Annotated in this window: 186 protein-coding genes, 3 tRNA genes and 1 pseudogene (1 of these 190 cut by a window edge); 91 read left to right on the top strand and 99 right to left on the bottom strand. The window is 51.1% G+C overall.

The features are described 5' to 3' along the window. From BLP55_RS05000 to BLP55_RS04980, 5 genes are all read right to left on the bottom strand, one after another. Positions 1–1260, bottom strand: partial view of a heavy metal translocating P-type ATPase gene (locus tag BLP55_RS05000; protein WP_091141223.1) — the 5' portion only. The gene continues 687 nt to the left of window position 1, outside the view; the window shows 1260 of its 1947 coding nt (coding positions 1–1260); the start codon lies at positions 1258–1260; its stop codon lies beyond the left edge, outside the window. Between the two features lie 10 nt (positions 1261–1270). Then, positions 1271–2689 carry an efflux RND transporter periplasmic adaptor subunit gene (locus BLP55_RS04995; protein WP_244503421.1) on the bottom strand — a complete coding sequence of 473 codons (1419 nt, stop codon included), beginning with the start codon at positions 2687–2689 and terminating at the stop codon, positions 1271–1273. Beyond that, complete coding sequence (locus BLP55_RS04990) at positions 2595–6938, bottom strand: CusA/CzcA family heavy metal efflux RND transporter (protein WP_091141221.1); 4344 nt, start codon at positions 6936–6938, stop codon at positions 2595–2597. Before BLP55_RS04990 ends, BLP55_RS04995 begins: the two co-directional genes overlap by 95 nt. 94 nt (positions 6939–7032) lie before the next feature. Next, positions 7033–7362: a DUF6660 family protein gene (locus BLP55_RS17385; protein ID WP_317040278.1), complete on the bottom strand. Its 330-nt coding sequence runs from the start codon at positions 7360–7362 to the stop codon at positions 7033–7035. Between the two features lie 309 nt (positions 7363–7671). After that, a tRNA-Leu gene (locus BLP55_RS04980) sits at positions 7672–7751 on the bottom strand. Between the two features lie 201 nt (positions 7752–7952). On the opposite strand from BLP55_RS04980, the gene BLP55_RS04975 reads away from it, so the two are divergent. From BLP55_RS04975 to BLP55_RS04960, 4 genes are all read left to right on the top strand, one after another. Then, positions 7953–8894: a ribose-phosphate pyrophosphokinase gene (locus BLP55_RS04975; RefSeq protein WP_091141220.1), complete on the top strand. Its 942-nt coding sequence runs from the start codon at positions 7953–7955 to the stop codon at positions 8892–8894. Between the two features lie 245 nt (positions 8895–9139). Then, positions 9140–9751 (top strand): 50S ribosomal protein L25/general stress protein Ctc, encoded by a 612-nt coding sequence (locus BLP55_RS04970; protein ID WP_091141219.1) that lies wholly within the window; start codon positions 9140–9142, stop codon positions 9749–9751. Positions 9752–10088: 337 nt separating this feature from the next. Then, positions 10089–10757, top strand: coding sequence for an aminoacyl-tRNA hydrolase (pth, locus tag BLP55_RS04965; RefSeq protein ID WP_091141218.1), 669 nt, complete (start codon positions 10089–10091; stop codon positions 10755–10757). A gap of 1 nt (position 10758) precedes the next feature. Further along, positions 10759–11247 (top strand): hypothetical protein, encoded by a 489-nt coding sequence (locus BLP55_RS04960; RefSeq protein WP_139149607.1) that lies wholly within the window; start codon positions 10759–10761, stop codon positions 11245–11247. Positions 11248–11295: 48 nt separating this feature from the next. On the opposite strand, the gene BLP55_RS04955 is transcribed toward BLP55_RS04960, so the two are convergent. Both BLP55_RS04955 and BLP55_RS04950 read right to left on the bottom strand, forming a co-directional pair. Continuing rightward, complete coding sequence (locus tag BLP55_RS04955; RefSeq protein WP_170826791.1) at positions 11296–13959, bottom strand: zinc-dependent metalloprotease; 2664 nt, start codon at positions 13957–13959, stop codon at positions 11296–11298. Between the two features lie 96 nt (positions 13960–14055). Then, entirely contained in the window at positions 14056–16767 is a 2712-nt protein-coding gene (locus BLP55_RS04950) for a zinc-dependent metalloprotease (protein WP_091141215.1), read from the bottom strand. Between the two features lie 180 nt (positions 16768–16947). Between BLP55_RS04950 and BLP55_RS04945 the strand changes: the two genes are divergently transcribed. The 6 genes from BLP55_RS04945 (at position 16948) to BLP55_RS04920 (ending at position 25090) form a co-directional block, all read left to right on the top strand. Further along, positions 16948–17877, top strand: a complete 930-nt coding sequence (locus BLP55_RS04945) for a bifunctional riboflavin kinase/FAD synthetase (RefSeq protein WP_091141345.1) — start codon at positions 16948–16950, stop codon at positions 17875–17877. Beyond that, complete coding sequence (locus tag BLP55_RS04940; RefSeq protein ID WP_091141214.1) at positions 17874–19178, top strand: HTTM domain-containing protein; 1305 nt, start codon at positions 17874–17876, stop codon at positions 19176–19178. Before BLP55_RS04945 ends, BLP55_RS04940 begins: the two co-directional genes overlap by 4 nt. A gap of 123 nt (positions 19179–19301) precedes the next feature. Then, positions 19302–19754 carry a hypothetical protein gene (locus BLP55_RS04935; protein WP_091141213.1) on the top strand — a complete coding sequence of 151 codons (453 nt, stop codon included), beginning with the start codon at positions 19302–19304 and terminating at the stop codon, positions 19752–19754. A 146-nt stretch (positions 19755–19900) separates the two neighbouring features. After that, entirely contained in the window at positions 19901–20989 is a 1089-nt protein-coding gene (gene bioB / locus BLP55_RS04930) for a biotin synthase BioB (protein WP_091141212.1), read from the top strand. A 61-nt stretch (positions 20990–21050) separates the two neighbouring features. Continuing rightward, entirely contained in the window at positions 21051–22694 is a 1644-nt protein-coding gene (locus tag BLP55_RS04925) for a tetratricopeptide repeat protein (RefSeq protein WP_091141211.1), read from the top strand. 101 nt (positions 22695–22795) lie between these two features. After that, positions 22796–25090, top strand: coding sequence for a T9SS type A sorting domain-containing protein (locus BLP55_RS04920; protein ID WP_139149606.1), 2295 nt, complete (start codon positions 22796–22798; stop codon positions 25088–25090). Between the two features lie 55 nt (positions 25091–25145). On the opposite strand, the gene BLP55_RS04915 is transcribed toward BLP55_RS04920, so the two are convergent. From BLP55_RS04915 to BLP55_RS04905, 3 genes are all read right to left on the bottom strand, one after another. Further along, positions 25146–29753, bottom strand: coding sequence for a reprolysin-like metallopeptidase (locus BLP55_RS04915; protein ID WP_091141209.1), 4608 nt, complete (start codon positions 29751–29753; stop codon positions 25146–25148). A 134-nt stretch (positions 29754–29887) separates the two neighbouring features. Beyond that, positions 29888–34093 carry a choice-of-anchor D domain-containing protein gene (locus BLP55_RS04910; protein ID WP_091141208.1) on the bottom strand — a complete coding sequence of 1402 codons (4206 nt, stop codon included), beginning with the start codon at positions 34091–34093 and terminating at the stop codon, positions 29888–29890. 203 nt (positions 34094–34296) lie between these two features. Continuing rightward, the gene (locus tag BLP55_RS04905; protein ID WP_091141207.1) at positions 34297–39141 is read right to left on the bottom strand and encodes a choice-of-anchor D domain-containing protein; all 4845 of its coding nucleotides are present in this window, start codon (positions 39139–39141) and stop codon (positions 34297–34299) included. Between the two features lie 170 nt (positions 39142–39311). Here BLP55_RS04905 and BLP55_RS04900 point away from each other — a divergent pair, with 170 nt between their 5' ends. Both BLP55_RS04900 and BLP55_RS04895 read left to right on the top strand, forming a co-directional pair. Further along, on the top strand, positions 39312–39782 hold the full coding sequence (locus BLP55_RS04900) for a regulatory protein RecX (protein ID WP_091141206.1): 471 nt from the start codon (positions 39312–39314) through the stop codon (positions 39780–39782). 174 nt (positions 39783–39956) lie between these two features. Next, positions 39957–41930 carry a T9SS type A sorting domain-containing protein gene (locus BLP55_RS04895; RefSeq protein WP_139149605.1) on the top strand — a complete coding sequence of 658 codons (1974 nt, stop codon included), beginning with the start codon at positions 39957–39959 and terminating at the stop codon, positions 41928–41930. 434 nt (positions 41931–42364) lie between these two features. Here BLP55_RS04895 and BLP55_RS04890 read toward each other — a convergent pair whose 3' ends face one another. The 7 genes from BLP55_RS04890 to BLP55_RS04860 form a co-directional block, all read right to left on the bottom strand. Further along, a complete protein-coding gene (locus BLP55_RS04890; protein WP_394331906.1) occupies positions 42365–43522 on the bottom strand; it encodes a beta-ketoacyl synthase N-terminal-like domain-containing protein in 1158 nt (385 codons plus the stop codon). A gap of 114 nt (positions 43523–43636) precedes the next feature. Then, positions 43637–44908, bottom strand: coding sequence for an adenosylmethionine--8-amino-7-oxononanoate transaminase (gene bioA / locus BLP55_RS04885; protein ID WP_091141203.1), 1272 nt, complete (start codon positions 44906–44908; stop codon positions 43637–43639). Next, positions 44905–45522 carry a dethiobiotin synthase gene (gene bioD / locus BLP55_RS04880; RefSeq protein WP_091141202.1) on the bottom strand — a complete coding sequence of 206 codons (618 nt, stop codon included), beginning with the start codon at positions 45520–45522 and terminating at the stop codon, positions 44905–44907. The genes bioA and bioD overlap by 4 nt, the downstream gene beginning before the upstream one ends. A 68-nt stretch (positions 45523–45590) precedes the next feature. Then, positions 45591–46211, bottom strand: coding sequence for a hypothetical protein (locus BLP55_RS04875; RefSeq protein WP_091141201.1), 621 nt, complete (start codon positions 46209–46211; stop codon positions 45591–45593). Next, complete coding sequence (locus BLP55_RS04870; RefSeq protein ID WP_091141344.1) at positions 46201–46704, bottom strand: RNA polymerase sigma factor; 504 nt, start codon at positions 46702–46704, stop codon at positions 46201–46203. Before BLP55_RS04870 ends, BLP55_RS04875 begins: the two co-directional genes overlap by 11 nt. A 150-nt stretch (positions 46705–46854) precedes the next feature. Continuing rightward, on the bottom strand, positions 46855–47991 hold the full coding sequence (locus BLP55_RS04865; protein ID WP_091141200.1) for an aminotransferase class I/II-fold pyridoxal phosphate-dependent enzyme: 1137 nt from the start codon (positions 47989–47991) through the stop codon (positions 46855–46857). Further along, the gene (locus BLP55_RS04860; protein WP_091141199.1) at positions 47988–48515 is read right to left on the bottom strand and encodes a hypothetical protein; all 528 of its coding nucleotides are present in this window, start codon (positions 48513–48515) and stop codon (positions 47988–47990) included. The genes BLP55_RS04865 and BLP55_RS04860 overlap by 4 nt, the downstream gene beginning before the upstream one ends. 80 nt (positions 48516–48595) lie before the next feature. On the opposite strand from BLP55_RS04860, the gene BLP55_RS04855 reads away from it, so the two are divergent. After that, positions 48596–49402: a DUF3667 domain-containing protein gene (locus BLP55_RS04855; protein ID WP_170826790.1), complete on the top strand. Its 807-nt coding sequence runs from the start codon at positions 48596–48598 to the stop codon at positions 49400–49402. An 11-nt stretch (positions 49403–49413) separates the two neighbouring features. Next, on the top strand, positions 49414–50196 hold the full coding sequence (locus tag BLP55_RS04850; RefSeq protein WP_139149604.1) for a DUF3667 domain-containing protein: 783 nt from the start codon (positions 49414–49416) through the stop codon (positions 50194–50196). Here BLP55_RS04850 and BLP55_RS04845 read toward each other — a convergent pair. The 10 genes from BLP55_RS04845 to BLP55_RS04800 form a co-directional block, all read right to left on the bottom strand. Further along, positions 50190–52376 carry a PepSY domain-containing protein gene (locus BLP55_RS04845; RefSeq protein WP_091141196.1) on the bottom strand — a complete coding sequence of 729 codons (2187 nt, stop codon included), beginning with the start codon at positions 52374–52376 and terminating at the stop codon, positions 50190–50192. The genes BLP55_RS04850 and BLP55_RS04845 overlap by 7 nt on opposite strands. A 3-nt stretch (positions 52377–52379) precedes the next feature. After that, entirely contained in the window at positions 52380–52856 is a 477-nt protein-coding gene (locus tag BLP55_RS04840; protein WP_170826788.1) for a DUF2271 domain-containing protein, read from the bottom strand. Next, a complete protein-coding gene (locus BLP55_RS04835) occupies positions 52853–54325 on the bottom strand; it encodes an ankyrin repeat domain-containing protein (RefSeq protein ID WP_091141195.1) in 1473 nt (490 codons plus the stop codon). The genes BLP55_RS04840 and BLP55_RS04835 overlap by 4 nt, the downstream gene beginning before the upstream one ends. Before the next feature lie 620 nt (positions 54326–54945). Next, a complete protein-coding gene (locus BLP55_RS04830; RefSeq protein WP_091141194.1) occupies positions 54946–55227 on the bottom strand; it encodes a FoF1 ATP synthase subunit delta/epsilon in 282 nt (93 codons plus the stop codon). Positions 55228–55300: 73 nt separating this feature from the next. After that, positions 55301–56809: a F0F1 ATP synthase subunit beta gene (gene atpD / locus BLP55_RS04825; RefSeq protein WP_091141193.1), complete on the bottom strand. Its 1509-nt coding sequence runs from the start codon at positions 56807–56809 to the stop codon at positions 55301–55303. A 234-nt stretch (positions 56810–57043) separates the two neighbouring features. Further along, a complete protein-coding gene (locus BLP55_RS04820) occupies positions 57044–58516 on the bottom strand; it encodes an SGNH/GDSL hydrolase family protein (protein WP_244503420.1) in 1473 nt (490 codons plus the stop codon). A gap of 10 nt (positions 58517–58526) precedes the next feature. Then, positions 58527–61352, bottom strand: a complete 2826-nt coding sequence (locus BLP55_RS04815; RefSeq protein WP_091141192.1) for a carboxypeptidase-like regulatory domain-containing protein — start codon at positions 61350–61352, stop codon at positions 58527–58529. 291 nt (positions 61353–61643) lie between these two features. Then, positions 61644–63488, bottom strand: a complete 1845-nt coding sequence (gene glmS / locus BLP55_RS04810; RefSeq protein WP_091141191.1) for a glutamine--fructose-6-phosphate transaminase (isomerizing) — start codon at positions 63486–63488, stop codon at positions 61644–61646. Between the two features lie 7 nt (positions 63489–63495). Next, on the bottom strand, positions 63496–65049 hold the full coding sequence (locus tag BLP55_RS04805; RefSeq protein WP_170826787.1) for a BamH family beta-barrel-assembly machinery protein: 1554 nt from the start codon (positions 65047–65049) through the stop codon (positions 63496–63498). Positions 65050–65116: 67 nt separating this feature from the next. Further along, positions 65117–65923: a glycogen/starch synthase gene (locus tag BLP55_RS04800; protein ID WP_091141189.1), complete on the bottom strand. Its 807-nt coding sequence runs from the start codon at positions 65921–65923 to the stop codon at positions 65117–65119. A gap of 108 nt (positions 65924–66031) precedes the next feature. Here BLP55_RS04800 and panC point away from each other — a divergent pair, with 108 nt between their 5' ends. The 8 genes from panC to BLP55_RS04760 all read left to right on the top strand — a co-directional run bounded on the left by panC (position 66032) and on the right by BLP55_RS04760 (position 75878). Beyond that, a complete protein-coding gene (panC, locus tag BLP55_RS04795) occupies positions 66032–66895 on the top strand; it encodes a pantoate--beta-alanine ligase (protein ID WP_091141188.1) in 864 nt (287 codons plus the stop codon). A 14-nt stretch (positions 66896–66909) separates the two neighbouring features. Beyond that, complete coding sequence (gene panD, locus BLP55_RS04790) at positions 66910–67260, top strand: aspartate 1-decarboxylase (protein WP_091141187.1); 351 nt, start codon at positions 66910–66912, stop codon at positions 67258–67260. A 12-nt stretch (positions 67261–67272) separates the two neighbouring features. Beyond that, the gene (locus tag BLP55_RS04785) at positions 67273–68292 is read left to right on the top strand and encodes a lysylphosphatidylglycerol synthase transmembrane domain-containing protein (RefSeq protein WP_244503419.1); all 1020 of its coding nucleotides are present in this window, start codon (positions 67273–67275) and stop codon (positions 68290–68292) included. Between the two features lie 55 nt (positions 68293–68347). Continuing rightward, positions 68348–69490 carry an alpha/beta hydrolase-fold protein gene (locus BLP55_RS04780; protein WP_091141186.1) on the top strand — a complete coding sequence of 381 codons (1143 nt, stop codon included), beginning with the start codon at positions 68348–68350 and terminating at the stop codon, positions 69488–69490. Between the two features lie 6 nt (positions 69491–69496). Beyond that, positions 69497–70861: a DNA repair protein RadA gene (gene radA / locus BLP55_RS04775; RefSeq protein ID WP_091141185.1), complete on the top strand. Its 1365-nt coding sequence runs from the start codon at positions 69497–69499 to the stop codon at positions 70859–70861. Positions 70862–70881: 20 nt separating this feature from the next. Further along, a complete protein-coding gene (locus tag BLP55_RS04770; RefSeq protein WP_091141184.1) occupies positions 70882–72852 on the top strand; it encodes a transglycosylase domain-containing protein in 1971 nt (656 codons plus the stop codon). 87 nt (positions 72853–72939) lie between these two features. Beyond that, positions 72940–74343 carry a PQQ-dependent sugar dehydrogenase gene (locus BLP55_RS04765; RefSeq protein WP_091141183.1) on the top strand — a complete coding sequence of 468 codons (1404 nt, stop codon included), beginning with the start codon at positions 72940–72942 and terminating at the stop codon, positions 74341–74343. A 146-nt stretch (positions 74344–74489) separates the two neighbouring features. After that, a complete protein-coding gene (locus tag BLP55_RS04760) occupies positions 74490–75878 on the top strand; it encodes a PQQ-dependent sugar dehydrogenase (RefSeq protein ID WP_091141182.1) in 1389 nt (462 codons plus the stop codon). Between the two features lies 1 nt (position 75879). Here BLP55_RS04760 and BLP55_RS04755 read toward each other — a convergent pair whose 3' ends face one another. From BLP55_RS04755 to BLP55_RS04740, 4 genes are all read right to left on the bottom strand, one after another. Further along, a complete protein-coding gene (locus tag BLP55_RS04755) occupies positions 75880–76917 on the bottom strand; it encodes an aldo/keto reductase (RefSeq protein ID WP_091141181.1) in 1038 nt (345 codons plus the stop codon). 74 nt (positions 76918–76991) lie between these two features. Continuing rightward, a complete protein-coding gene (locus tag BLP55_RS04750) occupies positions 76992–77687 on the bottom strand; it encodes a class I SAM-dependent methyltransferase (RefSeq protein WP_091141180.1) in 696 nt (231 codons plus the stop codon). Between the two features lie 37 nt (positions 77688–77724). Continuing rightward, on the bottom strand, positions 77725–78684 hold the full coding sequence (locus tag BLP55_RS04745; RefSeq protein WP_091141179.1) for an OmpA/MotB family protein: 960 nt from the start codon (positions 78682–78684) through the stop codon (positions 77725–77727). Positions 78685–78814: 130 nt separating this feature from the next. After that, positions 78815–79576, bottom strand: a complete 762-nt coding sequence (locus BLP55_RS04740) for an exodeoxyribonuclease III (protein WP_091141340.1) — start codon at positions 79574–79576, stop codon at positions 78815–78817. A 117-nt stretch (positions 79577–79693) separates the two neighbouring features. Here BLP55_RS04740 and BLP55_RS04735 point away from each other — a divergent pair, with 117 nt between their 5' ends. After that, positions 79694–81496 (top strand): GNAT family N-acyltransferase, encoded by a 1803-nt coding sequence (locus BLP55_RS04735; RefSeq protein ID WP_091141339.1) that lies wholly within the window; start codon positions 79694–79696, stop codon positions 81494–81496. Between the two features lie 52 nt (positions 81497–81548). Then, complete coding sequence (locus BLP55_RS04730; RefSeq protein ID WP_091141178.1) at positions 81549–82136, top strand: hypothetical protein; 588 nt, start codon at positions 81549–81551, stop codon at positions 82134–82136. Between the two features lie 2 nt (positions 82137–82138). Here BLP55_RS04730 and BLP55_RS04725 read toward each other — a convergent pair whose 3' ends face one another. The 10 genes and pseudogenes from BLP55_RS04725 to serS all read right to left on the bottom strand — a co-directional run bounded on the left by BLP55_RS04725 (position 82139) and on the right by serS (position 91172). Next, positions 82139–82555 carry a DUF2752 domain-containing protein gene (locus BLP55_RS04725; protein ID WP_091141177.1) on the bottom strand — a complete coding sequence of 139 codons (417 nt, stop codon included), beginning with the start codon at positions 82553–82555 and terminating at the stop codon, positions 82139–82141. Next, on the bottom strand, positions 82555–82929 hold the full coding sequence (locus BLP55_RS17425) for a VOC family protein (RefSeq protein ID WP_394331909.1): 375 nt from the start codon (positions 82927–82929) through the stop codon (positions 82555–82557). Before BLP55_RS17425 ends, BLP55_RS04725 begins: the two co-directional genes overlap by 1 nt. Before the next feature lie 36 nt (positions 82930–82965). Next, positions 82966–83910 (bottom strand): annotated as a pseudogene (locus BLP55_RS04720) (2-hydroxyacid dehydrogenase); the annotation flags it as partial. Between the two features lie 558 nt (positions 83911–84468). Then, positions 84469–84618 carry a hypothetical protein gene (locus tag BLP55_RS17145; RefSeq protein WP_211516805.1) on the bottom strand — a complete coding sequence of 50 codons (150 nt, stop codon included), beginning with the start codon at positions 84616–84618 and terminating at the stop codon, positions 84469–84471. 125 nt (positions 84619–84743) lie between these two features. Next, positions 84744–85517, bottom strand: a complete 774-nt coding sequence (proC, locus tag BLP55_RS04705) for a pyrroline-5-carboxylate reductase (protein WP_091141173.1) — start codon at positions 85515–85517, stop codon at positions 84744–84746. 9 nt (positions 85518–85526) lie between these two features. Then, on the bottom strand, positions 85527–86879 hold the full coding sequence (mgtE, locus tag BLP55_RS04700; protein WP_091141172.1) for a magnesium transporter: 1353 nt from the start codon (positions 86877–86879) through the stop codon (positions 85527–85529). Continuing rightward, the gene (rsmA, locus tag BLP55_RS04695) at positions 86869–87648 is read right to left on the bottom strand and encodes a 16S rRNA (adenine(1518)-N(6)/adenine(1519)-N(6))-dimethyltransferase RsmA (protein WP_091141171.1); all 780 of its coding nucleotides are present in this window, start codon (positions 87646–87648) and stop codon (positions 86869–86871) included. The genes mgtE and rsmA overlap by 11 nt, the downstream gene beginning before the upstream one ends. A 10-nt stretch (positions 87649–87658) precedes the next feature. Then, complete coding sequence (locus BLP55_RS04690) at positions 87659–87970, bottom strand: DUF4286 family protein (protein ID WP_091141338.1); 312 nt, start codon at positions 87968–87970, stop codon at positions 87659–87661. An 82-nt stretch (positions 87971–88052) separates the two neighbouring features. Beyond that, positions 88053–89831 (bottom strand): tetratricopeptide repeat protein, encoded by a 1779-nt coding sequence (locus tag BLP55_RS04685; RefSeq protein WP_091141170.1) that lies wholly within the window; start codon positions 89829–89831, stop codon positions 88053–88055. A gap of 69 nt (positions 89832–89900) precedes the next feature. Then, positions 89901–91172, bottom strand: coding sequence for a serine--tRNA ligase (gene serS, locus BLP55_RS04680; protein ID WP_091141169.1), 1272 nt, complete (start codon positions 91170–91172; stop codon positions 89901–89903). Positions 91173–91342: 170 nt separating this feature from the next. Here serS and BLP55_RS04675 point away from each other — a divergent pair, with 170 nt between their 5' ends. Continuing rightward, positions 91343–93328 carry a M1 family metallopeptidase gene (locus BLP55_RS04675; protein WP_091141168.1) on the top strand — a complete coding sequence of 662 codons (1986 nt, stop codon included), beginning with the start codon at positions 91343–91345 and terminating at the stop codon, positions 93326–93328. Positions 93329–93552: 224 nt separating this feature from the next. Here BLP55_RS04675 and BLP55_RS04670 read toward each other — a convergent pair whose 3' ends face one another. From BLP55_RS04670 to BLP55_RS04640, 7 genes are all read right to left on the bottom strand, one after another. Next, entirely contained in the window at positions 93553–94764 is a 1212-nt protein-coding gene (locus tag BLP55_RS04670) for an MFS transporter (RefSeq protein WP_244503418.1), read from the bottom strand. A gap of 51 nt (positions 94765–94815) precedes the next feature. Then, on the bottom strand, positions 94816–95976 hold the full coding sequence (locus BLP55_RS04665; RefSeq protein WP_091141167.1) for an acyltransferase family protein: 1161 nt from the start codon (positions 95974–95976) through the stop codon (positions 94816–94818). Between the two features lie 2 nt (positions 95977–95978). Continuing rightward, a complete protein-coding gene (locus BLP55_RS04660) occupies positions 95979–96368 on the bottom strand; it encodes a VOC family protein (protein ID WP_091141166.1) in 390 nt (129 codons plus the stop codon). 63 nt (positions 96369–96431) lie between these two features. After that, positions 96432–96833: a helix-turn-helix domain-containing protein gene (locus BLP55_RS04655; RefSeq protein ID WP_091141165.1), complete on the bottom strand. Its 402-nt coding sequence runs from the start codon at positions 96831–96833 to the stop codon at positions 96432–96434. Continuing rightward, the gene (locus BLP55_RS04650) at positions 96834–97223 is read right to left on the bottom strand and encodes a DUF6597 domain-containing transcriptional factor (protein ID WP_091141164.1); all 390 of its coding nucleotides are present in this window, start codon (positions 97221–97223) and stop codon (positions 96834–96836) included. A 23-nt stretch (positions 97224–97246) separates the two neighbouring features. Beyond that, complete coding sequence (locus BLP55_RS04645; RefSeq protein WP_091141163.1) at positions 97247–98197, bottom strand: aldo/keto reductase; 951 nt, start codon at positions 98195–98197, stop codon at positions 97247–97249. A gap of 2 nt (positions 98198–98199) precedes the next feature. After that, entirely contained in the window at positions 98200–99240 is a 1041-nt protein-coding gene (locus BLP55_RS04640) for a Gfo/Idh/MocA family oxidoreductase (RefSeq protein WP_091141336.1), read from the bottom strand. A gap of 149 nt (positions 99241–99389) precedes the next feature. On the opposite strand from BLP55_RS04640, the gene rseP reads away from it, so the two are divergent. After that, the gene (gene rseP, locus BLP55_RS04635; protein WP_091141162.1) at positions 99390–100739 is read left to right on the top strand and encodes an RIP metalloprotease RseP; all 1350 of its coding nucleotides are present in this window, start codon (positions 99390–99392) and stop codon (positions 100737–100739) included. Positions 100740–100822: 83 nt separating this feature from the next. Further along, positions 100823–100896: transfer RNA gene (locus tag BLP55_RS04630), tRNA-Asn, on the top strand. Positions 100897–101408: 512 nt separating this feature from the next. Here the strand turns inward: BLP55_RS04630 and BLP55_RS17340 are convergent. After that, the gene (locus BLP55_RS17340; protein ID WP_262494175.1) at positions 101409–101537 is read right to left on the bottom strand and encodes a hypothetical protein; all 129 of its coding nucleotides are present in this window, start codon (positions 101535–101537) and stop codon (positions 101409–101411) included. 512 nt (positions 101538–102049) lie between these two features. Here BLP55_RS17340 and BLP55_RS04625 point away from each other — a divergent pair. The 4 genes from BLP55_RS04625 to BLP55_RS04610 are packed head-to-tail and all read left to right on the top strand — an operon-like array spanning position 102050 to position 104839. Then, on the top strand, positions 102050–102481 hold the full coding sequence (locus tag BLP55_RS04625; protein ID WP_091141161.1) for a thioredoxin family protein: 432 nt from the start codon (positions 102050–102052) through the stop codon (positions 102479–102481). Between the two features lie 11 nt (positions 102482–102492). Beyond that, the gene (locus BLP55_RS04620) at positions 102493–103416 is read left to right on the top strand and encodes an FAD:protein FMN transferase (protein ID WP_091141335.1); all 924 of its coding nucleotides are present in this window, start codon (positions 102493–102495) and stop codon (positions 103414–103416) included. Then, positions 103413–103634 (top strand): DUF4266 domain-containing protein, encoded by a 222-nt coding sequence (locus BLP55_RS04615; RefSeq protein ID WP_091141160.1) that lies wholly within the window; start codon positions 103413–103415, stop codon positions 103632–103634. Before BLP55_RS04620 ends, BLP55_RS04615 begins: the two co-directional genes overlap by 4 nt. Before the next feature lie 23 nt (positions 103635–103657). After that, positions 103658–104839 (top strand): DUF3570 domain-containing protein, encoded by a 1182-nt coding sequence (locus BLP55_RS04610; protein ID WP_091141159.1) that lies wholly within the window; start codon positions 103658–103660, stop codon positions 104837–104839. A gap of 345 nt (positions 104840–105184) precedes the next feature. Here the strand turns inward: BLP55_RS04610 and BLP55_RS04600 are convergent, their stop codons facing one another. The 4 genes from BLP55_RS04600 to BLP55_RS04585 are packed head-to-tail and all read right to left on the bottom strand — an operon-like array spanning position 105185 to position 112002. Then, entirely contained in the window at positions 105185–106348 is a 1164-nt protein-coding gene (locus BLP55_RS04600; RefSeq protein ID WP_091141157.1) for an MFS transporter, read from the bottom strand. A gap of 1 nt (position 106349) precedes the next feature. Further along, on the bottom strand, positions 106350–107420 hold the full coding sequence (locus tag BLP55_RS04595; RefSeq protein WP_091141156.1) for an efflux RND transporter periplasmic adaptor subunit: 1071 nt from the start codon (positions 107418–107420) through the stop codon (positions 106350–106352). Continuing rightward, positions 107410–110613: an efflux RND transporter permease subunit gene (locus BLP55_RS04590; RefSeq protein ID WP_091141155.1), complete on the bottom strand. Its 3204-nt coding sequence runs from the start codon at positions 110611–110613 to the stop codon at positions 107410–107412. Before BLP55_RS04590 ends, BLP55_RS04595 begins: the two co-directional genes overlap by 11 nt. A 3-nt stretch (positions 110614–110616) precedes the next feature. After that, entirely contained in the window at positions 110617–112002 is a 1386-nt protein-coding gene (locus tag BLP55_RS04585) for a TolC family protein (protein ID WP_091141154.1), read from the bottom strand. A gap of 155 nt (positions 112003–112157) precedes the next feature. Between BLP55_RS04585 and BLP55_RS04580 the strand changes: the two genes are divergently transcribed. Next, the gene (locus tag BLP55_RS04580; protein ID WP_091141153.1) at positions 112158–113204 is read left to right on the top strand and encodes a sensor histidine kinase; all 1047 of its coding nucleotides are present in this window, start codon (positions 112158–112160) and stop codon (positions 113202–113204) included. Beyond that, entirely contained in the window at positions 113194–113886 is a 693-nt protein-coding gene (locus tag BLP55_RS04575) for a LytR/AlgR family response regulator transcription factor (protein WP_091141152.1), read from the top strand. The genes BLP55_RS04580 and BLP55_RS04575 overlap by 11 nt, the downstream gene beginning before the upstream one ends. Here BLP55_RS04575 and BLP55_RS04570 read toward each other — a convergent pair whose 3' ends face one another. Next, the gene (locus BLP55_RS04570; protein ID WP_091141151.1) at positions 113887–114888 is read right to left on the bottom strand and encodes a GntR family transcriptional regulator; all 1002 of its coding nucleotides are present in this window, start codon (positions 114886–114888) and stop codon (positions 113887–113889) included. 182 nt (positions 114889–115070) lie between these two features. Between BLP55_RS04570 and BLP55_RS04565 the strand changes: the two genes are divergently transcribed. The 5 genes from BLP55_RS04565 (at position 115071) to BLP55_RS04545 (ending at position 120933) form a co-directional block, all read left to right on the top strand. After that, entirely contained in the window at positions 115071–116075 is a 1005-nt protein-coding gene (locus BLP55_RS04565; RefSeq protein ID WP_091141150.1) for a glycoside hydrolase family 53 protein, read from the top strand. Between the two features lie 3 nt (positions 116076–116078). Continuing rightward, the gene (galK, locus tag BLP55_RS04560) at positions 116079–117263 is read left to right on the top strand and encodes a galactokinase (RefSeq protein ID WP_091141149.1); all 1185 of its coding nucleotides are present in this window, start codon (positions 116079–116081) and stop codon (positions 117261–117263) included. Further along, a complete protein-coding gene (locus BLP55_RS04555) occupies positions 117247–118302 on the top strand; it encodes a UDP-glucose--hexose-1-phosphate uridylyltransferase (protein ID WP_091141148.1) in 1056 nt (351 codons plus the stop codon). Before galK ends, BLP55_RS04555 begins: the two co-directional genes overlap by 17 nt. Before the next feature lie 69 nt (positions 118303–118371). Continuing rightward, a tRNA-Arg gene (locus BLP55_RS04550) sits at positions 118372–118443 on the top strand. Between the two features lie 447 nt (positions 118444–118890). Further along, positions 118891–120933, top strand: coding sequence for a M13 family metallopeptidase (locus BLP55_RS04545; protein WP_091141147.1), 2043 nt, complete (start codon positions 118891–118893; stop codon positions 120931–120933). Between the two features lie 79 nt (positions 120934–121012). Here the strand turns inward: BLP55_RS04545 and BLP55_RS04540 are convergent, their stop codons facing one another. After that, positions 121013–121306, bottom strand: coding sequence for a hypothetical protein (locus BLP55_RS04540; protein ID WP_091141146.1), 294 nt, complete (start codon positions 121304–121306; stop codon positions 121013–121015). A 171-nt stretch (positions 121307–121477) separates the two neighbouring features. Here BLP55_RS04540 and BLP55_RS04535 point away from each other — a divergent pair, with 171 nt between their 5' ends. The 3 genes from BLP55_RS04535 to BLP55_RS04525 all read left to right on the top strand — a co-directional run bounded on the left by BLP55_RS04535 (position 121478) and on the right by BLP55_RS04525 (position 124826). Next, positions 121478–121783 carry a hypothetical protein gene (locus tag BLP55_RS04535; RefSeq protein WP_091141145.1) on the top strand — a complete coding sequence of 102 codons (306 nt, stop codon included), beginning with the start codon at positions 121478–121480 and terminating at the stop codon, positions 121781–121783. Between the two features lie 149 nt (positions 121784–121932). Continuing rightward, the gene (locus BLP55_RS04530) at positions 121933–123594 is read left to right on the top strand and encodes an SBBP repeat-containing protein (protein ID WP_091141144.1); all 1662 of its coding nucleotides are present in this window, start codon (positions 121933–121935) and stop codon (positions 123592–123594) included. Positions 123595–123653: 59 nt separating this feature from the next. Next, entirely contained in the window at positions 123654–124826 is a 1173-nt protein-coding gene (locus BLP55_RS04525) for a helix-turn-helix domain-containing protein (RefSeq protein ID WP_091141143.1), read from the top strand. 260 nt (positions 124827–125086) lie between these two features. Here BLP55_RS04525 and BLP55_RS04515 read toward each other — a convergent pair whose 3' ends face one another. Further along, entirely contained in the window at positions 125087–126106 is a 1020-nt protein-coding gene (locus tag BLP55_RS04515; protein WP_244503417.1) for a tyrosine-type recombinase/integrase, read from the bottom strand. A 106-nt stretch (positions 126107–126212) separates the two neighbouring features. On the opposite strand from BLP55_RS04515, the gene BLP55_RS04510 reads away from it, so the two are divergent. Together BLP55_RS04510 and BLP55_RS04505 are read left to right on the top strand one after the other, a co-directional pair. Beyond that, positions 126213–126761 carry a very short patch repair endonuclease gene (locus BLP55_RS04510; RefSeq protein ID WP_091141141.1) on the top strand — a complete coding sequence of 183 codons (549 nt, stop codon included), beginning with the start codon at positions 126213–126215 and terminating at the stop codon, positions 126759–126761. Positions 126762–126879: 118 nt separating this feature from the next. Next, positions 126880–127185 carry a hypothetical protein gene (locus BLP55_RS04505; protein ID WP_091141140.1) on the top strand — a complete coding sequence of 102 codons (306 nt, stop codon included), beginning with the start codon at positions 126880–126882 and terminating at the stop codon, positions 127183–127185. 8 nt (positions 127186–127193) lie between these two features. Here BLP55_RS04505 and BLP55_RS04500 read toward each other — a convergent pair whose 3' ends face one another. From BLP55_RS04500 to BLP55_RS04490, 3 genes are read right to left on the bottom strand one after another with little or no spacing between them, the layout of a single operon-like run. Next, positions 127194–129683 (bottom strand): TonB-dependent receptor, encoded by a 2490-nt coding sequence (locus BLP55_RS04500; RefSeq protein WP_091141139.1) that lies wholly within the window; start codon positions 129681–129683, stop codon positions 127194–127196. Next, positions 129670–130569: a FecR family protein gene (locus tag BLP55_RS04495; protein ID WP_091141138.1), complete on the bottom strand. Its 900-nt coding sequence runs from the start codon at positions 130567–130569 to the stop codon at positions 129670–129672. Before BLP55_RS04495 ends, BLP55_RS04500 begins: the two co-directional genes overlap by 14 nt. Before the next feature lie 43 nt (positions 130570–130612). Continuing rightward, positions 130613–131128 carry an RNA polymerase sigma factor gene (locus BLP55_RS04490; RefSeq protein ID WP_091141137.1) on the bottom strand — a complete coding sequence of 172 codons (516 nt, stop codon included), beginning with the start codon at positions 131126–131128 and terminating at the stop codon, positions 130613–130615. 94 nt (positions 131129–131222) lie between these two features. Here BLP55_RS04490 and BLP55_RS04485 point away from each other — a divergent pair, with 94 nt between their 5' ends. From BLP55_RS04485 to BLP55_RS04465, 5 genes are all read left to right on the top strand, one after another. Beyond that, positions 131223–132230, top strand: coding sequence for a hypothetical protein (locus BLP55_RS04485; RefSeq protein ID WP_091141136.1), 1008 nt, complete (start codon positions 131223–131225; stop codon positions 132228–132230). A 136-nt stretch (positions 132231–132366) separates the two neighbouring features. After that, positions 132367–132855: an META domain-containing protein gene (locus tag BLP55_RS04480; protein ID WP_244503416.1), complete on the top strand. Its 489-nt coding sequence runs from the start codon at positions 132367–132369 to the stop codon at positions 132853–132855. A gap of 149 nt (positions 132856–133004) precedes the next feature. Continuing rightward, positions 133005–133919: a histone protein gene (locus BLP55_RS16955; RefSeq protein WP_170826786.1), complete on the top strand. Its 915-nt coding sequence runs from the start codon at positions 133005–133007 to the stop codon at positions 133917–133919. Positions 133920–134014: 95 nt separating this feature from the next. Then, complete coding sequence (locus tag BLP55_RS16950) at positions 134015–134164, top strand: hypothetical protein (protein WP_170826785.1); 150 nt, start codon at positions 134015–134017, stop codon at positions 134162–134164. 81 nt (positions 134165–134245) lie between these two features. Then, positions 134246–135301, top strand: coding sequence for a glycosyltransferase family 9 protein (locus BLP55_RS04465; protein ID WP_091141332.1), 1056 nt, complete (start codon positions 134246–134248; stop codon positions 135299–135301). Positions 135302–135357: 56 nt separating this feature from the next. On the opposite strand, the gene BLP55_RS04460 is transcribed toward BLP55_RS04465, so the two are convergent. The 6 genes from BLP55_RS04460 to BLP55_RS04435 all read right to left on the bottom strand — a co-directional run bounded on the left by BLP55_RS04460 (position 135358) and on the right by BLP55_RS04435 (position 144794). After that, the gene (locus BLP55_RS04460; RefSeq protein ID WP_091141134.1) at positions 135358–137340 is read right to left on the bottom strand and encodes a glycoside hydrolase family 97 protein; all 1983 of its coding nucleotides are present in this window, start codon (positions 137338–137340) and stop codon (positions 135358–135360) included. 71 nt (positions 137341–137411) lie between these two features. Then, positions 137412–138653: a glycoside hydrolase family 99 protein gene (locus BLP55_RS04455; protein WP_091141133.1), complete on the bottom strand. Its 1242-nt coding sequence runs from the start codon at positions 138651–138653 to the stop codon at positions 137412–137414. Positions 138654–138711: 58 nt separating this feature from the next. After that, positions 138712–140217, bottom strand: a complete 1506-nt coding sequence (locus BLP55_RS04450; RefSeq protein ID WP_091141331.1) for a RagB/SusD family nutrient uptake outer membrane protein — start codon at positions 140215–140217, stop codon at positions 138712–138714. A gap of 21 nt (positions 140218–140238) precedes the next feature. Next, entirely contained in the window at positions 140239–143181 is a 2943-nt protein-coding gene (locus BLP55_RS04445; RefSeq protein WP_091141132.1) for a SusC/RagA family TonB-linked outer membrane protein, read from the bottom strand. 15 nt (positions 143182–143196) lie between these two features. Continuing rightward, complete coding sequence (locus BLP55_RS04440; protein ID WP_091141131.1) at positions 143197–144273, bottom strand: hypothetical protein; 1077 nt, start codon at positions 144271–144273, stop codon at positions 143197–143199. A gap of 2 nt (positions 144274–144275) precedes the next feature. Next, the gene (locus BLP55_RS04435) at positions 144276–144794 is read right to left on the bottom strand and encodes a DUF5004 domain-containing protein (protein ID WP_091141130.1); all 519 of its coding nucleotides are present in this window, start codon (positions 144792–144794) and stop codon (positions 144276–144278) included. Between the two features lie 374 nt (positions 144795–145168). On the opposite strand from BLP55_RS04435, the gene BLP55_RS04430 reads away from it, so the two are divergent. The 3 genes from BLP55_RS04430 to BLP55_RS04420 all read left to right on the top strand — a co-directional run bounded on the left by BLP55_RS04430 (position 145169) and on the right by BLP55_RS04420 (position 148983). Next, positions 145169–146764, top strand: coding sequence for a DUF6377 domain-containing protein (locus BLP55_RS04430; RefSeq protein WP_091141330.1), 1596 nt, complete (start codon positions 145169–145171; stop codon positions 146762–146764). Positions 146765–147063: 299 nt separating this feature from the next. Continuing rightward, positions 147064–148452, top strand: a complete 1389-nt coding sequence (locus BLP55_RS04425; protein ID WP_091141129.1) for an ammonium transporter — start codon at positions 147064–147066, stop codon at positions 148450–148452. A 36-nt stretch (positions 148453–148488) separates the two neighbouring features. Continuing rightward, positions 148489–148983 (top strand): nuclear transport factor 2 family protein, encoded by a 495-nt coding sequence (locus tag BLP55_RS04420; protein ID WP_091141128.1) that lies wholly within the window; start codon positions 148489–148491, stop codon positions 148981–148983. A 57-nt stretch (positions 148984–149040) separates the two neighbouring features. On the opposite strand, the gene BLP55_RS04415 is transcribed toward BLP55_RS04420, so the two are convergent. Continuing rightward, complete coding sequence (locus tag BLP55_RS04415) at positions 149041–149979, bottom strand: L-threonine 3-dehydrogenase (RefSeq protein WP_091141127.1); 939 nt, start codon at positions 149977–149979, stop codon at positions 149041–149043. Positions 149980–150133: 154 nt separating this feature from the next. On the opposite strand from BLP55_RS04415, the gene BLP55_RS04410 reads away from it, so the two are divergent. Both BLP55_RS04410 and mfd read left to right on the top strand, forming a co-directional pair. Further along, entirely contained in the window at positions 150134–150766 is a 633-nt protein-coding gene (locus BLP55_RS04410) for a hypothetical protein (protein ID WP_091141329.1), read from the top strand. Positions 150767–150807: 41 nt separating this feature from the next. Then, on the top strand, positions 150808–154122 hold the full coding sequence (gene mfd, locus BLP55_RS04405; RefSeq protein ID WP_244503424.1) for a transcription-repair coupling factor: 3315 nt from the start codon (positions 150808–150810) through the stop codon (positions 154120–154122). 288 nt (positions 154123–154410) lie between these two features. Here the strand turns inward: mfd and BLP55_RS04400 are convergent, their stop codons facing one another. From BLP55_RS04400 to BLP55_RS04375, 6 genes are all read right to left on the bottom strand, one after another. Then, on the bottom strand, positions 154411–154857 hold the full coding sequence (locus BLP55_RS04400) for a GNAT family N-acetyltransferase (protein WP_091141125.1): 447 nt from the start codon (positions 154855–154857) through the stop codon (positions 154411–154413). A 15-nt stretch (positions 154858–154872) separates the two neighbouring features. Further along, positions 154873–155367 (bottom strand): hypothetical protein, encoded by a 495-nt coding sequence (locus BLP55_RS04395; protein ID WP_091141124.1) that lies wholly within the window; start codon positions 155365–155367, stop codon positions 154873–154875. 173 nt (positions 155368–155540) lie between these two features. Next, a complete protein-coding gene (locus BLP55_RS04390) occupies positions 155541–155936 on the bottom strand; it encodes a hypothetical protein (RefSeq protein WP_091141123.1) in 396 nt (131 codons plus the stop codon). A gap of 99 nt (positions 155937–156035) precedes the next feature. After that, the gene (locus BLP55_RS04385; protein ID WP_091141122.1) at positions 156036–158225 is read right to left on the bottom strand and encodes a M12 family metallo-peptidase; all 2190 of its coding nucleotides are present in this window, start codon (positions 158223–158225) and stop codon (positions 156036–156038) included. Between the two features lie 76 nt (positions 158226–158301). Next, the gene (locus BLP55_RS04380; protein WP_091141121.1) at positions 158302–158661 is read right to left on the bottom strand and encodes a YraN family protein; all 360 of its coding nucleotides are present in this window, start codon (positions 158659–158661) and stop codon (positions 158302–158304) included. Between the two features lie 29 nt (positions 158662–158690). Next, the gene (locus BLP55_RS04375; RefSeq protein ID WP_244503415.1) at positions 158691–159659 is read right to left on the bottom strand and encodes a S66 peptidase family protein; all 969 of its coding nucleotides are present in this window, start codon (positions 159657–159659) and stop codon (positions 158691–158693) included. A 214-nt stretch (positions 159660–159873) separates the two neighbouring features. Here BLP55_RS04375 and metG point away from each other — a divergent pair, with 214 nt between their 5' ends. Genes metG through BLP55_RS04355 form a run of 4 tightly spaced genes read left to right on the top strand, consistent with a single transcriptional unit; the run spans position 159874 to position 163855 of the window. Then, positions 159874–161949, top strand: coding sequence for a methionine--tRNA ligase (gene metG / locus BLP55_RS04370; RefSeq protein ID WP_091141120.1), 2076 nt, complete (start codon positions 159874–159876; stop codon positions 161947–161949). Between the two features lies 1 nt (position 161950). Then, the gene (locus BLP55_RS04365) at positions 161951–162541 is read left to right on the top strand and encodes a hypothetical protein (protein ID WP_091141119.1); all 591 of its coding nucleotides are present in this window, start codon (positions 161951–161953) and stop codon (positions 162539–162541) included. 1 nt (position 162542) lies between these two features. Continuing rightward, positions 162543–163229: an HAD family hydrolase gene (locus BLP55_RS04360; RefSeq protein WP_091141118.1), complete on the top strand. Its 687-nt coding sequence runs from the start codon at positions 162543–162545 to the stop codon at positions 163227–163229. Beyond that, positions 163226–163855 (top strand): chloramphenicol acetyltransferase, encoded by a 630-nt coding sequence (locus BLP55_RS04355; protein WP_091141117.1) that lies wholly within the window; start codon positions 163226–163228, stop codon positions 163853–163855. The genes BLP55_RS04360 and BLP55_RS04355 overlap by 4 nt, the downstream gene beginning before the upstream one ends. Here BLP55_RS04355 and BLP55_RS04350 read toward each other — a convergent pair. Further along, a complete protein-coding gene (locus BLP55_RS04350) occupies positions 163852–164310 on the bottom strand; it encodes a hypothetical protein (protein WP_139149603.1) in 459 nt (152 codons plus the stop codon). The genes BLP55_RS04355 and BLP55_RS04350 overlap by 4 nt on opposite strands. A 135-nt stretch (positions 164311–164445) precedes the next feature. Beyond that, entirely contained in the window at positions 164446–164778 is a 333-nt protein-coding gene (locus tag BLP55_RS04345; protein ID WP_091141115.1) for a single-stranded DNA-binding protein, read from the bottom strand. 221 nt (positions 164779–164999) lie between these two features. Between BLP55_RS04345 and BLP55_RS04340 the strand changes: the two genes are divergently transcribed. Genes BLP55_RS04340 through BLP55_RS04325 form a run of 4 tightly spaced genes read left to right on the top strand, consistent with a single transcriptional unit; the run spans position 165000 to position 169751 of the window. Further along, positions 165000–167408, top strand: a complete 2409-nt coding sequence (locus BLP55_RS04340; protein ID WP_244503414.1) for a M28 family peptidase — start codon at positions 165000–165002, stop codon at positions 167406–167408. Continuing rightward, positions 167405–168187 carry an NAD(P)H-binding protein gene (locus BLP55_RS04335; protein WP_091141114.1) on the top strand — a complete coding sequence of 261 codons (783 nt, stop codon included), beginning with the start codon at positions 167405–167407 and terminating at the stop codon, positions 168185–168187. Before BLP55_RS04340 ends, BLP55_RS04335 begins: the two co-directional genes overlap by 4 nt. 13 nt (positions 168188–168200) lie before the next feature. Next, positions 168201–169073, top strand: a complete 873-nt coding sequence (locus BLP55_RS04330) for a cation diffusion facilitator family transporter (RefSeq protein ID WP_091141113.1) — start codon at positions 168201–168203, stop codon at positions 169071–169073. Positions 169074–169127: 54 nt separating this feature from the next. Continuing rightward, entirely contained in the window at positions 169128–169751 is a 624-nt protein-coding gene (locus BLP55_RS04325) for an MCP four helix bundle domain-containing protein (RefSeq protein ID WP_091141112.1), read from the top strand. 221 nt (positions 169752–169972) lie between these two features. Here BLP55_RS04325 and BLP55_RS04320 read toward each other — a convergent pair whose 3' ends face one another. Further along, a complete protein-coding gene (locus BLP55_RS04320; RefSeq protein ID WP_091141111.1) occupies positions 169973–172015 on the bottom strand; it encodes a M13 family metallopeptidase in 2043 nt (680 codons plus the stop codon). Positions 172016–172145: 130 nt separating this feature from the next. Here BLP55_RS04320 and BLP55_RS04315 point away from each other — a divergent pair, with 130 nt between their 5' ends. The 4 genes from BLP55_RS04315 (at position 172146) to BLP55_RS04300 (ending at position 175919) form a co-directional block, all read left to right on the top strand. After that, positions 172146–172817 (top strand): SCO family protein, encoded by a 672-nt coding sequence (locus tag BLP55_RS04315; RefSeq protein WP_091141110.1) that lies wholly within the window; start codon positions 172146–172148, stop codon positions 172815–172817. Between the two features lie 650 nt (positions 172818–173467). Continuing rightward, the gene (locus tag BLP55_RS04310; RefSeq protein ID WP_091141109.1) at positions 173468–173704 is read left to right on the top strand and encodes a FeoA family protein; all 237 of its coding nucleotides are present in this window, start codon (positions 173468–173470) and stop codon (positions 173702–173704) included. After that, complete coding sequence (feoB, locus tag BLP55_RS04305; RefSeq protein ID WP_091141108.1) at positions 173701–175800, top strand: ferrous iron transport protein B; 2100 nt, start codon at positions 173701–173703, stop codon at positions 175798–175800. Before BLP55_RS04310 ends, feoB begins: the two co-directional genes overlap by 4 nt. Continuing rightward, on the top strand, positions 175797–175919 hold the full coding sequence (locus tag BLP55_RS04300) for a FeoB-associated Cys-rich membrane protein (protein WP_091141107.1): 123 nt from the start codon (positions 175797–175799) through the stop codon (positions 175917–175919). Before feoB ends, BLP55_RS04300 begins: the two co-directional genes overlap by 4 nt. On the opposite strand, the gene BLP55_RS04295 is transcribed toward BLP55_RS04300, so the two are convergent. Then, complete coding sequence (locus BLP55_RS04295; RefSeq protein WP_091141106.1) at positions 175916–176569, bottom strand: metal-dependent transcriptional regulator; 654 nt, start codon at positions 176567–176569, stop codon at positions 175916–175918. The genes BLP55_RS04300 and BLP55_RS04295 overlap by 4 nt on opposite strands. Positions 176570–176749: 180 nt before the next feature. Continuing rightward, positions 176750–178621 (bottom strand): Nramp family divalent metal transporter, encoded by a 1872-nt coding sequence (locus tag BLP55_RS04290; protein WP_091141105.1) that lies wholly within the window; start codon positions 178619–178621, stop codon positions 176750–176752. Between the two features lie 92 nt (positions 178622–178713). Here BLP55_RS04290 and BLP55_RS04285 point away from each other — a divergent pair, with 92 nt between their 5' ends. Together BLP55_RS04285 and BLP55_RS04280 are read left to right on the top strand one after the other, a co-directional pair. Beyond that, complete coding sequence (locus BLP55_RS04285) at positions 178714–180951, top strand: TonB-dependent receptor (protein WP_091141104.1); 2238 nt, start codon at positions 178714–178716, stop codon at positions 180949–180951. An 83-nt stretch (positions 180952–181034) separates the two neighbouring features. After that, positions 181035–181445 (top strand): BrxA/BrxB family bacilliredoxin, encoded by a 411-nt coding sequence (locus BLP55_RS04280; protein ID WP_091141103.1) that lies wholly within the window; start codon positions 181035–181037, stop codon positions 181443–181445. A 20-nt stretch (positions 181446–181465) separates the two neighbouring features. Here the strand turns inward: BLP55_RS04280 and BLP55_RS04275 are convergent, their stop codons facing one another. Next, positions 181466–183562 (bottom strand): glycosyltransferase family 9 protein, encoded by a 2097-nt coding sequence (locus tag BLP55_RS04275; RefSeq protein ID WP_139149602.1) that lies wholly within the window; start codon positions 183560–183562, stop codon positions 181466–181468. A gap of 11 nt (positions 183563–183573) precedes the next feature. Then, positions 183574–183774, bottom strand: coding sequence for a hypothetical protein (locus BLP55_RS16780; protein WP_139149601.1), 201 nt, complete (start codon positions 183772–183774; stop codon positions 183574–183576). 195 nt (positions 183775–183969) lie between these two features. On the opposite strand from BLP55_RS16780, the gene trhO reads away from it, so the two are divergent. From trhO to BLP55_RS04240, 7 genes are all read left to right on the top strand, one after another. Continuing rightward, positions 183970–185346 (top strand): oxygen-dependent tRNA uridine(34) hydroxylase TrhO, encoded by a 1377-nt coding sequence (gene trhO, locus BLP55_RS04270; RefSeq protein ID WP_091141101.1) that lies wholly within the window; start codon positions 183970–183972, stop codon positions 185344–185346. 159 nt (positions 185347–185505) lie between these two features. Further along, on the top strand, positions 185506–186954 hold the full coding sequence (gene ricT / locus BLP55_RS04265; RefSeq protein ID WP_091141100.1) for a PSP1 domain-containing protein: 1449 nt from the start codon (positions 185506–185508) through the stop codon (positions 186952–186954). Beyond that, positions 186938–187417, top strand: a complete 480-nt coding sequence (locus BLP55_RS04260) for a gliding motility lipoprotein GldH (RefSeq protein WP_091141099.1) — start codon at positions 186938–186940, stop codon at positions 187415–187417. The genes ricT and BLP55_RS04260 overlap by 17 nt, the downstream gene beginning before the upstream one ends. A gap of 1 nt (position 187418) precedes the next feature. Then, positions 187419–189713, top strand: a complete 2295-nt coding sequence (locus tag BLP55_RS04255) for a penicillin-binding protein 1A (protein ID WP_091141098.1) — start codon at positions 187419–187421, stop codon at positions 189711–189713. Between the two features lie 395 nt (positions 189714–190108). Then, on the top strand, positions 190109–190810 hold the full coding sequence (locus BLP55_RS04250) for a CoA transferase subunit A (protein WP_091141097.1): 702 nt from the start codon (positions 190109–190111) through the stop codon (positions 190808–190810). Between the two features lie 42 nt (positions 190811–190852). Further along, entirely contained in the window at positions 190853–191773 is a 921-nt protein-coding gene (locus tag BLP55_RS04245; protein WP_091141096.1) for a hypothetical protein, read from the top strand. 5 nt (positions 191774–191778) lie between these two features. Next, positions 191779–192438 (top strand): 3-oxoacid CoA-transferase subunit B, encoded by a 660-nt coding sequence (locus BLP55_RS04240; RefSeq protein WP_091141095.1) that lies wholly within the window; start codon positions 191779–191781, stop codon positions 192436–192438. A gap of 80 nt (positions 192439–192518) precedes the next feature. On the opposite strand, the gene BLP55_RS04235 is transcribed toward BLP55_RS04240, so the two are convergent. Continuing rightward, a complete protein-coding gene (locus BLP55_RS04235) occupies positions 192519–192971 on the bottom strand; it encodes a DUF1569 domain-containing protein (protein ID WP_091141094.1) in 453 nt (150 codons plus the stop codon). 184 nt (positions 192972–193155) lie between these two features. Here BLP55_RS04235 and BLP55_RS04230 point away from each other — a divergent pair, with 184 nt between their 5' ends. Then, complete coding sequence (locus tag BLP55_RS04230; protein WP_091141093.1) at positions 193156–194055, top strand: T9SS type A sorting domain-containing protein; 900 nt, start codon at positions 193156–193158, stop codon at positions 194053–194055. Here the strand turns inward: BLP55_RS04230 and BLP55_RS04225 are convergent. Next, the gene (locus tag BLP55_RS04225) at positions 194052–195491 is read right to left on the bottom strand and encodes a nucleoside recognition domain-containing protein (RefSeq protein WP_091141092.1); all 1440 of its coding nucleotides are present in this window, start codon (positions 195489–195491) and stop codon (positions 194052–194054) included. The two genes, BLP55_RS04230 and BLP55_RS04225, sit on opposite strands and share 4 nt — an antisense overlap. A gap of 185 nt (positions 195492–195676) precedes the next feature. Between BLP55_RS04225 and BLP55_RS04220 the strand changes: the two genes are divergently transcribed. After that, a complete protein-coding gene (locus tag BLP55_RS04220) occupies positions 195677–198607 on the top strand; it encodes a S8 family serine peptidase (RefSeq protein WP_091141091.1) in 2931 nt (976 codons plus the stop codon). Positions 198608–198732: 125 nt separating this feature from the next. On the opposite strand, the gene BLP55_RS04215 is transcribed toward BLP55_RS04220, so the two are convergent. Both BLP55_RS04215 and BLP55_RS04210 read right to left on the bottom strand, forming a co-directional pair. Next, on the bottom strand, positions 198733–199746 hold the full coding sequence (locus BLP55_RS04215) for a family 43 glycosylhydrolase (RefSeq protein WP_244503413.1): 1014 nt from the start codon (positions 199744–199746) through the stop codon (positions 198733–198735). 63 nt (positions 199747–199809) lie between these two features. Continuing rightward, on the bottom strand, positions 199810–200523 hold the full coding sequence (locus BLP55_RS04210) for a 3'-5' exonuclease (RefSeq protein ID WP_091141090.1): 714 nt from the start codon (positions 200521–200523) through the stop codon (positions 199810–199812). Between the two features lie 103 nt (positions 200524–200626). Between BLP55_RS04210 and BLP55_RS04205 the strand changes: the two genes are divergently transcribed. After that, positions 200627–201058, top strand: a complete 432-nt coding sequence (locus BLP55_RS04205; RefSeq protein ID WP_091141089.1) for a PaaI family thioesterase — start codon at positions 200627–200629, stop codon at positions 201056–201058. 43 nt (positions 201059–201101) lie between these two features. After that, complete coding sequence (locus tag BLP55_RS04200) at positions 201102–201515, top strand: DUF1801 domain-containing protein (protein WP_091141088.1); 414 nt, start codon at positions 201102–201104, stop codon at positions 201513–201515. 68 nt (positions 201516–201583) lie between these two features. Here BLP55_RS04200 and katG read toward each other — a convergent pair whose 3' ends face one another. The 11 genes from katG to hemA all read right to left on the bottom strand — a co-directional run bounded on the left by katG (position 201584) and on the right by hemA (position 213122). Further along, the gene (gene katG / locus BLP55_RS04195; protein WP_091141087.1) at positions 201584–203833 is read right to left on the bottom strand and encodes a catalase/peroxidase HPI; all 2250 of its coding nucleotides are present in this window, start codon (positions 203831–203833) and stop codon (positions 201584–201586) included. Positions 203834–203956: 123 nt separating this feature from the next. Further along, complete coding sequence (locus BLP55_RS04190) at positions 203957–205108, bottom strand: serine hydrolase domain-containing protein (protein ID WP_091141086.1); 1152 nt, start codon at positions 205106–205108, stop codon at positions 203957–203959. A 39-nt stretch (positions 205109–205147) separates the two neighbouring features. Further along, on the bottom strand, positions 205148–205621 hold the full coding sequence (locus BLP55_RS04185; protein WP_091141085.1) for a methylated-DNA--[protein]-cysteine S-methyltransferase: 474 nt from the start codon (positions 205619–205621) through the stop codon (positions 205148–205150). A 28-nt stretch (positions 205622–205649) separates the two neighbouring features. After that, positions 205650–206039, bottom strand: coding sequence for a c-type cytochrome (locus BLP55_RS04180; protein ID WP_091141084.1), 390 nt, complete (start codon positions 206037–206039; stop codon positions 205650–205652). A gap of 115 nt (positions 206040–206154) precedes the next feature. Further along, the gene (gene hemB, locus BLP55_RS04175; protein ID WP_091141083.1) at positions 206155–207147 is read right to left on the bottom strand and encodes a porphobilinogen synthase; all 993 of its coding nucleotides are present in this window, start codon (positions 207145–207147) and stop codon (positions 206155–206157) included. A 26-nt stretch (positions 207148–207173) separates the two neighbouring features. Next, complete coding sequence (locus BLP55_RS04170; RefSeq protein WP_091141082.1) at positions 207174–208115, bottom strand: DUF4421 family protein; 942 nt, start codon at positions 208113–208115, stop codon at positions 207174–207176. Then, complete coding sequence (hemF, locus tag BLP55_RS04165; protein WP_091141081.1) at positions 208106–209008, bottom strand: oxygen-dependent coproporphyrinogen oxidase; 903 nt, start codon at positions 209006–209008, stop codon at positions 208106–208108. The genes BLP55_RS04170 and hemF overlap by 10 nt, the downstream gene beginning before the upstream one ends. A 192-nt stretch (positions 209009–209200) precedes the next feature. Further along, complete coding sequence (hemE, locus tag BLP55_RS04160; RefSeq protein WP_091141080.1) at positions 209201–210223, bottom strand: uroporphyrinogen decarboxylase; 1023 nt, start codon at positions 210221–210223, stop codon at positions 209201–209203. A 78-nt stretch (positions 210224–210301) separates the two neighbouring features. Further along, positions 210302–210961 (bottom strand): uroporphyrinogen-III synthase, encoded by a 660-nt coding sequence (locus tag BLP55_RS04155; protein WP_091141079.1) that lies wholly within the window; start codon positions 210959–210961, stop codon positions 210302–210304. Continuing rightward, positions 210958–211878 carry a hydroxymethylbilane synthase gene (gene hemC, locus BLP55_RS04150; RefSeq protein ID WP_091141325.1) on the bottom strand — a complete coding sequence of 307 codons (921 nt, stop codon included), beginning with the start codon at positions 211876–211878 and terminating at the stop codon, positions 210958–210960. The genes BLP55_RS04155 and hemC overlap by 4 nt, the downstream gene beginning before the upstream one ends. Next, a complete protein-coding gene (gene hemA, locus BLP55_RS04145) occupies positions 211872–213122 on the bottom strand; it encodes a glutamyl-tRNA reductase (RefSeq protein ID WP_091141078.1) in 1251 nt (416 codons plus the stop codon). The genes hemC and hemA overlap by 7 nt, the downstream gene beginning before the upstream one ends. A 224-nt stretch (positions 213123–213346) precedes the next feature. Between hemA and BLP55_RS04140 the strand changes: the two genes are divergently transcribed. The 5 genes from BLP55_RS04140 to BLP55_RS04120 all read left to right on the top strand — a co-directional run bounded on the left by BLP55_RS04140 (position 213347) and on the right by BLP55_RS04120 (position 218206). After that, positions 213347–214219 (top strand): AraC family transcriptional regulator, encoded by an 873-nt coding sequence (locus tag BLP55_RS04140; protein WP_091141077.1) that lies wholly within the window; start codon positions 213347–213349, stop codon positions 214217–214219. 141 nt (positions 214220–214360) lie between these two features. Beyond that, positions 214361–215377 carry a ferrochelatase gene (gene hemH, locus BLP55_RS04135; protein ID WP_091141076.1) on the top strand — a complete coding sequence of 339 codons (1017 nt, stop codon included), beginning with the start codon at positions 214361–214363 and terminating at the stop codon, positions 215375–215377. A 10-nt stretch (positions 215378–215387) separates the two neighbouring features. After that, positions 215388–215942 carry a CopD family protein gene (locus BLP55_RS04130; RefSeq protein WP_091141075.1) on the top strand — a complete coding sequence of 185 codons (555 nt, stop codon included), beginning with the start codon at positions 215388–215390 and terminating at the stop codon, positions 215940–215942. After that, positions 215942–217414, top strand: a complete 1473-nt coding sequence (locus tag BLP55_RS04125) for a sensor histidine kinase (RefSeq protein WP_394331905.1) — start codon at positions 215942–215944, stop codon at positions 217412–217414. The genes BLP55_RS04130 and BLP55_RS04125 overlap by 1 nt, the downstream gene beginning before the upstream one ends. Positions 217415–217423: 9 nt before the next feature. Continuing rightward, complete coding sequence (locus BLP55_RS04120) at positions 217424–218206, top strand: enoyl-CoA hydratase/isomerase family protein (RefSeq protein ID WP_091141074.1); 783 nt, start codon at positions 217424–217426, stop codon at positions 218204–218206. 238 nt (positions 218207–218444) lie between these two features. Here BLP55_RS04120 and BLP55_RS04115 read toward each other — a convergent pair whose 3' ends face one another. The 3 genes from BLP55_RS04115 to BLP55_RS04105 form a co-directional block, all read right to left on the bottom strand. Then, complete coding sequence (locus tag BLP55_RS04115) at positions 218445–219095, bottom strand: HD domain-containing protein (RefSeq protein ID WP_091141073.1); 651 nt, start codon at positions 219093–219095, stop codon at positions 218445–218447. Positions 219096–219265: 170 nt separating this feature from the next. Continuing rightward, complete coding sequence (locus BLP55_RS04110; protein ID WP_091141072.1) at positions 219266–220252, bottom strand: acyl-ACP desaturase; 987 nt, start codon at positions 220250–220252, stop codon at positions 219266–219268. A gap of 56 nt (positions 220253–220308) precedes the next feature. Next, a complete protein-coding gene (locus BLP55_RS04105; protein ID WP_091141323.1) occupies positions 220309–221043 on the bottom strand; it encodes a lysophospholipid acyltransferase family protein in 735 nt (244 codons plus the stop codon). Positions 221044–221490: 447 nt separating this feature from the next. Between BLP55_RS04105 and recA the strand changes: the two genes are divergently transcribed. From recA to BLP55_RS04085, 4 genes are all read left to right on the top strand, one after another. Further along, a complete protein-coding gene (recA, locus tag BLP55_RS04100) occupies positions 221491–222495 on the top strand; it encodes a recombinase RecA (RefSeq protein ID WP_091141071.1) in 1005 nt (334 codons plus the stop codon). A gap of 89 nt (positions 222496–222584) precedes the next feature. Next, positions 222585–223028: a hypothetical protein gene (locus tag BLP55_RS04095; RefSeq protein ID WP_091141070.1), complete on the top strand. Its 444-nt coding sequence runs from the start codon at positions 222585–222587 to the stop codon at positions 223026–223028. 24 nt (positions 223029–223052) lie between these two features. Next, the gene (locus tag BLP55_RS04090) at positions 223053–223595 is read left to right on the top strand and encodes an RNA polymerase sigma factor (RefSeq protein WP_091141069.1); all 543 of its coding nucleotides are present in this window, start codon (positions 223053–223055) and stop codon (positions 223593–223595) included. Next, complete coding sequence (locus tag BLP55_RS04085; protein WP_091141068.1) at positions 223592–225334, top strand: outer membrane beta-barrel protein; 1743 nt, start codon at positions 223592–223594, stop codon at positions 225332–225334. Before BLP55_RS04090 ends, BLP55_RS04085 begins: the two co-directional genes overlap by 4 nt. A 62-nt stretch (positions 225335–225396) precedes the next feature. Here BLP55_RS04085 and BLP55_RS04080 read toward each other — a convergent pair whose 3' ends face one another. Beyond that, complete coding sequence (locus tag BLP55_RS04080) at positions 225397–226155, bottom strand: lysophospholipid acyltransferase family protein (protein WP_091141067.1); 759 nt, start codon at positions 226153–226155, stop codon at positions 225397–225399. Positions 226156–226260: 105 nt separating this feature from the next. Between BLP55_RS04080 and BLP55_RS04075 the strand changes: the two genes are divergently transcribed. Next, complete coding sequence (locus BLP55_RS04075; RefSeq protein WP_091141066.1) at positions 226261–226638, top strand: GxxExxY protein; 378 nt, start codon at positions 226261–226263, stop codon at positions 226636–226638. 54 nt (positions 226639–226692) lie between these two features. Then, positions 226693–227673: a tryptophan--tRNA ligase gene (trpS, locus tag BLP55_RS04070; RefSeq protein WP_091141065.1), complete on the top strand. Its 981-nt coding sequence runs from the start codon at positions 226693–226695 to the stop codon at positions 227671–227673. 1 nt (position 227674) lies between these two features. Here trpS and dprA read toward each other — a convergent pair whose 3' ends face one another. Then, positions 227675–228775, bottom strand: a complete 1101-nt coding sequence (gene dprA / locus BLP55_RS04065) for a DNA-processing protein DprA (RefSeq protein WP_091141064.1) — start codon at positions 228773–228775, stop codon at positions 227675–227677. A 102-nt stretch (positions 228776–228877) separates the two neighbouring features. Here dprA and BLP55_RS04060 point away from each other — a divergent pair, with 102 nt between their 5' ends. Both BLP55_RS04060 and BLP55_RS04055 read left to right on the top strand, forming a co-directional pair. After that, positions 228878–229816, top strand: coding sequence for an HU domain-containing protein (locus BLP55_RS04060; RefSeq protein ID WP_091141063.1), 939 nt, complete (start codon positions 228878–228880; stop codon positions 229814–229816). Between the two features lie 73 nt (positions 229817–229889). Beyond that, complete coding sequence (locus BLP55_RS04055) at positions 229890–230399, top strand: acyl-CoA thioesterase (protein WP_091141062.1); 510 nt, start codon at positions 229890–229892, stop codon at positions 230397–230399. Positions 230400–230686 lie beyond the last annotated feature (287 nt).

Here is a 230686-nt window from a genome sequence, read left to right as displayed (position 1 = left end):
TTTCAATCCGTGTCCGGGAATTTCTTCGACATCATTGATTGATAAGCTTTTGATGGATTCCTTCCCGACGTGTTCGGTCACAGCCAACGCGATTGGATGTGTGGATTTGCTTTCGATGGCTGCGGTCAATTTCAAAAACTCTTGCTCATCCAAACCTTCGGGTTTTACCTCTTGCACTTTAAAAACGCCTTCGGTAAGCGTCCCGGTCTTGTCCATCACGACCGTATCGATTTGGGTCATGACATCGAGGAAGTTCGAGCCTTTGAACAAAATACCGTTCCTTGACGCCAATCCGATACCGCCAAAGTAGCCGAGCGGAATCGACACCACCAATGCACATGGGCAACTGATGACCAAAAACACAAGCGCCCGGTAAAACCAATCGTAGAAGTCGTAATCGCTTACAAAGAAATATGGCACGAAACAAACTGCGACGGCCAATGCAAAAACAATCGGCGTGTACACTTTGGCGAATCGGCTAATGAACAATTGTGTTTGCGATTTACGCGCCGTCGCATCCTGAACCATTTCAAGGATGCGGCTCAGTTTGCTATCGCTGAATTTGGCCGTAACCTTGATTTCTGAAACGGTGTTCAGGTTAATCATTCCGGCGTAAACATTCTCACCTTTCGCTTTGCTGTCAGGCTTGCTTTCTCCGGTAAGTGCTGCCGTATTGAAGGAAGCCTTTTCAGATTCGAGAGTTCCATCGAGCGCGACTTTCTCGCCCGGTTTGGCTTGTATGACTTCGCCTATGGCAACATCTTTTGGGTGAACCGTTTCCGTTGAACCGTTTCTCAAAACCGTCACTTCTTCGGGACGCACATCGAGCAGGGCTTTAATGCTTCGTTTGGCGCGGTTGACCGCCGCATCCTGAAACCATTCGCCAATGGAATAGAAAACCATGACGGCAACGCCTTCGCTGTAAGAACCGATGGCAAAAGCACCGATTGTCGCGACGCTCATCAGAAAAAATTCGTTGAAGAAATCGAAGCGAATCGCCTTTCTCCAAGCCATGTACAAAACGTTGTAACCTGCGAGCAAATAAGCGACGAGGTACACAATCAAATCGACCGGGAATTTGGGAACGAATTTGAACCCATATTCCATCGTAAGCATTACTGCAAGTATTGCCAAGCCGGACAATAACGGAATGTGACTTTTCCAACCGGAATTATCTGTCGCCCCGTGATCGTGGCCATCATTGGCATCATGTTCATCATGCGCCAAATCTTTTTCTTGAATTTTTGAATCTTCTTTCATGGTATTGGGCTTAATGTTCGTGTCCGCCGCCGCCTTCGCTTTTGAGCAAATGGCTTTGGATGTAATACGCTCCTTTGATTACAATTTTGGCATCAGCGGGAAGCTGTTGTACCGGCGTTACTTGAACGAAACCCAACTGCGCGGTGCCCGTCTTTACTTCGATACGTTGGAAATGATAACTCTTGCCCGATTCCTCGTGTTGATGGCCATCGTCGTGGGAATGCCCTTTTTGTTGGTCGTGCGCCTCTTTTTCATCGTGGGAATGCCCGTCGTCATGCGAATGTCCTTTATCGGCGTCATGGCTGTCTTTTTCTTCGTGGACGCCTTCAAGTATGAAAATAAATTCGCGGCCTTCTGCCTTAACAATCGCATCAACCGGTAACGCATTAACCGTATTGGCTCCGACGTCAATCAGTGCGTTGACATACATTCCCGGAATCAATTGCTGTTTCTCGTTCTCGATGTCTGCATGGACGGCAACCGACTTGGTTTCGTTCTCGAATGCCTTGCCCACACTAAAAATCTTGCCTTTAATTTCAGTATTGTCTTGATTGGTCAATACAAATCGAACATTCTGCCCGGTCTTGACCTTTTGCAAGTCTTTTTCATAAACGAGTAAGTCAACGTGGAGTTGTGAATTGTCCACAATATTTACCAAAGCCTGTCCCGGTGATACAGTTGACCCAATTTTAATATTTACTTCGGTAATTGATCCCGAAATAGGCGCTACAACCGGAACAGATGAAATTGCGCCTTTATTTGGATTGATATTCATTGTTTGGAGTTGCTTGCTCAATGAAGCATAACGCGCTTTTTCAACGTCATAGTCGGCCTTTGTTTTTTGAAATACTTTCTTGGCCGATACTTCTTCTTCGCTCAAAACACGTTGGCGTTCATATTCCAAACGCAAAAACTCCAAGTTGCTTTTCGAGGTGAGGTAGTCTTGTTGGATTCGTGTAAACTCAGGGCTTTCAACCGTTGCGATCACTTGGCCTTTACGGACGTTCTGACCTTCAATAACTGAAATCGATTTGACAATTCCCGACACGAAAACCGATACGTCTGCTTGGTTTTGCGGCGGCAATTTGGTGTAACCGTTGGCATTGATGACTTCGCTGAGGTTCTTGGGCGAAAAGCCGCCCAGTCCGATCCCTGCGGATGAATACTGTGCCTCGTTGAGTTCGACTTCTTTTACATTGCCTTCTTCCTTCGCTTCTTCCTTTTGTGGTGCAGCCTCGGTCGCAGGCGCTTCTTCCTTTTTTCCGCAGGCGGTCACCGCAAGAAGCAGCGAGAAAAACAAAAAGGATCTGATTGCTTTATTTTTTACTTTCATCTTATTGATTTGTAAGGTATTGAATATTGATAATGGTTTGATTGTACTGACGTACCGCATCGGCGTAATTGAGCAAGATGTCGTTGGCGGTATCAAGGTTTTGCACATATTCCACATAGGAGATGTCTCCATTTTGATACGCTTTCGTAGCATTTGCGGTAATCTTACGCGCATTGGGTTCGGCGGTATTGCGGTAGAAATCAATCTGCGCCTGATACGTCTGCAATCGCTCGTTTTCTTCTATCAAACGGCTTTTGAGTTGATTTTGCAGATAGTTGGCATTTTGCTGTTCGCGCTCGATGTTGATTTTCGCCGCCTTTGCTCTCGAACTACTGCTTCCAAAGAAAATCGGAACCGAAATTCCAGCGGTAAAACCTTGAAAGCGCAGACTGTTATCATAGTAGCGCGGCGTTCCGTCCAAATCTTGATTTCCAGTAATCGATTGGATGAAGTAACCGGCTGAAATGTCAGGAAACAACGCGGACTGCTCAACCTTTCGATTGGCTTGCGCAATAGCGACTTGCTTTTCGGCCAATTGAAATTCGGGATTCTGTTTGATTGCCGTCGTATCAACCGCCAATGTTATTGGCGTGGGTACAAAAGACGTATCCGATAACATAAAATCGTCTTTGAGGTTGAGGTATAATTTTAGTCGCGATTTCTCGATTTTCATCTGCGCCTCGTTTTGACGGATGCGTTGCTGCAATTCCTGTTGCTTGGCCGTAGCGACATTCTTTTCGAGCGAGTTGGTTTCACCCACGCGGAATTTAACATCAGCAGAGCGAACGAACTTGTCCATGACCGCGCCCTGTTTGGAAAGAATCGCATTGAGTTTGCCGAAATACAACAAATTATTCCACGATTCCCTGACGGAAAACGCAATCTGCTGTTTGGTTGCAGCAGAGCGTAATTGACTTGCGTTGCTGTTCTCTCTAAGCAATCTTCGCGTGGCTCCGATACGAAAAGGATTGATGCTTTGGGAAACCGATAAATTCTTATCCTGAGCCGCCGAGTTGATTTGTCCGAACGTTCCCGAAAGTTCAGTTTTCGGAATGTCCCAAGCCGAACCGATTAATTGGTTTTGCGCCTGAACATCCAAATCGGATGCGCGAAGGCTTTGGTTGTTCTTATAGGCCAATTCCAAAGCTTGATTGCTGTTCAATGTTTGTTGTTGCGCCGAACCGATGGCCGGACACAATAGCGCAAACAAAATCGCAATTGTAGCGGCGGGAACATTTTTCACCTTGATACCGCGCTCTACAAAATAATAGAGAATCGGCAAGACAATAAGTGTGAGTAAAGTCGCCGTAATCAATCCACCGATGACGACAGTCGCCAACGGTTTTTGTACTTCCGCACCGGCGCTCGTGCTGATCGCCATCGGCAAAAAGCCCAGCGATGCAACGGCTGCGGTCATAATCACCGGACGCAAACGGACTTTCGTTCCTTCGCGGATGCGGTCGAGTATATTTTCCATACCTTCTGATTTGAGTTGATTGAAATAGCCGATGAGCACGATGCCATTAAGCACCGCTACACCGAAAAGCGCGATAAAGCCAACACCTGCCGAGATGCTGAACGGCATTCCACGCAACCACAGCGCCAACACACCGCCGATAGCCGACAATGGAATTGCCGTGAAAATCAAAAGCGCCTGTTTGATTGATTTGAACGTGAAGTATAACAATACAAGGATGAGCGCCAAAGCTACCGGCACCGCAATCGACAATCGTTTGTTGGCATCGATGAGGTTTTCAAACTGTCCACCGTAGGTGATGTAATAGCCCGCAGGCAATTTGAACTTGGCGTTGAGTTTTTCCTTGATGTCATCAACAACCGATTCGACATCGCGTCCACGAACGTTGAAACCAACAACGATGCGGCGTTTTCCGTCGTCACGCGAGATTTGCATCGGGCCATCTTCATATTGCACATCTGCAATTTGTTCCAGTGGGATTTGGTTGCCCGACGGCAAGGTGATAAACAACGATTTGATACTTGAAATGTCATCGCGGCTGTTTTCGGCCAAGCGCACAACGAGGTCGAAACGCTTTTCGCCTTCGTAAACAACGCCCGCCGATTCGCCCGCAAAGCCCATCCGCAAGACTTTGTTCAAGTCGCCGATTTTAAGACCGTACAATGCGAGTTTGTCTTTGTTGTAACGGACGGTAATTTGCGGAAGTCCGGCAACACGTTCGGCTTTTGCATCCGAAACACCATCTACCTTTTTGATGATTTGGAGCGCTTCGTCGCCTTTGCTCACGAGCAAATCGATGTCCTCGCCGTAAATCTTTACTGCAACATCGCTGCGAACGCCCGTCATCAATTCGTTGAAACGCATTTGAATCGGTTGCGAAAATTCGGTGCTTGCGCCAGGAATATCGTTGAGCGCTTCTTCCATCTTCTCCATCAATTCTTCTTTGGTTTCTGCCGATGTCCACTCGTCACGGTCTTTGAGCAGAATAATCATATCACCCGCTTCTACCGGCATTGGATCGGTAGGGATTTCGGCTGAACCGATTTTGGTAACGATCATTTTGATTTCGGGGAATTTGGCTTTTAGTATGCGTTCGGCTCGCGAAGTGGCATCGACTTCCTGCGACAGCGAACTGCCGGATGCGATAATGAGGTGTGTCGCTACGTCACCCTCGTCGAGCGTTGGAATAAACTCACCACCGAGCGTATTGAAAATGAACAAAGCTGCAACGAACAGGGTAACCGCAACGCCAATGACCATCTTCTTCATTTTGAACGATCTTTCGAGCAACGGCGCGTACCAACTTTGCAGCTTATCGATAATCCTGTCGCTGATGTTGCGGGTGTGTCCCGTTTTCTTGCTGAGCGCCAACGCCGACATCATCGGGACGTAAGTCAGCGACAAGATAAACGCACCAAGAATCGCAAAGGAAACGGTTTGTGCCATCGGGCCAAACATCTTGCCTTCAATGCCTGTAAGCGCTAAAATTGGCAAGTAAACAATCAGGATGATGATTTCGCCAAACGCCGCGCTACTTCTGATTTTGGATGCAGCGTGATAGACTTCGCCGTCCATTTCGTCTTGGGTTATGCGGCCTTTATTGACAGTGTGCAATCGGTGGATGATGGCTTCGACAATAATTACTGCGCCGTCCACAATCAAACCAAAATCGATGGCTCCGAGGCTCATCAGATTGCCCGATACGCCGAACAGACGCATCATCGAAATGGCAAACAACAACGACAACGGAATGACTGAGGCCACGACTAAACCTGCTCTCCAATTCCCAAGCAACAACACGAGAATAAAGATGACAATTAATGCACCTTCGATGAGGTTGGTTTCTACTGTTTTGATGGCTTTATCGACGAGTTTTGTCCTGTCCATGAATGGTTCGATGGTCACGCCTTCGGGCAACGACTTTTTGATGCGCTCCATTTTTTCCTTGACAAGCTTGACGACCTGACCACTGTTCTCGCCTTTGAGCATCATGACCATACCTGAAACTTCTTCGCCTTTGCCGTCTTTGGTCACGGCTCCGTAGCGAATGGCGCTGCCGATGCGAACGTCTGCAACATCGCGGATTAGAATCGGGATGCCGTTTTGATTTTTGACAACGATTTTTTGAATGTCTGCAATTGATGTAGCCATTCCGACACCACGTATGAAATAGGCATATGGCCTTTTGTCGATGTAAGCGCCGCCGGTGTTTTCATTGTTGGTTTCAAGCGCATCGAATATCTCGGTAATCGTCGTATTCATGCTTTTGAGCTTGTCGGGCTGTACGGCGATTTCGTACTGTTTCAAGTATCCGCCCAACGTATTGACTTCGGCTACGCCCGGCGTTCCGATAAGTTGCGGTTTGATAATCCAGTCTTGGATGGTGCGCAACTGTGTCGCATCGTACTTGTCTTCACTTCCTTTTTTGGGAAAGACAACGTATTGGTATATCTCACCCAATCCGGTGCTGACGGGAGCCAATTCGGGTTCGCCTGCACCTTCGGGAATGATTTCGGAAGCTTCTTTGAGCCGTTCGTTGATTTGGGCACGCGCCCAATAAATATCGGTGCTTTCCTTGAAAACGACGGTAATGACGCTCAATCCGAAGCGGCTTATTGAACGCAATTCAACAACGTCCGGGATGGCTTTGACCGATTGCTCAATCGGGTAAGTGATGAATTGTTCGACTTCTTGCGTGGCAAGCTTCGGCGAACTGGTTATGATTTGTACTTGGTTATTGGTGATGTCCGGCAACGCATCGACCGGTAATGTTGATACCGAATAGATGCCAACGGCAACAAGCACCAATGTGAACAGCCCCACGATGAATTTGTTGTGGATGCTGAAATGAATGATTTTGTCTAACATTTTCTTGCATAATGAATGAAACATGAGGATAAAGTAATCCCTTGATGCGACGCTGATGGCCGCGACATTTCACCCGGAAGTTATCCGGGCATCATTATGAAAGTTGTGGTGGTTGCCAAATGCCCCCGGAGAATTGGGAAGCAAGATTTGAATTGTAGATAATTTGTGGCTTTTCGATGTATTCAGCAGGTACGGAAGCGACCTCGAATACAAGCGTCGGCGTAAAGTTCAAAATCTGTGCGCCGCAACAGTTGCAGATGCAGAACGGCGAACACAAATCGGTGTGTAATTCTTTGGAATGATCGTCCGTGTGTGCGACTACTTTGCCGGTGGCATCAATGATAACATCCTTGTCAGCATCCGCGCATGGAAGGCACGAAAGGACTAAGAGAATGAATGATAAGATGATGCTTGCGCTTTTCATGGGCGTAAAAGTAGCAAAAGTTTTGATTCGTCGCTACGGTTTAAGATGATTATTAACAAGATGACGGAAGGCCATGATGATTCCGGCGAATAATATGGCGGTCGCGATTGCAATTAGAACTTGACGAAAAACCTTTGCTGATTTGGTGGGTTTTGGTTTTCGTTTGGGTTTGACGTAGCGGGGTTTGATGTTTTTATTCATATCTCAATAAAAATATCATTTTTTTGAGTTTGTTGGGCAATAGTTGGGCAAATACAAAATAAAAAACCCGTAACAGTTTAAAAATAAACTAATTACGGATTTTTAAAGTACCCGGAGCCGGAGTCGAACCGGCACGGTTTCCCACAGGTGTTTGAGACCAGCGCGTCTACCAATTCCGCCATCCGGGCTTGACAGACCAAACCAACAACAGTTGGTTTATCGCGTTAAACGCACAACGAAAAACGTTGCTTGTTTTTAAACACGGTGCAAATGTAGAAAATAATCTGTCAATCCAAAAAAAAATCCTAAAAAATATCGGCGCTGCTCAAATTTTATTTCTAAATTTGCACCTCGTTTCAGACGACACACAACCAACTAACTACACAACAATGTCTTATAACGAACCAGAAGCAAAGATTTTTGCGTGTTCGCAAAGCACGTACCTAGCAGAAAAAATCGCCGAACAATACGGGATTCCGCTCGGTAAAGTGACGTTCTCTAAATATAGTGATGGTGAATTCCAACCGTCGTACGAAGAATCGATCAGGGGAATCCGCGTGTTCATCGTGTGTTCGACCTTTCCGAGTTCGGACAATTTGATGGAGCTGTTGCTCATGATCGATGCGGCCAAACGCGCTTCGGCACGGCACATTACGCCCGTGATTCCGTATTTCGGATGGGCGCGCCAGGACCGCAAGGACAAACCGCGCGTACCGATCGGGGCCAAACTCGTAGCCAAATTATTGGAGGCTGCGGGAGCAACGAGGATCATGACGATGGACTTGCACGCCGACCAGATACAAGGGTTTTTCGAAAAACCGGTAGACCACCTGTTTGCATCGACGATTTTCCTGCCGTATGTGAACAGTTTGAAGCTCGACAATTTGACGATCGCTTCGCCGGACATGGGCGGTTCGAAAAGAGCCTATGCATATTCGAAATTCCTCGAAAGTGACGTCGTGATTTGCTACAAGCAAAGAAAGGCCGCCAACGTGATCGAGTCGATGGAACTCATCGGAGAGGTTAAAGGAAGGAATGTGATTTTGGTAGACGACATGATCGACACTGGAGGGACGCTCGCCAAAGCCGCCGATTTGATGATCGAAAGAGGAGCACTCAGTGTTCGTGCGATTTGTACGCACGCGATCCTGTCGGGCGGGGCTTATGAAAAGATTGAAAGCTCGAAATTGGAGGAATTGATCGTAACCGATTCGATTCCGCTCAAGGGTGAGTCAAAGAAAATAAAGGTCGTGAGTTGTGCACCGCTTTTCGCCGATGTGATGAAGATGGTGCAGAACAACAGTTCGATCAGCGGGAAGTTCTTGATGTAAGTCGTAAAGTCTTAAGGTCATAAAGTCTGAAAGGCGTCGATAGGAGAACAAATTTGAAATATGGAACGGGCGCGTTAGGGATTGAAATGAAAATCCTTTTGTGAAGCAAAGCGGAACAAAAGATTGCAATTGTAAAGCCCGACTCGCAGGGGAACGCCAAAATAACCCAAAACGAAAGTCCTTCGACATTTGTCATTCGTCTTTCGTCTAAAAAAAGAATTTTTTATTAACTATAATTTTTTACAATGAAATCGATTACGATTAAAGGATCAGAAAGAGAAAGCGTAGGCAAAAAAGCTACAAAAGCCTTACGTGATGCTGGACAGGTACCTTGCGTGTTATACGGAGGCGACAAACCAGTGCATTTCTCGGCAGAAGAAAAAGCATTCAAGAACTTGGTTTACACCCCGAACGCGCACACTGTTGTGATCGAGGCCGGTAAATCGTCATACAATGCTATTTTGCAGGACATCCAGGTACACCCTGTATCTGACAAAATCTTGCACATCGACTTTTTCCAACTCAACGACAAAAAGGAAATCATGATGGAGGTTCCGGTAAAAGTAACCGGTACTTCGCCAGGTGTCTTGGGTGGTGGCGTGTTGCGTCTCAACCAACGCAAACTCAAAGTGAAAGCTTTGCCAGCCAACTTGCCTGACTTTGTGACGGCCGACATCTCTGAACTCGAGATGGGTAACAAGTTGTATGTCACCAAATTGGCAACCAACAACTTTAAGTTGATGCACCCGGACAATACCGTTGTGGCGCAAGTGAGAATCTCGCGTGCGGCGATGAAAGCGGCCCAGGAAGCAGCGAAAGCGGCCAAAGGAGCTCCGGCAAAAGGAAAGAAAAAGTAATTTATTTCCAAATTATAAAGAAAGCCTCGTTGAAAGACGGGGCTTTTTTGTTTACCGCAAAGTGCGCGGAGTTTTCGCAAAGGCCGCTAAGCTTTGTGTTCTTTGCGTGAACTTTGAATCTTTGCGGTTAAATTTTTGGGCGTTGCCTGCGGCCGGGCTGTACGCTACAATCTTTTTGTTCCGCGTTGCTTCACAAAAAGGATTTCCGCTGCCATCCCTAACGCGCACTTGTAAAAACTTCAAGTCTATCCTAAAATCTCAATTCAGCGGCGTTGGAATTTGGATTTTGGGATTTTGGAATTTGGAATTTGGGATTTGGAATTTCTACATTTGTAGAATGAATTGGTTCACCCAACTGTTTTCCAAACCGGAAAAAGAACACCTCGATCCCATGAAACCGCAGGTTCACGAACACCAAAAAAACAAGATGAAAAGCGTGAGTAATAAATTTTTAATCGTCGGCCTCGGCAACATCGGCGCAGAATACGCCAACACCCGTCACAACATCGGGTTTAAGGTACTCGATTTTTTGGCGCGCAAGGAATCGCTCGACTGGCAAACGGTCAAACTCGGGCAGCTCGCCGAATACAAATTCAAAGGGCGTACATTTTTCCTTTTGAAACCCAACACCTACATGAACCTCTCGGGCAAGGCCGTACATTATTGGATGGACAAAGAGAACATTCCGCTCGAAAACGTGCTGGTGATCACCGACGATTTGAACCTGCCGTTCGGTACGATCCGCATCAAACCCAAAGGATCGGACGGTGGCCACAACGGGCTCAAGAACATCAACGCCGTGTTGAACACGCAAAACTATACGCGCTTCAGGTTTGGCATCAGCGATGCGTTCAAGAAAGGCCAGCAGGTAGACTATGTGCTTGGCCAATGGAGCGACGAAGAAAATGAAAAACTCACCGAACGCCTTGATTTGTCGTGCGACATCATCCGTTCGTTTGGTACGGCGGGGCTCGAACACACCATGAGCGGATTCAACGGAAAATAACATGAAGAAAATAATTGTCCTGTGTTTGCTGATCGCATACGGTTGCGGCGCGAACAAAACCGCAAGCCAAATTGCGCTGGCGGGAAAATGCCCCGGCAAGGGCGAGTGTACAATCGAGCTGTTGCGCGACAAAGCCATGGTGGTTGAACACACCGCGAACGGCATCCGTTATTCGACGGAAACCAAAAAAGGCACGTCGGTCGTCAAATACCAATACAACCGCATTGTCCCCAAAAATGTGCAGGACGGTTCCTACCGCGTAGAAATAGTGTTCGAGTACGACGGCCAAACCAACCAAACCCTTCGCGACGGCCAACTCGAAGCCACCAAAATGCTGTACGGGCGTTTTTGCTATTGCAAGGATGGCGTGGGTTATTTTGCCGTGAACCAAGGCACCCTTTCCATCGATGCGAACGGGCACGGCACGGCCGATATTTCGGTCCCGCAAATTTCACAACTGATCAAGAAAATAGAATTTGATCTTAAATAAGAAAGAGCCCTCGCAGGGCTCTTTTCTATCTTTCGTCTTAATTACTAATTACTCAACCACGATGCGTTTGACGGTCTTTTGATCGCCTTGCTGCACCGATACCAGATAAATGCCTGATTGCGCCCTATTCAAGCGGATGTCTTGCACAAAGACACCGTTGTTCTCGAACGATTGGTCATAAATCACACGGCCGCGCATGTCGTGTACGCCCACCGCAATAGGCTTGTTCGACGACGATGCAAATCGGATCGTAAAATCGCCCGTATTCGGGTTCGGATACAGCGCAAAGTCGGCAAACGCAAACTGTGTGGTTGCCAAGGGAGCAAGCGATTCCGAGCACACTTCGAGCGCAAACGAATTGATCGTCCCCGCATCTCCAGCCACCAAATCCCTAAAACCAAATTGCCAGTTGCCTTGTTGGTTGAAACCGTACATGGCCGCGAGTGAACCGGTTGGTGTAATCATGTTTCCGGCAAGCGGCGAAGCGCAGGCAAACGGTGCACCTTCGGCGTCAAACGTCACATTCATGTTGGCGCTGCCCGGACAACTTTGGTTAAAAATATTGGTCAACGCACCACCCGGACGAATCACCGCAATGTTAAGATTTTGAATGTTCGCATGCGTGGCATTCACGGTAATGTTGACATCGGAAATGGTACCCGCCGCCGGCACCGCAATGGTCTTGACGTTGAAAGCCGTCGACCCGTCGGTTAAGGCAAACGGCGTGTTATTGGTATACGTGTTACAAGTGGTCACTACTTCGTAACCTACCGCAAACGCGCGGCTGTTGACGGCATAGAAAATATTGTCTACCGCTTCGATCATGATGCGGCAATTGGTCGAAATGACATCGGGTGCGGTGATGGCCTCCGATCCGTCGTTGGCGGTGTTCTCGGCCAAAACATACGGCCAGGTTGCGCCACCGTCGGCCGACATCTTGATCGTAACCAAGGCGGTATTAATGCCGTTGGCTGTTGTTCCCGCCACATCCCAGGTAACGGTTTGCGCGCTGTTTTGCGGCCATGCTTCGAGTAGGCTTTGCGAAGTGACCCTAAACGGACCTGCGTTGGCAAAAACCACGTTGGTCGTGGCGCGTTGCGTTTGCCCGCCCAATGGCGACCCGTCGTCGCGAACCACGAGCGAAAACTCCATGTTACGCGCCACGTTCGGGACCACTTCCCAGGTTGGGGTCAGGTTGCCCGCCAATACATCAGAGAATTTAGGGAAATAACGGTCGGGTGAAGCCGAAGGCATCAACGTCCTGAAATTCGGTCCGCCGCCGCTGGTTGCCACGGGTGGCTGGGTAGCGATTTCGTTGTCGTACTGTTCCCAGCAATAGGTCAGCGCATCGCCATCGGCATCGGTCGCAACACCGCGCATCACGAATGCCGTGCCAAAAGGAATCGTATGGTTCGGGCCTGCATCGGCCGTCGGGGCCGTATTGCCGTTGGGTACGACCACGCCGCAGTTCCCGCCGCCGTTGATAAAATTCGAGCCTTGGATCAAGCTGCGCGCATGAAAATAGGGATCCGAAAAGAATTGTACGTTTTGCGAATTGCAAAGCCCCGAATAACCCATGATGGTCGAGCCACTGCCTGGTTCAAACGCCGACGACGCCGTACGGTTGCCGTTGCATCCGCCTTGATCGCCGTTGAACGTGTGCGAGCAACCCCATTGGTGGCCCATTTCGTGCGACACATAATCGACATCGTAAGGATCGCCCACCGGGGCATCAAGCCCTGTAATACCACGTGCCTTGCTGTTCGAGCACGGCGACTGCAGTTGCGCGACGCCGCCGCCGCCGGTACTTACCGTATGACCGATGTCGTAGTTGGCGCTGCCGATGATGTCGTCGATTACTTCCTGGCTTTGGTCGAGCAAGATGTTGTTGGTGTTGAAGTTGTCGAAATTGTCCGACTCGATAAAAATGACATCCTCGTTGTTGGCAACGAGTTCCATCGTGAGTGCAAAATCCCGTTCGTAAATACCGTTCACGCGGGTCATCGTAATGACCATGGCGGCCAGTACCGCGGCTTTCTTTTGTTCGAGGGTACCGCCGCCGAGTCCGGCCTCGTCAACGTGAAAATCGGCGTATTCGATGGTACAGGCCATCGCCAATCGGTAGGTTTTGAACAGGCTGTTGTTGGATTGTATTTGCGGCGCATCGGAAGGATTCGGCACCAAATCTACGGGTTCCACCACGTTACATTCGAAGCTGTTGGTCGTGGTCAGCGATTGGCGCGAATACACGATGCTGTGTTTCCCGTCCTTTGTATAACTGTCGATGTAGTACGCGCCGTGCCCAGAGAACGTCATCGCATGCAACCCAAAAGGGGTCACGCTAAAACGCATGGTCGCCGTTGGATCGTCTATGCCCTTGCCTACATAGGATTGTATTTCGGGATGTTGTGCCGCCAGTTGCGGATGCATCACCGATGCCTCAAAAATGTGGAACTTTTGCAAATCGCCTTGGTCCGTCGGAAACGAAACGATCACATTGGACTCGAGTGTTTGCAAACGCGAAGGCGCCGCGGCCAGCTGGATTTTGAGTGCGTCGAGGTTCAACGCATACAGTAAGTAGGTGGCGGGGTGCGAAACCCGGCTTGATTTTTCCCCCGTGACCAATCGCTCATCGACCGATTGCCACACCGATTGGGCAAACAAACCCAGCGTCGCAAAAATCATCGCAAAAGTAAAAAGTAACTTTTTCATCATATAGTAGTAGTGGTTAATCTCTCAAAGATACGTCATTAAAATAAAAAGGCGTCCCTCATCGAGACGCCTTTTTGACAAAATGGTTGCGGCAGTTTATTCTACCACGATTTTTTTGACGATTTTTTGGTTGCCGTTCGACACAGTTACCATGTAAACGCCTGCTTGGGCATTGGTCAATTGTATTTCTTCGGCAAACAAACCGGTGTTGTTGTATGCTCTTTCAAAGATGGCTCTTCCGCTGATGTCGTGTACCAGGATATCGACCTGATTCCCCGCCGTAGCGTCGAATTGCACCTTGAAGCTTCCGTTGTTCGGGTTCGGGTACAATGCAAAGTTCTCGAACGCGAATTGCTGCGTTCCGAGTGGCTGCAATTGCGCCGTACAAACCTCAAGCGAGAACGAGTTGATGGTTCCCGAATCTGGGCCTGCCACGGTGTCGCGGAAACCAAACTGCCAGTTTCCTGTAGGGTTTTGGTTGATGAACGCGGCACTGCCCAAATCGCCTACCGGTGTTTTGACGCTAGACCCGCTGTTCAGGTTGAAACAGTCGAAAGTAGAACCTTGCGCATCGAACGTAACGTTCATGTTGGCGGTTCCGGTACATTGTTGTTGGAACAACGGATAAAGTGTACCGCCATTCGGACGGATCACCGCGATGGTCAGGTTTTGTAAGTTCGAGTGCGTGGCATTGACGCTGAAGTTTACATCGCTGATCAACCCCGTATTGGTCACGTTGAGTGTCTTGACGGTGTAGGTTGCAGCACCTGTATTCGGCAGTGTAAATGGCGTGTTGAAGTTGTACGTGTTGCAAACGTTTACATACTCGTAACCCACTGCAAACGGTGTACTGTTGACCGCGTAGTAGTTGTTTCCTGTCGGCTCGATCCAAATTCTACATTGTGTAGCAGTGGCCGCAGGAACGGTGATGACTTCGCTTCCGTCGTTTGGCGTATTGCTTGCCAAGGTGATCGGCCATGTTACACCGTTGTCCAAAGACAATTTGATGTTTACGTTCGCCGAACCAGGCAACGAAGTAGTGTTGTTCACCGACCAAGTAATGGTTTGGTTGGTACCCGCCGCGCCCCAAGCCACACCTGTGGTGTTTTGCGAGGTCACCGCGAATGGTCCCGCTCCAGTGGTCCCGTTGTAGGGCGCCATAGAGGTAACGGTAACTTCATCGGTATTGGTTTGCCAGCCATTTCCGGCAGCGTGGTTGTCGCGTACGGTAAGCGTAAATCGCAATTGTCTTGCGATGGTTGAAACCGATTCCCATTGCCAGCTCAACTCCCCGTTCAACACGCGGTTGTATTGTGGCATAAAACGGTTAGGGGTATTTTGCGGCAGGAACGAACGGTAATTAGGACCCGTCGCCTTGGTAGGGTAACATTGGCTGTTTTCTCCTGTTACCGAGTTGCCCGCGCTGTTGTTTTGTTCCCAGCAGTAGTTCAAGGTATCGCCCTCGGCATCTGAAACCACTCCTTTGAGGATGTAAGCTGTTCCCGAAGGGATGCTGAAATCGGCGCCCGCATTCACCGTAGGCGGTGTGTTGGTCACTGCGGTACTGATCGGGCAGGTTTTGCCCGCCAAGTTGTTTTGGATCTGCAGAATGCTTCTGTAGGTAAAATAAGCGTCTGAATGTTCTTGTACATTATAGTCGGTGATTCCGGCATAAGCCATGATTGTAGAACCACTTCCCGGCTCGACATTCACACCCGATCCTTCGGTTGCGTGCGAGAACGTGTGGTTGGCACCCAATTGGTGTCCCATCTCGTGGATTACATAGTCGATGTCGAAGGTATCACCTGACGGAATGCCGTTAGACGGAGAGGTGTAGCCACTTCCTTTGGCCTCATCGTTGGCGCCTGATGGATCTTCACAAACGCAGCCGATACAACCCGCATTACCGCCACCACCGGTCGCACCAAAAAGGTGACCGATGTCGTAGTTCGCGCTACCGATAACGCTCGTCAAGTTGTTCTGCAACTGCAAGTTCCATGCATCCATACCTGAGGCAGGTGAATAAGGGTCGTTGGCTGCATTGGTATAAACGATCAGGTTGTTGTTGGCAATCATGTTCAAGTGAAGCGAAAGATCGATCTCCATCACACCGTTGACACGGGTCATGGTCGCGTTCATCCCAGCAATCGCGTTGGCAACGCTACCAAAGTAGGCGCCGTATTCCCCTGTACACGACAAAGCCAAACGCATGGTCTTGTACGATTGGTTGTTAGAGCGGTTGGTGATGCCCGCTTCGTTTACGAGGTCGTCGGTGAGCTGTGCATCGACGGTAGAACAGTTGAACGGAAGTTTGTTCTTGAGTCGGGTTGCCGAATCGAACAACACATACGTAGCGCGGTCTGCGGTGTAGGCCTCGATGAATTCCGCGGTGCGGTCAGGGCGCAACAACATGGTCTGCAAGCCCAAAGGCGAAACGCTAAAGTGAATCGACGCACCCGTAGTCAAACTGGTTCCTACATAGGCCCTGATGTCTGGATACTGCGCTTGCAAAGCCGGTTCAAAATTCGAATTCTCCCAAACGCGGAATTTTTCGAACCCGCCCTCGATCGTTGGGAACTCAACCACCACACCGGCTTGGCCAGACGTTCTGTTGGTGGTGCCGGCCAGCACTTGTTTGAGGCTGTTGACGTTGATCTCGAGCAATTGTTGTCTTTCAGAATAATTGACCTCGTTGATTTTAGCGGCCTGGGCCACCACCGACGGGTCTACTTTCCTGTAGGCATTTTTTTGTGCCGACAGCTGTCCGATCGAAAGCGCAACCGCGGCAAATAGTAGTAATTTTTTCATTTTTTTATAGTTATATAGCCCGCAAAGCTAACATATTTTTTTAATTTTAAGACACTTATATTGGATTTTTAACACGCAAAACGCGCTTGTATTGCGAATGTGAAAACGAAGGACTAAATCCTGTCGGAAATCGGCAAAATTTCAAAATGTTGGCTAAATTTGCACCATAAGATGTGCGTTTTGAAAATTCACCGTTCGATATACGATTTTAAGCCCGAAAAGAAAACCGTCGTCACGTTGGGCACTTTCGACGGCGTGCACATCGGCCACCGGAAAATCATCGAGAAACTGCTGCAAAGCGCCGCACAAAACCAAGCCGAGAGCGTGATCCTGACGTTCTTCCCGCATCCGCGCATGGTGTTGCAGGACCGGTCTGAAATCCAACTTCTCAATACACTCGACGAAAAAATCGCCCTACTCGAAAACACCGGACTGGACCATTTGATCATCCATCCGTTCGACGAAAATTTCTCGAGACTCACCGCCGACGAATTTGTGTCGAAAATCCTCGTCGGCCAGTTCAACATCGGCAAAATCATCATCGGCCACGACCACCGTTTCGGCCGAAACCGTACCGCCAATATAGACGACCTGATTGTTTTTGGCCAGGAGTACGGCTTTGAGGTCGAGCAGATTTCGGCCCAGGAAATCGATGCCGTCTCGGTGAGTTCGACCAAAATCCGCAATGCGTTGCACCAAGGGAATATTGCTTTGGCCAACGAATACTTAGGTTATCCTTATCCGCTAAACGGAACCGTCGTACAAGGCAAGCAACTTGGGCGTACGATCGGGTTTCCTACGGCCAACCTACACATCGCCGAAGATTACAAGCTGATTCCCAAGATTGGTGTTTACGTCGTACAAAGCCAGCTTGAAGGCCGCACCGTTTTTGGGATGATGAGCATAGGCACCAATCCTACCGTCGCGGGCGAACACCTGACCATCGAAACCTATTTCTTTGATTTCGACGCCGATTTGTACGGTCAAAAAATTACGCTGTCGTTGCTCGAATATTTGCGCGAAGAACAAAAATTCGAATCGATCGACGCGCTCAAGACCGCCATCGCCAACGACCAACAAAAAGCGCTCGGATTCCTATCCAAAAAATGATGCGCAGGCTGTTTGAACCCATCGACAACGCTGGACTGGTTGTGTTCAGAATGCTGTTCGGGTTCCTGCTGTTCGCCGAAACCCTGGGCGCCATCCTGACGGGCTGGGTTTACCGCAACCTGATCGAGCCCGAATACACTTTTCCGCACATTGGGTTCGATTGGCTGCAATTGCCGGGATGGGCGGTTTACGCGCATTTTATCGCCATGAGCGTACTGGGCTTGATGGTGATGGCGGGGTACCGGTACCGACTCGCGCTCGGCAGTTTTACCATACTTTGGACCGCCGCCTATTTGATGCAGAAAGTATCGTACAACAACCATTATTATTTGTTGTTGCTGGTGTGCATCATCATGTGGTGGTTGCCCGCCAACCGGTATGCGTCGTGGGATGCAAAACGAAATCCAACTACCAAATCGACGACCATGCCGCGGTGGTGCGCCGTGGTGATGGTCTTGCAGATTGCGATCGTGTACCTGTTTGCCGTGGTTTCTAAATTGTATCCGGCCTGGCTCGACGGCTCCTACATCGACTTGATGCTCAGCGCGCCGAACCGTACGGTTTTTGTAAAAGGCGTTTTTGACCAACACTGGTTCCACCTGTTTTTGGCGTGGTCGGGGTTGGCGTTCGATTTGCTGATTGTTCCCGCGCTGCTTTGGCGCAGGACGCGCACCATCGCTTTCGTCGCCGCTTTGGTGTTTCACCTGTTCAACGCCATCGTGTTGCAGATTGGCATTTTTCCGTTTTTTGCGCTGGCCTTTGTGTTGTTTTTTTATCCGCCCGAAAACATCCGACGTTGGTTTTTGCGCGAAAAAATACGTCCCGAAACCAACTGCACCTTATCTTCAGACTTAAGCGCAATCTATTTTTTCATTCCTTTTTTTGTACTTCAACTTGCCCTGCCGGTGCGGCATTATTTTATCGAAGGCGATGTGCTCTGGACCGAAGAAGGCCACCGGCTTTCGTGGCGTATGATGCTGCGGCAAAAACAGGCCTATTCGCACTACAAAGTCGTCGACCGAAAAACAGGAGCGATTGTCCCCTATCGTCTCGAAGACCATTTGACGCCCAAGCAAATCGGCTTTGTTTCGTTCAAGCCCGACGGCATCTGGCAAATGGCGCAGTACATCAAAGAACACTTCGCGCGGCAAAACAAAGACGTGGCGGTGTATGTGACGGCTATGGTATCGGTCAATGGCGGGCCTTTTCTTCCTTTTGTAGACAGTTCGGTCGATTTGGCCCACGCCGATTGGAACTACTTTGGCCATTCGTCGTGGCTGCTTCCCGAGGGGCAACGGTAATCTTGTAACAAATTTCGGTTTAAATCATAGCGCGGTTTTTATTAAATCCGTAATTTTAATATTACAACCAAGTGGATTGTTTAACGGTCGGGCGCGCCCGGCATCCATCAAAAACCAGCAATTATGAAATTTACGAGAGAACTGACCAACGGGATCATCATCTTTTTGGGCATTGGGATTTACTTCATCATTTTGGAATTCGCGGGATTGTCAGATCAGGTGTACTTGCGTTTCTTTAACCTTTTGATCGTGGCCTATGGCGTCAACCGCACCATCAAGGCCAACCAAGCCGATGGGATCCGCGGCTACAATACACACTTTCTATCGGCGTTGATCACCTCTATGATCGGGGCGGTTTTGAGCATCGCGGCGCTGTTGGCGTACATCGCTTACAACGGCGGTGAGGCCTATTTGAAAAACCTGTCGGACAACTTCATCTTTGGCGGCGGCGAACTGACTATCAACCACTACTGTATTGGTTTGCTGTTTGAATCGACCGCGGCATCGCTCATCGTATCGTTCTGCTTGATGCAATATTGGAAAGACAAAGTAGAGGTCATCAATAAAGTGGACTAGCAACAGCCACTTCTTGAAAATGAGGCTTGCAGGGATGTGGCCTCATTTTTTTTGATTCTATATAAGGGTGTGTCACCAACTTTTGAGAATCGAAATGTATAACTTCGACTTGAATTCGCTATTTTTGACCGAATAAATCCTGACCAATGAGCATCACGAAACACAATTGGACCAAAGAAGAAATCATCGCCATATACAACAAACCCATGATGGACCTGCTTTTTGAAGCGGCCACCATCCACCGCCAACACCACGACCCGAATGTGGTTCAGGTTTCGACGCTGTTGTCGATCAAAACCGGCGGATGCCCCGAAGATTGCGGGTATTGTCCGCAAGCGGCGCGCTACCACACGCACGTAGAAGGCAACGACCTGATGACCGTGAGCCACGTCAAGGCGCAGGCATTGCGTGCCAAGGCAAGCGGCTCATCGCGCGTTTGTATGGGTGCCGCATGGCGCAACGTCAAGGACGGTCCCGAGTTCGACCAGGTTCTTGAAATGGTGCGTACGATCAACAAACTCGACATGGAAGTTTGCTGTACGCTGGGGATGCTTACCGAAAACCAGGCGCACCGTTTGGCCGAGGCCGGACTGTACGCCTACAACCACAACATCGATACCTCCGAGGAATATTATAAAGAAGTCATTTCGACCCGCGGATTCGAGGACCGTTTGCAAACGATCGAAAACGTACGCAAGACCAACGTCACGGTGTGTAGTGGCGGTATCATCGGCATGGGCGAATCGGTCGAAGACCGTGCGGGCATGTTGGTCGCGCTCGCCACGCTTGATCCGCAACCCGAATCGGTGCCCATCAACGCATTGGTGGCCGTCGAAGGCACGCCGATGGAAGACGAAAAACCCGTCGAAATCTGGGAGATGATCCGCATGGTGGCCACAACAAGGATCGTGATGCCGCACACGCAGGTACGTCTTTCGGCAGGCCGAACCAACATGAGCCGCGAAGGCCAGGCGATGTGTTTCTTTGCAGGCGCCAATTCTATCTTCGCAGGCGACAAACTCCTCACGACACCCAACCCAGATGTCAACGAAGACATGAAAATGTTCGACATGCTCGGACTCATTCCACAAAAACCGTTTGTCAAGCACGCACAACCCGAAACGGTCGAAGCGGCCGACTCGCAATTCGAGTCGCTGGGCGAAAAACCAAGATGGTCGCGTCCCGGACACTCCATCGAGCGAAACCTCGAGGCATCGGGAAAAATCAAAGCGTAACAAACAAAGGCCTTTCTAAAACGAAAGGCTTTTTTGTATTTTTACGTGATAATCCCGACCGATGGCAACCAGGTATCTTTGTTTCCTCTTTTGTTTTGTGTTTTGTTCGACAGCGCTTGCACAGTCGGTCGCGCAGTGCGACACGTTGATCAAACAAGGCGTCGAGGCCATGCAACGCGGCCAGCACGTCAAATCGCTCGAATTGCTGACGCAGGCGCGCTCGATGGCAAAAAAGAACCGCTGGCACAAACAGGAATTTCTGGCCATCAACAACATCGGCGCGAACTACTACCTGATCCTCGAATACGGCGAAGCGCTCAACCTTTATCTCGAGGCGTATACGATTGCACTTAAGGAACTCGACGCAACGCAGGAAGTGGTCGTGCTCAACAACATCGCCATCCTGTATTCTAAGGAAAAGAAGTACGACAAGGCCACCGACTATTTTTTAAAGGCCTACGGCATCGCCAAGGACAACAAAGACGATGTCAAAGTGGGGATGTATGCGATGAATTTGGGAAATGTGGCCAACGAACAAGGCGACACCCAACGCGCACGGGCCTATTTTACAGAAGCGCTGCCGTTGCTCAAAGGGCAACCCCAATTTCAAACACTGGCCAAAATAGGGATTGCCGACGGTGATTTGCAAGAAGGACGTACGCAGTTGGCGCGCCAAACTGCTTTCGAATTGTTGCAAAAAACAAAAGACCTGGATTTCAACGATACGGGTATTTCGCTGCTCACGATTATCGCCAAGTCTTATGGCAAGGAAAACCAACTGCCGCTGGCGCTCGACTATGCGCAACGCATCCTGGACCGGCGCCCGAACCTGGACACGAAAATGGCCGTGTTTGAATTGCTGTCGGAATTGCATTTCAAGAACAAGACATTCCAAACCGCGCTCGCCTACAAGGATTCAATTTTAAAAGCTTCCGAACAGTTACAGGAAATCAAAAACGGCAAGCTGTTCGAAAGTGGCAAGGTGAAGTTTGAAATCCAAAACTACCGCAACGAACTCGCGCTCAAGGAAAGTCGCCTGGCCAGCGAACGCAAGATTTTTTATTCCGTGCTCGCGGTATTGTTTGTCATTGCGGCATTTGTCGTGGTTATTTTGCGCAACCGGTCGCTCCAATACAAGCAAAAGAAATTGGTCGCCGAACGCAACCAACACGCCCTGGCATTCGAACTCGAAAAGGAAAAAAGCGACAATCTGTTGCTCGAAAAACAAATCATCGAAAAAGAATCGCTGGCGTTGCTCGAGCAGGAAAGGCTCAAAAGCGAGTTGGAAGCCCGAAACCGCAAACTGTCGGCCAAGGCACTTTATCTGTCGGGGCGCAACCAAATGATCGAAGACATACTGTCGGATTTGTCGCAATCGCCCGAACACGCCAAGGACACGGCGCTGGTCAACCACATCAAAATCCTAAAAAACCACTTGAAGACCGACGCCGAATGGGACAGCTTTATCACACACTTTGAAGAAGTCAACCAAACTTTTCTCAATACGCTCAAGGCCAAACACCCGTCGTTGACCGCCAACGACATCCGTTTCATCGCCTACATTTACATGAATTTGAGCACCAAGGAAATCGCATCCATGCTCAACGTCACGCCCGAAGCGTGTCGCAAACGCAAGGAGCGGATCTCGGCCAAAATGGAACTGCCCGAAAACGTCAACCTGTACGACTACCTGGCGTCGTTGTAAATCACACTTTGTCTGGCGGTTGTCACGTTTTGTCACGCCTGTTTTTTTGATTCGACCGCACTTTTTTGGAAACTTTAGAAAACCAAAAATCGAATCAAAAAATGAAAAAGATTACTATGATGGCCATGCTCCTTATGGCCGGCGTAGGCGTTGCGCAAACCACCTTCGAAGCGGCGCGCGACTACGCCAAACTGATGGACCTGACCTATGACCCGACGGTCCCCAACAAATTGTATGCGGCCACGTTCGGCAACCACATTGTGGTATCTACCGACAACGGTGCCAATTGGGAACTGCTGTATTCACATCCCGAAACCGACTTTCTCGACGACTTGCGGCTCGCGCCCGGGAACACCGCGCTGACTTTCTCTACCCGTGACGAAATCCTGATTTATGATTTGGCTACGGCGGCCATCACCTACAGCTATCCCATCCCGCAAAGCGGCGTACCCGATGCCGGGCCAAGTTGGATCAACTCTTATGATTTGTTCGATGGTACGGGCGACACGATGGTCGTGGATACCGGATTTTCGGTGGGCTTGAGCAGCTTCTCGAAAGTTTTTTATACCAAGGATGCAGGCGTCACCTGGTCTGAAATTTATTATACGGTGAACCACGACAATGTGTTCATCAACGATGTGGCCATCAGCCCGAACAATTCCGACAAGATTTTCCTCGCACGCGGCAACGGCGACAGCAACGTCGATGGCGGTTTGTGGGTTTCAGTCGACGACGGACAGAACTGGACCGAGACGCTTGCCGGGGTGACACTCGATGCGCTCGCCTTTAATCCATCCGACGCCAACGACATGATGATGGGCAGCAGTATCGGCTTTGGCATCCATCCCGAAGCGCTGTACCGATCGGCCGACAACGGTGCCACCTGGAGCACGGTGCCGATTACCTGGACCGATGAAACGCTCAACAACATCACCAAAATTGTTTACAATCCGCAAAACCCCGACCAGATCATCGCGCTCGAGGAAAACGAAATCGTACGCACCAACGACGGCGGTACGACCTGGACCAATGTGGTGTACCCGGTGGGCATTTCGATGGATTACTATTATGGCATCAATGCGTCGTACAACCCGTCGAACGGGAACCAGATTGCCGTCACCACCGATCTGTACCCGCAAATGTTCGACAACACCGCCGAAACGCTGACGCAAATCGAGGCGCCTTTCTTCTATGTCATCGGCGCATCGGTCGCCAAATATTCGGACGAAGTACATCTGTACTATGGCGGACAAGGCGGACGCCACCACAAAAACATCAATACCGGGGTCGCATCGGCGTATGACGTCGAGAATCCGGACTCGTTCAATCCCAAAAGAAATTACATGGTAGCCGATCCTGCCGTTGCCGGTCGCGTGTTCAGCTATGCGTCCATGGGCTTTTTTGGCGGCTGGCTTACCATGAGTACCGATTACGGTGCCACCACAACCAACATATTGCAGGCTTTCGCCGACGACATGCAGGAACTGACTATCGACCCGAACAACACAAACATCATTTATGTTTCGATGCGTTCCGGCGAAGGCGGCAATATGGTAAAAATTGACGTTTCCGATCTGGGCAACATTATCACGACCGACATTGCCACGCCACAAGTTACCGAGTTTGGCGACGGCGTAATCACGGGAATCGTTATCGATCCCGTGGCGTCGAATACGATCTACATCGCCAAGCGCCATAAAATCCTCAAGACCACCGACGGCGGATTGAATTGGGAAGAAATCGGCGACGGGCTCGAGCAGCTTACCGAGGCCGATATCATTTGGGACATGCAGGGCAATCCGTTGCATCCAGGGCAATTGACCGTCGGGACAAACATCGGGGTGTATACGTCGATGGATTGGGGCGCCAACTGGACGTCCATCCTTGCGGGCACCGACGCCAAACGCGTCAAACATTCGCCGTTGAATGATGGCGTACTTGTCGTGAGCATCTTTTCGACCGAATATGTGATGGCGTCGATTGCTTATACCGCGAACAATGGAGAAACCTGGAACCACGTCACGCCGCAGGACATCCATTATGCGCAGGCCTATGCGATGGATTATGATTTTGACGGCAACGACATCAACGCCTACATCGCGACGTCGGATTTGGGCATCATGCGTTATCCGATTGAAAACGCAATCTTGTCTGTAGACGATGTGGTTGCGCAACAGCGAGTAGGTTTGTATCCGAACCCGGCACGCAACCAGCTCAACATTTTTGCTTCGGGCGATGCCATAGCCAAGGTGGCTCTTTATTCGGTGACGGGCCAAAAAGTGATGGAACGCTCGGAGGCGGCGTTTGATGTATCTTCGTTGGATAACGGAATTTATTTGGTGACGGTACAAACCGAATCCGGCAAGTCTTTCACAAAAAAACTCGTCAAGCAATAGTTTTGCGATCTGCAAAAAGCAAAAGGGCTGTCTCAAAAAGACAGCCCTTTTTTTATCAATGCTGGATTTTTCGATAGGCAATTTGCCCCGATTCGAGCGTGACCTTGACCATTAACACCTGGTTGATCCGGCCAACCGGCAAGGCAAATTCGGCGGTAGCAACCGAACCGCTGTCGGCCAACAATCGGCCCAGCAAATCATAGACCTTGACGTTTTGCATTTTGCCCGGTGCCGATTTGACGCGAACCGACAAGGGCTGCGAAGCAACTACGATACCCTGATCCTGGGCCAAAGCCGTTTGCGTCGACAAGGCCGTATCGACAAAAACCACCTCGAAACGCGCATCGAACGTTCCAGGAAGCGACGTAAACGTATAGGCCGAATCTGTCAAATCATGGGTCTGCGCCAGTTCGTTGTCTTTTACAAAAATCGACTGCCCTTCTAGAAAAAGCCCATCGACGTGGTCGAGCGCGATGGTAAAGTCGCCACCCGCATCGGTTCGGAACGACAACGGGATCACGTCGCCTTGGTCAAACGGCAGCGCACGGCCTTGTATCGTATACGGCACTGCACCGATCAACGTCGCCAATCCGACGGGGCTGTCGAGTAACGCCCTGCCATCGATACCGTCGTCGACCCCTTGTGTGGCATGGGTCATGTAGCCCGCCATCAGCTGTGAGAACATGCCCGAGCTGTTGGTGAGGTTCAGCCAAAAACGATGTTTCTCGGCGAGCGTTGCCGTCCTGAAAAATTGATCGCCGTTGTTGGCCAAACGCATGCTGTTGTTGAAAACGACTTCGGGTTGGGCCACGTTTCGCGCCTCGACCAAAAACCCTTGTCCTACCTGGATCAAGCCATTCGGCACCGGGCTTGTCGGCGAAGTCGTGGTAGCGCCACCTTGCGTATACGTCGCATAAGCTGTTCCCGCGGCGGCATTGGTCTTGCGCCAAAAATAGAGCGTCCCGAATACTGATCCGGCATTCGTCGACAAAAAGTCGTCGGCCACAATCGTAGAAGGATACGGATTGGCGAGCAAATTGAAACTGCCCGGATTGAAATACTGCAATTCCTTGGTCACGTCTCCGTTGTGCGGCACCCCTTCAAACTGCCCGTGCCATACGGTAGGCGTCGTCGGATGGTTGTCGGGCATCCTGATCAGATAGCCGTCGGCACCCGAAAAAGTCGCGGTCAGCGGATTGGCAACAGCATTGTACAGATTGGTGTTTGGGTTGTAAAGGTAAAAACGATTGTTGAGCGTGTTGGGCGAAAACTCCTTTAATGTCATCGCGCCTTCTACGGGGCTGCCCCACGCAACATAATCCAAACGCATAAGCGGCGACGTATCGCGGTGGACGATCACGTTGCCTGTGTTGGCCACGTCGTCTATCTGGACCAGATTGGTGTTGTTTTGCATGGTCAGCTGTGCCGTCGGCGCCACATTGACCGCGCCCGTAACAATCAGGTTACCTCCCGAAACAAAATTGACCTGCGCCGTTCCGGTAACGTTCAATGAACACGTTTCCAGGTCGCCGTTTGAGGTGTAATCTCCTGCAATCGTCGTGGCTACGTTGCTTACGGGACGCCCATTCGTCCATGCGTCGCCGTCCCAAGTGGTCGAGAGGGCACCGCAACTGAGCGGCTGGCTCGGTACACTACAAAGGTTGAGGCTCCAGGCTGTAATCGAACCGCCATCGCCCGAGGCATTGTCGTTCACGCGGAGTGTCCAAACACCTTGAGAAGTTTGGCCATTCAGCGCCGACAACGGCTGCGCCGGTGCTATTGTTCCGCTGATCGCCGGGCTTGTTCCGCAAATGAGCGTAGTTCCGGCGTCATCGAAAGTCGCATTGATGTTGTCGTTGTTCGTACATTGGTTGGCTACCAATTGCACCTGCGTGCCCGACGGACTGATCAGGGTGAGCGTAAGATCGGCTGTCCACGAATGGGTAATCTGGACACTTACGTTCACATCCGAAAGCGTCACATTGCTGCCCGACGGTATGGTAAGCGTCGAATTGACCGTGGGCGTGCCCGAAGCCGAAATGTTGAGCGGTACGTTGGTCGAGTTGTACGGCGCGCACTGCTGCGAACCCGTCGTAAATCTAAAGATCTCGCTCAGCGTACCCGAGCAACCTTCATTCTTGGGTAACACGCGCCAGAAATAGTTGGCGTTTTCACTTAGCCCCGAAAGCGCGTAGCTATTGGTAGTAACAGTGGTATCGACCAAAATATTGGTGAAATCGACGTCGGTGGCCACTTCTAAATCATAGGCGGTTGCGGCCGTATCGGCAGGCCATTGTAACGATACCGACGCAGGCACCGCAAAGGCTTCGTGCAATGGGTTTGTCGCGGTAACGGTCGAAAATCCGCCGTCCATAATCTCCATGTAAAAGTTGACGGTCTTGGTGACGGCACCCGAAGTGGCCGTGACGGTCAGTGGATAAAATCCCGGAGCAATACCGCTGGTGTTCTCCACAGAAAGATTCACCGATGCGCCCGCCGTAGCAGAAGTCGGCGAAAACACGGCAGTGGTTCCGGCCGGATTGCCCGACACAGAAAAACTCGTAGTGCCCGAAAATCCTGCCAATGGTGCGTAGTTAAAATCAAAAGACGCGACGTTGCCCTGGCAAACGCCTTTGTTTTGACCGCCCTCGATACCCGAAAATGCAACCGAGAAGCTTGCTGCCGGCGCGGTTATCGTAAAGTTCGCATTCGACACATCGAAGAAAATATTGCCGTTCCCCTTGACCATGATGCGGTTGGTGGTTCCTGTCGTATTCGGGATAGTCACCGTTTCGGATCCGTCGTTGGGGACTTTGCTGGCCAACAGAATTGGAAATGTAGACCCGCCGTTGGTAGACAGGTAGATGTCTACATAGGCGCAGTCGATGCCATTGGCGGTGGTACCGGCCACATTCCACGTGACGGTTTGGTTGGCCCCTGCGACCCACGAAACAGCAGTATTTGGGCTGTTGACCACAAAAGGCCCTGCCGTGGCATCGACCTCAACCACCATTATATCGGAAGCCGTTTGGCCGCCGCCCGCTACGTTGTCGCGTGCCACCACCGAAAAATTGAAGATCCGTGCCACCGAAGGCAATACCTCCCAGGTGTTCGACGTTGCGCCCCCAAGTACCGTAGCCATATTCGGAAAAAAACGGCTCGGCGACACCGTTCCAGGCAAGGAACGGAACATGGGTCCTGCGGTCCTGGTCGAGGTAGGCGCTGCATTGTTTTGCGAAGAAGGCAGGACCGCTTCGGGATCGCGTTGCTCCCAACAATAGGTGAGCACATCGCTATCGGGGTCAGACCCTGTCGCGGTAAGCACGAATGGTGTAGATTTAGGAATCCTGTAATCGGCACCCGCGTTCACCGTTGGCGGTTGATTGTCTATGGCGGTGATTTGCGCGCACGAAGAGCTGACGCCGGATTTTACATTCTGCATGATGTCGCGGATGTTCACGTAGGCGAAATAATCGTCGCTGTTGCTTTGCACATTGGCCGCGCAAATGCCCGCATACCCCATGATGGTTGAGGCGCTCCCGGGCTCTACTTCGGTTTGATTTCCCGAACGGCAACTGTTGTTGCTTTGGGTGTGGTAACCGCCGAATTGGTGCCCCATCTCGTGCGCAACATAGTCGATGTCGAACGCATCGCCAGTGGGATTGGACCGGCCGGTATAACCCCTGCCTTTGTGAAAACCGCTTTGCGAGGTCGAGGCGCATACACAACCGATACAACCTGCGTTGCCACCACCCGTTGTGTTGAAATTGTGTCCGATGTCGTAATTGTTCACCCCAATGACGGCGTCGATGGTTTGGGCCGTCTGGGTGTTGTATTCGCCCGACCACGGATCGGTGCCTGCGTCGAGGTAAATGATCTGGTCGTTGTTGGCCACAAAGACCATCGTTATGGCGAGGTCTTTTTCATACACCCCGTTTACACGGGTCATCGTGATGGCCATTTGCGCCTGGACGTTGGCCTTTTGCTGGGCAATAGTACCCGTACCTTTAAAAATGGTCCCGTACTCTCCCGTACAGGATTGCGCCAAGCGATAGGTGCGCAATGCTTGATCATCGGTATGCAGTGGCGCATTGACATTGGCATTGGCGTTTCGGTCGGCTTGATCGAAATCGGCGGTGAGACATTCAAAATCTTGGGCATCGGCGCCTATCGAATGTCGGTCGTACACCATATAGTATGATTGATCTATGGTATACGGATCAATAAAAACCGTGCTTTTACCGCCAGACATCGTCATGCTGTGCAGACCGAATTGGGTGACGGTGAACCGCGCGACGGCCGTCGGGTCGTCGATTCCTTGGGCCGCGTAGGCCTTGATCATTGGGAATTTCGCAGCCAATTCGGGCTCCATGCAAGGTGTTTCCTTGACACGGAACTTTTCCAGTTTGCCGTCGGTGTTGGGCAGCTCGATGATCACATTTGACATCCGCGACTGCGTACCGCGCATGGGTGCAGCCGACAACATCGTCCGGAACGCATCGGTATCAAGCTGGAAAATCTGATAATTACTTGGCGACGAACTGCGATTCACCAAGCTTTTTTGGGTGGTCTCGGCCAAATTGGCATTGCGCCATACCGACTTTTGTTGGGCGTGCGACAGCGTACCGACCAGCGCAGCGATTAGTAGGATAATTTTCTTCATCTATGTGGTATTTTTATAAAAATAAGAAAATTAAGTTAATATTAACAAAGTGTTGCTTTAATACCCAAAAAATCTTACGACAATGCACAAAAAAACCCGGAAATCCCGGGTTTCTGTATCGATATCTGAAATTACTAAAACAGTACTTTTCGGTTGGCTACCGCGCCATTTTCTAACATAACCTTAACAACCAAGGCTTGTTGCGCGCTATTAAGATGGTCGATCGTGAAACGCTGCCCGCTGAGCTTGTCGTTGCGGTACAACTCCCTGCCGAGCAAATCATATACGGCTACGGATTTGAGCGGTGCTTGTTGCGAGAACAAATTGATTTGTCTGTCTTTGACCGTCACCAAAACCGCATTGGCCGTTCCTGCGAAACTACTGGTCGCTAGCGTCTCATTTTCATAACGCACCACGAACCTGTCGTTAAAACTACCTTGCGCCGTCTGGAAACTGTAGGCAGATTGTTTCAAGTCGTGCACCACTTGCAGCAATCGGTCTTCGAGGTAAATGTTTTGCGAATCCAAAAGACCATCGGTATGGTCGATTTCGATTTCAAAAACACCGGCAAAAGCGGCATAGTAGCCCAGCGCAACGGTGTCGTCTTCATGGAATGGCAAGGACCTGCCTTGAATGGCCATGGTCTTGTCGTCGACGATAGAATACAGGCTTACAAAATTATTGGCGTTGAACAACTCACCGTCGAATCCGCGGTCTAAGCCGTTGGTAGCGCCTTCGATATAACCGATAAGGGTTTGTTTGAATGCACCCTGGTCGTTGGTCAAATTGAGCCAGACGCGGTTTTTCTCGATGCCTTCGATGGCATCAGGCGTATCGCTCTGTACCGATGATGTTCGTTCATTGTTGGCGGTGGCCATCCTAAAGAACTGGTTGTTGCCTCCGGTAATACGCATACTGTTGTTGAACACCGCGTCGCCGTTGGCCAAGCCCTTGATAAAAAATCCTTGTCCCGAAGCGATATTTCCGTTTGGAATATTCATGTTCAACCCAGTAGCCAGGGCCGCCCGTGTAGCGACACTCCCCGAAAAATTGTATACGGCGTAATCATTCGAATTGTATTGGTAGGCTGTGATTGGTGTGTTGTGCGTCCACAAGTAAATAGTTCCTTCTACCACCCCTGTATTGGCCGCATTCGACAAAAATGCATTTGCGCTGATTGCCGAGGCATAGGGGTTACCTATCAGGTTCATGTTGCTCGCCCCAACAATAATTGGCGTTTGGATAAATCCATTGTTCGGCACACCAACAAACTCACCCGCAGTATACGGTTGCGGCGTACTGTTAAAGCCTTGAGGTGCGCGAATGATATAGCCTTTGCCTGCTTCCATGACAGCAGTGCCGTTCGGAATGACCTGCCAGTTCCCGATGGTCGGACTATAGCTAAAATACTTATCCCAAAGCGTATTCGGCGACAATGCCGCCAATGTTTGTCCTACAACAGGCGAAGACCAGTAGCTGTAGTCGTAAACGACCATATCGGTCGTGTGTCGTCGGACCCTAATGGCGCCCAGATTGGTCGCCAAATCATTATGCTGTACGAGGCTACCGTTGTTCTCGACGATCAACGTACCGCTATTCTCAACGTCGCTTTGGACGTCAAAATAGTCATTGCCACTTATGGTGACCGTACGGCCAGCCCTGATTTCACATTTACAGCTGCTCAAATCGCCATCGGTTGCTGTGTTGTAATTTCCGTCGATGATGGCCTTTACCGTAGGCGTAGGTGCGCTCGGGTTCCATGCCGTTCCGTTCCAAGTGGTCGACATTTCGCGGCGTCCGAACAATGTCACATTGTCGAGCGCCCAAATTTCGGTTGCACTGTTGTTGGTCATCGAAATCCGAATGGCCAAAGTCGCCGATTTGGGAAGTCCTGTCAATTGCAATGTACTGAATCCATCAGTTGTCAAGAACCCGCTGGCTCCAGCGTTAAATGTCGTAACTACGTTGTCGCCATCATAAATGCCCGAGGCAATTCCAGTGCCCGACGTAAAACTCCATTTGGCGTTGGTGTTGCCCAATACGTCTATTTCGTTAGACCAAGTTGTGCCACCATTGGTGCTCACCGAAACCATTACACGATCGCCCACATCACTCCCTTCGACCGCCGTAGTAGAAAGTGAAGCCAATCTCAAACTCAACTCGACCACGCTATAAGCAGTCGTGTTGATATTGGCCATGGTAACCACCCCGGTTCCGTTAACCACCTGTAAACTTCGCGCTCCAACAAATCGGCTCGAAACACCGCCGTCGCCGGTTGCACCGAACGCTGTTCCTGCACCAATAGTACTTCCCGTAGCGGTGTAAGTCCAAGCGGGTGTTGCTGGAACGGTTTCAAAATCTTGTACACCCAATGTTTGAATGGGTTCAAATGCACAGGGGATGTAATCCAAACCATAACCACTAACAGCAAACGTGTATGGGTTTTCATTTAAATCGCTGTTGACGATATTGACGATGGCCGTCCTAAGCCCCACGGCAGATGGATCGAATCGGATAGTAAATGTCGTGGAGGCGCCAATGGCCAATGTCGCCGGTGGTGCCGTGATGACCGAAAAATCAGCCGCGTTCGCTCCTGTTAATGTGGGTGCACCAATGTTCAGTATGACATTTCCATTGTTGATGATGGTAAACGTCCTGTCGAGTTGGCCTGTGTTGATGTTGAGGTAATCGAAAAAGGTATGGTTCACGAACGAAGGCGTCGTACTTCCGCTCACTACTGGCTGTGCATTGCCCGTGACGTCCATCTCTGCGGCAACACCCGTTCCCTGGATGAGGAATGTAAACGGGTTCTCTGCATCGGGATCGTTGTTGGGAATGGTGACCAATGCGGTTCGGATGCCTGTTCCCGTCGGTAAAAACTGGATCGAGAAGTTTCTAACGAAGCCCGGGTTGATGCTGTTTGAAGACGGAATGGTCTGAAGTGTGAAATCGGCCGGATTTGCGCCACTGATCGTGATGTACGGGCTCGGATCAGTTAACAACAACGGCGCATTGTACGGACAATCGTTACGTATAGCGAATGATTTTATCTCTCCGGCGCCGCCCACGGGTTGCGCAGAAAACAAGGTACAGTTGTTCACGTTCGGAATCATACTATTGTCGGTGATGATACTCGTGTTGGGCGCCGTTGCCCCATTCAACCTAATGTCGGGAAGAGGAATAACACCATAGCCTTGAACATCAAAAAAGTACGGATTCTCATTGGCATCGTCGCTAAAAATGTTGATACGCGCTTGACGAAGACCGGGCTGGCTTGGGTCGAAAATGACGTTAAACGAGATGGTACTGATGGTGGCCGAAGCCGCGGGAATAGCCCCCAAAGTGACCGCTGGAACGGTAAAATCGGTCGGATGCGGTCCGGTCACGGTAATGGCCGAAACGTTGAGCGGCAATCCGCCTAAATTCTGTATTGTATAAGTAATTTGCAGCGTGGTAAGCAATGTAGACATGGGCGCATAGCTGGGTGCATACTCCGTCCCCTCGACTACCGTTGGCGTAACATCGCCGCTGAGCAAGGTGTTGCCGTAGGCCGTTACATTGATTTCGGGCGCAGGCGCACCATAGGTTCCCGAAATCACGATGTCGTCTAAACCAAATTCGTCACACTCACCGGTACCCGATACCAAGCCCGAGGTCCAGCGGACGTAGTAGTAACCGCCGGGCGCAATGTTCAGACCGTTGATGACGCAGGTGCGCGACGGCGCGATTCCAATATTGACCCATTGAAAAGCGTCGGCAACGTCGGGAGAAGTATAGTCCAGCAGCGGTTCGTTTACAAAAACGACGTTGTCGGCAGAGTGCGAAAAGTTAAACGAGCTTGAAGAGTTCTGGTCGTTGCGTACAAAAAGATTGTAATCGATCGCAATTTGCGTCAGGTTGGTCGTTCCGTTGTTGCGGATGCGCAAGGTGATGGATCCCGGATCGAAATCGCCTGCGTCACCGGGCTGGATAAGCATCGCCGGATTGGCTACGGTAGCCGGTAAGTCGGTATAGGCATAAATCCCTGGGGTTACCACACCGCCTGCCGATGATCCGCGGCCGAAATCGTCGACGGTTTGCGTTCCGCCAAACAAACAGTTGCCGAAACTCCATCCCTTGACTTCCCACGCATTGGAGTTCAAACGTCCGGCAAGGGTGGGATTGGGTTGAAACCCATCTCCTTCGAATCTTGTACTTGGATTGGTCCCCACCGATGTCTGCATCGTGTTGGAGAAGTTCACCGTAGCCGTGGGCGCAGCATTGGTGATCGAAACCTGTGCACGGGTAAACTGCAAGGTTCCGAGTAGCATTAGACTGGCGAATAGTAGTTTATTTTTCATAAAAACAAAGTAGGATTTGTGACGTAAACGCCTGTAAATGCAGACATTCAACCAACAAACATACAAATAAAAGATTTACAGGAAGTTAGGCAAATCAGCAAATCGACAATCTACACAAAAAACCGACAAAATACACGTCGCCTCCAATGCAAAAAGCCTTGTCCTAGGACAAGGCTTACAAAAACTATTTGTAAATCAATTGATTATAACAATACTTTACGCACAACCACCTTGCCGTCCTGCAACACGATCTTGACAATCAGGGCTTGTCGCTGGACCTGCATACCTGCGATTTGGGTTTCGTTCGTGTAAATGTCGTTGCGTTGCGCGATTTCGCGTCCAGTCAAATCAAACACCGTTACCTGGGCAATGGGTTCGCGGTAAGATTTGATCGAAAGCGTTTGGTTGTCGGCAATCACCGCCACACCACTGGCTTCGGTCTCAAACTGGTCGTTGCCCAACAACTGGTTCGTGTAACGCAAAACAAAACGCGCATCGACCCTTCCAGGCGAAGCCAAAAACTCGTAGGCAGATTGCTTTAAATCATGGACAATACCCAGCGTTTTATCTTCAAGGTAAATCGGGAACATCGTATCGAAAACGCCGTCTACCGCCGCAATGGCTATTTTGTAGGTTCCGGCCTGTGTTACATTGAAGCCCACAGGCACTTTATCGTTTTCATCCACCGGCAACGGGCGTCCTTGGATGGCCATAGGTTGTTCGCCAATTAAGCTGTAAAAATTTTGTCCGCCGTCCAGTCGGCCAAAAGCATCGTACAGTCGGTCTTTTTCGAGTGTAGCACCGTTGACGTAACCCACAACCGCACGGCTTACCAATTGCGTAGGCCCCACCAGATCAAGCCAAACACGGCTGCGCTCCTGCTCTCCGTCGAGCGCGCGTTCCGATTCGGTTTGGTTTGCGGCCTGTCTGTAAAACTGTGCGTTGCCATAGGTTCTGCTGCGCATGGTGTTGTTGAACGTGACGGTTTGCGTATCGGCCGCGCCGTCATCCATTTGCACGAAAAACCCTTGTCCCGAAGCGATGTAGCCGTTAAATCCGGCCGGTCCGCTGGTAGTAGCAGTGCCGTTGTATACGATATAATCGTTCGAATTGTAGTTGTACATGAAGTTGTTGTAAAACGGATCGGTGACGCCCGTACTCGGCAAAGCGCCGTGTGTCCACAAGCGAACCGCCCCTTCGATGTTGGTGTTGGCGTTCAGGAAATCCAACGCACGGATCGAACTCGGATACGGATTGCCCAGCAAGTTCCAGTTGTCGTCCTGGTTGGTGACCATCACCGCAGCGTTGGTCGGGCTCGGATAAGGCGCGCCGGTGTAGCTTCCGCGCTCAATGGATGGCGTAATGTCGCCATTGTTCGGTATTCCCGAAAAATTAGCGGTAAACGGGGCCGCGCTGGACGACCATCCGTTCGGGCTGCGAACGATATAGCCTTTACCGGCAATCATGCTTTGCGTCGTATTGCCCCAAATTCCAAAATTACCGCCCTGCGTTGGAATCCAATGGAAAACGGCTCCCGCTGGCGTTGCAGCCGATACGCCCGTAACAGAAAACCCGTCTACAGGAGCAGACCAATATACATAGTCCTGTGCTTTGATGGTTGCGGTTCGTGCCACATTGATCGCACCCGTGTTGTCGGCAAAACTGTTGACCTGCACCAAGCTGCCTGAACTTTCGATATTCACAGTCCCAAGATTGCGCAAATTGTCTTGGATTTCCACATACGTATTGCCGTTGATTGTCAACACATCGCCTGAATTGACCTGGCATTGACAGGTCCTGAAACTACCCCAAGTACCCGTATCGTATGGCGCGTCGATAATGGCCTTGACCGTCGGCGAAGGTGGCCCGGCCGACCAGGTTGCTCCGGTCCATGAGGTGGCCACGGGCATTTGTCCTTCGATTTTGATGTCGTCTATCGCCCAAACCTCGTCTGCACGATCTATCGCCAGCGTAATCCTGACGCGCAAGTTGTCTACCGCGGGCAGGTTGCGGACATTGTAGGTTGCTATTCCGTTCGGCAATTCGGCATTTCCGTTACGCGTATCGATGGTCACACCATTGTTCGTCCCGGTGTAGTAAGCATTGAACACGCCCGTAGCATTGAAATCCCAACGCGAATTCGAATAACCGCGCAACACCGCTTCGGTCGACCAGTTGACGCCATTGTCTACACTGGTTTCTACCTGGACGAGTTCGTTGACGTCTACTCCTTGTGTAGTGCCGGTTCTAAATGCCCCAACTTTCATCGACAAATTAATGTTCCCGTAAGCGCTGACATCTACAGGCGACATGGTAATGACAGTTGTTTCGACCGCATTCCCCGAAGAAGTAGTGCCGATTCCAGCCATCTTAAATCCCCTGGCGCCAATGAACGAATTTCGCGGGCCCGACCCATTGTCGTACGTTCCGCCGCTAATCGCAACGGTGCCATCGGTAGTATAGCTGTACCCATAGGTTGGCGTGGCCGGCGCGACTTCGAAATCCTGCACGAACAGTGTTTGCACTGCGTTGTAACTACAAGTCGTAAATACGATTCCTTCGCCCGAAATCGCAAACGTATAAATCGGGTCGACCGGTTCGGGCGTCGTCAACCCTGCGTTGTTGTACACATTAAACGACACTGTCGCGTTCTTGATCCCTACCGATGCCGGTGTAAAGTTGATCGTAAACGAACTGCTGTTACCACTCCCCAATCCGTTGTTCGTTGGTTGCGAAATTACCGAGAACATGGCCGCATCGGGACCCGAAATCGTTACGCCTCCAAAGTATACCGTTGACCCCGAAAGGTTGCTGATCACAAACGTATTTTGTTTGACCCCCGTCGTGACGGCCACCCCACCAAAATGCGTCAAATTGGTTTCGGTGGTGGTTGTCGCGCCTTTGTTGACGTCGTTGCCGTTGCCGTAAACATAAATGTTGTTGGCGCCCTTGGCCGTGCCGCTGATGTTAAAATTGTACGGATTCTCATCGGAATCATCGTTCGCGATGACTACCGTAGCATTTTTGGCCCCCGGCCCGGTCGGGTTGAATGTGATGTCGAACGTAAGTGAGGTGCTGCCCGCAATGGTATTCGATGCCGGTTGCGCCGTCACGGTAAACATAGACGCGTGCGGGCCGGTGATTTGCACATAAGGCGAACCCGTCAGCGTAAGCGCCGTAGACCCGATGTTTTCGATTGTAAAAGTCCTGACCACGGTGGTTACACCTACAGTCGCGACACCAAAAGCGGTATGGTTTGTTCCCTGCGGATAAATGCTGTTGTCGGGAATACTCTGCCCGTTGCCCAACACATTGATGTCGACCAAAGCCGTCAACGTACCCGTTCCGCGTATCATGAAATTGTATGGATTTTCGTCGGAATCGTCGTTGGCGATCGTGAGTGTCGTGGTTCTCGTGCCCGCGGCCAAAGGCGCAAAGGTCACCGTAAAATCGAGCGAAGCACCCGCGGCAATCGTCGTCGGCAAGGTGATGCCCGACACGGCAAAATCGCCCGTGTTGCCGCCCACCATCGTAATCGAGGTGATGTTCAACAACGCATTGCCGTTGTTCTCGATCCTGAAATTCTTGGCCTGGTTGCCCGGGATGACGATGTTGGCAAAAAGCGTATTGTCGGTACCTTGCGGCGTGGTGTCGCCATCGGCAATGGTCGGGTTCGCACCGATAACGCCCCTGACGTTGATCTCAGGACCTATCGTGGTGTTACAAGAAGTCGTCGGGATGGTGGCCGATGTACGGTAATTCATCGTAGACGGATCGCTCAAATAAGCCGCATACGGCACCAGTAAAAAGTGATAGACGGTTCCTGCGTTGAGTCCCGTCACGCTATAAGTTGTGGTCGTGCCCACGTTCGAAGTATAGCCGTGCACCGTGGCGTTGCCAAAAACCGTCCCGGCCGGATACATCGCGCCATCGGTTGGGACGCCCGTGGGGACGCCGCCAATACGGTACAAAATCACATAGCCATCGCCGCCAATGGTGTTGGCCGCATTGAACGTCAGGTTGATTTGCGTACTGCTCGCCGTAAGACACGTAAACGAGGCCGAATGTCCCGTGGGTTCTGCCGCGAGCGTCACAAAAAAGACCGCCTCGGGCGTAGTGGTGTTGTAGCAAATGTTCGTGCCCGACCCATTGTAAGCGTATACCGTGATCGTGTAAGGTGTCTCGGGGGTAAGGCCCGTGATGCCCGTAACCGACGAACCGTTGCTGCGGTACACGACGCGGTTGTTCACATTGATCTGACCGGCCGTGCCCCAAGCCGTACTCGGGTTGTAGTTGGTACCGTTAACGGGCAACACATCCGGGCTTGCGCTGGGTCTGATCACGACAATCGAACCGGTGGCCGTAGCACCCGGTGTCCAGGAAATATCGGTGCCGCCCACGGTGGTGTTGGCAATCGCGATTCCCGATGCCTGGCTGGTAGGCGTGGTACAGGGCGTGGTACAAGACGCGGGTGGGTTGCCGAATCCGGTCATTACCGTTCCGCCCGCCACAGTTGTATATCGCGTACTCGGATCGGTCCAGCCATCTGGATCGCCTGTACAGAGACCGTCAATAATTTGAATATTGTTGTTGGCTGTGCTAACTCCACCACCTGTCCATGCTGTGCCCGGGTCACCTCCGCCGCATACTCCGATCATGTCTTGTGTTACACCGCCGAGATCTATCCGAACAGCATCATCGCCATTAAACAAAAAATTATAATCTGTCGTGCCGCTAATTCCTGTTCCATTTGTGGTGGCATAAGTTGTCAAATCGTTCGTACCGATTACCCAGACCTCGCCAGCGCGCAAAGTCCCGACATTAATATCAATTGCCGCTATAAGCGTACATGTAGCGCCACTGTTCCCTTGATAAACCCTTATATTATTGGTCGCCGAAAAGACAATATCGCTAGCGGTAACGTTAAAGATTTCGATCCCTTTCGGCGTGGTTCCCGAAGTTGTTTCGATATACTGACTGATCACGACCGACTGGCCAAAAGACAATGCGCTGACGAGCAACGCAAAAAACAAAAACTTAAGTTTCATCAATGTTTTGAATTACAATAAATACAACAATCCAGCCTGCAAAGGTAGCCCTAAATTACTATTTGTCAAGTGTTTTGGCCGACTAAATTGTTAACAAAGACCTAATTGACACGGGTTAAACCAATACGCGCAAAAAATTCCTACTTTTGGATTGCGTTTTTACCCAAAATATGTCAAAGCCCATTGTCACCCCGTTGCAAGCGCGCGCCAAACTCGAACGGTTTTGCGCCTACCAGGACCGTTGTCACCAGGAAGTGGCCGACAAGTTGCGCAGCCTTGGGACCGACACCGATACCGCCGACGAAATCATCGTGTATTTGATTGCGCACGATTTCCTGAACGAGGAACGTTTTGCACGGAGTTTTGCGCGCGGCAAACACCGCATCAAGTTTTGGGGACGCATCCGTATTGTGCACGAACTCAAGGCGCGCGGCATTTCGCAATACAACATCACGACGGCGCTCAAGGAATTGGATCCCGACCAGTACGAGCAGCAGTTCGAGACCTTGGCCGATCGCTGCTGGGCCAACCTGCGCGAGCCCGATTTGAACAAAAAGAAAAAGAAATGGTTCGATGCGCTTTTGCGTAAAGGCTATGAGCCTCAGCTTGTTTATGACAAAATGAAACTGTTAACCAAATAGTTCTAGTTCAGACCGCGAATTATTTTACATAAAAAGTAAGATTTTATCCCGTATTTTTATTAAAATAGTGCATTTTGTCGATTTTATCAACCCGTTTATCGTTGATGTAAAGCGCGTTACTACTTTTGCCGCATGTTCCTTGCACAGCATTAGTAATCCCTAAATCCTAATACTTTGAATAACTTTACACCCTTGACCGCGCTGCATATCGCGCTGGCCGCGTGCTGCCTTGTGTTTGCGCCACAAGCAACCGCAGGTCGTCCCGAAAATCCTACTGTTTTCGCGACCAATCAAAATCCAACTATTTCATCGGGTGGCACCACCTATTTTTGCGCAGGCTCGGGTTTGTTGCTCAGCAGTTCGATCGCCGAAACCTACCAATGGTACAAAAACGGCGTCGCCATTTCGGGCGCGGTTGGCCAGAGTTTCTATGCGACCGAGAACGGCTATTACAAGGTGGCCGTGACGCATGGCGAAGGACCCGACGGCGTTTCTGACGAATTGCATGTCAAACAAGGCAACGTATGGACAGGTGCCGCCGGCGACGACAACTGGTATACGCCGGGCAATTGGAGCTGTGGCGTGGCACCATCGGCCAACGACCATGTCGAAGTGGTTGAAATGGGCGACGATTTTCCGATCATTTCAAGCGCGTCGACACCCGAAATTTACGGACTGACCCTTGCCGACGACGCCCAATTGCGCGTTGAAAGTGGCAGCACGCTGGTGGTAACCGATGCGATCGACGTCGCGGTGACGGCGCAACTGGTTCTTGACGACGACGCTTCGCTGGTGCAAACCAACGACGTGGCCAACCACGGCAACATCATCGCGCACAAAACCACGACGCCCATGCGGCGCCACGACTATACCTATTGGTCGTCGCCTGTAGCGGAACAGACGCTGCATGCGCTTTCGCCCGCTACCTTGGCCGATAAATACTACAGCTTTAGCCCGCAGATCGGAAACTGGGTCGCCCATTTAAACGGCGCACAAGTCATGGCCCAAGGGACAGGCTACATTGTTCGCGCGCCGCAAACCTTTAGCCCTACGGTACCGGCAACCTACGATACGCAATTCATCGGCACGCCCAACAACGGTACGGTACTGGCGCCCGTTTTTGTTGGGGTAAGCGACATGAACCTGTTGGGGAATCCGTATCCGTCGGCCCTCGACATGGATGCATTTTTGACCGAGCCCGGCAATGCCGCGTTGCTCGATGGCACCATTTACTTGTGGACGCACAATTCTGCACCCGCATTGATCCCTGGCGACAACACCTACAATTATTCCAGCGATGATTACGCGGCCTACAACGTATTGGGCGGCACACAAACCGCATCGGCCGGAAACAACGAAAAACCGACGGGGAAACTGGCCTCGGGACAGGCGTTTTTTATCAAGGCGCTTGCCGACGGACAGGCAATGTTTAGCAACAGCATGCGCATCGTCGGCGAAAACGATCAGTTTTTTCGAAGCAGTTCGTCAGAAAAACACAGACTTTGGCTTAACCTTACCAACAACGAAGGCGCGTTCAAGCAAATACTGCTGGGGTATATAGACGGCGCAACCGATGGCATCGACCGCAATTTTGACGGTATCCCGCTCAACTCGAACACCTTCATCAACTTTTACAGCTTGGTCGACAACCAGTACTTGACCATCCAGGGACGTGGATTGCCGTTTGATGCACAGCACGTAGTTCCGATCGGGTATGCTTCGACGGTGGCGGGTAGCTTTGCGATTGGCCTTGACTCGTTCGACGGGCTTTTCGAGACGCAGGACGTTTTCCTGTACGACCATTTGCTCGGCACCACACATGACTTGAAAAGCCAGCAAACCTATGCGTTCGAAACCGCGGTAGGCACGTTCAACGACCGTTTTGAGTTGCGCTTTTTTGACGATGCACTCCAAACCGAATCGTTCGGCAGCGTTTCGACGGCAGCCAACGGCACGCAATTTTTGCTCAAGGCAAGTTCGCCGATGGCCTCGGTTGTGGTTAGCGATCTGTCTGGCCGGGTGGTGTATGAGCGACGCGACATCGGGTTGGGCGAAATGGTCATCGACGGCGTACGTCAACCGCAGACCGTTTATTTCATCAAGATAAAACTTGCCAACGGTAAAACGGTCGTCAAAAAAATCATCTGACGCTATTTCTTGAAGCTTTTTTCTTGCTTTTTGGTCGACGGGAAACAAAACCGCGAAAAAAAATCATTTGCTTTTACTTTTTCGTAATACACTGATTATTAGCAGCTTGTCAAGAATAATTACATCTTTTGTTAAAATAAAATTTTGTAGGAAACAAATTATATTACAATTAAATTTGTGTATTTCGTCGATTATTTTATACATTTGGTCGACAAACAACCCCAAAACCCTACAATTGTGAAACTAATCAAACATGTCAAAACGAAATTGAAGAATGCCGATTTCGTGACCAATCTCATCGTCTTGTTGATGCTGTTGATTGCGCTGCGGAATCTGTAACCTCAAACCTTTTAAAATTGGAGTTAAATAATTAGGATTAAAGTTTTTTGAATTAGTTAGATTAGCAAAAGAGCCCGTTCCCCCGCGGGCTTTTTTTATTGGGCCGATTTGCTGAGCAGCACACTTACCGCATTGCCGCCAAAACCTACGGCATTGACCAATACTCTTTTGATGTCGCGCGCTTCCGTCGATTCGACAAAAGGAACGCCTACAAACGTGTTGTGTTGCATCATCAGCAAAGCCAATTCTATACTCAGCATCCCGGAAGCGCCAAAGGTGTGGCCTGTTTTCCACTTGGTGGTCGTGAGCAACGGCATGTGTTGGCCGAATACCTTTTGTACCGCACGCCATTCGGTGAGGTCGCCGGCTTTGGTGCCGGGCGCGTGCATCACGATGGCGTCGACTTCGTGCAAAGGCGTACCGCCCAGCGCCATGTGCATCGACTTTTGGAAACACGTTGCTTCGGCCGAAATCGACACATTGTGTTCGAGCACTTCGGTCGCATAGCCGATGCCCGAAACATAGCCCAACGCATTGGGTTTTTCGCCGCGTTCGAGGCAACACACGGCGGCGGCCTCGCCCAGGATCATGGTATTTTGTTTTTTTTCGAGATCGAGCGCGCGGCACGGATAATCCGAAACGTCGTTGGCGTAAATCTTCATCGCTTTCATTTGCGCGATCGTAAACGGCGTCAAGGGCGCTTCGCTGCCGCCCACAAGAAACTTATCGGCCATGCCCGAGCGCAGCCACGCCACCCCATTGAGCAGCGCGTGTAGCGCCGTAGAACACGTGATCGAGTGCGAAAGATCGGGGCCTTGCGATTGCAGATCGTGCGACACCCAAGACGCGATATTGCCCGATGTCGTGGTGGGCGATGTAAGCGTAGGTACCATACCCGATTCGCGGAATTCGTCGTAGTATTTCTCGAACAAACCCGTCGCCCCGCGCGAAGAACCGAGGTTCACGCCAAACACGTCGCCTTGCTTCCAACCCGCTTGCGCAACTGCTTGGCGCGAAGCCGCGATGGCATACAAAACCGATTCGTCAAGATTTTTGTATTTGGGATCGCTGTGGCGCAACCCATCGACGAGCGCTTTTGAATTGGCATCGAGAAAAGCGGCCGGTGCGGTTTGCCCACCAAAATAGTGCGTCGTAAAAAAATGACGGCTGCTGCGGTAATGGTCCCAAACGGTTGGGGTATCGTGACCCAACGGCGAAACAGAAGCGATGGCGGTGATGGAAATTGGTTCCAAATTTTTTGCGGATTTGATGGATGCAGTGAGCCCTAGCCCCGATTGAAGCGGCATCCTTTTTCCTGCTTCTTTAGCAGGGAAAAGATACAGCGGAAAGCGGGAACAGCTCCAAAATTAAACTATTTCCAACGCCTTTTCAACGATTGTGTACACTTTCTCGAGTTGCGCATTGGTCATCACATACGGCGGCAAAATGTAGACGATGTTGCCCACGGGCCGCAGGATTACACCGTTTTCGATAAAAAAATTGTACAGCTTGGTGCGGATGCTGCCGTAATAACTTGCATCTTCGCCGGTTGCGATCTCGACCGCAAAAATGGTCCCGAGTACACGCGTGGTCCTGGCTTTCGGGTGGTTTTGGATGCGCTTTTGAAACGCGAGGTGCTTTTGGTTGATGCGCGAGAGGTTGTCCTGCATTTCCGCAGTCGCCAACAGCTCCATACTCGCGAGCGCCGCGGCACATCCGGTGGGATTGGCCGTAAACGTGTGGCCATGGAACAGCGCCTTGTTGATGTCATCGCTGTAGAATCCGTCGAACAATTGTTGGGTAAACGTCGTGAGCGCCATGGGGATCGTGCCGCCCGTGAGCGCCTTGGACAAACACATCATGTCGGGCTGCTCGGTCAGGTAATCGCACGCGAAATTTTTGCCTGTTTTGCCAAAGCCTGTCATGACTTCGTCGGCAATCGTGAGTACGTTGTTTTTTTTGCAGATTTGGATCAGTCGGTCGAGGCTTTCGGGCGCATACATGACCATGCCCGCGGCGCCTTGCACCAATGGTTCAAAAATAAACGCCGCACAGTCATGCGCAGCAATCACCGATTCGAGTGTGTCGAAACTGGCTTGTTCTCGGCCCGGTGTGGGAACGGGTATGCGCACCACATCGATGAACATGCCTTTGAACGCGAGCGTGTAAAACGAAATGCCGCTGGCCGCCATGGCCGCAAACGTATCGCCGTGGAAAGCGTCTTCGAACGCGATGATGGTTTTTCTGGTTTCGCCTTGGTTAAAGAAATATTGCAGCGCCACCTTGATGGCCACTTCTACCGATGTCGATCCGTTGTCAGAGAAAAAAATCTTTTGTTGGTTGTCGGGTAGCATCGGCAGCAATTTCTCGGCGACCCGAACGGCGGGCTCGTGCGTAAATCCGCCAAAGAGCACGTGTTCGAGCGAAGTCAATTGCTTGTAAATCGCATCGGCAATAAACCGGTTCGAATGTCCGAACGGATTCACCCACCACGACGCGATGGCATCGAGGTATTCCTTGCCGTTTTCGTCCCACAGCAACGCTCCTTCGCCCCGCGCAATTGCAATGGGCGGCGCGGCGGTCTTGTGTTGGGTGTACGGATGCCACAGGTAACGGGCGTCTTTTTCGGTCAGGGTCATAGTGCGAGCAAATTGGGTTTGAACTGGTCGGCGTAGTCGGCCACGACGTTGGCATCAAAATAGGGTTCCTCGTCGATGCGCCCAATCATGGCGAGCCCGGTTTTTTCGAGTATGATCGATTCGGTCGACGGATGTGCGGCGCCGCTGAACACGATGCCTGCAATGGGCAATTTGCGGGCCTGCAACGCTTCGACGGTAAGCAGCGTATGGCTGATGCTCCCCAAGTAATGCCTTGAAACGACGACCACTTTGTAATCGGGGCGGATCAAATCGGCGATGGTTTGCGTGGCGTTGATGGGCACCAGCAATCCGCCCGCGCCTTCGATCACGAGATGGTTCTTGGTTTTGGGTTCGGTTATTTTCGAAAGGTCGATCGAAACGCCGTCGATCTCGGCCGCCCAATGCGGACTCGCAGGCGTTTGCAACGCATAACTGTTTTCAAAGATTTTGGTCTTGTCATTCGACACCAATTGCGCGACCCTGTGACGGTCGCCGTGGTCGAGGTCGCCGGCCTGGATGGGTTTCCAGTAATCGGCCTCGAGCGCCTGGGTGATGATGCTGGCGGCGATGGTCTTGCCGACATCGGTCGAAATACCGGTGATGAATAATTTCATGGGTAGTAATCTGTCCTGCAAAAATACCGCTTTTGCCAGATTTTCGCTCGCCCACGCAACGCTAAATGCTATTCTTCTTTGAGTTTGTCGAGCAATCGTTTGATTTCGTGTGCGTACCGGCCGTAAAAATGATGCACCCACCATTCGGTCGCAAAACCCATCGCAAGCAGGCTGCACACGAAGCCTACGGCAAATTGCACCACCAACGTTTGCGGGAAGATACCGGTTTGGATCATCTCGATTACCGCGCTTTTGTTGACGCTGATGAGGAACATCACCAGGAAAATCAACACAAAAGGCATCAACGAAAACGAAAACGTCTTGTAAATTTCGATGTTGAGCCTGATGTCGTAATAAGTTTCATACAAATTGTCCTTGGTGTTGATGGCCCCGTGCTGAAGCCGTCGGTAGAATTGGAACAGCTTGATCAGATAGTACGCGCTGATGGCCACAAAAATTGCATAGGTCACATAAAACCACACGTAAAGCGCGGGATTGAACGAATGGATTTGCGGCAAAAACGCCACAAAAACCATCGACAGGATCTGGTAGCCGAATTCGTTGCGCAGGTTTCTCCTGACCTTATCGATCGGTAGCCCCGCAGGCTTAAGCTGTTCGATGCGGTCGGGGACTTGGCCACCTGGTTCTTTGTCGTTGTCCCAAACCGATTGGATGTCGTTAAAATTCATATCCTTGTCTTTCTATGATGTCTTTTAATTTGGTCTTGGCGCGACTGAGTTTCACGCGCGCATTGCCTTCGGAAATACCGATGTTGCGTCCGATTTCGGCATGCGAATAGCCCTCGAGATGGTAAAAAACGAGCGCTTTTTCGATCTTGTCGAGTTTTTGCAACGCGCGGTAGAAATGTGCCAGTTGCTGCTCTTTGAGCTCGGCGTCGCTCTCGGGTTCGCCAATGTTGTCCGACGGAAGATCGTACCGCGCGGGTTGCTTTTTCTCTTTTTTAAAGTAAGCAATCGCCGTGTTGACGGCCACGCGGTACATCCACGTCGAGAATTGGGCATCGCCGCGAAAGGTGTCGTATACTTTCCAAAGCTGGCAGATGATTTCCTGGAACAAATCGTCCTGATCGTCGCGGTGGTCCATGTACATCTTAGAAATCTTGAACAAGATTCCTTTGTGGGTTTGGATCCGGGCGAGAAATTCGGCTTCTTTGTTGGTCACTACAATTTTGAAAAACACCTACGGCGAACCGTGATGATTGATGATTGAAACATTGCCGCGTCGCCGGCCGAAGCGGACACCCGGTTGGAGTGTATTTTGGCCAAACGTTACAATATTTCTTAAAAAAAGAAGTGGTAAAAATCGTCGGGCTCAAAAAAGCGACTCCACCAGCGCGCGCAACACACCCGAGATTTCGCTTGGGGTGTTGTAGCTGTGCAAACAAAAGCGCAGCCGCTCCTGGCCCTCAGGTACCGTGGGCGACAAAATCGGCTTGACGTCAAAGCCTTGTTGTTGCAAACGGGCGGCCACCGCTTTGACTTTCTCGTTGCCCGGGACAATCGCGCACTGGATCGCCGATTTGCTGTATACGAAAACCGTCTTGAGGTGCAACAGGTTTTTTTGCTGGTTGAAGTCGATGATGTTTTGACGCAAATTTTCGATGGCATCGGTGTGCACGAGCTGTTGGTAGGCCACCAAAATATTGGCCACGGCATGCGGCGAAAGACCCGTCGTATAAATAAAACTACGCGCGAAATTGACGAGGTAGCTTTTGAGTTGTTCCGGTCCCAACACCGCGGCACCGTGGCAACCGAGGCCTTTGCCGTAGGTCATGATGCGTGCAAATACCCGGCCCTGCAAACCCAACTGCTGGACCAATCCTGCGCCGTGCTCGCCAAAAACGCCCAGCGCATGTGCTTCGTCGACCACGAGGTAAGCGTCGTATTTTTCCGAGATGGTTACGAGTTCTTCAAGGTTCGGGCTGTCGCCGTCCATCGAAAACACCGATTCGGTGGCGATGTAAATTACCGTATCTGGAAACTTTGCGATCAACCGCTCCAAATCCTCGAAATCTTGGTGGCCGAATTTGAACGCCCGCGCGTTCGACAGCTTGATGCCGTCGCGGATCGACGCATGACACAATTCGTCGTACAGGATGACATCGGCCTTTTGCGGTACCGCGCCAAAAAAACCCACATTGGCATCGTAGCCCGAATTGAAAAGCAACGCGCTTTCGGCACTGTGGAATGTGGCGATGGCTTGCTCGGTTTGGGCATACAAAGGATGGTTGCCCGAAATAAGCCTTGAGCCAGTGGCCCCGTTGATTTTTAACCGACGATCGACCAACATTTGGTGCGTGGCATCGAAAATAGATTCACACCGCGCAAGGCCAAGGTAGTCGTTGGACGAAAAGTCGATCGGGTGGCCTTGCTGGGGCAACTCGCGCAACGCACCATTTTGTTCGCGTTGCGCTAATTTTTGCGACAAAGTTGCGGGTATTTTGTTCATGGATCGGCTTTTTCGAAAAAGGGTGATCGTTTTTTTGGAGGCGATTTCAATACGGGAAGACCCAATTTGGCCGACGCGGTTTCGGCAAAATCCACAGCCACCGACTGCTTGTCGAAAACACCGAGCACCATGCGCTTGTTGAAATTGTAAATGAGGTTCACCTGAAAAATAGCGTTTCTTCCTTTTAAAACGGCAATCGATTCCATGGCAGGGCGCGATCGAATGGTGGTCATGGTCGTAAAACCCATGTCGTGCCGGTATTCGGCCAAATGCCGGACCGGGTCGACCAAAAGCGTCACGCTCACACCAAACCGAAGGTACATCGAAATCGCAAAACCCGCCAACAAAAAAAAGCCTTGGCATGCCCGCCAGGTTTGTTTGAGCAACGTTGAATCTGAAAGGATTACGGCCAAAAAAAACACGACCACCAGCAACAAGGTCAACGCCGCAGAAGCGACTACGTTGCGCCACCACCCTACGCGGCCGTCGGTGATGATGAGTGTTTGCGGGTTTGGATTGCTCATGGTTCAAAAATACTAAATCGTTTGGTTTTCTATCGTTTTGGAAATGAATGTATTTTGTATCTTGCAACAAAACCCCGCTTATGGAAGCGACTTGCAGAAATTGCGAAACGGCCTATCCCAAACACTACAACTATTGCCCGAACTGTAGCCAGAAGTCCAACTTGCACAGGCTGACGTTTCACGACATCGTACACGAAGCCATCCATTATTTCACGCACGCCGACAAGGGTTTTTTCCAGCTCATCCGCGATTTGTTCACCAAGCGCGGCCTCGTGGCCTACGAATACATCAACGGCAAGCGCAAAAAGTATTTCCCGCCGCTCAATTTCTTTCTGATTATTGTCGCGATTTTTGTATTTGTGGCTACAATGGGTACGCCGCAGGAAAAGGAAAATGTGCTCAAAACACATCCCGAAATCAACCAGATTGCCAATCCGGTCGACCGTGCGCAAACCATCGCCGTTTATGAACGTATGGACAAGGCGACGCGTTTTTTGAGCAAGTATTCGAACCTGATGGCAATGTGCTCGCTTCCGCTTTCTGCCTTGGTTTTTTGGCTGTTTTACCGACGCGCCAAATACAATTATGTCGAACATTTGGTGGCCGGGATTTACATGACCGGAATTTGCATCCTGGTGTATGCCGTTGTCATCATGCCGTTGTCTTTTTGGCTTGGTTTCAAGGGAAGGCCTGCGATCGTACTTTTTTTTGTATTGCAGCTTTTGTATTTTGCTGTCTTTTATTACGGGTTTCTCCAAAAATCCACCAAAGCGCAGTTCGCCAAAGCATTGGGCGTTAGTTTTGTGAATCTGGCGTTGTGGGCAACGCTTTCAAGTTCGCTCGTGCGCTTTTATATCATATCAGGATTCGGCGGATTGCTGACATAACTTTGATCGAAATGACTTGTAAAAATTGTACGGTCGCTTTACAACCCGACTACGACTTCTGCCCCAAGTGCAGCCAGAAAACTAATTTGCACCGCATCAGTATGCACGAAATCGCGCACGACGGCATCCATTATTTTACGCATGCCGACAAGGGCATTTTTTCGCTCCTGCGCGATTTGGTCAAAAAAGGCGGTACCGTGGCGCGCGATTACGTCGAAGGCAAACGCAAAAAATATTTTCCGCCAATCAATTTTTTCCTGATTGTGGCCGCGCTCAACCTTTTTGCGATCAATGTCGACGAACAAAGCGTACGACCGGACATGGGCCGCGAGCAGGCGATGGCGTACTACCAAATCAACAATCCCACCCAAAAAGCAGCGTTCGCGCGCATCTATGACCGGCAGGTCGAAGCGATCGATTTCATCAAACGGCACTCGAACAAAACGGTGCTCATCATGCTGCCATTGATGGCCTTGGTCTTTTGGCTGTTTTACCGCAAAGGCCCCTACAATTTTACCGAGCACCTGATTGCAGGCATGTACATGTATGGGTTTTGTACGTTGGCTTTTGTGGCGATGGCTTTGTTGAACCTGATCTTCAAGGTAGACATCAATATCGTTTATACGCTCACGTTGTTGTTGCAGCTGGTTTACTTCAGCTGGTTTTACCGCCGATTCATGGTAAACACCACACGCCTTCGTGCATTTATGGCAAGTATCTCGGCCATTGCGACCGTCTTTGTGCTTACCGGTCTTGCCGTGATGTTCTATGTGATGGGTGCCGTAAATCAGTAGCAGTCCATCTTGATTTGCCCGCCCGATTGCAGTTCGGCCAAAGTCTTGCCAATCTCTTGCGCGACAGATTCGAGCCATTCGAGCACCTGGTTTTGCATGGCCAACGAACCGCAGATCATCACCACGCCGCCCAAGGCAAGCACCGAACCCAGCCATTGTTTCTGCTCCGCCAGCACGTCCTTGACGTATTGTTTGTTGCCCTCACGCGAGTAGGCCAGGTGCAACGATTTGAGTTGTCCGTTTTGCAACTTGTCTTGCAGGAATTCGTCGTAGGGCATAAAGGATTCGGCACTTCTGAATCCCGCAAACAAATGACATTCGGCCGATTTGTTTTGCGCAATCATCCCCAAAAACGGCGCAATGCCCGTCCCGTTCGAAACCAACACCACCTGTTTGGCTTTTGATGGCAGGTGGAATTCGCGATTACGGACGAGTGCCGCTTTGATGGTATCGCCTATTTGCAAATTGTACAAATACCCCGATCCCAAACCATTCGGATGCAATTTGACGCTGAGCTGCGCCAGGTTATCGACCTTACCTATCGAATACTCGCGGTTGCGCGCATCGTCCGCCGGAAACACGGTCAATAAATCGCCCGAGTTAAATTTGGGGTTCCCCACCGGACAGAGTCTGATCAAAAACGCCTGCCCTTCCTGCGCCTGGGTCTTGGACACCACCGTAAAGGTGTGGCGTTTGACGGGTTTGGCGGCCAACGACTTGGTATCGATCGACAGTTCAAGGTGGGTCCTGAGTCCGAATTCTGTCACCCAACGCGAAAATTGCGCCGTAGATTTGTCGTTGATCGTTTCGATCTCGAGCAACGGCGATGCGTTTTGAGCGTGCGACAAGGTGTTGTATATCTCAAAGGCGAATCGGCAAAAATCGGGATAGGCGTGCGATCCAAAACCGACCACCGAGAACGTGAACGGCTTGGTTTGCGGGTAGCGGGCCATCCGCGCGAGCGCCTTGCCGGCGTTGGTGGGCGGCTCGCCAATGCCATAAGTAGCCGTCAACACAATCAGATGGCGCATCGATTCAAAGGTTTCGTAGCGGTTGAGTTCGGCAAAATACGATTTCGCGCCCGCATCAAGTAGGGCCGTGTGCAAGGCCTTTGCAAAACGCATCGTACTGCCGTTTTCGGAACCCGCGAGTATTACAAACTCGGCTTGGTCCTTGGTGTACGGGTTTTTGGTTTTACCGCTTCGGCGCTTGAGCGTCATCGCAAATCCCGAATACACGAAAAACAAAATGTTCAAACAAGCGATTACGAGCACGAGCGCCCAAAGAATACTGGCCCGACCGGTGTGTAAATCAAGACTCAGGTTGAGCCACTCGACCACCGATGGCGCCTTGGTCTCAGACAAAATCTCGCCTGTAAACTGATTGACCACCCAGTCGCGGTCGTGGCATTTGACGGTAAAAACGTCTTCGGGATCGGGCGAAAAAGGAAACTCGACCGACACTACTTCGGACATCTTGGTTTGGCGGAATGCCGGGAATTCTGAAATCGGTCGTTGGGGTTCGACTTTGATGTTGTCGAAATCTATTTTGGAGTCGGGCTTGCTTTTGTCGAGCAGCTCAAACGCGTCGAGCGTCAGGAACGCACCCGTTGCGGCGATGATCAGGATCGGGACCAACCAAATTCGGCCAAACACCACATGGTAGAATTGCAATCCATTTTCGCGTACGACCTTCGCGAAAAAAAGTTTCAGTTTGCGCTGTCGTTTGACAACCAGAATACTTCCCGTAATGGCAATCAGCAACAGCAAAAAAGCGGTGAGCCCCATAAAAAATCTACCGAGTCCGTGCAGGAACAACGACCGGTGCAGTGTGGTGACCCATTGGAAAAATTCGCTTTCGGGTTGCACCGCACCCAACGACTCGCCTGTTCTTGGGTTCAGGTAAATTTGCGCCGATTCGCCGTCTTGTGTAATGACATCGGCTTGCACGAACAAACCTTTCTCGATCTTAATCTCGAGGATTTCATCGTATTTCCCACTGGTGGCAGCCAACGTCTGGGCCAAAGTCACCTCGTCCAATCGGGCCACCGCATGCGGCTGCAACCGGTGCGACACCGGCTCAAACGCCAAGATGACGCCCGTGACGGCGGCCAATACGATAAAAACAAAAGAAGATACAGCCAACGCAAGATGGCTGTACCTCCAGACAGATACGGTCATATTTTAGTTGCTGGGCATCAACCGCACATAGCGGATGTAGTTGGTGCCTTCGGTTTTTCCGGTCACGTTGGCCTTGGTTAGCGGCACTTCAAGATCCTTGACGTTGTATTTTTGGTTTTCTACGGCGGTCTCGAAACGGATCGTGTAGCCCGCATCGACCTTCTTCGGATCGATGTCGATGGCACTCACCAAACGTTCTCCACCCGAAATCGACGCGCCCGTGATGGCACTCAGATTGCTTTTCTTTGGTTTCTCGAACTTCCACCATTCCTTGAGATCGGGGTACCATTTTTTGTCGCGGCCAAAAACGTAGAGCGTTTGCTCGTACTCGCCCTTGGGATTGATTAGCGACGCGATGATGTAGGCGCCTTCGCCCGGATAGTTGGACATTTGCACCATGCATTTGTACTTGTCGGTATTTTGTGCAAAGCCGCTTGCTGCGCAGAGGACCGCTGCGAAGGTCAAAATCAGTTTTCTCATGCTTTCAAAAAGTCTATCGAAACATTGTTCTTTTTAAGAAGTTCATTTTCACCTGCCAACTCAAAGGCGGTTTCATCCATGTCGGTTTTGGCCGATGTTTGGGCGCCGCTTTCGATCAGGAACTTCATAAACTTGTCGTTTTTGGCGGTCATCGCGGCCTTGTGCAACGCGGTCAATCCTTCCTTGTTCTTTTGGTTGATATCGATCTTGAGCGACTGCGCGCGTGCTGCCAAGTCCAAATCATCCTTAGCAACGGCAAAGTGGTACAGTGTATTCCCGTTTTTCTGCGGCTCGGCAAGCGAAAACCCCTTGGCCTCCAACTTCTGGACCTTGGCTTCGAATTCCTCGGACTTCTTGGCGTTGTACGATTGCGCCAAATAATAGGTGAGTCCGTTGCCGTCTTTGTCCGATACATTTACATCTGCTCCTTTCTCGAGCAAAAACGACACAACTTCGACCGAATTATTTTGCACGGCCAATGCCAGCGCCGATTGTCCCTTGGCATTGAGGGCATTGACGTTTTTGGTTTTGCCCGCCAAAAGATCGACTACCGCAAGATCCGATGAACGCGCGGCGTTCATGAACACTGTATTCCCGTCTTTGTTGGCTTGATTAACGTCGACTTCCTTAGACAAAAAGTACTGAACGATCTCGGATTGGTTTTCTTTGCGTACGATAAAATGTAACGGATTATCACCGCTTGCCGATACCGCTTTGGTGTTGGCTCCTTTGCTTTCCAAAAACTTATAAGTCTCAAGCGTGTTGGTGTTGGCACGTGTGCCTTGCGCAGCCATAATCATGGCGTTGTCCGAAAAATGCAGTCCTTTAGCCAGCAACGCCTCCATGACCTTTTGACTCCCTGCCTTGGCCGCATAATCCAGGAGCCCGCTTCCGTGGGCATCCGTGCTTTTGAGATCGACGCCTTTATTTAGAAAATAATCGATCAGCGAAAGGTCCTTGGCGTTGGCGGCCGACAGTAAAAGTGCATTGGCACCTTCATGGTCGAGGTCTTTTTGAAGCTTGGCGCCATAGTCGACACACAGTTCATAAACCTTGGTGTTGGCTTGGCCGGTAGACGCCGCAAAATTGGCTATGGTGTAGCCGTGGTCTTCGATGATGTCGGTTTTCGCGCCGCGCTTTTGCAGGTATTGCATCAATTCGGTGTTGCCTTTATAGGCGGCCCAAAAAATGTAGGTACGGCCGTCGTGCGTGATTTTGTTGACATCGTTGCCGGGCTGGTCGAGCAGGAACTTGACGGTAGCGTCTGGCGCATTTTCGATGATGGCGTACACGGTCGCGTCGAAAGCATTGCTGTTGAGCTCGACCGGATTATTGCCTTTTTTGATGTCGGCTTTAACGGTTGTTACGGTAGGCGCCGCTTTCCAGTAGGCACGGTCCAAGAAAACGTTTTGGGCCTGCGCACCCAGTACAAAAAAGAAGGCAAAAAGGATGTAATATCTGGTGTTCATGTGATTGGTTTTGGAATGATGCAAAACTACGCAGAATCATTCTAAATAATACGATTGAAACTCTTAAAAAAAGCTTAGATTTTACTGTTTACCACAAAAGTTCTATGGTGGTAGGTTCCCTAGCCCCGATTGAGGCATTGTCGGAGCTCTTTTGCGGAGCCCGCGCAGCAAAAAGCGACTGCCGAAAGCGGGAAACAGCTCCAAAAAATTTAACCGTAAAGAAATCAAAGGTTTTTAAACTTTGCGGAAACTTTGCGCCTTTTGTGGTAAAAAATAACGCTCCGAAAATTTAACCGCAAAGGAATCAAAGGCCACGCAAAGCGCACGAAGCTTTCAAACTTTGCAGAAACTTTGCGCCCTTTGTGGTAAAAAATAACGCACCTAAAATTTAACCGCAAAGAAATCAAAGGTTTCGCAAAGCGCACAAAGCCCTTCAGACTTTGCGGAAACGCTGCGCCCTTTGTGGTAAAAAATAACGCTCCTAAAATTTAACCGAAGAGAAATCAAAGGTTTCGCAAAGCGCACAAAGCCTTTTCAAACTTTGCGGAAACTTTGCGCCCTTTGTGGTAAAAAAAAAGCCCGACAAATGCCGGGCTTTTAATGCTATTTGCGAATCGGCCTTAATCGACCAATACGATTGCTTTGTTGTCGTTCATCTCGATGGTTCCCGAGTTGATGGCGAGCGTGTAGTTCTTCTCGTCTACTTTGGAGAACTTGGGCGCGGCTTCTTTGCTGAACGCAAAACTGTCGGCTCCGATCTTGATCACACCGGCCTTGAGTATCGAAACGATGGGCGCATGGTGGTTCAATATCTGGAAGCTTCCGTCGACACCGGGAAGACTAACTGAAGTTACCGTTCCGGAGAACAGGGTGGCTTCGGGTGAAACTATTTCTAAAGTCATGTTTATTATTTTAAATTTTAAATGATAAATTATAAATTAATTCAAAATTTAAAATTCATCATTCAAAATAATATTACGCTTCGGCGAGCATTTTCTGACCGGCCTCGATCGCGTCTTCGATGGTTCCTTTCAAGTTGAAAGCCGCTTCTGGCAAGTGATCGAGTTCGCCATCGATGATCATGTTGAATCCTTTGATGGTGTCTTTGATGTCTACCAAAACCCCTGGGATACCGGTAAATTGCTCGGCCACGTGGAACGGCTGCGACAAGAAACGTTGTACACGACGTGCGCGCGCTACGGCCAACTTATCGTCTTCTGACAATTCTTCCATACCCAAGATGGCGATGATGTCCTGCAATTGCTTGTATTTTTGGAGGATCTCTTTCACGCGTTGGGCACAGTTGTAGTGCTCGTCGCCCAAGATGTGCGGCGTAAGGATACGTGACGTAGAATCGAGTGGATCTACCGCCGGGTAAATACCAAGCTCGGCAATCTTACGCGACAATACGGTTGTAGCATCGAGGTGGGCAAACGTGGTTGCAGGAGCCGGGTCGGTCAAGTCATCCGCCGGAACGTAAACCGCCTGAACTGAAGTGATCGATCCTTTATTGGTAGAGGTGATACGCTCTTGCATCGCACCCATCTCTGTAGCAAGCGTCGGCTGGTAACCTACCGCCGATGGCATACGACCCAAAAGTGCCGATACCTCTGAACCTGCTTGTGTAAAACGGAAGATGTTGTCTACGAAGAACAGTACGTCTTTTCCTTGGTCTGAACCTGCACCGTCACGGAAGTATTCTGCAATTGACAAACCTGACAAGGCCACACGTGCACGTGCTCCTGGTGGTTCGTTCATCTGACCGAATACGAAGGTTGCTTTCGAATCGCGCATGCCTTGTTTGTCTACTTTGGTCAAATCCCATCCGCCTTCTTCCATCGAATGCATGAAATCTGCGCCGTATTTGATGATACCAGACTCCAACATCTCGCGCAACAAGTCGTTTCCTTCACGGGTACGCTCGCCTACACCGGCAAATACCGAAAGACCACCGTGGCCTTTTGCGATGTTGTTGATGAGTTCCTGGATCAATACCGTTTTACCTACACCGGCACCACCAAACAAACCAATCTTACCTCCCTTTGCGTAAGGCTCGATCAAGTCGATTACTTTGATACCTGTGAAAAGAACTTCGGTAGAGGTAGAAAGTTCCTCGAATTTTGGAGCCGGACGGTGGATAGAGATTCCGTCTGCACCTGATTTAGGCAAATCGCCCAAACCGTCGATCGCGTCGCCGATTACATTGAACAAACGTCCGTAAACGTCTGGTCCTATCGGCATTTGGATTGGGGCACCAGTTCCTACTACTTCGGCACCGCGAGAAAGTCCGTCGGTCGAATCCATCGAAATGGTACGAACGGCGTTTTCACCGATGTGCGATTGTACTTCGAGTACCAACAGGGTACCGTCTTTTTTAGTGATTTCCAATGAATCATAAATCTTCGGAAGCTCAACGTCGGCGCTGAACGTTACGTCAACTACCGGACCGATGATTTGTGCCACTTTTCCTGTTACTTTCGACATTGCTTATGTATTTATTAAATAGCGATTTAAGTTTGGAAACAAACCAGCCCCAAAAGGCTCTTTTTTCCGAGCGCAAAGATAATCCATAAAAATAGAAAACCAATAATTTTTCGAGAAAAAAATAACTGTTTTTTACGGTATTGTTTGCAAGCCCGTTCCGTCGCTTAAAATAGTGCGTAAAAAAACATCCGCCCCGAAATACCGGAGCGGATGGTCTTATGGTGATGGCTTTTCTTAAAGCTGCTTCGGATACAGAATCCTGTAATCGGTCAGGTCTACATCGGGTAAATTTGACCCATACGTCGCGTTGACGGCCGCTGCAAAGAAATTGGCGATAAGCGCGTAACCTCTCGGGCTTGGGTGTACACCGTCGAGCGAGAACATACCGCCTGTGACATAATCGGTCTTCATGGTATAGCCGTTACGAACGATGCCGCCGTCGAGCAAATCTTCCATGATGGCCTTGGCATCGACAAACGCCAAACCTTTTGAGGCGGCTATAGACTGAATGGTTGCGTTGTACGAATCCGTTGCAATGCGCACCTCGTTGACTTCATCAACGGTCAGCACCCAGTTGTCGGCCAAAGGCACCGACACGCCGTTAATGGCCTGCGCGTTGCCGCCCACCAGTGTTCCGATAAAGCTCCTGGCCGGCAAAACAATCAAATCATCGGCCGTGGCCTGACGGTAAGACGGGATGCCCAAACCGCTCAGGTTGGTCAGGTAGCTGTCTACGATTACCACCGGATTCTCTTCGCCGACGTGAAACGTGATGGTTCTTCTCTTGGCTTCGGCTGCGGTGATGGCTCCCATGGAGGCGGCCAATTGCAATGCGTCGTTGTATTGCGCATAAGCCGCGGTGAGCAAGGCCACCGATTGCGCATCAAGCGGAACTGGGTTGTATGGAACTGCCGTAAAATAAGGTAATGCATTGACATACGGAAGGTTGGCGACAACACCTTTGGCACCGCCAGAAGTCAAGCCATTGACAATGTTTGAGTAAACGTTCGCAAATACGTTCGGGTCGGTGATGTCGTTTCCGCCATAGGTCGACGGATCGAGGTTGCCCGTTTGGTTGGTCCCGATACCGCCCGAAGTCGCATACGACAACACGTCGTTACCGCCTATCCACAAAGAAAAGAACGAAGGGCCTTGCGCCACGGCATCGGCCACGACGGTGGTGGAGGTCGACGATGCAAAACGTCCGAAATAAGGATTGAGCGTCGCATAACCCGGGGTCACCAGATGGAAACTCTTGGCACCGGGAATACCCATGTTGTTGAACGATCCGGTCAGGTGATCGGTCAGGCCGGTTGTGGTAGGCCCGTCGACATTCAACGGTGTAGAAGTATCGGCATTGAACCAGAGGCGTGTCGGGAATTGCGGGACTTGAACCCCACCCGAGCTGAAGCCGCCAATGTTGTCGGCCATGAGCGGGATATTGAATTCGCCACCGCCCGCGAGCATGAATTGCTGGGCGAGTATGCTGGTGTAGGCATTTTGTTGCCCCATCACAAACAGTGCGTTGTCGCTGTAGCCCGCCGCGAACGAGTCGCCAAGCGCCACATAGTTCGAAAAGTCGGCTTGCCCAGAAGTGATGACCTCTGGCGCGATGGTCGTTTCGTCGTCGTCACTACAGGCTGTAAAGGCCAGCGATGCCACCAACAACCATTTGAAATTTCTGATCATGATATTGTTATTTTTCATTGTAAAACGATTAAGGGTTGATGGTGAGTCCTACAAACCACTGTTGTCCGATCCTTCCGGCACCCACCACCTGCAGGTAGTCTTCTCCGAAAAGGTTGTTGCCGCCCACTTTGAGTACCGACTTGAGCGTCGGGAAGCCCATGGTGATTTGCGCATCGAATACCGTCACTTCTGGAATCATGCCTTCGGCGAAAGTCGATTGCCACAAGTATTCGTCGCTCCAACGCACGTTGGTGTTGAAGCCCAATTGGAACTTGGCCGTCTTGACGACCGAATCGTTGCCCAACATCGCCTTGAAACGGTGCTCTGGCGTGTTGAAGCCCGGGATGAAATCAGGGTCCTCGGTTTCGTCAAATTCAAACTGCGCGTGGTTGTAGTTGACACCCAACTCGAAGTTGCGGTAGATCTTTTTAGACAAACCGATTCCGATACCAAACGAGGTCACGGTAGCACCTGTGTTGGTGTAAATCTGGAACGTACGCAAATCGCCTCTCGAAACCGCTTCGGCACCCGTTTGTGTACCGACGGTTCCGTACAATGGCGTCAAGACGCGCACCTGGTTCAGGAAGTCGTTGTAGATGTTGTAGTATCCGCTGATGTCGACCGACAAATCGTTGTTGATCACCGAACGGTAACCCACTTCAAACGCTTGTACGCGCTCTGGCTTGACGAGGTCGAAATTGGCTTTTCTCAAAACGCTGGCATCGCCCGAGTTACGGAACTCCCTTACCGATTGGACGCTGTAAGAGTTGTTGTAGGCCAAATTACCATCGAGTGTCACCTCTGTGGGTTGACCAGCATCTATACCGGCCTGGCTTACCTGACGAACTTCGGTGTAACGCGACAGGTTGTCCGGCGCCGAACCGATCAAGGCATAAACCGTCGGGCCCAAATCGAGTCCGATGTACTGGTCTTGCGTGGTCGGGTTCCTGAAACCTGTTTGGTAAGACAAGCGGAAGTTGTGCTGTTTGTTCGATCCTGCCGCATAGCCCAACGCGACACGCGGAGAGAAGAATCCGTCAAAGTTCTGGCTTTTGTCGTAACGTACCGAAGCGGTCAGTTTGAGTCGCTCCTCGGCCATGAATTTCTTGACCAATTGTGCATAGGCACCGTACTCTTCATATTTGAGCGGGCCGTCGAAATCGGTAAAGATCGTGCCTTGCGAGTCCATGATGTATTGTCGCCAAGAACCGCCCACCTGGATTTCGGCAAACTTGATCTCGTTCTTGAAATTGTAGTTGGCGTCGCCATGCCACAGTTGCGATTGGTCGATGAACTTGGAACCCGTTTGCAGGTTCGGGTCGTCGCTGGCCGCCGCCAAGGCTTGTTTGAACTCAGGGCTTCCCGGGAGGAATCGTCCGGTATCGGCCACCGAGCGCGCAATCATGTGCGACACGGCCGGCGTTTGTCCTGCCAAAGTAGACTGGATGTATGCACCTGCATATTCGCCGAACCAAGTGTTGTTCGACTTCCACATGTTGTTGACGGCCAAACCTGCGAAACGCATGTCATAAGAGTCGCCCGCATCTTCATCTGTCATATAGAACCGAACAAAGAAATTGTCTTTCTTGAGTTCGATCTTGTTTTGGTTCATGTAAAAATTCTTGAGGTAGTAGCGGTTGGCACCCTGATAAATGGTGTTGCCCGTTCCGATCTTGCTCTGTAGGATGATCTCAAAATCGTTGTCCCACGGCTTGAAATGCAACGAGAAATCGGCTTTGAGGTTCTGGATCTTGTTGTCGCTCATGTCCTTTTCGGCATAACCCGTACGGCTCACGTCTACGCTTGGCAATAAGTTGACCAGGTCCGGGTTCGGGAGCAAGCCCATGGCTGCCAACGTCTGGCCGACGCCTTTGAGGTTGGTTTTGGCCTCGTCGCCATAGATGTTCAATCCATCGTAATCGAGATTGGCCGCGTGTCCGATGGCATCAGGGTTGTCGATGATGTTGCTGTTTTCTACGTTTCGCGTATCGGCAGCGATCCATTCGGTGGCTTTGAGGAACGTAAAGTTGGCTTTGGCCGCAAAATGTCTGGTGAACTTCTTGGCTGCGCGGATGCCCACATCCCAATAATCGTTGGTTCCGGCCACGTCCTGCGTGGTTTGACCGTATTTGACATAAGTGCTGATGCCTTCGCTCAAGAACGGGCTTTTGCTGTTCATGAACAAGATGCCGTTGAACGCGTTGGCGCCGTAAAGTGCCGAAGACGCACCCGGCAACAATTCGACATTGGCCACGTCGAGTTCAGAGATCCCAATCAGGTTACCCAATACGAAGTTGAGCGCCGGCGACGAGTTGTCCATCCCGTCTACCAACTGCATGAAACGCGTGTTGGCCACGGTCGAGAAGCCGCGGGTGTTGATCGATTTGAACGACAAACTGCTGGTGTTGAAGTGTACTTCTTTGAGGTTTTCGAGCCCGTCGTAATAAGACGCCGCCGTGGTGGCCTTGATGGCTTGCTGGCTCATACGCTCGATGGTTACCGGCGATTCGAGTACCCGTTCCGGTGTGCGCGAAGCCGAAACGACAATCTCGTCAAGCTTGTTCTCCTGATCGGTCAGCGAAACGCTCACCATTTGGTTGTTCGATTGCACTTGTGCCGTCTTGGTGCCATACCCAACGCTCGATATTTCTATCGAAAAGGGCGGTGTTGCCGACGTATTCAAGGTGAATTTCCCGGTGTCGTCGGTGACTGTCCCGGCGCTGTCCCCGACCACTTTGACGTTGGCCCCGGGAACGGGCTGTCCGGTGTTGTCCGTCACCGAACCTGTAACCGTCGTTTGCGCGTGTACGACGCCACAAAACAACAAGGTCAAAATAAATAAGTACACTTTCATGAGTTAGATTTGATTGGTTTATAATGCCAAAGTACAAATATTTTTAATATTCTAAGAAAACGTTATCGTAAAACTAAAAATCCGCAATATTATGCGGCCTTTTTTAACTATTTGGTATTTGATAATTTTAAACTTTTATTAACATATTTTAAAAAATCCTACAAAAAATACTATGCACTCATACTAAATGAGCGCAAAATTGTATTAATCATAAAAAACAAAATTTACGAACAGGATATAAACAAAAAAGCGGGACAATGCCCGCTTTTACTATGTTTGGTCGTGAAAGACTTATTCTACCGTCACCGATTTGGCCAGGTTTCTCGGCTGGTCTACGTTGCATCCGCGCATCACGGCAATGTGGTACGACAACAACTGTAACGGAATCGTAGTCAACAGTGGCGACAGCGCATCGGAAGTATCTGGGATTTCGATCACATAATCGGCCAATTCGCGTACTTGCGTATCGCCCTTGGTGACCACCGCGATGATTTTGCCGCTGCGCGACTTGATCTCCTGGATGTTCGACACCACTTTGTCGTAGTGGCCTTGCTTTGGCGCGATGACAATCACCGGCATGTGTTCGTCGATGAGCGCGATAGGGCCGTGCTTCATTTCGGCTGCCGGATAACCCTCGGCGTGAATATAGGAAATCTCCTTTAACTTGAGCGCGCCTTCCAAAGCCACCGGGAAGTTGTATCCGCGGCCCAGGTACAAACAATTCGTAGAATCCTTGAACTTGGCGGCAATCGTCTTGGTCACGTCATTGGTTTCCAAGGCTTCCTGTACTTTTTCTGGAATGATTTCGAGTTCCTGCAAATAGCGGTGGAAATCAGAATTCGACAACGTTCCTTTGGCCTTGGCCAAACGCAACGCAATCATCGTAAGGACGGTAATTTGGGTCGTGAACGCCTTGGTCGACGCCACCCCGATTTCTGGCCCTGCGTGCGTATAAGCGCCCGCATGCGTCTCGCGAGAGATCGACGAGCCCACCACGTTGCACACACCAAAAACAAACGCGCCTTTCTCTTTGGCGAGTTTGATGGCGGCCAACGTATCGGCGGTTTCGCCCGATTGCGAGATCGGGATCACCACATCGCCCGGGTTGATGATCGGGTTTCTGTATCTGAATTCCGAAGCGTATTCTACTTCTACCGGAATACGTGTGAATTCTTCAAAAATGTATTCGGCAACCAAGCCTGCGTGCCAAGAGGTTCCGCAAGCCACGATCAAGATACGGTCGGCATTGAGGAATTTCTCGAGGTTGTCCTCGACGCCCGCCATCTGGATCAGGCCTTCGTTGGCGTGTAAACGACCGCGGTAGGTATCCTTGATAACGCTCGGTTGTTCGTAGATTTCCTTGAGCATAAAGTGGTCGTAACCGCCTTTCTCGATTTGCTCGAGGTTCATCTGCAATTCCTGTACGTAAGGGTCGACGAGCGAGTCGTCTTTGATTTTTCTAATTTTGAGCGGCTTGTTCAAACGAACCACGGCCATTTCCTCGTCTTCGAGATAGATCGCATTCGAGGTGTATTCGATGAACGGCGATGCATCCGAAGCCACGAAGAACTCGTCTTTGCCTACGCCGATCGCGAGCGGGCTGCCCAAGCGTGCCGCTACGATTTCATCGGGTTTCTTTTTGTCGAAAACGCAAATAGCATAAGCGCCGACAACCTGGTTGAGCGCGACCTGAACGGCCTTGCCCAATTTGAGGTTTTCCTTTTTCTGGACTTCCTCGATCAGGTTTACGAGCACTTCGGTATCGGTGTCCGAGTGGAATTTGTACCCGCGTTTGATGAGTTCTTTTTTGAGCGGCTCGTAGTTTTCGATGATGCCGTTGTGGATGATCACCAAGTCGCCCGAATTCGAAACGTGCGGGTGCGAGTTCACATCGTTCGGCACCCCGTGGGTCGCCCAACGCGTATGCCCTATCCCGATGGTTCCGGTGGTCGTGATTTCTTTGGCCTTGGCTTCGAGGTCCGAAACCTTGCCCTTGGTTTTAGACAATTTGACGCTGGTGCCGTCATAGACCATGACGCCCGCGCTGTCATACCCTCTGTACTCGAGGCGTTTCAATCCTTTGATGACGATGGGATACGCTTCCCTATGTCCTATATACCCAACAATTCCACACATGGTTTTACTAATTTGGTTTCGTAAAATAAATCGTAAATTTCATTTTCTTGTCGTCGGGAACGCCTGGCGTATTGCCCCAAAGTATGGTCCCGAACGGGTTGGCAATGTTCATTTGAGGCGTGTCTTTCAACAAGAACGACGCAAATGTATCAATCTGCGGTAAAAGTATTGGTGTCTTGACGCTTTTATTCGATGTAACGTTAATATTCTCGGTGACCACCAACCCGAGCTTGACATTGGTGATCGTATCGTTGGTCATCAGCTTGCGGATATGGTTGGTAATTCTTACTTTATAGAGCGTGCCGCGGCCGTCTTCCTTGACGATGATCCCGCCATGCGACCTCTTGTTGTACTTGACACTGGCAAAGGACGTGAGCTGGTCGGTCGAATAATCGATCAACGGTACTTTGTTGTTGATGTCGTACAGGTAAATACGGTTCGGCTCATCGGTAGCGCTGCCCATGGCGTCGCGGTCTACATAAAACGTAAGGCTCGCATCGTTGATGAGCCAATTGTTGCGTACCGATTGACGCAACGCATCGAGTTCGGCCTTGGTCTTGAACAACTCGATCACCGCCATCGACTGCCCGCCTTTGACAAAAAGTTGCGCGTCGCCCGTAGCCGGTGCGGCATTGTTCAAAGCATTCTCGAAAGTCCCGGTGTTTTCGTGTTGCTTCAAATTGACCGACTTGCCCGAAAGGTTCAGGGTAATGATTTTGTCTTCGGTATCTGGTGTTGGGTTTTCGGGTGTAGGGTCGGACACATACTGATGGTAGTGGATTTTGATCGTCCCCTTACTTATGTCGAGCAACGCCAACGCGCCCGCATCCGAACCGGATTGTGACACCTTAAAGTGCAATCCTCGGAAATAGTTCACAAAAACGTTGTTGTTGACCAAATTCCCCGATGCGGCCTCGGCCATAATCTTGTTGGCAAAAAAATCCTTGTTGAGCAAAAGATTCATCGACGGCCCTACCTTGGTTTTGTTTCCTTCTTCGTCTTCCGAAAAACCGCCCAGCTCGGTAAAAATAAACTCGGTGTTTTGTTCAGGGAGTTCCGAATCGTTGAGCAGCGTGCTCCCAACCGCACCTTCGAACGCCGCTATTTGATCGGAGTAGTATTTTTGCGTCTCGCCAGTTTCAGGATCTACGGCCCTTTGGTAAAAGAGCGACTCATATACTTGCAGGTTTATCTTCGAGGCTTTGTTGTACACCGAATCGAGTTCATAGGTATTTGCCGTTTCCGCGTCAGGATCCGTATAGGTCAACGTGCTAAAATAAGGTATGTTTAAAACCACTTTATCTACCACCGGTACCCTGGCGTAACTTATGTTTGTCGGCTGTACCGACATCAAAGCCTGCACTACAATGTGCGCCGTGGTCTTGCCAAACACAGGGTCGTTGTAAACACCCAACTGCTGCACGGCAAGGTTGCTGGTCTCTACCGGACCGAGCGCCTGGTTGTAGGCCAGGAAGTCAAAATCTTCGGGGTCGCCAAACGCAAAGTTGTCGTCGCCGACAATGTTGGCGCCCATTTCGTTCGCATCGGTATCACAGGCCACAAAAAGACCTATTGAAAAAAGGACTAAAAAAGAAGCAAAAATCGAATTCAATTTCATGTGTAAAAGCTTATAGCACCGTGTTTTTGTAAAATGCCGTGTAAGCCTCGGCAAATTTTTCTTTGGCGACGAAAGGTAGAAAAGGTTTGCCCGATGATTCTATAAATTTTGTTAAACTTGCGGGCAGGTTTTCGGACGCGATTACCACGGCATCGGAGTGGTTGACGGCCGTCTTGAGGATGTTCTCGTAATTGGGCGTTTCAAGGAAACTGATGGCCTCTTGCGGCACATTGTCGAACTTGACCTTGTTCATCATTTCACTGTCGAGTGTGCCCTCAAACGAAGGGGTATAAACCGACGTGACGATTTTGGTATCGGCAAACAACGCTTCATCCTTGTAGTAATGTTTCATGTAAATCGGCAAAAGCGACGCGAGCCAGCCGTGCACGTGGATGATGTCGGGTACCCAATTGAGTTTCTTGACCGTTTCGACCACGCCTTTGGCGAAAAAAATAGAACGCTCGTCGTTGTCGGGATACAGCACGCCGTCTTCGTCGGTAAAAGTGGCCTTGCGTTTGAAATACTCGTCGTTGTCGATGAAATAAACCTGGATGCGCTCCTTGGGAATCGATGCCACCTTGATGATCAGCGGCATGTCAAGGTCATTGACCACCAGGTTCATCCCCGAAAGCCGAATGACTTCGTGCAATTGGTGTCTGCGCTCATTAATATTCCCGTACCGCGGCATGAAGATCCTGATTTGCCCACCCTGATCGTTGATCATTTTAGGCACGTCGTAAGACATCAAAGAGACTTCATTTTCAGCCAGATAAGGCACCACTTCAGATGATACGTACAATATCCTCTTATCCTCCATATCCAAAATTTACTTTACTTATTGTCAACAAAAAACACGCAAAAGTACAAAATTTTGCGCAGTTAACCACTAAAAGATTAAGTTTGCACCGTATTTAATCGCTACTGCATGCTCATTTTCAACAGCCCGGCCGATTTGCAGGCCCACTTGAAATCGGAGACGCCTGTACGCGGGAACCGCCGCGAGAAAAGCATCGGATTTGTACCGACCATGGGCGCTTTGCACGAAGGGCACCTCTCGCTTTTGCGCGAATCGATGCGCGAAAACAACCTGACGGTCATCAGTATTTTTGTCAACCCCACGCAGTTCAACAATCCCGAAGACCTGGCCAAATACCCGCGCACGCTTGACGCCGACGTGGCCAAGATCGAAAAACTCAACCCAAAAATCATCGTTTTTGCACCTGGCGTAGACGACATGTACCAGGGCAACACTGTATCGAAACACTACGATTTTGACGGACTCGAAAACCAAATGGAGGGCCGTTTCAGACCCGGACATTTTGACGGGGTGGGCACCATCGTACACCGTTTGTTCGAAATCGTAAAACCCGACAACGCCTATTTTGGCGAGAAGGATTTCCAGCAGTTGCAGATTGTCAAGAAATTGGTCGAAAAAACCAAGCTGCCCGTCAACGTGGTGGGCTGCCCTATTTTTCGCGAACCCAACGGACTGGCGATGAGCTCGCGCAACGAACGGCTTTCGGCCGAGGAACGTGAAAAAGCCGCTGTCATCTACCAGACGCTGCTGGCTGCCAAAAAGCGGTTTGGCACGGAAAATGCTAAACGCGTCGCCGATTTTGTGACCGATACGTTCGAAAAAACAGCAGGTTTCGATTTGGAGTATTTTGAGATCGCCGACGAGGCGACTTTGGAACCGATCGCAACGATCGAACCGGGTAAAAAATACCGTGCGTTCATCGCCGTGTTTGTTAACAAAATCAGATTGATCGATACTATTTCATTAAATTAAATTACCTTTGCCCCATGCAAGTTCACGTAGTAAAATCTAAGATCCATCGCGTTACGGTTACGGGCGCCGATTTGAATTACATCGGCAGCATCACCATAGACGAAGCGCTTATGGAAGCGGCCAACCTGATCGAAGGCGAAAAGGTCTCGATCGTCAACGTCAACAACGGCGAACGACTCGAAACCTACGTCATCAAAGGCAACCGAAACAGCGGCGAAATCACGCTCAACGGTCCGGCGGCTAGAAAAGTACACCAAGGCGATATCATCATCATCATCGCTTACGGCATTCTTGACATCGAAGAGGCCAAAAAGTTCAAACCTGCCTTGATTTTCCCCAACGAAAAGAACAACTCGTTGTCTTAAGCCCTTTTTACCGTGCAAGAAAACGCCGCTCCCGAAGCCAATACCGATGACGTTGCTGGCCAAAGTGGCGTGAAAAGCATGTTGGTCAAATGGCTGTCGATCCTCTTGCCGATCCTGCTCGGTATTTACCTGATTGTCTATACCTACGAAAAATTTACGCCCGAGCAAATTGCCGAGATCAAGGGCTACTTCAACAACGCCGATTACCTTTACATTTTTGTCGCGGCCGTCATCGCCGTCCTTGGCAACGCGTCGCGCGCCTACCGATGGAAATTCGCGCTCGAGCACATGGGCTATCGTTCGCGGTTCAGGAACAACTTCATGGCCGTCAACATTGGCTATTTGTTGAACCTGACCGTTCCCAAATCGGGCGAGATTTCGCGTGCGGTCATCGTCAAAAAATACGACGGCATCCCGTTTGACAAAGGTTTTGGCAGTATTGTGGCCGAACGCATCGTAGACATGGTCATCCTGCTGTTGTTCATGCTTTTGGCCGTTGTCTTGCAGTTCGATATCGCCAAGGCATTCATCCTCGACAAAATCCCGCTGAACAAATTGGTCATCGCGGCCATAGTAGGCGTGTTCGTATTTACGGCGCTGCTGATGGTATACCTGTACTCGAAATCGCCCTTGATCCTCAAACTCAAAAAACACGTAAGCGGACTCAAAGAAGGCGTTTTTTCGATTGTGCACATGGAACAAAAATGGGCTTTTTTGCTGCACACGATCTTCATTTGGGCATCTTATATTTTGATGTTTTGGGTAACGATATTTACGTTTGAGGAAACCAGCAGCCTATCGTTCGGGGCTGTCGTGACATCGTTTGTCGTGGGCAGCATCGCCATTGCGTTCACCAATTCGGGGTTTGGTTCGTACCCGTTCCTGATTTCAAAAATCCTGCTCGTTTATGCCATTTCAGAAACCGTGGGCAACGCTTTTGGTTGGATTGTTTGGACTTCGCAAATGGTCGTGGTGGTGGTGCTCGGCGCGCTATCGTTTTTATTGCTTCCCGTCTTAAACCGAAGCAAATAATTCTTACCTTGGGGTCGATTTCATAAAAAACATCGATTAACCAACAAAACATTCCATGAGAAATCTGTTTTTATGCATCGCATTCTTGTGCGTTGTACCTGTCCAGTCCCAAAAGACAGTCGAAATCTTAACCTCAAAAAAACTCAATGGCGACCGCGAAATCATCATCGGACTGCCGCCATCTTACGAAAGCAACAAGTCGAAAAAGTACCCGCTTTTGGTGCTGCTCGACGGCGATTACCTGTTCGATGCGTTCCAGGGCGCGCTCAATTATGGCGCCTATTGGGACGACATTCCCGAAATGATCATCGTGGGTGTCGTCCAAAACAAAAAAGACGAACGCTATACCGACTGCGCCGTAGACGAAACCACGGGGCTGCCCGCCGAAAGCGGAGAGGCCTTTTTTGAATTCATTGGCCAGGAACTCGTGCCGGCGATCGAAAAAAATTACCGCATCGCACCGTTCAAGATGATTGCGGGCCACGACACCACGGCCGGATTCATGAATTTCTATTTGTACAAAGACCAGCCGTTGTTCGACGCCTACATTTCGATGAGCCCCGAATTGCCGCTGGGCATGGAAGAACAATTGCCCGAGCGTTTCCAGGCCATCCAAAAAACGATTTACTACTACCAATCGACGGCCGACGGCGATGTCAAGAAAATGCAGCAACGCATCCTGAAGCTCGATGCCGAGGCCAAGAAAATCCAAAAACCGACGTTGCAATATTACTTCGACGAGTTCAAGGGCGCCTCGCACTACTCGCTTGTGCTGCATTCGATCCCGAACGCTTTGTACGACTTTTTCCAGATTTACCAACCCATCTCGACGGCCGAGTTCGATCAGAAAATTGCGGTGCTCCCGTCGGGCTATGTCGATTATCTGGTCAAAAAATACGAAGTCATCGAAAAATCGCTGAGCATGGATTTGCAGATCCGCCTTAACGATTTCAAGGCGATCGAAGCTGCCATCCTCAAAAACAAGGCCTATGGCGAGTTCGAGCAATTGGCGCAATTGGCCAAGAAAAATTATCCGCAATCGATGCTGGCCGACTACGAGTTGGGCATGATGTACGAAAAAACCGGCGACATCAAAAAGGCCATCAAGCACTTTCAAAACGCGTTTCAGAAAGACGAAATCGGCGATTTGACCAAGGACATGATGCTCGACCGCGCCGACGAACTCAAGAACATGTAACTTTTTATGTCAAAAATCAAGACGGCGTTCTTTTGCCAGCATTGCGGCACGCAATATGCCAAATGGCAGGGCCAATGCAACGCTTGTAAGCAGTGGAATACCATCGTCGAGGAGCTGATCCAGAAAGACGAAAAACAAACCTGGAAGACCACGACTTCTAACGAATCCAAACGCGCGCCCAAACCGCTCAAGGTGGGCGATATCGATTCGGCGCAGGAAATCCGGATGGATTCGTTTGACGGCGAACTCAACCGTGTGCTGGGCGGCGGGATTGTTCCCGGGTCGCTCATTTTGCTGGGCGGCGAACCCGGCATCGGCAAGAGTACGTTACTGTTGCAGATTTCGCTGCGTTTGCCCTACAAAACCCTGTATGTTTCGGGCGAGGAAAGCCAGAAGCAAATCAAGATGCGCGCCGAACGCATCACGGCCAAAACCGACAATTGCTACATCCTGACCGAAACCAAGACGCAAAACATCTTTCGCAGCATCACCGAGATTGCGCCCGACATCGTCATCATCGACTCGATCCAAACGCTGCACACCGACTACATCGAATCGTCGCCGGGAAGCATTTCGCAAATCAGGGAATGTACGGCCGAACTGATCAAATTTGCCAAGGAAACCAACGTTCCCGTGCTGCTCATCGGCCACATCACCAAGGATGGCACGATCGCAGGGCCCAAAATCCTCGAGCACATGGTCGACACGGTTTTGCAATTCGAAGGCGACCGCAATCATGTTTACCGCATCCTGCGTTCGCTCAAGAACCGTTTTGGATCGACGGCAGAATTGGGCATTTACGAAATGCTGGGTTCGGGTTTGCGCGAAGTAGCCAACCCGTCGGAAATATTGATTTCGCACCGCGGCGAAGAACTCTCGGGAACCGCAATCGCGTGTACGCTAGAAGGCATGCGCCCGCTCATGATCGAAATTCAGGCGCTGGTGTCGACGGCCGTTTATGGTACGCCGCAACGTTCGACCACGGGTTACAACGCCAAACGGCTCAACATGATTTTGGCCGTTTTGGAAAAACGCGCGGGATTCAGATTGGGCACCAAAGATGTGTTCCTGAACATCACCGGCGGCATCACCGTAGACGATCCTGCGATCGATTTGGCTGTGGTGGCCGCGATTTTGTCGTCGAACGAAGACATCCCGATTGGCGAGGGTTACTGCTTTGCGGGCGAAGTCGGGCTTTCGGGTGAAATCCGTCCGGTGAACCGCGTAGACCAACGCATTCAGGAAGCCGAAAAGCTCGGGTTCACGACCATATTCGTGTCCAAATACAATAAAATCAGCCTCAAAAATACCCAAATCCGCGTCAAGCTCGTCTCGAAAATCGAAGACGTGGCGGGCGAATTGTTCGGATAAAAGTTTTACCTTTAATTGTTATGAAGTCCACAAAAAGAACGGCCAGACAAAAAATATTCCTTGCGCTCAAGATCGTCGGCGTGCTTTTTATCTTGCTCGTGGCCGGGGCGATGTTTTTCCGCGATGCGATTTTGCAAAAGGCGCTCGTCGAAATCTCGGACAAGATGGACCGCGATTACGACTGTACGTTTTCGGTCAAACAGGCCCAATTCGACGGACTGACCACGGTAGACATGCAGGACATCCGGCTCGTTCCCAAAAAGGCCGACACCTTGTTTGTCATCGAATCCATCCGCGCCAAAGTCAGTTTCTGGAACCTGCTCACGGGCGATTTGCAACTCAGCAGCCTCGAGGCGCGCAACGGTTTCGTCAACCTGGTCAAGGACGCCAACGGCAAGAACTTTCAGGCGTTTCTGCCCAAGAAAACCAAAACCGAACAACAATCGGCCAAAAAAACCAACTACGCCGAACTCGCCTACAAAATCCTCAACCAGGCGCTCAACCTGATCCCGACCGACATGAAGCTCGAAAACCTGTCGTTGCGCATGGACGATATGGGCAAACGCGCCAAACTGAGTTTGATGTCGATGTCGCTAGAGGACAAAAAACTCGAGAGCGCGATCCAGGTGCAAACCAATACGTTTACGCAGCGTTGGCGCATCACGGGCATGGCCGATCCGCGCAACAAGCAAACCGATTTGCGGTTCTTTAACCTCGATACGGGAAAAATCAAGGTGCCTTATTTTGACGAACGGTACAATTTGAAGGCTGCGTTCGATTCGATAAGGCTTAAGGTCGACAACATCGATATGGACGGCCGCGAGCTGCATGTAGACGGGTTTACATCGATCACGAATTTGCACGTCAACCACGAAAAAATTGCGCGCAAGGACGTGGTGATCAAGGATGCGCAATTCGACTATCATTTTTTGTTTGGCGAACATTTTATCGCCATCGACAGCGCGTCGACGGCAACACTCAACCGCATCAAATTCCATCCGTATGTGGAATACAACAACGAAAAGGACAAGATTTACAAACTCAAGGTAGCGCTCCCGAAAATGAAGGCGCAGGATTTCATCGAATCGTTGCCCAACGGATTGTTCACACATTTTGAAGGCATGGAAGCCGAGGGTAATTTTGACTACCGTCTGCATTTCGAATACAACAAGGACAAGCCCAACGGCGTGGTGTTCGACAGCCAGCTCAACAAAGAAAACCTTCGCATCGTCAAATATGGCGAGGCCGATTTGGCCAAACTCAACGGTCCGTTTACGTACCGCGCCATCATCAACGACGTGCCGCAACGCCCGATATACGTAGGCAGTTCGAACCCGAACTACGCGCCTTTGTCGTCAATCACGCCTTATTTGCGCAAGGCGGTGCTCACCACCGAAGACCCGTCGTTTTTTTCGCACAAGGGTTTCATCAACGAAGCGTTCAAGCAATCGATCGTCAAAAACATCAAGACCAAGAAGTTTACACGCGGGGCGAGTACCATTTCGATGCAGCTCGTCAAGAACGTGTTTTTGACCCGCGACAAGACGCTGTCGCGCAAACTCGAGGAGATTTTGCTCGTGTACATTTTAGAGAACAACCGCATCGTAAGCAAGGAACGCATGCTCGAGGTGTATTTCAACATCATCGAATGGGGACCGAACATTTACGGCATTGGCGAAGCGGCGCATTTTTATTTTGAGAAGTATCCGTCGCAACTATCGCTCAACGAGTGTTTGTTTTTGGCCAACATCATCCCGAGCCCGAGACGTTTCATGTACCAGTTCAATTCGGACGCCAACCTCAAGCCGTATGCGCGCAACCGCGACCGTCATGTGCGCAATTTGATGTTGCGGCGCGGCGTGATCACGCCCGTAGACACCATTTATGAATTGCCGATCATGGTGACCGGTCCGGCGCGTTCTTATGTGCGTACCAAGCAGCAGCTGGTGCAGGAAATCGATTCGACTTCGATCGAGGAATTTGATTTTTGATGGAAATCGTGTAAGGTATTCGTTTTCAATCTGTAATCGATTGGACAAATATTGTTTACATTTACTTTCTAATCAAATACCAATCCTATGAAAACTAAAATTACCTTATTGCTTTTTGCACTATCGGTAAGTTCGGTTGCGCAGACCATCGCAATCCCCGAATTTGCCACCGGGCTCTCAGGACCCGTCGCCATAGCGCATGCCGGCGATTCGCGTTTGTTTGTCGTGCAGCAATCGGGTGCGATCCGTATCCTCAATGCCGACGGTACGGTCAAACCCAACAACTTCCTGACCTTGACCACATCCACGATCAGCACAGGCGGCGAACGCGGACTGTTGGGGCTTGCGTTCCATCCTGAGTATGCCACCAACGGCTATTTCTTTGTGAACTATACGCGCAGCGGCGACGGGGCAACGGTTGTCGCACGCTATTCGGTTGATCCGAACAACCCCGATTTGGCGCTCACCACCGGAACGCCTTTCATCACCATTGCGCAACCGTTCAGCAACCACAACGGCGGAACCATCAAATTTGGCCCAGACGGCTACCTCTACATTGGCATGGGCGACGGCGGAAGCGGCGGCGATCCGGGCAACCGCGCGCAAAACATCAACGACAACCTGGGCAAAATGCTGCGCATAGACGTAGACACGCCCAACGGCAATATTCCGTACAGCAACCCTGCCGACAACCCATTTGTCAACGCCGATGGCAACGACGAAATTTGGGCCACCGGACTTCGCAATCCGTGGAAGTTTTCGTTCGACCGGGGCAACGGCGATTTGTGGATTGCCGATGTGGGCCAGAATGCGATCGAGGAAATCAACCACGTGACCTCGACCACCGCCGGACTCAACTACGGATGGAAATGTTACGAAGGCAACGCGGTGTATTCGCCAGGATGCGCGAATCCGAACGTGACCTATACGTTTCCTGTGGCTACGTATTCCCATTCGGGCGGCGCGTGCTCAGTCACGGGAGGCTACCGGTATACTGGGACCACCTATCCGAACATGCAGGACAAATACTTTTTTGCCGATTTGTGTTTGAACCGGATCGGGATGGTGAACGTCAACACCAATGCGATTACCTACTCGGCGAATTTCTCGACGGGCAATCCGAACAATCCCGGTTTTAGCTGGACGTCGTTGGGCGAAGACATGAACGGCGAATTGTACATTGCTTCGGCAGCGCTGGGGAAAATTTACAGGATTACCGATACTTCGTTGGCGGTTGACCAATTCGCGACGACCACCATGGAGATCAAACCAAACCCCTCGGATTCGGAGTTTTTTGTCAAAATCGCCAGTGCAAACTACCCGGTCCATATCAAAATCGTAGACGCAAGCGGAAAGGTAGTACATGACCAGCAAATCGAGTCGGAGTTCACAGCCATTCCCACCGGACCGTTGGCCGGCGGAATTTATTTGGTCAATGCAACCGACAACAGGGGGGGTAAAACCACTTCAAAATTGGGAATTACGCATTGAGTAAATACCAAGGAACATAAATTTAAATGCGGTTTAATAGAAAGACCGCATTTTTTTATTCTCCTACCCAAAAAAAGCCGTTTCCATAGTTTTTGAATTAAAATTGTCAACGTTTTACTAACTTCGCGTTTGAAAACCCAAATCCTATGAAAAAAACAGACGCGCTTTTTTATTTACTCTTTTTATTAATTTCCGCTCCTTTTTTTGCGCAGAGTATCAACATAGTTCCATTCGCGAACGGTTTTAACACACCCGTAGAAATTGCGAATGCCGGCGACAACAGGCTTTTTGTTGTAGAGTGGGCAGGCAGGATCCGAATCGTCAATCCTGACGGAACCGTAAATCCGGTTGACTTTTTGACCGTCCCGAGTAGCATCATCATGACGGGGTCTGAACGCGGTTTATTGGGTCTGGCTTTTGATCCTCAATACGCGACCAATGGCTATTTCTACATTTGTTACACCAGTATGCCTGCGGGCGATGTAACCATAGCACGCTACACCCGCAATCCCGAAAATGCAAACCTTGCGCTTCCCGATAGCAGCTTGATCATCATGGCAATCCCGCACGCGCTGGGTGTTCACAACGGCGGAACCTTGAGATTTGGCCCCGACGGTTATTTGTATCTCGGGGTAGGCGATGGAAACAACACCTGGCCGTTACCCCACGCCCAAGATATCAATTTGAATTTAGGAAAGATGTTGCGCATAGACGTAAGCAATTCAAGCCAGGCCGTCCCTTACACCATCCCGCCGGGAAACCCTTTTGTTGGTGTCGAAGGCAACGATGAAATTTGGGCAGTTGGTTTGAGAAATCCGTGGAAATATTCCTTCGATCGTCAGGACGGAACATTGTGGATTGCCGATGTGGGCGAGTCCAGTTGGGAGGAAATCAACCATGTGGGATCTGGCCAGGCCGGACTCAACTATGGATGGAGTTGCTATGAAGGTGTTACCAATTTTGTGAACTGCGGGCTTCCGACATCAGAGGTGACTTTCCCGCTTACTACGTATGCACATACATCCAACAGATGTTCGATTATCGGTGGATATGCCTACTCCGGAACGACTTATCCAGATTTACAAAACAAATACATTTTCGCCGATTTGTGCGCCAATAACATCTTTGCCGCCGACGTAACCACAGGCGTCATTACCACTTCGGAAACGTTTACGGGCGACCCCTACTATTTCATGACTCTCGGTGAAGATTCAAGCGGTGAATTGTATGTCGCAGGTTCGAGCGGCATTTACAAGATTATCGATGCAAATCTGCACACCACTGGCTTCGATAAATTTGGTTTTACCGCGTTGCCAAATCCGGCGTCTTCAGAAATTTCGGTCAAGCTCAACAACAACAACTATCCGGCGCAAGCCAACCTGATCGACCTGCAAGGGAAATTGTTGCTGAGTCAAAAACTTGAATCAGAAGCGACACAAATTTATACCTCATCGCTCCAAAACGGTGTTTACATATTGTCGGTTACCGACAATGCTGGCTCGATTTCGAGTGCAAAAATGGTCATCGCAAAATAAATCAAGGTGCAGGATCGGGAAAGCGGTTTTGCACCTTTTCTATCTCCTTGATTACCGATTCGGATAGCGCGATTTGATGCGATGCGATGTTCTCGGACAATTGCCTAATGTTGGTCGCCCCGATAATCGTACTGGTTACAAAGGATTGTTTTTGGACAAACGCCAATGCCATCTGTGCGAGCGATAGTCCAAAATCGGAAGCAATTTGCTGGTACAATTTTGACGCCTCGCGTGTGGACTGCGAATTGTAGCGTGTAAAATTCGGGAACAGGTTCAGGCGCGCGTTCGGATCTTGAATTTCGGCTGCGTATTTTCCGGACAACAACCCGAAAGCCAACGGCGAATAGGCCAACAACCCAACATTTTCCCGGTAAGCGACTTCGGCCAGGTTCATCTCGAACGTTCGGTTCACAAGCGAATACGGATTTTGCGTGGTGACAATCCTAGGTAGATTGTGTTTGTTGCTTTCCTCGAGAAACCGCATGATGCCCCAAGGCGTCTCGTTCGAAACCCCGATGTGTCTGATCTTGCCTTCTGCAATCAAGCTTTTGAAAACTTCCAAAACCGATTGGATGTTGTCCTGCCACGCATCTTCCTCGGGCCTGAACGCACGCTGCCCAAAGAAGTTGACCTTGCGCTCGGGCCAATGCAATTGGTACAAATCGATGTAGTCCGTTTGCAGACGCGCCAGGCTTTTCTCTACCGATTCGCGTATCGTTTGTTCATTGAAACCCAAATCCTGTCGGATGAACGGCAGTCCGCGATTAGCACCTGCGATTTTGGTGGCCAACACAATTTCACTTCTCTTGCCGGATTTCTTGAGCCAGCTCCCAATGATCTTTTCGGTTGCGCCATAAGTAGGCTCGTGCGCCGGAACGGGATACATCTCGGCTGTATCAATAAAATTGACGCCTCTTTCTACCGCAAAGTCAATTTGTTCATGCCCTTCTTGTTCTGTGTTCTGTCGGCCAAAAGTCATCGTGCCAAGGCAAATGCTGCTTACTTTGACCGTCGTGTTGGGTAAGTTGGTGTGTGTCATTCAAAAGGTAAGACGTGCCGGGTTTGGAAAAAAGCTTTTCTCCAACCGCCGGCACGCCGATTTTCAATTTTGTATTAAATTTTACTGACTTCCCAAAGCCCCATCGATTTGTCTTTGTATTCCCCTTTTACCCCTTCGGTACAATTTTCGTTGATGATCACTATCGGGGTTGGCAAATTGAACGGTGGCAGCTGCAGGTTGATCTTTCTCCATCCGCCCGTGACAATATTGTGATTTTCTCGCTGTTCCGGAAAGGTGGTCGTGAACAAATACTTACAGCCCGAGGATTTGATATTGGCCAATGCTTTCAAAATATCGGCTTCGGACAAATGCACCAGACAATCCCGAACCATAATCATATCGTTTAAAGGCAGCGGATCTTCGATCAGGTTGATTACCTTAAACTCCCTGTTCTCGTTTTCGTATTTTTGCTTGTTTTTAACAATCAATTCTTCCACGATATCTGCACCTGTATACTTTACGTCGGACAGGTCAACATGCTGCATCCACTTAAAATCGCCGCATGGCAAGTCTAAAATAGACTTGATCTGTTTGTCGTTTATGAGTTGCGCGATGTCGCTTCGCAACGTCTTGGTTTGTTCAAGCTCCGATCCCGTCCCAGACGCGCTTTCAGAACTCTTCCAATAATTGCTGTTATAAATCTGAGTGAAAACTTCTCCAGTACTTTTGTTCTTAAACTTTGACACATCCCTGACCCTGTACCATTTCAACAGCCATTCCGGTGCAATGCGTTTGATTATCTTCTTCATTTGTTTATTTGTTTGCTTGTTTTTTTTTAGTGATTCTTTACAATTCGTTGAGCATCTTTGAAATCTCATCCAACTGTGGCGTCAGGATGATTTCGATGCGACGGTTCTTTGATTTTCCCTCGGCCGTGGTGTTCGGCATGATGGGTGCATACTCGCTGCGGCCCGCGGCGGTCAGGTTTGATTTGACCACCTTTTTGTTTTCGGCCAGGATCGATACGATGGCCGTAGCGCGCTTGGTCGATAAATCCCAGTTGTCGGCAATCGGGCCCGAGCCAGAATAGGCATCGTCGTCGGTGTGGCCTTCGATGAGTACCGAGATGTCGGGGTTGTCGCCCAACACCTTGCCCACCTCGACAACGGCTTTGCGGCCTTCGGTGCCCACGGCCCAGCTGCCCGACGAGAACAGCAATTTGTTCTCCATCGACACATAGACTTTGCCGTTCTTTTGTTGTACCGTAAGACCCTTGCCTTCGAAATTATTGAGCGCCTTAGACAGTGTTTCCTTGAGTTTTTTCATGGCCGCTTCCTTGCTGGCCATCATGTTTTCGAGTTCGGCCAAACGACGTGACGAATCGTCGAGGTCGTTGCGCAGTTTGTCCAAGCGCGACTTCTCGGCCGCGAGTGCTTTTTCCTTGTCCTCGAGTTGGGCGAGCAAATCACGGTTCTTGTTCATGTTGGCCGCGAGCGCGTCGTCGGAGTTTTTGGACAACGCATCATAAGACGATTGCAGCGCCGCCAGGTTGTTGCTCGCCGATTTATAATCGTTCGAGAGCTTGTCGCGCTCGGTTTTGGTCTTTGCGAGTTCGGCTTGGAGCGCCTTGTAATCCAGGTCGAGCTTGTTTTTTTCTTTTTCGCAATCCTTGCCTTCGTCCTGCAATTTGCGGTTTTCCTTGCGCAGGTTGGCGTATTTTTCTTCGAGTTCGTTGTAGACTTTTTTCGAGACGCACGACGTGCCCAACACAAGCGCGAGCGTCAAAATGGATAATCGTTTGATCATGGTTTTTACTTTATCTGGTTATGGTAATGTTCTTTGTTGTGGGATGCCCTAGCCCCGATTGAAACGGAAATCCTTTTTAACGGAGCAACGCGCAGTTAAAAAGATTGCAGTGCAAAGCGGGAAATGGCTCCTAGTCAATCTCGGCCAAAATCGGGCAATGGTCCGAATGTTTGGCCTCGGGCAAAATCACGGCGCGTTTGAGACGGTTTTCGAGCGGCTTGCTGACCAAAATATAGTCGATGCGCCAGCCTTTGTTGTTCGCGCGCGCGTTGCCGAAATTGCTCCACCACGTGTAATGGTGCGGGTCTTTGTTGAAATGGCGGAAACTGTCGATGAATCCTTCGTTGATGAACCCGTCGAGCCAACTGCGCTCTTCGGGCAAAAACCCCGACACGTTCTTGTTGCGCACCGGATCGTGTATGTCGATGGCCTGGTGGCAAATGTTGTAGTCGCCGCACACCACAAGGTTCGGATGATCCTTGCGCAGTCCGCGGATGTAGCCTTGAAAATCGTCCATGTACATGAATTTGTGCGGGATGCGCACGGCGTTGGTGCCGCTGGGCATGTAAAAACTCATGACCGAAATGTCGCCAAAATCGGCGCGGATGTTACGGCCTTCAAAATCCATGTGCTCGATGCCGGTACCGAAAGCCACGTGATCGGGTTTGATTTTCGAGAGGATGGCCACGCCGCTGTAGCCTTTTTTGTTGGCCGGATACCAGTAATGGTACGGATAGCCCGCGAGTTCAAAGTCGAGCGTGGGAATTTGCTCTTGAACGGCCTTGATTTCTTGCAGGCAAATCACATCGGGATCGGTGGCCTTGAGCCATTCGATAAACCCCTTGTTGATCGCCGCGCGTATGCCGTTGACGTTGTAGGAAATGATTCTCATTTGGTTGTACAAATTGGGTTTTCAAAAGTAGTAAAAAAGTGAAACTATCGCTTGCAAAAAACTGGCAAATTGGCGTTTTTTGCTATCTTTGCCCGGAGCACCAAAAACAAACAATCGATGGGTTTAGTAACCGCCAAAGAGGTCGCCAAGGCGATCAACGCTGAAAAATACGGAGTTTTCGGAACATTTGCCGGTTGGATGCTGATGAAGGCGCTCAAAATATCTACCCTGAACAAAATCTACAACAGACACAAGGACGAGCCCGGAATCGATTTCCTGAATTCGGTGATCGACGAATTCCAGATCAAATTCGAAATCCCCGAAGAAGACCTCAAAAGGTTGCCCAAAGACGGCTCGTACATCACGATCTCCAACCATCCGTTGGGTGGCGTAGACGGAATTTTGCTGCTCAAACTCATGCTCGAGCGCGAACCCAATTTCAAAATCATCGCCAACTTTTTGCTGCACCGCATCGAACCGCTCAAGCCGTTCATCATGCCGGTGAATCCGTTCGAAAATTTGAAAGGCGCCAAGTCGAGCGTCATCGGACTCAAGGAAACGTTGCGCCATTTGAGCGACGGCAAACCGCTGGGCATGTTTCCCGCGGGCGAGGTATCGACCTACAAAGACGGCAAACTGATGGTAGACAAGGAATGGGAAGAGGGCGCGATCAAGGTCATCCGCAAGGCGCAGGTGCCTGTGGTCCCGATTTATTTTCACGCCAAGAACAGCAAGTTTTTTTACATGCTTTCGAAAATCAACGACACGTTGCGCACGGCCAAGTTGCCTTCGGAATTGCTCACGCAAAAAGACCGCGTGATCAAGGTGCGTATCGGCAAACCCATTTCGGTGGCCGAACAGAACGAGCACCAAACGCTCGAGTCGTACTCAGATTTCCTACGCAAAAAAACCTACATGCTTTCGAATGCGTTCGAAAAAGACGAATCGTTTTTGAACAGTCAAAACCTCAAGCTGCAAAAAAACCCTAAAAAAATCGTGGCCGCGGCCAGCAAGGAAAAGATGCTGTCTGAAGTCGAGATGCTGCGCAAAACCGACTGCCGACTCACGCAAAGCAAGAACTACGAGGTGTTTTTGACCGAGGCGGGCAAGATCCCGAACATTTTGCACGAGATCGGGCGTTTGCGCGAGATAACGTTCCGCGAAGTGGGCGAAGGCACCAACGAATCTTTGGACCTCGACCAATACGACAAATACTACCACCACATGTTTTTGTGGGACGACGACGCCAAGGAAATTGCGGGCGCCTACCGTATGGGCATGGGCACCGAGATTTTCAAGAAGTACGGCATAGACGGATTTTACCTGCAAGAATTGTTCAGGTTCGAGCCCGAGCTGTTCGACATGATGAGCAAGTCGATCGAAATGGGCCGCGCGTTCATCGTGGGCGAATACCAGCAAAAACCGATGCCGCTGTTCCTGCTCTGGAAAGGCATCGTGCATTGTACGTTGCGTTACCCCGACCACAAGTATTTGATTGGTGGCGTGAGCATCTCGAACCAGTTTTCGAATTTCTCGAAATCGCTGATGATCGAGTTCATGAAGTCGCATTATTACGACCCGTATGTGGCGCAGTATGTGTACCCGAAAAAGGAATTCAAGGTGAAATTGAAAGATGCCGACAAGGATTTTGTGTTCAACGAAGCCGAAGCCGACCTCAACAAATTCGACAAGATCATCGACGAGATCGAACCGGGGAATTTGCGCCTGCCTGTGCTCATCAAAAAATACATCAAGCAAAACGCGCGTGTGATTGCATTCAACGTCGATCCTTTGTTCAACAATGCCGTCGACGGATTGATGTACATCCGCATCGCCGATTTGCCCGAGAGCACGGTGAAGCCGGTGATGGAAGAATTTCAGGCGGAATTGGAAAGAAAATTAACCGAAAAGGATGAATAATTTTCTTTTTCGAATATAAGTTTTATATTGCCTTGATTTTTAGTCTGTTCACATGGAAATTCAAGGAAATAGTATCACCACTTCTAGCAACGAAACATACCACCTTTATGTTTTTACTGGTAAAGTCTTGGAGAGTTCCAAGAATTTAGAGACCCGTGTATCCGGAAGCGGCGGCGGTGGTTTCGTGTACAAAGGCACCGGAGGCTCTTCAGATGTTACCATTAGGTCTAGAACACTTGTACACGACCAGCTCTTTTTGCTTTCTGAAACGGGAGAAGAACGAAGTTTTCAGTTGCAAGATTTTAATTTGGCTTGTCGTGCCGATCAAAATCTATCCATTTTTTGGGCAATCAAACAAGGTGACGAATACGGACCGTACCTTGCTGTATACAATCACAACACCAATAACATATTCTTTCAACACAATGTCATTGACAATATGTTTTCGTGGCGGCCGTTACAGAAAAAGACCTCCGACGTATTGATTTTTTGTTTGTGCATATTGGGTTATTTCTTGATTATCCCATTGATATTTGCGTATCGAAGAGGAAAAAATCTTTACGAATACTGGAAATCACTCAAAACCGAAAAAGAGCAGTTCAAAAATCACGTGCTAAGTCTCGCTCAAAATCGCATTTGAACTCAAATTCCTTTGCAAACGTTCCAAACGCCGTTGAGCAGAATCAAAATCACAAACACTACTACCCATCCTTTGTGTTTAACCATGTCTTTTTCGACAGAAAGATAGACGCGGTGCAACGTGTCTTTTTTGAACAGCAGGTCATACACGAGCAGACCCGGCACGAGTACAGCCAATAGGCCTACGACAATCCCGATCGGATTCATCAAAAACGCGCCTGCCAGGTCACCGTCGAACAACAACTTGACCGACCGCGTTGTCCCGCAAGTGGGGCACGGGTAACCCGTCAGGCTCTTGAAAAAACAGGTTTTCCAGCCCAGCATTTCGAACCAATCGTTGCGAAAGTAACTGATCGCAAAGTACAGCGCGCCCAGCAAACAAGCCACGCCGATCAAGCTGTATAATCCGTTTCTGGACATTATTGGAATGCCGAATCGATGGGTTCCCACAACTCGATCTTGTTGCCTTCGGGGTCGAGTATCCACGCAAACTTGCCATAGTCGTAGGCTTCGGGCGTACCCACGAGCGTCACGCCTGCCGCGCGAAGTTTATCGAGCAAGCCGTCCAAATCGTGTACGCGGAAGTTTTGCATGAACTGCTTTTCGGACGGGTCGAAGTATTTGGTATCGTCGGCAAACGGCGACCACTGTGTCGAACAATCGTTGCCTTGTGCGTCTTTCCACCAAAACGTACAACCCCATTGGTCTACGTTAAGCCCGAGGTGCTGGCCATACCAGTCCTTGAGCGCCGTCGGGTTTTGCGACTTGAAGAAAAATCCACCAATGCCCGTCACGCGTTTTTCGACGGGTTCGGGCCCGGTCGCACCAAAATACTTCGCCTTGATCTTGTCTACAATCACCTGCGCGAGCCGCTGGTGGCTTTCGAATGTCCAGCCTGCGATGTGCGGCGAAAGAACCACCTTGTCCGATTGCAACAAATATTGGAACGCCGCGGGAATATCGCCGTCGTGGAACAAATGCTCGAACGACGATTTCTCGTACTCGAGTACATCAAGCCCCGCACCCAGTATTTTGCCGCTTTCGAGCGCCGACGCCAAATCGGCGGTGACGACGTTTTTGCCGCGCGACGTGTTGAGCAACCAGAACGGTTTGGAGAACGCGTTTATAAAATTTGTATCGACCATCTTATCGGTTTCGGGCGTCCATGGAATGTGCAAACTCAACACATCCGACTGTTGTTGCAGCGTTTCGAGCGAAACCTGTTGGGCGTTGGCATCGCCTACATTGTCGAGAATATCATAGCACAATACCTTGACGTCGAACCCGAGCAGTTTTTTGGCGAACGACTTGCCCATGTTGCCATAACCGATGATTCCGACCGTCTTACCATCGAGTTCGTGCCCGCGGTTGCCCTCGCGGTGCCAATGGCCTTGGCGGATTTGCGCATCGGCTGTATTGGTTTTGTTGAACAACGCGAGCAGCATGGCCAGCGTGTGTTCGCCCACGGCGTTGCGGTTGCCTTCGGGGGCTGCGATGAGCGTAATATTTCTGGATTCGGCGTGTTCGACATCGATGCTCTCGAGCCCGGCACCGACACGTGCGATGAATTGCAGGTTGGTCGCTTGGTCGAGGAACGCCTTGTCGATCTTAAACCGGCTGCGGATGACGATGCCGTGGTAGTTTTGGATTTTGGCTTCGATTTGTTCTTTGCCCGATGTATAGTCTTCGTCGTTGGTGAAACCCGCTTGTTGCAATTGTTCGAGCAACAGTGGGTGGTTGGTGTCGAGGTGGAGGATTTTTATTTGTGGTGTCACGTTGGTGTTTTTTCAAATTTACGAAGAATTGCAAAACATTAAGTTTTGCAATTCTATCGAGTTTTCGCTACCGCGGGTCTACTTTTACCTCATCGGTTATTACCTTTTCAAGGTATTCGGTGAACCTCGCAACAAAAGTAACAAAAATGCGTAGCGGCACACTTTCTCGGCTAAAAATCAACTCCGTTCGCTAAGCCAGCTGAACTCGGCTGCGCCTCAAACAGCACCTGGCTTTTAACGCTCACTGCATTAATTTTCTTAACGCCTCGACAGTGAATGCCGCGCCAGGCAGGAACGCAATATTTGCATTTTTGGCTTGCCCGCGGCGCCAAAAATCCGCACGAGGGATGTTTTTCAAATTTGGAGGTATCATCTCGATTGGGACGTTCGTCGTGCGAGTCCCCCGCGGGGGAAATCTTCCGGCTACGACAAACTTCCCGGCGCGTTGGACGAACGCACAAAGCGGACGATTGATCTTCTATCTAAGACGAACTTTCTTCGTGAGGCGGGCGCATCGACCTTGCAGGCGGGCACCAGCCGTTCGAAGATGGCGCAAAATTAAAAGCTGTCTGAGCCGTAGGCGAGTTCTTTTAATTTAGCCATCGAGAACATGGCTGGTCGCCGAAAGGTCTGCGCCTGGGCATTTTTGCTACTTTTGTTGCCAGACAAAAGTAGACCCGCGGTAGCGAAAACACCAAAGAATTTCAAAACTTGAAGTTTTGAAAGTAGCTCAAGCGACGCAGTCAACCCCTAGCCCCGATTGCAGTGAAAATCCTTTTGCGGCCGCAGCGCAGCGGAGGCCGTAAAAGATTGCAACGGAAAGCGGGAAAAAGCTACTCCCTAATCTTCATCAAAGAAGTCTTAATCCCCTTAATCAACGACGAACTAAAACCCTGGTGCTCCATTTCGTTGAGCCCCACGATGGTGCAGCCTTGCGGTGTGGTGACGCGGTCGATGAGTTGCTCGGGGTGGATTTTTTCTTCGAGCAGCATTTGCGCGGCACCTTTGGCGGTTTGGGCAGCGATGGCGAGCGCGGTTTGCGAATCGAACCCGATTTCGATTCCGGCCTGCATCGAGGCGCGGATGTAGCGCAAAGCATAAGCGGTTCCGCACGCACCGAGCACTGTGGCCGCATCCATCAGCTTTTCTTCGATCACGGGTGCGGTACCGAGTTTTTGGAATACCGAAACGACATTTTGTGCGGCCGTGCGGTCTTTGTCGTCAAACGCGATACACGTGGCCGACTGTCCGAACTGGATGGCGATGTTGGGCATGATGCGTACGATAGCATGGTTCGGGAGGTGTGCGCGAATGTCGGCAACCGACACCCCGCTTACGGCCGACGCCACGACGGCGTTCCCAAGTTTGCCGCCGATTTCCTGAAGCACCAACGCGGTTTGGTAAGGCTTGACGGTCAGGATGACCAAATCGGCTTGGTCGATTTGGTGGGTATTATCGGCAGAAACGGTGATGCCTTTTTGGGTCAAGTGCTGGATTGCATCGGTATGCCGACGCGTCACGGTAATGCGCGTCTGTTTCGCGAAATCGGCCAAACCCAAAGCGATGGCCACCCCAAGGTTACCGCCGCCAATGATGTGTATGTTCATGTTATTTGGTTAAAAGCCCAAAATCCAGCGGGCAATTGAAAAATAGATCAGGATGCCGCAAATGTCGTTGCTTGTCGTGATGAACGGGCCGGTCGCGAGCGCGGGGTCGATCCCGAATTTATCGAGCAACAACGGCACGAAAGTCCCGATCAGCGAGGCGATCACGATCACCGAAATCAGCGCGACGGTCACAATGATCCCTATCGTAAAATCGACGTTGAGCAACACATGGCTTCCCGCGAACAAAATGGCCGCGAGGATCACGCCGTTGAGCAAACTGAGCGAAATTTCCTTTAACAATCGGTTGAACACCGAGCCGCTGAGCGTGTCGTTGGCCAAACCCTGTACGATGATCGCCGACGATTGTACGCCCACGTTGCCCGCCATCGCGGCGATAAGCGGCGTAAAGAAAAACAGGTTGCCGTGCTCGGCCATCGCGCCTTCGAACAAGCCGAGTACGCGTACCGAAATGAATCCGCCGAGCAGCGCCAAAACCAACCACGGCAAACGCGCCTTGGTGAGTTCGATGATGCTGTCGTCGGCCTCGACGTCCTGCGAGATACCCGCCGCGAGCTGGTAATCTTTGTCGGCTTCGTCCTTGATGACGTCTACGATGTCGTCGATGGTGATGCGCCCCACGAGCCGCCCGAGTTCGTCGACCACGGGGATGGCTTCGAGGTCATATTTTTGCATGATCCGCGCCACCTCTACGTCTTCGGCATCGACCTTGACCCAATTGAGTTTCGAGATGTAGACCTCGCTGATGGGCGTTTTGGTCGACGTGGTGAGCAAATCCTTGAGCGAAAGTCGTCCTTTGAGCCGGTCTTCGTCGTCTACGACATAAATCGAATGGACGCGCGAGACGTGTTCGGCCTGGATGCGCATTTCCTTGACGCACGTCAGTACGTTCCAGTTTTCGTTGACCTTGACGAGCTCTTTGTGCATGAGTCCGCCCGCGGTGTCTTCCTTGTAGCGCAACAAATCGACGATGTCCTTGGCGTGCTCGACGTCTTCGAGCTCCTGGATGACTTCTTCCTTTTTCTCCTGCGACAGTTCGGCGATGATGTCGGCCGCGTCGTTGGTTTCGAGTTCGTCGAGCTCTTCGGCGATTTCCTTGGGCGACAGCCGTTTGAGGATGTTCTCGCGCGCGTCGTCCTCGAGTTCCAAAAGGATCTCGGCGGTCTTGTCCGAATCGAGCAATTTGAAGATGTAGGTCGCGTCGTCGAAATCGAGCTCGTCGAGGATTTCGGCAATATCGGCAAAGTGGATGTCGGCCAACAAGACGTTCAGTTCCCTGTCGTCCTTGGCGGTGATCAATTCCTCGATCTGGTGGATCAGTTCTTTGCTGATTTTAAACTCCATCGGCCTCTATTTTTTGCGTAAGCGCTATGAATTCTTCGACCGAAAGCTGTTCCGGACGCAGGTCAAAGATAGCATCTTGGCGCAAATTATCGGACAAATTTAATGTTTTTAAACTGTTACGGATGGTCTTGCGACGTTGGCCGAACGCGGTCTTGACAACGGTAAAAAACAACCGCTCGCTGCACGGCAACGCGAAATTTTCCTTGCGGCGCAAACGCAACACACCCGATTTGACTTTGGGCGGCGGATTGAACACGTCTTCGCTGACGGTAAACAAATACTCGGCCTCGTAAAACGCCTGCACCAAAACCGACAGGATGCCGTAGGTCTTGGAGCCTTTTTTCTCGCAGATGCGTTCGGCGACTTCCTTTTGGAACATGCCCGAGAACTCCGGAATTTGCGCCCGAAGGTCGAGCGCCCTGAATACGATTTGCGACGAAATGTTGTACGGGAAATTCCCGATGATGGCCAGCGGCTTGCCCTCGAACACTTTGTTGATGTCGTACTTCAAAAAGTCTTCCGACAGTATGTGTCCGTGCAATTTGGGATAGTGCCCATTGAGGTAGGCCACCGATTCGACATCGATCTCGATCACATAGACATTGATGGGTTTGTCGAGCAAATACTTGGTCAGCACACCCATGCCCGGCCCAATCTCGAGCACGTGATCGTAGCCCTCAAGACTTAACGTATCGGCTATTTTGCGCGCGACGTTTTCGTCCTTGAGAAAGTGTTGACCGAGGTGTTTTTTGGCTTTTACATTGTCCATCATGAAGGGTTTAAAATTCCGAAATCACTTCGAGTTCGGTACGGAAATACAGCGCCTGATCGCCCCACAATTCGAGTCCTTTTTGACGCATCTTTGGCGCGTCTTCCAGATAGTATTGCTCAAGCGTCGCTTTGTCTTTGCAAACGTATTGCGCCGCAAATACGATGGTGTCCATGGGTTGGTCGACGTGTACGCGCACCAGCCGTGCCGATAAAAATTTACCCGTGGCCATGACCTCGGGGATGTGCTGGTTGTTCATCCAGAGCAGCCAGGCGTCGTGGATTTCTTCGGTGATGTTGATGGTGACGTTGTAGATAATCATGTTTTTGTCGAATGTCAAACGTCGAAAGTCGAACGATTGGAATTTGGTGCTTGGAATTTGGGTTTTGGAATTTGGAATTTCCCTATAGGTTACTGTCTCCCCGCAACTGCCTATATTTCTTTCGCGCCTCGACAAAATAAATACTGTCCTGGTGGTTGAACAAAATCTTTTCGTACAACGGCTTGGCCTTGTCGGGGTCGTGCAAATCTTTGTTGTAAATCTCGGCCGAAAAATAAAGCGCCTCGTCGATGTAGATGCTTTCGGCATGCCCATCGACCAGCGCCTGGTATTGTCCGAGCGCCGCGTTAAAATCGTTCATCTTTTCGAAGGTTTGGCCCAAACGCAGCAACGTCACGGGTTCGATTTCCTGCCCCTTGAACGTTTTGAGGATCGCTTGGAATTCGGCCAACGCCTCTTGGTTTTTGTTCTGGTACAACAAATAATCGGCACGCGCCAAACGCTTGAGCGCGGCTTGCGTCGAATCGGCTACTTTGTTGTCGTTGAGCAGCAAAAAATACTCGAGCGCGTCGTTGGCGATGAGTTGGGTCGAAGCCGATTTGAGCGCCTTGAACTGCTGTTGCGCCCAGTCGAAATCGCCTTTGAAATAACTGGTCTTGGCCGATTTCAAACTCGCTTCGTGCCCCACGACATCGTTCTTCAAATCTTCTTCGATTTGTGAATAATAGATCAGCGCCTGGTTGAACTTTTCTTCGAACAGCAAAATATCGGCGAGTTCCATCTTGATCTCGGCCTGCTGGTATTTCGAAAGCGGCAACCCGAGCGCGGCCTTGAGGTTGGTTTTGGCCTGTTCGGGTTTCTTCAGATAAAACGTTGCGAAATGCGCGTCGAGGATTTGCAACGGCAGCGAATACGGACTGATGCCAAACTGCTGCAACAACGCCGCCAGATCGGTTTCGATGGTCACGTAATCCTTGGGCTGGGCCGCGTCGATGCGCATTTCGGTCAGGTAGTAATGCGCGTCAATCTGCAATTCGAGATCTTGCGTGTTTTCGAGAATGAACGTAAAAATCTCCTTGGCCGTTTCGGTTTCGCCTTCCTCGATCGACAGCTGCGCGAGGTTGACGATGTTCGAGAACGTCTCAGGATCACGTTTATAAATCGCCTTCTCTTGGATGAACGCCTTGCCGTATTCCTTTTGCTGCACGTAGTACCAGCTCAGGTATTGGTTCCAAAAAATGTCCTGGTCTTTTTGCGCGCGAAGCAGTAACGATTTGCGCAGGGCTTCGTTGAACGTGGCCTCGCCGTCTTCGGTCATGAACCGCACCAACTGGTTTTGGATCATGATCAAATTTTGCGGATTGGCCTGCGATTCGGTCAAAAACATGTCGATCATCTTGCCCGTATCGCCCGACTGGCCGTACAAAAGTGCCATGTGGAAATTGAAATTGAGCGTCGGCTGCAGCGAAACGGCGAGCTGGTAGGCCTGCAAAGCATAGTCGATGAGCACGCGTCGCTCGAACGTGGGTGCCACGCTGTAGACTTCGCCCGGATTTTTCCTGATTTTTTCGAGCGCGTCCTGGTAGTATTTCTTGGCGGTCGACAGGTCTTTCTTGAGCTGGTAGTTGTAGCCCATTTCTACGAGCAGTCCGCCCATTGGATAACGCGCGATACGTTGCTGCAACGCCTTTTCGGCCACGTCGTATTGCTGCAGTTGCTGGTAGCTTTCGATCAGCCGTTGAAAGTAAAACGTATTGCCAGGCTGCGATTTGACGAGTTCCTCATAGCTGATTTTGGCCTTTTCGAAATCGCCTTTGTCGAAGTAATTCTGCGCCAATTGGTCGCTTTGGGCCAACGCACAAAACGAAACAACGCAAAAACAAAAAATCAGCAACTTCTTCATCGGGCAAAAAACAACGCACTAAAGTAACACTTTTGGTGTCAATTTAGTGCGTATTCTGGTAAGATTAACTTAATTGATCAGGTCGAACCCTGTGTATTTGCGCAACACTTCGGGAACCACGATGCCTTCGGGCGTCTGGTAATTCTCGATGATACCCGCCAACACGCGCGGCAAGGCCAACGATGAGCCGTTGAGCGTGTGCGCCAATTGGTTTTTACCGTCCTTGTCGCGGAAACGCAATTTAAGGCGGTTGGCCTGGAACGTCTCGAAGTTCGACACCGACGAAATCTCGAGCCAACGGTCCTGCGCGGTCGAAAACACTTCGAAATCGTAGGTCAATGCCGACGCAAAACTCATATCGCCACCGCACAAACGCAAAATTCGGTACGGCAGCTGGAGTTCTTCCAAAATGGTTTTGACGTGTTCGACCATACCGTCGAGCGCGGCGTATGAGTTTTCTGGTTTTTCGATACGGACGATCTCGACCTTGTCGAACTGGTGCAAACGGTTCAATCCTCGTACATGCGCGCCATACGAGCCCGCCTCACGACGGAAACACGGCGTATATCCGGTGGCCATCACGGGCAAATCATTCTCGTTAAGAATCACGTCGCGGTACAAATTCGTGACGGGAACTTCGGCTGTGGGAATCAAATACAAATCGTCCAGACCCACATGGTACATCTGGCCTTCCTTGTCGGGCAACTGGCCCGTCCCGAAACCAGAGGCTTCGTTCACCAAATGCGGCACTTGAAATTCCTGGTAACCCGCCTCGGTATTTTTGTCGAGGAAATAACTGATCAGCGCGCGTTGCAATTTGGCGCCTTTACCTTTGTATACGGGGAATCCGGCGCCCGTAATCTTGGTGCCGAGTTCAAAATCGATGATGTCGTATTTCTTGACAAGCTCCCAATGCGGCTGCGCACCGTCGTGCAACGTCGGGATGTCACCCGATTGGAATACGTTCAGGTTTTCCTCGGGCGTCTTGCCTTCGGGAACAATGTCGGCCGGCAAGTTGGGCAGCAGATACATTTTTTGCTGGAGTTCGGCCGCGAGCGCTTCGGCTTTTTCCGAAAGTTCCTTGCTTTGTTCCTTGAGCGAAACGGTTTTTTCCTTGAGGATCGTTGCTTTGGCTTTTTCGCCCGATTTCATCAAATCGCCGATGTCCTTAGAAAGTCTATTGGATTCGGCCAAAACGTTGTCGAGTTCGACTTGCGTGGCGCGCCGTTGTTCGTCGAGCGCAACGACTTCGGCCACCAATTCCTTGGCGTCGAGGTGTTTTTTGGCCAGGGCCTTGATGACCTGCTCCTGGTTTTCCCGGATGAATGCGATTTGTAACATAGCTGTCGATTAAATGAGCGCAAATTTAATCAAATTTTGATACAGTTGGGCGCAACGGATTCAAGCGCCCCGCATCTTTTGGATGAAATTGGCGAAAACGTTGCATTTTCGTCGAAATTAACACACAGTGAATAGGTTATTGTTTAGATTTGCGAAAATTTTTTGAAAAGATGAAAAACTTTTACCTGCTATTGGCCTTGGTATCGGCCACAGCCATCGCGCAAACCGACCGTCTCGAGCTCGACCAGATTGCCGAGGCCGAGAAAAAAGCTGCGGCCAAAATCATGAATTTTGTCGAGAACCCGAATACGTGGAATTACGATGTCAAGCATGCGACCATCGAATTGACGGCCGACATCGACAACTTCGTCGACGCGGGCAATGCCTACGTTTTGGAAATAGCGGGTAAGGTGACCACCAAGTTTGCCCCGCTCGAATCGACCAATACCATTACACTCGAGCTCACCAAGGGCGATGCGCCGTTTCAAATGACCGTTGCCAGTGTCACCTACGAGGGAACACCCGTGGGCTTTGTCCACAATGCATCCGATGAACTCATCATCACGTTTCCTTCGGTTCTTAACGTAGGAACCGATTATACCGTGGTGGTCGAATATTCGGGCTACCCAACCGGCAGCGGATTCGGTTCGTTTGTATGCGACTACCACGACGGAACGCCTGTCGTATGGACACTGTCTGAACCGTTTGGCGCGCGCGACTGGTGGCCGTGCAAGCAAGATTTGAACGACAAAGTCGACGAAGGCGTAGACATGTACATCACGGCGCCCAGCCAATACCGCGCCGCAGCCAACGGCATGGAACAATCGATCACCGACAACGGCGACGGTACCGAAACCACACACTTTAAACACACCTACCCGATTCCCGCCTACCTGATTGCGTTTGCGGTGACCGACTACGAGGTGTATACCCAACAGGCGGGTCTGGGTACGCCCGAAAGTCCGTTCTTTCCGATCATCAACTACAGTTTCCCCGAAGATGCCAACGCAATCGAAAACAGCGTGGCCGTGACGCCGGGCATCATGAATTTCTTTGAGGAAACCTTTGGTGCGTATCCGTTCCGTGAAGAAAAGTATGGCCATTGCCAGTTTGCCTGGGGCGGCGGCATGGAACACACCACGGTATCGTTCATGACAGCAGGCAACAACGGTTACAGCCGCAGCCTGATTGCGCACGAGCTGGGCCACCAATGGTTTGGCGACAAGGTCACGTGCGGCTCTTGGCAGGACATTTGGCTCAACGAAGGTTTTGCCACATACATGGCGGCCATGGTGGTCGAGGAATTCGACGGCGACAATTCGTTTACGACGCAAAAAGGCAACATGATCAACACGATTACGAGCCAAGCGGGCGGCGCGGTGTATTTGACACCATCGGAAGCGCTCAACGTCAACCGAATTTTCAGCAGCCGATTGAGCTACAACAAAGGCGCCATGGTGCTGCACATGTTGCGGTTCAAATTGGGCGACACGGCCTTTTTTAGCGCCTTGGGCAATTATTTGAACGACCCGCAACTCGCCTACGCCTATGCCGTGACCGACGATTTGCAGGCGCATCTTGAGACGGCTTCGGGCGTCGACCTCGACGAATTTTTCAACGACTGGGTGTACAAGCAAGGCTATCCGATTTTCGACATCACGGCACACAACACCACGCCGGGTCATGCGTCGATTACCATCAACCAAAACCAATCGCACAATTCGGTCGATTTCTTTCAGGGGCCTGTTCCCGTCAGGCTTTTGGGTTCAGGCGATCTGCAGCAGGACATCGTTTTGGAAAATACGACCGACAACCAAACGTTCAACATCGACGTGCCGTTTGTGCTTACGGGCATTGTGTTCAACCCTAAAAACGACATCATCTCACGCAACAGCGAAGCGGTTTTGTCGACGGGTTCGTTTGATTTGATGACGGCCATTTCGCTGTATCCGAATCCGGCCCACGACAGGCTGACACTCGACTTGCCGTCGGGCGTGACCGTCGAGCAAACGACGTTTTACAACGCGCTCGGCCAACAAGCCAAGACAACGCAAAGCGAGACTTCGTGGGAGGTGGCCGATTTGGCCTCGGGCGTGTATTTCCTGAACGTGCAAACCGACGCGGGAACCAAGCAGCTCAAGTTTGTCAAAAAATAGACTTTTGGCTTGGCGCTAAAACCCTTATTGAAACATTTAACAAAATGTACAGAAAATCTGTAATGGACTGTGCATTTTATTTTTTAGGGGATACCTTCATAGCCCCCTTCCCTACGGTAAAAATACATTTTTGATGTGTGACTTCCTTACAGAAAAACTGTAAACTTAGTACGCGACCAAACAACCCCAACGATAAAAAAAGTCCCCGATGCTTTCGGGGATTTTTATTCGTCAAAAGCCTTGATACGCGACACCAATATGGCAATCAGGAATCCGAACACGCCAATCAGCGCAAACGAAACGCGCAAACTGAACATCTCGGCCACATACCCAATCACGGGCGGCCCGAGCAGGAATCCAAGAAAACTCACCGACGACACAATCGTGAGCGCTTCTCCGGCAGGTACCGTCTGGCTTTTACCCGCCACGCTGTAGATTGTAGGGACCACGGTAGAAACGCCCAATCCGACAAGCATGAACGCCAGCGTCGCCACGATCAGTTTGGGTAACAAAACGGCCGTAAACAACCCAACCGAAATCATCACGCCGCTGATTTGGAGTACTTTCTTGCGGCCGAATTTGTGGGTGATGCCATCGCCTACAAAACGACCCAAGGCCATCATGATCATGAAAGAGGTGTAGCCCACGATGACCAGCGCGCCCGGCGCGTGGATGATTTCTTTGAAATACACGCCGCTCCAGTCGAACATCACCCCTTCGCTGGCCATGACGCAAAACCCGATGACGCCCAACGAGAGCAACGTTGGATCGGGTTTGGAGAAAAACTTTTGCTTTTTCTTTTTGATTTTTTCCTTGGTCACAATCAGATGGCGCTCGGCATAAACCACCAAACCCACGACCAATACCGAAACGATCGCAAAATGCTGCAACGGCGTCAGGTTGAGCGCCACCATACCCAGCCCGATGATGGCCCCTGTAAAACCCGCGATGCTCCACGCCCCGTGAAACGACGACATGATCGCTTTTTTGAACAACACCTCGACACCAACGCCTTGTGTATTGACCGCAATATTCGACAAATTGCCGCTCATACCAAAAAAGAACAACGCCGCCGAAAGCTGCCATAGGCCGTTGGCCCATCCGAGCGCGAGCAGGCTTACCACATACAACGCCATGGCCGCAAGCAATACCGCTTTGCTGCCGAACCGCGTGACCATCTTTCCCGAAAAAGGCATGATGGCAAGCTGTCCCATCGGCACGGCAAACAGGATGCTACCAAGCGCTGCTTCGTTGAGCGACAGCGCGGTCTTGACGTCGGGAATGCGGCTGGCCCAGGACGCGAAACACAAGCCCATCGCAAAATAGAACAGCGATACCGAGAACCGGATGCGGTTCAAATACGACAACTTGGCGTTCAGGTAAACGCTGTCGAACTTGGGCTTGAACTTGAATCGGTTGATGAAGAACTCAAACACGGTGACAAATTTACAAGGCTGTTTTCTAATGGCAAATTACGACAATCGCCGTCAATTTTTAGCTGTTTTCGATTTTAAATCTGACGTGAGGAACTTTTTGGCCAGCCATTTTCTAACACGCTCGTCGTATCCTTTGAGCGCGGCATACGAGAGCAGCAGAATCAGCGGAAAAAGTGACATTCCCACCCAAATGCCTTCTTCGATCGGGACTTGGTTGTTGGTCACCCACGCGTAGAAAATGTAAACGATCGGATAATGGATAATGTAGATTGGATACGAAATATCGCCAAGGAATGTACAGATTTTCTCCGACGCATTGCCGACCACTTTTCCGGTCGCGCCAAAATAAATGATGATCGGAAACAACAGGATAACCGTCAACGAATCGTACAAACCATTGGCCCACAAGTGTTCGTAACCGCCGATCCTGGGCATGCCCAACGCCGCAATCAGCAGCAGCGCCGTGCCGACGAACGTGTTTTTTCCCGTACCGACTTTGACTGCCCGACGCAACAGCATCCCAGCCAGGTATGGGAACAGCAACCTGGTGAATCCGATGTGGAGTTGCGTCGCATCGATAGACCATCCGCCGATGATGTCGCCTTTTGGACTGGTAACGCCAAGATGGATGAGCGCAACGGCGGCGATGCCCAACAAAACGGCCAACACCAATTTAGACAAGTGGCGCAAAATTAACGCATGCAAAATGTTGGCGATGTATTCAAAAAACAGCGACCACGCAGGCCCGTTGAGCGGATGCATTTCTGTCCAACCCCTGATGTCCATCGACGGCGGTACCGGAACGAGCGTGCAACCGATGACAAAAATGAGCAACATCTGTCCCAGCGACGTGTTGGCGATGTTCGGAAACATCGGCGATTCCTGGAAAAAGAAACAAAGCGCACCAATGACCATCCCGGCGATGATCATGGGGTGCAGCCTGATCAATCTTCGTTTGAAGAACGCCTTGAGGCTCATTGTATCCCAACGGTCGTCGTAGGCGTGTGCCATCACGTAGCCCGAGAGCATAAAAAAGAAATCGACAGCCAGATAGCCGTGGTTGATGAATTGCTTGACGTGGTCGCCGTCGGAATAAATCTCGAATACATGGAACAGTACGACCATCAGCGCTGCCACGCCGCGCAAGGCATCGAGGATCAGGAAATGTTGTTTGCTATCGGCAAAGACCGACGCGGTTTTCAGGTCGCTCATAGTCATTCTGTTATTTCGATAATGTTTCGTTCAGGATCGAGGATGACGCTTTCGTAGTAGCCATCTCCAGTCACCCTGGGCTCGCTGACGATCGGGTAGCCGTCTTCGCGAAGCTGGTCGGTCAGTCGATCGACGGCCATCCGGTCTCCGACCGAAATCGCCAAATGTGTCAGCCCTGGCGAAAATAAACTTTTTCGGGAACAATCGGATAAATCTGGCCGGTGCATGATTTCGATCGTCGTCGAGGCACCGTCAAAAAACAGAAAATAGGACGTGAAGTCGTTTTTGGCATTGCGGTATCTTTCGCCTGCCTCAACCTGAAAATATTTGGCGTAAAAATCCTTGGTCTTTTCCAGGTCGTTTACCCACATGGCTACATGATTTACCTTCATCTCTATTGATTTGAACGGCAAAACTACGCGCCAGCAACTTGCGGAAATTGTATATTTTAAACACTATCGGAATATCCGGAAATTGTAGTTGATGATTTGGCTTTGCTTGTCGGCGGTTTTGATCAAATCAAGGTAGGTTTTGGGCGTCTGGTCAATGAACAGCTTGAACTCGCGGATGAAATGCGCCTGGTCAAAATAACCCGAGTCAATGGAAATGGCGGTCAGACTTTCATCGCTGTCGATCAGGTTGCAGAGCGATTTGCGGAATTTGATCAACCGTTCAAATTTTTTGGGCGACAAACCGATGGTGTGCGAAAAACGCCTGTTCAACGACGTATAATTGGTGCCGTTTTCGACGCAATGGGCCTCGATGGTTGTGGCCCCGTTCCAACGGAATGCGCTGTAAAAATCGATGATCGGCCACATTTTTTTGTAGGCATCTTGATTGAAAAGGCCGTCGAGCATTTAGTAGATTTGTCCGATGATGTCGTTACGGCCTGGCTGCTCGTCGCGCTTGAAATTACCCGATGGCAACAAAATCGAGCGGTCGATCAGTTCCTTGCCCGACAACCGAAAAAACGGAAACAAACCAAACGCAAAAAAACGAATCCCGACAAGTCTCGTGCCTTCCGGATACTTCAGGTAACTGGTTTTTAACGCAATCCCTTCAACTTGAGCACTGTCGATCCGCACGCCATTTCTTTCATAATAGGAATCCCCGATTGGAAAAATGATACTGACGTACTGGTTGGGCGGGACATTGACTTCGACATCCTCGCCGGTATTTTCTACCGTCCAGATCCGCTCGATCAAATCGGTGAACTTCTCGGGTTTATGGGTTTCGAACTCTAGCATCGCTTCGCATTGGATTTATCCGATCAATAAGCGCTGGCTATGTCGAGCACCGCGATTGCATCGGCCTCCAACTTTAGGCTTGGCGCCTGGACGATGCTGTCGAGTTGCAGCAAACTGGTGGCGCTCACAATCGGTGCCGTCACCGACTCGCGGTGAATGAGCCACGCCAATGCCACGGCAGCCGGCGTCGATTGGTATCGTTTCGAGATGTCGTCGAGCGCAGCCAAAATCGCGAACCCGCGGTCGTTCAAATAATTGTCCATCTTGCCGCCGCGCGGGCTTTTGATGATGTCGGCGTGTTTGCGGTATTTGCCCGTGAGGAATCCGCTTTCGAGCGAATAATAGGTGATGACGCCGAGTTGGTTGTTCATGACAATCGGTTCGTACGCGTCTTCAAACCCTTGGCGCGCATACAAATTGTAATGCGGTTGCAGCGTTTGGTATATCGGCAGATGGTGGTCGCGGCTGGTATCGAGCGATTCCTGCAACCGTTCGGGCGACATGTTCGAGGCGCCTATCACGCGTACCTTGCCGTCCTTGATGAGTTGGTCATAGGCTTCGAGCGTTTCGGACACGGGTGTCGATTCTTGGTCAAAATGCGTCTGGTACAAATCGATGTAATCCGTCTGCAAACGACGCAGCGAATCCTCGGCGGCCTTGACGATGTAGGCCTTGCGCAATCCTTTTTTGCCATCGCCCATGTCGCTGCCGACCTTGGTCATCAAGACGATGTTGTGTCTATTTTTCTTTTCCTTCATCCATTTCCCGATGATGATTTCTGATTCGCCGCCCACATTGCCGGGCGCCCAACGCGAATACACGTCGGCGGTGTCGATGGCGTTGCATCCGGCTTCGGTAAAATGGTTGAGCAAATCGAACGATTGTCTTTCGTCTATCGTCCAGCCGAACACGTTGCCGCCGAATACGACGGGCGCGATCTGCAAACCGGACTGTCCGAGTTTTCTGTGTTCCATAACTACAATTTGATGGGTTTCTTTTGGATGTTGCTTTCGATGGCGGCCCCGATGATGCGCATCACGTTGACGCCGTCCTGCGCCGATACGGGCACCGGTTCATTTTTGCGGATGGCCTTGTGCAACGCGTCGAAAAAACCGTAGTAGTTGCCGTGCAACGTGGGGATGTTTTCGCGCACGGTGCTGCCCTCGATTTCGGTGTGCAGCACGCCCGATTTGTAGACGGGTTCTACGCCCCAATCGGACACCATCGGTTTTTTGCCTGCCTTGAGTTCGTCTTCCTGCACATCACCGCGGCTCTTGATCAGCGAGCCTTTTTTGCCGTGGACGATGTAGGACGGCAAGGGTTCGCGGATGAAGAAACTGGCCTTGAGTCGCACGCGAAACGTCGGATAGTACAGTGTGATGTCGAACCAATCGTCTACGACCGAATAGTCGCGCGTGATGCGGATGTCGGCATAGACCGACTCGGGAAAACCAAACAGCACCAACGCCTGATCGATGATGTGCGGTCCCAAATCCTTTAAGATTCCCGCGCCAGCACTGGCCGATTCCTTGTGTTTCTTGGCGCTCAAATCGGGGCTGTATCGGTCGAAATGGATCTCGGCCTCGACGATATCGCCCAAAATATCCTTGTCGAGCAGCTCCTGTACCGTCTTGAAATCGCTGTCCCAACGACGGTTTTGGAACACGGCGAGCTTGCGTTTTTTTTCGTCGGCCAAATCGCGTAACGCTTCGGCCTCGGCCACCGTCGTGGTGAACGCCTTTTCGACAAGTACGTGTTTGCCCGCCAGCAGCGCTGCTTCGGCGTATTCGAAGTGGGTATCGACGGGGGTGTTGACCACCACCAGATCGACATCGTCTTGGAGTACCGCGTCTAAGGTTGGATAGCTCTTGACGAGCGGAAAATCGTCTTGGATCAGGTGTTTGGAACGCTCCCAGGCGCCGGTGAGTTCAAATCCGGGGTGCAGTTCCAAAAAAGGCGCGTGGAAAATCTTGCCCGACATCCCGTAGGAAAGTAATGCTGTCTTGATTTTTTGCATGGCGTAGTATTGTCTTTCAAATTTACCCGACTTGGCGCGATTGACGAAACAACACACGCAGTATTAACAAACATTTAAATGTGTAAATCCCGCGCGGCTTGCGAATGGTAACGAGAAAACACTATTTTTGTGCGCATTATATTTATGTTATGGAAATTGTCATCAAGCTGTCGCAATTTTTGCTGAGCTTATCGTTACTCATCATACTCCACGAACTCGGGCATTTCATCCCGGCCAAATTGTTCAAGACGCGCGTCGAGAAATTTTATTTGTTCTTCGACATCAAGTTTTCACTGGTCAAGAAAAAAATCGGCGAAACCGTATACGGCATCGGTTGGTTGCCACTGGGCGGATACGTCAAGATCTCGGGCATGATCGACGAAAGCATGGACAAGGAACAAATGGCGCTGCCGCCGCAGCCTTGGGAATTTCGCTCAAAACCGGCCTGGCAAAGGCTCATCATCATGCTGGGCGGGGTGACCGTGAACTTCATTTTGGCGTTCTTGATTTACATCGGGATGGCTTATGCGTATGGGGATTTTTACCTCAACAACGACCAGATCAAGGACGGCGTTTGGATCACGAGCAAAACGATTGAAAAGGCGGGCATCAAAACCGGCGATAAGATTGTTTCGATCGACGGCGAAAACATTACGCGTTTCGACAATTCGATCAACGGCAAATTACTCACGGCCAAAACGGTAGTCATCGAACGCGATGGGCAAAAGCAAACCGTGACGCTTCCAAAGAATTTCATCGGAACATATGTAGACGATGCCAACAAATCGGCACTCGTCGGGCTGCGTATGCCGTTCGTTGTCGGCGGATTGTCGGACGATTCCCCAAACAAGAACGCACTTCAGAAAAAAGACATCATCACCAGCATCGGCGGCATGCCTACCCGATACATGGACCAGGTCATGGCGTTCATCGAATCGCACCCGAACCAGAAGGTCCCAGCGACAGTCGTCCGCAATGAAAAGACCGAGAACGTGACGTTGCAAATCAACGACAAAGGCAAACTGGGCGTGGCGCTCGGTTCGCTCAAAGAAGAAAATCTGGCCAAACTCGGATACTATAATTTTAGCCGTGAAAACTACGGGTTCTTCGAATCGATTCCGGTTGGCCTCGAGCGCGGCAAAGAACAACTGGTGGGTTACGGCCGTCAACTCAAGATGATTTTTACGCCGAGCACAGGCGCTTACAAAGGCGTGGGCGGCTTCAAGGCGATTTTCGACATCTTCCCGAACAGCTGGAGCTGGGAAGCATTCTGGGGCATCACCGCCATCCTCTCGATCATGCTCGGTGTCATGAACCTCTTGCCCATCCCCGCACTCGACGGCGGACACGTCATGTTCTTGCTTTACGAAATGATCACGCGCCGCAAGCCAAGCGACAAGTTTATGGAACATGCGCAACTGGTGGGCTTTGTGTTGCTTATTGGCTTGCTTTTGTTCGCCAACGGCAACGACATTTATAAGGCCATCGCGGGCAAGTAATATTTTTTCAAAAAATTGCGGATTTTGTTTGCTGAGAACAAAAATCGATTTATATTTGCACCGCTTTAAAAGGTAACACACCTTCCTCCTTAGCTCAGTTGGTTAGAGCATCTGACTGTTAATCAGAGGGTCCTTGGTTCGAGCCCAAGAGGGGGAGCAAAAATCCTGATCGGAAACGGTCGGGATTTTTTGTTTTGACTCCCAATCAATCTGCATCGCTCACTCTTAAAAAATTGTAACGCCAAAGCGCATACCTCAATTCGTATTACAGGTCGACCATTCACCGTTCGCGCCAGGTTATTCCCAATACCATCCATGCGACCACTTTGTGACATAAAAATATTTAATATCAAAATGTCACAGAAAAAACTGTGACATAATGACATTTTGTGCAAATTTGTCACAGCCAAAATCGACCCGTTGTAACTTCATTCAAACACCCAGCGAAAACCGTCTTGTATTAACCAAACAAAAAAATCCCGACATCAATCGGGATTTTCATTTTTATAATTTGGGCGTGCCACCGGCGCACGCAATCTTTCTGCTATTCGAAAACCAATCGGCGCCGCTGTCGGGCTGTCCGCTTTTATCTTTTACGGCCTCCGTCCCGAAGGATCGGGACTACAGCCGTAAAAGGATAACCGCTTCCATCCCTCACGCAAACCCCGCTTACACCACCTGCGTCACCAATCGCTTTCTTCGCACGATCAACCCCAACGTCACGAGCGCCCCGATGAGCGCCATGTTCGCGCCTACCAAATTCGGCGAGGCATAGCTGTATCCGGCAAACAACGGCACTTTAAAGAGATTTGGATTATTACAGGTGAACATAATCCAATCAAAACGGCATCAAATTAGGTAGCGTATTTTTAGCCTTTTGAATTGTGTGTCTCACTAAAACCCAAGTCATGACGATGCAATTTTAAAGTCTTGTTCATTCTTTCTATGAATTCAATCAGTTCCCAATCCGGTTTGGGCGCATCGGAACCCAACAAAGAAAAGAAGGAACTTTATACAATGCCATAAATAAAACCGAAAGAACGAACAAACGTTTGATTCAATCGCATACCAACGGCCGTTCTGGCTGATCGAACAGCCAAACAACTTACTGCGCGCAACGCTCTCGAAGCCCGTACGTAGCGAATTGGGCACGGGAATCATTTTGCATTGGCCAATTCTGTTGGCGGAATATGTGTTTGATACACAAGCCATAGGATTCCGTTTATTTAGATTAAGTACATCTTAAGATGCAACTCTAATAAAACAATACCATTGTCCGTTAGGTGTTAAAATCTGAATAGTTAACGAATATGAAACTAGTTGTCCTCACGCTGCTTTTTATCATTCCTATCCAATGGGAACCAAGCTTTGAAAATGCAAAAAAAACGGCAAAAGAAAAGCACGAGCTCATTTTACTGAACTTTTCGGGTTCCGATTGGTGCGGGCCGTGTATTGTTCTTCGCAAAGATTATCTCGAAAGCGAAGTGTTTACCAAAATGGCCGAGAACAATTTGGTGCTTGTCAATGCCGATTTCCCCAGAAAGAAAAAAAACATCCCGAATGTAGATGTCGTCAAACGCAACGATGCATTGGCAGAACTGTACAACAAGGATGGCAATTTCCCTTTCACGCTGTTACTTAACGCCGATGGAAAAGTTCTCAAGACATGGCGTGGAAAACCAGAGATTTCTCCCGAAGAATGGACGGCACAAATCAAAGCAATCTGCGACGAAAACAAATGACCAACCCAACGATGCAAAAGTTTTCTCAATCCCTCAAATTAATGGGCAACAACTTCACGATCACAGTTGTTGCCCAAAACAATGTGGTTGGCAAGCAAAACATTGAAATGGCCATTACCGAGATCAGAAGAATTGAGGAATTATTTACCACTTTTAAGCCAAACAGCCAAACCAACCTCATCAACGACAATGCAGGGATAAAACCAGTGCAAGTATGTCCAGAGGTATTCGATTTGATCGAGCGCAGCATAGCCATTTCGAAAATTACCCAAGGTGCTTTCGACATCACCTATGGCAGCATCGACAAAACACTTTGGAACTTCGACCAAAAAATGAAAAAATTGCCCGATGCCGAAACCGCCCGAAAAATGGTGCACCTGATCAACTACAAGAACATCGTTCTCGACAAGGAAAAAAGCAGTGTTTTTCTAAAACAGAAAGGAATGCGCATTGGCTTCGGCGGCATTGGAAAGGGTTACGCCGCCGAAATGGCAAAAAGCGTTTTGATCAAAAACGGTATTACAAGCGGTATCATCAACGCAAGCGGCGACCTTTCTGCTTGGGGCTCACAGCCCAACGGAAAACAATGGACAATAGGAATCGCCAACCCCGACTTCCCGCAGGCGGCATTTTCCTATCTTGAAATTTCCAACAAGGCGGTCGCAACATCCGGCAATTACGAAAAGTATATCAAAATCGACGGCAAAAAATATTCGCATACCATAGACCCAAAAACAGGCTTGCCCATTACCGGCATTAAGAGCGTAACCGTCATCAGCGAAAATGCAGAGTTTGCCGATGCGATGGCAACCCCTATCGCTGTTATGGGTATAAGTGCCGGGCTGTTTTTGATTGACCAAATTCCCGATCTGCACTGCATCATCATCGACGACGACAACAACATCTACACCTCTAAAAAAATTAACCTAAAATGAAAAAACCAAACAGTCAACTTCTAATTCTGCTAGGCGGTTTGTCAATATTGGCATCCTGTACGCCCGTCAAAGAATACCAGAAAGGAAAACTTAACGATTCCGAAATGGTGCTGTCCAACCGAAAAATCCAAAAAACTGAAAACAGTTTCCAAACCTACCGCGAGGGCGCTTCGGGTGCCAATGGCGGAAAAACCGGAGGCGGTTGCGGCTGTAATTAATTGATCTCTCACCAAACAAACAAATGAAAAGAATTATCATCACAGGGTTTGCCTTGTTGGGTATTTTGCGACTATCAGCCCAGTCGACCCCTACAGACTCAACCGGCTACAAAAGCACCAAGCTCAAGATAGACGAAATCAACTTGGTTTCGAGCTACTACAAACAAGACGGAAACAATTCGGCGGTAACTGGCGGTATAGGCACCGAAGAACTGACCGATATTTCAAACACCATAGATGTAAAATTACTCAAATATGGTAAAACCGGAATCAAACATGGTTTCGATTTAGAAATAGGAATAGACCATTACACCTCGGCATCATCAGATATGATTGACCTTCAAGCCAATTCATCGGCTTCGTCGGCAGACAATCGCTTTTTCCCATCAATCACCTATACAAGGGAAAACGAAGAAAAAGGAAATACGCTCGGTTTGGGGTTGTCCTCTTCTACCGAATTCGATTACCAATCATTTGGCGGAAACGTCAGCTATTCCAAAAAAACAAAAGACAAAAGCGGTGAATTTACGGGAAAATTCCAGGCCTATCTCGATCAGGTAAAAATGATATTACCCGTAGAACTTCGAACGCCCACCTCGCCAACGGGAACCGAATCGAGGAATACCTTTGCCGTTTCGTTGGGCTATTCCCAGATCATCAACCAAAACCTGCAAATCATGTTCCTTGCCGATGTAATCACGCAAAGCGGCTACCTGAGCCTGCCTTTTCACCGCGTCTATTTCAACGATGGAACGGTACACCAGGAAAACTTACCCGACACAAGGCTAAAAATTCCATTGGCGGTGAGAGCGAGCTATTTTCTTGGCGATAACGTAATCCTACGCGCCTATTATCGCTACTATTCCGACGACTGGAAACTTACCGCCCACACAGCAGATATAGAGGTACCCGTAAAGCTATCCCAGTCCCTTTCCATTAGTCCGTTTTATCGGTATTATACCCAACAGGGCACAAAATACTTCCGCCCCTATGGCGCGCACAATGGTACACAGGAATTCTACACGAGCAACTTCGACCTGTCAACATTCAACAGCAATTTCCTTGGCGCAGGCCTAAAATTTACGCCGCCCAAAGGGGTTTTTGGCATCAAGCATTTCAATACAGTGGAGTTCCGTTACGGCCATTACACCAAAACAACCCAAATGACATCTGATGTATTCAGCATCAATCTCAAATACAAATAATTAGTTTTCTAACATTTCGAACAATACACCAAGCCACTTCAAAAGTGGCTTTTTTTACAGCTAACTTTTGCATAAAATTTCTGGAATTAAAGTCCGCTAAAGTTTGACGAACACGCACAGCTAAAAACCTTCCAGTGCTACCCAAACAAAAAAATCCCGAGTGACGTCGGGATCTTCATTTCTATCATTTGGGCGTGCCACCGGCGCACGCGATCTTCTTTCCATTTAAAAAAATCGGCGCCGCTGTCGGGCTGTCCGCTTTTATCTTTTGCGACCTCCGTCCCGAAGCGTCGGGACTGCGGCCGCAAAAGGATAACCGCTTCCATCCCTCACGCAAAACCCCGCTTACACCACCTGCGCCACCAACCGCTTTCTTCGCACGATCAACCCCAACGTCACGAGCGCCCCAATGAGCGCCATGGCCACACCCACCAAATTCGGTGAGGCGTAGCTGTATCCGGCAAACAACGGCAGCCCGCCCAGGAACGCGCCCAGCGCATTGCCGATGTTAAAGCTCGCCTGCAACGCCGCCGACGCAATCATCTCGGAACCCCTGGCGGTCTGGATCATCAGCATTTGGATGGGCGCGACCACCGCAAACGAAATACAGCCCGTCAAAAACACCAGCACCAGCGACATGTACGGATTGTCCGACACCAAGAACACCAGCGTCAAATCGAGCGCGAGGAAAATCAGCAACGACAAAACCGTGGTCGCGGGCGACAATGTATCGGCCAGCCTGCCGCCAATCAAATTGCCCACCACCATACCCAATCCGGCCAACACCAAAATGTAGGGCACCGACTCGGCAGAAAACTTCGAAATATCGGTGAGCAGCGGCGCGATGTAACTGATCCAGGCGAACAATCCGCCAAACCCGATGGCCGTAATGGCAATGATCAGCCACGCATCGGCCTTGGTAAAAAAAGCGAGCTGCGTTTTCATGCTGCCCGACCCTTCCGATTCCAGTTTCGGCATCCAGGCATACACACTCAAAACCGTAAGCAATCCCACAATGGCGATGAGTACAAACGTATAACGCCAATCCAAATGGTGGCCAATGTAGGTGCCAATGGGTACGCCCGCCAAATTCGCAAGCGTAAGCCCCGAGAACATGATTGAGACGGCCTGCGCCTCTTTTCCTTTCTCGGCCAAACGGCTCGCCACCACGGCGCCCACGCCAAAAAACGCGCCGTGCGGCAACCCCGAAAGGAACCGCGTCACGACCAGGAATTCGTAATTGGGTGCAATGATCGACAGCGCGTTAAAACCCGCGAGCATCATCGAGAAAATCAAAAGCATTTTCTTGGGTGGCTGGTTCCGTCCCAAAATGACGAGTGTGGGCGCACCCACCACCACGCCCAGCGCGTAGGCCGAGATCAGGTACCCCGCTACGGGAATCGATACGCCCGTATCCGAGGCGATATCGGGTAAAAGTCCCATCACCACAAATTCGGTGATGCCAATCGTAAGCCCGCCCAAGGCGAGCGCAAACAGAGCTTTTTTCATCTTATTTTACTTCGGTGCCGTCCTTGATTTCTTCGGAAGCCAATTTGACCAGGACAGTCGCTGGGGTCAAATCGCCAAAAATTTCGACACGGTCTTCGATCTCGCGGCCTTTTTGTACAGGCAAACGCTGCGTTTTTCCGCTTTCGACCTTGATTGCAAACACGCCCTCACTCGACGCAAACACCGCCGATTTGGGCACGACAAAATTACTGTCTTTGGCTGTGAGCGGCAACAAGACTTCGGCGACCATCCCAGGCAGCAAACGCTTTTCTAAATTGGCCACGTCCATTTCGACACGTTCCGAGCGCAAACGGGCGTCGAGCACCCCCGACATTCTCGCGATCTTGGCGCTAAAGGTTTTCCCGGGCAACGACTTGACGTGGAATTCGAGCGGGCTGCCCAATTGCAAAAAGCCGCTGTACATTTCGGGCACCGATACCGAAAGCCGTAGTTTGCTTTGTTGTTGTATCGTAAACAACGGCAGCTCCGACCCTTTTCCCGCGGGCCCAACATAAGCACCAAGGTTGACATTCCTGGCCGCAATCACACCGTCAAACGGCGCACGGATCTGCAGATAACTTTGAATGTTCTGCGCTTCGCGGTAGGACGCGCGCGCGGCGGCGAGTTGCGCCTGGTCTGAATTCTTGCGCGCTTCGGCCTGTTCCAGATCGTTGCGCGAAATGGTCCCTTCGACCTTGGAGGTTTCCAAAATTCGTTTGTAGGTCGCGCTGCTGCCCGAAAAGATGGCTTCCTGCGAACGCAAACGCGATTCGGCGGCGGCGAGTTGTGCGGCCACCTCGGGCGCTTCGAGCACCATGAGCAGTTGGCCTTGTTTGACCTGCGCGCCGATGTCGGTCTTGAGTTCCTTAACATAGCTCGCGACCTTGGCGTAAATGTCGACCTGCTGGAATCCGGCGAGCTCTGCGGGCAAACGCAGTTCGGTCTCGAATTTTTCCTTGACGGGTTTGACGGTTTCGATCGCGGGCTCCTCGAGTGCCGCGGGTTTTACTTCTTCTTTCTTGCAACCGGCCAAAACGAGCGCGGCGGCGATGATCATCCAATTAGTTTTCATGGTCTGATGAATAGTGTTTGCTTTCTGGGTCTTCTGGGTCGAGCGATACCGATTGGGTCGTGGCATTGCCTTGCGCCCAAGCGAAAATCAGCGGTAAAATAATGAGTACGGTGGCCGTCGAGAACAACAATCCACCAATGACGGCACGGCCAAGTGGGGCGACTTGTTCACCACCTTCGCCGTGTCCGATGGCCATCGGCAGCATCCCGGCCACCATCGCGATACTGGTCATGATGATCGGACGCAAACGCAACGAAGCGGCTTCGCGTGCGGCTTCGAGCGCATTGCCGCTTACTTTGCGCAACTGCTCGGCATTGGTCACGAGTAGTACGGCGTTGGCGATCGATACGCCCACCGACATGATGATGCCCATGTAGGATTGCAGGTTCAACGTAGAACCCGTCGCGAGCAACAACAGCAATGCCCCCAATACGACGGCAGGCACGGCGGTCAAGATCACAAGCGACACGCGGAACGATTGGAAATTGGCGGCCAGCATCAGGAAAATCACGACCACGGCCACGAGCAATCCGCTTTGCAGGCTGCCCATCGTTTCGTCCAAGACCTTGGCCATGCCGATGGGTTCGATGAACAAGCCACGCGGCAATTCACCGAGCGAGGCGATGGTTTGCTTCACGTCTTCGGACGCCGTGCCCAAATCGGTATGGTCGATGTTGGCCGTGACGGTTAGGTACGGCATCGCGCCCAGGTTGTCGTTTTCGCCATAGGTGACCGATGGCGTAATGGTCGCCACATCGCTGAGCACCGGACGCGCCGACCCTTTGAGCAGCGGAATCTCGCCCATGTCGGCCTGTGTCTTCATCTGGTTGAGCGGCACCTGGACTTGCACATTATAGGAAAGTCCGGCTTTTTCATCGACCCACGTGTTCTTCTCGGTATAGCGCGAAGACGACGTCGAGGCGATCAGCGAACGCGAAATGTCGTTCATGTCGACACCCAATTGCGCGGCGCGGACACGGTCTATGTTGATGTCGAGCGCCGGATAGTTGATGGGTTGCCCAATTTGCACATCGCGGAAATAACCAATCTTGCCGAGTTTGCCCACAAGCGCCTTGGCGTATTTCTCGTTGGTCTTTTTGTTCTTGCCCGCCACGCGGATTTCGATTGGTGTCGGTGAACCCTGGCTCAGCACTTTGTCGGTGAGCTCAATGGGTTCGAACGACACTTTGGCATCGGGCAGGACTTTCTTGAGGCGTTTTCTAAGGTCGTCCTTGAACACGTCCATGTCGGCTTCGTAATCTTTCAACGCAATCTGGAACACGGCTTCGTGCGGCCCGCCCATGAACAAGTAAATAGGCGATACCGAGAACAACGACGGGTGCTGCCCCACATAAATCGACGAGATGCCGATGTGCTCCTTGCCCACCATTTTCTCGAGTTCTAAAAGCGCCAGTTGCGCTTGTTCCTCGGTGCGTTCGAGTCGGGTACCGTCGGGTGCGCGCAAACGCATCTGGAATTGGCTCGAATTGGTTTTCGGGAACACGTCCTGGCCGATTACGTTGAGCAAAATGACGGCCACCGCCGTGATGCCGATCAAATACGCAAGCGACGCGAATTTGCGCCGGGACAGCAACCGGTCGATCAACTTCATGAACCGTATCCGGAACTTCTCGAAACGGCTCAGTTGGCCGTCGTTGTCCAGGTCGTCGCGGTCGGCCAGCGATTTCTTGTCGTGTGCACCCGGCGACGCGTGGTCGTGTCCTTTCATCATCCAATTGGCCATAATCGGTACGAAGGTTTGCGAGAGGATGAACGACACGATCATTGAAAAACCAATGGCCAATGCGAGCGGCAAAAACAGCGCGCCCGGAATGCCGGTCATCGTAAAGGCCGGCGCGAACACCGCGAGGATACACAGCAAAATCAGCAATTTCGGCAATGCGATTTCCTGACACGCGTCCCAAATCGCCCTGGCTTTGGACTTGCCCATGTCGAGGTGTTGGTGGATGTTTTCGATCGTGACCGTACTTTCATCGACGAGGATTCCGATGGCGAGCGCGAGACCCGAAAGCGACATCAGGTTGATCGTCTGGTCGAACAATTTGAGGAACAACACGCCCGAGATCACCGAAATCGGGATCGTCAGAATCACGATTATGGCCGCGCGTCGGTCGCCCAAAAACAGCAATACCATGAGCCCCGTCAAAATCGCGCCGATGACGCCCTCGGTGATCAAACTTTTGACCGAGTTGATCACGTGCACCGATTGGTCGAATTCATACGAAAGCTGCACATCGTCTGGCAGCGTGCTCTGTATTTTGGGCAACTCCTTTTTGAGGTTTTTGACGACTTCCCACGTCGAGGCGTCGCCCGCCTTGGCGATGCTCACATACACCGACCGTTTGCCGTTCACCAGCGCATAACCCGCCGTAATGTCGGCGCCGTCCTTGACCGTCGCCACATCGCCCAAATACAAATTGGCCACGCCGCCCTTGAACAACGGGATCTTCTCGAAATCTTTGACTTCTTTGATGGTATTGTTGGTGGGTGTGATGTAATTCTTGTCGCCGATGCGCACATTGCCTGATGGCGCGGTCTGGTTGTTGAGCCGTATGGCCTCGACGATTTGATCGGGTGTCAAGTTGTGCGACCGCAGCAAATCGGGGTCTACGTTGACCTCGATCGTACGCGGGCTTCCCCCGAACGGCGGCGGCGACAAAAGCCCCGGAATCGACGTAAACGAAGCGCGCACATACACATTGGCCAAATCCTGCAATTCGTTGTTCGACTTGGTCTTCGAACTCAAAACGAGTTGCCCGACCGGCAACGACGATGCGTCGAAACGGATCACGAACGGCGGTTGCGACCCCGGCGGAAATCCGGCCTGGATGCGGTTGGCGAGCGCGCTGATTTCGGCTGCGGCCTGCGCCATGTTCGTGCCTTCGTAGTACGAGATCTTCATGAGCGTAAGCCCTTGCGTGTTCTTGGTTTCGATCGACTTGACTCCGTTGGCGAACAGCAAAATGTTCACATAGTTCTTGCCAAAATACGACTCCATCTGGTTGGGCGTATAGCCGTTGAACGGGTGCGCGATGTAAATCACCGGCAGGTTCATCTTGGGCAAAATATCGACCTTGACCGTACGCACGGCGCCGATGCCAAAAAACACGAGCCCGGCGACGAGCACCAAGATCGAAATGGGTTTGCGCAGCGCAAATTTGATCAGATTCATAATTTAAAATTCGTTGATAAACAGTTCAAAATTGCCCGTGGCGGCTGCCTTGAGCAACAACGATTGCCAGACGTTGGCGTAGATGATGTCGCGGTCGATCTCGGCGCGGTTGAGCGTGTAAAAAGCCTGCGTGACATCGGTGAGATTGGCGAGCCCGTTTTTGTAGAGCGTGGTTTTTTGGCGGTAGGCTTGCTGTGCCGCGGCGACTTGTTTGGGCGCTTCGGCATAGTTGTCCATGGCGAGTTTGATTTTGGTATCGGCGGCATCGGACTGCGTTTTGAGCTGCTGGTCGACCACGTCGTATTCGTCCTGCAAACCGTCGGCGACGAGTTTTTGGGCACTTACTTTTTTGTCCGTACGCAAAATCGAAGTCAGGTTCCACGTCACGCCCACGCCCACCAAATAATTCTGGCGCGTCGGATCGACCCCGTCCCAATAGCTGCGCGTGAACGAATTCTGGTTGGTTGCATAGTCGGAATTGAAACCAGAACCGCGCGTTTGGAATACGCCAAACAAACTAAAATTCGGATAGTATTCGCGACGGAACGATTTGAGCTGCTGTTTCCCGAAATCGACGCGGCTCTTGTAAAACCCAAGTACGGGATTGATGCTATCATTTGAGGTGTTCAACGTCAAAATCGACTGCGGCACCTGTTTGACAAACGCGCTGTCGAGTACAAAATCCCGAATATCGACGCCCATGAGCGCGACCAGTTTGTTGTTTTGCTCCTTTACCTGGTCCTTGATTTGGTTGAGCGCGATTTGCGCACGCGAGACTTCGGCGGTAGCGAGTGTCGAATCGACGCCGGGCAGCAATCCGTTCTTGACGCGCACGGCCGCCAAACGTTGGAACACTTGCGCGCGGTCGAGGTTTTTGGTTTGTGAAATCAACAAACGTTGGCTCGCGAGCAAATTCAGGTAGGCCGACGAAATCCGGACTTTGTGCTGAAAGGTTTCCTGCTCCAGATCTTTTTGTGCGCGCACCGCATCGGCTTTCGACAGGTTGATGCGTTGCTTGATTTTGCCGAACGTAAAGAAATCCCAATTGACATTCACCAGATACAGTGCGCCGAACGCCGCGTTCCAATTTTGATGGTCGAGCGGCAGTCCTGACGATGCTACGCCCAATCCGCCAAAACCGTAGAGCGGGCCGTTTTGTCCGTTGACGGTACCGTAATCCTGTTGCGCCGAAAAATTCAGGTTGGGCAAATAATCGCGTTTGGACTGCCCGACGGTTTCATGCGCGGCCGCTTGGTATTTGGCCTTGGCGCGCACCGTCCCGTAATTGGCCACGCCTTGATCGACGGCGTCTTTGAGCGAGAGCGTTTGGGAAAACACCGTCGCCGAAAAGAGCAAAACCAATAGTAAAATGATGTTCTTGATTTTCATCGGTTGATATTTGTAGGCACAAATGTAAAACGTACACCAAGAACAAGCGGGCGCGAAATGACCAACTGCACGCATTAAATGACGAATTGAATTGGTCATTAATTTTACAACGTTTTCGAAATATGTGCTTACTTTGTGGGCTGTTACGACTTGTCATGAAGTGGAAAATTGAGAACGTACTCGACAACAAATGGGAGCAGGAAATTGCGGTTTTCCTGTTTGCCTTTACGTTGTTTGCCGTCAAGAACGATTGGATTATTTTTCGCTCGTTCCAAGCCGTTTTGCCGGGCATCGTGTACTTTTTGATGCTGTACAGCCACTCGCAGTTCAACCGTTTTTTTGTGTTGCCGATCTTGTTCAAACAACACAAGGTGGTGCTGTACATTTTGCTCACGGGCGTCATCGCGTTTGCCTATTCTATTGCGTTGCACCAGGTGGTCGTGCATTGGATTTCGGAAAGTTCATCGCTGGCCAAGTTCTCGCACCAGATGAGCTATCCGTACCAATTGGCATCGGTGGTGGGCAATATGTTGTGCGTTTTGGGCCCGATCGCGTTTCTCAAATTTTACAGCCAACACAAAAAGCAAAGCGAAGAAACGTTGTTGCTCAACAAAATGCAGCTCAATTCATTGCGCAGCCAGCTCAACCCACACTTTTTGTTCAACACGTTCAACACGTTGTATGGCATCAGCCTTGAATATCCCGAGCGCACACCCGATTTGATCATGAAGGTATCGCAGCTCATGCGCTACCAACTCGAGAGCAACGACCGCCAGTATGTGACCCTGGCCGACGAAATTGCGTTCATCGACAGCTACATCCAACTCGAAAAAGAGCGCGTGGGTTACCGCTGCGAGATCGTGTATGATTGTCAGATCGACGATGCCTATTTGTACAAGATTTCGCCCATGCTGCTCATCGGATTTGTCGAAAACGCGTTCAAGCACGGCGCGGGTACGATCGAAAGTTGTTATGTGCGCATTGCGATTTCGGTCAAGGACAGTAAGCTGCATTTGCACATCGTCAATTCGATCCCGAAGAAAAAAAAGGAAGTCGTCTCGACCAAAATCGGACTCAAGAACACACGCGAACGGCTCGATTTGCTGTACCCGAACCACACGCTCGACCTGCGCGAGCAAGACCAGACCTATACGGTAGACTTGAAACTGGAACTCAAAAAATCTGCCCACTGTGCCTGTTAAGAAGTGTTTGATTGTAGACGACGAGCCGGCGGCGCACTATGTCCTGGCCAACTACATCCGGCAAAACCCGATGCTCGAGCTGGTACAGCAATGTTACAACGGCATCGAAGCGCTCAATTATTTGCGCGACCACGAAGTCGATTTGATGTTCCTCGACATCAACATGCCCGAGATCACTGGGTTAGAGCTGTTGCAGACGTTGCCGCATCCGCCCAAGACGATCCTCACGACGGCCTATTCGGAATTTGCGCTCGAAAGCTACGACTACGGTGTGATCGATTACCTGCTCAAACCCATCTACTTCCCGAGATTTTTAAAAGCCACCGAACGGTTCTTCGCCTCGGTGGGCACCGAGAACCAGACGCATACGCCCGCTTTCATCACGATCAAGATCGACAGCTCGGTCGTCAACATCGACGTGCAGGACATTTTGTATGCGCAGAGTTATGGGAATTACGTCAAGATCATCACGCCCGCAAAAACCTGGTTGGCCACGATGACCACGGCGCAACTCGAGCAAAGTTTGCCGTCGGAACAATTCGTGCGTGTACACAAATCCTACATTGTGGCGCTCGATAAAATCCAGGCCAGCGACCGCGACACGGTGACCATCGGCGACGAAAAAATTCCGGCGGGCATCACCTACCGACGCGAGATGGCCGACCGGCTCAAACACCTGTAATCAAAGCGACCGGCGTACGATCAAATCGCTCGGGTTTTTGATTTGCACCTTTACATTTCCCAAAACCATTTGCGCCAAGGTGTGGCCCATCGCCTGAAAATCGGTCGAAATGGTCGTGATGCCGTTCTCGACCACTTTCTTGAGCGGAATATCGTTGTACGAAATGATCCCGAAATCCTTGCCGATGGCGAGTTCTTGCCTTCTGGCTTGCTCGATGACGTTGACCAAATGCGTGTCGCTGGGCACAATGAATACCGAACCGATGGTAATAGACGCCTCGTCGAAACCGTTGATGATTTCGCTCGGGAACGCCTGCTCGCTACAAAACCGGTTGAAGCCCTCGACCATCGCGACGGGTTCTTTTTGCCCCGGAAAAACAAGTACGAGTTGCCGGTACTTTTCGAGCAACGGCTTGGCCTTGACCAGCGCGGCATACATGTCGTCGGCGAACTGCTGGTGTACCGACGGATAATTTTGCAAATCGGCGTTGGTTTGGTCGAGGACAAACACGTCCTGCGCCGGCAGCGTTTTGATGGCCGCGGCGGCACCCGCCAGGTTCGTGGGCATGACGATGTATTTGGAATAGTTGCCGTTGCTTTCGTGGATGAGCTTGCGGAACATGTCGGGGTTAAAGTGGTGGAAAAAAATATCGACCTGCGCACGACCGTCCATCGTTTGCAGGAACGAATTGTAAATCTCTTCCTTGAACGCGTTGAGCTCGTCGAACAGCAAAAAAATGCGCTGCTCAAAACTGAACTCGGTGCTTTTGACGTAGTAGCCCTTGCCCGGCACGGCATAGATGATGCCGCGTTTCTTGAGTTCGTCGTAGGCCTGCAAAACCGTATCGCGCGACAGGCCAAACGCCAGACTGATTTTGTTGACCGACGGCAACCGTTCGTTTTTACCCAGACGGTTTTCGGCAATCGCCATTTCGACCGACAAAACAATTTGACGGTATTTGGGCGTGGCCGAATGTGGGTTGATGTCGATGATTTTGCGCATGGTTCGAAAAACTGGTAGGCAAGATACGCAAAAACCGGTAGGTACAGGTGGGCTTGATTGGTTTTGTTTGGTAATTTTGACCCATATCCTTAAAAAACAACGGGATAAAAAACGACATTCTCAATATTGAATCGATTTTCTAGACCGATTGTCAATTGTTCCCGTGACCTAATTTTCAAGAAATGAAAAAACTACACCTGCTTGCCGTAGCGCTTCTCACCATCGGATTGCATGCCCAAAACCCCAATTTTGCCAAAGGTGCCGATGTGGGTTGGCTCGACCAGATGGAAGCCACGGGCTATAAATTCTACGACACCGACGGAACGCCCAAAGAATGTCTGCAATTGCTCAAAGACCGCGGCATGAACACCATCCGTTTGCGCGTGTTCGTCAACCCCAACGACGACAAAGCCAGCGGGCATTGCAGCAAGGACGATGTGGTCAGGATGTCCAAGCGTGCGCACGACATGGGCTTTCGCATCATGATCGACTTCCATTACAGCGATTCGTGGGCCGATCCGGGCAAACAATTCAAACCCGCCGCATGGAAAGACCATTCGGTGGTCCAACTCGGCCAAGACGTATACAACCATACGTTCGACGTGCTGTCGGCGCTTAAAAAAGCGGGCGTCACACCCGAATGGGTACAGGTGGGCAACGAAATCCCGGGCGGCATGCTCTGGCCCGAAGGCAGCACCAAGAACTGGAAAAACCTGGCGTTGTTCCTCAACAAAGGCTATGAGGCCACCAAGGCCATCGATCCCAAGATCAAGGTCATCGTACACGTCGACCAGGGCAACGACAACAAAAAGTTCCGCAAGTTTTACGACAAGGCCACCAAGCACCAGGTGCAATACGATGTGATCGGGTTGTCCTATTATCCGTTTTGGATCAAAAAAGACTGGAGCGAAACCATTGACGATTTGCGCCACAACATGAACGACATGGTCGAGCGCTACGGCAAAGAGGTTATGGTGGTAGAAGTAGGCGGCGAATACAACAAAATCGAGAACACGCACCAACTGCTCGCGGCCACGATCAAGGCCGTACGCGAGGTACCCGACAACAAAGGACTGGGCGTGATTTACTGGGAACCGCAGGGCGAAAAAAGCTGGAGCCACTACGATTTGAGCGCCTGGCAAGCCGATGGCAAACCCTCTCCCGCGCTCGACGCTTTTAAGGAATAAGCCATGAAAAAGAAACTCATCAAAGACACGTCGGCGCATTTTGCGAAGCTGTTTGGCGCCGAACCCGAATCGGTTTTCTTGTCGCCGGGCCGCATCAACCTCATCGGCGAACACGTCGACTACAACGACGGTTTTGTGTTGCCGGCCGCGATCAACAAATACCTTTGTTTTGCAATTTCGGTGCACGACACAACGCACTGCACGCTTGTGGCCAAGGACTTGAACGAAGCCTACAAATTCGACCTCAACGACCCGATTGTTCCCGTCGAAAAAATGTGGGTCAACTACATCCTGGGCGTCGTCAGCCAACTCAAGGACGCGGGCCATGCGCTCAAAGGATTCGACATGGTATTCAGCAGCACCATCCCGATGGGCGCCGGATTGTCGTCGTCGGCGGCGCTCGAATGTGGCGTGGGCTATGCGCTGAACGATTTGTTCTCGCTGGGGTTGACCAAGGAGCGCATCGCACAGATCGGCCAACAGTCCGAACACACTTTTGTGGGCGTCAAATGTGGCATCATGGACCAATTCGCGTCGGTATTCGGCAAAAAGAAACACGTGGTCGAACTCGATTGCACGTCGCTCGGTTACACCTACCACAAGGCCGATTTCGACAAATATGCGCTGTTGCTCATCGACAGCAACGTCAAGCACACGCACCTGACCTCGGGTTACAATGTGCGCAGGCAAGAAGTCGAACACGGATTGTCGGTCATCAAAAAACACTTCCCGCAGGTCAATACGTTCCGCGATTGTACGATGGAAATGGTAAATTCGCTCGAGCAGGAATTGGGCGATGTGGTGCTGCGCAGGTGCCGTTTTGTGGTGGGCGAAATCCAACGCGTGCGCGAGGCCGTAGATGCGCTCGAAGCCGAAAACTTCATCCGGTTCGGGCAATTGATGTACGGTACGCATTTGGGGCTGTCGCAGGATTATGAAGTGAGCTGTCCCGAAATTGATTTCCTGGTGGCCTATACGGGCAACATCCCGCAGGTCATCGGTTCGCGCATGATGGGCGGCGGCTTTGGCGGCTGTTCGATCAACCTGGTCGAGAAAGGATTCGAGGACGCGCTCATCGATGAATTGTCGGCCGAATACGCCAAGACATTCGGCATCACGCTCAAAGCCTACAAAGTCAAGATCGCCAAAGGTACCACCCGATACAAAGACCATGAAAACATTCGATAAAAACCTGCACCCGCACCGCCGCTACAACCCGTTGCTCGGCGAATGGATCCTGGTATCGCCGCAACGCGCGCTGCGTCCGTGGCAAGGCCAAAAAGAAAGTTTGCCCACCGAGACGCGTCCCGAATACGACCCGCACTGCTATTTGTGTCCGGGCAACGAGCGCGCCGAGGGCACCCACAACCAAGCCTACACCGACTGCTATGTGTTCGACAACGACTTCCCTGCGCTGTTGCGCGACGAGGTGGTGTTCGAATCCGACGCACCCGATTTGTTCCAATCCAAACCCGAACGCGGCATCAACAAAGTGATTTGTTTTTCGCCCAACCACAACCTTACGCTGGCCGAGATGGCCGTGCCCGACATCGCCAAAGTGGTCGATACCTGGACGACACAATACGCCGAACTCGGCAGCCAGCCGTTCATCAACTACGTCCAGATTTTCGAGAACAAGGGCGCCGTCATGGGGTGCAGCAACCCGCATCCGCACGGACAAATCTGGGCGCAATCGTCTTTGCCTACACAGGTCGAGCGCACCCAACACCACCTGCGGGCCTACTACGAAAAACACAAAACCAGCCTGCTGGCCGATTACCTCAAACAGGAACTGCAGCAACAAGAGCGTCTCGTATGTGAGAACGGGCATTTTGTTGCGCTGGTTCCGTTTTGGGCAACCTGGCCTTATGAAATCATGATCGTCAGCCGTCGCCATTTTGGCAACCTGCTGGCCATGAGCCACGACGAAAAAAACGCGTTCGCGCAAATCCTCAAGGACGTGACGGCCAAATACGACAACTTGTTCGAGACGTCGTTCCCGTATTCGTCGGGCATCCACCAGGCACCCACCAACCGCGTGGCGCATCCCGAATGGCATTTCCACATGCACTTTTACCCACCGCTGTTGCGCAGCGCGACGGTCAAGAAATTTATGGTGGGCTACGAAATGCTGGGCGAGGCGCAACGCGACCTGACACCCGAGCAAAGCGCCAAGATCCTGCGCGATTTGCCGACGGTACATTACAAGACCAAATCGAACGCGTAACCTAAATTTTTAAAGTTTTCAAGTTTGGATAAACGGAATTGGCTATTTTTGCCCCCGATCCTTTGATTGGGTCCCGTAGTTCAACGGATAGAATAGAAGTTTCCTAAACTTTAGATCCAAGTTCGATTCTTGGCGGGACTACTAAAGCGGCTAGAGGCCGCTTTTTTTGTGGATTGTTCCGAATCTTTCACTCAAAATCTGCGGCGCTGCCGATGGCCATACCGTCATCTTTGCTGTGACATAATGACAAAAAATACCATTATGTCACAACATTTTCTGTTACATAATGACATTTTCTGTAAAAATGTCACACCGATTGGAACGTAAAATTGATGCCGCTAGACGGGTTGATATTCTTACGAAAAAACATTAAAAATCAACACTTAAGAAGCAAGACATTCAAACACTTTGGCTTTTCAAACTCTCCGATGCCGCACTTTTAACACCCGTCGCACAACGACCCGGATGGGCCGCAAACCCAAAAACCATTATATTTGGCGGCTGTAACAAAGTGTTCCTAAAAAAGACAAACACCCAACAACCCGAAACGTACCGAGCAGTTCGGAACGTGCCGAAAAAACCATTTTTATGATCAAATACCACCACGGGCTACAGGCTTGCCTGCTCGCCGCTTCTGTCCTAGTGTTGCACTCGTGCGGCAAGTCGGACGCCAGCCAACCGATGCAATCGGGCATTCTCAAACAAAACATGGATACGCTCGTCAAACCGGGCGATAACTTTGATGCCTATGTCAACGGCGCCTGGCTCAAGAAAACGGCCATCCCTGCCGACAAGTCGTCTTATGGTGCCGCCGACATTTTGTATGACCAATCGCAGGAAGATGTGCGCGCCATCATTGAAGCGGCCGCCAAATCTGGCGGCGCCGAGGGTTCGAACGAACAAAAAATCGGCGACTTCTATGCCTCGTACATGGACCAGAAAACGCGTGACGCCAAGGGCATTTCACCCATCCAACCCGAATTCAAGGCCATCGACGCGATTGCTTCGTACACCGATCTTGCGAAATTCTTTGGCAACGCCAACCGCGACGGCAACCTGTATCCGTTCAACCTTAGCGTACAACAGGATTTCAAAAAGCCGACCGAACATGTGCTCATGACCTGGCAAAGCGGTCTTGGCTTGCCCGAGCGCGAATACTATTTGCTCACCGACGACAAATCGAAAGCCATCCGCGACAAATACCGCACCCACGTGCAGAACATGTTGACGTTGGGCCAAGTGGCCGATCCCGCAGGCTGCGCGACCAAAATACTCGCGCTCGAAACGCAGATCGCGCAGGCGCACATGAAAAAAGAAGACACGCGCAACACCGCCGCGTTGTACAATGTATACGCCACGGCCGATCTCAAGAAGCTCATGCCCGATTTCGACTGGAACACCTACCTGACCGCGGCGGGCATGCAAAACGAGAAACGCATTGTCGTGTCGCAGGTCGATTTCATCAAGTCGCTCAACAGCATCATCAAGAACACGCCGCTTGACGTGTGGAAGGTGTACCTCAAATGGGGCGTGCTCCACGGCGGGGCCAAGTCGCTCACGGCGGCCATCGACCAGGAAAACTTTTCGTTTTACGGCAAGACTTTGTACGGCATCGAGAAGCAACGCGAGCAATGGCGTCGTGCGGTAGAGACCGTCAACGGCAACCTAGGTGAAATCGTCGGCAAGGAATACGTGGCCAAACATTTCCCGCCAGAGGCCAAGGAACGCATGGTCAAACTGGTCGACAACTTGCTCAAGGCCTACGCCGAAAGCATCAAGACGCTCGATTGGATGAGCCCCGAAACCAAGAAACAGGCGCTCGAAAAGATCAAGAAATTCAACCCCAAGATTGGCTATCCCGACAAATGGCGCGACTATTCGGCGCTCAAGATCGCGAAAAATGATTTGTATGGCAACATGCAACGCGCCACGCAGTTCGAGTACCAGCGTCAATTGGACAAACTGGGCAAACCCGTCGACAAGGACGAATGGGGCATGAGCCCGCAAACGGTGAACGCGTACTACAACCCGAGTTTGAACGAGATCGTGTTCCCGGCAGCCATACTACAACCGCCTTACTTTAACCTCGCGGCAGACGATGCGGTGAACTATGGCGGTATCGGCGCGGTGATCGGACACGAAATCGGACACGGTTTTGACGACCAGGGCGCCAATTTTGATGGCGATGGCGTGATGCGCGACTGGTGGACGGCCAGCGACAAACAGGCGTTCCAGCAGCGTACGGCGGCGCTCGTCGACCAATACAACAACATCAAGGTGTTCCCCGATTTGAACGTCAACGGCCAATTCACGTTGGGCGAAAACATTGGCGATTTGGGCGGACTCAGCATCGCCATCAAGGCCTACAAGATGAGCCTCGGCGGCAAGCCTTCGCCAAAACTCGACGGATTTACGGGCGAACAACGCGTGTTTTTGGGCTGGGGCCAGGTGTGGCTCAGCAAGGACCGCGAGGAATCGCTGCGCAGCCAGGTAGCGTCGGACCCACATTCGCCGGCCAACGCGCGTGTGAACGGCACCATCAGAAACATCCCCGAGTTCTACGAAGCGTTTGGTGTGAAGCCGGGCGATTCGCTCTACATCGCGCCCGAAAAACGCGTGAAGATCTGGTAATAAAAAAAGCCCCGGGCGCAAATGCTATCCCGGGGCTACCATCAATAACCAATGACCCGTCCCGCAAGACGGGTTTTTTTTAGCTGTAGTAGACGTAAAAATTGACCGCCGCCAACAGCGTGTTGACCACAACACTTATAATCAACGTGTTGTAAATCGTGCGTGGCTTTTGTTGCGACAATACCGATCCGTTGAACAACATGGCGCTGGCCACCACCACAAACAACTGGAACAACTGCAACGGGCTGGTGCCGTTTTCGAGTACCGCCATGGCCGCGATACCGCCTATACAACTCGATAGCAGGATGCCCAAGGCGATGCTACCGTAATAACCATATTCGAACTGACTGTAAATTTTATCGTAAGTGCTCATAACTGTGTGTTTTAATTTATAGTGTAAAATTACGCCGCCTGTATCGGGCATTTTATGACTTTTGTCATGTTTGCCGAAATTGTCGGGCAAAAGCGGCCTCCAAAGTTGTAACCTTATCGGCTTTATCTGTAAACGGGTTTTTGTAACTTGAAGACTCAAATTCCAGAAGCCATGACCACCATTTTCCACGAAATTACCGAAGCCTTGGTTCGCGAAGGGTTTCAGGACCTGGCCGCAAAGAAAGCGCAGCAGGGCAAATCGCTCGACTTTAAGATTACGCCGTATTCGCTCAATACCAAACTCAGTTTTAAGTTTGACAACCTCGCCCATTTTGTCGAATTCCTGCGGCTGCACGGCATCGAAAACCTTGACGAAAAAACAGCGGCTTTGCAAACCACGCTCAACGAACTCGCGCTCGGTCCGAACGAGTTCTTTTATGTAAACTTTTTCGAGCACGGTAAGGAAACCGAAATGTAACGAATCACGTAACCCGCCGACTCACCTGAAATCTTTTTTGGCGTGTGCCTCATCAACACACCGCAAAATGCGTATCAACGGACGCATTGAGCCGCCGGAATGTTTTTTTTAGGCGTATTTCGTACCCATGTTTAATCAATCAAAAAACCATGAACAAATTTTTCCTGGCGGCGCTTTTGCTGACCTTTTCGGTAGCTGGCGCCCAAACCCTTGCCTGGGGTGGCCGTTTTGGCGGTAGTGGCGAAGACGTCGTGCTGGCCATGCACACCGATGCCCAGGGCAACACCTACACCACGGGCTATTTTACCTACACGGCAGACTTTGACCTTACCGATCAAGAATACCTGCTGACGACCAACATCGACTTCGAGATTTTTTTGCAAAAAACCGCGCCCGACGGCAGCTTGCTGTGGGCCAAAAGCATGGGCGGGCAGTTTGGCGACTACGGTACCAAAATCGCGACCGATTCTTCGGGAAACGTCTATCTGACGGGCGTATTCCAAGACACGGGCGACTTCGATCCGGGCGTTGGCGAATTCCTGCTCACGGCCACGGGAAGCCTCGATGTCTTTATCCTTAAGCTCAGCGCCAACGGCGAATTCATGTGGGCCAAGCATTTTGAAGGTACCGATTACGAGGAGTCGAACGGCATCGGTATCGACAGCCAGGACAATGTGTATGTCTCGGGGTACTTTTATGCCGAATTGGACTTTGACCCCAATGCCGGGCAACACGCCATTACCCCAAGCGCAGGCGACGGTTTTCTGGTCAAACTCACCAAGGACGGCAGCTTTATTTGGGCGCAGGCCATCGGCGGACCCGATTTTGATCTGGTCACGGGCATGCAAACCTTACCCAACGGCAATGTCTTGCTGTCGGGCAATTTCAGAGGGACGGTAGATTTCGACCCTTCGGACGGGATCGTGGAACTTTCGGCCGACAATGGCTACGACGGCATCTTCGTCTACCAAACCAACCAGGATGGCGATTTGCTCAAGGCGACCAAGGTGGCGCAGGTAGAAAATGGCGGCTACGGCCTATCGGTGGCGGGCGACAGCCAAGGCAATGTGTTCGTGACGGGCTACCTCAACGGCCAAGGCACGTTCGAGACCGCCGAAGGGACCGTCGTCATGACACCCATCGACTTTGTCAACGGCTATGTCGCCAAAATCAATACCGACGGCAGTGTAGCCTGGGCCAGACATTTGGCGGGAACGGGCGTCACTACGGGTTACATTGTAGCGGTGAACAGCCACGACGATGTACTGGTGAACGGTTATTTCAACGGAACGATGACCGTTGGCGCCATCACACTTACCGAAGAAAGCAACCTCGACACCGAGAGCTTTGTTGTCAAATTGCACAACGACGGCCAATTCGTTTGGGGCACGCACTGGGGCGGCATCAACACCGTAGACCGCTCGGCCATGAGCATTGATCCGCAGGACAACATTTTGGTGGGATCGGCATTTGAGGGCACCGTAGATTTGGATCCGGGCGCGGCCGTACTTACCGCGCAATCGGTCGATTTCCGCGACATGTTTCTGGTCAAACTCACCGACGAATCGCTGGCCGTAGCCGAGCATTCAACAAAACCACGGCTTCGCATGTATCCCAATCCCGTAACCGACAGGTTGTACATAGACGGGATCGAAGCCGCAGCAGAAAAGCAATTTGCCTTGTACGACGCCCTAGGACGCGCGGTCAAAAACGGTACGCTTTCTGCCGAAGGCATCGATACCGGCGCGCTCACCGCGGGCGTGTACCATTTGGTGACTGGCGGACAGTCGTATAAAATCATCAAGCAATAACGGCACATTTTCCGGCCATCGGTTTGTATTTCTTGCGATTATACCCTACTTTTCGGCTTATGGAAAACTGGGCGATGTTTGCAGATTTCATCCTGATTGCCGGAATGGCCTTTTTGGCCATGAGCGTGCTTTTGCTCGTCAAATCGAAGCCCACGGTAACGCGACGCTTGCTGATCGTTTTTTTTGCGAGCGCGTTTTTTTTCCTGCTTTACTACTATTCGTTCCTGCACCGTTCGCGCGTTTTGGGTGCCATAGCGGTGCTGTTCGGGCACGGTATGGGTTTTATTTTGGGCCCGATGCTGTACTTTTTGTTGCAATCGCTCGTGTTGCCGCCCGCACTTTTCCTCAAGCGTCTGTACCTGCATTTGATCCCTTATGCGCTCGTTTGGCTTTTGGTTTCGTTGCCGTTGGCGCTGAGTATCGCCACGCCGTATTGTAGGGACTTCGGCGACTGGTACGCCAACCACGACTATTGGATCAACCTGCCCGAGAATGTTTTTTTCCTGACGTACATCTATTTTTCGCTGCGATTGCACACCCGTATCGCTGGATTGGTGCGCGAGAATTCGGCGGCCGAACGCCACGATTTGAGCTGGTACCGCCATTTGTTGTGGGGGCTTGCGTTGATCGTGGTTTTCGATACGCTGTGTACTTTTTACGAATTTTATTTCCCGATGATTCCGTGGAACATTGGCACCTTGATCGCCTTTTCGTTTGTCGCGCTCTTCAGCTATCTGGGCTACAAAGGCATGTTCCAATCGCATATTCTGCTGCCCGATTTTTTGCTCAACCGATTGGAGAAGAACGAACCGACGGGCTTCGAAACAACGCCAACATCGACGCCAAAAACACCCTTGCGCGCGCTCGACGGCTATTCTGAATCTGAAATCGAAGCCTTCAAGACCAAGTTATTGCATGTGATGGAAACGCAAAAACCGTATCTCAACGAGGCGTTGGGATTGGGCGAACTCGCCGATTCGTTGGGCATCGGCACCAAGAAACTCTCCGATTTGCTGAACCAGCACTTGCACACCAATTTTTACAACTTTGTCAACGAATACCGCGTACGTGAAGTGGTCGAAAGACTGGCCACGCCCGATGCCGAGAAATACACGCTGATGGGTATCGCCTACGATTGCGGTTTCCAGTCGAAGGCGAGCTTCAACCGTATTTTTAAGCAAAAGATGGGGATGTCGCCCAGCGAATACAAGAAAAACATCCCCGCTTTTTAACCGTTATGCCAACAGCGCGATGGCGACCCATTCCAAATAAGCTTTGCCGCCACGCCATAAAAAAAAGTCCCCGAAAGGACTTTGCTCCCAAAAACGCCGGGTAGCACGACCGGATTCCGCATTAGCGCCGGCGTTGGGGTTGTCATCAACACGAACGGGTGGAAAGTGTTGGTCCCTGTTACGGCTTCCCCGACGCGCCTGACGACCCGTCATCTTTGGCTGGGATAGCGTAAAGTTACGTTTAGACGGAGCCGCATATGTTATACCATTTCATGGGTTTCTTTCAGGTTTTGTATCGATAGCGCGGCGTGCTTTTGCGCATCGAGGAGTTTGAGCGCCGGACAAACAAAGGCGTGCGGTTGCGCAACATTTCCCGTAACGGGCCGTGCGCCATACAACGTGTCGAGCGGACTGAACACGCGCTTGCGCTCGGGCTGTACCACATGCAGGTACACCATCGTGGTTTCGATACGCGAATGGCCGAGCAGTTCTTTGATGCTCACGATGTCGAGCCCGTCTTCGAGCAGGTGCGTGGCAAAAGTATGGCGCAGCGTGTGGACGCTGACGGGTTTTTGGATTCCGGCTTTGGTGGCTACTTGCCTGACGATCCACTGGATGCCGCGTTGCGAATACTTGCTGTAAAACACATTGCGGTTCGATTTGCCGTGAAACAGGTAATCCTTGGGGCGGTTCTTGCCGATGTATTCCTCGAGTAACGTCATGAGGTTTTGCGCCAGCGGAACATACCGGTCGCGCTTGCCCTTGCCCTGCCGAACGTGGAGCATCTTGCGATCGAAGTCCAAATCGACGAGCCGCAAATTGCGCACTTCCATACACCGCAAACCGCAACCGTACAAAAGCGAAAGCAGCAAACGGTGCTTGAGCCATTTGGGCGTTTCGAGCATTTTGCGCATCTCGGGCTTGCTGAGCACCACGGGCAGTTTCTTTTGGTGTTTGATGGACGGCATGGCCAGGTGCATGTGGGTCATCCCCTGCAACTTGTAGGCGTAGCGCAGGCTGTAGACGGTGAATTTGAAATAGGCTTCGCTGGCCGTGGGGAACTGGATCTTGACCTCATACAGGTAGCGTTGGATGTCTTCGAGCGAAACCTCGGTAGGCACGCATCCGAACCGAAGCGCGGCCATGGCCAAATGACGTTCGTAGCTTTTGACCAGGCTTTGGCTTTTGCCTGCGATGACGATGCTTTGCACGATGCGTTCGTGGAACTCCGTAAAGCCCGGGATCATTTGGGCGCGGGCGATAAGGGACAGTTTTTTCATGTTTTTGGTATTTAATTTTCGAGTAAAGTTACAAACCGGCCGCGTCATACCGCTTCCCGTTTGCAGGCGGCCATTTGCAAAAAAATGCGTAGTTTTAACCTGCGATATGGACAAGCTCACTCCCGCCCAACGCTCGAAACTCATGGGCAAGATCAAAGGCAAAAACACCAAGCCCGAGGTGGCGTTGGCACGGGCGCTTTGGCTTCGGGGATACCGTTACCGCAAACACAACAAGACCATTTTTGGAACCCCCGATTTGTCGTTCAAAAAAACCAAGATCGCGGTTTTTGTCGACAGTGAATTCTTTCACGGGAAGTCATGGGACGATACCGCAAAACGACCTAAATCCAATGCCGAGTTCTGGGAAAAGAAAATACTACGCAATAGGGCACGCGACCGGGAAGTCAACGCCTACCTCACCCGTCAGGGCTGGACGGTGCTGCGCTTTTGGAGCGAAGACATCAAAAAAAGTTTGCCCAAAGTGATGCGGATCATTGGCGAGGCGATCGAACAAAAGCAACGGCTGGTTCAATTCCAAGACAGTGCCGTCAAGCTGCCGTCTGGGAATTATCTGCAGATGGCCGATTGGCCGCAAGCCGCCGAACCATCATGGTCTTACGATTCGGCTCCGAAAAGAAGAAAAAAGAACCGATAACCTATTCGTTTGGTGGATATTGCGTCTCTTTAATGTAGAAATATTATAACAACCAACACAAAATCTTGCAACACCCGAAAATACAATTGCACTATTTTCGCCTTCTATCCTTGTGGCGATGAAACCAGCTCTCGAACATAACCCGTACGTTGCGCTTGAAAAAGACGAAGTGTGTATCCATTGTGGGAAGACGCACCTGCACATCGCGTTGCAAAACATCGCAAAAATCCACATCTCGAAACGCAAAAGCGGCTATCTTAGGGGATTGGTCGACCAATTGCTGCGCTCACATGAAATCCACCACAACCTCAACATCGAAACGCGCGACCATGGTGCGGTAAAAATCGCGATCAGTCCGCAGGAACGGTTTTTTTGCATCCAGTTGATCCATGTGTTGCGCGCCAAACTCAAGTCGTTGAACTGACTGCCCGCTTAGAAGTACACCTTTAATCCCGCGTTTACCGTAGCACCCAAACCCAGGACATCTACTTGTTCCAACGCGCCGTTGGCGGTATTGATCCTGTAAAACCGGGCCAATACGTTTTGATGGTCGAGCACGTTGAGCACCGAACCGCTGGCCACCAACCGCATGCCGCGCCAATCCCATCGGTGCGAAGCCGACACATTCACCTGAAAATAGTCGCCCAGGTTCTGGTTGTTGGGCCTGTCGTATACGATGGTATTTGCCGATGCATCCATACTTTGCGGCGCCGTAAATGGTGCACCTGTATGCCATTTGGTCCCGATGGCCACGCGCAACCGTTTCCATTCGTAGGTTCCGGCCCAAGCCACAGCATGCGTTAGATCAAAATTACTCCTGAACTCTTCGGGGGCCAGCGCATCGAAACTGCAACGGTTGTGGTTGTAACTGTAAGAAATCCAGCTGTAGAAACGCTTGAAGCTCTTTTGCACGAGCAACTCCGAACCCAACACGCGGTATTCGCCCAACGCATCGGTGTATTCGAACTGGTTGCGAAAACCCTGACTGTGTGCGGTAATCCCCGAAACGCGTTTGTAAAAATTATCGAGCGTCACCAGCCAGCGGTTGTACTGATAGGTCAACCCGAGCGATGCCTGCGTGCTTTTTTGCAACGGTACGTTCGTTTGGTTGGCCAGCACCCATCGGCGTTTTTCGATCCCCAGAAAATCCTGCTGACGGTCGATCACCTGCGAAAGCGATTGGCTTTTTTGCTCGGCCAGCACTTCGAGCTTTACTTTGGACGACAACACCTGTGTAAACGCCAAACGTGGCTCGATGCGCAACAACCCGAACTTTTCGAAATAGTTGCCCCGCAATCCTACGTTGAGCAAACGCTTTCCCGAATCCGATGCAAAAGTGCCTTCGACCACCCCGACGTGCGTGGCGGCAAATTGTTTGTCCTGCCTTGAAAATGAGGGTTCGTTGACCGCATCGGCATTTTCCAGTTCGATGGCGTCAAACTGATAACCCGCGCCCACCGAATGGTTGCCGAAAAGGTAGGTATGCCGCAAACGAAGCCCGCCATTGGTCACGCGGTTGCGCTGCCACGTCATTTGCCCCGCGGTAAAATCTTCGGAGTCGGCGTGCAAATCGTACCACGACACATGGGCTTGGATTTCCGATTGGTGCCTTGCATCCCAATTGGTTTTCCACTGTATGCTTCCGCCAAAATTGCGTTGCTTCAAATCGCTTTCCTTTTCGCCTGTCAAGGCGGCTTCTTCGATGATGACGCTGTTCTCGATCCCGATTCCGTCGACAATCAGTTCGTGCCGATCGCCGATGACCTGGTGGTATTGCAGCGAAAAATCGAAGAAATAAAAATCGGTGTCCACATCGAGCCGGGCCGTTTGCGCCTGTGCCCAATCGGTGACGGGCGTTTGCTGGAACACGCGGTCTTGGTATCGACGAAAAGTGGGCGAAGTGAAAATATCGGTAAACGTCCTGCGCCCACTGCCCAACAAAGTGGCGTTCTTGGACAGCCGAATTTTCGAGTAGAAGTTGGCGTTGAGCATGTCTACCCCAATCACGTGGTAACAACTGTCGCGGACCGAGGTGTGCGACGACACATCGACCAACGACGAAACGCTCTCGCCAAAAAAAGCCGAACTTCCGTTCTTGGACAACGTGATCTTGGTGGCCAACAACGGATTGAAAGCCGACATCAATCCAAAGAAATGACCTGTTTGGAATACGCGTATACCGTTCCACAAAAACAGGTTCTGGTCGTGCGTACCACCGCGTACATTGATGTTCGATACCGTTTCGTCTATGCTGCCGATGCCCGGCACCTGTTGCATGGCCTGCAAAATATCGGGGTCGGTGAGTCCAGGCAATATCCCGAATTTGCCGGGTCTGACCACCACGCTGCCCGACGGCTCCTTCGAGATACCGGTGGCGAGGTAGCGTTCGGCAACCACTTCCTGCAACACTTCAGCCACGGCGTTGAGCGCGATTTGCGGACAATCGGTACGGTAAAGCGCTTGCGCACGAAAGACGCGGCCTTGATAGCTCAGGTGTTTGATCTGGATGTCGTGCGGGGTCAGTTCGGGGAGCTCAAAATAGCCTTGGGCATCGGAACTTACCGTCACGCCTTGGGTACTCACGGCCGCATTTTCGATGGGTTTCCCAGTTTGGGCATCTATCAGGTAGCCGCACAGGGGCTTGTCCATCCGTTTGTCGTTGTAAACCATGTAGTAGCCCTGCGTCACCTGCTTGATCATGAGTCTGGTATGGCGGGTGATGTAGTCGAGTTTTTCTTCGAGCGGCATTTCTTTGGCCGGCGGTTCAAGCCGGTACACGACCAGCTCTTCGTCGATGTAGCTGAAACGCACATGGTGTCGGGCCGCCAAATCCTCGAAAAGTTGCTTGAGCGGTTGGTCCGATTGCGCAAAACAACACACCGGCAACAAAATCAGCCACAACAATAGTTTACGGACGGTCATCGGCAGCGGTCAAGGTAATCGCCTTTTCGGTTTTGGTTTGCTTGAGGTGGAACGTCGCGCAAACAATCTGCAACGCCGCATCGATATTGTCGCCCGGCAACACACCCGAAAACAATTGGGTTGATTGGTGCCCGAGGTTGATCTTGACGCCGTAATGTCTTTGGATTTCGGCCACCACGTCGGCAAGGCTGTGTTGGTTGAACACGAGTTCGTCCTGCAACCAGGCGGGCCCGGCGGCATCGGTTTTTGACCGCCATATACGTGAACCGTCGATGGCAATTTGCTCACCGCGCGCGAGTATCGCTTCGGATTCGTGGAAGGTCACCAACACGCGACCTTCGTAACAGGCCACTTCCATACGGTTGCCGCGCTGTCGGACGTTGAATTGTGTACCCAGCACCGACACGGCGCCGCGCTCGGTCAAAACGGTGAACTTTTTGCCTTTGGCGACCTTAAAATAGGCTTCTCCGTCGAGCAATACGCCGCGGTCATTTTCCCAGTTCCAGGTGGCGTAACTGGCCGTCGATCCCGCATTGAGCTGAACTTGCGACTGGTCGGGCAAGACAAAAGCCAAAGTTTGCCCCGCTGCGGCCGTTTGCGTCGTTGGGGCGAACCATGCCGCCGCCACACCCAACAATACCACAACTGCCGCCGCGACCTGCACCCAACGGCGGCGGTACAGCGGGATCGTTTTGGGCGATGCTTTTTCATGGGCCAAAACTTCATGGAGCATCTTGTTGGCATCGAACTGCGGCGAGGCGATTCGGTCAAGGTTTTCGCGAATGCGCACGTAGTTGTCGTATTTCGGATCCTTTTGCAACGCATCGAGCTCGTCTGCGTCGAGTTCGCCCGCGAGCCATCGCGCCAATTGGGTATCGTTGTCCATGTTAAGCCTATTTGTTGTGTTGACAAATGCAGGGCAAAAAACCCTACCTGAAATTTTCGATTTGTGACTCGAGCGACACCAGCGCCCCGTGGATCCTTTTCTCTACGGCCTTCATGCTGATGCCAAGCATTTCGGCTATTTCCCTGTATTTCTTGCCTTCGACGCGGTTGAGCAGCAAAGCCTCACGTTGGGCAGGGGTCAATCCGTTGAGCGCGCGTTCGAGCTTTTGCTGGAACTCGTCCTGTTCGATCAAGAATTCCGGGCTCACATGATCGGCGGTGCTTTCGTTTTTTTGCTGCGCGTATTGCAGCGCCACCTTTTGGCTGGCCGCGTGGTTGATCGATGCATTGCGGGCCACTTTGTATACGAAGGCCTTGGGGTGCTGGACCTCGGCACAATGCTGCCACAGTTTGACGAAGGCGTCCTGCGCAATATCGTCGGCGGCATCGGCATCGCCAAAACGAAAATACAAAAAGTTGCGCAGCGCCTTGACGTGCGTCTGAAAAAACCGCGTAAACACAGGTTCGTCGCAGATTCCTTTCTTTTCGGATGGTTCCATGGAGGTGCAAATATGGCGATGAAAGTAGTAAATTTTTTTTTCGATGGTAGGGAAGAGTCCAGAAATTTTGTCTTACTCCCGAAAACCGAAAACCATGAGAACGTTTGTCGCTTATTTGTTGTTTTTGCTTTGCGCATCTTGCGGAAGCGATTCGCTCGAGGTCAACCGACCCGCCGATAAAGACTGGAACAACAACGCCTCGCTCAAGAACAAACTGATGCGTATGGCGCAATATGAGACCGCAGCCGATAACATTGTGGACGGTACGAGCGGCTTTGCGATTCTTTGTCCGTATGCGGTAGTGGCCAACGACCAATGGGTGCAGGTTGACGACCCCTCGGCTTACAGCCAGATAAGAGCGATTTTTGCCGCCAGCGCGAACAATACCGACATTGTCGAAATCCAGTTTCCTGTCACGGTCGTTTTCCCCGATTACAGCCAGCAAGCGGTGTCATCGCAAACGCAATTCGATGCGGTCAAGGCGCTGGCGCATCCGTCGGTTGAGTTGTCTTGCCTGGCTTTTGCCTATCCGCTGCAAATCAAGACCTACGACACCGTCAGCCAGACGGCACAAACCGTAACCCTGGCCAGCAAACCTGCGCTGTATCAGTTTGTGAAAACCCAAAGGACCACGGTGCTCGTCGCGCCGAATTACCCCGTGACGGTATTTGACCCCAACGGCCAACCGATCCAAGTGACAAATACGGCTGGGCTCGAAGCGCTCATCGACGACTTTACGGTCGACTGTTTGAACGCCGTGCACCAGAACCCGTCGACGTTCGAAGAAATCCTGACACAAGGGACATGGTTTGTTTCTTACTTTTTCAGAGAAGCCGATTTGACCGCCGACTATGCCGGCTATGACTTTGCGTTCCAAACCAACGGCAACGCAACCGCCATCAGCGCATCGGCTAATGTGAACGGGAATTGGGTGAGCTACGACGATGAGGGTGTGCGCAAAGTACAATTTACATTCAGCGGGTCGGCACTTGACGAACTGGACGAATCATGGACGGTAACGGCTTTTGACCCCAATCAAATCGAGATGGTTTATGAGAGTGGCGGCAGCGGCACGCGCTATTTTACCCTGACGCGCAACTGATGAAACTTTTTAAATACCATCCGAGCAAAAACCTGCGGGGTTATTACCTCAACCAGATTCTCATTTGGGCGATCATCATCCTCTTAATATGGCTTTTCACGCAACAAAATATTATCAACCTTAAATTTTAAATGTTATGAAAACGATCAAACTTTTACCGATCCTTTTTGCCTTGATGACGCTGACCATGGCGTCGACCTGCGATTCCGATGACGACAACAATTGGACAAATCCTAACCAAAACAATGTTTCGATTGCCCAAGTGCGCAACACCGCACAGGACGGCTCGTGGCGTGTCGTCTATTTTTATGACACCGACCATGAAAACACCAATCACTTCACGAACTACGGTTTCACTTTTGGTCAGGACGGCACCCTCACGGCGACCAACGGCACCAACACCTACACCGGGTCATGGTCTGTCACTAACAGCCACAGCGGGGACGACGACAGCGGCCACAACAGCAGCGACGTAGATTTCAACATCGGTTTTTCGACGCCGGCCAATTTTGCCGAACTGACCGAGGACTGGCACATTGTGACCTACTCGGCGACGCGCATCGAACTCATCCACGTGAGCGGTGGTAACGGCGGCACGGACCATCTGATCTTCGAAAAGAATTAGCGAGGTGTTCGTTGGTCCCGATTCTTTGTGCGCTGTCTAACTTTTTACATTTGATTTGAAAGATTTTTTGTATTTTGCGTTTGACGAATTGTTAACATTGGCGAATATGTTAAAATGTTAACTTTGCTCACTAAACCAAAGCTACATCTATGAAGCAGCCAGAAAAAAAAGTCGGGGCCAATACCACCAACACATCGGGCCCGGCCAAACCAGTCAAAGCCAAGGCGGCTGTAACGCCTAAGGCGGCTCCGAAAAAGACCACCACGCCAAAAGCCACTGTGGCAAAAAGTGCGGCGGTAGTCAAGAAAGCACCTGTAAGAAAACCAATCGCCAAGACCGCGCCAACAACGACAGCCGACAAACCGGCCGCCGTTACCGCAGCAAATACAACGGCAAAACCCGCAGCGACGAAAAAGCCCGTTGCGGCCAAAAAAGCGCCCGTAAACAAACCGGTCGCGAAAGCTACGGCAACGACTCCTGCAAAGAAACCGGCCACGGTTACCGCAACAACGGCAAAACCAACGGCGGTCAAAAAAGCACCTGCGAAAAAACCGGTCGCGAAAGCTACGGCAACAACCCCTGCAAAGAAACCGGCAACGGTTACCGCAGCAACGGCAAAACCAGCGGCGGCCAAAAAAGCGCCTGCGAAAAAACCAACCGCTACTACTGCACCAAAGACACCCGTAAAACGTGTGGCCGCAACCAAAACGACAGCCAAGCCGGCAGCAAAAAGAGCACCGGTACGCACGGTTACCGCCGCCAAACCATCGGCAGAAAAGACGGTCGTGACGCCAACGGTTGCTTTGGAAAGCGCCGCGGCTTCGGAATTGCTCAAGGCACGTCGCCCGCAGCCTGTACTCGGTTCTAAGAAAGAAAAGGACTTGAAAAAGGAAAAAGAGAAGGCGCAGAAAGAAAAACAAAAAGCCAAAGACAAGGCCAAAAAGAAAAAAGAAAAAGAAAAGCAAAAGGCCAAGGAGAAAGCCAAAAAAGACAAGAAAAAAGCCAAAGAGAAAGCCAAGAAGGCCAAATCTAAAAAAGACAAGAAAAAAAATAAAAAGAAGTAACCAAAGCCCGGATTCGTCCGGGTTTTCTTTTGCCCAAAATTAACGCAGCGCTAACCTTGCCGTAACGCAATGCGGTTACTTTTACCTAAAAAAACATGAACTGGCCTGTCATCATCGTCACCGTCGTTATTGTTGTCGTACTTATTTTCTTGATCATCAAGCAGAACAAGAAAGATGAAAAAGAGTGGGTAGACGAACTCAACAACGACTACCGCAAAGAGGACGAAGACGAACCGGAGTTGTAGTGCGTCGAACCCAAAAAAGTCCTTTTTTAGTCGGCGGTGCGCGCCATATTTACGTACTTTGTGTTTTTGACCGACGATAAAATGGCAAAATTCATCAAAATCAACCTCGTCCGCCGACGCATCATGCAAGGCTTGATGCGCAACGTGGGCCAATCGCGTACCGATGGCGTGTTAGAAGATCCCTCGACGATCAAAAACGTGCTCATTTGCAGGCCCAACGACCGACTTGGCAACTTGTTGCTCATTACGCCATTGATCCAGGAAATCCAATCGACTTTCCCAAATGCCAAGATCGACTTGTTTGTACGCGGCGGCGTAGCACCCCTTGTTTTTGAAGGCTATGACTGTGTCGATCGCATACTGATGCTGCCCAAAAGACCATTCAGCCACCTGCCTACTTACTTTGGAAAGTGGTTTTCGTTGCGCAAGAAAAACTATGATCTGGCCATCAATGTCGAAAGCAATTCGTCGTCGGGAAGACTATCGACGCTACTGACCCACGCGCGCTTCAAGTCGCTTGGCGAAACCGAACTCGAGGCCAGCGTTTACCCCGATGCGGTGCACATCGCCAAGTCGCCCATTTATCATTTGCGGCATTATCTCGAACAACTCGGATTGCCCAAGAACAACAACCCCATACCGCCGCTCGACCTCAAACTCAGCGATGCCGAATATGCGCACGGCAAAGAACTGCTGCAAAACCTGACCGGGAATTCGCGCAAAACCATCTGCATCTTTACGTTCGCCACGGGCAACAAATGTTACCCCAAGGACTGGTGGGCCAACTGTTATGCAAAGCTCAAAGAACAATTCCCCGATTGCAACATCGTCGAGATCCTGCCCATGCACAACGAATCGCAGATCGATTTTGCCGCGCCGTCTTTTTACAGCAAAGATGTCCGCGAAATGGCGTCGTTTTTATCGCAAGTCGATGTGTTCATTGGGGCCGACAGCGGCATCGTACACCTTTCGGCATCGTCGGGCGCGCCTACCGTGGGTTTGTTTTGGGTGACCAACATCAACAAATATGCGCCTTACGGACGTGGCAGCTTTGGCGTGAACACCAACGACACGCCTTTGGAACAATGGATTTCCCGCGTTGGCGAGGTGCTCGGATCGGCACGTCCTACCGCATAAAAAAACGGGGCATACACCCCGTTCCAAACTTCAAACATTAACCCAATTGGTCGGTACTAGTCGATGCGCGAGAATTTGATCGCAGCGCCGCCGGCCGGGGCGAGCGGTAAATCCAACACGGTTTTGTGGTCGACGGTTTGTTTGGCGATCGTAACCGGATACGGATTGGTCTGGTAGTCGGCACCGGGTCCGTCGGTATAGAGTTCTGCCGTGTATTTCTTGCCTGGTTCAAGGAACGACAAATCGACTTTGAGGGTACGCGCATCGCGGTTGGTGATCGCGCCCAAATACCAATTCTTTCCGTCCCAGTCCTTACGGGCAATGGCTACGTACTCGCCGATCTTGGCATCGAGCGGATGCGTTTCAGACCACTTGCATGGCACGTCCTGTATGAACTTGAATTCGGGCTTGCCGATGTAATTCTCGGGCAAATCCGACGCCATTTGCAACGGGCTGTGGATGATCACGTACAGCGCGAGCTGGTTGGCCAACGTGGTTTGCACCTTGGCGCCTTGCGGCAGCTTGTAGTCGAACCCGAAATTGCCCGGCGTATAATCGAACGGCCCCGACAACATACGCGTAAACGGCAGCGTCGTGAGGTGTTCGGGCGTGTTGCCGCCATCGGTAGACCAGGCGTTGTATTCCTGCCCGCGACCGCCTTCCTGCGTCATCAAATTGGGCCAGGTGCGCTGCAACCCGGTGCCTTTAACGGGCTCGTGGTTGTCGATCATGATGTGGTATTTGGCCGCGGTCTCGATAACCTTTCGGTAATGGCGCACACCGTATTGGCTGTCGTGCCACTCTTTTTTGTCGAGGTATTTGTTGACATATCCCGTCTTGACGGCATTGACACCGAGTCGGTTGTACAACTTGTAGGCGTCCTCGAGCTGGCGCTCATAATTTTGGGTAGCGCCCGCGGTTTCGTGGTGCCCAATAAGCCGCACGTTTTTCATCGCCGCGTACTTGGTCACTTCTTCGAGATCGAAATCGGGATAGGCCTTGGTGAAACTGAACACCGAACCGTCGGCGGTCCAATCGCCGTCCCATCCGAAGTTCCATCCTTCTACGAGGATGCCGTCGAGATCGTGATTGGCCGCAAAATCGATGTACCGTTTTGTATTGGCCGTGGTCGCGCCATGCTTCGGACCCTGTCCCCAGGTGTACTGTTCGAGGTGCATGCCCCACCAGATGCCCGCGTATTTAGAGGTTTCGATCCACGAAGTATCGTCGATCTTGGACGGTTCATTGAGGTTGAGCATGAGCGTCGATGTGACCAAATCGCCCGGTTTCGTACCTACGACAACCGTACGCCACGGGGTTACAAACGGCGTCTCGGCATACACCTTTACGCCATCGGCCCATGGAACGAGGTCGCTTTTGTAGCGGTTCCCATCGGTCTTGAGCAACGTCATCGATGCAAAATCGGTCAAATTGGCCTCGTGCACCGCCACAAAAAGTTGGTCCTTGGTCTCGAACGTGGCCGGTGTGTTGATCGTATCGGTCTGGCTCATGCGCGACTTTTTGTAGGTGCTCTCATAATAGCTGTTGTCGCGGTGTACGGGTATCGACCAAACGTCGTGGTCTTGCGTAAAGGTAAATTGCGTCACCTCGTTCGAAATCTTGACCTTGCCCAATTTGGGTTGTTTCGGGAACGAATAACGGAACCCGAGCCCGTCGTCGAACAGACGGAAAACAAGATCAACCAAACGCTTGTCGCCCGATTTTTCCTGTAGGTGTACGATGAGTTCGTTGTGGCGGTCGCGCACCTTTTTGAATTCGCCCCACGGTTGGTCCCAAGTGTAGTCGACCGTTTTGTTTTCGGTACCGATGACCTTGAAATTCTCGGTCATCTTTTGGATCTCCTGGAACTCGAAACCCAACAACGACGGCGCGATGACCGTCTTGCCGTTGGTGGCAAATTGGTACTGCGGTTGGCCCGATGCCGTCAAATCAAAAACGAGTTGGTGGTTGCGGCTCGGCGAAGCCAACGTATATTTTTTTTGTGAACTGCATGATGACGTCGCCAAAACAAGCGCCATACAAACAGGGTATAAGATGGATTTAATCACGGTATTTATTTTAGGTTTTGGGCATTGCCCATGGGTTGGGCTTAAATTTCGTTGAGCGTTTGTACGGCCAGATCGGGTTGCATCGACACAAAATAGCCAAAGGCCTTGTCGAGTTTGGCCTGTACCGCGGCATTCGCTTGGTGTTGTTTGCGCAGCGTATAAAGCCTGCCGATATCGGTAAAGACATTACCCACCTGAACGCCCGCAAACGTTCGAATTTTTTCTACATAATTGTACCCGAACTCTACAGTTGGCTCGAGCATCGTGCCCTCGCCAAAGTCGTTCCAGGTGATGAGCTGCACGTAGTCGAGCCCCGCATTTTGCGTCATGGTTAGTGTTTCGTCGAGCGTAGCGCCGTTGTTGTGGTCGATTGTCCAACCCAGCCAGGAACCGCCGCCGCCCTGCGCATAAAAATCGTTGAAGCCGGGATAAGCGCTGCCAAAAGCCACGTCCAGGGCCGCAATGTTGTTGTTGTAAAAGTTCGCCAGGTGCGTATTGTTCTGGTACACCCAAGCATATTCGCCCGCCGCGTTGGCCCCTGCTTCGCCCGATTCGTTCCACAAGGTCAGGAACGTAGGCTTGGGATTGAGGTTGCTGAAAACCGAGGTCCATTCGGCCGGCGTTTGCAGCGTAATAGGACCAAAGTTAAGCAGCAGCGGTTGGTTGTTGATGTGGATGTAGTTGGCGTCGTTAAAGCAATTGCTTTGCAGATAGGCCATGTCGTTTTTGGCCGCGCCCGTAACCGTAGGTGCCTGTCCCGCGTTGACAATGTTTTGCAGGAAGCGGTCTTCATACACGATCGCGTATTCGAGTCCGACGTCGTCGAGCAATGCAATGAGTTGCTCCGCATTTTCCTTGATCATGCGGTAATCGTTGACGTTGTACGTGCCGTACCAGTCGATCAGCAAGCCGTCGACGCCCGCGTATTTCATCAAAAGCAAATGGTTTTCGATCACGTCCCTATCGCCTGAATGGTACGGACCGATCAGCGGATAGTAATGCGAGGCGATGTCCCTTCTGCCGTTGGGATCTACATTGTTCGGATTGCGGTTGGCCATGGTCCAATGGTAGCCCCACTGCCCGTTGTCGCTGCTCTGGTTGGTTTCGAACCACGTCATGTAGTGCATGTAAATCTTCATGCCGTTGGTCTTTTGAACCGGTACCGGCGTGAAGGTCTCCGCAGGCGGATTGACCACGGGAACATACGCGCTGTTGTCGTCTCCCCCGCAACCCAACAAGGCAAGCACAATGCCCACGGATGCTAAAATTTTGTTCTTGATCATGATAAAAAAGATGCCGGCCCTAACTAATTCAAACTAACTAGAAGCCGGCATTAAATACTTAGTTGGCCGGGTACCCCGGGTTCTGGTTCAAATTCAAATTCGTCGCCAACACGGTGGCCGGAATCGGATAGATCGCCTTGAACGGCTCGCTGACCCCTTTTTCCCACCACGGCTGGAAGAACGTCCCGAAACGGATGTTGTCGGTTCTTCTGTGCGCCTCGAACGCAAATTCGCGCAGCAGTTCGTCGTTGAGGAACGCCAGGTCGATTGTGGTCGGCATTTCGGTGCCCGCGCGCTCGGTGATTTGCTGGATGAACGGTGTCGCCAAATCAGGCGATCCCAAACGCACATAACACTCGGCCTGCATCATCAGGATCTCGGCATAGCGGATGAGCACAAAATCGTGGTCGCGCTCCCATTGTTCGCCGGCCTTCATCTCGTATTTGCCCAAACGAACGCCTTCGTTTTGTTTGGCATCGGTAAAGTTGACGATGTCTTCGGTATAAATGAGCGGTTCGCCGCTGTCCATGATGATGACCGATCCGGTAGCAAGGCTGATCTGCTCGCCTTCGACCATACAATTGCGGCGCTTGTCCTCTGGTGCGAATTTAGACCAAACACCCGGCTGGGCCGCCATACCGTTGCCGCTCCACGGATAGTCTCCGGTTGGCGAAATCGTAAAACGGTGCATGTAGTGGCAGCTCATCGACGACATGTAGTTGCCAATCGTACCTGCTTTCTGGTCATAAGGAATCGAGAAGATGATCTCGTTGCTGGTTTGGTTGTTGGTCGCAAAATTCGCGAAGAAGTCGGGTGCCAATGTGTGGCCGGTAACCTGCTGACACATGTCGATACAATCCTGCCAACGTGCCTGCCCTATAAATGCCTCGGAGTTCAAATACAAACGCGCGAGCATCGAATAGGCCACATTCTTCGTGAATTTAGAGTAGGCGATTTCCGAACGCAAGTACGGCAACGATTCGAGCAATTCGGCCTCCACAAAGTTGTAGACTTCCAAACGCGTCGAGTTGCCCGGCAACGATTGGTCTTCGAAATTGGTCACGATGGGCACATTGCCAAACATGTCGAGCAATTGGTAGTAATAGTACGCACGGATCGAACGCAGCTCGGCAAAAATAGGGCGCTTGGCTTCTTCCGAAAGCCCCGATTTGTTGATCTGGTAAATGATCGCGTTGACCTTCGAGATGCCGGTGTAGCAATAGCGCCACGCCGATAGGATCATGCCGTTTTCGGGGGTCCACTGGTGGCGTTGCACCTCTTGGTAGCGCCCGCCGTCGAACCAGTCGGTACCGCGGGTCGGGATCGTGGCTTCGTCCGAGGCGACCTCGTTCAAAAAGAACACGTACTCACTGGTAGGGAACGCGTTCGAAATCCCGTCCTGGAATCCGCGCAAAGACGAATAGGCCCCGCCCACGAGCGCCTGGATTTCGTTTGGCGTCGTCCCGAAGTTGTCGTCGGCTACCTTGTCGTAAAGTTCCTCGTCGAGGTTGGTACACGAAAACGTGAAGAGCACGAGGAACGCTGCTGTTATTCTGAATTTCATTTTCTTCATTTTTAGATTGAATTAGTTGCCCAAGGTAAAGTTGAGTCCCACCGAGAAAGTCCTTGGTCTCGGAAAGTTGTTGAAACGGTCGATGCCCGGATTGGCCAAGCCCGTCTGGTCGTCGCCGCTTACGAGCGGAATCTCTGGATCTACCCCATTGTATCCCGTGATTACGGCCAGGTTTTGGCCCAGCACGTACAGGCGCAATTTCGATTTCGATTCCTTGAACGGAATGGTATAACCCAAGCTTACGGTTTGCAAACGGAAGAACGACGCGTCCTCGATCCAACGGCTTGAATAGGTTGGGGCCGTGGTGCCGTAGTTGTAGTAGTAAGCGTCCGGGATGTTGTACGACGGCATGCGGTTCGGGTCGCTGAGCATCATGGCCGTGGCGTTGAGTGCGTCGTTTCCGAACATACCGTAGCCGGTCCAGCCCAGGTCAAAATTCTTGTAGGTGAAATTCATGCCCACACCCATCGTGAAATCGGGTTGCACATCGCCGATGACTTTGTAGTCTTCGCTAAGGATTTCCTCGCCCGCTTCGTTAAAGCCGTAAAATTCACGACCCCAGAACGTACCCACGGCAAATTGCTCGGCAATCACCTGCGAGAATTGGTTCGACATACCCGCAAGCCCGTGCAACGAACCGCTGTAGATCACGTCGGCCTGGTAGGTTTGGTTGGACAAACGCTCGATCTTTTGCTTGTTCTTGCCAAAAACCAAATTGGTATTCCAGGTGAACTTTTCGTTCTTGACGATGTCGGCGTTGAGCGACAATTCGATGCCTTTGTTGCTCAAATCGCCCACGTTGGCCAGCATCGTGCCCACCAAATATGGTGGCTGCGGCACCTGGTAAGTATACAGCAAGTCATTGGTTTCCTTTTGGTACCATTCAAATGTACCCGTGATGCGGTTCCACAAGCTAAAGTCGATACCGATGTTGGTTTGGCGTGTCGATTCCCATTTCAAATCGGCGTTCGGGTTTTGGATCGGCGCATAGGCCAAGCTCCACATGCCGGTTTCGGGATCGTAATAACTGTCGCGGCCAACGCCCAAAATCGAGAGCGATTTGTATTCGCCGATGCCGTCCTGGTTGCCCGTCACCCCGATGCCCGCGCGGAACTTGAGGTTGGTGAGCCAGTTGTCTGTGGCATCCATGAATTTTTCGTTCGAAATGGTCCAGGCCACAGCCGCCGATGGGAACACGCCCCATTTGTTGTTGTCGCCAAAACGGCTCGAACCGTCGCGACGTACCGTGGCGGTGAGCATGTACCTGCTGTCGAAAGCATAGTTCAAACGACCAAAAATCGATACCAGGTTAGATTTTCCTTTGTACGAGTACACGTCGCCCAAACGGTAGTTCGAGCCCGCACCCAGGTTGTTGTAGCTGAACAAATCGGTTTCGAACCCGCTGCGTTGCGCGCCGAATCCGTCGTAAACGTTTTCAAGGTAGGAGTAACCGCCCATCACGTTTACATTGTGTTTCCCAAATTCACGCGCATACTGCAAATACACCTCGGCCTGCGCGGTCGTGTACTCGCTGTAGGTACGCTGGGCGTAGCCATTTTCGGTACGGCCTTCGAGCACCGCATAGGTCGGCTTGTAGGTCGCGCCTTGCATGGCGTTGTGTTCGAGCGACAAGTTGGCGATGGCCGTCAAATCGCGGAACAATTTGGCCTCTGTCTTGAACGTCCCGAGCAAACGGTGGCGTTCGTTGTCGACACGGCGGTTGGTCAATATCTCGACCGGGTTTTCGTAAAGCGTCCCGCCCACTTCGGTAAAACTACCGTCGTTGTTGTACACCGGGATTGTCGGGTTCAAATTGAACGAACGCTCAAACACGCGGTAATCGAGCGGATGCCATTTGTCGATGTTGGCGAACAAGCCCACATCAAACTTAAGCGCCTTGTTCAGCGCATACTGGTACCCACTGATGTTGCCAGACAAACGTTCGAGCTCGGTGGTCTTGATGACGCCTTCGTTCTTCAAGTAAGAAAGCGAAGCACGCAAGCCGCTTTCCTCGCCGCCCGAAGTGAGCCCGAGGTTGTGCTGTTGCATAAAGCCTTGTTGTTGCAATTCTTTTTGCCAGTCGGTGTTGCCGCCGTAATCGACCGCATCGGCAATGTTGTTCTCGCGAACGTACTGGCGCCACTGGTTGGCCGAAAGCAAATCGAGGTTGTTGGCCGCCTCGCTGATCCCGGTCAGGCCGCTGTAAGTTACCGAACTGCTCTTGGTACCCGCCTTGGTCGTGATGATGATGACGCCGTTGGCACCGCGCGATCCGTAAATCGCAGTGGCCGAAGCATCCTTCAAGACATCGACACTTTTGATGTCTTGCGGCTGTACGATGTTGATGTCTACACCGGCTACACCGTCTACCACCACAAGCGGGCTGTTGTTGGCCGTAAGCGAAGTGCCGCCGCGCAAACGCATGGTCGCGCCGCTGGCCGGATCGCCTGTTCCCTGAATGATCGAAAGACCGGCTACCTTACCCTGCAAGGCCTGCTCGGTAGATGCCACGACGCCTTTGACGAGGTCGTCGCCGCGCACCGTCGAGATGGAACCCGTCAAATCGGATTTGCGCATTTTGCCGTATCCGACCGAAACCAATTCGACCGCATCGAGCATGGTGGCGCTTTCCTTCAGGCTCACGTTCAATGTAGATGGCGTCGATGCATTGACGACGGCGATATGTGTTTCGAAGCCGATGAACGAAATTTCAATCGTATTGCCCGAGGTGACTTCGATGGTGTATTTTCCGTTCTCGTCGGTAACGACCGATTTCTTGGTCGCCGTTTCTAAGATCGTCGCACCCGGCAAAGCCACGCCCGCGTTGTCCGATACGACGCCGGTGAGCAGCTTTTTGTCTTGTGCAAACGAACCAACCGAAAGCAGCAACGTCAAAATCAGCGCAAGCGATTGGAGGGCCCACGGGGTGCGGGCTGTTGTTTTTGTATGATTCATTGGTTTGGTTTTAAGTTAGTCGAGCGTTTTGAGCGGGATGGTCGTGTCTGAAATCGTACGGTCGGTATTGTCCTTCACGAGCACGTGGATTTCGGTCGCGTTGACGTTCTGCAACGCCGTCGGCAAATTCACAAACCCTTTGATTTCGGTCATGCTACCATTGATTTCACCCGTGATTTGCGTAGCCCCGGCCGTAACGGTGTAAAGCAACTTGATGATGCCCGGCTCGTTGTTGGTACGGATGATCCCCAAGAAATCACGCTTCGAGATTTGTTGCGGGAAGAACGAAAATACAGGCGGCGGTGGCGGAACGTATTCGGCCGCGTTGAGCACCTGATCGGGAGTGGTAGACGCCCAATCATCCTTGACGAACAAAAAGTTCATGTTTTGCATGATGTAACCATCGGGTGCGGCAAAATACTCCTTGGGCACGAGGTCCATTTTGTAGAATCCGTTACCCAATTCCTTGAGTTTGGTTTTGAGTACGACCTCTGGAATCCAAGACTGATACTGCACTTGCAAATCCCAGTTGTTGAGTCCCGAATGCATGTGCACGCTGGTCGCGCCTTCGAACCCAGGCGCCAGGTTGGCGTTGAACAAAATGCTCAGCCCTTTGTCGATCGAGGGCGCGGTAGGATAAGCGCGGATGAGTTCGTTGGCCGTATAGAACGAACTGAACGGCGTGTAGGCGATGTTGGCCACGTCGGATTGCTTGGTGCCCGCATCGTCCTTGAGACGGAACCAGAATCCTGCACTGCCCGCAATCGCTTCGGGTGTCATCGAAAAATAAAGTGTTGGGGTAAGCGTAAACTTCCAGGTCATGCCGCTCACGTAGGTCAGCTTGGCAAAATCCGATGAGTTTTCCCAGTTGCCCGCATCGGGCTCCGAGGGCGACCAAATCCAGATATAGATGTCCTCGCCCATGGCGAATTGTGTGGTGGAAAGGTCAAAATACCAGGTCACTTCCTCGTCGTAATTGTAGACTACCGGAAACGACCATGTAGGGCCAACAGGGCCCATTTCTTGCTGTGCGTTGGCCAAATTCGGCAACAGCAACAGCGCCAGTACGATGGTTTGTATAAATCTCTTCATGTTTAGTTGCTTGCGGTTAATCTAAATACATACGACACAAAAGGCGTCCCGCTTGAGGTGCGCACGAGCTGCAATTCCATCTCCTGCGCCGAGCCCGGAACAGCCGTTAGCCTTAGTTCATCTGTTTTTTGCGTTTTTTGCGCATCGCTGAACAAATGGATGCGTACCGCGCTACCGCTGGGTTGCTGGAACGGCGAACTCAATTGGTAGTAACCGTTGGCCGGAAACAGCGTCGGCACATCGCCGAGCACTTCGTAGCTCGTGGGTTGCCCCGCCGCGTCTACATCGAATCGGATCTTGAAATCCTCATAATTAAAGAAACCGCTCAGGTTTTGTTCGTTGGGTTCGACCCCGTTTGCCTTGGCCACTTCGTCGACCATTTTAACGCTGGCCAGGTTCCATTGCCCATCGATTTTTTCATAAATCGAAATCGGCGCGGTGTAGCTGCCATCGTCGGGTTCGTTACACCCGAAAGTGAGCAAGGCCAAAAGCGCAGTTGCCGTGATTAATTTACATTTCATAAGTTTTCGTTTGGATTTTTTGTTAGTTATATCGTTTTCGTAAACGTTAAGGCGAAGCTAGAAGTTAACAAAGTCTTAAAAAAAAAGTTGGACAAAAATCAAGATGAAAATCTACCACTTTTTTACTTAACTAACTGATTTACTGTTATTAGTAAATGAAACTGTTTTCAAAAAATCAAGACGCTGTCGAGATTGATTTTGGTGCAGATTTGACCGTGAGTTGCCACAATCGGAATGGATCGAACCCAAAATTTCAAATTCTGGACGCAAACGATTGCATTTTTATCGTATTGAAAATTTTTGGACTATATTTAGCCATCCAAAAGCCAACCCCTAAAAAAATCAAAATGGTTTTTGGGGTATCCAAAAGAAACATGACCCGATTATTATCGCTTATTGCGCTGCTCGCCGCGTTGACCATTTCGGCCAAGGAACGGCCCATCCTGGGCGAGCTCGACCGCATCCTATTAAAAAAGGACATCTACATGCGGCAGAAGTACGCGCGCATCAAAAGCCTGAACACCAGCGAACACCAGTTTACACTCAGCAAGGACGACCGCAACCTGTACCATACCTACATGGCTTTGTTCGACGAATACAAATCGTTCAAATACGATTCGGCCTATTACTATCTCGAACGCGCCAAGACCAAGGCCTGGGACACCAAAGATGTGCAATTGCTGTCACGGGCACGCATCAAGGAAGGATTTGTGCTCTTGTCGTCGGGGTTGTTCAAGGAAGCCATCGACACGCTGAGCAGCATCGACCCCAAAACGCTCACGGGCAAACTGGCGTTCGAATACTATTCGGTCAAGGCACGCGCCTACTACGACCTGGCCGATTACAACAAAGACCAACGCTACAACATCCACTATGTGCGCACCGGAAATTTGTACCTCGAGAAAGCGTTGGCGCTGATTGGCCCCAACACCAACGAATACTGGGCCACCGAAAGCCTCAAACGGCTTAAGCAGCAAGACTGGAAAGGCGCCGAATTTGCCTTTAGCTATTGGATCAACAACTTCAAGCTGCCGCCCGACTTTTACGGCATTGCGACCTCGAGCCTGGGCTACATCTACTCGGAGCGCGGTTTCAAGGACAAGGCCATCGAATACCTCGCCATGGCCGCGATTGCCGATGTCAAGAACGCCACCAAGGAAACCGTCGCGCTCAGGAACCTGGCCAACGAACTGTTCAAGATGGGGCAGCTCGATAAGGCCAACCATTACATCAACCTCGCGATGGACGACGCCACGTTCTACAACGCGCGGCACCGCAAGATCGAAATCTCGTCGATTTTACCGATCATCGAAAAAGCGCAACTCAACAAGGTCAACGAAAAAAACGACAAGCTCGAAAAAATCGTCATCCTGCTCGCGATACTGGCGGCCATCATCGTGCTGTTTTTGGTCATCATCTTCAAACAACTCAAGGAACGCAACGCCTCGCGTAAGGCCATGTCCGATTCGGTGGGCCAATTGCAAACCATGAACCGCAGCCTTAGCGAAGCCAACGCGATCAAGGAAGAGTACCTCGCCTACTCGATCAAGGCCACGTCCGATTTGATCAACAAGATCGACCACATGCAAAAAAGCACCATCCAAAAAGTCATCGCCAAAAAGAACGACGAAATCCTCGCCAGCCTCAACCGCTACAACGTCAAGGCCGAACGCGAAAACCTGTTCCACCAGTTCGACGACATCTTCCTTAAACTTTTCCCGAGCTTTATCGCCGATTTCAACAATCTGTTTCCGCCAGACCACCACGCCACGATCAAAAAAGGCGAGCTGCTCAACACCGAGATGCGCATTTTTGCGCTCTACCGCCTCGGCATACAGGACAGCAACCAAATCGCCGACTTCCTCGAGCTGTCGGTGGCCACCATTTACACCTACAAAACCCGCATCAAAAGCAAGTCGGAATTCAAGGACACGTTCGAAGAAAAGATCATGGCGATTAAGTCTATTTAGTATTTTTTATTGCTATTTTTATTAGGGCGTGCCGGCGGTTGACGTTTTGCCGTTCAATCGAAATCTTGTGGCCGCCGTCGGGTGTTCCGCTTTATCTTTGCGGCTGCGCCGCAAAGGATGCCGCTGCACCCCCTCACGCAAACCAAACATTCACGAACATCGAAAAAATAGGGTGTTTGTCGAAAAAACACCATCCTAAAACGATGTAGTCAATCAATTAACAGGGTTGATGGTTTATTTTTGATTGTTTTTTATAATTTTACCCCAACAAAAACAGGGTAATCTTAAAAAACAACAAAATGAGAAAGATTGAAAAGCGTTGGATCGTTTCGTTTCTAATCATCACCGCGGTGGCCATCGGTGGCTTGTTCTGGACGCCGGCCAACGACGCGCACATCCTGGCCCAGTTCGGCCCTACCGAAAACATTGTCCCCGCCGACGTAGCGTGGCTGCTCACGGCTTCGTCGCTGGTATTGCTCATGACACCCGGGCTGTCGTTCTTTTACGGCGGCATGGTGGGCAAAAAAAACGTCATTTCGACCATGTTGCAAAGCTTCATCTGTTTGGGCGTGGTATCGCTCATTTGGGTTGTCGTGGGGTTTAGCCTTGCTTTTGGCGAACCCATCGGCTTTCACTTTGCCGACGGTTTTTACAGCGTCATAGGCAACCCATCGACGTTTGCGTTCATGGACCATGTGGGCATATTGCCGCACCAAACCATGGCCGCGACCATTCCGTTCATGCTGTTTGCGTTGTTCCAGATGAAGTTTGCAATCATCACGCCGGCCATCATCACGGGCTCGTTCGCCGAACGCGTACGGTTCATCTCGTTCCTGCTTTTCATCGTCTTGTTTACGCTGTTCATTTATGCGCCGCTTTGTCATTCGGTATGGCATCCTACGGGCATCCTGGGCACTTACTTTGGCGTCAAGGATTTCGCGGGCGGCACGGTAGTGCACATGAGCGCCGGGTTCGCGGCATTGGCGGGCGCGTTGGTGTTGGGCAAACGCAAGAACAGCCACCACATTCCTACGAACATTCCCTTTGTGTTGCTCGGCACGGGCATGCTTTGGTTTGGTTGGTTCGGCTTTAACGCCGGATCGGCGCTCGCGGCCAACGGGACCGCGGCCATGGCTTTTGCCACCACCACCACCGCATCGGCATCGGCCATGCTTACCTGGTTGTTTTTTGAAAGACTTAACGGCCGCAAGGTTTCGGCCCTTGGAGCGTGCATAGGCGCCGTCGTAGGTTTAGTTGCCATTACTCCTGCGGCGGGCTATGTCACGGTTCCGCAAAGTATTTTCTTTGGGTTCATCACGGCCATCGTTTCGAGCAAGGTGCTTTCGATGAAAGCCATGAAAAAAATAGACGACACACTCGACGTGTTTGCCTGCCACGGCATTGGCGGCATCATGGGCATGATCCTGACCGCGATTTTTGCGCAAGGCGAGAACGCCAGCCTGTTGCACGGCGGATGGAACGTGTTCGCGCACCACATGATCGCGCTGGTATTGGTATCGGTGTTTACGTTTTTTGGTGCCGTTTTGTTGTTCAAGATCACCAATGCGTTCATCCCGTTGCGCGTGTCTGAAGAAGCCGAAAACCAAGGCCTCGACCTGTCGCAACACGACGAAAGCCTCGAGCACCAAAAACCCGCGCCCATGGGCATCATCGATTTGATGAAGTAAGTGTTTTTGACTATCTTCGGATGCAAAACCACCGACATGAAAAGACTATTGATGATCCTCTGCATTTTGGTACCGGCGTTGTCCGTGGCCCAAAACAAGGAAAAAGAAACCATCGGCAAGTTGCTCGACAACTGGCACCAGGCCGCCGCCGACGCGCAATTGGATGCTTATTTCCAAGTGTTGGCCCCCGATGCGATTTACATAGGCACCGACGCGACCGAACATTGGAGCGTCGACAAATTCAGGAAATTCTGCAAACCGTATTTCCACAACAAAAAAACGTGGGATTTCAAGGCCTTGGAGCGCCATGTCTTTCTGGACGAAACAGGCGAGCTGGCGTGGTTTGACGAATTGCTCGATACGCAAATGAAGATTTGCCGCGGTTCGGGCGTATTGCGCAAGGAAAAAGACGGTTGGAAAATCGTGCACTATGTGCTTTCGATGACCGTACCGAACGACAACGTAGAACCCGTCGTCAAAATCAAGACACCCATCGAAGACGCCTACATCAAGACGCTTCAGCAAAAATAATCAACGTTATTTCCAAACCCAATTTGATGAAGATGCCGCCTTTCGGGGCGGCATTTTCTATTTCAAATGATCGAGCATGTCTGCCGTCATGTTCGCGAGCTCCCATTGGTGTTGCCAGCCCCAATCTTTTCGTGCCGCGCTGTCGTCTATGCTCGCGGGCCAGCTGTCGGCAATCTTTTGACGGAAATCCGGATTGTAGGTCATCTCGAAATCGGGGATGTGTTTTTGGATCTCGGCGGCAATTTCGGTCGGCGTAAAACTCATCGCGGCCAAATTGTAGGACGAACGGATCTTGATGTTTTCGGCGGGCGCTTGCATGATTGCGATGGTCGCACGGATGGCGTCGTCCATGTACATCATGGGCAGTTCGGTTTGCCCAGAAAGGAAACATTCGTATTTTTTGTCGGCGAGCGCCTTGTAGTAAATGTCTACCGCATAATCGGTGGTGCCGCCGCCCGGTGGCGTAGACCATGAAATCAAGCCCGGATAACGGATGCTGCGCACATCGACCCCAAAAATGTTGTGGTAGTATTCGCACCATCTTTCGCCTGACTGCTTGCTGATGCCGTACACCGTAGACGGCTCCGTGATGGTGTATTGCGGCGTCTGGTTTCTGGGTGTCGTGGGGCCAAACACGGCGATGCTCGACGGCCAGAAGATTTTCTTGATTTTCTTGGCCTTGGCCAAATTCAGCACGTGGAACAGCGAATTCATGTTCAAATCCCACGCAAACGCCGGGTTTTTCTCGGCAGTGGCCGACAACAGCGCCGCCATCAGGTAGACTTCGTCGATGTGGTATTGTTCAATAATGTGTTCGATTTGGTTAAAGTCGAGCGCATTGACGACCTCGAAAGGCCCCGAATTCACCACATCGTTGTTGAGTTTGCGGATGTCCGACGCGATGACGTTCTCGGTACCGTAAATGGCGCGGAGCTTGTGCGTGAGCTCGGTGCCGATTTGCCCGCAGGCCCCGATGATCAGGATTTTTGGATTCATGAGTTGGTTGTTATCCCGCAAAGGTAACGTTTTCGCACAGAATTTTACACCGGGCGCGACGCGTTTATTTTTAACAAAAATATAATTGCGCCGGCCTTATCGCGATGTGCTTTACAATTACCTTTGTACCTTTGCCTTGCGAAAACAGGTTTTTATGACAATCAGGATATTGGGGTTGTTTTTGGCGTGTGCGGTGTTCTTTTCGTGTCAGGACGAAGAGGCGCAGCGTCGTGCCGCATTGCGCGATGCCCAAAAGAAAGAGCAGATTTTTTCGATCATCAACAAAGGTTGGAATTTTACCACCACCGGTTTGCAGCCCAAGGCCCAGGAAAGGGTCACGCACTGGGCCGAGTTGCGTTTGTTTTTGAACGAACTCAACCAAAAGCCCAAGAGCTCGATGGGCGAATTCCGCAAGAAGGCCAGGATGCTTTCGACCAAAGCCAAGGAACTCAACAACAACATCCCGATTCAATTCAACAAGCCCGAGGTCAAGGCGCGCATTGCCGTGCTCACGACCAAGATCAACTCGATCAACCTGTTCCTGCACCTGCAAGACATTCCAGACCAGAAAGTCATCGCCAACATAGCCGAAGCCAACGAGGAATTGCGCGGGCTGTTTTTGCAGATGAACGAAATCGTACGCAAAAGCGAAATCCCTAAAGAACAAGGCGAAAGCGACATGATCCGGATGCTCGATACCACGCGCGCCATCCCCAACACGCCGGTGCCGCCCAAACCCACATCGGGATCGCCGGTGCGCTCCCTTCCTAATCCAACCGCCCGTTGACGAGATCCCAATTGTTTTCGGTTTATGACGATTCGCCCAAGGTGGCGCAAATCGGCGACAGCCTCAAGTTACACGGGGCCAAGTTGCACGTGGATGGACTGATCGGGTCGTCGTTGTCGTTTGTCGTGCAGGCGTTGTTCAAGAAATCGGAGCATCCTTTTTTGCTCGTGCTCGACGACAAGGAAGAAGCCGCCTACCACCTCAACGACCTCGAGCAAATGGTGGGTGAACAAGATGTTTTGTTTTATCCGGGTTCGTACCGCAGGCCGTACCAGATTGAAGAAACCGACAATGCCAATGTGTTGTTGCGCGCCGAGGTCTTGAACCGCATTAATTCGCGCAGGAAACCCGCCGTCATCGTCACGTATCCCGAAGCGATTTTCGAGAAGGTCGTCACGCGGAAAGACCTCGAAAAGAACACGCTCAAGATTGCCGTGGGCGACCAAATGTCGATCGATTTCATCAACGAAGTACTGTTCGAATACGAGTTCAAGCGCGTCGACTTTATCTCGGAACCCGGCGAATTCTCGGTACGTGGCGGCATCATCGATGTGTTTTCGTTTTCGAACGACCATCCGTACCGCATCGAATTCTTTGGCAACGAGGTAGACAGCATCCGCAGTTTCGACGTCGAGACGCAGCTTTCGATCGAAAAGCAAAAGAAAATCACGATCATCCCGAACGTCGAGAACAAATTCTTTCAGGAAAACCGCGAGAGTTTCCTTGAATACATTTCAGAAAATACGGTTTTGTTTGTCCAGAATACGGGCTTGCTTTTTTCGAAACTCGAGAAATTGTTCGAGAAATCGCAGGAGGTTTTCGACAATCTGCAATCTACCGTGAACCATGTCGAACCTGCGCAATTGTTCCTTTCGCGTGAGGCGTTCGCCAAAAAGTCGATCGATTTTACGGTAGTCGAGTTCCACCAGCCCGCTTTCAAGACCGATAAGCATTTTGCGTTCCATACACAGCCGCAGCCGTCGTTCAACAAACAGTTCGATTTGCTGCTGAACAACCTCAGCGAGAACCAATTCAACGGTTATAAAAATTACTTGTTTTGCTCGAGCGACGCGCAGGCCAAACGTTTCGACGACATCTTTGAATCGCTCGACGAGGCCAACCACGAAAGCATCCGCAAACAATACCATACGGTCGTTTTTCCACTTTACCAGGGATTCATCGACGACGAAAACCAAATCGTCTGCTACACCGACCACCAGATTTTCGAGCGCTACCACAAGTTCTCGATCAAGAACGGCTATTCGAAAAAACAAACCATCACGCTCAAGGAATTGACCGCTTTGTCGGTGGGCGATTATGTGACGCACATCGACCACGGCATCGGCAAATTCGGCGGATTGCAAAAGATCCAGGTCGAAGGCAAGACGCAAGAAGCGATCAAATTGGTCTATGCCGACAACGACATCGTCTACGTTTCGATCCACTCGCTCCACAAAATCTCGAAATACAACGGCAAGGACGGCGCGCCGCCCAAGATCTACAAACTCGGATCGAATGCCTGGAAGACACTCAAGGCCAAGACCAAGGCGCGCGTCAAGCACATTGCGTTCAATTTGATCCAGCTGTACGCCAAGCGCCGATTGGAAAAAGGCTTCCAGTACGCGCCCGACAGTTACCTGCAAAACGAACTCGAAAGCTCCTTTATTTACGAAGACACGCCCGACCAGATCAAGGCCACGGCCGAGGTCAAAGCCGACATGGAAAGCGACCGCCCGATGGACCGACTCGTGTGCGGCGACGTGGGTTTCGGGAAAACCGAAGTGGCCATACGTGCCGCGTTCAAGGCGGTAGACAATGGCAAACAGGTTGCGATCCTGGTCCCGACAACCATCCTTGCCTACCAACATTTCCGGACTTTTTCTGAACGACTCAAGGAAATGCCTGTGAGTGTGGGCTACCTCAACCGTTTCAGGACGGCCAAGCAAAAAACCGAGACGCTCAAGCAACTCGAATCGGGGCAGCTTGACATCATCATCGGGACGCACCAGTTGGTCAACAAAAACGTCAAATTCAAGGATTTGGGGTTGTTGATTGTAGACGAGGAGCAAAAATTTGGCGTCAACGTCAAGGACAAGCTCAAGACGATCGCCGCCAATGTCGACACGCTGACACTTACCGCGACGCCGATTCCAAGAACGCTGCAGTTCTCGCTCATGGCCGCGCGCGATTTGTCGGTCATCACCACCCCTCCGCCAAACCGTTATCCGATCGAAACGCAGGTGGTGGGCTTTAACGAGGAACTCATCCGCGACGCGATATCGTATGAAATCCAGCGCAACGGCCAGGTGTTCTTCATCAACAACCGTATCGAAAACATCAAGGAAATCGCGGGCATGATCCAGCGGTTGGTGCCCGATGCCAAAGTGGGCGTAGGCCACGGACAAATGGACGGGCAAAAACTCGAGGAACTCATGCTCGGTTTCATGAACGGCGAATTCGACGTTTTGGTGTCGACCACCATCATCGAAAGCGGGCTCGACGTGCCGAACGCGAACACGATTTTCATCAACAATGCCAACAATTTCGGGCTTTCGGACCTGCACCAAATGCGTGGTCGCGTGGGCCGAAGCAACAAAAAGGCGTTCTGTTATTTCATCGCGCCGCCGTACCACATGATGACCGACGACGCGCGCAAACGCATCCACGCGTTGCAACAGTTCAGCGAACTCGGCTCGGGCTTTAACATCGCGATGAAGGATTTGGAGATACGCGGTGCGGGCGATTTGTTGGGCGGCGAACAATCGGGTTTCATCAACGAGATCGGGTTCGAGACCTACCAGAAAATCATGAACGAGGCCATCGAGGAACTCAAGGAAAACGAATTCAAGGAATTGTATGAGGCCGAAAACGACATCGAAACCAAATCCTATGTCAAGGACCTGCAACTCGACACCGATTTCGAACTGCTGTTCCCCGACGATTACATCAACAACATCTCCGAGCGGCTCGTGCTCTACAACGAACTAAGCCTGGTCAAGAACGACGACGAATTGTCGGCCTACGAAAGCAAGCTCATCGACCGGTTTGGGTTGCTGCCGAAACCCGCGTCGGCATTGCTCAATTCGATACGGATCAAGTGGATCGCTTTGCAGTTCGGCATCGAAAAACTGGTGATGAAACAAGGCAAGATGATTGCGTATTTTGTGTCGGACCAGCAATCGGATTACTACCAATCGGGCCGTTTTCACCAGGTGCTGCAATTCGTGCAAAAGCACCCGACGCTGTGCAAGATGAAGGAAAAACAAACGCCCAACGGGTTGCGCTTGTTGCTGACGTTCGAAAATGTCAAGTCGATCGGCAAGGCGTTGGAACTGATGGCGATGCTGGGCGCCTGATTTTTACGGCAAGGGTCGCGAACGTTTACCGGTGCGAAGCCTGCCCACGTAAGCGGCGTGCCGTGCCATCCATCTTTCTTCGTGATACCAACTTGCTTGATTACACACCGTAGTTTTTGTCTGGATGAATGTTCAATCTATGGGATGGGGTAAGTTCTTTGCCGCGTTTTTGTTGTAAAAAATCTGTTGCATTTTTTTTACAACAGAAAATCTTGCAACAAAACTGTTACAATTTTTCAATATTTTAATTTTTTGTAACAGGCGGTGGTGGCTTATACCCGCGTTCCATTAAGAAGACCTTAGTGATTCCCACATGCTTTTGGACATTTCGAACCTTATTTCATCGCTCCCGTGCATGCCATTTCTTACCCAACCCGATTGGGCGTAAAATTGCTCCGCCCTGGTATTGGGCGACGTTCCCAACCACACCTGTTCTTTACCGTTTGAAAAATACCAATCGAGCATCATGTTTTGAAGTTTTCTGCCGATGCCCCGGCCTTCGAATTCGGGATCTAAAAAAAGCGCCCAGATGTTATTTTCCCGCAGGTCGGCAATCGCAAAACCCACTATTCGGTTTTCGATTTCACAAACCCAGCCTTTTCCGCGTTCGAATAAAAATTCTTCGCAATCTTTGTCGCTCACCAAATCCGGATTCGACAACGTATTTTCTTTGACAGAATTCCGGACGATTTGAATTTGTTTGATGTCTTGGATTTTTGCTTCTCTGAATACCATGGTTGGGCAACGTATTTATATTTCAAATTTATTTAATGTGCGGATATTTTCTTTTTTTAGAGTCTTAACCATCTCGCTAAAATCATTCATAATTTCAGCGGCGGTCGGCAATTCGGTTACTCTTTTTATTTTATAAAACTTTATAAAAGAATTTCCAGCCAAATGAAAACCTTTTTCCTTGTACCTTCTTGAAAGTTTAAAGTCGTGTATTAGGCCATTGTTGTTGTTGACGACCCTTCTTTTTAGCTCTAATATTGTCTCAAAATTAATTTTGCCCCTGTTGAGATAAAAACTGCAGTGGTATTCAAATTCATCATTTTCGTCTCTCTTTGAAAACCACTTTTCACTGTCCTTATTTTTGGTGGCCGAATCAGATTGCACAAATCCGAGATGCATTAAATCATCAAATAGCGTTACTTGGTTAATTTCTTTTACTATTCGATTGCGTTTCCTTTGTTCATATACTATTGAGGAAATTAGTAAAACAACCACTAATATTAGAAGAATCATTGTTCGGTTTTTTTTATAGATTGCCTAACGTTCGCCGCATTTGCACTGGCGCATCAACGCAGACTGGTTGTGCCCTGCTAAGATATCGCTTTTTGTGAAGAAAAAGCGCGAAGCCCGCTACATACCAGCTCTGGCGTAAATAGCTTGTTATGTGCTGGAGCGATTAGAATGATTTACTCGAAGATTAGTTCTTTGTATTTAAAAAATTTTACCCCAAAAAGGGAAAGTGCAGATCGCTGGATTATTTTGAATTTAGAATTTGCAAAATTGTTTATGTATATAAAAATATCACTTTGCATATTTTCAATTTTTGTTTTCGCATTTCCACTATAATAGTCAAACCACTCTCTATGGATTTCTACATTTTCTTTATTTTTAATACGGTAATCCCAATCAATATTTACATTGTCACCTAAATCTTCATCAATCGTATCATTTGGGAATGAGATTTCTATATTCAATGAGTCATTAGTTTCGAAGGTCATTTTATAATATTGCTCTTCAACTGGAATAGTTTTAAAACCGAGTTTAATTGCATGCTCAAATAAATCTACAAATTTCATTCTCATGATGATGTTTTAGCACTTGCACATAACTACTCGCTTTGGCCCGCTTCACTTCAAAACCCGCCAAAGACAAAAAAACCACTCCTTCGAGTGGTCTTTTGTTTAGTTCTTTACGATCTTAAAGTTCGCTTCCTTGTCGCCGAATTTTAGCTTGAAGAAATACGTTCCGGTTGCAAAACTGCCGATGTCGACCTTGGCGTTCAGTTGATGCGGCGTCTCGTTGTAGAGCAATTGGCCCGCCACATTGTACACCGTAATCTGATCGATAGGTGTTTTGGATGCAATCGCGACCAAACCATCGGTTGGGTTCGGATAATAGGTAAAGTCGATCAGCGACGCAAAATCCTGCGCGGCCAATGTATTCAAACACGCTACCTGCGCGACAAAGCCCTCTTCGGTCACACCGCCATCGGAATAAAACCGAAGCGTCAGCGATCCGTCGGCGGCCGTCGATTCGAACGGGCCAGGAATGTCGGTGCCGTCGAGTCCGCCGTTGGTGAGGTCTGGCGCCGACGTCGAATTCCCGTCGTACACCCAAAGGTAATCGTATTCGGCCTCGAGGTCGAAAGCCGTAAACGTGAGCTCGATTTTCTTGTTCGGCAAATTCGGGATCATCACGCGCACATACGATTCGTTGTCGTCGTATTCGTTGTTCGCCCCGCCCGAATCGGCAATCGTGATACCGTCGCACCAGTTCGCGCCTGTGACAAAGACGTGGCGGTCGTTGGGCGGCGTGAGTCCGTTGTCGCAAACCGGGCGTACCCAGAAACGGTAGAACCTGTTGGCCTGCAACACATCGGTGGTGTAGCTCGGTTCGGTCACCGTAACCCAATTCGGATTGCCTGCATTGTAATTGGTTACCGCTACCTGCCATGAGGTTGCCGTACCCAATTCGGTCCAGGTGATCGTCGAAACCAGGCCTACGGTGTTGACCTGTACATCGGCCACGGCATTGATACAGGTGCTGATACAGTCGGTACTCAAACAGGCCGAGCTGTTGATCGCGTTGCGGATGGCCTGCGCGGGCTGCTCTCCAAAACCAAATTCAAAATTGATGCCCACGCTTTGCAGGTGGCAATAGCTCATGATGGTCCCGCCATCTTCGGGAATTGTAGGCGGCGTGGTCATACATTCGGCGCCTTCCCAGTCCTCGCCGAGCGCTTCAGGCCCGCAGTTGTCGATGGCGGTATTGTTGCCGTTCCAAACACAGGAATGGGTGTGCGGGCCACCGAGCAAATGCCCAAACTCATGCGTGATCACCATGACCGTCCACGAAAACACGGGAACTTCTTCATAACCTATGTTGACGTCCGAATAACAAAAGTTGTTTTGCGAACAAAGCCCGTCTACGGTCACGGCCACGCCGCCCAGTCCGCCCGGATCGATACCGAGCAATTGCCCGACGTCGCCGTCAAAGGCCGGACGCACTTCGTTGAACTGGTACAGATAGTCCGATGAAGAATCCTCTCCGTCGGGGTTGCCGTCATACGGGTCGTCTTCGGTCCAAATGAAACTGGACTTGAGCGCCACGGCGATGCCGTCGTTGGCATACAGCGTCTGCATTTCGTTGAACGCGCCCGTGAGCCATTCCATGGTATTGTCGGTGCTGCTGCCGTTTTGCTGGTAAATGTTGTAGTCGATCTCGAAATACATGGTCACGCAACGCGGCGCTACGCCTTCGGGGCTGCGGTTTTCGATCGAGAAGCCTTCCTTGACGACGTCTTTGGTACGGCAAGCAAAACCATTGGCAACCTTCATGTCGCGGTCTGAATAGACAATGTAATCCGACACATTGCCCTCGCGTTGCAACTTCCCGACCACCAGATTACCGAGCGTTTTGTTCGAGACGATACCCATCATCGCATCCTTGAAAAAACTAAACGATACGACCGAGTTGGGGTCGTTCTTGACAATCCCTCGGTAGTACAAACCTGGCGTAAAGGCGATGTTCGCGGCCTTGTCGGTATCTACGTGGAATCCCTCGGCAAAAATATCAACCTGGTACAGTTGCACTGGAATCGTTTGACCCATATAAGGCACCTGGAGTTCGATGTAGGCGTGTTTGGCGGCCATCAGCTGCGAAAGCGGTGCGGTTTGAAGTTGGGCGTAGGTAGCGGTTTCTACCACCGAACGCGTTTTCGCATTGTCGATCCCGGTTACAGGCGTAAACACCGAAACCGGTTTGAAATCGGCCTGTTCCGAGAGCAATTGGTTGACTTTCAAGGCGACGCTTTTTTGCGCAAATACGCCCGCACAAGCCAACAGCATCATCAGCGTAAGTAATTTTTTCATAGTCGATTAGGATTTGACGGTTTCAAATGTAAACATTATTTCGAGCGCATCGACGGCGCGCCGCAACATTTTTGCCCTAGAAATGAAAGAAGGCGTCGGTCAAATGTTCGAAGGTAACCTGGGTATCGTTTTTAGCAATGGCGATGATGTCGAAACGCACCTCGACGTCCAGATCGTGCGCCATCACGTACTCGTTGACGGCTTTGACGAGCAACTGGATTTTCTTGGGTTTGACAAAATCCTGCGGCAATCCAAAGTCGATGGAACTGCGTGTCTTGACCTCTACCACCGCAAGCACATTCCCTTTTTGCGCGATGATGTCGATCTCGGCCTTTTGGAACACCCAATTGGTTTCAAGGATTTGATAACCGTTTTCGGTCAAGAAACCGACGGCGTACTGTTCGCCCCATTTTCCGAGTTCGTTGTGCTGGGCCATTGGAATTTGGGATTTCGGATTTGGAATTTCTATTCAAACTTAACCGTCGACCCCGTCGCACCAACCTCGATCGAAACGGTCTTACCCAAAATCATCGCGCGGTTGTCCTTGATGTGTCCCGCCGGGAAATTGTAGATGATCGGAAACTTGTAGTCTTTCAAAACATCCTGCACGATTTGCAATGCGTCTTTGCCCCATGGGATTTCGTTGTCGTTCATTTGCGTCATCCCGCCGATGACCACCGCCTTGAGCCCGTCGAAATAGCCGTTGCGTTTGAGGTTCATGAGCATACGGTCTATGTGGTACAGGTATTCGTCAAGGTCTTCGAGGAACAAAATCTTGCCCTTGTAATCGATCTCCGATTTCGAACCCATCACGCTGTACAGCACCGACAAATTCCCACCCACGAGTTCGCCCTTGGCCTTGCCCGTTTTGTTGTAGGCATGTGCGGGCATTTTGTACTCGAGCTTCTCGCCGAACAACGCCTTGCGGAACGACTCGATCGCTTCTGGCGACGCGGTCTTGGCGCTCACGGCCATCAAGCTGTGCAACGTTTCGATGCCCATGTTGTTGAGGTGGCTGTGCAAAACTGTCACGTCGCTGAACCCGCAGATCCATTTGGGTTTTTTCTTGAACGCGGTAAAGTCGATGCGGTCGACGATGCGCACGGTACCATAGCCGCCTTTGGCCGCCCAAATCGCTTTGATCTTGGGATTGTCCATCATTTCCTGCAGGTCGGTGGCGCGTTGCCAATCGGGGCCCGCGAGTTGGTGGTCTTCCTTGCCGATGGTTTTGCCGAGCACGACGTTCAGGCCCCAGCTTTCGAGCAGTTTGATGGCGGGTTGCAACGTCGTCGCGTCTATCTTTCGGGCGGTGGCGATGATGGCGACGGTATCGCCTTTCTGTAAAAATTCGGGTGTGATCATGTGGCGTTGGGATTGGGCGGTTGGGATGAAAAATCCGAGGAAAATAAAGAGGAATATTTGGGGATTTTTCATGGTGGATTTCGATTACGACAAATATAAAAACATTTAATGTTGAATCATTAATAATTAATGAAGACATGACATAACCGGCGAACCCCTAGCCCCGATGGCAGCGGCATCCTTTTTCCTGCTTCTTTAGCAGGGAAAAGATATAGCGGACAGCGGGATTAAGCTCCTGACAAAACATAACCCAAAAAATCATACTTTTGCAGTCAATTTATTGCACATGTCACAAAATCCAAAAAGATATACCATTACCGCGGCGTTGCCTTATACCAATGGGCCGATCCACATCGGGCATTTGGCGGGCGTTTACGTGCCGTCGGACATTTACGCGCGTTATTTGAGGCTGCAAGGCAAGGACGTTGCGTTCATTTGCGGCAGCGACGAACACGGCGTGGCCATTTCGATGAAAGCCAAAAAAGAAGGCATCACGCCGCAGCAGGTCATTGACAAATACGATGCGATCATCCGCCAATCGTTTGTCGATTTTGGCGTTTCGTTCGACAATTATTCAAGAACGTCTTCGCAGATCCACCACGATACGGCGTCGGCGTTTTTCCGCAAATTGTACGACGAAGGCAAGTTCATCGAGGAAGTCACCGAGCAGTTGTACGACGAAAAAGCCGGACAATTCCTGGCCGATCGATTCGTCACCGGAACCTGCCCGAAATGCGGCAACCCAGAAGCCTACGGCGACCAATGCGAAAACTGCGGTTCGACGCTCAACGCCACCGACCTCATCAACCCGAAATCGACGATTACTGGCGAAACGCCCGTGACCAAATCGACCAAGCACTGGTTTTTACCGCTTGACCAATACGATGCGTTTTTGCGCGAATGGATTCTCGTCGGACACCAAAAAGACTGGAAACCCAACGTGTACGGGCAAGTCAAATCGTGGCTCGACGAAGCCGGCGGATTAAAACCCCGTGCCGTTACGCGCGATTTGGATTGGGGCATCGATGTTCCCGTTGAAGGTGCTGAAGGTAAAAAACTGTACGTTTGGTTCGATGCGCCGATCGGTTACATTTCATCCACCAAGGAATGGGCCGCGCGCGAAGGCAAGGATTGGGAGCCATATTGGAAATCGGAAGATACCAAATTGGTGCACTTCATCGGCAAGGACAACATTGTGTTCCATTGCGTGATTTTCCCGGCGATGCTCAAGGCCGAAGGGTCGTACATTTTGCCTGACAACGTGCCCGCAAATGAATTCCTGAACCTCGAAGGCAACAAACTCTCGACGTCCAAAAACTGGGCGGTTTGGTTGCATGAATACCTCGAGGAATTTCCGAACCAGCAGGATGTTTTGCGTTATGCGCTCACGTCGAATGCGCCCGAAACCAAGGACAACGACTTTACGTGGAAGGATTTCCAGGCCAGGAACAACAACGAACTCGTGGCGGTTTTTGGCAATTTCATCAACCGCGTCGTAGTGTTGACCAACAAATATTACGAAGGCATCGTTCCAACACCGAACGAATTGCGCGACATCGACACCAAGACACTTGCGGAAATGCGCGCGTATCCTGCCGTCATCGCAAGCTCGATCGAACGTTACCGTTTTCGCGAAGCGTTGAACGAACTCATGAACCTGGCGCGTTTGGGCAACAAATACCTGGCCGACGAAGAGCCGTGGAAACTCATCAAGGAAAACCCCGAACGCGTTCAAACGCAGATGTGGGTCGCGTTGCAGATTGCTACCGCATTGAGCATTTTGAGCGAGCCGTTTTTGCCGTTCACGTCCGAAAAACTCAAGCGCATGTTGGGCGTGCACCCGAGCCCGGCCGATGTGATCGACTGGGAAGAAGTCGGCAAGGCGCAGACGATTTTGTCGCCGGGCACGCAAATTGGCCAAGCCGAATTGTTGTTCGCCAAGATCGAAGACGACCAGATTCAAAAACAAATCGACAAACTCGAAGCGACCAAAACCGCGAATAAAAACGAAAACAAAGCTGTGGAACCGCAAAAAGATTTGATCCAATACGACGATTTCGCCAAGATGGACTTGCGCGTCGGCACCATTCTCGAAGCCGAGAAAATGCCGAAAGCGAACAAGCTGTTGATTTTGAAAGTCGACACGGGAATCGACGTGCGCACAATTGTTTCGGGCATCGCCGAAAGTTTTTCTCCAGAAGAAGTCGTCGGCAAAAAGGTCACGGTTTTGGTGAACCTTGCACCGAGGAATTTGCGCGGTACCGAAAGCCAAGGCATGATCCTGATGACCAACAATGCCGAAGGAAAATTGGTTTTCGTGAATCCGGATGCCGAGGTTTCGAACGGCGAAACGATCAATTAATATGAAAAAAATACATGCCCTTTTCGCCTTGGTGTTGTTATTGACCGTTTCATGCGGCGATGGCGACCACAACAACACCGTCGTCTACCCTACGGTAAATGGGGCGTTGACCGTGAATGGCGTGACGAAAAATATCAACAAAGGCTACGTCATCAAACCGTATACAGGCACCGACCCGAACTACGACCAAAGGCGATTTTACGTTATTTTGAGCGATGGCGATGTGACGCTTTTCAACAACGATCTTGTTTTTTCGGACAATACGCACCAGCTCATCGATTTCAATTTGTATACGCACGAAGATGCCGCCGGCAGCGTACAAAACGCGACTTATAACCTGTACATTCCGAAAACGGGATTCGATATGGGCAACGCATTCATCGACCACACCAACATCAGCACCAACCTGGTGTTGCAAAACGGTCAAGTGGTTTCGGGCGACGGGCTCGATTCGGACGACATGGATGCCGGGCAGCTGACCCTTGCCCACACTGATGGCGTGTACACTTTGGCGTTCTCGTTCTCGAATGACGGCAATACCGTCAGCGGCAATTTCACCGGTACACTTACCGAATTAATTTACGAGTATTAACATGCAAATCAAAGTAATCGCTTTTGACGCCGACGACACGCTCTGGGTCAACGAACCGTACTTCCAGGAAACGGAGGAGAAGTTTTGCGATTTGCTCGCACCGTATTTGTCCAAACACACGCTGTCGCAAGAGTTGTTCAAGACTGAAATCGGCAACTTGAAATTGTACGGCTACGGCATCAAGGGCTACATCCTGTCGATGATCGAAGCGGCTTTGCAGATTTCGAACCACACGATCAGCAACGAAGTAATCGCGAAAATCATCCAATATGGCAAAGAACTGCTCGAGCACCCGATCGAGTTGCTCGACGGTGTGGAACAAACGCTCGAAACGTTGCAAAAAAACTACAAGCTCGTCGTGGCCACCAAGGGCGATTTGCTCGACCAGCGCCGCAAATTGCACAACTCGGGGCTCGGGAAATACTTTCACCACATCGAGGTCATGAGCGACAAACAGGAGAAGGATTACACCGATTTGGTCAAACGCCTCGACATTCACCCGTCGGAGTTTTTGATGATCGGCAATTCGCTTAAATCGGATGTGTTGCCTGTTCTGGGCATCGGCGGACACGCCTACCACATCCCGTTCCACACGACCTGGGCGCATGAAAAAATAGACCACAAGGTCGAACATGCGAACTTTCGCGACTTCGAAAAAATCACCGACGTTTTGGCGCTGTTCGAATGAAAACCTACCTCGATTTAGACACCTGGCCGCGGACCGAACACTTCCATTTTTTCCGCCAATTCGACGAACCTTTTTGGGGTGCAGTAGTCGAGGTCGATTGTACGCGCGCTTATGAAAATGCAAAGGCGCACAACGTCCCGTTCTTTATTTGGTATTTACACCAAACGCTTACCGCCGTCAACGCGATCGAGGCTTGCCGGTACCGGATCGAAGACCAGCAAGTGGCCGTTTACGACCGCGTAGACGTATCGGCGACAATCATGCGCGAAGACGGATCGTTCGGGTTTTCGTACATGAAGTACCACCAAGATATTGCGGTTTTTAGCAAGCGTTGTTTGACCGAAATCGACCGTGTCAAAAATACGCCGGGACTGTTCACACGTACGTTTGACATGGCCAACCTGATCCATTTCTCGGCCGTGCCTTGGGTAAATTTTACATCGCTGTCACACGCTAGAAGCTTTTCCTTTCCCGACAGTTGCCCGAAAATCTCGTTCGGCAAAATGACCGTACACCCCGATGGCAAACGCACCATGCCCATGTCGGTACACGTGCACCACGCCTTGATGGACGGGCTGCACGTGGGCCAACTCATCGACCGTTTCCAGGCCGAGATGAACCGCTAGAAAATATAGGTCCAGTTTGCGCCATCGCTGATAAGGATGAGCGTTTTCATGGTGGCGTTGCCGGGCATGTTGAGCGGCGCGGCAGTGGCCGTGTTCGAGTCTTTGGCAAAAAACAACCCGCCAAAACTGTAAAGTTGCGCCGTCACGGTGTTCGAGATGTTCCTCAAAATGTAAATCCTTCCCGGAACCGTCGAAGCATTGGGTACGATGAACTCTACATTGCCGGGCGTGGGCGTGAGCGAAAGGTACACCCCGTCGTTGATGGGCGTGGCATTTCCCGCAGGCCCGCCCACAAAAGCCGTCGTGATCCCGATGGCCTTGAGCGACAGGTTGCCATTCAAATCGAGCGTACTCAAAGGTGTAGCCGTATTGATCCCGACCTGCGCCATGCCGTTGGAAGGTGCAAGACACAAGACCAGCAAAAACACCGATAAAAGACGCGAAAATAGTGGCATTGTCTACAAGTTAATCGGCTAAATGTAAACAAATTACTTACAGTGCGTCATGATCCCGATGACCGACAAGTCGCGAAAACGTTTTCGTGTTGACAACTTTACCCGAAAACACTGATTTTCAGTACGAAAAAAGCGTCATTTACCCAGTAGTAGCAGTTCGTTGACAACCACTTCGGTCACATAGCGCTTGTCGCCGTTTTTGTCGTCGTAGCTGCGGTGCACCAATTTGCCTTCGACGGCAATTTCTTTTCCTTTGGTGACATATTTCTCGAGAATTTCGGCGGTTTTGCCCCAAGCGACCAGTTTGTGCCATTGGGTTTCCTCGATCTTTTCGCCGTTGTCATTTTTGTAGACTTCGTTGGTGGCGATGGTGACGTTGGCGAGTTTTCGGCCGGTTTCAAAATTCTTGATTTCGGGGTCTTGCCCCACGTGCCCAATCAATTGGACTTTGTTTCTTAGTGCAGTCATGGCGTTTAAAATTTTTATTGGTTGATACTAACTGTATTACAAAGCAAACACAATTTAAATTGCGTTCATTACAGAAAATCTGCCGTATTTGTTAAAATTGTCGAATTGAATTTAATTGCTATATTTGGTAGACCTTAGTCACTTGCCATCAACAAACAACCTTGCAGCGAGGTTTGGGTTTTTAGGTTCGAGTCTGGCCCCGAAAAAGCTGCATAACCTACATGAAAAAAAACGACTACTCCTTTTTTTCGGCGGTCATAATCCTGATCCTGTTGGGTGTACTCTATGTAACGTTGATGCCGCGCTGGAACGCATCGACCGAAGGCCCGCTCTCGGAATTTTCTGCCGCACGCGCCATGCGCCACATCAAGGAAATGGCCAAAGCCCCGCACTATGTCGGGTCTGAAAACCACAAAAATGTAGCGGCCTATCTCGAAAAAGAGCTGCAGCAATTGGGGCTCGAAACCACCACGCAACAAGGCACGACACTTACCGATTGGGGTAATCTCGTACACAGCAAAAACATCCTCGCGCGCATCAAGGGCTCGGGTCGCGGCAAGGCGCTTTTGCTGCTTTCGCATTACGACAGCGCGCCACATTCGGCCTCGTTGGGCGCGAGCGACGACGCTTCGGGCGTGGCCACGATTCTTGAAGGTGTACGCGCGTTTTTGCACAACAAGACACCGCACCAAAACGACATCATCATTGTTTTTACCGATGCCGAGGAGCTCGGGCTCAACGGCGCGGCTTTGTTCGTCACCGAGCACGCCTGGGCCAAGGAGATCGGCGTTGCGCTCAACTTCGAGGCGCGCGGCACGGCCGGTCCGGGCTATATGCTGATGGAGGTCAACCGCGGCAATGCACAAATGGTCGAAGCCTTTGCGGCGGCGGGCGTTTCGCATCCGGTGTCGAATTCGCTCATGTACAGCATCTACAAAATGATGCCCAACGACACCGATTTGACCGTACTGCGTTCCTACGGCAACATCCCCGGATTCAACTTTGCCTTCATCGACGACCATTTCAACTACCATACGGCCCAGGACGACTATGCACACCTGCGTCCAGAAACCATCGCGCACCAGGGCAGCTACCTGATGCCGCTGCTGAAACATTTGTCGAGCACCGATTTGTCGCAACTCGATACGCAAGGCGACCGCGTGTATTTCAATACGCCGCTCGGGTTCTTCCACTATCCGTTTGCGTGGAACGTTCCTTTGCTGGTCATTGCCGCCGTGTTGTTTGTCTTTTTTGTCTTCATCGGATTGGGCAAACGCACGTTGCACCTGCCCGAAATCTTCAAGGGATTTTTGCCGTTGCTGGGCGCCGTGGTGCTCGCGGGCGCGTTGGCATTTTTTGGGTGGAAACTGTTGCGCGGCATTTATCCGCAATACGATGACATCCTGCAAGGGTTTACGTACAACGGGCATGCCTACATTGGTGCGTTTGTGTTGCTGAGCGTTTCGGTGTGTTTCCTTTGCTATGCGAAGACCAAGACCGAGGCGCAGATTTCAAACCAGGCCGTGGCGCCGTTGCTGCTTTGGATTTTGCTCAACCTCGCACTCGTGTTGTTCTTGCCCGGTGCCGGATTTTTTATCCTTCCCGTTTTGTTCGGGCTTTTGATGCTCGGCTACTATGTGGTCACGCAAAAGATCAACCCGTGGATCAACTTGCTGCTCGGTGTTCCCGCGTTGTTCATCCTGGCGCCTTTCATTGTCATGTTTCCGATTGGGCTCGGGCTCAAGATTTTGGCCGGTAGTGCCGTGCTCACCGTATTGCTTTTTGCGTTGCTGCTTCCTGTTTTTGCCACCTTTTCGCGCAAACTTTTGTGGACGTTCGTCACCTTTTTGTGCGCCGTCGGATGTTTGGTGTATGCGCATCTCAACGCCGATTACGCCCCGGGCAAAGCCAAGCCGAACAGTCTTTTGTATGTATACGATGCCGACAAGGAAAAAGCCGATTGGGCCACCTACGACCAAAATCTCGACGAGTGGACCAAGATTTATCTGGGCGACAATCCGACGGGCGCCGGTCATTTGAACCACCTTTCGCTGTTCAGCAAATACGGTTCAAAATTCACCTATGCGAACAATGCGATGGTACGCGACATCCCCGAACCTACGGTGGAATTCCTCAAGGATTCGGTGGTCGGGAAATACCGATGGGTCAAAATCAAGATCACGCCCAACCGCAAGGTCAACCGCTACGATATTTTTGCCAACGAGCGCATGGTGTTGCACAACCTCAAGGCCAACGGGGCGCAGGACCTCGAACAAAAAGGATCGCAGTTCAGGCGAAAAGACAACAAATTGTTGAGTTATTATGTAGTCGATAACGCGCCGCTGGTGTTCGAATTCATGACGCCCAAAGCCACCGCGCTCGATTTGCAGTTGATGGAATCGTCGTTCGATTTGACGACCAATCCCGAGTTCGCGATGGAAAAACGCAAAAACTGGATGATCCCCACACCGTTTGTCTTGAACGATGCCGTGGTGCTGATCAAAAAAATAAAACCCGCACCCAAGGTAGCCATTGCCGTGCCGGTTCCCAAAAACTTCTCGTACCAGGCCAACGCGACGCGCGACACGATTCCCGATCCCGATGCCATGCCCGAAGCCATGACACCATGAAAACCATCAGCTTGCTCGGATGCGGCTGGTTGGGCATTCCGTTGGCCGAGGCATTGCTCCAACGCGGGTTCGACGTAAATGGGTCGACGACTTCTGCAGGCAAGATTCCGCTGCTCGAGCGCAAAGGCATCCGTCCTTTTTTGGTGACGCTCGACACCGACGGCGTCGAAGGCGAAATCGATCGTTTTTTGGATGCCGATGTGTTGGTTATCGACATCCCGCCACGGTTCCATTTCTCGAAAAAAATCGAAAGCCTGCTGCCTTACATCGAACAATCGACGGTAAAAAAAGTGTTGCTCGTCAGCGCGACCTCGGTGTACGGACAAGCCGACGGACTGATCGACGAAGCGACCGAACCCGTGATCCTATCCGAAAAGAGCGCACAACTGTTGGGGGCCGAAAACCATTTGCGCAACCAGCCCGGTTTTGATACGACCGTCGTGCGTTTGGGCGGACTCATCGGGCCGGACCGCCATCCAATTTTTCACCTCGCGGGCCAATCCGATCTCGAAAATCCCGAGGCACCGGTCAACCTGATCCATTTGCAGGACTGCATCGGCATCCTCTGCAAAATCCTTGAAACCGATGCCTGGGGCGAAACGTTCAACGCCGTGGCGCCATACCATCCGACACGCGAGCAGTACTACACGCAAAAGGCAGCGGAACGCCATCTGCCGCCGCCGCAATTCAGCCATGCCCAACCATCGGCAGGAAAAACGATAACGGCAACCAAAGTGCAACGGCAACTCGACTACCGGTTCGAATTCCCCGAATTATAGATACCTTTGTTTTATGAGCAACAAACAAACCGCCATCGGCACGACCTATTGGAGCATTCTCGGGAATGTGTTGCTGGCCTTGTGCAAATTCGTCGCGGGCTATTTTGGCAACTCTTATGCGCTCATTGCCGATGCGATCGAATCGGCGGGGGATGTTTTTTCGTCTTTCCTGGTACTCTTGGGACTCAAGTATTCGTCGCGCCCCGCCGATGAAAACCATCCGTACGGGCATGGCAAGGCCGAGGCGCTTGTGACCTTTGCCGTTGTTGGATTCCTGGTTGTTTCGGCCACGGTGATCGCCTACGAAAGCATCGAACACATCCGCACGCCACACAAAGTGCCCGAGACGTTTACGCTGTATGTATTGGCCGCGATTGTGGTCATCAAGGAAGTGTTTTACCGCTTCGTATCCAAGAAAAGTGACGAGACCAACAGCTCTTCGCTCAAGGCCGATGCCTGGCACCACCGTAGCGATGCGATTACCTCGGCACTTGCTTTTATTGGCATTTCGATTGCCATTTTTATGGGGCCGGGTTACGAAACCGCCGACGATTGGGCCGCACTGCTCGCCTCGTCCGTCATCGTCTACAACGCGTGGCTCATCTTCAGGCCGGCATTGGGCGAAATACTCGACGAACATTTGTACGACGATATGATTGTGCGTATCCGTCAAATTGCCGCCACGGTCAAGGGCGTCATCGATACCGAAAAATGCCATGTGCGCAAGACGGGCATGACCTATTTTGTCGATTTGCACCTGACGGTCAACGGGCAAATCACCGTGGCCGAAGGGCACGACATCGCGCACCGCGTAAAAGACGCCTTGCAATTAGAAATACCCGAGATTGCCGATGTGCTGATCCACATTGAACCCGATGATCTTTAGCGGCACAAATCGACCAACCCCTTTTTCAGCAATACGAACCTAAAAACGATTAACATGAAATGGGCCTACGGAATCAAGAACAAACTTATGGCCTCGGCGGTACTGCTCGGGCTTTGCTTGCTGGTGTTGTTGAACAACTACCTCGAAAGGACGCACGCACAAAACGTCAAGGACGCGATCTCGACGCTGTACGAAGACCGGCTCATTGCCGACGACTACATCCTGAAGATGACGCGCAACGTCTACCGCATCAGGGAAACATTGACGGGCAACCCGAATCCGGTTTCAAAATCTGAATCGGTGCAAACGCAACTCGCCGACTTTCACCAAACCTACGGCGTGTACCGCAAAACAAAACTGACGCCCAAGGAACTATCGACCGCGATGGCGCTGATCGATTGTGTGCGCGATTTCGAAAAAGCGTTGCCCAAAAACGACAACACGGCTGCCGTTTATACCGACCATGCTTTGCGTCGGCTCGATGAATTGGCCCAAATCCAATTGGTCGAATCCAAATCGATCATGAAACACGTCGAATCGCAGTATGCCAACATCAAAGCCTCGTCGCAGTTTGCGTTTGCGATCATCATCCTGATCCTGATCGTACTGCAGATCATCGTTTTCTCGTCGGCCTCGCTGATCCCGAAAGTCAGGCCCAAAGACCCGCGCCTGAACTAAAAACCTTTTTCAAAAAAGTATTGTCCTAAAATAGTGTGTAAGAAAAAAATTAACCACAAAGACGCAAAGCACCCAAAGATTTCCTTAAGGAAATTAAGCTTTGCGAACTTAAATTCTTTTCGCTTATTGAAGACTTTGTGTTCTTTGCGGTAAAATCGAATTACACATTATTCTAGGACATTACTTTCAAAAAAAACGTCCGGTTTCCCGGACGTTTGTAATTACCATATCTTGACGCGCTTTTCGGGCGCCAGGTACATCCCGTCGCCGGGTTTGATCTGGAACGCATCGTAAAACGCATCGACGTTTTGCAACGGCACATAGCCGCGGTACATGCCCGGTGAATGTGGGTCGGTCTTGACCTGGTTCTTGATCGCTTCGTCGCGCATCTTGCTGCGCCACATCGTGGCCCATGAAATAAAGAAACGCTGTTCGGGCGTAAACCCGTCGATGAGCGCCGGACGGCCATTTTCCTTAAGGTACAGCTGCAATCCGTCATAGGCCGCGTTGATGCCGCCCAAGTCGCCGATGTTTTCACCCAACGTAAACTTGCCGTCGACAAAAATACCCGGCAACGGCTGCAACGCGCTGTACTGGTCGGCGAGCGCGCCGGTAAGCGCCGTGAATTGTTTCAAATCTTCTTCGGTCCACCAGTCGAACAGGTTGCCTTCGGCATTGTAACGCGAACCCGAATCGTCAAACCCATGCGAGATTTCGTGCCCGATTACCCCGCCAATGGCGCCATAATTGACCGCCTCGTCGGCCTGGTAGTTGTAGTAAGGCGGTTGCAGGATGGCGGCCGGGAATACGATCTCGTTGAACGACGCATTGTAGTAGGCGTTGACCACCTGCGGCGACATGTACCAACGGTCTTTGTCTACGGGTTTGGGCAAATCGTTGAGTTGTTCGTCCGAACGCCACTTGGCCACCGCGCGCATGTTGTCGTACAAATTGCCGCCTTCTGACGGGCGTTTGATGGTGAGCGCCGAATAGTCTTTCCATTTGTCGGGATAGCCGATCTTGATGCGCGATTTGCGGATTTTTTCGATGGCGCTCTTCTTGGTTTCGGGCGACATCCAGGCGAGGTTCTCGATGCGGTGCTCGAAAGCGCGGAACACATTTTTGATCATGGCCTCGGCCTTGGCTTTGGCTTCGGCAGGGAATTTCTTTTCGACGTACAACTTGCCGAGCGCCTCGCCCACCGTACCGTTGATGGTTTGCAACGCGCGCTCTTCGCGGGCCCGTTGCTTGAGCGCGCCCGTGAGCGTCTTGCCGTAGAATTCCCAATTGGCCGTCTCGATATCGGTCGAGAGTTGCGATGCGGCACCGTTGAGCACGTTCCATCGCATGTAGGCTTTCCAGGCATCGACTTTGTTCTCCTTGAAGATGCCCTCGAGCGCGGTCATGTACTTGGGTTGGGTCACGATCAGCGAGTCGAGTTTGGCCAGTCCGTTGGCTGCAAAATAGGCGTTCCAGTTGATCGATGGCGTGAGTTTCTGTAAATCGGCCACCGACATCGGATTGTAGGTGTTGCGGCTGTCGCGGCGTTCGACCCTTGTCAGGCGCGGCGTGGCCAGCGCGGTTTCGAAGGCGAGAATTTGGTCGGCATGCGTTTGTGCATCGGCCGGGGTTTCGCCCAACTTTTGCATCATCTTGGCCAAATGCAACCGGTATTTCTCGCGTTTTTCCTTGGGATCCTTGTCTTCGGAAACATAGTAATCGCGGTCGGGCAAGCCCAAACGGCCGGGGCCTAGTTCGACGACGTAGCGGTTGCTGTTCTTTTCATCGGCGCCGATACCGAAACCAAAGAACCCGATACCGCCGTAGACTTCTTCTTCGGCAAGCAGCTTTTGCAAATCCTGTACGTTCTTGACCGCATTGATCTTGGCGAGTTTTGATTGCAGCGGCTTGAGCCCTTGCTTGTTGCGCGCCACCGTATCCATGATCGATTGGTAGAGGTTTACCGCCTTGCCTTGGTCGGTGTTGGATTTGTATTTTGGATTCTTCGAGGCCTCGCTCAGGATGTCGAGCACGTCGCGGTCGGTTTTTTGACGCAGCTCATCGGCGCTTCCCCAGCGTGTGCGGTCGGCGGGAATGGTGGTTTGGTCGAGCCAAGTCCCGTTGACGAAACGGTAAAAATCCTGGTTGGGTTGGGTCTTCAAATCCATGTAGGCTTTGTTGATGCCCGGTTCTTTTGTGGCTTGTGCCGTGGCCACCATCGCGGGAAACGCAATCAGGCACGCGGCTTTGCATATTTTTTTCATTGTTGCGGTTGGATTAGGGTCGTAAAAATACCGAATTGCTTCGAAAGATCGGCTAATTTTTGGCGATAACAATCTGTTAATCCTTTAGGCAAACGCGGTGTTTTTCGTATTTTTGCCGCAAAATTAACCGATGCGCAACTACTTGAAGAAATACCGTATTTTCCTTTTGACGATGTTGGTTGTTTCGGGCATCGCGATTTTCCTTTTCTATGGGGCGCTCAAACCCAAAAAGACGTTGCCTATTTTTACGCCTGCCGATGTGAATCCCGAACTCGTCGACAGTACGGTGCAACACAAGGCACGTTTTCACGCCATCGCCGATTTTGCGTTCACCAACCAAAACGGCAAAACCGTGACCCAAAAAGATTACGAAGGCAAGATTTATGTGGCCGACTTTTTCTTTACGACCTGCGGCTCGATTTGCCCAAAGATGACCGCCAACCTCGAAGTCGTGCAGAACGCCATCGCCAACAACCCAAAAGTGATGTTGCTTTCGCATACGGTCACGCCCGAAATCGACAGCGTACCGGTGCTCAAGGCCTATGCCCAGAAACACCACGTGATCGATGCCAAGTGGAATTTAGTCACCGGCGACAAAAAAGACATTTACCGTATGGCGCGGCAGTCGTACCTGGCCGTCAAGCTGGGCGCACCCGACGAATTGTATGACATGGTGCACACCGAGAATTTTGTGCTTGTCGATACCAAGCGGCGCGTACGTGGGTTTTACGACGGTACGAATCCTGAAGACATCCAACGTTTGATAGCCGATATTGAGTGGCTTTCGACGCAGGCGGATTGACGCGTTTGATCGTGTGCTTTTAGACCTTCGGTCGATGTTGACCAAGGGGAACCCCTGGTCCCCGCCCCGAGTGAAAGTTACCGAAAAAATTTCACGTCGTGTGGTAGACCCGAGCCCACAGGGCGAACTGTACGAAGTAAAAATCTGTAGATTTTAAACGGGTAAAACTGTTCACCTAAAGATCTTTCGTTTTGAGAAAATCGGGGCCGCTCGACGTCGTACCGCGCCCGTTCTTCTAACCCACAACATTCGTGATAAGTATCGACCGGAGAGGACGCCATGGCATCTACGCTTGGTTTACTCCTATAATTTATTCCTTTTTTAGACGGGCCTTGTCAACGTGTTTCCGTTTGGCTTGACCTTCATTCTTTGTCTTGCCAAGTCAGCGTCTTTCTGCATCGCGTTGCTACATTCAACCATGCTGACCTTGTGATAAAATTTTTGTGATAAAAAATTTATCACAGCAATTTTATCACACTTTCTGTTACAAAATTCTTGTTACAAAATATTTGTAACAGAAAATTTGTAACAACTTTAAAAAACGTGCGCTTTACAATGTCGCTTTGACCGCATTTGATCGCGTTCCAATTTTCTGTTCGACTTTACACTTAATATCCTTACTTTTGTAACTTAAATCCATTCTAAATAAGTTGCGAACCACCATCCACGATCTCAAAAAAGGGCAACGCGCCACGATAGCCGACTTCGACCTCGACCTCATCCCTCTCAAATTGCTCGAAATGGGTTGCCTGCCGGGCAATGAAGTGGTCTTGTTGCAGGTTGCGCCGCTCGGCGATCCGCTGTATTTGGACATCAATGGTTCGCACCTGGCCATCCGCACAGAGACGGCCAAAAATATTACCGTCGAACCGATCCAAACGCTATGAGCAACCAAAACATCAACGTAGCGCTGATCGGGAATCCGAATGTCGGAAAGACTTCGGTATTCAATCATTTGACGGGGCTTAACCAACATGTGGGCAACTATCCGGGCATCACCGTCGAGAAAAAAGTGGGGTTCTGCAAACTGCCCGGCCACAACCACGCGAACATCGTCGATTTGCCGGGGACGTACAGCCTCAACGCGAGTTCCATCGACGAAAATGTGGTGGTCGAATTGCTGCTCAACAAAAACGACAAACTGTTTCCCGATGTGGCCGTCGTGGTGACCGATGTCGAAAACCTCAAGCGCAACCTGCTGTTGTTCACGCAAATCAAGGACCTCCAAATCCCGACGATCCTGGTCATCAACATGGCCGACCGCATGGACCGCAAAGGCATCTCGCTCGACATCGCGCACCTCGAAGACAAACTCAACACCAAGATTGCGTTGGTTTCGTCGCGCAAAGGCACGGGCATCGACACGCTGAAACAATTGATCGCCGATTACAAGTTGCTTTCGACCCAGCCGTGTGTCGATACGTCGTCGATCGATCCCGCGTACTTTGACCAATTGCGTCAGGCGTTCCCGAACCAAGACGTATACAAACTGTGGCTCGTGATTGGGCAGGACGTCAACTTTGGCCATTTGGAGCGGCACCAAATTCCGAATGCGTTCACCAAGTCGGTGGCCGAACTCAAGCGTTTGCAGCAAAAGGAAACCATCAAACGCTACCAGTTCATCAACGACACGCTCAAGGTGGGGCAAAAAATCGATGCCTCGAAAGCCACGAGCCTGGGCGGCAAACTAGACCGCATCTTGACGCACAAAGTGTGGGGCTATGTGATTTTCGCCGCTATTTTGCTGTTGATTTTCCAATCGATTTTCGACTGGTCGAGTTACCCGATGGATTTCATCGACGAAAGTTTTGCATCGCTCGCGGCCTATACTTCCGAACACTTGCCGCCGGGCATGCTCACCGACCTGCTCGCCGAGGGCATCATTCCGGGCATTGGCGGCGTGGTGATCTTTATCCCGCAAATCGCATTTTTGTTCCTGTTCATCTCGATCCTCGAAGAAAGCGGTTACATGAGCCGCGTGGTGTTTTTGATGGACAAAATCATGCGCCGGTTCGGGCTGTCGGGCAAAAGTGTCGTCCCGCTTATTTCGGGTACGGCCTGTGCGATTCCGGCCATCATGGCCACGCGCAACATCGAAAGCTGGAAGGAACGACTCATCACGATTTTGGTCACGCCGTTTACCACCTGTTCGGCGCGTTTGCCCGTGTATGCCATCATCATTGCACTGGTGATCCCCGACCAAAAAGTGGGTGGGTTCTTCAACCTGCAAGGGCTTACCTTGATGGGGCTGTACCTTGCCGGATTTGCGATGGCGATTTTATCGGCCTACATCCTCAACAAAATCGTCAAGCTGCAAGGCAAATCGTTCTTTGTGGTCGAAATGCCTACGTACAAAGTGCCGCTGCCCAAGAACGTCGCGATCAATGTGATCGAAAAAACCAAGGCGTTCGTCTATGGCGCGGGCAAGATCATCCTGGCCATTTCGATCATCCTGTGGTTCCTGGCCTCGTACGGGCCGGGCGAGCATTTCAACAACGCCGAAGCCATCGTCAAGGAGCGCGCCGCGCATGCCGAATATTCCGAAGAAGAACTGCAAACGCACATCGCTTCGCACAAACTCGAAAACTCCTACATCGGGTTGATGGGCCACGCGATCGAACCCGCCATCGCGCCGCTGGGCTACGATTGGAAAATCGGGATCGCGATCATCACGTCGTTTGCCGCGAGAGAAGTGTTCGTCGGTACGCTGGCCACGATTTACAGCATCGGCGACACCGAAAGCGAAGAACCGATCAAGCAAAAAATGGCCGCCGAGGTACACGCCGATACGGGCAAAAAAGTATTCGATTTTGCCACGGGCATATCGCTGCTGCTGTTTTACGCGTTTGCGATGCAATGCGCCAGTACGCTTGCGATTGTTAAAAAAGAAACCAATTCATGGAAGTGGCCCGCGGTACAATTCGTCTCGATGAGCCTCATTGCCTATCTGGCCGCGCTCGTCGCTTATCAAATCCTGTCATGATCCAGCAAATTATAGCCTACGCGTTACTCGGGACCGCCATTTTCTTTTTGGTGCGCAAGTTCTTTTTCAAATCCAAAAAGAAAAAGGACTGCGGCAATGGCGATTGCGGCTGTAGTTAAACAAGTTTTACGAACAGGTTGCCCGCGATCTTGTTCGAAATCATGAGTTCTTTGCCGCCCACTTTGATGCGCAACGACTGGTCGAACGTTTCGCGTACCAACACGTCTATCCTTGATCCAAGCGCGATGCCTTGTTTGTCGAGGTATTGCAAGAATTCGCTCGACGTATCCTTGACGCCCACGCAAATCCCGCTTTGCCCCTCGTGCAGTTCAGACAACAACTGTTTGTCGATCTTGACGATGCGGCCGTGCACGTCGGGAATCGGGTCGCCGTGCGGGTCTTCGGTAGGGTTGCCCAAAAAATCGTCGAGCCGGTTGATGAGCTGGTCCGATTGGATGTGTTCGAGCTGTTCGGCAATCTCGTGCACCTCATCCCACGCAAAATCGAGTTTCTCGACCAGGAACACTTCCCACAGCCGGTGCTTGCGCACAATCATCTTGGCGGCCAGCAATCCGTTTGGCGTGAGCGAAACGCCTTGGTATTTTTTGTAGTGTATCAGTTGCTTCTCGGCCAGTTTCTTGAGCATGTCGGTCACCGACGACGCCTTGGTCTCCATCTTTTCGGCTATGGCGTTGGTGCTCACTTCGCCGTCCAAAAGCGTTGTAAGGTGGTAAATGGTCTTGAGGTAATTTTCTTCTGAAAAAGTCATCGATTGGAAATTTTAAATGATGAATTTTAAATTTTGAATGAAAGTTGGGGCGTGCCGGCGGTCGGCGTTTGGTCGTGTTGGCAAATTTTGTGGCCGCCGTCGGGCTATTCGTTGCAATCTTTTACGGCCTCGCTAGCGCTCGGCCGCAAAAGGATTTCCACTGCTATCCCTCACGCGACGTCAGTTCTTCACGATAAACAACGGAATCCTGATCTTGTGCCGTACCTTGTCGACCGTGGTCCCAAAAATCAAGTCCTTGAAACCGGTATGGCCGTGTGTGCCCATGACCAGCACATCGAACTGGTTTTCGTTGATGATCTTGGGGATCACCTTGGCCGGATCGCCAAAGCCCAGTTTCGTGTCTACCTTAAAGCCTTTGTCCGACAACATCTCGAAATAATCGTGCAACAATTTTTCATCGACACTCGTCTCGTGATCGACAATATGGGCACCGTAAACAATCGCGCCCACCGATTCCACCACATGAATCAGCACATAATTGGCATCCTTGCCGCCCAACGCAAAAGCATGGTTGAGCGCGGCCTGGTCGGCCTCCGAAAAATCGACCGAAATCGCGATCTTCTTGGTGTCGTAGGTGCTTTGCCGCGTCCACTTGAGCGCGAGATTGTGCGGCGAATGGTTCAGGATGCGTTGTTTGCGTGAAAAAAACGGATTGAACACAATGTACAGCAATAACACCGCAAACCCTACGGCCAATGGCACCACGGTGAGCCACAACCAAATCGGGTTCGCCGAGGCAGCAATCCACCCCTGGATTTCGTCGAACACCAATTTGGCGTTGAGCGATACAATGATCGACGCGATGATCCACGCCGCCGTCTTGGTCCAAAACCCGATGTGGAAGCCTTCCATCTTGGTCTTGTCGCTTACATAATGGATCAGCGGGATGATCGCGAACCCGAGCTGCAAACTCAAAACCACCTGGCTAAAGATGAGCAATTTGCCCGTCACGCCCTCGCCAAAAATCGAGATGACAATCACGGCCGGCACGATCGCGATGAGCCGCGTGAGTATACGTCTGATCCACGGTTGGATGCGCAGGTTGATGTAACCTTCCATGATGATTTGCCCCGCCAGCGTCCCGGTAATCGTCGAGCTTTGACCCGCGGCGATCAGCGCGACGGCAAACAATATCGGCGCCCACTTGGTGCCCAGCATGGGTTCTAAAAACTGGTGCGCGTCCTGGATCTCGGCCACATGGTACATCCCATTTTTATAAAACGTCGCCGCGGCAAGGATCAAGATGGCCGCGTTGACAAAAAAAGCGAGGTTGAGCGCGATGGTCGAATCGATCAGGTTGTATTTGATGGCCTGTTTGATGCCCGACGGCGAACGGTCGAATTTGCGCGTTTGTACCAACGAAGAATGTAGGTATAAATTGTGCGGCATGACCGTCGCGCCAATGATGCCGATGGCGATGTAGAGTGCGGCATCGCTCGGGAGCGAAGGGACCAATCCGCCTAAAATCTTTGGAATTTCGGGCTCGGCGAAAATCATTTCGCACACAAACGAAAACCCGATGACGGCCACGAGCGCGATGATGAACGCCTCCATCTTGCGGATGCCTTTGTTGATCAAAAACAGCAATAAAAACGTATCGAGAACGGTAATGATGACCCCGTTGACGAGCGAGATGTCGAACAACAAATTGAGCCCGATGGCCATACCGAGTACCTCGGCCAAGTCGCAGGCCGCAATGGCAATCTCGGCCAAAAAATAGAGAATGTAGTTGACGAATTTGGGGTACGTCTCGCGCGAGGCCTGCGCCAGGTCGAGCCGCGACACAATGCCCAGGCGCGCGCTCAAACTTTGCAAAAGCAGCGCCATGATGTTGCTCATGAGCAGCACCCAAATGAGCGCATACCCAAACTGGCTACCGCCCGCGATGTCGGTGGCCCAGTTGCCCGGGTCCATGTAACCCACCGAGATCAGGTAGGCCGGGCCAAAAAAGGCGAGTATCTTCCTGAACCGCGACGTGGTGTTTTGCGTGGCAACCGATTCGTTGACTTCTTCGAGCGATTTTCCTTTCATCTAACAGATTAATTTAAAAACAAATATAAATGTTTTTATTTACAAAATAATATTTTTAGTTTTGTCTAAATTTTAATTGATGTAAATCTAAAATGAAAACTGTCTTTTGGTTTTTCCTTCTTTTTTTTACTAATATTCTCACAGCCCAAACCCTGGTCGGAACCGTCACCGCAAACGGCAAACCGCGCAACGGGGCTACTGTTTTGGTCAACCAACGCATGAAAATCTCCACCGACAAACAGGGCCGTTACCAATTCGCGCTCGGCCCGGGCACTTATTCGGTATCGGTGTCTGCGCCCGGATTCAAAACCCAGCAGCAACCGGTGGTGATCGATTCGATGCCTGTCACGCTCGACTTCGACCTGCAATCGGAACAAACGCTCGACGAAGTGGTCATCACCGGCACGATGAAAGCCGTGAGCCGTGTCGAAAGCCCGGTTCCGGTCGAAATCTACAAACCCACATTTTTCAAGAAAAACCCCACACCCAACATTTTCGAGGCTATGCAAAACGTCAACGGCGTACGCCCGCAAATCAACTGCAACGTGTGCAACACGGGCGACATCCACATCAACGGGCTCGAAGGGCCGTATACGTTGGTGCTCATCGACGGCATGCCCATCGTCAGCGGATTGTCGACGGTTTACGGACTGTCGGGCATCCCCAATTCGCTGATTGACCGCATCGAAATCGTCAAAGGCCCCGCATCGTCTTTGTACGGCAGCGAGGCCGTGGGCGGGCTGATCAACATCGTCACCAAAAACCCCAAGAATGCCGCTGCGTTTTCTGCCGATGTGTTTTCGACGAGTTGGGGCGAGGCCAACCTCGATCTGGGTTTCAAGACCGATGTGGGAAAGGCCGCGACGCTGTTGCTCGGCGCGAATTATTTCAACTACTCGAACCCCATCGACAACAACCACGACAACTTTACCGACGTGACGTTACAGGACCGCATCTCGGTGTTCCAAAAGTGGAATTTCAAACGCAAGAGCAACAAACTGTTTTCGATGGCCGGGCGCTATTTTTATGAGGACCGATGGGGCGGCGAGCTGCAGTGGAACAAAAACTTCCGCGGCGGCGATGTGGTTTACGGCGAGAGCATCTACACCAAACGTTGGGAAATTCTTGGCTCCTACGAATTGCCGCTGACCGAGAAAATGCTGCTCTCTTTTTCGTATACCGACCACGACCAGAATTCCGTGTACGGCAACATGCCTTATCTCGCGCAGCAAAAAATCGGTTTCGGCCAGCTCACCTGGGACAAACAAAAAGGCGCGCACGATTGGTTGTTTGGCGCGGCGTTGCGCTACCAGTTTTACAACGACAACACCCCTGCTACCGTGACCTCCGACCAGACCTGGATTCCCGGTGTTTTTGCGCAGGACGAAATTGCATTGGGTGAACAACACAAATTGCTCGCAGGTTTACGCTGGGATTACAACAACCGCCACGGCTCGATCCTCACGCCGCGTCTGGCCTACAAATGGGAGGTCACCGACAACGACATCCTGCGGCTCAACGCGGGTACGGGATTTCGCGTGGTGAACCTGTTTACCGAAGAACATGCGGCGCTGACGGGTTCGCGCGATGTGGTGATCCTCGAAGACCTGAAACCCGAGCGCTCCTACAACGCAAATTTGAATTATCTCAAAAAAATCCACACCGCGGACGGCAGTTTCATTGCGCTCGAAGGCACGGCGTGGTATACGCATTTTACCAACTCGATCCTTCCCGATTACGAGACGAATCCGAACCAGATCGTCTACAAAAACCTCGACGGACATTCGGTCAGCCAGGGCGTGAGCCTCAATACCGATATGGTTTTTGGCGGGCTCAAGGTGATCCTGGGCGCGACGTTTATGGATGTTTCCAAAACCGAGAACGGACAAAAAACCCGACAGATCCTGACCGAAAAATGGTCGGGTACTTGGGCCGTTTCGTATTCGTTCCCCAAGGCATTCCTCGACCTGGACTACACCGGAAACCTGTATGGGCCGATGCGTTTACCCACATTGGGTGCGCTCGATCCGCGCCGCGCCGAATCTGAGCCTTTCAGCATCCAAAACATCCAGGCCAGGTTTCGGGGCGTCAAGGGTTTTGAGTTCTATGCGGGCGTCAAGAATTTGCTCAACTGGACACCGCAACACGGCAATCCGTTCATCATTGCAAGGGCCAACGACCCGTTCGACAAGAATGTACAATTCGACCCTTCGGGAAATGTGATTGCGACACCCGACAACCCTTATGCGCTTACGTTTGATCCAAGTTATGTGTATGGCCCAAACCAGGGCATCCGAACGTTCATGGGCATCCGGTACACGTTCCGTTAGCGAAAACTATAACAAATCTTTATCAGTTCGCGCAGTAAATCTTCGTATCTTTGGCGGGTCTTTTAACCTTTAATTAAACGATTATGTATCCAGAAGAAATGGTAAGCCCGATGCGCGCCGAATTGGCCGAAGCCGGGTTTGAAGAATTATATAGCGCCGGCGCGGTAGACAATGCACTGGCCAAGTCGGGCACTACATTGGTGGTCGTGAATTCTGTATGCGGATGTGCCGCCAGAAACGCGCGCCCGGGTGCCAAACAAAGCCTTAGCGGTGCCAAAAAACCAGACCATTTGGTGACGGTTTTTGCGGGCGTCGACAAAGAAGCGGTCGATGCGGCACGGGCAAAAATGTTTCCGTTCCCGCCGTCTTCGCCAAGTATTGCGCTGTTCAAGGACGGCGAGTTGGTGCACATGCTCGAGCGTCACCACATCGAGGGTCGTCCGGCAGAAATCATCGCCGAGAACCTGATGGACGCTTACGGCGAGTTTTGCTAAGCCTTCGAGAGACCAAATTTTCAAACCACGTTTTTGCGTGGTTTTTTTGTGTCTTGTCTTGACGGGATCGATGGAATGGCAAACAACATTTTTTGCGCGAACAGAAAATCGACAAACTCGGGCATGTTTTCCTCGTTCGATACAGAAAAATTGCCCGAAAGGATCTTCAAGACGTTGCTCTTGACCGATGCGTCGGCAAAGTCGATGTCGAACTCGTTGCCGTCGATCGAAAGCATACACGATTTCTCTTGTTGGTCGACCTTCAAACCGGGATTCAGTACCCAAACCGATGGGTTTTGCGGATAGGCATTTTGCAGCAACGCATACCATTTGGCCATCACCTGTGGCGTATCGATGGCGCTCAAGCAAACCCTGTTGCCGCATTGTTCGAGTACGTTCGAATTGCAAGCGATGTCGCAATTCCCGGGCTTTCCCCAAACAATTTCGCTGTGTTCGGCCATGCTTCCCCACGCCCCGGGACCCGTCGGGCCGTAGATGCCAACCGTCGGGACGTTGAACGCACCGGCCACATGCGTGATCCCCGAATCGTTCCCGATGTGGAACCACGCGCCGGCCATCGCCTCGCCCACTTGGTCCATGCCGCCGGTAACGGTATCGATAAATTCGGGTTTGGTGTCGAACAAGTCCAGCGGGTTAGGATCGCCCGGGCCTTGGATGATTTTGCACTTCAGTTGCGGAAACTGGGCATGGATTTGCAGGATCAGGTTGGCGAAACCCGCAACCGACCACGCCTTTCGGATTGCTCCGGCCCCGGCGTGCAAGGTGTAGTAGGGCTGCGACGTATTGATTTGGTGTTCGAAATACGGAAAGCGCATGCGTACATCGCAATCGGGATGCAACCGCGCCACGGCGTCGAGGTAGTGCGCCGAGGCGTGTTGCTTTAACTTGTGGTGCGTGGTGTAGGCGATGGCATCGGGTAACTTGAAACCGTTCAGGTAGGCGGGATAATTGCCGAGCTCGACCACCACATCGTACTGGTTTTGGGTTTGTGCGCTGTCCTGGTCGATGACTTCAAGGCCTTGCAGATGGTGGCCAAAAAACGAAACCAGCCGCGGCATGATCGCAAAAGTAACCGATTCCGATACCGCATTGAGTGCATGCAAGGCCGGGATACAAAAGAAAAAATCGCCGATGCCGCCCGAGGATTTCTTGACCAGCACACGTCCGAGTTTGGGGTGTCTTGCGGATGGCGCCTCGAAAGTTGCCGTCACCTTGTCCCAAAAAGCGGGAATCGTCGCCTTGATTTCACTTTTGGCGCGCTCGGGATCGTTGGGGTAAAAATCGAACGAAAACGTACCTACTCGGTCGTTGGCGATGATTTCGCAACCCGACAAGAAAGCCTCTGCGGCCAACCTGCCCGAAGGTTCTGGCCAAAACGGTTTACAGAAAAAATAGCGCGTCTTACCCAAAATCTCGAGCACCCGCTCATTCGGGACCATGTCTTTGAACACCACGTTAGACGAAATTTCGGAAGCCATCCGGTTTTGACCATAGACGACAAATTGCTTTTCGGGGTGTTCGGCGGCGTAATCGAGGTAGGCTTGTCCGCCTTTGATGACGCTCAAATCGCCGAAGAACGGAATCGTAATCTGGTCCTTGTCTTTAGCAATCTGCAGCGCATCGACCTCTACCGTTGGCGGCATGACCAAGTGGTCGTGGATGGCTTTGCCGAACAATTCGGCGTGGATCTCATAATGTCTGGGCGATTGGAACACGCAAAATTCAGACTTGGCAAACAAATCCCGATAAAGGTGAAATTTGGTCACATCGCAACAATTCGATACCGCGGGGTCTACCGTACACTGCACCGTACGCCGCATGCAAAAATTGTAGTCGAATTCAATCTTGATGTAACGGACAGCTTGGTCGATCAAATACCCAAGCAACTCCTTTTCGAACGTACAACGCGAGGTGCTGCATACGATCACGAGGTTATTTTGCGCGATTTGCGCACGCGTTTGGTCAAAATCGGTTACCGCATCGGCCGACACGGCAAAACCTTTCGTTGTCCCGAACGCCATGAGTTGTTTGATGGTGAGCTCGGCGCCGCGCAACAACGAAAGGTCGGTGTCGTGTAAAAACAGGATGCGGTTCACAAAAGGGACGGTTACTCGGCGCGTTCGGCCTGTTTTGGCGCCTCGGGTTGGGCAACGCGGTCGTCGTAATAGCCGTCGTAGTAGCCGTCATAATAGCCTCTGAAGCCATCGTCGTCGTCGCTGCAGGAAACGACCAATCTGCCGGCAATGAACAGCCCTGTGGTGACGAGCATCGTTCGGGCCGAGCTTCGCAAAAATTCTCTTCTTTCCATGGTTTTTCGTGTTGGTTAAACTGTAACATAAAGTACATCAATTCGATGGACGTGGCCGTTATAGGTTTACCGATAGGGTTTACATAATCCGACCAAACCGCCAAAAATCGGCACTTGTTAAAGGGTAGACACAAAAAGATCTTTTTTCCCTACCTTTGCCTCGAAAATAATTCTTACCCTTAATTTGTTTATAGCATGCAACTGTACAACACGTTAAGCGCCGAGGAACGGGCCCGTCTGATAGACGACGCCGGAAAGCAACGACTTACCTTGTCGTTCTATGCCTATGCGCGCATCGAAAACCCTACCCAATTCAGGAACGAACTTTTTATCGCGTGGAACCCGCTAGAGGTTTTGGGCCGCATTTATGTTGCCCACGAAGGCATCAACGCGCAGCTCAGTTTGCCCGCCGATCATTTCTACGAATTTAAAGATACGATCGAGGCCTACGATTTCATGAAAGGCATCCGTCTCAACGTGGCCGTCGAACAGGACGACCATTCGTTTTTGAAGCTCACGATCAAGGTGCGCGACAAGATCGTGGCCGATGGATTGGAAGACGATTCGTTCGACCCGACCAACATCGGCGTACACCTGAAAGCCAAAGAATTCAACGATTTGCTCGAAGATCCGAATACAATTGTCGTCGACATGCGCAACCACTACGAGAGCGAAATCGGGCATTTTACGGGTGCGATTAAACCCGATGTGGACACGTTTCGCGAGAGTTTGCCGATCATCGAAGAACAACTATCGGAACACAAACAAGACAAAAAACTACTGATGTATTGTACGGGCGGCATCCGTTGCGAAAAAGCGAGCGCCTACTTCAAACACAAAGGTTTTGAAAACGTTTACCAGCTCGAGGGCGGCATCATCGAATACACGCGCCAGGTCAAGGCCGAAGGCTTGCAAAGCAAATTCATCGGCAAGAACTTCGTGTTCGACCACCGTTTGGGCGAAAGAATTACCGACGACATCGTCTCGAACTGCCACCAATGTGGCAAACCGTGCGACAACCATACGAATTGCGCCAACGAGGCGTGCCATTTGTTGTTCATCCAATGCGACGAATGTGCTTCGACCATGGAAGGTTGTTGTTCGACCGAATGTGTAGACATCATCCATTTGCCCGAAGCCGAGCAAAAAGCGTTGCGCCGCGGCATCAAGAACGGCAACATGATTTTCAAGAAAGGAAAGTCGGATGTGTTGACGTATAAAAATTCGGCGACCGGCATCACCGGAACCGCGCCGACCACTTTAGAAAAAAGAGTCAGGAGTCAGGAGTCAAGAGTCAGGAGTCAAGAGTCAAGAGTCAAGAAAAAGCCGATTGGAAAGGGCATCCATTTTTTTCCGAAAGCGTCAATCGGGCAATTTTTCCTCGAATCGGGCGAATTAAAGCCGGGCGATACAGTCCTGATCTCGGGCCCGACAACGGGCGATCAACAGTTGACGATTGCCGAAATGTTTGTCGATGATGCGCCCGCCCAAATCGCGACGTCCGGCGATATTGTTTCGTTTAAGGTGCCGTTTCGTATCAGGCTTTCGGACAAATTGTATCTGGTTGACTGATTGGTCGTAAAGTCTTAAGGTCGTAAAGTCTTAAGGTCGTAAAGTCATAAAGGCGCGAACAGTTCACGTCTTTATGACTTTTGTCGTTCGACTTAAAACACTATCTTTACGCACTAAACAAATACGAACTTAAGCTGCGCAAGCGGCACTACATATACAATGGCATGTACAAGTTGCTCAACCTCTACCGGCGGTGCGCCGAAAGGTTGTAAGAACAATGGCACTTGCGGCACCGACAGTTGCAACAAACTCACGGTGTTCGACTGGCTCTCGAACATGAGCCTGCCCAACGGCGAAGCGCCTTTTGACTGCGTCGAGGTACGTTTCAAGAACGGACGCAAGGAGTTTTACCGCAATACCGAAAAGCTTTCGCTGAGCATGGGCGACATCGTGGCCACCGAGGTTTCGCCAGGGCACGACATCGGCATCGTAACGTTGACCGGCGAACTGGTCAAGATCCAGATGAAGAAAAAAGGCGTAAATCCCAATGCGCCCGACATCCATAAGATTTACCGCAAGGCATCGCAAAAAGACATCGATATTTGGAGCCAGGCGCGCGACAAAGAAGAACCGATGAAGGTGCGCGCACGAGAACTGGCCATCATGCAAAACCTGCAGATGAAAATCTCGGACATCGAATTCCAAGGCGACGGATCGAAGGCAACGTTTTATTACACAGCCGAAGACCGCATCGATTTTAGACAATTGATCAAGGATTTTGCGCGCGAATTTTCGACCCGTATCGAGATGAAGCAGGTGGGTTTCAGACAGGAAGCCGCCCGACTCGGCGGTATCGGATCGTGCGGACGCGAGTTGTGTTGCTCGACCTGGCTGACCGATTTTCGCAGCGTGAACACGTCGGCGGCACGTTACCAGCAATTGTCCTTGAATCCGCAGAAATTGGCGGGCCAGTGCGGCAAACTCAAGTGCTGCCTCAACTACGAACTCGATACCTACATGGATGCGCTGCAGGATTTTCCCGATTTCGACACCAAGCTACAAACCGAAAAAGGCACGGCCGTTTGTCAAAAACAGGACATCTTTAAAGGGCTGATGTGGTTTGCCTACACCGACAATTATGCGAACTGGCACATGCTCAAGATCGAGCAGGTCAAGGAAATCATTGCCGAGAACAAACAAAAAAACAAAGTTTCGTCGTTAGAAGATTTTGCGTTCGAGATTGAAATCGAACCGGTACAAAAGTTCAGCAACGCCATGGGCCAGGAAAGCATCACGCGTTTCGACCAACCCAAGCGCAAGAAAAGCCGAAACAAGAACAAAAACAAACAAGGTGCCGAGGCACGTGGCGATGGCGGCAACCGCGAAGGAAACCCAAGAGGACGCAACGACCGGAACCGCGGCGAACGGCAGGAAGGGCAACCTACCGAAGCGCGAAACCAGGGCGAAGCCAAACCGAATCGTCCGCAAGGCGAGCGTCAGCCGAACGCCAACCGCGAAAACCGTCCGCAACGTCCACAAGGCGAGCGCAAGCCGGAAGACAACACCCCGAGGGCCGAGGGCCAATCGGGCGAACGTTCGAACAGGAACAGGAACAAGAACCGAAGAAGGGGAAACAACCCGAACAAAGGCAATGATGCTACGAGTTAGTATAGTTTTGATGACATTGGTCTCGCTGGTCTCGTGCGACAAAAAGCGGGTGTTTGACGAATACCATTCGGTTGGTAAATCATGGCACCAGGACAGCATCGTGCGTTTTGATTTGCCCAAATTCGACACGACCAAGCATTACAACATGTACCTGAACGTACGCGACAACAACAATTATCCGTTCAGCAATTTATTTTTGATTGTGTCGTTAGAACAACCGGGCGGGCTCACGACCGTAGACACGCTCGAATACCAAATGGCGGCGCCAGACGGTACGCTGCTTGGCGAAGGGTTTACCGATGTCAAAAACAGCAAGCTCGTCTACAAGGAAAATGCGACGTTCAAAGACGGCGCCTACAAAGTACACATCCGACAGGCGGCGCGCCAAACGGGAAAAGTGGCCGGCGTAGAACGGCTTGAAGGCATCACCGAAGTGGGATTCCGCGTCGAAAAAATAGAATAATATGGCCCAAAAACCAAAAACCACCGAAAAAGACCTCGTCTACTACAAAACGCTGTTCTGGAAAGTGTTCCTCTATGGCATGGGCGCCTTGGCGTTGTTCTTCCTGCTCGCTTCTTGGGGCGTGTTCGGGTCGATGCCATCGTTCGAAGATTTGGAGAATCCCGATTCGAACCTGGCCACCGAAATCATTGCGTCAGACGGTGTGACCATCGGTAAATTCTACAACGAAAACCGTACGATGGTCAAATATTCCGACCTGCCCAAACACCTGGTCGATGCGTTGGTGGCCACCGAAGACGAACGGTTCTACGAACATTCTGGCATCGACGGACGCGGTACGCTTCGCGCGGCCTTGAGCCTTGGGACCAGCGGCGGCGCGAGTACGCTCACGCAACAGCTCGCCAAATTGTTGTTCCACGGCGAAGGTTCGAAATTCTTTTTGTTCCGCATCGTACAAAAAGCCAAGGAGTGGATCATCGCCATCAGGCTCGAACGCCAATACACCAAAAACGAAATCATCGCGATGTATTTGAACAAGGCCGATTTTGTGAACACGGCGGTTGGGATCAGATCGGCGGCCAAGGTTTATTTTGGCAAAGAACCGCGCGATTTGACGATCGAAGAAAGCGCGATGCTGGTGGGGATGCTCAAAAACCCGTCGTTGTACAACCCGGTGCGTCGCATCGAAAAAGTCACCAACCGACGCAACACCGTGCTCGGACAAATGGTCAAGAATGGATTCCTCGAAGAATCGGCCAAGGCCAGCTTGTCGCAAAAACCAATCGTACTCAACTTCAAACCCGAAAGCCACAAAGAAGGTTTGGCCACGTATTTTCGCGAATACCTGCGCGACTTCATGGGCAAATGGGCCAAGGAAAACAAAAAAGCCGATGGTTCGGAATACGACATCTACAAAGACGGACTCAAGATTTATGTGACGCTCGATTCGCGTATGCAGCAATATGCCGAGGAATCGGTTTATGAGCACTTGGCCAACCTGCAACAGGAATTCGACAGCGAACAAAAGAACAACAAGAACCGTCCGTTTTTGCGTTTGAACGAAGAAGAAACCAACCGATTGATGCGCAAGGCGATGAAAAACACCGACCGTTGGCGCGAAATGGAAGGCCAGGGCAAAAGCGAAGCCGACATCATAAAATCGTTTGGCGTCAAGACCAAGATGAAGATTTTTACCTGGAAAGGCGAACGCGACACCGTGATGACCCCAACCGATTCGATACGCTACTACAAAGGGTTTTTGCAGTCGGGTGTCATGGCGATGGAACCGTCTACAGGACACATCAAGGCTTGGGTGGGCGGCAACAACTACAAGTATTTCCAATACGACCACGTAGGACAAGGTGCGCGCCAGGTGGGCTCGACATTCAAACCGTTTGTGTATGCGACGGCCATCGAACAGCTCAACATGTCGCCGTGTGATTCGATCATCGACTCGCCGTTCACGATCCCGAAAGGCCGCCACAACGTGACCGAAACCTGGACACCGCAAAACTCGAACGGCGAATACCGCGGTATGGTCACGCTCAAAAAAGCATTGGCACTGTCAATCAACACCGTCTCGGCCAAACTCATCGACAAGACCGGGCCCGAGCCTGTGGTAGAACTCACGCACAAACTGGGCGTACATTCGGAGATTCCTGCGCAGCCATCGATTGCGCTTGGTGCCGTAGAAATTACGGTGCAGGACATGGTGGCCGCCTACAGCACTTTTGCCAACGAAGGCGTGTACATCAAGCCGCAATTCATCACGCGTATCGAAGACAAGAACGGCATAATCATCTATGAACCCGTTCCCGAATCGCACGACGTGTTGAACAAAGACATCGCGTTTGCGGTGATCAAATTGTTGCAAGGCGTCACCGAAAGCGGATCGGGCGCAAGGTTGCGTACGCAAGGCGGCGGACACGGTTACAACCGCGTCACGGGCTATCCGTATGTGTTCACCAACCCGATTGCGGGCAAGACCGGAACCACGCAAAACCAGTCCGATGGTTGGTTCGTGGGCATGGTGCCGAATCTGGCGACGGGTGTTTGGGTAGGTTGCGAAGACCGCTCGGCGCGTTTCAAGTCGCTCGTGTACGGGCAGGGCGCTACGTCGGCGCTCCCGATTTGGGGCCTGTTCATGGAAAAATGTTATGCCGATAAAGAGCTCAATGTGTCCAAGGCCGAATTCGAACGACCGAAAAACCTCGCGATCAAGGTAGATTGCTGGGTGCCGGTCAAGGATACGACCGATGCGGAATTTGAGCAGGATACGGATGAATTCGAACTTTAAGTCGAAGGTCAAATGTCGAAAGTCGAACGAGTGTTCGTTGGACATTCGACGTTCGACGTTCGACGTTTGACAGACTGCGTTAGATTTGATATTAAGAGGAAATGATATAGAGGAGAATGTCTAGCAGACATTCGGTTTAGCCCAGTGGGCTTCAGGTATAAAAACTTGAACTAAGCTAAGGACGTTCCGAGCGGAGCACATTACGTTCGCGTTAGGGATTACTTCACTGAATTAATATTTTTGATAGGTGTTCAGTGAACTTCGTTTGCAGCGGAAATCCTTTTAAATGAAGCAGCGCGGAATTTAAAAGATTGTAGCGGATAGCCCGACCCGCAGGGTAACGCCCACCCGAGGCGAAGCCGAACTGTTCGAAGCGCAGCGAGAAAAATAAAAACATGATCAACAAAAAAGTAAACTCAGTACAGGAAGCGCTGCAAGGCGTAGAAAGCGGCCAAACCATCATGCTCGGCGGTTTTGGGCTCAGCGGGATTCCCGAGAATTCGATTGCCGAACTGGTGCGCCTTGACGTCATAAATTTGACGTGTATTTCGAACAACGCAGGCGTAGACGATTTTGGGCTTGGCCTGTTGTTGCAAAAACGCCAGATCAAGAAAATGATTTCGTCGTATGTGGGCGAGAATGCCGAATTTGAGCGCCAGATGCTTTCGGGCGAACTCGAAGTCGAACTCACCCCGCAAGGCACGTTGGCCGAAAAATGCCGTGCGGCCCAAGCTGGGATTCCTGCTTTCTATACACCAGCCGGTTACGGTACCGAAGTGGCCGAGGGTAAGGAAGCGCGCGAATTTGGCGGCAAGATGCACATACTCGAGCACGCCTACCAAGCCGATTTTTCGATCGTCAAGGCATGGAAAGGCGACGAAGCGGGCAATTTGATTTTCAAGGGAACCGCGCGCAATTTCAACGCGCCCATGGCCGGAGCTGGAAAAATCACGATTGCCGAAGTCGAGGAATTGTTGCCCGTGGGTAGCCTCGACCCGAACGAAATCCACATCCCGGGCATCATGGTGCAGCGCATTTTTCAAGGCGAAAAATTCGAGAAGCGCATCGAACAACGCACGGTAAGAACCAAAATGTAACGCTATTTTATGACTCTTTTTTACAATTCAAGAATTCTTGTAATGACTTTTGCCGCGCTTGTCTTGGCAGGATGTAGCAGCGACAGCGACAACACGCCGACGGTCAACCTCCCGGTTTGCGAAAATGTATCGGGTTTTACCGTGGCGCAGCAGGGCGAATTTGTCGATGTTCAACTCAGCGGGACCAACGAGCCTTTGAACTACGAACTGTCGGTGGTGCCGGCGGGCGGCTCGGGCGGCCCTGAAAATGGATACATTTACCCGTTTACCGAAACCAGCAAACGTTGGACGGCAACCGAACTCAATATTCTTCCGGGATACACCTATTACATTTATGTGCGTTCGGCCTGTTCGGACTCGTTCAAGAGCAACTGGACGGCGGCGCAGGCCTTGTCGTTCGAGGACTATTGCCAAGGCCCGACCAACCTTGTTTTTGCGTACCACGGAGACGGATTTGGTTTTGGGTGGACATATACAGATGAACAGACCTCCCATTTCCAAGTGAGCTACGGCCCGCAGGGAACGGCCGCAGGCGCGGGAATTTTGGTGCAAACCAACAGCGACCACATTGCCCCTGCGCTCGAAGGAGGTGCCACCTATGATTTCTACGTACGCTCTTTTTGCAGCGGCGGCACGGGTTGGAGCGCCTGGAGCGGACCTTATACTTATTTTGCCGAAACCGACCTCAACATGTGCACCCAACCTTCGAACGTGCAGTACACGCAACTCAGCGCGAGTCAGGCGAATTTCACCTGGGACTACAACGGCCAAACACAATTCGAATATGCGCTTGTGAGCGGCTCGCAAAGCATCAACACGGCAACCATTTACGAAATCGGGATCTTTGGCACGCCTACTTTTACGGGTATGTCGAATTGGGCGCAATACACGTTTTATGTGCGTGCGGTTTGTGCCGATGGCGCGCGTACCCCGTGGACAACGATACTCGTCGATTTAAACTAAATACTATGGCACTCGGTAAAGAACAAATCGCAAAACGCATCGCCAAGGAAGTCAAGGACGGTTACTACGTGAACCTTGGCATCGGCATCCCAACCTTGGTAGCCAACTATGTACGCACGGATATTTCGTTAGAATTCCAGAGCGAAAACGGCGTGCTCGGCATGGGCCCGTTCCCGTTCGAAGGCGAAGAAGACGCCGACGTGATCAACGCCGGAAAGCAAACCATCACGACCTTGCCCGGCGCGAGTTTCTTTGATTCGGCTTTTAGCTTTGGCATGATCCGCAGCCAGAAAGTCGATTTGACGATCCTGGGCGCGATGGAGGTGGCCGAAAACGGCGACATCGCCAACTGGAAAATTCCCGGAAAGATGGTCAAGGGCATGGGCGGCGCGATGGATCTGGTGGCTTCGGCCGAGAACATCATCGTGGCCATGATGCACGTCAACAAAGCCGGCGAATCGAAAATCCTCAAGCGTTGTACGTTGCCGCTCACGGGCGTGGGCTGTGTCAAAAAAGTAGTGACCGAATTGGCCGTGATGGAAATTACGCCACATGGTTTCAAGTTGTTGGAACGCGCGCCCGGCGTTTCGGTCGAACACATCGTGGCATCGACCGAAGCCGATTTGATCATCGAAGGCGAGGTGCCGGAGATGGTGATCGAGTAGAAACTTCCAAAATCCAAAATCCAAATCCCAAATTCCAACCGTTCAAATTGGAATTTGGGATTTGTTATTTGGAATTTCCTTTAAAGCCCGAATTGCTTCAAATGATGGTCGAGGTGTTTGTACTGCAAAATGCCCCACTCCTGGTCGTTCATCGTACCAAAAAAAGGATGCTTTTTATTGATGATGACTTTTGGGCCGACTGTCCCGAATTTTTTGATGCTGTCGGCCAGCACCTGTTTCTCTTTCTCGAAATCAGGGTGATGGGTGATCTTGAACTGCGGCGCAGTCGGTAAATTTTTCTTGAATTCGTCTTTCTTTAAAAAACTTTCTTTGGCCATGCGTCCGAACAAAAACCCGATGAGGCTTCGGTTGAGCATGAGCTTGCCATCGGCCACGTCGAGCGGCTTTTGACAATGCAACACCATTTGCGCGGCGTCCATTTTACCCCAAAGCGGCGTGGTTTGGGCGGTGAGTTGTTGCAATCGGTCTTGGAGCGACTGGTTGGCTTGTAGATCGAAAATGTCTGTTTTCATGTGATTTTTGATTAATGATTGCTATTTAGTAGTACGAATCTGATATTGTTACAGCGCAAATGACATTTTATCGGGTTTACGCGGTAGTTGCAGAAAAAACTGGGTGATTAGCCGCATCCTGCGTAACATTGTATCGGAATTGACGCAAATATACGTCTTTTTCAGGTCACTAAAAACGCACATCATGAAAGCCAAACTCCTTTTTTTCGCGCTCTGGTTTGCTTGTTTTTTTAAGGGCGTATCGCAAGAATACCACCCGTTGCTCGAACAACCCACCTGGGTGGTTTACGATTTAGTTTCTTGCTGCCGACCGCCCATCACCAAAGTCATCGAGGCCGGGACCGATGTGGTCATTGGCGATCATACCTACAAGAAATTTGTCGATCCTTTTCCGCAATGGAGCGTTACCCCTGTGGTGTTGATGGATACGATTTACCTGCGCGAAGAAGTCGAAACACGCAAAGTGTACAAGATCGTCAACGGGCAGGACGAACTGCTCTACGATTTCAGCCTCGAAACCGGCGACGAGATTACGCTCAAAGGCGTAGCGTTTTCGGTAACCGCCGACGAAGTCCTTGTCAACGACGGCCCGCGCAAACGGCTGGTACTTGAATCGATCCCGCTGTTCAACGGCGGCCATGTTTACCAAACCTGGATCGAAGGCGTGGGTACCGACGCGCATCCGTTCTACCCCGATTTCTTTATGTACGCACCCGTTTATTCGAGTGGCGGTGGCTATCGCGTGTACACGCGTTGCAGTTTCCAGGGCAGTGCGCAGGTGTTTGGCGATCCCGAATATTGTGGCGATTTCGCGCCGTTGGGTGTTGTAGAAAATCTTCGGCCTACAGACATCGTATTTTCGCCCAATCCTATGACACAAACATTGACCATCGATAGTGCCGTTACACTCGAAAAAGCTTCATTGCATTTGTACGACGCCAACGGCCGACGCATCAGAACTGTAGTAAACCTCAACGGGAAAAAGGTAACAATCGCGCGCGAAAACCTGGCAAGCGGCTGGTATTGGGCCGAACTTCTTCAAAACGGCGCCACGCTAAAATCAAGCAAGATCATCGTCGATTAAAAGAACCAGCTCGCGACGAAAATGGCCGCGAACACACAAATCAAATCAACCAGCAACATGGTGCCCAGCGTGTACCGCGTGTTCTTGATCTTGACCGATCCGAAGTATACGGCGATCACGTAAAACGTAGTCTCGGCGCTGCATTGGAAGATGCAAACCAACCTTCCCGTAAACGAATCGGGGCCAAATGTGCGCATGGCGTCTATCATAAAGCCGCGCGAGCCGCCCGACGAAAACGGCCTGAGCATGGCCACGGGCAACGAATCGGTGACTTGTTTGCCCACACCCATTTGCGAGAACGCAAACGAAATCCAATTGCTGATGATCTCGAACAACCCGCTGTTGCGGAACAGCGAAATCGCGACGAGCATCCCGAGTACATACGGAAAAATCGTGATTCCGGTCTTGAGCCCGTTTTGCGCACCGGCCACAAACGTATCGAAAATGGTGGTATCTGCGGCGGTAAAACGCTTTTCGCGCATCCACGAAAAAACAAGGGTAAATCCGATGATCCCCACAAGCATCAAGCCCGAAAGGTTTGACGTAAAGTAATTTTTACCGATCAAATCGAGCGCGTTGATGTAAAACAACAACCCGACGATCGCGCCAATAAGCGCCATCAGTCCCACGACCAGCGACACGCTTTTGAAATTGATGCGCTGGCGGATGCCCACGATCAAAAAGGCAGCGACCGTCCCGATGAACGACGTGATAATACACGGCAGCATTACATCGGCGGGATTGGCGGCGTTCTCGGCCGCGCGGTACCCGATGATCGACGTTGGGATCAGCGTGAGTCCGGCCGCATGCAAACACATGAACATGATTTGCGGGTCGGAGGCTTTGTCTTTGTCGGGGTTGAGCTCCTGCAGGCTTTGCATCGCTTTAAGCCCGAACGGTGTCGCCGCCGAATCGAGTCCGAGGAAATTGGCCGCGAAATTGAGGGTCATGTAGGAAATCGATTCGTGGTTTTTGGGCACGCTCGGAAAAATCTTCACAAATACCGGACTAAGCCCCTTGGCCAACTTTTCGGCCGCGCCCGAGATGATCAGCAGTTCCATGAGTCCGCAAAAAAAAGCGAGGTAAGCGATGAGCGGGATGATCAAATCGAGGATGGTGTTCTTACAAGTGGGCAGCAATCCGTCGGATTTTTGGACGCCGCTGTAAATCTTGACCGTCTGGTTTTTGTACACATAAGTCGTGTCGGGATCGCTGGTGATTTGATCGATGACGAGCGTTTTGTCGGGTGCTTTCTCGATGCTGTCGGCTACGAACCTCGGCACCTGATTGAGGTATTTTTCGGCCACCTGGATAGGTTCGTCTTTTTTGCCGTTGAGGATGAAATCGATCGTATAATGGTCGCCGACAAACAGTCCGATGATGATGAACGCAATCGACGAGATAAAGATCGCCAGCCAGAATCTACTTAAAACCATGCTCGATATTTTTCGTAAATGTAACGCTTATCGGTTGCGATTCGAAATTTTTTATCGGTTTATAGGATTCGCCACACAAAATGCGCAACCCTACGTTAATTTTTTATCTATAATGAGATTAAATAAGCGTGTGAACAACAATTGCTTATATTTGGAAAATTTTTAAAAAACCCAAACCTAATTTTGTGAAAAATACCACCGCTATTACCCTAAAAACCATCGGCTTTTTGTTGCTTCCGGCCCTGTTGTTTCAGGCCTTTGCACAGGATGCCAAACAAATCAAGCAAATCACCAAAAACTACGATTTGGTCGCACTGGCCAAACTGCAAAAAGAACTGGCGCTCGAGGCCAAGCTCCAAAAAGCCAAAGCCATCGAAGCCGCGCGTATCAACGGATGGCCGATTTTGCGCCCAAATGCCAACGGCGAATTCGACGAATTGATGGCAGTGACCGACGACGGCAAACCAATTTACTATGTGCTGGACAACGTCAACGCGGCCAAGTCGACGCGCGCCAACCACTTGCATACGGGCGGGACGCTCGGGCTCAACCTCAACGGCCAAGGCATGTTTTCGGGGGTTTGGGACGGCGGCACGACGCGTATTTCACACCAGGAATTCGGCGGACGCGCCACGGTAAATGACGTCGCTGGTACCTTAAGCGCCCACGCCACCCACGTCAGCGGGACCGTTGCGGCCTCGGGCGTACAGGCCAACGCCAAAGGAATGGCGCCACAATCGACCCTACACACCTACGACTGGAACAGCGACACGGCAGAAGTCACCGCCGAAGCGGCCAACGGACTTTTGTTATCGAACCACTCTTACGGCGTTCCGGTAGAAAGCGCCCCGGGCAGCTGGTTCATGGGGGCTTATTCTGGCGCGGCGCGCATTGTCGATCAAATCGCCTACAACGCGCCGTATTATTTGATGGTGCTTTCGGCCGGTAACGACGGTAACGAGAACAACCCGTCGCCGATGACACCGGGTTATGACAAACTCACGGGAAACAAAACTGCAAAAAACAACTTGGTGGTCGCCAATTCGCAGGACGCCAACGTAGACGCGCAGGGCAATCTTTTGAGCGTGTCGATCAATTCGAGCAGCAGCGAAGGCCCTACCGATGACCGACGCATCAAACCCGATATCGCGGGCAACGGTTCGGGTTTGACCTCTTCGACCTCGAACAGCAATTCCTCTTATGGATCGATGAGCGGCACGTCTATGGCCTCTCCAAACGTCATGGGGACATTGATTCTCGTACAACAACATTACAACAACGTCAACAACCGTTTCATGAAATCGGCCACGCTCAAGGGATTGGCATGCCATACCGCCGACGACCGCGGCAAGGTAGGACCGGATCCGGTTTGGGGATGGGGATTGCTCAACGCCAAAAAAGCAGCGCAAACCATCAGCCAAAACGGACTACAGTCCTGGATTTCAGAAGAAACGTTGCAACAAGACCAAACCTTTAGCTTTACCGCGGTTTCCGACGGTACGACGCCTTTGCTGGCTTCGATTTGTTGGACCGATGTGCCGGGTACGGCCAACAACGGTACGCTCAACAGCACCACGCCGGCGTTGGTGAACGACCTCGACATCCGCGTGACCAAGGACGGCAGCACTTTCTATCCGTGGAAATTGCTGAGTGATGCGAATCAGGCGGCCATCGCTACCGAAGACAATTCGGTCGATAACGTCGAGCGCATCAACATCAACACGCCAGAGGCCGGAGCCTATACCATTACCGTGACACACAAAGGCACGCTCGTAAACGGCCCGCAGGATTTTGCGTTTGTCGTGACGGGACTTTCTTCGGCTTTTAGCATGACGTCTTTGTCCGATGAGCAAACCGCTTGTTTGGACGGATCGGCAAACTTTGACTTTGCATTCACCAACGCCGGCGCGACCGCCACGACATTCACCGCGAATGGCTTGCCCAACGGTGCATCGGTATCGTTCTCGCCTGCCACGATGAACGCGTCGGGCAATTTTACGATGACGGTTTCGAATTTGCAAAATGCCGTACCGGGCATTTATCCGGTTTCTGTCATTGGCAACAACGGCAGCGAAACAGAGACGCGCACCGTGATCCTCAAGGTGTCGAGCACCGATTTTGCAGACGTTGTGGCGCTCGCTCCGGGCAACGGCCAAGTAGGCGTAGCGACCAGTTTGGATTTGACCTGGAACGCGATCGACAATGCCGACACCTACCACGTTCAGGTAGCTACCGACGCGGCATTCAACGATATCGTCTCGGACGGAACCACCGACACGGCCAGCTACACCGTATCGGGTCTTGACGAGGCCACCTATTACTATTGGCGTGTGTACCCCGTGAACAGCTGCGGCGAAGGAACCGTAGCCACGGCGCAAAACTTCCAGACGGGTGAACTTGTTTGCAACAACAGTTTTGAACCTATGGATTACAACAATGCGACCATCAGCGACCAGTTCAGCAGCATCGCGGTTTTACAGTTTCCGGTTACCGGCGACATGACCGTAGGCGACATCAATGTAGAGCTCGACATCACGCATACCTATATCGGCGATTTGACGGTGACACTTGAAGGGACGTTTGAAACGGGCTTCCCGCGTGTGATCCTTTTGCAAGAACCTTGCGGCGACAGCCAAGGCATTGATTGTACGGTGGATGACGCGGGCGTAGCGGTTTCGTGTACGAATCAAGTTCCGGCGCTTACCGGAAGTGTTCGTACGTTCGAACAATTGAGTTTCTTTAACAATAAACCGGCCAACGGCGTGTGGACGATTTATGTGAGTGATCCGCATCCGGGTGACGGCGGTGTTGTTAATTTTGCTAAGATCAACTTTTGTACGGTGCAACCGGCCTTGGGTGTAAAAGAAAACAACGCCATCGATTTTGGCGTGTTCCCGAACCCGACAACAGGCGTGGTCAACGTCAAGCGCAACGGGCATTTGTCGGGCGAAACAAACCTGACGTTGTTTGATTTGCAGGGCCGACAAATCCTCGAGAAATCAAACATCGCCCAGTCGGAAACACTGCACTTGGACCATTTACAAAACGGCGTGTATTTGTTGTCGATCGAAAACGGCAAACACAAAACGACCAAAAAAGTCGTACTGAACAGGTAACGCAAACGAACCACAAGCCCGCGTCAGCGGTTGAGGCAAGCACCGCGTGCAGCCGAAGACGCGACCCGCAGGGTGACGCCCAAAAAACAAAAGCCGGAAACATTAAAATTTGTTTCCGGCTTTTTTTATCGTTTGAGGATCGGCCAACCCTGTGCGTCCCACTCGAGTTCCCACACGACGAGCTTGGAATCGCCGTCATCGGGGATTGAATAAGCGTGCGCGACAAACAAATCCTTGCCGTCTATGCGGTACACCGAATTGTGCCCGAGCGCCGCGTACTGCTTGCCATCGCCGATCGCAAAATCGGTCCCGTTGCCATCGATCATGTCGTAGCCGGCTTTGTCCAAATAGGGCCCGGTGATGCTTTTCGAGCGCCCGACCACCACATGGTAGTTGCTGTTGATGCCACGGCAGCACATGTCGAACGAGGCGAACAGATAATAATAATCGCCGTGTTTGTAGACAAATGCGCCTTCGATTTGGCTGTCTTCGAGTCCGTAATTGTAAGGTTTTTGTTGGCTCGGACGACGTGCAATGGTGTGCCATTCTTCGGGCCATTTGAGCTGCATCAAATCGGGCGTGAGCTTGACCGCCTTGATGCCGTCCCAGAACGAACCGAAAATGAGCCAGGCCGTGCCGTTGTCGATGAAAACCGTACCGTCGATGGCCTGCCAGGTGTCGCGCCCGAGAATGGACTGGATGATTTTGCCGTGGTCGGTCCATTTGAAACGTGGGTCTTTGGGGTCGAGCGTGGGCGTGGTCGCGTGGCCGATGGCGGCGTTGGGTTTGCCTGGCGTGGCGTTGCACGCGTAGAACAGATGGAATTGGCCTTGGTGGAAAATGATGTCGGGCGCCCAGATGTCGCCGTCGAATCCGGGCAGCGCCGTTTTGGTCCATTCGGGCACTTTGTCGAATACGGGCTTGCCTTCGGTCCAGGTCTTGAGGTCTTTCGAATACAGCTTGCTGATGCCCTTTCCGGTCCCGAACACATAGTACACGCCTTTCTCCTTGATCATCACGGGATCGTGCACATGCGGATTTTTGGGATTGAACACCAAGGGCGGCTTAACGACGGGTAAAGGTTCTTGCGCCATCAGCGATTGGACGGCCAAACAGACAAGCAAAAAATAGCTACGCATGATTTTAAGTGTAAAAATTACGCTTAAAAATAGCGATTTTTTTCGAATGTGGATTTTTTGAGGCTAAATATGTAGAATTTCATCATCGTCGAGCAAGTCTTCGCGCCGCAAACGCAGAAAAACCTGCGCGGTGGCCACCACGTCTTTTTCGCAATAGGTCACGATGCGGTCGATGTCTTTTTCGACGTAGTACACATGCCCTACCTGGCTGCCGTCGATGTCGCCTTTTGAAGACGGAATGCCCAAGATCTTGGTCAAAAGCTTGAGCGACGTAAAGTGTTTGTAATCGCCAAACTTCCACAATTCAAGCGTGTCGAGGTGCGGAATCTCCCACGGTTTCTTGCCAAAAAGGTTGAGCTTGTCGGGAATCGGGATCTGGTGGATGATCATGCGTCGCGCAATAAACGGGATGTCGAACTCCTTGGCGTTGTGCCCGCACAGCAAATGTTGCGGCCCGCTGAAATGGTTGGATAAAAGGTTGCTGAAATCTTTCAAAATCTGCACTTCGTCGCCAAAAAAAGACGTCACGCGAAAATGCCTGATGTCGCCCTTGAGCGTAAAATAACCGACGGACATGCATACGATCTTGCCAAATTCGGCCCAAATGCCCGCGCGTTCGTAAAAGCCTTCGGGGGTAAATTCGTCGCGGCGCTGGTATTGGGTCTTTTGTTCCCAAAGTGACTTGAATTCGTCGTCCAGGTTTTGGTAGTGCTCCTCTTCCGGCACGGTTTCGATGTCTAGGAACAGGATGTTGGCGAGTGGGATTTTTTGGATCATGGCGTTGATTTTGACGATAAATGTAAGGAAGATTCCAAATGGTCTTCTACAGAAAAAGTGTAACCATTGCATAAAATCGTATTTTTAACATACAAAAAAAGCTATGGAACACTATCAAAAACTCCAGCGCATGTACCTTTCGGCGCCCGTCAACACCGAGATCTACCGCGGCATCGCCATCGACATCGCGCAAGGAAAGGCCGAGTTGACCTTACCGATCACGCCGCAATATTTTCACGCGGCAGGCGCTGCGCACGGCTCGGTGTATTTCAAATTGCTCGACGACGCGGCGTTCTTTGCCGTGAATTCGGTGGTGACCGATGTGTTCGTGTACACGGTCTCGTTCAACACACAACTGTTGCGACCCATAACCGGTGGAATCGTTCGCGCCGTAGGAGAACTGCAGTTCCAATCGGCCAATTTGTTCATCGCCGATGCGGTGTTGTACGACGCCAAGAACCGAATCGTTGGACGTGGCAGCGGCAGCTTCATGAAAAGCAAAATGGCGCTGGACGCCAAAATTGGATACCAATAGAAGGTCAAGAACCTATGTTCTGATTGAATCTAAATCATACGATATGGGAAAACCAGCCATCATCAAAACCCAACAAACCAACCAAAGCGTCGATGCATTCCTCGACGCCCTACCCGACGCACAGCAACGCCAGGACAGCCGCACCATCGTTCAAATCATGGCCAACGCCACGGGCGAACCGCCGCGACTTTGGGGAACGGCGATGATCGGATTCGGGTTGTTGCGTTACCAAAGCCCCAAAACGGGTCGCGAAGTCGACTGGTTTAAAATCGGGTTTTCGCCGCGCAAGGCCAATTTGTCGATCCATTTGGCCGACAGCGTCGAAAGCCATGCGGCGCAACTCGCGCAACTCGGCAAACACAAAACGGGCAAGGGCTGTTTGTACATCAACCAATTGGCCGACGTCGACTTGGCGGTGCTCACTGAAATCATCGCGGCGGCGGCACAAAAAAAGTAATGACCCGCAACCCCAAACATAAAAAAAAGACGCCCGAAAGCGCCTTTTATCCATAAAATAAAGTAATCTTATTTCAAGTCGAAACGGTCCGCATCCATGACCTTGGCCCAGGCCTTGACAAAATCGCGGACAAACTTGTCCTTCGAGTCAGATTGGGCGTAGATCTCGGCCACCGCGCGCAGTTCGGAATTCGAGCCAAACACCAGATCGGCACGCGTGGCCGTCCATTTGACAAGTCCGGTTTTGCGGTCACGGCCTTCGTACAGTTCCTTGTCGGCCGTACGTGCCTTCCACTGCGTACCCATGTCGAGCAGGTTGACAAAAAAGTCGTTGGTGAGTTGACCCGGTCGTTGGGTGAACACACCGTGCTTAGAGCCGTCGTAGTTGGTGTCGAGCGCGCGCAATCCGCCTACAAGCACCGTCAGTTCGGGTGCCGTGAGCCCCAGCAAATGCGCCTTGTCGATGAGCAGACTTTCGGTCGATGCCGGAAATTTGGCGCTGCGGTAGTTGCGGAAACCGTCGGCCGCGGGCCTCATGTAGTTGAACGATTCGACGTCGGTTTGCGCCTGCGAGGCATCGCCACGACCTGCATTAAATGGAACGCTGATGTTGTGTCCGGCGGCAGCGGCGGCTTTCTCGACGCCCGCATTTCCGGCCAGTACAATCAGGTCGGCAATCGAAACGTTTTTGCCGCTTGCGTTGAAATCGGCTTGGATCGACTCGAGTTTGCCCAATACTTTTTGCAATTGCGCAGGGTTGTTGACTTCCCAATTCTTCTGCGGTTCCAATCTTACGCGCGCGCCATTGGCGCCACCGCGTTTGTCGGTGTTCCGATACGATGAAGCCGATGCCCAAGCGGTCGAGACCAATTCAGAAACGGTCAATCCCGAAGCCAGGATTTTCGCCTTGAGCGAATCGGCGTCGGCTGGGCTAAGGGTAGCGCCGTTTGATTTTGGGATCGGATCTTGCCAAATCAATTCTTCCTGTGGCACTTCTGGACCCAAGTAGCGGTCGCGCGGCCCCATGTCGCGGTGCGTGAGTTTGAACCAGGCACGCGCGAACGCATCGGCGAACGCATCGGGATCGTTGAGGAATTTGCGCGAGATTTTCTCATACGCCGGATCGATGCGCAACGACAAATCGGTGGTGAGCATCATCGGCAATTTATTGGGCCCGCCAAACGCATCGGGAATGATGGCCTCGGCATTCTTGGCGACCCATTGGTGTGCACCGGCCGGGCTCTTGGTGAGTTCGTATTCGTAGTTGAACAGGTTCTCGAAAAAGTTGTTGCTCCATTTGGTCGGGGTTTTGGTCCAGGTGACTTCGAGCCCGCTCGTGATGGTATCGGCACCGCTTCCCGAACCGAATTGGTTGTGCCAGCCAAAGCCTTGCGATTCGAGGTCTTCGGCTTCGGGTTCTTTCCCTACGTTGTCGGACGAAGCCGCGCCGTGCGTCTTACCAAAGGTGTGTCCGCCGGCAATGAGCGCGACGGTCTCTTCGTCGTCCATGGCCATACGACCGAATGTATCGCGGATGTCCTTGGCTGCCAACAACGGGTCGGGATTGCCGTTCGGACCTTCGGGGTTGACGTAAATCAAGCCCATGTGCGCGGCCGCCAACGGCTGTTCGAGGTCTTGTGAATGCGTTTTGCCGTCGGCATTTTCATCGGACGAAACCACACCGCGCTCGGCCAGGCCTTCTTTGCCGCGTCCGTAGCGTTCGTCATTGCCGAGCCAGGTGCTCTCGGCACCCCAGTATACCGATTCATCGGCTTCCCATACATCGGCACGTCCGCCCGCGAAACCAAAGGTCTTGAAACCCATCGACTCGAGCGCCACGTTACCGGCGAGTATCATCAAATCGGCCCACGAAATCTTGTTGCCATATTTTTGTTTGATGGGCCACATCAACCGGCGCGCTTTGTCGAGGCTGACGTTGTCTGGCCAGGAATTGAGCGGGGCGAATCGTTGCAAGCCCGCGCCACCGCCGCCACGTCCGTCAAACACGCGATAGGTTCCGGCGCTGTGCCAGGCCATGCGGATAAAAAGTCCGCCGTAGTGGCCAAAATCGGCGGGCCACCAATCCTGCGAGTCGGTCATGAGCGCATGCAGGTCTTTTTTAAGCCCTTCGTAGTCGAGGCTGCTGAACGCCTTGGCGTAATCGAAATCGGCATCCATCGGATCGGATGCCGGTGCGTTTTGACGAAGGATGTTCAGGTTGAGTTGGTTAGGCCACCAATCGGTGTTCTTTGTGCCGCCGCCGCCCACCGAGTGTGGGTTGTGGAACGGACATTTGGAGAGGTCGTTTCCGTGTTCCATAAGATTCGTTTTATAGTTGTTTTGCACCATAAAGTTAGGGGTTTGTTTGGATAATCCCAATCTTATGATTTGATACATCGATAGTTTACGTCGATAGTTTTAAACAAAACACATTTAAAAATCCTATCGGCTATGCAGCATCTTGAGTGTTTCGCTGACCCAAACGTCAAAGTCCTGGCTTTCTGGTTTGCCCACATCGCTGCGGATCATGCGGTGTCCTAAGCGTACGATGATGACATTGTCTTCGGGGATCACGATGGTGTATTGGCCGAGGTGGCCGCGCATGTAGAAAATTTGTTTCCCTTCGCGTTCGGCCAGCCACCAACCGTAACCATATTGTGGCGAATCGGCAAACCGCGGCACGATTGACTTGGCGACAAAGGCGCTGTCCAACAATTGCGTCCCGTTCCATTTGCCGTGTTGTAAAAACAATTTCCCGAACCGCGCAAAATCGCGTGCATTCGACGCGATGCAACAATAGGCCTTGACCATACCGCCCGGATGATCGGTTTGCCAGAGCGCGTTGTTTTCGGCACCGAGCGGTTGCCAGAAATTCTCGGATACGTATTTGGACAATTCCATCCTGGTTGCTTTTTGGATGCACATGGCCAACAACTGCGTATTTCCGCTCAGGTATTTGTAGCTTTTGCCGCTTGGTTCGACACTTTTCATGCTGAGCGCGACGGCATCGAGGTCTTCGTCAAAATAGGCGCGCGTGGTGATCGAAAACGGGCTGTAGTAACTTTCGTCCCAATCGAGTCCCGAGGCCATCGACGCCAAATCGCCTACGGTGAGCCCGTCCTTGGCATGGGCATATTGCGGATAAAAATCAGAAACCGGTTGATCGAGACTGCGGATATGGCCTTGCTGGATGGCCTTGCCGAGCGCCGCGCAAACGATGCTTTTGGCCATCGAAAACGAATTGGATTGCGAATCCTTGGTGTAGCCATCGAAATAACTTTCGTTCCAGATGCTGTCGTTCTTAATGACCACGAAGGCGACGGTCTGCATCTTTTGGTGCCACTCGTCGAGCAACGGTGTAGCGGCTACTTTGTTGTAGTCGGTTGCGATCGCCCACGGTTGCGGATTCGTACTTTTGGGCAACTTGCGGTTGTCAAAATAACGGTAGTCGTCGAGGAACGCGGTTTTGTGTCCGTTCATGTAAACGGTTCGCACGCCTTTGATCAGGTAATCGTAATCGAAAAGATACAGGGCCGCGACCAGCAAGCCGACAATGGCGAGCAAGCCGATCAGGATTTTCTTGAGGAATTTCATAAAACAGGGGTTGGTCTTACGAATATAGCGAAAATTTGCTTAGAAAAGGCTTTGTTGCGCCGAAGGATTTTCGTGCTCGAGCAACCATTTTTTGCGCCACAACCCGCCTGCATAGCCCGTGAGCGAACCGTCGGTGCCGATGATACGGTGGCAAGGCACAACAATCCAAAGCGGATTCTTCCCATTGGCCGAGGCGACCGCACGGATGGCTTTGACATCGCCGAGCTTTTTGGTGATGTCCATGTACGAAACGGTCTTTCCGAACGGAACGTTCAACAATTCCTGCCAGACTTTTTGTTGGAATTCGGTGCCTTGCGGGTTGCACTTGAAATCGAATGTGGTGCGTTTGCCGTCGAAATATTCTTGGAGTTGCTTTACCGCGGGTTGAAGCGTTTTGGGGATTTTTTGGGTGACCTCATGGTCGCCGTCGCGTATGGAAATCGCCGCAATGCCGTTGTCGTCGCCTGTAATACTTGCGGTGCCGAGCGGGGTTTGGAGGTAGGCGGTTTGCATGGTTAAAGATAGCGATTTGTGGTGTTTGTCATTTCAAATGTGAATAAATATATGCCTCCAATGCTTTCAATTCTTCATCCGACATCTTTTTTGTAATCGCAAAATTCGTCTGCATGACGGAAAACTGATCGGGATCGACGAGGGGCTTTTCATTGCCTTTGAGGAACGACACCATGTCGCCGTTTTGGTCCTTGTAGATCCGGGCGATTTGTTCGATGCTTGGCCCGATGATTTTCTGGTCGGGTTGGTGGCACGCGAAACAATTGCCTGTGGATTCGAACAATTCTTTGCCGAATTCCTCGGGTGATTTTTTTTCGGTTGACGCCGATTCGGGGTACAAGACGTCTTTTTTTTCGTCCTTGGCGGCACACGACCAAAGCAAAACGGCGGTCGATAAAGTGAAGAGGGTTTGTTTCATGGCCGATGTCCTAGCCCGGATGGCAGCGGCATCCTTTTTTGTCGCCGCCTTTGCGGCAAAAAAGATACAGCGGACAGCCGGAATAGCTTCATAAAATTATACGTATTACAATTGATTACTTGTTGAGCAACGCTGCAGCTTCTTTAGCAAAATAAGTCGAAATGATGCTCGCGCCCGCACGCTTGATGCAATACAGTTGCTCGATCATGATTTTGTCGTGGTCGAGCCAACCGCGCTCGGCGGCCGCCTTGATCATCGCATACTCGCCCGAAACGTGGTATACCGACACCGGCACGTTGACCGCATTCTTGACCTCGCGCACGATGTCGAGATAGGCGATGCCGGGCTTGACCATGACGATGTCGGCGCCTTCTTCGACGTCGTGCAACGCTTCCTTGATCGCCTCGATGCGGTTCGCATAGTCCATCTGGTAGGTTTTTTTGTCCTTTGGGATTTCCTGCGCATCGACGGGCGCCGAATCGAGTGCTTCTCGGAACGGCCCGTAAAACGCCGATGCATACTTGGCCGAATAACTCATGATGCCCACGTTGTGGTGCCCATTTTGCTCCAAAGCCTTGCGTATGGCCAGCACACGGCCATCCATCATGTCAGATGGCGCGACGAAATCGGCACCGGCCTCGGCATGCGAAAGACTCATTCTGGTGAGCGCATCGACCGTCGCATCGTTGACGACGTAACCTTTCTCGATGATGCCGTCGTGGCCGTAAATCGAATAGGGGTCGAGCGCGACATCGGGCATGACGATCATTTCGGGCACGGCATCTTTGATGGCTTTGATGGTTTGTTGCATGAGCCCGTCTTTGTTCCAGGCTTCTTTTCCTGTATTGTCTTTGAGATTTTCGGAAACTTTGACGTAGAGGTTCACTGCACGGATGCCCAAATCCCAGGCCTCCTTGACTTCGGCGACCGTGTGGTTGAGCGAGTGGCGGTAAATGCCCGGCATGGACGCGATGGGAATTTTAACGTCTTTGCCTTCGGCAACAAACATGGGCAACATGAAATCCTGTGGCGAAAGCGACGTTTCGCGTACGAGCGATCGGATCGATTCGTTGGTTCTGAGTCTTCGGTCTCTTTGGAGTGGGAACATTTCTGTTTAATTATATAGTTATTGGTTTATAAGCCGATAAGGCCTTTGACTTTGCTTTTCTGTCTTTCTAAAAACGGCGGTGCGTTAAACCGATAACCGACGAAACCCGTAAAATAACCCACGCCGTTGCCCACTTCTACGGCCGATTCAGCCTCATGTGCAGTATAATGCGCACGCACCTGTAGCCCGCCGAACCAGCGTTCGCCGTTGTAGCCCGGTGCGATCATGAGGTTGGCTTTGGACAACAGCGCCGAGTAGTTGGCATCGGTGTCGTCGGTCCAATTGACGCCCAACCCAAGGCCGATGCCCGAAGCAAGTAAAAAACGTTTGGCGATGACCCAATTGTAAAAGTAATTGGCCTCGAGTGCCACGTCGATGAATACCGTCCTGGCACCCAGATCGGGTTCTTTGCGACCGTCTAGCGCGGTGTAATAGTACGAAATGCCCGGCACAAAACTACCTTGGCTTCGCAACTGTCGTGCGTTTTGCAGCGTCACGGCGCGGAAAGAAAAATTGCGGTTGAATACAAACGAAGTACTACCGCCAATTTTGAGCGATTTGAGTTGCGGCATGTATCGCGTGAAACCCAATGACTCGCTTTCGAGCGACATCCCGCGCTGGTAATACACTTCGGCCCATTGCATAAAACGGCCCGGATAGAGCGTTGTCGAAAAAGACAACATCTTCGACTTTTCGTTGTCGCGGTTCTCGCCAAAAAAGGACGGCGCAAAACCGATGCTGAACGACGCGATATCGTATTGCACACCAACGTTGAGCGTGGTTTTATGGTTCGGGATGATGTCGATTTCAAGACCTTCGTCGAGATAGTTGATCGAAAAATCGTTGGTCACATTGAGCGCAAAAAGATGGACCGACAGCTTGTCGTTGATCGTACGCACATAGGTTGTGTCCTGTGCGAAGACGACACCTGAAAAAAGGGTTGATATGACGGCGAGCCTTAAACCCATTCGCGCGGTTTTTCGAGTGTTTGGATCAGTCTTGCTTCTTCGGAATTTGGCTCGGGATGATGGTCGTACACCCACTGTACATGCGGCGGCAAACTCATCAAAATGCTCTCGATGCGGCCGTTGGTCTTGAGCCCGAACAACGTGCCTTTGTCGTGCACGAGGTTGAACTCGACATAGCGACCGCGGCGTATTTCCTGCCAGTTGCGGTGCGCGTCGGTATACGGAAGATTTTTTCGTTTGTCCAAAATCGGGACATAGGCCGATACAAAACTGTTGCCCACTTCGGTCACGAAATCGTACCATTGTTGCATCGACATCGCATCGGATTTTTTGCAGTAATCGAAAAACAACCCGCCGATGCCACGCGCTTCATTGCGGTGCGCGTTCCAAAAATACTGGTCGCATTGCTTTTTGTATTTCGGATAAAATTCGGGGTTGTGTTTGTCGCAAGCGGTTTTACAGGTTTGGTGGAAATGTTGCGCATCTTCTTCAAACAGATAATACGGCGTCAAATCCTGCCCGCCGCCAAACCATTGGTCGATGATGTTGCCTGCCGCATCGTACATTTCGAAATACCGCCAGTTCGCATGAACCGTGGGCGCCATCGGGTTTTTGGGGTGGATGACCAAAGACAATCCACACGCGAAAAAATCGGCTTCGCCTACATTGAACATTTGCTGCATCGAATCGGGCAATTTGCCGTGGACGGCCGAGATGTTGACGCCGCCTTTTTCGATGATCGATCCGTTTTCGATCACGCGCGTTCGTCCGCCGCCGCCTTCGGGACGTTGCCACAAATCTTCGCGAAACTTCGCTGTGCCATCGCTGGTTTCGAGCGCGGCGCAAATTTGATCTTGGAGGTTTTGGATGTAGGCGTAAAACTGGTCTTTCATAATCGAATGTCAAACGGATAGGTTTGCTGTTGGATTGGGGTAGATGCTGAACTTGTTTCAGCATCTATTGGTGCAAAGCGTTGGCTGGCGGAGATTTTGTCGTTTTCCCCATAGATGCTGAAACAAGTTCAGCATCTCAAAATCCGTCCATTCTGTTCACATTTCGCAGCCGAAACGCCCAATTATTAATTGTTAATTGCCATATTCTTTCACCGCATCGACAAACGCCTTCGCATGGTCGACCGGAATATTTGGCAAAATCCCATGCCCGAGGTTCACGATGTAACGGTCCTTGCCGAATTCATCGATCATCTGGTGCACCATTTTTTTGATCGTCGGAATCGGCGAAAGCAAACGCGACGGATCGAAATTGCCCTGCAACGTGATTTGCCCACCCGACAAATAACGTGCGTTCCTTGCCGAACACGTCCAATCGACGCCGAGTGCCGACGCCTTGGATTTACCCATTTCGTTGAGCGCAAACCAGCAGCCTTTTCCGAACACGATCACGTGTGTCATTGGCGCGAGCGCTTCAACAATTTGGTTGATGTATTTCCACGAAAACTCCTGGTAATCGACAGGCGAGAGCATGCCGCCCCAACTGTCAAATACCTGGACGGCATTGACGCCGGATTCGACTTTTTTCTTGAGATAAGCGATGGTCGTATCGGTGATTTTTTGGAGCAACACGTGTGCGGCTTCGGGGTATTGGAAACAAAATCCTTTGGCGGTGTCGAAACTTTTCGAACCCTTACCCTCGACGGCATAGCAGAAAATCGTCCACGGCGAGCCTGCAAAACCAATCAACGGTACCTCATCGTCGAGCATTTGTTTGGTCAATTTGATAGCGTCCATCACATAGCCGAGCGTTTCGTCGATGTCGGGAACGATGACTTTTTCGACGTCCTGTGGCGTACGGATCGGATTCGGCAAAAACGGCCCGACCGATTCCTTCATCAACACTTCGATACCCATCGCCTGCGGAACGACCAAGATGTCCGAGAACAAAATCGCAGCGTCCGGGGCGATGCGACGGATCGGTTGCACGGTAATTTCAGCCGCGAGTTCAGGCGTCTGGCAACGCGTAAAAAAGTCGTATTTGTCGCGTAGTTCACGGAATTCAGGCAAATAACGGCCGGCTTGGCGCATCATCCACACCGGAGGACGCTGTACGGTTTCGCCGCGCAGGGCTTTGAGGAAAAGGTCGTTTTTCATGAGTCTTAGAAGTCGTAAAGTTGTAAAGTCATAAAGTCGTAAAAGCGCCTGCCTTTATGACTTTAGGACTTTATGACCTTATGACGATTTATAATAATTAATCGTTTGGATAATCGTATTCTCGACCGACGGTTGGTTTGCAATTACGATACTGTCGGTTATTTTCTCCAATGCCGATGCGGTCGTGTTACCGATGCAAAAGCACATCTCATCCGTAAGGGTATTGACCGACAAAAAGCTCTGCACGCCCGATGGACTAAAGAACAAAACCGCATCGAACTTACCGATCTTTTGCGGCGTCGGCTCGGTTTCGTACACTTCAATTTCGTTGAGCTCGACATCCGATTCCATGAGTGCGAGCGGCAATTCGTTGCGGCGGATGTTGCCCGCGAAAAATGTAAACGTATCTGCCGCGTAATTCTTGATGATTACTTCGGCCAATTCCTTGGCGTTGTCGGCAATTTCCTGGACGGTGAATCCAAATTCATCGAGCAAATCGGCGGTTTGGTGCCCGACGCAGAATACCGGTTTGCGGCGTACGTCCTGCACTTCGGGATGTTCGGCCAAGGCGTTCACGGCATTCTGGCTCGTCAAAATCAAGTTGTCGGCCACGTCGTGAAGCTGAAACGGCAACGCCGTCGTGCGGATGAAATCGGCTTCGACCACCGAAAATCCGGCGTTGAGCAGGAATTGCTTTTGGTTGGGCTTCAATATTTTGGTCGACAGCACACGTGTCATTTTTTCAAATCTTTTCTAATCTGTTCCATGATTTCGTACCCGCCCGATTGTAATGCGTTTTCGGCGCATTGGCGTCCGAAATTTTCGTAATCTTCTACCGGTGTCGATTTTTCGATGTGGATTTTTTGCTGTCCATCGATCGAACACAACACGCCTTCAAATCGAATATCTTTCCCGACAATTTCGGCATAGGCCCCAATCGGCGCGGTACATCCGCCCTCGAGCGCCCGTAGGAATTCGCGTTCGATTTGTGTACAGATTTCGCTCTCGGTATGGTTCAATTTCGACACTGCGTCTATGCAAAATGCATCGTGTTCCATCGCCACGACCACCATCGCGCCCTGTGCCGGCGCGGGAATCATCCAATCGAGTGCAACGTGGTTTTCGGGGGTCAAATTGATACGTTCCAATCCGGCCTGTGCGAATATGGCGCCGTTCCAATCGTTGTCCTGCAACTTCTGCAAACGCGTATTGACGTTGCCGCGCAAATCGACGACGTTGTGGTGCGGATAGCGGTTGAGCCATTGCGCTTGACGACGCAAACTGCCCGTGGCTACGGTCGCGCTATGGTGTAAAAAAACGGTGTTGTCTTTAAAAACGAGGATGTCTTTTTCTGACGCGCGCTTTAAAACCGCGGCCTGGACAATGCCTTTGGGGAGCGCTGTGGGCACGTCTTTCATCGAATGGACGGCAATATCGATCTGGCCACCCAACATGGCAATGTCGAGCGTCTTGGTAAAAATACCCGTGATGCCCAGTTCGTACAACGGTTTGTCGAGGATGATGTCGCCTTGCGATTTGACGGCAACAATTTCGGTAGCGAACCCTAAGTCGTTGAGTTTTCTTTCGACGGTATGCGCTTGCCAAAGGGCGAGTTCGCTGTCGCGGGTCCCGATTCGGATGGTTTTGTTCATGATTTTGCGGGCTCGATCTGGAACACCTTTTCGATCCACTCGATACTTTCGTCTACCATGGTGTTGTCGTCTTTCAAATGGTTGGCGAAATGCGTCGTGATCTTTTGGATAATGCGCGCCGAGATGATTTCGGCTTGCTCTTCGTTAAAATCGGCAATTTTCTTGCTCTGGAAATCGAGCTCCGACTTTTTGATCGCGTTGAGTTTTTCCTTGAGCGCGTTGATCGTAGGCGCAAATTTGCGGGCCTTTGTCCAGATCAGGAATTCCGATTTGATTTCTTCGATGATCGCCTCGGCTGCAGGGATGTGCTTTTTGCGGTTCTCGAGCGTTTCGTCGGTCATTTGCGAGAGGTTGTCCATGTGGATCAGCGTCACGCCCGGAATCGTGGTGACGTTGTCGTTGACGTTTTTCGGGATCGATAAATCGAGGATCAACAAGGGTTTCTTGAGGTTCAGGATGGCCGCGTCTACCGTCGGATTTTGCGCACCCGTGGCCACGACGACAATATCGGCTTTTTGCAGTTCGAGTTGCAAATCTGAATAATCCTTGACAATCAGGTTGAGTTTGCTCGCCAATTTTTCGGCCTTGTCCTTGGTGCGGTTGATGAGCGTGATGTGCTCGTTCTTGGTATGTTTGACAAGGTTTTCGCACGTATTGCGCCCGATTTTTCCCGTGCCGAACAAAAGAATATTCTTGTTGCGGATGTCGTCTACATTCTTGATGATGTATTGTACCGATGCAAACGAAACCGATGTGGCGCCCGAGGAAATCTCGGTCTCGTTCTTGATTTTCTTGCTCGCTTGGATCACGGCATTGGTAAGCCGGTCCATAAAGGTGTTGATGAGCCCGAACGATTTGGCTTCGTTAAAACCCGCCTTGATCTGGCTGATGATTTCAAAGTCGCCGAGAATCTGGCTGTCGAGTCCCGTAGCCACGCGAAACAAATGGTTGATGGCGTCCTGCGCCTTGTAGACATAACCGATGCGTTGGAATTCCTCGGCCGTACCTTGGGTGTTGTCGCAAATCAACTTGATGAGCTGGAACGGGTGTTGCCCAAAACCGTAAATTTCGGTACGGTTACAGGTAGAGGTCACGATCAGGCTTTCGATGCCTTCGCGTTTGGCCTGTTCGAGCAACCTGGTTTTGGCCGCGGCGTCAAGGCTGAATTTCCCCCTCATTTCAGCATCGGCTTTTTTGTAGCTGAGACCAACTGCGTAAAAGTAATGCTTCAAGTTGTTTTGTGTCATACCCCAATTCTGAAAGTGCAACAAAATTATCGTGAACCCATCGATAAAAGTAACGCTGAAAGGACTTTTTATACCGCTTCAGGATTTTTCGTCCCAAAAACGGCCCTGCAACGTAATTTTTGATACTTTTGCAACAATACCAAGCCTTGCAGAAGTTCTTATGTAGAACTATTCTAAATAAAAACAAGGCCGTATTTGGAAAAATACCGATAAAAAATACCGCTATGGGTTCCGACGAAATCATCAAAATAGAAGACGACTTTTTCCTGTTGCGCTTTCAAAACGATGGCAGTGAGGTGTTTCGCGCCGAGCGTCCCATCAACCAGGGCCTGATCCAATTTCACTTTGGCATCAAGGGCCGCGCGAAGTTCATCTTCAACCAAGGCAATTACGCGCTCGACCTCAAGGAAGAAAAGGCGCTTTTGTTGTACAATCCGCAAAAAGAACTGCCGCTCAACCTCGAATTGGCGCCCAATTCATGGGTCATTTCGGTGGTGGTATCGATCAAAAAATTCCACGGGCTGTTCTCGACCGAGGCCGAACACATCCCGTTCTTGAGCAAGGAAAACCAAGAGCGCAAATACTATGACGAAACCGACATCAATCCGTCGATGTCCATCGTGCTCAGCCAGTTGTTTCATTACAACCTCAACCCGTCGATCAAAAACCTGTACTACAAAGGCAAGGCATACGAGCTGTTAAGCCTGTATTTTAACCGTAGCGAAGACCCCGATGCCGAGCAGTGCCCATTTTTGATCGACGAGGAAAACGTGCTCAAGATCCGCAAGGCCAAGGAGATTGTCATCGCCAACATGGCCGAACCGCCCGGATTGCAGGAGCTGGCCGACCAGGTGGGCCTGAACCTGAAGAAGCTCAAAATGGGTTTCAAGCAAATCTACGGCGACAGCGTCTACAGTTTCCTGTTCGATTACAAGATGGAGTATGCGCGCAAATTGCTTGAGGAAGGCAGCCACAACGTCAACGAAGTCGGGCTTAAGATCGGCTACAGCACGGCCAGCCATTTCATCTCGGCGTTCAAGAAAAAATTTGCGACGACGCCGAAGAAGTATTTGATGTCGATTAACGCGAACGTATAGTCATAAAGTCATAAGGTCGTAAAGTCATAAAGACTGAGACCGCGAACGACCAAGCCAAACCATTGAAAAACAAAGCCAATATTTAACCTAAAATACCGAAAGTTGCAGGTCTTTCGACTTTCGACTTTCGACATTCGACACATGAAAGGAGCCCTCTTAGTCAACCTCGGATCGCCCGAAAGTCCCGATCCAAAGGACGTCAAACCGTATCTCGACCAATTTTTAATGGACCGTTTCGTGATCGACGTGCCATTTTTACTGCGCGCATTGCTGGTTCGCGGCATCATTTTGCGCAAACGCCCCGAACGCTCGGCCGCGGCCTACAAAAAAATCTGGTGGGACGAAGGGTCGCCACTCATCGTACTCTCGAAACGCATGTTCGAAAAGGTCAAAAAACAGGTCGACATCCCCATGGAACTCGCCATGCGCTATGGCCAACCCACGATATTGTCGGGACTGCAAAAACTGCACGACCAAGGCGTGACCGAAGTGCTGTTGTTCCCGCTGTATCCGCAACACGCGATGGCCTCGACGGTTACCATCGAAGTGTTGGCCGAGGAATTGCGCGCCAAGCATTTCCCGAACATGAAATTCACCAAAGTGCCCGCGTTTTACAACAAACCCGATTACATCAAGAACCTCGCAGATTCCATAAAAAAGCAATTGGACACGTTCGACTACGACCATTTGTTGTTTTCGTACCACGGGATTCCAGAGCGGCACATCCGCAAGACCGATGTGACCAAATCGCATTGCAAGATCAACGGCAGCTGTTGCGTGACGCCGTCGCCCGCGCACCAGTTTTGTTACCGCCACCAGTGTTTCGAGACGACGCGTCAGGTGGTCGAGTTGCTCGGCATCCCCAAAGAAAAATACAGCGAGACCTTTCAATCGCGACTCGCGGGCGACAAATGGCTCGAGCCATATACCGATATCGAGATCAACAAAATGCCCGAAAAAGGCATCAAGAAACTGGTCGTCGTGACCCCGGCATTCGTGGCCGATTGTTTGGAAACGCTCGAAGAAATCGCCATGGAAGCCAACCACCAATTCAAAGAACACGGCGGCGAGGAATTCTTGGCCATACCATGCCTGAACGACAGCGACGATTGGTGCAAAACGGTGGCAGGCTGGATCAACGACTGGAATAAAAAATAAAAATAATAAGTTGGAACTGTACAACTATCTCAAATCGCTACACCTGATCTTTGTGATCACCTGGTTCGCCGGGCTGTTCTACATTGTGCGGCTGTTTGTGTACCAGATCGAAGCCGCGGCCAAGCCATCACCCGAACGCGAGATATTGCAAAAACAGTTCAAAATCATGGCCTACCGGTTGTGGTACATCATCACGTGGCCTTCGGGCATACTGGCCAGCGTTTTTGCGTTTTGGATGTTGCTCGGTACCGATTTGGGACAAGTGTGGCTGCGCGAACCTTGGATGCACGTCAAACTCGCCTTTGTGTTTTTGCTCTATTTGTACCATTTGAAATGCCATCAAATTTTCAAACAGCTGCAAAACGACGAGGTCAAATACACCACCAATTTCATGCGGTTGTGGAACGAAGGCGCGACAATCATCCTGTTTGCCGTCGTTTTCCTGGTGGTACTCAAAAGCGCCGTCAACTGGATTTACGGCGTGGTGGGCATCGTCTTGTTTTCTATTTTGATCATGCTCGGATTTAGATTCTACAAACGCATCCGCGAAAAAAACCAAAGCTGATGGCCAAACGGTTCCACATGTCGATGCTTTCGCTCAGGATCAGGATTTTCCTGTCGATGATTGTGTTGATCCTGATCGCGTCGATTTTGATGGCGTCGATTTCGATCATCCAGTTCCGCAACGAGGCCAAGGAATACCACCAGGAACGGCTCGAGCGCAAGGAAGTTGCCATCAAGGAACACATCAACTATGTGCTGGCCAACACCACCTATCCGCTGACGGCGCGCAATTTGGGTGCGATTTTCAAGGACCGGATCCACGAACTGGCGCAAATCCACAACCTGGAGATCAACATTTACGGGCTCGACGGCAAGCTGGTCAAATCGTCCAAGGCGTCGTTTTCTATCGACAGCGTGTCGCCGCCCATTCCCAAATACATCCTCAAACTCGTACAGTCGTCGATCGAAAAAAGGTATGTGAACATCACCAATGTAGACGGCGTCAAGAACCGCTCGTCGTACAGCTTGATCAAGGACCAGAAGTTCAAGCCGCTCGGGATCCTGAACCTGCCGTATGTAGAGGACGACGGATTTTACGAAAAAGAAATCAAAGAATTCCTGTTGCGGCTGAGCCAGGTGTACGGCTTTATGCTTTTGGTCGCCTTTGCGTTGGCCTATTTCCTTTCGACTTACATCACGCAATCGCTCAAGACGATTTCGGACAAATTATCGGGCACGAGTTTGAACCAAAAGAACGAGAAGATTTTTATCCGCGCCAATTCCAAAGAGATCAATTTGCTGATACGCGCCTACAATTCGATGGTCGACAAACTCGAACGAAGCGCGCTCAAATTGGCGCAAAGCGAACGCGAAGAAGCCTGGCGCGAAATGGCCAAACAGGTGGCGCACGAAATCAAGAATCCGCTGACGCCCATGCGACTCACGGTTCAGAATTTCCAACGCAAATTCGACGCAAACGACCCCGATTTGAAGCAAAAACTCAAGGACTATTCCGAAACGTTGATCCAGCAAATCGACACGATGAGCTCGGTGGCGTCGGCGTTTTCGCAATTCGCGTCGATGCCCGCACAGCAAAACGAAACGCTCAACGTGGTGGAAGTCGTCGAACTCGCGCTCGATATTTTTAACGAAGACGACGTCAAATTCGAGGCCGAGGAACAAACCATCATCTCGAAAATGGACCGCGCGCAGCTGATCCGGATCATCAACAACCTGGTCAAGAACGCGATCCAGGCCATTCCAGAAAACCAACCCGAGAAATTCGTGGGTGTGTCGGTCAAACGGCAGGACGGCGAGGTGTTGATCAAGGTGGCCGACAACGGGACGGGCATCGAACCGCAAAACATCGCGCACATTTTCGAACCCAAATTCACGACCAAGAACAGCGGCATGGGTCTTGGGCTCGGAATTATCAAAAACATCATTGAAAATTACAAAGGAACGATTACTTTTGAAACACAACTGGGCAGCGGCACGGTGTTTACCGTCTCGCTCCCGATCATCAACGCATAACCCGATACCATGGCTTACGAAAACATCCTTACCGAATCAAACAACGGCATCGCTACGATTACCGTCAACCGCCCTACCAAACTCAACGCGCTTAACAAACAAACCATCCAGGAACTGCACGACGCTTTCGAGGCGCTCGCGGCCGATGCCCAGATACGCGCCATCATCCTGACCGGAAGCGGCGAAAAAGCGTTTGTGGCCGGTGCCGACATCGCCGAATTTGCGTCGTTCTCGGTGCAGGAAGGTGCACAACTGGCGGCACAGGGCCAAGAGTTGTTGTTTGATTTTGTACAAAACCTGCGCACACCGGTCATTGCAGCCGTCAACGGTTTTGCGCTCGGCGGCGGATTGGAACTGGCCATGTCTTGTCACTTTCGCGTGGCTTCGGACAACGCCAAGATGGGCCTGCCCGAGGTTTCCTTGGGTGTAATCCCCGGCTATGGCGGAACGCAGCGTTTGCCGCAACTCGTGGGCAAGGGCCGCGCGATGGAAATGATCATGACCGCGGGCATGGTTTCGGCCGAAGACGCCAAAAATTACGGCCTCGTGAACCACGTCGTGCCGCAAGCCGAATTGCTCGACTTTTGCAACGGCATCGCGCAAAAAATCCTGCGCAACTCCCCAACCGCCATTTCGCAAGCGATCAAGGCCGTCAACGCCAACTTCGAGGACGGTGTGAACGGCTACCAAACCGAGATCAAATCGTTTGGAAAGTGTTTTGGGACGGAGGATTTTAAGGAAGGAACGACGGCGTTTTTGGAGAAAAGAAAGCCCGAGTTTAAAGGAAACTAATTTTTTAACCGCAAAGAAAAGAAGGCTACGCAAAGACCGTTGAGCGGAAAGCGTTTTATAAAATTCTCTGCGCACTTTGCGAAAACCTCTGTGCGCTTTGCGGTAAAACCTAACTGCGTTTTATAAAATTCTCTGCGCACTTTGCGAAAACCTTTGTGCGCTTTGCGTTAAAACCTTTCTACGCCTTATAAAAATCTCTGCGCGCTTTGCGTTAAAACCACTTTGTTTTTAGATCAAATCATTTATTGCCATCCCACTCCGCAAAAAACTGCGCCAAAAAATTTTCCATGTAGTCATGGCGTTGCTGCGCGATTGCTTTACCGGTTGCCGTATTCATCTTGTCTTTTAGCAACAATAATTTTTCATAAAAGTGGTTCACCGTGGGCGAATCGCTTTTTTTGTACTCGTCCTTGGACATGTTCAGATTGGGCGCTATGGACGGATCGTACAACGCGCGGTTCTTGAACCCGCCGTAGTTGAAACAACGCGCGATCCCGATGGCGCCCAGCGCATCCAAACGGTCGGCGTCCTGCACGATCTCGAGTTCTTTCGAGGTGAATTGACGCTCGAAATTCCCGCCTTTGAACCCTACGTTTTCGATGATGGCCGTCACGTGCCGGATGATCGATTCATCGGCATTTTGGCTTTCGAGGAACGCACGCGCCACACGTGGCCCGACGGTTTCGTCACCGTCGTGGAATTTGCTGTCGGCGATGTCGTGCAACAACGCGCCGAGTTGTACGATTTGCAGGTCGCAGTCTTCTCCTTTCCCGATCAGCAGCGCATTTTTCCAGACGCGTTCGATGTGGAACCAATCGTGGCCGCCCTCGGCATCGCGCAAGGTTTGTCGGACGAATTGGACGGTATTTTCAATTAATGATGCAGTCATACGGTTGGATGGTTTGCGTGAGCGATGGCAGCGGCATCCTTTTGCGCGCTTGCAAGCAAAAGATAAAGCGTACAGCGCGACGGCGCACAAATTCAGATAGGACGGCAGGGTCGATCGCCGGCACGCCCAAAAAATATTGAATGTCGATTAACTAAATCGAATGTCGAACCTTAAAGCGTTGCAGGGGTCACCCACTTGAAAAGGTGCGATTCGGCCGGGATTACAAGCCTTTCCGAAACCTTGGCCATGCGCGCCGGGAGTTTCATGAGGTAGTCGCGCGCCTTTTCGGCCTCGTCGGTCAGGTTGGAGATTTTACCGATTTCCCAGCGATCGAGCAGTTTTTGCATGATGTCTACATAATCCTGCGCGGTGTATACGCCGATGCGTTGCGCGCAATCCGAGAAATGTTCGAAGGCAAGCCCGATGCTTTCGCCCGATTCACGCAACATGTGCGCGGGCATGACGATCTTGAGTTTCATCATGTGCAAAAACGCGAGCATCATTTGGCTTGGATCGACCTTGAAAATCTGGTCGACAAAATCGCTGTAGGCGTTGTGGTGGCGCATTTCGTCGCCTGCAATCATCTTACACATCTTGGCCAAACGTTTCTCGCCGTGCTTTTTGGCCAGCTGCGAGACGCGGTTGTGCGAGATGTAGGTGGCCAGCTCCTGGAAACTGGTGTAGACAAAGTTTTTGTACGGATCGGCGCCGGTGCCAATGTCGAATGCATCGGCGATCAGGTATTGTGTAGAGATTTCGACCTCGCGCATGTTGATGCGGCCCGAAAGGTAGAGGTATTTGTTGAGTACGTCGCCGTGGCGGTTTTCCTCGGCCGTCCATTGGCGTACCCAGCTGGCCCAGCTGTTGGCCCCGATCTGGTCGATGCCCTCTACCGTCATGAGCCACGACTCGTAGGTGGGTAACGCTTCTTCGGTGATGGTGTCGCCAATGAGCGTGATCCAGAAATCATACGGCAAATCCTTGGCGAGTTCCTGCAATTCCTTGACTTCGTCGAAGAAGTTTTCGTTTTGCGAATCGGGCAAAAAATCCGAAGGCTGCCAGATTTTTTCGACAGGCATCAAATAGTTATTGACCGATTCCTCGATGTTTTTTTCGAGGAATTTCATCACCTCCAAGCGGGTTTGCAATACTGACATTGTGTTTTGATTTGAGATTTTCGGCCCACAAAGGAACTTCCTCGCGCCGAATCAATTTAGTTTTTTATTCCACCGACGATCGCTTGTTCGGTTCTTGCGAAAAGTTCGTCGAATGGCACGTCACTGACCTTGATGGGCTCGTGCACTGTAAAGGTAAGGCGATTTCCGAGACCAAGCGGAAAAATTCCGTATTTAACAATCTTCCAAGAATTGTTGATCGTGACCGGTACCACATAGGCCGACGGCGCCGCCTTGCACAAAATCTTGAGCCCGGTGGCCGCAAACTCCTTGGGCTTGCCGGTTTTGCTGCGCGTGCCTTCAGGGAAGATGACGGCCGAACGGTTGTTTTTCTCAATGTATTCGCCCAAACTGCGGATGACGGGCAACGATTGTTTGGGGTCTTTGCGGTCGATGAGTACCGATCCGCCGTGGCGCAGGTTGTAGGAAACGCTCGGGATGCCCTTGCCCAACTCGACCTTGCTCACAAATTTGGGATGCCAACGACGGCAGAACCACACGAACAGGATGATGTCGTACAGGCTTTGGTGGTTGGACGCAAAAATGATCGGGACGCCTTGCGGCAAGGCCTCGCGTCCTTTGACTTTATAGGTGGTGCCGAACACGTGTCCGATGCGCAACAGTACAAAATTGAGGTAGTCGACGCTTTTTTTATGGGCCTGGTAACCAAACAGATTCAAACAAATCCATTGGATGGGATGAAAGACGATCAAGGCAAGGAAAAACAGTACAAAGACGATGACCGAAATCGGGTAAGAGACTATTTTTTCCATTTTGAAAACTTTTGCGCAAAAGTAAGAAATAATTTCGGGCCATGGACGTACAAAAAAAGTCGTCATTTTAACAAAATCTACAGAAAATCTGCCGCAGACGATGGTTGATTTGCGGTAGGTTTGTACCATTGAAAACGAACCGCCGGGCTTGCGTGTTAGTCACACCCGTGAGACAACCGGATTGTTTCGACTCAGATTTTTACCCGCCTTTTCCCCGAGGTTGTCTTCGAAAAATCGGTGGTTCTTTTCATCCACTTGAAAACGGAACGAAAGCAGGCGCAGCGTCCAAGCACGAGGGCTTATACCACCGTCGTGGCTGCGTCTACCGCCGTTCCTACTTTTAGGTGACGCGCGCCCAACATGTTAAAAAGTATTTTGGGCGACAAATTTTTGGGCTTGAAAAAGCACTATTTTTACGGAAATTAATGCACTATAAACGAAGGAAAAATGAGTTCAGAAAAAGAAGCGAAATTAAAAGCACTGCAATTAACCCTTGATAAATTAGACAAAGCATACGGCAAAGGAACGGTCATGAAAATGGGTGACAAGGCCGTCGAAGAAGTAGAAACGATTTCATCGGGATCGCTCGGGCTCGATTTGGCTTTGGGCGTCAACGGATACCCAAAAGGCCGTATCATCGAGATCTTCGGACCTGAATCGTCGGGTAAGACCACGCTGACGCTGCACGCCATTTCTGAGGCGCAAAAAGCAGGCGGCATCGCGGCCTTCATCGACGCCGAGCACGCCTTCGACCGCAACTATGCCGAAAAACTCGATGTAGATGTAGAGAACCTCATCATCTCGCAACCCGACAACGGTGAGCAGGCGCTTGAAATCGCCGAAAACCTGATCCGTTCGGGCGCAATCGACATTGTCGTGATCGACTCGGTGGCGGCGCTTACGCCCAAAAGCGAAATCGAGGGCGAGATGGGCGACTCAAAAATGGGCCTGCATGCGCGTTTGATGTCGCAAGCGTTGCGCAAATTGACGGGAACCATCAGCAAAACCAATTGTACGGTGTTTTTCATCAACCAGCTGCGCGAGAAAATCGGCGTGATGTTCGGCAACCCCGAAACCACCACGGGCGGTAATGCGCTCAAGTTTTACGCGTCGGTGCGTTTGGACATCCGTCGTTCGTCGCAAATCAAAGAAGGCGACAATGTGATCGGGAACCGCACCAAGGTCAAGGTCGTCAAGAACAAAGTGGCGCCACCGTTCAAAACCGCCGAATTCGACATCATGTATGGCGAAGGCGTTTCGAAAACGGGCGAGATCTTGGACCTGGCCGTTGAATTCGAGATCATCAAAAAATCTGGATCTTGGTTCAGCTATGGCGATACCAAGCTCGGACAGGGCCGCGACGCGGTCAAGACGATGATCAAGGACAACCCAGAATTGGCCGACGAACTCGAGCAACGCATCAAAGACGAAATCAAACAACGCGGCGAATAGCATACCAACCCGAATTTTTTCGGGTTTTTTTATGGCCTTACGCAACCCTTTTGCCCAACCACCATCTATCGAACATTAAAATGCATACGATGAAAAAAATAACACTTCTTTTACTGGCCGCTTTTGCCCTGATTTCATGCTCTTCGGACAGCGACAGCCAGCCTGAAGTACATTACGAAGTCATCCCGATCACGCGCTGCAATATGCCTTATATGATGACATCGGGCGAGACCTACGAATTTGAAATGATTTACAGGATGCCGACCACCTGCCACACCTACAAGGGAATTTTTTTTGAAGGCAACGGCAACGTAAAAAAAGTAGCCATACAAACCGTCGTTTACCAGCGGCCCGATTGTCAGCTCATCGACTACACGACCAACATACAGCCGGCACCCGAACCGCAGGTTTCGAACTACCAATTCAAGGCCACCGCACCGCCCGGCACCGTATACACGTTCAAGATCTGGACCGGCAAGGACCAAGATGGCGAAGACACTTTTTATGACGTAAACGTACCCGTAACCAATTAACCAAGCAAAAACCCTAACCAACCTTTGAATTTAGAGCAACTTATACTCGATTGCCAAAAAAAGAATATCAAGGCCCAGGAGCAACTGTTTAGACTGTTTTCGTCTAAGTTGTTTGCCGTGTGCCTCAAGTATTCGCGCAATTACGAGGAGGCGCAGGACAATTTACAGGACGGGTTCATGCTTATTTTTGACAAGATCGGACAATTTGCGTTTGCCGGTTCGTTCGAAGGATGGGCCAAACGGTTGATGATCAACAACGCACTGCAGGTGTACCGCAAAGACCATTCGCTACGCCTGATTACCGAGGATGTAGCCGATGAGGAAGTCGTCGAAATAGACGACAACAACCTTTCGATGGACTACCTGCTGGGACTGATCCAGGAGTTGCCAGACCGCTACCGGCTTGTGTTCAACCTGTATGTGATCGACAATTACGCGCACAAGGAAATCTCGGAGATGCTCGGCATCAGCATTGGCACCTCTAAATCGAATTTGTCGCGCGCGCGTACGATCCTAAAAGATAAAATCGAGGCTTTACAAACCACTACCGCAATATCTGCAAAATGAGTGAGAGAAAAAATATAGACAAGCTCTTTCAGGAGCAGTTCAAGGACTTCGAGGTGAATCCGCCCGAACACACCTGGGACGAGCTCGAAAAAAGGCTGAAAAAGAAAAAGAAACGCAGGGCTGTCCCTATTTGGTGGCGCCTGTGGGGTGTTGCCGCGGCCTTGGTCGTTGGGCTGCTCGCTGGCAACCGTATGGGATGGTTTGGTGACGGTACGGCTCCGTCCGACGCCGTTGTCGTCGAGGCACCAAACCCACCCGCGAACAAGAATGCTGCAACCAGCCCTTCGGTGGGACAAGAGGCCGTCGCAAACGCGGATGCAAACGGCGAATCCAAGGCGAACGCTACAGGCGAATCTGTTTCGGCGACTGGTGAAGAAATCATAACGGAAGGTGTTTCACAAAAAGATCTGAACGATACCGAAAGTGCCATAGTCCAGACCACGCCACCGAAGAAGACCGTCAAAAAGACTTCGGGAAAACCGGCGGCAAGGGCGTTGTATCCGACTCCTAAAACAAGGGTCGCGCAACGGGAAAACGCAGGCCGTACCGATGATGCGCCGCAAAAAAGCGGACCGACAACCCATAGAAACCAAACCGACGCCTTGGCCGATGCGCCTTCGAACCAAAATCAATCGAACAAGATTCAAGACGCCAATCCGTCATCTGTCGCAAACCGCGAGGCCTTGGCCGAAAAGCAACCGCGCGAGGCGACCGACCTGAACAACAAAACCGCGAATGTCCAGCCTGTCAAGGAAACCGGCATCGCCCAAAATAATCTTGATGTGAAATCTTCTGAAGCGGCGGCCTCCCAAGGTGCAGCCGGGCTGGCCGAGGGCAATCAAAAAGCAGACCCGACCAAGAAACACACAACCAACGTCGTCAATCAAGTCGCCGCGGCAGAAGACCATCCTCAAAAGAAATTAGACTCGACGGCCATTGCTACCGTCCCTAATGCGTTGGAAGAATTGTTACGTGAAAAAGAAAACAAGGTTACCCAAGAACCCAAATTAAATAGGTGGCAAGTCACTTCGAATATTGCCCCTATTTATTTCGGGTCGGCCTCTGGCGGTTCGCCTATCGATTCGACGTTCGCAGGAAAATCAAAAAGCTACGATACGCAGGTGAGTTACGGGATCGGCGCTAGTTATGCGATCAACAAGCGTCTGTCGATCAGAACCGGCGTCAACCGCGTTTCGCTGAGCTACGACACCAACGATGTCGAACTGTATGCGTCGATCGACAACGGCGGACTCAAAAACGTAGACATGCCCGAGGGCAACGAGACGCTCAACTTTGGCCGAAGCCAAATGGCACGCGGACGCGAAGCCAATAGAACAGCGGCATCATTGGCGGCAGGCGATTTGGAAACCGATAAATTCTCGGGTACGGTAAACCAGAAAATGGGGTACATCGAAGTGCCTGTCGAGTTGTCGTATGCCATCATCGACAAAAAATTCGGGCTCAACGTAATCGCAGGCTTGAGCACCTTGTTTTTGAGCGACAACAAAATCGTGCTGACCTCCGATGGGCTCACGACCAACTTGGGGCAAGCCAACAACCTCAACCAAACGCATTTCAGTTCAAATGTCGGGCTTGGGGTCAAGTACCGTTTCCTCAAGTCGTTTGAGGCCAATTTCGAACCGATCTTCAAGTACCAGATCAACACGTTCAGCAAGGACAGCGGCGATTTCAAGCCGTACTTCTTTGGGCTTTACACGGGAGTCAGCTTCCGTTTTTAATATTAGTTAGTATTTGTTAGGGTGTTGTTGCCCGAGGGCAATGACGAGAAAGAGCGCTGTGGTTAGGCGCTCTTTTTTTTGAACCGAAGCAGTTGGTGGTAGATGATGGTCCTGACCTGCTCTTTGACGTCCTTGATGGTTTTCTTGTCGTCGATGGGCAGTCCTTGGGTTGGGACAAACGCATGGATCTTGGCGCGCATACGGCCCGGGCTTCCGCTCCAAAACGTATACGAAAACCGCTCTTTGTTGTCGGCAAAAGTCATCGGGACAATCGGGATCTGGTGTTCGATGGCCAATCGGAACGCACCGTCCTTGAACGCGTCGAGCTCGACCGATTCGTCGTCGGGCACGCCACCTTCGGGGAAAATGCAAATCGAAAGGCCTTGGTGTAGTCTTTTCTCGGCACGGTTAAAAACCTCCATGCGGCTTTTGGAGCTGCTCCGGTCGACCAAAATACAGGTACGTTTGTAGAAAAACCCAAAAAGCGGGATCTTGGCAAGTTCTTTCTTGCCCACAAACACAAACGGATTGCTTACGGTGGCCAGCATGAGCATGATGTCGGTCATCGACGTGTGGTTGGCCACAAACATATAGCTTTTGCCTGTCTCGGGTTCCTGTTCTTTTTTGACCGTGTAGTAAAAACCCATGCCGTACAGGATGAACTTGGCCCAGATGCGCGCCATGATGAAAAAATACGGATACCATTTTTCCTTGGCGATCGAAAGCAGCAAAAACGGCAGCATGACCAGTATCGGCACCGCGATAAGCACATAAAACCAGATGCGCCACAACAACCAGAAAAGGTATTTGAAAATTTTCATGCTCCCAAAAATACGCAATGATGGGTAACTTCTGACAAAAGAATTATATTTGTACTATCGACACCACAAAGCACGCAGAGTCTTCCGCAAAGGGAGCAAAGACAGATGACAGATAACGAAATATCAAAAAAAGTAATTGGCTGCGCCATTGAAGTTCATAAAGGTTTGGGACCTGGCTTGCTGGAAAAGGCTTATCAAGAATGTCTTTTCTTCAAGATCAAACAAGCAGGAATGTTAGTCGAAAAGGGAAAAGCGCTACCCCTAACCTTTGAGGATGTAAAATTGGATTGTGGCTATCGATTGGATTTACTCGTCGAGAACACCCTTCTGATAGAAATAAAAAGTGTAAACGCCCTTGAAAATATTCACTTGGCCCAAACGCTAACTTATTTAAAGCTTGGTGGATTTAAACTTGGACTTCTTATCAATTTCAATGAGATACTGCTTAAAAACGGTATCCGAAGGGTAATCAATAAATTATGAACCTTAAAACTTTGCAAGCTTTGCGAAATCTTCGCGAACTTTGCGGTTAAACTTATGTCACGCATCCTTACAGGCATCCAAAGCACCGGCACGCCGCACTTGGGCAATTTGCTCGGCGCCATCATTCCCGCCATCGAATTGTCGAAGAAACCCGAAAACGACACCTTTTTGTTCATCGCCGATTTACATTCGGTCACGCAAATCAAGGACGGCGACACCTTGCGCGCCAACACCTTGAGCACCGCGGCCACGTGGCTCGCGTTTGGTTTGGACATCGAAAAGGTGGTGTTTTACCGACAGTCGGATGTACCGCAAACCGCCGAACTGTCTTGGTATTTGAGCTGTTTCTTCCCGTTCCAACGACTCACTTTGGCGCATTCGTTCAAGGACAAAGCCGACCGTTTGGCCGATGTCAACGCCGGATTGTTTACCTATCCGATGCTGATGGCCGCCGATATTTTGCTGTATGACGTGCATTTTGTACCGGTGGGCAAAGACCAGTTGCAGCACATCGAGATCACACGCGATGTGGCCGCGCGCTTCAACAACCAAATGGGCGAGACCTTTGTATTGCCCGAACCGTTCACCGAAGAAAATACGATGCTGGTGCCGGGTACCAACGGCGGCAAGATGAGCAAATCGGCCAACAACATCATCAACATTTTCCTCGACGACAAGGCGCTGCGCAAACAGGTCATGTCTATCGAAACCGACTCGACGCCGCTCGAAGACCCCAAAAACCCTGATACGTGCAAGATTTTCGCAATCTACAAATTGCTCGGTACCGAAACACAGGTGGCAACGTTGACCGAAAAATACAAAAATGTGAACCGCGATTTCGGCTACGGCCACGCCAAGCAGGAATTGTATGAGTTGATCGTTTCGAAGTTCCAAACCGAGCGCGAAAAATACAACCACTACATGGCCAACCCCAACGAGGTCGAAAAGGCGCTGTTGCACGGGGCGCAAAAAGCAGCCCAAGTAGCCAATGGTGTACTGTCGCGCGTTCGCGAAAAACTCGGATTTTTAGGGTAATTCAAACCGCCTCGAACAGCTTGCCCGGTAGCGGCCGCACCACGCCTTTGAGTTCCATACCAAGCAAAACCGCCGACACTTGCCGGATGGGAAGTTCGCAGCGCAACGCAATCAGGTCCATGAGCTCCTTGCCGTTTTGGGCCAGGAAGTCGTAGATTTTTTGCTCGGCGGCATCGAGCGCGACAAACAACTGTTTTTGCACCGCCCTGGGCTTGGTTTGCAGGTCCCAATTGAGCTGGTAGACCAAATCGGCGGCGCTGGTCAAACAATGTGCGCGTTGCGATTTGATCAGTTGGTTGCAGCCCTGGCTGTATTTATCGGTAGGACGACCCGGTACGGCGAACACCTCGCGGTTGTAGTCGCTGGCAAGGTTGGCCGTGATGAGCGACCCGCCTTTTTCGGCCGATTCGATAACGATCGTGGCCTCGGAAATCCCTGCGACAATGCGGTTGCGGCGTACAAAGTTCTCGGGCGCCGGATAGGAATCGCTCCAGAATTCGGTCAAAAAACCACCATTTTGTTCGATCTTTGCCCTATGGCGTCGGTGCCGTTGTGGATAAATCTGGTTCAGGCCGTGCGCGACCACGCCAATGGTTTGCAAGCCATGTTCGACGGCGGCCAGGTGCGCGGCAATGTCTACGCCATACGCCAGTCCGCTGACGATGATGGGGTCGAGCGGCGCCAGATCGGCCACCAAGCTACGGCAAAAATCCAACCCGTGCGGCGTAATTTGGCGCGTGCCGACAATGCTGATGATCTTTCTGTCTTGAAAATCGATGTTGCCCGACCGGAACAACAACACAGGACCATCGACACAGTGTTTGAGCCGTTCGGGATAACCGTGTTGGTCGAACATCAAAAAATCGATGCGGTTTTGCTGGATAAATTGCAGTTCGGTCTCGGCCAACCGGAACACTTTTTTGTCCTTAAGGTTGCGCAGGAGATACGACCCGATTTGGTCGATCTTGGACAATTGGGAGGGCTTGGATTCGAACACTTCGCGTGCCGAACCACAGTGCTGGAGCAGTTTTTTAGCGAGCACATCGCCCACGCCTTCTACTTTTAGCAAGGCCAATACATAATACAAATCTTCGTGGCGCATAGTAAAACATTGAATCTGAAAAGTATAAAATTTTACCCGGATTGTTGATAAAAATTGTGAATAAAATTTTGGATTGTTAACACATTCAATAACTTTGTTTCTATGAAGATTGAGCAGTACATATCACAGCTATTATACCGACACCAATGTGTGACCGTTCCGGGTTTTGGGGCGTTTTTGACCGAGATCCAATCGGCGCACATCCACGAAAATACACATTCTTTTTATCCGCCCAAAAAACTGGTTTCGTTCAATTCGCATTTGAAGAACAACGACGGTTTGCTGGCCAACCACATCGCACAGGCCGAGAAGACTACCTATGAAAGCGCCGTCGCTTCGATCGAAAGCGAAGTGCTGATCTGGAACAGCATCTTGCAGGTCAACCAGCGCTTTACCCTCAAGAACGTAGGCGAATTGTCGCTTAACACCGAGAAGAACGTGGTATTTTCGCCTTCGGAAAACATCAATTACCTCAAGGAATCTTTTGGACTGAACTCGTTCGTATCGCCTGCCGTCAAACGCGAGGAATACAAAAAAGAAGTCGAGATCCTTGAAGAAGAAGTCCCAACCATTGCCATCACGCCTGAAAAACGCGAAAGCCGCTCGTACCTCAAATACGCCGCGGTATTGGTCATGGCCTTGGGCGTAGCGGGCACGGTGGGCTACAAATTGTTCCAAAACCATGTGGCCGAACAAACCCTGATTGTAGAGACCAACGTACAAAAGAAAGTACAGGACCGCATCCAACAGGCGACATTTATGATCGAGAACCCGATCCCTGCCGTCACGCTTACGGTCAAGGAAGAAAAATTGTCGTACCACATTGTCGCAGGCGTGTTCCGCAGCGAAGCCAATGCGCAAAAGGCCTATGAAGAACTGGTCGCGGCCGGGTTCAAGGCGCGTCGTGTAAAACCCAACAGACACGGGAATTTCCCTGTGGTTTACGGAAGCTATGCCACCAATGCCGAGGCGCAGCAAGCGTTAAAGCAAATCCACCAGACGACCAACAAAGATGCCTGGTTGATGATCAAGACACTGTAATACGATATAAAAAAACAATGGCCTTCGGGTCATTTTTTTATGCGCCGTGGTTACCTTTGCAAAAAATTCTACTATGCAAGCCAAGACTCCTTCCGAATCCCTGACGATACTGACCGACTTGGTCCTGCCAAGCGAAACCAACCCGCTCAACAACCTTTTTGGTGGCGAACTGCTCGCGCGTATGGACCGCGCCGCCAGCATTGCCGCAAGACGTCACTCGCGCCGCATTGTGGTGACCGCATCGGTGAACCACGTGGCGTTCAACCGCTCGATTGCGCTGGGCAGTGTGGTGACGATAGAGGCCAAGGTTTCGCGCAGTTTCAACACGTCGATGGAGATTTTTATCGATGTTTGGATCGAGGACCGCGAATCGGGCGTACGTGCCAAGGCCAACGAAGCGATTTATTCGTTTGTGGCCGTGGACGAACAGGGAAGACCCGTTAGCGTACCGCCCGTCACGCCAGAAACCGATCTTGAAAAAGAACGTTTCGATGCCGCATTGCGCAGAAAACAGCTCAGCTTGGTGCTGGCCGGAAAAATGAAACCGAGCGAGGCAACTGAACTCAAGGCGTTGTTTTTATAATAGGAAAGACGTAAGTCATTGTGTAAAACGTCGAATGTCGAACGAACGCTCGTTGGACATTCGACGTTTGACGTTTGACAGTTGCGTGAGGGATGGCAGCGGAAATCCTTTTGCGGAGTTTACGAAGCGAAAGATTGCAGCGTACAGCCCGACGGCGGCCAAAAGGTTTGTTTGGAACGAATGACGTCTACCGCCGCACGCCCAAATTCACCGCAAAGTTTCCAGAGTTTTACGCAAAGTACACAAAGCAATTCTTGGTAATCTTTGCGTACACTTTGCGCCCTTTG

Source organism: Flavobacterium caeni (genome assembly GCF_900101895.1).
GTDB lineage: Bacteria > Bacteroidota > Bacteroidia > Flavobacteriales > Flavobacteriaceae > Flavobacterium > Flavobacterium caeni.
The sequence above is the reverse complement of the archived record's forward strand: the minus strand, read 5'-3'. Positions and strand labels throughout refer to the sequence as shown.

Coding starts and splice junctions, on each gene's coding strand:
- BLP55_RS04990 (WP_091141221.1), bottom strand. CDS start 6,938: ATGTTAGACAAAATCATTCATTTCAGCATCCACAACAAATTCATCGTG.
- BLP55_RS17385 (WP_317040278.1), bottom strand. CDS start 7,362: ATGAAAAGCGCAAGCATCATCTTATCATTCATTCTCTTAGTCCTTTCG.
- BLP55_RS04975 (WP_091141220.1), top strand. CDS start 7,953: ATGTCTTATAACGAACCAGAAGCAAAGATTTTTGCGTGTTCGCAAAGC.
- BLP55_RS04970 (WP_091141219.1), top strand. CDS start 9,140: ATGAAATCGATTACGATTAAAGGATCAGAAAGAGAAAGCGTAGGCAAA.
- pth (WP_091141218.1), top strand. CDS start 10,089: ATGAATTGGTTCACCCAACTGTTTTCCAAACCGGAAAAAGAACACCTC.
- BLP55_RS04960 (WP_139149607.1), top strand. CDS start 10,759: ATGAAGAAAATAATTGTCCTGTGTTTGCTGATCGCATACGGTTGCGGC.
- BLP55_RS04955 (WP_170826791.1), bottom strand. CDS start 13,959: ATGAAAAAGTTACTTTTTACTTTTGCGATGATTTTTGCGACGCTGGGT.
- BLP55_RS04950 (WP_091141215.1), bottom strand. CDS start 16,767: ATGAAAAAATTACTACTATTTGCCGCGGTTGCGCTTTCGATCGGACAG.
- BLP55_RS04940 (WP_091141214.1), top strand. CDS start 17,874: ATGATGCGCAGGCTGTTTGAACCCATCGACAACGCTGGACTGGTTGTG.
- BLP55_RS04935 (WP_091141213.1), top strand. CDS start 19,302: ATGAAATTTACGAGAGAACTGACCAACGGGATCATCATCTTTTTGGGC.
- bioB (WP_091141212.1), top strand. CDS start 19,901: ATGAGCATCACGAAACACAATTGGACCAAAGAAGAAATCATCGCCATA.
- BLP55_RS04925 (WP_091141211.1), top strand. CDS start 21,051: ATGGCAACCAGGTATCTTTGTTTCCTCTTTTGTTTTGTGTTTTGTTCG.
- BLP55_RS04920 (WP_139149606.1), top strand. CDS start 22,796: ATGAAAAAGATTACTATGATGGCCATGCTCCTTATGGCCGGCGTAGGC.
- BLP55_RS04915 (WP_091141209.1), bottom strand. CDS start 29,753: ATGAAGAAAATTATCCTACTAATCGCTGCGCTGGTCGGTACGCTGTCG.
- BLP55_RS04910 (WP_091141208.1), bottom strand. CDS start 34,093: ATGAAAAATAAACTACTATTCGCCAGTCTAATGCTACTCGGAACCTTG.
- BLP55_RS04905 (WP_091141207.1), bottom strand. CDS start 39,141: ATGAAACTTAAGTTTTTGTTTTTTGCGTTGCTCGTCAGCGCATTGTCT.
- BLP55_RS04900 (WP_091141206.1), top strand. CDS start 39,312: ATGTCAAAGCCCATTGTCACCCCGTTGCAAGCGCGCGCCAAACTCGAA.
- bioA (WP_091141203.1), bottom strand. CDS start 44,908: ATGACCCTGACCGAAAAAGACGCCCGTTACCTGTGGCATCCGTACACC.
- bioD (WP_091141202.1), bottom strand. CDS start 45,522: ATGAAATTATTCATCACCGGTATTTCGACCGATGTCGGCAAGACCATC.
- BLP55_RS04875 (WP_091141201.1), bottom strand. CDS start 46,211: ATGAATTTTAACGACATCCAATCGGTTTGGGACAACGACAAAGAACCA.
- BLP55_RS04865 (WP_091141200.1), bottom strand. CDS start 47,991: ATGAACAAAATACCCGCAACTTTGTCGCAAAAATTAGCGCAACGCGAA.
- BLP55_RS04860 (WP_091141199.1), bottom strand. CDS start 48,515: ATGAGCAATCCAAACCCGCAAACACTCATCATCACCGACGGCCGCGTA.
- BLP55_RS04855 (WP_170826790.1), top strand. CDS start 48,596: ATGGAAGCGACTTGCAGAAATTGCGAAACGGCCTATCCCAAACACTAC.
- BLP55_RS04850 (WP_139149604.1), top strand. CDS start 49,414: ATGACTTGTAAAAATTGTACGGTCGCTTTACAACCCGACTACGACTTC.
- BLP55_RS04845 (WP_091141196.1), bottom strand. CDS start 52,376: ATGACCGTATCTGTCTGGAGGTACAGCCATCTTGCGTTGGCTGTATCT.
- BLP55_RS04840 (WP_170826788.1), bottom strand. CDS start 52,856: ATGAGAAAACTGATTTTGACCTTCGCAGCGGTCCTCTGCGCAGCAAGC.
- BLP55_RS04835 (WP_091141195.1), bottom strand. CDS start 54,325: ATGAACACCAGATATTACATCCTTTTTGCCTTCTTTTTTGTACTGGGT.
- BLP55_RS04830 (WP_091141194.1), bottom strand. CDS start 55,227: ATGACTTTAGAAATAGTTTCACCCGAAGCCACCCTGTTCTCCGGAACG.
- atpD (WP_091141193.1), bottom strand. CDS start 56,809: ATGTCGAAAGTAACAGGAAAAGTGGCACAAATCATCGGTCCGGTAGTT.
- BLP55_RS04820 (WP_244503420.1), bottom strand. CDS start 58,516: ATGAAAAATAACAATATCATGATCAGAAATTTCAAATGGTTGTTGGTG.
- BLP55_RS04815 (WP_091141192.1), bottom strand. CDS start 61,352: ATGAAAGTGTACTTATTTATTTTGACCTTGTTGTTTTGTGGCGTCGTA.
- glmS (WP_091141191.1), bottom strand. CDS start 63,488: ATGTGTGGAATTGTTGGGTATATAGGACATAGGGAAGCGTATCCCATC.
- BLP55_RS04800 (WP_091141189.1), bottom strand. CDS start 65,923: ATGGAGGATAAGAGGATATTGTACGTATCATCTGAAGTGGTGCCTTAT.
- panC (WP_091141188.1), top strand. CDS start 66,032: ATGCTCATTTTCAACAGCCCGGCCGATTTGCAGGCCCACTTGAAATCG.
- panD (WP_091141187.1), top strand. CDS start 66,910: ATGCAAGTTCACGTAGTAAAATCTAAGATCCATCGCGTTACGGTTACG.
- BLP55_RS04780 (WP_091141186.1), top strand. CDS start 68,348: ATGAGAAATCTGTTTTTATGCATCGCATTCTTGTGCGTTGTACCTGTC.
- radA (WP_091141185.1), top strand. CDS start 69,497: ATGTCAAAAATCAAGACGGCGTTCTTTTGCCAGCATTGCGGCACGCAA.
- BLP55_RS04770 (WP_091141184.1), top strand. CDS start 70,882: ATGAAGTCCACAAAAAGAACGGCCAGACAAAAAATATTCCTTGCGCTC.
- BLP55_RS04765 (WP_091141183.1), top strand. CDS start 72,940: ATGAAAACTAAAATTACCTTATTGCTTTTTGCACTATCGGTAAGTTCG.
- BLP55_RS04760 (WP_091141182.1), top strand. CDS start 74,490: ATGAAAAAAACAGACGCGCTTTTTTATTTACTCTTTTTATTAATTTCC.
- BLP55_RS04755 (WP_091141181.1), bottom strand. CDS start 76,917: ATGACACACACCAACTTACCCAACACGACGGTCAAAGTAAGCAGCATT.
- BLP55_RS04750 (WP_091141180.1), bottom strand. CDS start 77,687: ATGAAGAAGATAATCAAACGCATTGCACCGGAATGGCTGTTGAAATGG.
- BLP55_RS04745 (WP_091141179.1), bottom strand. CDS start 78,684: ATGATCAAACGATTATCCATTTTGACGCTCGCGCTTGTGTTGGGCACG.
- BLP55_RS04740 (WP_091141340.1), bottom strand. CDS start 79,576: ATGAGAATCATTTCCTACAACGTCAACGGCATACGCGCGGCGATCAAC.
- BLP55_RS04735 (WP_091141339.1), top strand. CDS start 79,694: ATGGGTTTAGTAACCGCCAAAGAGGTCGCCAAGGCGATCAACGCTGAA.
- BLP55_RS04730 (WP_091141178.1), top strand. CDS start 81,549: ATGGAAATTCAAGGAAATAGTATCACCACTTCTAGCAACGAAACATAC.
- BLP55_RS04725 (WP_091141177.1), bottom strand. CDS start 82,555: ATGTCCAGAAACGGATTATACAGCTTGATCGGCGTGGCTTGTTTGCTG.
- proC (WP_091141173.1), bottom strand. CDS start 85,517: ATGAACATACACATCATTGGCGGCGGTAACCTTGGGGTGGCCATCGCT.
- mgtE (WP_091141172.1), bottom strand. CDS start 86,879: ATGGAGTTTAAAATCAGCAAAGAACTGATCCACCAGATCGAGGAATTG.
- rsmA (WP_091141171.1), bottom strand. CDS start 87,648: ATGGACAATGTAAAAGCCAAAAAACACCTCGGTCAACACTTTCTCAAG.
- BLP55_RS04690 (WP_091141338.1), bottom strand. CDS start 87,970: ATGATTATCTACAACGTCACCATCAACATCACCGAAGAAATCCACGAC.
- BLP55_RS04685 (WP_091141170.1), bottom strand. CDS start 89,831: ATGAAGAAGTTGCTGATTTTTTGTTTTTGCGTTGTTTCGTTTTGTGCG.
- serS (WP_091141169.1), bottom strand. CDS start 91,172: ATGTTACAAATCGCATTCATCCGGGAAAACCAGGAGCAGGTCATCAAG.
- BLP55_RS04675 (WP_091141168.1), top strand. CDS start 91,343: ATGAAAAACTTTTACCTGCTATTGGCCTTGGTATCGGCCACAGCCATC.
- BLP55_RS04665 (WP_091141167.1), bottom strand. CDS start 95,976: ATGAGCGACCTGAAAACCGCGTCGGTCTTTGCCGATAGCAAACAACAT.
- BLP55_RS04660 (WP_091141166.1), bottom strand. CDS start 96,368: ATGAAGGTAAATCATGTAGCCATGTGGGTAAACGACCTGGAAAAGACC.
- BLP55_RS04655 (WP_091141165.1), bottom strand. CDS start 96,833: ATGCTCGACGGCCTTTTCAATCAAGATGCCTACAAAAAAATGTGGCCG.
- BLP55_RS04650 (WP_091141164.1), bottom strand. CDS start 97,223: ATGCTAGAGTTCGAAACCCATAAACCCGAGAAGTTCACCGATTTGATC.
- BLP55_RS04645 (WP_091141163.1), bottom strand. CDS start 98,197: ATGGAACACAGAAAACTCGGACAGTCCGGTTTGCAGATCGCGCCCGTC.
- BLP55_RS04640 (WP_091141336.1), bottom strand. CDS start 99,240: ATGCAAAAAATCAAGACAGCATTACTTTCCTACGGGATGTCGGGCAAG.
- rseP (WP_091141162.1), top strand. CDS start 99,390: ATGGAAATTGTCATCAAGCTGTCGCAATTTTTGCTGAGCTTATCGTTA.
- BLP55_RS04625 (WP_091141161.1), top strand. CDS start 102,050: ATGAAACTAGTTGTCCTCACGCTGCTTTTTATCATTCCTATCCAATGG.
- BLP55_RS04620 (WP_091141335.1), top strand. CDS start 102,493: ATGCAAAAGTTTTCTCAATCCCTCAAATTAATGGGCAACAACTTCACG.
- BLP55_RS04615 (WP_091141160.1), top strand. CDS start 103,413: ATGAAAAAACCAAACAGTCAACTTCTAATTCTGCTAGGCGGTTTGTCA.
- BLP55_RS04610 (WP_091141159.1), top strand. CDS start 103,658: ATGAAAAGAATTATCATCACAGGGTTTGCCTTGTTGGGTATTTTGCGA.
- BLP55_RS04600 (WP_091141157.1), bottom strand. CDS start 106,348: ATGAAAAAAGCTCTGTTTGCGCTCGCCTTGGGCGGGCTTACGATTGGC.
- BLP55_RS04595 (WP_091141156.1), bottom strand. CDS start 107,420: ATGAAAACTAATTGGATGATCATCGCCGCCGCGCTCGTTTTGGCCGGT.
- BLP55_RS04590 (WP_091141155.1), bottom strand. CDS start 110,613: ATGAATCTGATCAAATTTGCGCTGCGCAAACCCATTTCGATCTTGGTG.
- BLP55_RS04585 (WP_091141154.1), bottom strand. CDS start 112,002: ATGAAAATCAAGAACATCATTTTACTATTGGTTTTGCTCTTTTCGGCG.
- BLP55_RS04580 (WP_091141153.1), top strand. CDS start 112,158: ATGAAGTGGAAAATTGAGAACGTACTCGACAACAAATGGGAGCAGGAA.
- BLP55_RS04570 (WP_091141151.1), bottom strand. CDS start 114,888: ATGCGCAAAATCATCGACATCAACCCACATTCGGCCACGCCCAAATAC.
- BLP55_RS04565 (WP_091141150.1), top strand. CDS start 115,071: ATGAAAAAACTACACCTGCTTGCCGTAGCGCTTCTCACCATCGGATTG.
- galK (WP_091141149.1), top strand. CDS start 116,079: ATGAAAAAGAAACTCATCAAAGACACGTCGGCGCATTTTGCGAAGCTG.
- BLP55_RS04555 (WP_091141148.1), top strand. CDS start 117,247: ATGAAAACATTCGATAAAAACCTGCACCCGCACCGCCGCTACAACCCG.
- BLP55_RS04545 (WP_091141147.1), top strand. CDS start 118,891: ATGATCAAATACCACCACGGGCTACAGGCTTGCCTGCTCGCCGCTTCT.
- BLP55_RS04540 (WP_091141146.1), bottom strand. CDS start 121,306: ATGAGCACTTACGATAAAATTTACAGTCAGTTCGAATATGGTTATTAC.
- BLP55_RS04535 (WP_091141145.1), top strand. CDS start 121,478: ATGACCACCATTTTCCACGAAATTACCGAAGCCTTGGTTCGCGAAGGG.
- BLP55_RS04530 (WP_091141144.1), top strand. CDS start 121,933: ATGAACAAATTTTTCCTGGCGGCGCTTTTGCTGACCTTTTCGGTAGCT.
- BLP55_RS04525 (WP_091141143.1), top strand. CDS start 123,654: ATGGAAAACTGGGCGATGTTTGCAGATTTCATCCTGATTGCCGGAATG.
- BLP55_RS04515 (WP_244503417.1), bottom strand. CDS start 126,106: ATGAAAAAACTGTCCCTTATCGCCCGCGCCCAAATGATCCCGGGCTTT.
- BLP55_RS04510 (WP_091141141.1), top strand. CDS start 126,213: ATGGACAAGCTCACTCCCGCCCAACGCTCGAAACTCATGGGCAAGATC.
- BLP55_RS04505 (WP_091141140.1), top strand. CDS start 126,880: ATGAAACCAGCTCTCGAACATAACCCGTACGTTGCGCTTGAAAAAGAC.
- BLP55_RS04500 (WP_091141139.1), bottom strand. CDS start 129,683: ATGACCGTCCGTAAACTATTGTTGTGGCTGATTTTGTTGCCGGTGTGT.
- BLP55_RS04495 (WP_091141138.1), bottom strand. CDS start 130,569: ATGGACAACGATACCCAATTGGCGCGATGGCTCGCGGGCGAACTCGAC.
- BLP55_RS04490 (WP_091141137.1), bottom strand. CDS start 131,128: ATGGAACCATCCGAAAAGAAAGGAATCTGCGACGAACCTGTGTTTACG.
- BLP55_RS04485 (WP_091141136.1), top strand. CDS start 131,223: ATGAGAACGTTTGTCGCTTATTTGTTGTTTTTGCTTTGCGCATCTTGC.
- BLP55_RS04480 (WP_244503416.1), top strand. CDS start 132,367: ATGAAAACGATCAAACTTTTACCGATCCTTTTTGCCTTGATGACGCTG.
- BLP55_RS16955 (WP_170826786.1), top strand. CDS start 133,005: ATGAAGCAGCCAGAAAAAAAAGTCGGGGCCAATACCACCAACACATCG.
- BLP55_RS16950 (WP_170826785.1), top strand. CDS start 134,015: ATGAACTGGCCTGTCATCATCGTCACCGTCGTTATTGTTGTCGTACTT.
- BLP55_RS04465 (WP_091141332.1), top strand. CDS start 134,246: ATGGCAAAATTCATCAAAATCAACCTCGTCCGCCGACGCATCATGCAA.
- BLP55_RS04460 (WP_091141134.1), bottom strand. CDS start 137,340: ATGGCGCTTGTTTTGGCGACGTCATCATGCAGTTCACAAAAAAAATAT.
- BLP55_RS04455 (WP_091141133.1), bottom strand. CDS start 138,653: ATGATCAAGAACAAAATTTTAGCATCCGTGGGCATTGTGCTTGCCTTG.
- BLP55_RS04450 (WP_091141331.1), bottom strand. CDS start 140,217: ATGAAATTCAGAATAACAGCAGCGTTCCTCGTGCTCTTCACGTTTTCG.
- BLP55_RS04445 (WP_091141132.1), bottom strand. CDS start 143,181: ATGAATCATACAAAAACAACAGCCCGCACCCCGTGGGCCCTCCAATCG.
- BLP55_RS04440 (WP_091141131.1), bottom strand. CDS start 144,273: ATGAAGAGATTTATACAAACCATCGTACTGGCGCTGTTGCTGTTGCCG.
- BLP55_RS04435 (WP_091141130.1), bottom strand. CDS start 144,794: ATGAAATGTAAATTAATCACGGCAACTGCGCTTTTGGCCTTGCTCACT.
- BLP55_RS04430 (WP_091141330.1), top strand. CDS start 145,169: ATGACCCGATTATTATCGCTTATTGCGCTGCTCGCCGCGTTGACCATT.
- BLP55_RS04425 (WP_091141129.1), top strand. CDS start 147,064: ATGAGAAAGATTGAAAAGCGTTGGATCGTTTCGTTTCTAATCATCACC.
- BLP55_RS04420 (WP_091141128.1), top strand. CDS start 148,489: ATGAAAAGACTATTGATGATCCTCTGCATTTTGGTACCGGCGTTGTCC.
- BLP55_RS04415 (WP_091141127.1), bottom strand. CDS start 149,979: ATGAATCCAAAAATCCTGATCATCGGGGCCTGCGGGCAAATCGGCACC.
- BLP55_RS04410 (WP_091141329.1), top strand. CDS start 150,134: ATGACAATCAGGATATTGGGGTTGTTTTTGGCGTGTGCGGTGTTCTTT.
- BLP55_RS04400 (WP_091141125.1), bottom strand. CDS start 154,857: ATGGTATTCAGAGAAGCAAAAATCCAAGACATCAAACAAATTCAAATC.
- BLP55_RS04395 (WP_091141124.1), bottom strand. CDS start 155,367: ATGATTCTTCTAATATTAGTGGTTGTTTTACTAATTTCCTCAATAGTA.
- BLP55_RS04390 (WP_091141123.1), bottom strand. CDS start 155,936: ATGAGAATGAAATTTGTAGATTTATTTGAGCATGCAATTAAACTCGGT.
- BLP55_RS04385 (WP_091141122.1), bottom strand. CDS start 158,225: ATGAAAAAATTACTTACGCTGATGATGCTGTTGGCTTGTGCGGGCGTA.
- BLP55_RS04380 (WP_091141121.1), bottom strand. CDS start 158,661: ATGGCCCAGCACAACGAACTCGGAAAATGGGGCGAACAGTACGCCGTC.
- BLP55_RS04375 (WP_244503415.1), bottom strand. CDS start 159,659: ATGAAAAATCCCCAAATATTCCTCTTTATTTTCCTCGGATTTTTCATC.
- metG (WP_091141120.1), top strand. CDS start 159,874: ATGTCACAAAATCCAAAAAGATATACCATTACCGCGGCGTTGCCTTAT.
- BLP55_RS04365 (WP_091141119.1), top strand. CDS start 161,951: ATGAAAAAAATACATGCCCTTTTCGCCTTGGTGTTGTTATTGACCGTT.
- BLP55_RS04360 (WP_091141118.1), top strand. CDS start 162,543: ATGCAAATCAAAGTAATCGCTTTTGACGCCGACGACACGCTCTGGGTC.
- BLP55_RS04355 (WP_091141117.1), top strand. CDS start 163,226: ATGAAAACCTACCTCGATTTAGACACCTGGCCGCGGACCGAACACTTC.
- BLP55_RS04350 (WP_139149603.1), bottom strand. CDS start 164,310: ATGCCACTATTTTCGCGTCTTTTATCGGTGTTTTTGCTGGTCTTGTGT.
- BLP55_RS04345 (WP_091141115.1), bottom strand. CDS start 164,778: ATGACTGCACTAAGAAACAAAGTCCAATTGATTGGGCACGTGGGGCAA.
- BLP55_RS04340 (WP_244503414.1), top strand. CDS start 165,000: ATGAAAAAAAACGACTACTCCTTTTTTTCGGCGGTCATAATCCTGATC.
- BLP55_RS04335 (WP_091141114.1), top strand. CDS start 167,405: ATGAAAACCATCAGCTTGCTCGGATGCGGCTGGTTGGGCATTCCGTTG.
- BLP55_RS04330 (WP_091141113.1), top strand. CDS start 168,201: ATGAGCAACAAACAAACCGCCATCGGCACGACCTATTGGAGCATTCTC.
- BLP55_RS04325 (WP_091141112.1), top strand. CDS start 169,128: ATGAAATGGGCCTACGGAATCAAGAACAAACTTATGGCCTCGGCGGTA.
- BLP55_RS04320 (WP_091141111.1), bottom strand. CDS start 172,015: ATGAAAAAAATATGCAAAGCCGCGTGCCTGATTGCGTTTCCCGCGATG.
- BLP55_RS04315 (WP_091141110.1), top strand. CDS start 172,146: ATGCGCAACTACTTGAAGAAATACCGTATTTTCCTTTTGACGATGTTG.
- feoB (WP_091141108.1), top strand. CDS start 173,701: ATGAGCAACCAAAACATCAACGTAGCGCTGATCGGGAATCCGAATGTC.
- BLP55_RS04300 (WP_091141107.1), top strand. CDS start 175,797: ATGATCCAGCAAATTATAGCCTACGCGTTACTCGGGACCGCCATTTTC.
- BLP55_RS04295 (WP_091141106.1), bottom strand. CDS start 176,569: ATGACTTTTTCAGAAGAAAATTACCTCAAGACCATTTACCACCTTACA.
- BLP55_RS04290 (WP_091141105.1), bottom strand. CDS start 178,621: ATGAAAGGAAAATCGCTCGAAGAAGTCAACGAATCGGTTGCCACGCAA.
- BLP55_RS04285 (WP_091141104.1), top strand. CDS start 178,714: ATGAAAACTGTCTTTTGGTTTTTCCTTCTTTTTTTTACTAATATTCTC.
- BLP55_RS04280 (WP_091141103.1), top strand. CDS start 181,035: ATGTATCCAGAAGAAATGGTAAGCCCGATGCGCGCCGAATTGGCCGAA.
- BLP55_RS16780 (WP_139149601.1), bottom strand. CDS start 183,774: ATGGAAAGAAGAGAATTTTTGCGAAGCTCGGCCCGAACGATGCTCGTC.
- trhO (WP_091141101.1), top strand. CDS start 183,970: ATGCAACTGTACAACACGTTAAGCGCCGAGGAACGGGCCCGTCTGATA.
- ricT (WP_091141100.1), top strand. CDS start 185,506: ATGGCATGTACAAGTTGCTCAACCTCTACCGGCGGTGCGCCGAAAGGT.
- BLP55_RS04260 (WP_091141099.1), top strand. CDS start 186,938: ATGATGCTACGAGTTAGTATAGTTTTGATGACATTGGTCTCGCTGGTC.
- BLP55_RS04255 (WP_091141098.1), top strand. CDS start 187,419: ATGGCCCAAAAACCAAAAACCACCGAAAAAGACCTCGTCTACTACAAA.
- BLP55_RS04250 (WP_091141097.1), top strand. CDS start 190,109: ATGATCAACAAAAAAGTAAACTCAGTACAGGAAGCGCTGCAAGGCGTA.
- BLP55_RS04245 (WP_091141096.1), top strand. CDS start 190,853: ATGACTTTTGCCGCGCTTGTCTTGGCAGGATGTAGCAGCGACAGCGAC.
- BLP55_RS04240 (WP_091141095.1), top strand. CDS start 191,779: ATGGCACTCGGTAAAGAACAAATCGCAAAACGCATCGCCAAGGAAGTC.
- BLP55_RS04235 (WP_091141094.1), bottom strand. CDS start 192,971: ATGAAAACAGACATTTTCGATCTACAAGCCAACCAGTCGCTCCAAGAC.
- BLP55_RS04230 (WP_091141093.1), top strand. CDS start 193,156: ATGAAAGCCAAACTCCTTTTTTTCGCGCTCTGGTTTGCTTGTTTTTTT.
- BLP55_RS04225 (WP_091141092.1), bottom strand. CDS start 195,491: ATGGTTTTAAGTAGATTCTGGCTGGCGATCTTTATCTCGTCGATTGCG.
- BLP55_RS04215 (WP_244503413.1), bottom strand. CDS start 199,746: ATGCGTAGCTATTTTTTGCTTGTCTGTTTGGCCGTCCAATCGCTGATG.
- BLP55_RS04210 (WP_091141090.1), bottom strand. CDS start 200,523: ATGATCCAAAAAATCCCACTCGCCAACATCCTGTTCCTAGACATCGAA.
- BLP55_RS04205 (WP_091141089.1), top strand. CDS start 200,627: ATGGAACACTATCAAAAACTCCAGCGCATGTACCTTTCGGCGCCCGTC.
- BLP55_RS04200 (WP_091141088.1), top strand. CDS start 201,102: ATGGGAAAACCAGCCATCATCAAAACCCAACAAACCAACCAAAGCGTC.
- katG (WP_091141087.1), bottom strand. CDS start 203,833: ATGGAACACGGAAACGACCTCTCCAAATGTCCGTTCCACAACCCACAC.
- BLP55_RS04190 (WP_091141086.1), bottom strand. CDS start 205,108: ATGAAATTCCTCAAGAAAATCCTGATCGGCTTGCTCGCCATTGTCGGC.
- BLP55_RS04185 (WP_091141085.1), bottom strand. CDS start 205,621: ATGCAAACCGCCTACCTCCAAACCCCGCTCGGCACCGCAAGTATTACA.
- BLP55_RS04180 (WP_091141084.1), bottom strand. CDS start 206,039: ATGAAACAAACCCTCTTCACTTTATCGACCGCCGTTTTGCTTTGGTCG.
- hemB (WP_091141083.1), bottom strand. CDS start 207,147: ATGTTCCCACTCCAAAGAGACCGAAGACTCAGAACCAACGAATCGATC.
- BLP55_RS04170 (WP_091141082.1), bottom strand. CDS start 208,115: ATGGGTTTAAGGCTCGCCGTCATATCAACCCTTTTTTCAGGTGTCGTC.
- hemF (WP_091141081.1), bottom strand. CDS start 209,008: ATGAAAGACCAGTTTTACGCCTACATCCAAAACCTCCAAGATCAAATT.
- hemE (WP_091141080.1), bottom strand. CDS start 210,223: ATGAAAAACGACCTTTTCCTCAAAGCCCTGCGCGGCGAAACCGTACAG.
- BLP55_RS04155 (WP_091141079.1), bottom strand. CDS start 210,961: ATGACACGTGTGCTGTCGACCAAAATATTGAAGCCCAACCAAAAGCAA.
- hemA (WP_091141078.1), bottom strand. CDS start 213,122: ATGACACAAAACAACTTGAAGCATTACTTTTACGCAGTTGGTCTCAGC.
- BLP55_RS04140 (WP_091141077.1), top strand. CDS start 213,347: ATGGGTTCCGACGAAATCATCAAAATAGAAGACGACTTTTTCCTGTTG.
- hemH (WP_091141076.1), top strand. CDS start 214,361: ATGAAAGGAGCCCTCTTAGTCAACCTCGGATCGCCCGAAAGTCCCGAT.
- BLP55_RS04125 (WP_394331905.1), top strand. CDS start 215,942: ATGGCCAAACGGTTCCACATGTCGATGCTTTCGCTCAGGATCAGGATT.
- BLP55_RS04120 (WP_091141074.1), top strand. CDS start 217,424: ATGGCTTACGAAAACATCCTTACCGAATCAAACAACGGCATCGCTACG.
- BLP55_RS04115 (WP_091141073.1), bottom strand. CDS start 219,095: ATGACTGCATCATTAATTGAAAATACCGTCCAATTCGTCCGACAAACC.
- BLP55_RS04110 (WP_091141072.1), bottom strand. CDS start 220,252: ATGTCAGTATTGCAAACCCGCTTGGAGGTGATGAAATTCCTCGAAAAA.
- BLP55_RS04105 (WP_091141323.1), bottom strand. CDS start 221,043: ATGGAAAAAATAGTCTCTTACCCGATTTCGGTCATCGTCTTTGTACTG.
- recA (WP_091141071.1), top strand. CDS start 221,491: ATGAGTTCAGAAAAAGAAGCGAAATTAAAAGCACTGCAATTAACCCTT.
- BLP55_RS04095 (WP_091141070.1), top strand. CDS start 222,585: ATGAAAAAAATAACACTTCTTTTACTGGCCGCTTTTGCCCTGATTTCA.
- BLP55_RS04085 (WP_091141068.1), top strand. CDS start 223,592: ATGAGTGAGAGAAAAAATATAGACAAGCTCTTTCAGGAGCAGTTCAAG.
- BLP55_RS04080 (WP_091141067.1), bottom strand. CDS start 226,155: ATGAAAATTTTCAAATACCTTTTCTGGTTGTTGTGGCGCATCTGGTTT.
- BLP55_RS04075 (WP_091141066.1), top strand. CDS start 226,261: ATGACAGATAACGAAATATCAAAAAAAGTAATTGGCTGCGCCATTGAA.
- trpS (WP_091141065.1), top strand. CDS start 226,693: ATGTCACGCATCCTTACAGGCATCCAAAGCACCGGCACGCCGCACTTG.
- dprA (WP_091141064.1), bottom strand. CDS start 228,775: ATGCGCCACGAAGATTTGTATTATGTATTGGCCTTGCTAAAAGTAGAA.
- BLP55_RS04060 (WP_091141063.1), top strand. CDS start 228,878: ATGAAGATTGAGCAGTACATATCACAGCTATTATACCGACACCAATGT.
- BLP55_RS04055 (WP_091141062.1), top strand. CDS start 229,890: ATGCAAGCCAAGACTCCTTCCGAATCCCTGACGATACTGACCGACTTG.